Origin of the sequence: Polynucleobacter sp. AP-Reno-20A-A9 (assembly GCF_018882085.1) — a bacterium.
GTDB lineage: Bacteria > Pseudomonadota > Gammaproteobacteria > Burkholderiales > Burkholderiaceae > Polynucleobacter.
Window position 1 is genome coordinate 1 of sequence record NZ_JACVPB010000004.1, and the last position, 205,798, is coordinate 205,798.

The 205,798-nt window shown below is 45.6% G+C and carries 193 protein-coding genes, 11 tRNA genes and 1 riboswitch; of the genes, 92 read left to right on the top strand and 112 right to left on the bottom strand.

Annotation, left to right across the window (positions count from 1 at the left end):
* Positions 1-317: 317 nt before the first annotated feature.
* Both trxC and ICN39_RS04730 read right to left on the bottom strand, forming a co-directional pair.
* A complete protein-coding gene (trxC, locus tag ICN39_RS04725; RefSeq protein ID WP_255532295.1) occupies positions 318-740 on the bottom strand; it encodes a thioredoxin TrxC in 423 nt (140 codons plus the stop codon).
* 114 nt (positions 741-854) lie between these two features.
* Entirely contained in the window at positions 855-1,073 is a 219-nt protein-coding gene (locus ICN39_RS04730) for a hypothetical protein (protein WP_216232934.1), read from the bottom strand.
* A 239-nt stretch (positions 1,074-1,312) separates the two neighbouring features.
* Here ICN39_RS04730 and ICN39_RS04735 point away from each other — a divergent pair, with 239 nt between their 5' ends.
* On the top strand, positions 1,313-1,891 hold the full coding sequence (locus tag ICN39_RS04735; RefSeq protein ID WP_216232935.1) for a superoxide dismutase: 579 nt from the start codon (positions 1,313-1,315) through the stop codon (positions 1,889-1,891).
* A gap of 644 nt (positions 1,892-2,535) precedes the next feature.
* On the opposite strand, the gene ICN39_RS04740 is transcribed toward ICN39_RS04735, so the two are convergent.
* Positions 2,536-2,611: transfer RNA gene (locus ICN39_RS04740), tRNA-Asn, on the bottom strand.
* 21 nt (positions 2,612-2,632) lie between these two features.
* Here ICN39_RS04740 and thiD point away from each other — a divergent pair.
* Positions 2,633-3,517: a bifunctional hydroxymethylpyrimidine kinase/phosphomethylpyrimidine kinase gene (gene thiD, locus ICN39_RS04745; RefSeq protein ID WP_216232936.1), complete on the top strand. Its 885-nt coding sequence runs from the start codon at positions 2,633-2,635 to the stop codon at positions 3,515-3,517.
* 29 nt (positions 3,518-3,546) lie between these two features.
* Here thiD and thiE read toward each other — a convergent pair whose 3' ends face one another.
* The 6 genes from thiE to ICN39_RS04775 all read right to left on the bottom strand — a co-directional run bounded on the left by thiE (position 3,547) and on the right by ICN39_RS04775 (position 9,679).
* Positions 3,547-4,473 carry a thiamine phosphate synthase gene (gene thiE, locus ICN39_RS04750; protein WP_216232937.1) on the bottom strand — a complete coding sequence of 309 codons (927 nt, stop codon included), beginning with the start codon at positions 4,471-4,473 and terminating at the stop codon, positions 3,547-3,549.
* 13 nt (positions 4,474-4,486) lie between these two features.
* Positions 4,487-5,305 carry a thiazole synthase gene (locus ICN39_RS04755; RefSeq protein ID WP_216232938.1) on the bottom strand — a complete coding sequence of 273 codons (819 nt, stop codon included), beginning with the start codon at positions 5,303-5,305 and terminating at the stop codon, positions 4,487-4,489.
* Positions 5,306-5,326: 21 nt separating this feature from the next.
* Complete coding sequence (gene thiS, locus ICN39_RS04760) at positions 5,327-5,524, bottom strand: sulfur carrier protein ThiS (protein WP_216232939.1); 198 nt, start codon at positions 5,522-5,524, stop codon at positions 5,327-5,329.
* Complete coding sequence (locus ICN39_RS04765) at positions 5,515-6,663, bottom strand: FAD-dependent oxidoreductase (protein ID WP_216232940.1); 1,149 nt, start codon at positions 6,661-6,663, stop codon at positions 5,515-5,517. Before ICN39_RS04765 ends, thiS begins: the two co-directional genes overlap by 10 nt.
* A gap of 25 nt (positions 6,664-6,688) precedes the next feature.
* Entirely contained in the window at positions 6,689-8,629 is a 1,941-nt protein-coding gene (thiC, locus tag ICN39_RS04770; RefSeq protein ID WP_216860978.1) for a phosphomethylpyrimidine synthase ThiC, read from the bottom strand.
* Between the two features lie 37 nt (positions 8,630-8,666).
* Positions 8,667-8,771, bottom strand: a riboswitch (TPP riboswitch).
* Between the two features lie 74 nt (positions 8,772-8,845).
* Complete coding sequence (locus tag ICN39_RS04775) at positions 8,846-9,679, bottom strand: NUDIX domain-containing protein (protein ID WP_216232941.1); 834 nt, start codon at positions 9,677-9,679, stop codon at positions 8,846-8,848.
* Between the two features lie 590 nt (positions 9,680-10,269).
* Between ICN39_RS04775 and ICN39_RS04780 the strand changes: the two genes are divergently transcribed.
* Positions 10,270-10,833, top strand: a complete 564-nt coding sequence (locus ICN39_RS04780; protein WP_216232942.1) for a hypothetical protein — start codon at positions 10,270-10,272, stop codon at positions 10,831-10,833.
* A 316-nt stretch (positions 10,834-11,149) separates the two neighbouring features.
* On the opposite strand, the gene ICN39_RS04785 is transcribed toward ICN39_RS04780, so the two are convergent.
* The 3 genes from ICN39_RS04785 to ICN39_RS04795 all read right to left on the bottom strand — a co-directional run bounded on the left by ICN39_RS04785 (position 11,150) and on the right by ICN39_RS04795 (position 13,862).
* Positions 11,150-11,224 (bottom strand) — tRNA-Arg (locus tag ICN39_RS04785).
* Positions 11,225-11,403: 179 nt separating this feature from the next.
* A complete protein-coding gene (locus ICN39_RS04790) occupies positions 11,404-12,636 on the bottom strand; it encodes an MFS transporter (protein WP_216232943.1) in 1,233 nt (410 codons plus the stop codon).
* Between the two features lie 5 nt (positions 12,637-12,641).
* Positions 12,642-13,862, bottom strand: coding sequence for a CaiB/BaiF CoA-transferase family protein (locus ICN39_RS04795; RefSeq protein ID WP_216232944.1), 1,221 nt, complete (start codon positions 13,860-13,862; stop codon positions 12,642-12,644).
* Positions 13,863-13,941: 79 nt separating this feature from the next.
* Between ICN39_RS04795 and ICN39_RS04800 the strand changes: the two genes are divergently transcribed.
* Both ICN39_RS04800 and parC read left to right on the top strand, forming a co-directional pair.
* Positions 13,942-15,930 carry a DNA topoisomerase IV subunit B gene (locus tag ICN39_RS04800; protein WP_216232945.1) on the top strand — a complete coding sequence of 663 codons (1,989 nt, stop codon included), beginning with the start codon at positions 13,942-13,944 and terminating at the stop codon, positions 15,928-15,930.
* Positions 15,931-16,001: 71 nt separating this feature from the next.
* Positions 16,002-18,377 carry a DNA topoisomerase IV subunit A gene (gene parC, locus ICN39_RS04805; RefSeq protein ID WP_370623693.1) on the top strand — a complete coding sequence of 792 codons (2,376 nt, stop codon included), beginning with the start codon at positions 16,002-16,004 and terminating at the stop codon, positions 18,375-18,377.
* Between the two features lie 21 nt (positions 18,378-18,398).
* Here the strand turns inward: parC and ICN39_RS04810 are convergent, their stop codons facing one another.
* Positions 18,399-19,358 (bottom strand): XdhC family protein, encoded by a 960-nt coding sequence (locus ICN39_RS04810; RefSeq protein ID WP_216232946.1) that lies wholly within the window; start codon positions 19,356-19,358, stop codon positions 18,399-18,401.
* 53 nt (positions 19,359-19,411) lie between these two features.
* On the opposite strand from ICN39_RS04810, the gene ICN39_RS04815 reads away from it, so the two are divergent.
* Positions 19,412-20,071 (top strand): NTP transferase domain-containing protein, encoded by a 660-nt coding sequence (locus tag ICN39_RS04815; protein WP_216232947.1) that lies wholly within the window; start codon positions 19,412-19,414, stop codon positions 20,069-20,071.
* A gap of 11 nt (positions 20,072-20,082) precedes the next feature.
* Here ICN39_RS04815 and ICN39_RS04820 read toward each other — a convergent pair whose 3' ends face one another.
* From ICN39_RS04820 to ICN39_RS04830, 3 genes are read right to left on the bottom strand one after another with little or no spacing between them, the layout of a single operon-like run.
* Positions 20,083-20,541 carry a RidA family protein gene (locus ICN39_RS04820; RefSeq protein ID WP_216232948.1) on the bottom strand — a complete coding sequence of 153 codons (459 nt, stop codon included), beginning with the start codon at positions 20,539-20,541 and terminating at the stop codon, positions 20,083-20,085.
* 34 nt (positions 20,542-20,575) lie between these two features.
* Entirely contained in the window at positions 20,576-21,751 is a 1,176-nt protein-coding gene (locus tag ICN39_RS04825; protein ID WP_216232949.1) for a VWA domain-containing protein, read from the bottom strand.
* Between the two features lie 27 nt (positions 21,752-21,778).
* Positions 21,779-22,648: a MoxR family ATPase gene (locus ICN39_RS04830; protein ID WP_216232950.1), complete on the bottom strand. Its 870-nt coding sequence runs from the start codon at positions 22,646-22,648 to the stop codon at positions 21,779-21,781.
* 163 nt (positions 22,649-22,811) lie between these two features.
* Between ICN39_RS04830 and ICN39_RS04835 the strand changes: the two genes are divergently transcribed.
* Together ICN39_RS04835 and ICN39_RS04840 are read left to right on the top strand one after the other, a co-directional pair.
* Positions 22,812-23,177: a cytochrome c gene (locus tag ICN39_RS04835; RefSeq protein WP_216232951.1), complete on the top strand. Its 366-nt coding sequence runs from the start codon at positions 22,812-22,814 to the stop codon at positions 23,175-23,177.
* Positions 23,178-23,208: 31 nt separating this feature from the next.
* Positions 23,209-23,562 carry a cytochrome c gene (locus tag ICN39_RS04840; RefSeq protein WP_216232952.1) on the top strand — a complete coding sequence of 118 codons (354 nt, stop codon included), beginning with the start codon at positions 23,209-23,211 and terminating at the stop codon, positions 23,560-23,562.
* Between the two features lie 71 nt (positions 23,563-23,633).
* Here the strand turns inward: ICN39_RS04840 and ICN39_RS04845 are convergent, their stop codons facing one another.
* Positions 23,634-24,272, bottom strand: coding sequence for a GntR family transcriptional regulator (locus ICN39_RS04845; protein ID WP_216232953.1), 639 nt, complete (start codon positions 24,270-24,272; stop codon positions 23,634-23,636).
* 95 nt (positions 24,273-24,367) lie between these two features.
* Between ICN39_RS04845 and scpA the strand changes: the two genes are divergently transcribed.
* From scpA to ICN39_RS04885, 8 genes are read left to right on the top strand one after another with little or no spacing between them, the layout of a single operon-like run.
* A complete protein-coding gene (gene scpA, locus ICN39_RS04850; RefSeq protein WP_216232954.1) occupies positions 24,368-26,542 on the top strand; it encodes a methylmalonyl-CoA mutase in 2,175 nt (724 codons plus the stop codon).
* Between the two features lie 14 nt (positions 26,543-26,556).
* Positions 26,557-27,582, top strand: a complete 1,026-nt coding sequence (meaB, locus tag ICN39_RS04855; protein WP_216232955.1) for a methylmalonyl Co-A mutase-associated GTPase MeaB — start codon at positions 26,557-26,559, stop codon at positions 27,580-27,582.
* A 10-nt stretch (positions 27,583-27,592) separates the two neighbouring features.
* On the top strand, positions 27,593-29,125 hold the full coding sequence (locus ICN39_RS04860) for an acyl-CoA carboxylase subunit beta (RefSeq protein WP_216232956.1): 1,533 nt from the start codon (positions 27,593-27,595) through the stop codon (positions 29,123-29,125).
* A gap of 27 nt (positions 29,126-29,152) precedes the next feature.
* Positions 29,153-31,177: an acetyl-CoA carboxylase biotin carboxylase subunit gene (accC, locus tag ICN39_RS04865; protein WP_216232957.1), complete on the top strand. Its 2,025-nt coding sequence runs from the start codon at positions 29,153-29,155 to the stop codon at positions 31,175-31,177.
* 14 nt (positions 31,178-31,191) lie between these two features.
* A complete protein-coding gene (locus tag ICN39_RS04870) occupies positions 31,192-31,659 on the top strand; it encodes a VOC family protein (protein WP_216232958.1) in 468 nt (155 codons plus the stop codon).
* Between the two features lie 32 nt (positions 31,660-31,691).
* On the top strand, positions 31,692-32,396 hold the full coding sequence (tsaB, locus tag ICN39_RS04875; protein WP_255532300.1) for a tRNA (adenosine(37)-N6)-threonylcarbamoyltransferase complex dimerization subunit type 1 TsaB: 705 nt from the start codon (positions 31,692-31,694) through the stop codon (positions 32,394-32,396).
* Positions 32,396-32,926: a ribosomal protein S18-alanine N-acetyltransferase gene (rimI, locus tag ICN39_RS04880; protein WP_216232959.1), complete on the top strand. Its 531-nt coding sequence runs from the start codon at positions 32,396-32,398 to the stop codon at positions 32,924-32,926. The genes tsaB and rimI overlap by 1 nt, the downstream gene beginning before the upstream one ends.
* Positions 32,923-33,447 (top strand): hypothetical protein, encoded by a 525-nt coding sequence (locus ICN39_RS04885; RefSeq protein WP_216232960.1) that lies wholly within the window; start codon positions 32,923-32,925, stop codon positions 33,445-33,447. The genes rimI and ICN39_RS04885 overlap by 4 nt, the downstream gene beginning before the upstream one ends.
* A gap of 13 nt (positions 33,448-33,460) precedes the next feature.
* Here the strand turns inward: ICN39_RS04885 and lplT are convergent, their stop codons facing one another.
* Positions 33,461-34,786 carry a lysophospholipid transporter LplT gene (lplT, locus tag ICN39_RS04890; protein WP_216232961.1) on the bottom strand — a complete coding sequence of 442 codons (1,326 nt, stop codon included), beginning with the start codon at positions 34,784-34,786 and terminating at the stop codon, positions 33,461-33,463.
* Positions 34,787-34,860: 74 nt separating this feature from the next.
* Here lplT and alr point away from each other — a divergent pair, with 74 nt between their 5' ends.
* Positions 34,861-35,952, top strand: coding sequence for an alanine racemase (alr, locus tag ICN39_RS04895; RefSeq protein WP_370623694.1), 1,092 nt, complete (start codon positions 34,861-34,863; stop codon positions 35,950-35,952).
* Between the two features lie 72 nt (positions 35,953-36,024).
* On the opposite strand, the gene ICN39_RS04900 is transcribed toward alr, so the two are convergent.
* The gene (locus ICN39_RS04900; protein WP_216232963.1) at positions 36,025-36,912 is read right to left on the bottom strand and encodes an outer membrane protein assembly factor BamD; all 888 of its coding nucleotides are present in this window, start codon (positions 36,910-36,912) and stop codon (positions 36,025-36,027) included.
* A 20-nt stretch (positions 36,913-36,932) separates the two neighbouring features.
* On the opposite strand from ICN39_RS04900, the gene ICN39_RS04905 reads away from it, so the two are divergent.
* The 7 genes from ICN39_RS04905 (at position 36,933) to ICN39_RS04935 (ending at position 44,571) form a co-directional block, all read left to right on the top strand.
* The gene (locus ICN39_RS04905; protein WP_216232964.1) at positions 36,933-37,970 is read left to right on the top strand and encodes an RluA family pseudouridine synthase; all 1,038 of its coding nucleotides are present in this window, start codon (positions 36,933-36,935) and stop codon (positions 37,968-37,970) included.
* Entirely contained in the window at positions 37,970-38,731 is a 762-nt protein-coding gene (gene pgeF, locus ICN39_RS04910) for a peptidoglycan editing factor PgeF (protein ID WP_216232965.1), read from the top strand. The genes ICN39_RS04905 and pgeF overlap by 1 nt, the downstream gene beginning before the upstream one ends.
* A gap of 116 nt (positions 38,732-38,847) precedes the next feature.
* Entirely contained in the window at positions 38,848-40,482 is a 1,635-nt protein-coding gene (gene phaC / locus ICN39_RS04915) for a class I poly(R)-hydroxyalkanoic acid synthase (RefSeq protein ID WP_216232966.1), read from the top strand.
* A 32-nt stretch (positions 40,483-40,514) separates the two neighbouring features.
* Complete coding sequence (locus ICN39_RS04920) at positions 40,515-41,255, top strand: 3-ketoacyl-ACP reductase (protein ID WP_216232967.1); 741 nt, start codon at positions 40,515-40,517, stop codon at positions 41,253-41,255.
* 128 nt (positions 41,256-41,383) lie between these two features.
* Positions 41,384-41,944 carry a polyhydroxyalkanoate synthesis repressor PhaR gene (gene phaR / locus ICN39_RS04925; RefSeq protein ID WP_216232968.1) on the top strand — a complete coding sequence of 187 codons (561 nt, stop codon included), beginning with the start codon at positions 41,384-41,386 and terminating at the stop codon, positions 41,942-41,944.
* A gap of 2 nt (positions 41,945-41,946) precedes the next feature.
* Complete coding sequence (gene rimO / locus ICN39_RS04930) at positions 41,947-43,305, top strand: 30S ribosomal protein S12 methylthiotransferase RimO (RefSeq protein WP_216232969.1); 1,359 nt, start codon at positions 41,947-41,949, stop codon at positions 43,303-43,305.
* Between the two features lie 81 nt (positions 43,306-43,386).
* A complete protein-coding gene (locus tag ICN39_RS04935; protein ID WP_215361908.1) occupies positions 43,387-44,571 on the top strand; it encodes an acetyl-CoA C-acyltransferase family protein in 1,185 nt (394 codons plus the stop codon).
* A gap of 46 nt (positions 44,572-44,617) precedes the next feature.
* On the opposite strand, the gene serB is transcribed toward ICN39_RS04935, so the two are convergent.
* Both serB and mfd read right to left on the bottom strand, forming a co-directional pair.
* Complete coding sequence (serB, locus tag ICN39_RS04940) at positions 44,618-45,508, bottom strand: phosphoserine phosphatase SerB (RefSeq protein WP_216232970.1); 891 nt, start codon at positions 45,506-45,508, stop codon at positions 44,618-44,620.
* A 21-nt stretch (positions 45,509-45,529) separates the two neighbouring features.
* Entirely contained in the window at positions 45,530-49,072 is a 3,543-nt protein-coding gene (mfd, locus tag ICN39_RS04945) for a transcription-repair coupling factor (protein ID WP_216232971.1), read from the bottom strand.
* A gap of 23 nt (positions 49,073-49,095) precedes the next feature.
* On the opposite strand from mfd, the gene ispD reads away from it, so the two are divergent.
* The 9 genes from ispD to ICN39_RS04990 all read left to right on the top strand — a co-directional run bounded on the left by ispD (position 49,096) and on the right by ICN39_RS04990 (position 58,357).
* Positions 49,096-49,845 carry a 2-C-methyl-D-erythritol 4-phosphate cytidylyltransferase gene (gene ispD, locus ICN39_RS04950; protein ID WP_216232972.1) on the top strand — a complete coding sequence of 250 codons (750 nt, stop codon included), beginning with the start codon at positions 49,096-49,098 and terminating at the stop codon, positions 49,843-49,845.
* 14 nt (positions 49,846-49,859) lie between these two features.
* Positions 49,860-50,363, top strand: coding sequence for a 2-C-methyl-D-erythritol 2,4-cyclodiphosphate synthase (ispF, locus tag ICN39_RS04955; protein WP_216232973.1), 504 nt, complete (start codon positions 49,860-49,862; stop codon positions 50,361-50,363).
* Positions 50,364-50,440: 77 nt separating this feature from the next.
* A tRNA-Leu gene (locus ICN39_RS04960) sits at positions 50,441-50,527 on the top strand.
* A gap of 57 nt (positions 50,528-50,584) precedes the next feature.
* Positions 50,585-51,922: a trigger factor gene (tig, locus tag ICN39_RS04965; protein WP_216232974.1), complete on the top strand. Its 1,338-nt coding sequence runs from the start codon at positions 50,585-50,587 to the stop codon at positions 51,920-51,922.
* Positions 51,923-51,964: 42 nt separating this feature from the next.
* Entirely contained in the window at positions 51,965-52,594 is a 630-nt protein-coding gene (gene clpP, locus ICN39_RS04970; protein ID WP_216232975.1) for an ATP-dependent Clp endopeptidase proteolytic subunit ClpP, read from the top strand.
* A gap of 26 nt (positions 52,595-52,620) precedes the next feature.
* Complete coding sequence (gene clpX, locus ICN39_RS04975; RefSeq protein WP_216232976.1) at positions 52,621-53,982, top strand: ATP-dependent Clp protease ATP-binding subunit ClpX; 1,362 nt, start codon at positions 52,621-52,623, stop codon at positions 53,980-53,982.
* 189 nt (positions 53,983-54,171) lie between these two features.
* Positions 54,172-56,604, top strand: a complete 2,433-nt coding sequence (gene lon / locus ICN39_RS04980; RefSeq protein ID WP_216232977.1) for an endopeptidase La — start codon at positions 54,172-54,174, stop codon at positions 56,602-56,604.
* Positions 56,605-56,710: 106 nt separating this feature from the next.
* Positions 56,711-56,786, top strand: a tRNA-Val gene (locus ICN39_RS04985).
* Positions 56,787-56,893: 107 nt separating this feature from the next.
* Entirely contained in the window at positions 56,894-58,357 is a 1,464-nt protein-coding gene (locus tag ICN39_RS04990) for a peptidylprolyl isomerase (protein ID WP_216232978.1), read from the top strand.
* Between the two features lie 17 nt (positions 58,358-58,374).
* Here ICN39_RS04990 and ICN39_RS04995 read toward each other — a convergent pair whose 3' ends face one another.
* Positions 58,375-58,992, bottom strand: coding sequence for an arylesterase (locus tag ICN39_RS04995; RefSeq protein WP_255532301.1), 618 nt, complete (start codon positions 58,990-58,992; stop codon positions 58,375-58,377).
* Between the two features lie 56 nt (positions 58,993-59,048).
* On the opposite strand from ICN39_RS04995, the gene ICN39_RS05000 reads away from it, so the two are divergent.
* The 3 genes from ICN39_RS05000 to ICN39_RS05010 are packed head-to-tail and all read left to right on the top strand — an operon-like array spanning position 59,049 to position 64,556.
* Entirely contained in the window at positions 59,049-59,723 is a 675-nt protein-coding gene (locus ICN39_RS05000) for an ABC transporter ATP-binding protein (RefSeq protein WP_216232980.1), read from the top strand.
* A gap of 21 nt (positions 59,724-59,744) precedes the next feature.
* On the top strand, positions 59,745-63,782 hold the full coding sequence (gene purL, locus ICN39_RS05005) for a phosphoribosylformylglycinamidine synthase (RefSeq protein ID WP_216232981.1): 4,038 nt from the start codon (positions 59,745-59,747) through the stop codon (positions 63,780-63,782).
* A complete protein-coding gene (locus tag ICN39_RS05010; RefSeq protein WP_255532302.1) occupies positions 63,783-64,556 on the top strand; it encodes a spermidine synthase in 774 nt (257 codons plus the stop codon). It abuts the gene before it with no gap.
* Between the two features lie 85 nt (positions 64,557-64,641).
* On the opposite strand, the gene ICN39_RS05015 is transcribed toward ICN39_RS05010, so the two are convergent.
* Both ICN39_RS05015 and ICN39_RS05020 read right to left on the bottom strand, forming a co-directional pair.
* Positions 64,642-67,227 (bottom strand): bifunctional aconitate hydratase 2/2-methylisocitrate dehydratase, encoded by a 2,586-nt coding sequence (locus ICN39_RS05015; RefSeq protein ID WP_216232982.1) that lies wholly within the window; start codon positions 67,225-67,227, stop codon positions 64,642-64,644.
* Between the two features lie 176 nt (positions 67,228-67,403).
* Entirely contained in the window at positions 67,404-67,592 is a 189-nt protein-coding gene (locus ICN39_RS05020; RefSeq protein WP_216232983.1) for a superinfection immunity protein, read from the bottom strand.
* Positions 67,593-67,703: 111 nt separating this feature from the next.
* On the opposite strand from ICN39_RS05020, the gene ICN39_RS05025 reads away from it, so the two are divergent.
* Genes ICN39_RS05025 through ftsB form a run of 4 tightly spaced genes read left to right on the top strand, consistent with a single transcriptional unit; the run spans position 67,704 to position 71,890 of the window.
* Entirely contained in the window at positions 67,704-69,365 is a 1,662-nt protein-coding gene (locus ICN39_RS05025) for a CTP synthase (RefSeq protein ID WP_216232984.1), read from the top strand.
* Between the two features lie 9 nt (positions 69,366-69,374).
* Positions 69,375-70,235, top strand: coding sequence for a 3-deoxy-8-phosphooctulonate synthase (gene kdsA, locus ICN39_RS05030; protein WP_216232985.1), 861 nt, complete (start codon positions 69,375-69,377; stop codon positions 70,233-70,235).
* Positions 70,236-70,279: 44 nt separating this feature from the next.
* The gene (gene eno, locus ICN39_RS05035) at positions 70,280-71,566 is read left to right on the top strand and encodes a phosphopyruvate hydratase (protein WP_216232986.1); all 1,287 of its coding nucleotides are present in this window, start codon (positions 70,280-70,282) and stop codon (positions 71,564-71,566) included.
* 18 nt (positions 71,567-71,584) lie between these two features.
* A complete protein-coding gene (gene ftsB, locus ICN39_RS05040) occupies positions 71,585-71,890 on the top strand; it encodes a cell division protein FtsB (RefSeq protein WP_216232987.1) in 306 nt (101 codons plus the stop codon).
* 4 nt (positions 71,891-71,894) lie between these two features.
* On the opposite strand, the gene ICN39_RS05045 is transcribed toward ftsB, so the two are convergent.
* Positions 71,895-72,860 carry an Hsp33 family molecular chaperone HslO gene (locus tag ICN39_RS05045; RefSeq protein WP_216232988.1) on the bottom strand — a complete coding sequence of 322 codons (966 nt, stop codon included), beginning with the start codon at positions 72,858-72,860 and terminating at the stop codon, positions 71,895-71,897.
* Between the two features lie 56 nt (positions 72,861-72,916).
* On the opposite strand from ICN39_RS05045, the gene gltX reads away from it, so the two are divergent.
* The 4 genes from gltX (at position 72,917) to ICN39_RS05065 (ending at position 74,714) form a co-directional block, all read left to right on the top strand.
* Entirely contained in the window at positions 72,917-74,323 is a 1,407-nt protein-coding gene (gene gltX / locus ICN39_RS05050) for a glutamate--tRNA ligase (protein ID WP_216860980.1), read from the top strand.
* Between the two features lie 78 nt (positions 74,324-74,401).
* Positions 74,402-74,477: transfer RNA gene (locus ICN39_RS05055), tRNA-Ala, on the top strand.
* Positions 74,478-74,508: 31 nt separating this feature from the next.
* A tRNA-Glu gene (locus ICN39_RS05060) sits at positions 74,509-74,584 on the top strand.
* Positions 74,585-74,637: 53 nt separating this feature from the next.
* A tRNA-Asp gene (locus ICN39_RS05065) sits at positions 74,638-74,714 on the top strand.
* A 35-nt stretch (positions 74,715-74,749) separates the two neighbouring features.
* Here the strand turns inward: ICN39_RS05065 and ICN39_RS05070 are convergent.
* Positions 74,750-75,604, bottom strand: coding sequence for a carboxylesterase (locus tag ICN39_RS05070; RefSeq protein ID WP_216232989.1), 855 nt, complete (start codon positions 75,602-75,604; stop codon positions 74,750-74,752).
* A gap of 59 nt (positions 75,605-75,663) precedes the next feature.
* On the opposite strand from ICN39_RS05070, the gene ICN39_RS05075 reads away from it, so the two are divergent.
* Complete coding sequence (locus ICN39_RS05075; RefSeq protein WP_216232990.1) at positions 75,664-76,134, top strand: DUF4118 domain-containing protein; 471 nt, start codon at positions 75,664-75,666, stop codon at positions 76,132-76,134.
* Positions 76,135-76,198: 64 nt separating this feature from the next.
* Here the strand turns inward: ICN39_RS05075 and ICN39_RS05080 are convergent, their stop codons facing one another.
* On the bottom strand, positions 76,199-76,804 hold the full coding sequence (locus tag ICN39_RS05080; RefSeq protein ID WP_216232991.1) for a hypothetical protein: 606 nt from the start codon (positions 76,802-76,804) through the stop codon (positions 76,199-76,201).
* 162 nt (positions 76,805-76,966) lie between these two features.
* Between ICN39_RS05080 and hyi the strand changes: the two genes are divergently transcribed.
* The 5 genes from hyi (at position 76,967) to ICN39_RS05105 (ending at position 80,903) form a co-directional block, all read left to right on the top strand.
* Positions 76,967-77,746 carry a hydroxypyruvate isomerase gene (gene hyi / locus ICN39_RS05085; protein ID WP_216232992.1) on the top strand — a complete coding sequence of 260 codons (780 nt, stop codon included), beginning with the start codon at positions 76,967-76,969 and terminating at the stop codon, positions 77,744-77,746.
* Between the two features lie 15 nt (positions 77,747-77,761).
* Entirely contained in the window at positions 77,762-78,661 is a 900-nt protein-coding gene (glxR, locus tag ICN39_RS05090) for a 2-hydroxy-3-oxopropionate reductase (RefSeq protein WP_216232993.1), read from the top strand.
* A 9-nt stretch (positions 78,662-78,670) separates the two neighbouring features.
* Complete coding sequence (locus tag ICN39_RS05095; protein WP_216232994.1) at positions 78,671-79,255, top strand: YqiA/YcfP family alpha/beta fold hydrolase; 585 nt, start codon at positions 78,671-78,673, stop codon at positions 79,253-79,255.
* A gap of 83 nt (positions 79,256-79,338) precedes the next feature.
* The gene (locus tag ICN39_RS05100) at positions 79,339-79,908 is read left to right on the top strand and encodes an HNH endonuclease (RefSeq protein ID WP_216232995.1); all 570 of its coding nucleotides are present in this window, start codon (positions 79,339-79,341) and stop codon (positions 79,906-79,908) included.
* A 266-nt stretch (positions 79,909-80,174) separates the two neighbouring features.
* On the top strand, positions 80,175-80,903 hold the full coding sequence (locus tag ICN39_RS05105) for a DUF3108 domain-containing protein (RefSeq protein ID WP_255532303.1): 729 nt from the start codon (positions 80,175-80,177) through the stop codon (positions 80,901-80,903).
* Positions 80,904-80,905: 2 nt separating this feature from the next.
* Here the strand turns inward: ICN39_RS05105 and ICN39_RS05110 are convergent, their stop codons facing one another.
* The 6 genes from ICN39_RS05110 to mltG form a co-directional block, all read right to left on the bottom strand.
* Complete coding sequence (locus ICN39_RS05110; protein WP_216232996.1) at positions 80,906-81,463, bottom strand: ion channel; 558 nt, start codon at positions 81,461-81,463, stop codon at positions 80,906-80,908.
* A 70-nt stretch (positions 81,464-81,533) separates the two neighbouring features.
* Entirely contained in the window at positions 81,534-82,241 is a 708-nt protein-coding gene (locus ICN39_RS05115) for an ankyrin repeat domain-containing protein (RefSeq protein WP_216232997.1), read from the bottom strand.
* Positions 82,238-83,029 (bottom strand): TatD family hydrolase, encoded by a 792-nt coding sequence (locus ICN39_RS05120; protein WP_216232998.1) that lies wholly within the window; start codon positions 83,027-83,029, stop codon positions 82,238-82,240. The genes ICN39_RS05115 and ICN39_RS05120 overlap by 4 nt, the downstream gene beginning before the upstream one ends.
* A gap of 28 nt (positions 83,030-83,057) precedes the next feature.
* Positions 83,058-84,176, bottom strand: a complete 1,119-nt coding sequence (locus tag ICN39_RS05125) for a DNA polymerase III subunit delta' (RefSeq protein WP_216860982.1) — start codon at positions 84,174-84,176, stop codon at positions 83,058-83,060.
* A 3-nt stretch (positions 84,177-84,179) separates the two neighbouring features.
* Entirely contained in the window at positions 84,180-84,818 is a 639-nt protein-coding gene (gene tmk / locus ICN39_RS05130; RefSeq protein WP_216233000.1) for a dTMP kinase, read from the bottom strand.
* Between the two features lie 12 nt (positions 84,819-84,830).
* Positions 84,831-85,904 (bottom strand): endolytic transglycosylase MltG, encoded by a 1,074-nt coding sequence (gene mltG, locus ICN39_RS05135; protein WP_216233001.1) that lies wholly within the window; start codon positions 85,902-85,904, stop codon positions 84,831-84,833.
* A gap of 20 nt (positions 85,905-85,924) precedes the next feature.
* Between mltG and ICN39_RS05140 the strand changes: the two genes are divergently transcribed.
* Positions 85,925-86,932, top strand: coding sequence for a folate-binding protein YgfZ (locus ICN39_RS05140; RefSeq protein ID WP_216233002.1), 1,008 nt, complete (start codon positions 85,925-85,927; stop codon positions 86,930-86,932).
* Between the two features lie 8 nt (positions 86,933-86,940).
* Complete coding sequence (locus tag ICN39_RS05145; protein WP_216233003.1) at positions 86,941-87,798, top strand: NRDE family protein; 858 nt, start codon at positions 86,941-86,943, stop codon at positions 87,796-87,798.
* A gap of 2 nt (positions 87,799-87,800) precedes the next feature.
* On the opposite strand, the gene ICN39_RS05150 is transcribed toward ICN39_RS05145, so the two are convergent.
* A complete protein-coding gene (locus ICN39_RS05150) occupies positions 87,801-88,283 on the bottom strand; it encodes a PaaI family thioesterase (RefSeq protein WP_216233004.1) in 483 nt (160 codons plus the stop codon).
* A gap of 54 nt (positions 88,284-88,337) precedes the next feature.
* Here ICN39_RS05150 and ICN39_RS05155 point away from each other — a divergent pair, with 54 nt between their 5' ends.
* From ICN39_RS05155 to ICN39_RS05175, 5 genes are read left to right on the top strand one after another with little or no spacing between them, the layout of a single operon-like run.
* Positions 88,338-89,804, top strand: a complete 1,467-nt coding sequence (locus tag ICN39_RS05155) for a YdiU family protein (RefSeq protein ID WP_216233005.1) — start codon at positions 88,338-88,340, stop codon at positions 89,802-89,804.
* A gap of 29 nt (positions 89,805-89,833) precedes the next feature.
* Positions 89,834-90,244, top strand: a complete 411-nt coding sequence (gene msrB / locus ICN39_RS05160) for a peptide-methionine (R)-S-oxide reductase MsrB (protein WP_216233006.1) — start codon at positions 89,834-89,836, stop codon at positions 90,242-90,244.
* Positions 90,245-90,270: 26 nt separating this feature from the next.
* Positions 90,271-90,819: a septation protein A gene (locus ICN39_RS05165; protein ID WP_216233007.1), complete on the top strand. Its 549-nt coding sequence runs from the start codon at positions 90,271-90,273 to the stop codon at positions 90,817-90,819.
* Entirely contained in the window at positions 90,816-91,100 is a 285-nt protein-coding gene (locus ICN39_RS05170) for a BolA family protein (protein ID WP_216233008.1), read from the top strand. Before ICN39_RS05165 ends, ICN39_RS05170 begins: the two co-directional genes overlap by 4 nt.
* A gap of 47 nt (positions 91,101-91,147) precedes the next feature.
* Positions 91,148-91,942 (top strand): peptidylprolyl isomerase, encoded by a 795-nt coding sequence (locus ICN39_RS05175; protein ID WP_216233009.1) that lies wholly within the window; start codon positions 91,148-91,150, stop codon positions 91,940-91,942.
* Between the two features lie 13 nt (positions 91,943-91,955).
* Here ICN39_RS05175 and ICN39_RS05180 read toward each other — a convergent pair whose 3' ends face one another.
* The 4 genes from ICN39_RS05180 to ICN39_RS05195 all read right to left on the bottom strand — a co-directional run bounded on the left by ICN39_RS05180 (position 91,956) and on the right by ICN39_RS05195 (position 95,664).
* Positions 91,956-93,113, bottom strand: a complete 1,158-nt coding sequence (locus ICN39_RS05180) for an MFS transporter (RefSeq protein ID WP_216233010.1) — start codon at positions 93,111-93,113, stop codon at positions 91,956-91,958.
* A 12-nt stretch (positions 93,114-93,125) separates the two neighbouring features.
* Positions 93,126-94,238 (bottom strand): chorismate synthase, encoded by a 1,113-nt coding sequence (gene aroC, locus ICN39_RS05185; RefSeq protein WP_216233011.1) that lies wholly within the window; start codon positions 94,236-94,238, stop codon positions 93,126-93,128.
* 43 nt (positions 94,239-94,281) lie between these two features.
* Complete coding sequence (locus ICN39_RS05190; protein ID WP_216233012.1) at positions 94,282-94,737, bottom strand: CBS domain-containing protein; 456 nt, start codon at positions 94,735-94,737, stop codon at positions 94,282-94,284.
* A gap of 78 nt (positions 94,738-94,815) precedes the next feature.
* Entirely contained in the window at positions 94,816-95,664 is an 849-nt protein-coding gene (locus ICN39_RS05195) for a YhjD/YihY/BrkB family envelope integrity protein (protein ID WP_216233013.1), read from the bottom strand.
* Positions 95,665-95,686: 22 nt separating this feature from the next.
* On the opposite strand from ICN39_RS05195, the gene wrbA reads away from it, so the two are divergent.
* The 4 genes from wrbA (at position 95,687) to ICN39_RS05215 (ending at position 98,390) form a co-directional block, all read left to right on the top strand.
* Positions 95,687-96,295 carry an NAD(P)H:quinone oxidoreductase gene (gene wrbA / locus ICN39_RS05200; RefSeq protein ID WP_216233014.1) on the top strand — a complete coding sequence of 203 codons (609 nt, stop codon included), beginning with the start codon at positions 95,687-95,689 and terminating at the stop codon, positions 96,293-96,295.
* A 17-nt stretch (positions 96,296-96,312) separates the two neighbouring features.
* Positions 96,313-96,696, top strand: coding sequence for a DUF2069 domain-containing protein (locus ICN39_RS05205; RefSeq protein ID WP_216233015.1), 384 nt, complete (start codon positions 96,313-96,315; stop codon positions 96,694-96,696).
* Between the two features lie 2 nt (positions 96,697-96,698).
* On the top strand, positions 96,699-98,114 hold the full coding sequence (locus ICN39_RS05210) for an FAD-binding oxidoreductase (protein ID WP_216233016.1): 1,416 nt from the start codon (positions 96,699-96,701) through the stop codon (positions 98,112-98,114).
* 90 nt (positions 98,115-98,204) lie between these two features.
* Positions 98,205-98,390, top strand: coding sequence for a hypothetical protein (locus ICN39_RS05215; protein WP_087909997.1), 186 nt, complete (start codon positions 98,205-98,207; stop codon positions 98,388-98,390).
* Positions 98,391-98,457: 67 nt separating this feature from the next.
* Here ICN39_RS05215 and ICN39_RS05220 read toward each other — a convergent pair whose 3' ends face one another.
* The 8 genes from ICN39_RS05220 to ICN39_RS05255 form a co-directional block, all read right to left on the bottom strand.
* Positions 98,458-99,351, bottom strand: a complete 894-nt coding sequence (locus ICN39_RS05220; protein ID WP_216233102.1) for an alpha/beta fold hydrolase — start codon at positions 99,349-99,351, stop codon at positions 98,458-98,460.
* 50 nt (positions 99,352-99,401) lie between these two features.
* Positions 99,402-99,665: a hypothetical protein gene (locus ICN39_RS05225; RefSeq protein ID WP_255532305.1), complete on the bottom strand. Its 264-nt coding sequence runs from the start codon at positions 99,663-99,665 to the stop codon at positions 99,402-99,404.
* A 7-nt stretch (positions 99,666-99,672) separates the two neighbouring features.
* Positions 99,673-100,356 (bottom strand): DUF3313 domain-containing protein, encoded by a 684-nt coding sequence (locus tag ICN39_RS05230; RefSeq protein ID WP_216233017.1) that lies wholly within the window; start codon positions 100,354-100,356, stop codon positions 99,673-99,675.
* A gap of 71 nt (positions 100,357-100,427) precedes the next feature.
* On the bottom strand, positions 100,428-100,829 hold the full coding sequence (locus ICN39_RS05235; protein ID WP_255532306.1) for a hypothetical protein: 402 nt from the start codon (positions 100,827-100,829) through the stop codon (positions 100,428-100,430).
* Positions 100,830-101,138: 309 nt separating this feature from the next.
* Positions 101,139-101,414: a hypothetical protein gene (locus ICN39_RS05240; protein ID WP_216233018.1), complete on the bottom strand. Its 276-nt coding sequence runs from the start codon at positions 101,412-101,414 to the stop codon at positions 101,139-101,141.
* A 30-nt stretch (positions 101,415-101,444) separates the two neighbouring features.
* Positions 101,445-102,182: a hypothetical protein gene (locus tag ICN39_RS05245; RefSeq protein ID WP_216233019.1), complete on the bottom strand. Its 738-nt coding sequence runs from the start codon at positions 102,180-102,182 to the stop codon at positions 101,445-101,447.
* 323 nt (positions 102,183-102,505) lie between these two features.
* Entirely contained in the window at positions 102,506-102,850 is a 345-nt protein-coding gene (locus ICN39_RS11165) for a hypothetical protein (RefSeq protein ID WP_255532307.1), read from the bottom strand.
* Between the two features lie 55 nt (positions 102,851-102,905).
* Positions 102,906-103,346, bottom strand: a complete 441-nt coding sequence (locus ICN39_RS05255) for a DUF6641 family protein (protein ID WP_216233020.1) — start codon at positions 103,344-103,346, stop codon at positions 102,906-102,908.
* A gap of 371 nt (positions 103,347-103,717) precedes the next feature.
* Here ICN39_RS05255 and ICN39_RS11170 point away from each other — a divergent pair, with 371 nt between their 5' ends.
* Entirely contained in the window at positions 103,718-104,167 is a 450-nt protein-coding gene (locus ICN39_RS11170; RefSeq protein WP_255532308.1) for a hypothetical protein, read from the top strand.
* Positions 104,168-104,511: 344 nt separating this feature from the next.
* Positions 104,512-105,078, top strand: coding sequence for a site-specific integrase (locus tag ICN39_RS05265; RefSeq protein ID WP_216228121.1), 567 nt, complete (start codon positions 104,512-104,514; stop codon positions 105,076-105,078).
* A gap of 23 nt (positions 105,079-105,101) precedes the next feature.
* On the opposite strand, the gene ICN39_RS05270 is transcribed toward ICN39_RS05265, so the two are convergent.
* Positions 105,102-105,782, bottom strand: coding sequence for a hypothetical protein (locus ICN39_RS05270; RefSeq protein ID WP_216233021.1), 681 nt, complete (start codon positions 105,780-105,782; stop codon positions 105,102-105,104).
* Positions 105,783-106,054: 272 nt separating this feature from the next.
* On the opposite strand from ICN39_RS05270, the gene ICN39_RS05275 reads away from it, so the two are divergent.
* Both ICN39_RS05275 and ICN39_RS05280 read left to right on the top strand, forming a co-directional pair.
* Positions 106,055-106,879: a hypothetical protein gene (locus ICN39_RS05275; protein WP_216233022.1), complete on the top strand. Its 825-nt coding sequence runs from the start codon at positions 106,055-106,057 to the stop codon at positions 106,877-106,879.
* Between the two features lie 82 nt (positions 106,880-106,961).
* On the top strand, positions 106,962-107,711 hold the full coding sequence (locus tag ICN39_RS05280; protein ID WP_216228119.1) for an AAA family ATPase: 750 nt from the start codon (positions 106,962-106,964) through the stop codon (positions 107,709-107,711).
* Positions 107,712-107,740: 29 nt separating this feature from the next.
* Here the strand turns inward: ICN39_RS05280 and ICN39_RS05285 are convergent, their stop codons facing one another.
* The 3 genes from ICN39_RS05285 to ICN39_RS05295 all read right to left on the bottom strand — a co-directional run bounded on the left by ICN39_RS05285 (position 107,741) and on the right by ICN39_RS05295 (position 114,534).
* Entirely contained in the window at positions 107,741-108,961 is a 1,221-nt protein-coding gene (locus ICN39_RS05285) for a tyrosine-type recombinase/integrase (RefSeq protein WP_216233023.1), read from the bottom strand.
* Positions 108,962-109,202: 241 nt separating this feature from the next.
* Entirely contained in the window at positions 109,203-113,684 is a 4,482-nt protein-coding gene (locus tag ICN39_RS05290; RefSeq protein WP_216233024.1) for an ESPR-type extended signal peptide-containing protein, read from the bottom strand.
* A gap of 28 nt (positions 113,685-113,712) precedes the next feature.
* Complete coding sequence (locus ICN39_RS05295) at positions 113,713-114,534, bottom strand: sulfotransferase (RefSeq protein ID WP_216233025.1); 822 nt, start codon at positions 114,532-114,534, stop codon at positions 113,713-113,715.
* Between the two features lie 86 nt (positions 114,535-114,620).
* Between ICN39_RS05295 and cysC the strand changes: the two genes are divergently transcribed.
* The 4 genes from cysC to ICN39_RS05315 all read left to right on the top strand — a co-directional run bounded on the left by cysC (position 114,621) and on the right by ICN39_RS05315 (position 117,244).
* Positions 114,621-115,157 (top strand): adenylyl-sulfate kinase, encoded by a 537-nt coding sequence (gene cysC / locus ICN39_RS05300; protein WP_216233026.1) that lies wholly within the window; start codon positions 114,621-114,623, stop codon positions 115,155-115,157.
* A gap of 70 nt (positions 115,158-115,227) precedes the next feature.
* Complete coding sequence (locus ICN39_RS05305; protein WP_216233027.1) at positions 115,228-116,214, top strand: hypothetical protein; 987 nt, start codon at positions 115,228-115,230, stop codon at positions 116,212-116,214.
* A 2-nt stretch (positions 116,215-116,216) separates the two neighbouring features.
* On the top strand, positions 116,217-116,459 hold the full coding sequence (locus ICN39_RS05310) for an acyl carrier protein (protein WP_216233028.1): 243 nt from the start codon (positions 116,217-116,219) through the stop codon (positions 116,457-116,459).
* An 11-nt stretch (positions 116,460-116,470) separates the two neighbouring features.
* Entirely contained in the window at positions 116,471-117,244 is a 774-nt protein-coding gene (locus ICN39_RS05315; protein WP_216233029.1) for a hypothetical protein, read from the top strand.
* 318 nt (positions 117,245-117,562) lie between these two features.
* On the opposite strand, the gene ICN39_RS05320 is transcribed toward ICN39_RS05315, so the two are convergent.
* Positions 117,563-117,639 (bottom strand) — tRNA-Arg (locus tag ICN39_RS05320).
* Between the two features lie 36 nt (positions 117,640-117,675).
* Positions 117,676-117,752, bottom strand: a tRNA-Pro gene (locus ICN39_RS05325).
* 60 nt (positions 117,753-117,812) lie between these two features.
* Here ICN39_RS05325 and ICN39_RS05330 point away from each other — a divergent pair.
* Positions 117,813-118,181: a hypothetical protein gene (locus tag ICN39_RS05330; RefSeq protein ID WP_216233030.1), complete on the top strand. Its 369-nt coding sequence runs from the start codon at positions 117,813-117,815 to the stop codon at positions 118,179-118,181.
* A gap of 59 nt (positions 118,182-118,240) precedes the next feature.
* Positions 118,241-120,337: a TonB-dependent receptor gene (locus ICN39_RS05335; RefSeq protein WP_255532309.1), complete on the top strand. Its 2,097-nt coding sequence runs from the start codon at positions 118,241-118,243 to the stop codon at positions 120,335-120,337.
* 7 nt (positions 120,338-120,344) lie between these two features.
* On the opposite strand, the gene glmM is transcribed toward ICN39_RS05335, so the two are convergent.
* From glmM to ICN39_RS05355, 4 genes are all read right to left on the bottom strand, one after another.
* A complete protein-coding gene (gene glmM, locus ICN39_RS05340; RefSeq protein WP_216233031.1) occupies positions 120,345-121,688 on the bottom strand; it encodes a phosphoglucosamine mutase in 1,344 nt (447 codons plus the stop codon).
* A 29-nt stretch (positions 121,689-121,717) separates the two neighbouring features.
* Complete coding sequence (gene folP / locus ICN39_RS05345; RefSeq protein ID WP_370623690.1) at positions 121,718-122,584, bottom strand: dihydropteroate synthase; 867 nt, start codon at positions 122,582-122,584, stop codon at positions 121,718-121,720.
* Positions 122,585-122,605: 21 nt separating this feature from the next.
* Positions 122,606-124,483, bottom strand: a complete 1,878-nt coding sequence (gene ftsH / locus ICN39_RS05350; RefSeq protein WP_216233033.1) for an ATP-dependent zinc metalloprotease FtsH — start codon at positions 124,481-124,483, stop codon at positions 122,606-122,608.
* A gap of 147 nt (positions 124,484-124,630) precedes the next feature.
* Positions 124,631-125,305 (bottom strand): RlmE family RNA methyltransferase, encoded by a 675-nt coding sequence (locus tag ICN39_RS05355; RefSeq protein ID WP_216233034.1) that lies wholly within the window; start codon positions 125,303-125,305, stop codon positions 124,631-124,633.
* Between the two features lie 126 nt (positions 125,306-125,431).
* Between ICN39_RS05355 and ICN39_RS05360 the strand changes: the two genes are divergently transcribed.
* Positions 125,432-126,058 (top strand): YhbY family RNA-binding protein, encoded by a 627-nt coding sequence (locus ICN39_RS05360; protein ID WP_216233035.1) that lies wholly within the window; start codon positions 125,432-125,434, stop codon positions 126,056-126,058.
* A gap of 28 nt (positions 126,059-126,086) precedes the next feature.
* Here ICN39_RS05360 and ICN39_RS05365 read toward each other — a convergent pair whose 3' ends face one another.
* From ICN39_RS05365 to gloB, 7 genes are all read right to left on the bottom strand, one after another.
* Positions 126,087-126,560, bottom strand: coding sequence for a DUF4149 domain-containing protein (locus tag ICN39_RS05365; RefSeq protein WP_216233036.1), 474 nt, complete (start codon positions 126,558-126,560; stop codon positions 126,087-126,089).
* Complete coding sequence (gene greA / locus ICN39_RS05370) at positions 126,560-127,036, bottom strand: transcription elongation factor GreA (RefSeq protein ID WP_216233037.1); 477 nt, start codon at positions 127,034-127,036, stop codon at positions 126,560-126,562. Before greA ends, ICN39_RS05365 begins: the two co-directional genes overlap by 1 nt.
* Positions 127,037-127,094: 58 nt before the next feature.
* Entirely contained in the window at positions 127,095-130,358 is a 3,264-nt protein-coding gene (gene carB / locus ICN39_RS05375; RefSeq protein ID WP_216233038.1) for a carbamoyl-phosphate synthase large subunit, read from the bottom strand.
* Positions 130,358-131,542, bottom strand: a complete 1,185-nt coding sequence (carA, locus tag ICN39_RS05380) for a glutamine-hydrolyzing carbamoyl-phosphate synthase small subunit (RefSeq protein WP_216233039.1) — start codon at positions 131,540-131,542, stop codon at positions 130,358-130,360. The genes carB and carA overlap by 1 nt, the downstream gene beginning before the upstream one ends.
* Before the next feature lie 246 nt (positions 131,543-131,788).
* On the bottom strand, positions 131,789-133,672 hold the full coding sequence (locus ICN39_RS05385) for a propionate--CoA ligase (RefSeq protein WP_216233040.1): 1,884 nt from the start codon (positions 133,670-133,672) through the stop codon (positions 131,789-131,791).
* 33 nt (positions 133,673-133,705) lie between these two features.
* Positions 133,706-135,136, bottom strand: coding sequence for a transglycosylase SLT domain-containing protein (locus ICN39_RS05390; protein WP_255532310.1), 1,431 nt, complete (start codon positions 135,134-135,136; stop codon positions 133,706-133,708).
* A gap of 5 nt (positions 135,137-135,141) precedes the next feature.
* Entirely contained in the window at positions 135,142-135,951 is an 810-nt protein-coding gene (gloB, locus tag ICN39_RS05395; protein WP_216233042.1) for a hydroxyacylglutathione hydrolase, read from the bottom strand.
* A gap of 6 nt (positions 135,952-135,957) precedes the next feature.
* On the opposite strand from gloB, the gene ICN39_RS05400 reads away from it, so the two are divergent.
* The 5 genes from ICN39_RS05400 (at position 135,958) to dnaQ (ending at position 142,492) form a co-directional block, all read left to right on the top strand.
* Positions 135,958-136,776, top strand: a complete 819-nt coding sequence (locus ICN39_RS05400; RefSeq protein WP_216233043.1) for a class I SAM-dependent methyltransferase — start codon at positions 135,958-135,960, stop codon at positions 136,774-136,776.
* Between the two features lie 9 nt (positions 136,777-136,785).
* Positions 136,786-137,250: a ribonuclease HI gene (gene rnhA, locus ICN39_RS05405; protein WP_216233044.1), complete on the top strand. Its 465-nt coding sequence runs from the start codon at positions 136,786-136,788 to the stop codon at positions 137,248-137,250.
* Between the two features lie 111 nt (positions 137,251-137,361).
* On the top strand, positions 137,362-138,687 hold the full coding sequence (locus ICN39_RS05410; protein WP_216233045.1) for an efflux RND transporter periplasmic adaptor subunit: 1,326 nt from the start codon (positions 137,362-137,364) through the stop codon (positions 138,685-138,687).
* On the top strand, positions 138,684-141,782 hold the full coding sequence (locus ICN39_RS05415) for an efflux RND transporter permease subunit (RefSeq protein ID WP_216233046.1): 3,099 nt from the start codon (positions 138,684-138,686) through the stop codon (positions 141,780-141,782). Before ICN39_RS05410 ends, ICN39_RS05415 begins: the two co-directional genes overlap by 4 nt.
* Positions 141,782-142,492: a DNA polymerase III subunit epsilon gene (gene dnaQ / locus ICN39_RS05420; protein WP_216233047.1), complete on the top strand. Its 711-nt coding sequence runs from the start codon at positions 141,782-141,784 to the stop codon at positions 142,490-142,492. Before ICN39_RS05415 ends, dnaQ begins: the two co-directional genes overlap by 1 nt.
* A gap of 15 nt (positions 142,493-142,507) precedes the next feature.
* On the opposite strand, the gene ICN39_RS05425 is transcribed toward dnaQ, so the two are convergent.
* Both ICN39_RS05425 and ICN39_RS05430 read right to left on the bottom strand, forming a co-directional pair.
* On the bottom strand, positions 142,508-143,599 hold the full coding sequence (locus ICN39_RS05425) for a tartrate dehydrogenase (RefSeq protein WP_216860984.1): 1,092 nt from the start codon (positions 143,597-143,599) through the stop codon (positions 142,508-142,510).
* Positions 143,600-143,648: 49 nt separating this feature from the next.
* The gene (locus ICN39_RS05430; RefSeq protein WP_216233048.1) at positions 143,649-144,311 is read right to left on the bottom strand and encodes a SprT family zinc-dependent metalloprotease; all 663 of its coding nucleotides are present in this window, start codon (positions 144,309-144,311) and stop codon (positions 143,649-143,651) included.
* Positions 144,312-144,388: 77 nt separating this feature from the next.
* Here ICN39_RS05430 and ICN39_RS05435 point away from each other — a divergent pair, with 77 nt between their 5' ends.
* Entirely contained in the window at positions 144,389-145,699 is a 1,311-nt protein-coding gene (locus ICN39_RS05435) for an amidase (RefSeq protein WP_216233049.1), read from the top strand.
* Positions 145,700-145,707: 8 nt separating this feature from the next.
* On the opposite strand, the gene ICN39_RS05440 is transcribed toward ICN39_RS05435, so the two are convergent.
* The gene (locus ICN39_RS05440) at positions 145,708-146,682 is read right to left on the bottom strand and encodes a tripartite tricarboxylate transporter substrate binding protein (RefSeq protein ID WP_216233050.1); all 975 of its coding nucleotides are present in this window, start codon (positions 146,680-146,682) and stop codon (positions 145,708-145,710) included.
* Positions 146,683-146,707: 25 nt separating this feature from the next.
* Entirely contained in the window at positions 146,708-147,829 is a 1,122-nt protein-coding gene (locus ICN39_RS05445; RefSeq protein ID WP_216233051.1) for an NADH:flavin oxidoreductase/NADH oxidase, read from the bottom strand.
* Between the two features lie 165 nt (positions 147,830-147,994).
* Between ICN39_RS05445 and ICN39_RS05450 the strand changes: the two genes are divergently transcribed.
* Positions 147,995-149,515 carry a CoA-acylating methylmalonate-semialdehyde dehydrogenase gene (locus ICN39_RS05450; protein WP_216233052.1) on the top strand — a complete coding sequence of 507 codons (1,521 nt, stop codon included), beginning with the start codon at positions 147,995-147,997 and terminating at the stop codon, positions 149,513-149,515.
* Between the two features lie 70 nt (positions 149,516-149,585).
* On the opposite strand, the gene ICN39_RS05455 is transcribed toward ICN39_RS05450, so the two are convergent.
* From ICN39_RS05455 to rpsO, 22 genes are all read right to left on the bottom strand, one after another.
* Entirely contained in the window at positions 149,586-150,071 is a 486-nt protein-coding gene (locus ICN39_RS05455; RefSeq protein WP_216233053.1) for a DUF1178 family protein, read from the bottom strand.
* Between the two features lie 65 nt (positions 150,072-150,136).
* Positions 150,137-150,736 carry an NUDIX hydrolase gene (locus ICN39_RS05460; RefSeq protein WP_216233054.1) on the bottom strand — a complete coding sequence of 200 codons (600 nt, stop codon included), beginning with the start codon at positions 150,734-150,736 and terminating at the stop codon, positions 150,137-150,139.
* Positions 150,737-150,857: 121 nt separating this feature from the next.
* On the bottom strand, positions 150,858-152,357 hold the full coding sequence (gene nuoN, locus ICN39_RS05465; RefSeq protein WP_216233055.1) for an NADH-quinone oxidoreductase subunit NuoN: 1,500 nt from the start codon (positions 152,355-152,357) through the stop codon (positions 150,858-150,860).
* A gap of 10 nt (positions 152,358-152,367) precedes the next feature.
* Complete coding sequence (locus ICN39_RS05470; protein WP_216233056.1) at positions 152,368-153,834, bottom strand: NADH-quinone oxidoreductase subunit M; 1,467 nt, start codon at positions 153,832-153,834, stop codon at positions 152,368-152,370.
* 24 nt (positions 153,835-153,858) lie between these two features.
* Positions 153,859-155,919 carry an NADH-quinone oxidoreductase subunit L gene (gene nuoL / locus ICN39_RS05475; protein WP_216233057.1) on the bottom strand — a complete coding sequence of 687 codons (2,061 nt, stop codon included), beginning with the start codon at positions 155,917-155,919 and terminating at the stop codon, positions 153,859-153,861.
* A gap of 2 nt (positions 155,920-155,921) precedes the next feature.
* Entirely contained in the window at positions 155,922-156,230 is a 309-nt protein-coding gene (gene nuoK / locus ICN39_RS05480) for an NADH-quinone oxidoreductase subunit NuoK (RefSeq protein ID WP_072582482.1), read from the bottom strand.
* Positions 156,227-156,874, bottom strand: coding sequence for an NADH-quinone oxidoreductase subunit J (locus ICN39_RS05485; protein WP_216233058.1), 648 nt, complete (start codon positions 156,872-156,874; stop codon positions 156,227-156,229). The genes nuoK and ICN39_RS05485 overlap by 4 nt, the downstream gene beginning before the upstream one ends.
* A 20-nt stretch (positions 156,875-156,894) precedes the next feature.
* Positions 156,895-157,386 carry an NADH-quinone oxidoreductase subunit NuoI gene (nuoI, locus tag ICN39_RS05490; protein WP_215319862.1) on the bottom strand — a complete coding sequence of 164 codons (492 nt, stop codon included), beginning with the start codon at positions 157,384-157,386 and terminating at the stop codon, positions 156,895-156,897.
* Positions 157,387-157,397: 11 nt separating this feature from the next.
* On the bottom strand, positions 157,398-158,471 hold the full coding sequence (gene nuoH, locus ICN39_RS05495; protein ID WP_216233059.1) for an NADH-quinone oxidoreductase subunit NuoH: 1,074 nt from the start codon (positions 158,469-158,471) through the stop codon (positions 157,398-157,400).
* 8 nt (positions 158,472-158,479) lie between these two features.
* Positions 158,480-160,795 (bottom strand): NADH-quinone oxidoreductase subunit NuoG, encoded by a 2,316-nt coding sequence (nuoG, locus tag ICN39_RS05500; protein WP_216233108.1) that lies wholly within the window; start codon positions 160,793-160,795, stop codon positions 158,480-158,482.
* A gap of 32 nt (positions 160,796-160,827) precedes the next feature.
* Positions 160,828-162,126 (bottom strand): NADH-quinone oxidoreductase subunit NuoF, encoded by a 1,299-nt coding sequence (gene nuoF / locus ICN39_RS05505; RefSeq protein ID WP_216233060.1) that lies wholly within the window; start codon positions 162,124-162,126, stop codon positions 160,828-160,830.
* Positions 162,123-162,629: an NADH-quinone oxidoreductase subunit NuoE gene (nuoE, locus tag ICN39_RS05510; protein ID WP_216233061.1), complete on the bottom strand. Its 507-nt coding sequence runs from the start codon at positions 162,627-162,629 to the stop codon at positions 162,123-162,125. Before nuoE ends, nuoF begins: the two co-directional genes overlap by 4 nt.
* A gap of 23 nt (positions 162,630-162,652) precedes the next feature.
* Complete coding sequence (locus ICN39_RS05515; RefSeq protein WP_216233062.1) at positions 162,653-163,906, bottom strand: NADH-quinone oxidoreductase subunit D; 1,254 nt, start codon at positions 163,904-163,906, stop codon at positions 162,653-162,655.
* 3 nt (positions 163,907-163,909) lie between these two features.
* A complete protein-coding gene (locus tag ICN39_RS05520) occupies positions 163,910-164,509 on the bottom strand; it encodes an NADH-quinone oxidoreductase subunit C (protein ID WP_216233063.1) in 600 nt (199 codons plus the stop codon).
* Between the two features lie 3 nt (positions 164,510-164,512).
* Positions 164,513-164,995, bottom strand: a complete 483-nt coding sequence (locus tag ICN39_RS05525; protein ID WP_011902891.1) for an NADH-quinone oxidoreductase subunit B family protein — start codon at positions 164,993-164,995, stop codon at positions 164,513-164,515.
* Positions 164,996-165,000: 5 nt separating this feature from the next.
* Positions 165,001-165,360 carry an NADH-quinone oxidoreductase subunit A gene (locus ICN39_RS05530; protein WP_012357790.1) on the bottom strand — a complete coding sequence of 120 codons (360 nt, stop codon included), beginning with the start codon at positions 165,358-165,360 and terminating at the stop codon, positions 165,001-165,003.
* Between the two features lie 110 nt (positions 165,361-165,470).
* Positions 165,471-165,555: transfer RNA gene (locus ICN39_RS05535), tRNA-Leu, on the bottom strand.
* Positions 165,556-165,641: 86 nt separating this feature from the next.
* On the bottom strand, positions 165,642-165,986 hold the full coding sequence (secG, locus tag ICN39_RS05540) for a preprotein translocase subunit SecG (protein WP_216233064.1): 345 nt from the start codon (positions 165,984-165,986) through the stop codon (positions 165,642-165,644).
* Positions 165,987-166,008: 22 nt separating this feature from the next.
* Positions 166,009-166,767 carry a triose-phosphate isomerase gene (gene tpiA, locus ICN39_RS05545; protein WP_216233065.1) on the bottom strand — a complete coding sequence of 253 codons (759 nt, stop codon included), beginning with the start codon at positions 166,765-166,767 and terminating at the stop codon, positions 166,009-166,011.
* 17 nt (positions 166,768-166,784) lie between these two features.
* Positions 166,785-167,783, bottom strand: a complete 999-nt coding sequence (locus tag ICN39_RS05550) for an NAD(P)H-quinone oxidoreductase (protein WP_216233066.1) — start codon at positions 167,781-167,783, stop codon at positions 166,785-166,787.
* A gap of 22 nt (positions 167,784-167,805) precedes the next feature.
* Complete coding sequence (gene pnp, locus ICN39_RS05555; RefSeq protein WP_216233067.1) at positions 167,806-169,974, bottom strand: polyribonucleotide nucleotidyltransferase; 2,169 nt, start codon at positions 169,972-169,974, stop codon at positions 167,806-167,808.
* A gap of 268 nt (positions 169,975-170,242) precedes the next feature.
* Complete coding sequence (gene rpsO, locus ICN39_RS05560; protein WP_068323724.1) at positions 170,243-170,512, bottom strand: 30S ribosomal protein S15; 270 nt, start codon at positions 170,510-170,512, stop codon at positions 170,243-170,245.
* A 218-nt stretch (positions 170,513-170,730) separates the two neighbouring features.
* On the opposite strand from rpsO, the gene ICN39_RS05565 reads away from it, so the two are divergent.
* On the top strand, positions 170,731-171,327 hold the full coding sequence (locus tag ICN39_RS05565) for a YSC84-related protein (protein WP_216233068.1): 597 nt from the start codon (positions 170,731-170,733) through the stop codon (positions 171,325-171,327).
* Between the two features lie 24 nt (positions 171,328-171,351).
* Here ICN39_RS05565 and ICN39_RS05570 read toward each other — a convergent pair whose 3' ends face one another.
* The 6 genes from ICN39_RS05570 to ICN39_RS05595 all read right to left on the bottom strand — a co-directional run bounded on the left by ICN39_RS05570 (position 171,352) and on the right by ICN39_RS05595 (position 178,071).
* Positions 171,352-172,899, bottom strand: a complete 1,548-nt coding sequence (locus ICN39_RS05570) for a 2-isopropylmalate synthase (RefSeq protein WP_216233069.1) — start codon at positions 172,897-172,899, stop codon at positions 171,352-171,354.
* 231 nt (positions 172,900-173,130) lie between these two features.
* On the bottom strand, positions 173,131-173,994 hold the full coding sequence (pssA, locus tag ICN39_RS05575; RefSeq protein WP_216233070.1) for a CDP-diacylglycerol--serine O-phosphatidyltransferase: 864 nt from the start codon (positions 173,992-173,994) through the stop codon (positions 173,131-173,133).
* A 28-nt stretch (positions 173,995-174,022) separates the two neighbouring features.
* On the bottom strand, positions 174,023-174,670 hold the full coding sequence (locus tag ICN39_RS05580; protein ID WP_216233071.1) for a phosphatidylserine decarboxylase: 648 nt from the start codon (positions 174,668-174,670) through the stop codon (positions 174,023-174,025).
* 53 nt (positions 174,671-174,723) lie between these two features.
* A complete protein-coding gene (ilvC, locus tag ICN39_RS05585) occupies positions 174,724-175,740 on the bottom strand; it encodes a ketol-acid reductoisomerase (RefSeq protein ID WP_046329933.1) in 1,017 nt (338 codons plus the stop codon).
* A 52-nt stretch (positions 175,741-175,792) separates the two neighbouring features.
* Complete coding sequence (gene ilvN / locus ICN39_RS05590) at positions 175,793-176,284, bottom strand: acetolactate synthase small subunit (protein WP_011902903.1); 492 nt, start codon at positions 176,282-176,284, stop codon at positions 175,793-175,795.
* Complete coding sequence (locus ICN39_RS05595) at positions 176,284-178,071, bottom strand: acetolactate synthase 3 catalytic subunit (protein WP_216233072.1); 1,788 nt, start codon at positions 178,069-178,071, stop codon at positions 176,284-176,286. Before ICN39_RS05595 ends, ilvN begins: the two co-directional genes overlap by 1 nt.
* Positions 178,072-178,264: 193 nt before the next feature.
* Here ICN39_RS05595 and ICN39_RS05600 point away from each other — a divergent pair, with 193 nt between their 5' ends.
* Genes ICN39_RS05600 through ICN39_RS05615 form a run of 4 tightly spaced genes read left to right on the top strand, consistent with a single transcriptional unit; the run spans position 178,265 to position 180,463 of the window.
* Positions 178,265-178,834 (top strand): RNA polymerase sigma factor, encoded by a 570-nt coding sequence (locus ICN39_RS05600; RefSeq protein WP_216233073.1) that lies wholly within the window; start codon positions 178,265-178,267, stop codon positions 178,832-178,834.
* Entirely contained in the window at positions 178,831-179,289 is a 459-nt protein-coding gene (locus ICN39_RS05605) for a DUF3619 family protein (RefSeq protein WP_216233074.1), read from the top strand. The genes ICN39_RS05600 and ICN39_RS05605 overlap by 4 nt, the downstream gene beginning before the upstream one ends.
* A gap of 53 nt (positions 179,290-179,342) precedes the next feature.
* A complete protein-coding gene (locus ICN39_RS05610) occupies positions 179,343-179,918 on the top strand; it encodes a DUF3106 domain-containing protein (RefSeq protein WP_370623692.1) in 576 nt (191 codons plus the stop codon).
* Positions 179,919-179,926: 8 nt separating this feature from the next.
* Positions 179,927-180,463 carry an RDD family protein gene (locus ICN39_RS05615; protein ID WP_216233076.1) on the top strand — a complete coding sequence of 179 codons (537 nt, stop codon included), beginning with the start codon at positions 179,927-179,929 and terminating at the stop codon, positions 180,461-180,463.
* Between the two features lie 10 nt (positions 180,464-180,473).
* On the opposite strand, the gene ICN39_RS05620 is transcribed toward ICN39_RS05615, so the two are convergent.
* The 8 genes from ICN39_RS05620 to ICN39_RS05655 all read right to left on the bottom strand — a co-directional run bounded on the left by ICN39_RS05620 (position 180,474) and on the right by ICN39_RS05655 (position 188,424).
* Positions 180,474-182,960, bottom strand: a complete 2,487-nt coding sequence (locus ICN39_RS05620) for an ABC transporter permease (protein ID WP_216233077.1) — start codon at positions 182,958-182,960, stop codon at positions 180,474-180,476.
* Positions 182,957-183,742 (bottom strand): SDR family oxidoreductase, encoded by a 786-nt coding sequence (locus ICN39_RS05625; RefSeq protein WP_216233078.1) that lies wholly within the window; start codon positions 183,740-183,742, stop codon positions 182,957-182,959. Before ICN39_RS05625 ends, ICN39_RS05620 begins: the two co-directional genes overlap by 4 nt.
* Positions 183,743-183,771: 29 nt before the next feature.
* Positions 183,772-184,758 carry a tripartite tricarboxylate transporter substrate binding protein BugE gene (locus ICN39_RS05630; protein ID WP_255532313.1) on the bottom strand — a complete coding sequence of 329 codons (987 nt, stop codon included), beginning with the start codon at positions 184,756-184,758 and terminating at the stop codon, positions 183,772-183,774.
* A 4-nt stretch (positions 184,759-184,762) separates the two neighbouring features.
* Positions 184,763-185,389 carry a membrane integrity-associated transporter subunit PqiC gene (locus ICN39_RS05635; protein ID WP_216233079.1) on the bottom strand — a complete coding sequence of 209 codons (627 nt, stop codon included), beginning with the start codon at positions 185,387-185,389 and terminating at the stop codon, positions 184,763-184,765.
* Positions 185,386-186,312, bottom strand: coding sequence for an MlaD family protein (locus tag ICN39_RS05640; RefSeq protein WP_216233080.1), 927 nt, complete (start codon positions 186,310-186,312; stop codon positions 185,386-185,388). Before ICN39_RS05640 ends, ICN39_RS05635 begins: the two co-directional genes overlap by 4 nt.
* Complete coding sequence (locus tag ICN39_RS05645) at positions 186,309-187,085, bottom strand: ABC transporter ATP-binding protein (protein ID WP_216233081.1); 777 nt, start codon at positions 187,083-187,085, stop codon at positions 186,309-186,311. The genes ICN39_RS05640 and ICN39_RS05645 overlap by 4 nt, the downstream gene beginning before the upstream one ends.
* Positions 187,085-188,257: an ABC transporter permease gene (locus ICN39_RS05650; RefSeq protein WP_216233082.1), complete on the bottom strand. Its 1,173-nt coding sequence runs from the start codon at positions 188,255-188,257 to the stop codon at positions 187,085-187,087. The genes ICN39_RS05645 and ICN39_RS05650 overlap by 1 nt, the downstream gene beginning before the upstream one ends.
* 90 nt (positions 188,258-188,347) lie before the next feature.
* Positions 188,348-188,424: transfer RNA gene (locus tag ICN39_RS05655), tRNA-Arg, on the bottom strand.
* Between the two features lie 18 nt (positions 188,425-188,442).
* Between ICN39_RS05655 and greB the strand changes: the two genes are divergently transcribed.
* A complete protein-coding gene (gene greB, locus ICN39_RS05660; RefSeq protein WP_216233083.1) occupies positions 188,443-188,943 on the top strand; it encodes a transcription elongation factor GreB in 501 nt (166 codons plus the stop codon).
* A 3-nt stretch (positions 188,944-188,946) separates the two neighbouring features.
* Here the strand turns inward: greB and ICN39_RS05665 are convergent, their stop codons facing one another.
* Genes ICN39_RS05665 through ICN39_RS05680 form a run of 4 tightly spaced genes read right to left on the bottom strand, consistent with a single transcriptional unit; the run spans position 188,947 to position 193,188 of the window.
* The gene (locus ICN39_RS05665; protein ID WP_216233084.1) at positions 188,947-191,340 is read right to left on the bottom strand and encodes a RelA/SpoT family protein; all 2,394 of its coding nucleotides are present in this window, start codon (positions 191,338-191,340) and stop codon (positions 188,947-188,949) included.
* A gap of 15 nt (positions 191,341-191,355) precedes the next feature.
* Complete coding sequence (gene rpoZ, locus ICN39_RS05670; RefSeq protein WP_011902918.1) at positions 191,356-191,559, bottom strand: DNA-directed RNA polymerase subunit omega; 204 nt, start codon at positions 191,557-191,559, stop codon at positions 191,356-191,358.
* Positions 191,560-191,603: 44 nt separating this feature from the next.
* Entirely contained in the window at positions 191,604-192,242 is a 639-nt protein-coding gene (gene gmk, locus ICN39_RS05675; RefSeq protein ID WP_216233085.1) for a guanylate kinase, read from the bottom strand.
* A gap of 16 nt (positions 192,243-192,258) precedes the next feature.
* Complete coding sequence (locus ICN39_RS05680; protein ID WP_216233086.1) at positions 192,259-193,188, bottom strand: YicC/YloC family endoribonuclease; 930 nt, start codon at positions 193,186-193,188, stop codon at positions 192,259-192,261.
* A gap of 68 nt (positions 193,189-193,256) precedes the next feature.
* Between ICN39_RS05680 and rph the strand changes: the two genes are divergently transcribed.
* From rph to hemW, 3 genes are read left to right on the top strand one after another with little or no spacing between them, the layout of a single operon-like run.
* Positions 193,257-193,997: a ribonuclease PH gene (gene rph, locus ICN39_RS05685; protein WP_216233087.1), complete on the top strand. Its 741-nt coding sequence runs from the start codon at positions 193,257-193,259 to the stop codon at positions 193,995-193,997.
* Positions 193,998-194,005: 8 nt separating this feature from the next.
* Positions 194,006-194,596, top strand: a complete 591-nt coding sequence (rdgB, locus tag ICN39_RS05690; RefSeq protein ID WP_216233088.1) for an RdgB/HAM1 family non-canonical purine NTP pyrophosphatase — start codon at positions 194,006-194,008, stop codon at positions 194,594-194,596.
* Complete coding sequence (gene hemW, locus ICN39_RS05695) at positions 194,589-195,776, top strand: radical SAM family heme chaperone HemW (RefSeq protein WP_216233089.1); 1,188 nt, start codon at positions 194,589-194,591, stop codon at positions 195,774-195,776. Before rdgB ends, hemW begins: the two co-directional genes overlap by 8 nt.
* Positions 195,777-195,803: 27 nt before the next feature.
* Here hemW and ICN39_RS05700 read toward each other — a convergent pair whose 3' ends face one another.
* A complete protein-coding gene (locus tag ICN39_RS05700) occupies positions 195,804-196,601 on the bottom strand; it encodes an enoyl-CoA hydratase/isomerase family protein (RefSeq protein WP_216233090.1) in 798 nt (265 codons plus the stop codon).
* A 7-nt stretch (positions 196,602-196,608) separates the two neighbouring features.
* Entirely contained in the window at positions 196,609-197,598 is a 990-nt protein-coding gene (locus ICN39_RS05705) for a tripartite tricarboxylate transporter substrate binding protein (RefSeq protein WP_072582522.1), read from the bottom strand.
* A gap of 76 nt (positions 197,599-197,674) precedes the next feature.
* Between ICN39_RS05705 and ICN39_RS05710 the strand changes: the two genes are divergently transcribed.
* Positions 197,675-198,922, top strand: a complete 1,248-nt coding sequence (locus ICN39_RS05710) for a CaiB/BaiF CoA-transferase family protein (protein WP_216233091.1) — start codon at positions 197,675-197,677, stop codon at positions 198,920-198,922.
* Positions 198,923-199,026: 104 nt separating this feature from the next.
* Here the strand turns inward: ICN39_RS05710 and ICN39_RS05715 are convergent, their stop codons facing one another.
* Both ICN39_RS05715 and ICN39_RS05720 read right to left on the bottom strand, forming a co-directional pair.
* Positions 199,027-201,132, bottom strand: a complete 2,106-nt coding sequence (locus ICN39_RS05715) for an alkyl/aryl-sulfatase (RefSeq protein ID WP_216233092.1) — start codon at positions 201,130-201,132, stop codon at positions 199,027-199,029.
* Between the two features lie 101 nt (positions 201,133-201,233).
* A complete protein-coding gene (locus tag ICN39_RS05720; protein WP_255532318.1) occupies positions 201,234-202,730 on the bottom strand; it encodes a sensor histidine kinase in 1,497 nt (498 codons plus the stop codon).
* Between ICN39_RS05720 and ICN39_RS05725 the strand changes: the two genes are divergently transcribed.
* From ICN39_RS05725 to ICN39_RS05735, 3 genes are all read left to right on the top strand, one after another.
* The gene (locus ICN39_RS05725; RefSeq protein WP_216233093.1) at positions 202,729-203,682 is read left to right on the top strand and encodes a hypothetical protein; all 954 of its coding nucleotides are present in this window, start codon (positions 202,729-202,731) and stop codon (positions 203,680-203,682) included. The genes ICN39_RS05720 and ICN39_RS05725 overlap by 2 nt on opposite strands.
* 105 nt (positions 203,683-203,787) lie before the next feature.
* Positions 203,788-204,369 (top strand): hypothetical protein, encoded by a 582-nt coding sequence (locus ICN39_RS05730; RefSeq protein WP_216233094.1) that lies wholly within the window; start codon positions 203,788-203,790, stop codon positions 204,367-204,369.
* Positions 204,370-204,631: 262 nt separating this feature from the next.
* Complete coding sequence (locus tag ICN39_RS05735; protein ID WP_216233095.1) at positions 204,632-205,597, top strand: integrase arm-type DNA-binding domain-containing protein; 966 nt, start codon at positions 204,632-204,634, stop codon at positions 205,595-205,597.
* Between the two features lie 25 nt (positions 205,598-205,622).
* Here the strand turns inward: ICN39_RS05735 and ICN39_RS05740 are convergent.
* On the bottom strand, positions 205,623-205,798 hold a 176-nt coding region (locus ICN39_RS05740), incomplete at its 5' end, for an integrase core domain-containing protein (protein ID WP_216233111.1).

Consider the following 205,798-nt stretch of genomic DNA (forward strand, 5'->3'; position numbering starts at 1 on the left):
ATCTGCCTCTTGCAATATCCGAACAATCTGTTCGTCTGAAAACCGTGCTCTCTTCATACCTGCTCCTTAGGTTGAAGGAGTCATTATCTCTAAAAGCTTTTGGTCTGAAAATCCCAGGACAGGTCAAAGCGTCTATCTGTTGGCAACCCAATCTATTGGTTGGGAGGGCGGCATCATCTTTTTTTCCATACAAGCATTTGAGCTTACGGTAAGCGCCATACTTATGATGCTTTTAGGACTCAATGTGCTAGATGGTTTAAAGCTTACCGCTAATGCCTCAACTGCTTTCTAGGGTATTTAAAGTCTCTTTAATGGTTTTATCTAATTAATTGATCTATATATTGATTTAGCTGGGTAGCCTGAAGAGCGCCACTAACCCTTTCCACTTCTTTTCCGCCCTTAAAGAATACCAATGTTGGAATTGATCGAATATTAAATTTAGCGCCTATCCCTGGATATTGTTCGGTATCAATTTTGATGTGAATAACCCGATTAGACCTAGCAACCGCACTTGCTTGGAAGGTGGGAGAGAACATCTTGCAGGGGCCACACCACGGCGCCCAAAAATCTATGATGATTGGAAGGATGGAATCCCTAATGAGTTCGTCGAGGGCGGCCTCGTTGGGCGTAATGGGTAAGGATAATATTTCCTGTTTGCAGACGCCACAAATTGGACTGTTCGCAATCTTTTCAATAGGGATGCGATTCATTTTGTTGCAATGGGGACATGAAAGTATCATTTAATCTCTCCAGCAGGACTATATTCGAGATGGGTGAAAGTATGATCTGGATGCAAAAGACAGAGCGCTTCATTCTTTAACCTATTGTCACTCTAGTTATATATTGGTTAGGCATTAAATGGCAAGAACTATTAAAGCGCCCAGTGCAATCTTTTCCTCAAACTGTGCCAGTTTGATATAGGCCGTTTCCCCTGTTTCTTTCTGGATAGACAGTCCTTTATTGGGGTCAAAGCTAGCTAGGTAGTCGCCTGGTGAGATTGGTGAAAATCCACTATCTAAATCATCTGCAGAATGCCTGCGCCCTAAAAACCCATTATTTACGTGTATATGCATTGATATTCTCCTTGCTTTGCCGTTCTCCCTATGGAGTCTTGCTTATTAAGGGGTCGATGTATCAGTCAATCCTCAGTGTAATCATCTCTTTTGAGCGCAAGAATTTCTTGATATGTATCAAAAAACAATATGAAATTTACTGTTTTTATTGACCTGTATCAAAAAAATTATTTTCATGTGGTCTATCTTGATAAATAAGTTATTCGGTGTCATCAAAGCAATAGACTGGAACAGAGAAAATGGAACACAAGCTACCTATATTGCCTTATGACTTGGATGCATTGGAGCCATATATTTCAAAAGAAACTATGGAGTTTCACTATGGAAAGCATCACCAGGCTTACGTAAATAACTTAAACACTTTAATTAAAGGTACTTGTTTTGAAGGCTTAAGCTTAGAGGACATCATTAAAAATTCTTCTGGGCTAATTTATAACAATGCAGCACAAGTATGGAATCACACATTTTATTGGTTGGGTATGGAGCCATCTACGCCAGAAGTGCCATTTGGAAAGCTGGCTAAGGCAATTAATGCCAAGTGGGGCTCATTTGAAGCATTCGTTGAAGTTTTTTCTATATATGGCATCGAAACCTTTGGATCGGGATGGGTGTGGCTGGTAAAAAGAGCTGATGGATCTCTCGAATTGGAGTCCACTAGCAATGCGGGTAATCCTCTAACAACGGGATCTAAGCCATTGCTAACCTGTGATGTATGGGAGCACGCATACTATATTGATTATAGAAATGCTCGCCCTCATTACTTACATAGCTTTTGGAAATTGGTAAATTGGGAATTTGTTGAAAAGAATTTTGAATGAGCGCGCATTCCCGCGACGAATCTAAATATGCCGTAGATTGTATTTATGCTTTTTATCTCTTTATGTGAGCAAACGCTAGAGCTCAAAATTGCAGAAAAAATATTTGTAAAACTAACGAAAGGGTGGGGTATCAAATGGATAAAAATGTATTTAAATCAAGCGCTACAGATCCGCTTAGCCTGGCACTTGAAATTCAAAGGTCTACTTTTCATATGCACAATATTTGGTTAAACCTTTTACTCGGGTCTCCTAGCAGCTCAAACTTTATTGATGACTATAAAAGCGTGCTCAATAATTGCCAGTCAAAAGGGGTGCAAAGAAACAGAAGATCCTATGATCAACTTGATTTCGATCTTTTCAACATTGTGCCGACTTTATATCTGAATTTTTTCAATGAGATCTCAAAGATTAATGAGTCAAAAAAGTATTCTGTGAATCCCTAGGAAAAGTCCCAATGTGATGGACTCGGGTGAAAGCCCTTCGTAGTTATTATTATCGGTATAGCACTTGATAGCTTCGGGGGGATAGGTTTCCAATATTTGCCATATTGAACGAATTGTTCCCACGGGCCGCCAATTGGTTGAGGTAAGCAGCTTTTGGGGTAAAGAAAAAGCCCCTAGATTGCTCTAGGGGCTTTACTTATTTGGCTCCTCGACCTGGGCTCGAACCAGGGACCTACGGATTAACAGTCCGGCGCTCTACCAACTGAGCTATCGAGGAATAAGCCGATATTATAGCAAGATGAAATCACTTCTTCCTACTTCTGTGCAGATCCCCAAAGTACTGACCATTGCTGGGTCCGATAGTGGCGGCGGGGCGGGGCTGCAGGCCGATCTCAAGGTGATTACGGCATTAGGTGGCTACGGGATGTCTGTGATCACGGCAATAACCGCCCAAAATACCTTGGATGTCACGCGTATTCAGGACGTTGATCTTGGTGTTGTTGAAGCCCAGATTGACGCAGTTTTAATGGATATTGGTGCCGATATTGTCAAAATCGGTATGTTAGCCAGCCCAGAAATAGTTCGGACAGTTGCCAAATCTTTACGCAAACACGGCGTTAAACGGATTGTTCTGGATCCCGTTTTGCGCGCCACCTCTGGTGCAAGCTTAGGCGGTGACGATACCGCTCAAGCCATGATCGCCGACTTATTTCCGATTGCATCACTAGTTACGCCTAATCTAGATGAAGCTTCATTGCTGCTTGGTCGTGAAATAAGTGGTCCTAATGATTTCAAACTGGCTGCCGAAGAATTGCTCGAGATGGGCCCGCAAGCAGTGCTTATCAAAGGCGGGCATTTAGACAGCACGCATACCCAAATTACCGATTACTTAATGTGGCGCACGCTTGAAGACGGCCTTATAGTGGTTCAGTCAAAAGAATTCAGGCACTACCGCGTCAACACAGTAAATACCCATGGCACCGGATGTTCTTTAGCGTCTGCAATTGCTACCTACCTTGCTGATGGTCATGACCTCGACCATGCGGTTGCTAAGGCGATCGCCTATGTAGAGGCAGGATTAGAAGCAGGACGGTTCTTAAGTATTGGCGAGGGTCCAGGACCTTTGTGGCATATGCATGATTTTTTCCCTACAGCATTGCTCGATGAGAAAGAAAAGAATTGAAGCAGGCCCTAAAGAAGAAAAAACGGGCTCTAAGCCTGCATTAATTCTTGTAAGTGCTTGACTGCTGCCTTGGGGTCTTTGGCTTGGGTAATTGCTCTCACGACAGCTACTGAACCAACACCACTTTTTGCCACCGCATGAATGCTATCTTGATCAATACCGCCAATAGCTACTAGCGGGTAGTTGCTCATGAGTTGCGCGTATCGATATAGGCGGCCAAGCCCTTGCGGTGCGGTAGGCATCTTCTTTAAATTTGTCGGAAAGATGGCGCCCATTGCAATGTAACTTGGGCAAAAGCGATCTGCATAAGCCAGCTCTGCATAGCCATGAGTGCTGAGCCCCAGTCTTAAACCCGCACCCCGAATCTCTTCCAGGTTGGCATCTACCAAATCTTCTTGGCCTAAGTGGACACCATAGGCTCCGGCATCAATCGCCTCTTGCCAATAATCATTAATGAAGAGCAGGGTCTTGCTATCTTTGACCGCAGCAACGGATTCTTTAATCTGTTTTCGGATTTTGGATTTCTCATCCGACTTAAAGCGAAGTTGTACTGTAGGTAGCTCCGCTTCAACCATGCGCTTCACCCAATCAGCGTCTGGCATTACGCCATACAATCCTAAGCGTTTTGGGCACTCTTTAAAGGCATTAGGATTCATATTACGAGTCCAGGGCAATAAATCAAAATGCTCTGGCCTGCTAGGCCATTTAAAGGGATTAAAGCCGCCATCTTGCAATGTCATGCGTGACCACGCTTTACCCAAGATTCTGGCATCGGACTCAATAAATCCCATCTCAATAGCAGCTAGTGCACCCGCTAATTCGTAATGATCAACAGCAGCTTCGTTATCAATCAGCGGAGGAGGGGAGTTCAGACTAAAGCTCGGAATCGGAATACATAAATCCTCATTGCGATGTGCGGCAACGATTTGGTCTGCAAGGTCTCGAATCAGGCTCATGAGTTTAGTGTACTTAAGATTGATGCCAAAAAGGAGTGCCCACCAATGGGGTGCTTGCTTGGGCTGACTCTTGGGGCTTCATGGCGCCAGATAAATAGGCTGTACGACCTGCATCAACTGCCATAGCAAAGGCTTTGGCCATCACTACAGGATCATCCGCCAAGGCCACTGCTGTATTAAGTAGTACGCCATCAAATCCCCATTCCATGACAGTGCAGGCATGAGAAGGAAGTCCTAGGCCAGCATCAACCAAGAGTGGAACCTTTAATCGATCACGCAATAGTTTCATGGCATACGGATTTAAAGGGCCTTGACCTGTGCCAATCGGAGCAGCCCAAGGCATCACTGCTTGGCAACCGACATCAACCAATCGTTGGCACAAAATGAGATCTTCTGTGCAATACGGCAGAACCTTAAAGCCATCTTTAATGAGAGTTTCCGCTGTCTGCACTAAACGCAAGACATCAGGCTGCAAAGTGTAATCATCGCCAATCAACTCTAATTTGATCCAATCGGTTTCAAACACTTCGCGCGCCATTTGCGCAGTCGTAATCACTTCTTGTGGACTGTGGCAACCAGCAGTATTCGGTAGAACAGGAACCGCCATCTTCTTAAGTAAATCCCAAAAGCCGCTATGCGCTTCAGCCGTTGATGTTCCCTGGCGACGCAAGCTCACAGTAATCATGCCAGGATTAGATGCTTGTACTGAGTTCTCTAGCACCTGTGGAGAAGGGTAGCGTGAGGTCCCTAATAGCAAACGACTAGCAAAGCTCTCGCCATAAAGGACAAGGGTATCGGCGCTATTGAGGTTATTAGGTAAAGGGGCGTTCATATCAAAGTAGTTTGTTCTAAATCAGCCGCCAGTAACGGGGGCGATGATTTCAATTTGATCATTCTCATTTAAGACAAAATCTGCATGCTTGGTCTTGGGTACAAAATGGAGATTGACAGCAACAGCATAAGGCGGCTTCGCATTGATGAGAGTCAGAGCATCACTCACCATGCTCTTGCTGGGCAATTCATAAGCTACTTGATTAACGATTACGCGCATACCGCCTCAATCTGATTATGATCTTGAGACATGCTCAATCCCAGATCCAATGCAGTTTTGCTTGCGCCGAACTCTAAAAGTTCTAAAGCGCAATCGAGCACTGCAGGAGAAATCATAAAACCATGGCGATATAAACCATTGATTATGATCAAATCAGCAAGCCCTTTATCTTTCTGAGACCGAATTTCTGGGAGATTATTTTTTAAAGTGGGGCGACACTGCGTCGCCATCTCTAAAATACGCGCTTCGGCAAACCCGCTATGAACGGTATAGACGGCGCTAAGTAATTCCATGGCAGAACGCACGCTCATTTCTGACAGATCATCGGATTCAATCTCCGTTGCACCCACCACATAGACATCGTTTTCTTTTGGCGCTATATAAATCGGGTAGCGCGGGTGTATTAGGCGTGTAGGCCGACGCAACTTGACCTCTGGTGCGTATAGTCGAATAACCTCACCACGAACACCGCGTAAGCTATTAGGCTTATCACCAGATGACCAAGATTCTTTGGCGCCAGTGCCTCGGCAATCAAGCACTGCTTTGTAGTTTGACTGTTTGCGTAACTCTTGAGGGTCGATCTCGGTATGCCAGTGACAACTTACCTTAAGAAGATCCAATTCACTTACTAGAGCATCCAATAGCTGGCGGTTATCCAATTGCCCTTCATTGGGTAAATAGAGTCCCTGGGTAAACCGATCCGCAACTCCTGGCTCTAGTGCGCGCAAAGCTTCATTATTGAGTTTTTGCGGCGCGCTTAAACCGGCATTGGAGCGACAGTTCTTTTCTAGGTGAGCGGCAAAGCGTTCCGCATCACTAGAGTCTTGCCGATGCCACAAGATCAGGGTGCCGTCCTGCTGAAAGTAAACCGGGGTAGACAAATCGTCTATCAGTTCTTTCCAGCGGGGCAAGCTATGCAAACCCATGCGAACTACAGAGTCTTCAGTAATGGCGGATTCAGCCAATGGTGCCAACATTGCTGCAGCAATGCGCGCAGCTGCATGAGAGCCATCTGGACCGCCCTTATCAAATAGATCGACTTGAGCGCCGCCTTTAGCAAGTGCAAGAGCCAGTAGGCGACCCATGAGGCCGCCACCAACAATCGCATACTTGCTATTGGAAAAGCTTGCGCTAGTCATCGCTTATCTGTTCGCTGTGAATGACTTACTGATAAATCTCACTACCGCGCTTACGGAACTCTGCAGACATTTCATCCATGCCCTTAGAAGCATCGGTCACTTCAGTAATTGGAATGACCTTGGCTTTAGGGTTGCCATCAGCATCTAAAGTCGCAGCATATTCACGCACCTCTTGAGTGATCTTCATGGAGCAGAACTTCGGACCACACATGGAGCAAAAGTGCGCAATCTTGGCGCCTTCCGCTGGCAGTGTTGCGTCGTGATATTCACGCGCACGCTCAGGATCTAAGCCCAGATTAAATTGATCTTCCCAGCGGAACTCGAAACGCGCTTTAGAGAGTGCGTTATCGCGTACTTGCGCACCAGGTAAACCTTTAGCTAAGTCAGCACCATGGGCAGCAATCTTGTAAGTGATGATGCCTTCGCGTACATCTTCTTTATCCGGCAGACCTAAATGCTCTTTTGGTGTGACATAGCAAAGCATTGCTGTGCCGTACCAACCAATTTGAGCTGCACCAATACCGCTGGTGATGTGGTCATAGCCTGGGGCAATATCGGTAATCAATGGTCCGAGCGTGTAGAAAGGAGCTTCCAAGCAATGTTTCAGCTCTTCAGTCATGTTCTCTTCAATGCGCTGCATTGGAACGTGGCCAGGGCCTTCAATCATCACTTGTACATCATGTTTCCAGGCCTTAGCCGTCAATTCGCCGAGTGTATGGAGTTCGCCAAACTGAGCGGCATCATTGGAGTCGGCAATACAACCAGGACGTAAGCCATCACCCAAGCTAAATGACACGTCATAAGCTTTCATGATCTCGCAGATTTCATCAAACTTTGTGTAAAGGAAGTTTTCTTTGTGATGCGCTAAGCACCACTTAGCCATGATCGAGCCACCACGAGAAACGATGCCAGTAATGCGATCAGCAGTTAGCGGTACATAACGGAGCAATACACCAGCATGAATAGTGAAGTAGTCAACACCTTGTTCTGCTTGCTCAATCAAGGTATCGCGGAACATTTCCCAGGTGAGGTCTTCTGCAATGCCACCCGTTTTATCTAAAGCTTGATAGATTGGAACCGTGCCAATAGGAACTGGAGAGTTGCGAATAATCCATTCGCGTGTCTCATGAATATGTTTACCAGTGGAGAGATCCATGATGGTATCTGCACCCCAACGAATCGACCACACCATCTTTTCAACTTCTTCGTTAATGGATGAAGTAACAGCAGAGTTACCTAAGTTGCCGTTAATCTTCACGCGGAAGTTACGGCCAATAATCATTGGCTCTAATTCAGGGTGATTAATGTTGGCTGGAATAATCGCACGGCCTGCAGCAATCTCAGAGCGCACAAATTCACCAGTGACGATGTCAGGAAGATTGGCACCATAACCTTTACCGGGATGCTGCTTCAACAACTGCTTATAAGCAGGGTCTTTTCGAAGTTGCTCAAGGCCCATGGATTCACGCAGGGCGATGTATTCCATTTCAGGAGTGATGATTCCCTGGCGAGCGTAATACATCTGACTGACGTTATGACCAGACTTTGCTACGCGTGGCGCACTGATATGAGAGAAGCGTAAATTTTGGGTAGCTTCATCTTGTGAACGGGCTACACCATATTCAGAGCTAGGCCCTGCCAACTGGATGGTGTCATTACGTTCAGCAATCCAAGCATCGCGAAGTCTTGGCAAACCTTTTTCAAGATTGATCACAACATCTGGATCGCTATATGGGCCTGATGTGTCATAAACAGGTACTGGAGGATTGGCCAACATTTCTTCGCCTACGCGAGTAGGTAGCTGCTCAATCATGCGGATTGGCGCTTTGACATCGGGTCTTGACCCTTGGAGGTAAGTTTTTGTCGAGGCCGGATAGGCAAACTTTTGCCCAAAGTCGCGCTCTAAGCTTTTAAGGCTTGGAATCTCGTGTTTTGCATTTTTAGTTGAAGTCTTGCCTGTACTCATGTCCATCTCCTAGCTGTTTTAGATGGACGAAACCGGGCGTCGGTCTGATGTAACTCCCCACGCCAGCATTACCTGGATCGGGTTATAGGGTCTTTCTCAGCACCTTCTAAAACTGCTATGAAGGGCACCCCTGTTTCATCCTTAAGATGAATTTAACCACGAATTGACCGATTACTGTATGACGCCAGTCAAGCCCTGCCAAACAGCCCCAATAGGCTACTTATTGCGGCGCAATATGAAGTCTGCGGTCACAAAGGCAGCGTCAGAGGTAAATTCATCAGCAAGGATTCTGGCGGCAGCCTCTGGCAGGGAGATTTCAATAAAGCCACTGACTTCACCATCATGGTTAGTGGGGACAAAGTTGTCGGACAACTCTAAATCATAGATATACAGCTGCTCATCGTGAAAGCCTCGATCTACTGATGGGCGGCGCATATGTATACGCCCCACAGGTTCAATTTGATCAGAGATGTGTTCAGGAACGCCAGCTTCCTCCCAAAGCTCACGACGCGCACTAACCCAGGGTGTTTCATCGGCAGTAATACCACCAGCAGCCAAGTTATCTAACTTACCTGGATCGGTCGGCTTGGTCTCACTGCGCCTACCTAGCCAGATGGTATTGCCGTGGGTATAGCCATTAATATGGGTTGCCATGCTACGAAAGCCAAAGGTACGAAACGCAGCGCGTTCCATGCGAAAGTATTTGTGACCATTTAAATCAACCCACGCAAAGTCTTCGTTACGCCAGCCTGGAATAAACCCACCCAATCTCATACGATTGGCCAATTGATAAAGGCTGTTAGATAAATCTCTAGGCTTGCCCAATTGAATGGTGAGTTTGTCATGACCCATTGCAATCAGTGCAATGGATTCTTTTTGTAAAGACTCTTGCAGATAAGGAATGAACTCTGGATTGAGGTGACCAATCAGTTGCTCGCCGGTTGCGCCACGTGATAAATAAATCGGTAGGTAATCCGCGGGAGCAGAGCGTGCCGTATTTTGGAGCATTTCCTCGAGGGCCGCTAGAGTACTGGTTGAGAGACTGGTCATGGCCTAAGTGTAAGGGAACTTTCCGTTCTGCGCCCTGATTCAAAAAGTTCCCTAACACAAAATATTATAGGAACTAGCATAAATATTTATAAGAAAAGACAGAAAGTAGGGAAAGATATTCTGCACACAAATTAGGCAAGCTAGGTCTGCCTATACAAATCTGTGACTTACGAAAACTTTTGAGGATTTATCCACAAGGCCTGTGGATAAGTATGGCAAAGAAACGGTTCAATTTTGATGAAATATTGCTTTACTTGAGTCTAAACCTAAGCCCAAAGGAAATTGGGGCGTTATAAACACACAAAATCGATAGAGACAAAAATTGATCATTAGAGCTTGAGCTATCGCTCATTAATTCGGGCCAATATTAGATTTTGAGGGTGTAAAGCTATCTTTTGGGTGCTTGTTAATATGGAAAGCCAGATCTGGTTTGAGGATGAAAACAAGCGGCTTAATGTAATTAATTTTGCTGGCTAAATCAATTTGGCAAACATTATTCTACAAAGGGCCTAGTGTAAGATCTTGCCCATGCCTAGAAAATAATTCAAGTTTATTGGGCGCTTATTCTCCAGCAATGAATCGATGCAGAAATGAAAAAAATAATTATTCTTTTAGTCTCAACGTTAATGTTGGCCCCAGCATTAGTTAGCGCACAAACAACGCCATCAGTTATCGGCACCCTATCTTGGACATTGAGTCCGGGATTAACTAGCCCATCAACCACTGTATATCCGCCGACTTGGCAAGGTAAATGTGGGCCAACCCCTCCATCTGCATGCATTCAGCAGATGAATACACCGAATACTCCTTACTGCCCTCCGCCAACACCAAACCTATATCCATATTGCTCTGTAACTGCAGGCGCAAGCTTTACTGCACTGACGGCAACGGTCACAGATACAGGCAATGGTTATTACTCACTATCTGGTCAAGGAACTATTAACTTGGTGGTTACTGAGCCTTCGCATCAAACCTTTAGTACCGCTAGTGCGCTTACTGGCAGCATGTTTCTGAATGATGGTTGGTACTTGATGACCTTAATTTTTACTGCGTACCCTGTGCCTGTAGGTTGCTCCCTCAATGCCGTGACATTATCGGGGGAGTGTGTTGGTGTAACTGGATCCACCTCTCCTATCACTTTGGTTGTTAAGTGATATGTTGGGTCCTAAAAAGTTTAGTCTTATTTCATTGGTGAAAATTTCGGGAGTTCTTGCGCTTTCTGTTTTATTGCTCTCCTGCAGTGGTGGGGGCTCATTTTCCTCTGGTGGATCTACAAGCTCATCATCGCAACTTGCCACTACAGTAGCTGAATTATGTCCACGGTGTTTATCTACTCAGCCCAGTGGCGCGAGTCAATTGGAAAGTACTATTAGAAACATCAGTCCTGGCTCGATAAACAATCCAAGTTCTGGGCCTTCACAGTTGAAAGTAACACTTGAAACTATAGGCACCAGATAGTCCCATAGAGCTTGGTCCCGCCGACAGGAATCGAACCTGTATCCCACGCTTAGGAGGCATGTGCACTATCCATTGTGCTACGGCGAGATGCTAGGAAAACAAAAAAGTGTGCTAAGTCAATTCTAATGAATTACCAACCACACAGTGCCCATACTTGATTTGTCACTGCTACCATCATATCGGGTGCGAAGTACATTGAGAAAACAAACAACAAAGTGAATAAAGCAAACCCATAAAAGATGATCCTCCCAATGCCCGGTTTTTTCTTAAGCATTAGCCACTCTATGAATTGCTCGTTCCTTTACAGGAAGGTTAACTAAGAAAGCAAAGACGCCTAAGCCAATCGCGATTTCCCAAACAACTAAATAAGAGCCAGTTTGGTCAAACAGATAACCGCCTAAGAAGGCGCCACAGAAGCTACCCAATTGATGTGAGAAAAAGATGAGACCAGAAAGCATTGTCAAATACTTCACGCCAAAAATTTGCGCAACGATACCGTTGGTCAGTGGAATGGTTGAGAGCCATAAGAAACCCATAATGGCAGCAAAGATGTAAGTGCTCATCGGTGTAGGTGGCAACAATAAGAATGCCGTAATGGCAATGGAGCGCCCAATATAGATGGCAGACAGCAAATAGCGCTTAGGAAAACGCTGGCCTAGGATGCCAGAACTATAGGTACCGAAAATATTAAATAGGCCGATTAAGGCTAGCGCAGTAGTTGCCACTACTGGGGCACCAACCGCTGGATAGTTTGAGGAAAGATCTTTGAGGTAAGGCGCCAAATGCACGGCAATAAACACCACCTGAAAGCCGCAAACAAAATACCCTAGGGTTAAATAGCGAAAGCTTGAATTACCGATAGCTTCTTTAAGCGCCTGCTTAATCGTTTGATCGCCCAGCTTATGGTTGTATGTGAAATTCTTTTCACGCAACATAAATGCGGTTGGAATCATCAGGCTGGCCATTAATGCCAACATGAGCAGCGCATCTTGCGTACCAAACATACTGAGCAAACCTTGCTCGGCCGGAATCATGAGGAACTGACCAAATGAACCTGCGGCAGCAGTAATGCCCATTGCCCAAACCCGTTTTTCTGCTGATACGTTGCGACCTAAGATTCCATAGACCACGCTGTAGGTAGTTGCGGTTTGTGCCAAGCCAATGAGCAGGCCACCAGCCAACGTGAAGTTCATTACATCGGTAGAAACGGCCATACCAGCCAATCCTAAGGCATACAAAATACCACCAGCAACCATGATTTTGAATGCGCCGTAACGATCAGCCAAGGCCCCAGTGATCGGTTGAACTGCACCCCAAATGAGGTTTTGTAAAGCAATAGTCAGGGCAAAGGTTTCACGACCCCAGCCGTTGGCTGAGGTAATGGGCAAATTAAATAGTCCAAAGCCATGACGTATACCCATGGATAAGGTAACCATGAGTCCGCCATAGATGAGGACTTCCTTCATTGAAAGCCCTGGTTTGGAAGTCTGTGCTGTCATGGGTCTTAGATAACTCCCTTGGTGCGCAGCGCTTCAATCGCTTGATCATCTAACTTGAGACGTTCATGCAGGATCTCTTTCGTATGTTGACCCAGCGTAGGTGGTGCCATACGCACTTCAGTAGGAGTTTTTGATAGACGCATTGGGCTGGCCACCAGTTTCATATTGCCAACTGTAGGGTGTGGAACATCAATTTGAACGCCGCGATGGATAACTTGCTCGTTTTCAAACACTTCTTTGAAGTTATTGATAGGGCCGCAAGGAACATTCGCTTTCTCTAGTAATGTAATCCAGTCGCCTTTGGTTTTCTTGCGTGTCATTTGCTCTAAGAGTGGAATGAGTTGCTTGCGATGCTCAACACGCTGCGGGTTAGTAGCAAAGCGGGAGTCATCCGCCAGCTGGGGTTCACCACCCGCAGTCACAAAATGTCTAAATTGACCGTCATTGCCGGCACCCACAATCATCCAGCCATCAGATGTTGGGAAGGTTTGATAGGGAACGATGATCGGTGAAGCATTGCCCCAGCGTTTTGGCACTTCACCCGAGGTGAGGTAGGCACTAGATACATTCGCCATCACAGCAACCTGCGTATCTAGTAGCGACATATCAATGTATTGACCTTCGCCTGTATGGTCGCGGTGCACGATGGCGGCCAAGATGGCTGTACTTGCATACATGCCAGTAAATATATCGGCAATCGCAACGCCAGATTTTTGTGGGCTAGCGCCTTCGAAGTCATGAGCTTCACCTGTGACGCTCATGAAGCCACCCATGCCTTGAATAATGAAATCGTAGCCAGGGCGGTGGGCATATGGACCAGTTTGACCAAATCCAGTAATCGAGCAATAGATCAAATCCGCTTTAACCTTCTTGAGGCTTTCGTAGTCGAGGCCATATTTAGCCAGGTCACCCACTTTGTAGTTCTCAATGACGACATCAGACTCAGCGGCAAGTTGGCGGATTAGCTCTTGACCATCGGGCTTGGCAATATCAACCGTAATGGAGCGTTTATTGCGATTGATGCAAATAAAATAGGCGGATTCGTCAGTTTCCTTGCCATTGGCATCTTTGGCGAATGGAGGACCCCAATGACGGGTATCGTCTCCAACGCCTGGTCTTTCGACTTTTATGACATCCGCACCCAAATCAGCTAGATTTTGAGCGCACCAAGGACCCGCCAAGACACGGCTGAGGTCTAAAACGCGAATATGACTTAAGGCTCCCATCCCCCAATTTTGGCATGGATGACGGGGGAATTCCCGAAAAATTCGGTCTGGATCTCAGACATGACTACAATTTGCGCGCATGGCTACCCGTAAAACTTCCGAATACAGCGAATCGTCGATTCAGGTCCTAAAAGGACTGGAGCCAGTCCGTCAACGGCCTGGAATGTACACCCGCACCGACAATCCACTCCACATCATTCAGGAGGTGCTGGATAACGCATCTGATGAGGCCCTGGGCGGTTTTGGCAAGCAAATTATCGTCACGATGCATGCCGATGGCAGCGTAAGCGTTGAGGATGATGGGCGCGGCATTCCAGTGGGGATGCATCCTACCGAAAAATTACCGGTAGTCGAGATTGTGTTTACCCAACTTCATGCTGGCGGCAAGTTTGAAAAAGGTACTGGTGGTGCCTATGCATTCTCGGGCGGCTTACACGGCGTTGGTGTGTCGGTAACCAATGCTTTATCAAAAAGATTGGAAGTCACCGTTTGGCGTGATGGCCAAATGTCGACATTGACCTTTGCTGATGGCAAAGTGATTGAGAAGCTCAAAACGATTTCCTCTTCAAAAGAAGATAAGTCACACGGTACCCGCGTACGTGCTTGGCCAGACGGTAAGTATTTTGATAGCTCGGTTATTCCAATGCCTGAGCTCATTCGCTTACTGCGTTCCAAGGCCGTTTTATTGCCTGGCGTGAAGGTAACGCTGATTCAAGAAAAATCAGGCGATACTCAGACTTGGCAGTATGCACAAGGCTTGCGAGGCTATTTAAATGAAGCGATTGCGCAAGCTGGTCATGGTGCCGAAGTCATTCCACCATTTGAAGGCGAGCAATATGCCACCGGCACTGGAGATGAAGATTCTTTTGCTGAAGGCGAGGGCGCGGCTTGGGTAGTTTGCTGGACTGAAGATGGTGCACCAGTGCGCGAGAGTTATGTGAATTTGATTCCAACACCCGCTGGCGGTACCCACGAAAGTGGTTTGCGTGAAGGCTTATTTAATGCTGTTAAAGGCTTTATTGAGATGCATGCATTGCAACCGAAGGGTGTGAAGCTAATGCCTGAGGACGTATTTGCTCGCGCATCCTTCATTTTGTCTGCCAAAGTATTAGATCCTCAGTTCCAGGGGCAAATTAAAGAGCGCCTCAATTCTCGAGATGCCGTACGTTTAGTTTCTGGCTATGCGAAATCTGCCTTAGAGCTATGGCTTAATCAACACGTTGACTACGGTCGTAAATTGGCCGACCTAGTGATCAAGCAGGCGCAAGCGAGAACCCGTGCAGGCCAGAAGGTTGAGAAGAAAAAATCCTCTGGTGTAGCTGTTCTGCCTGGCAAGCTGACGGATTGTGAGAGCGAAGATATCGGTATGAATGAAATCTTCCTAGTAGAGGGAGATTCTGCAGGTGGTTCAGCCAAGATGGGTCGTAACAAGGAATATCAAGCCATCCTGCCATTACGTGGCAAAGTATTAAACACTTGGGAAGCGGAGCGCGACCGCTTGTTTGCCAATAATGAAGTGCATGACATCGCCGTAGCGATTGGTGTTGATCCACATGGAGCGAATGACACCCCCGATCTATCCAATCTGCGCTACGGTAAGGTATGCATTCTTTCTGATGCGGACGTTGATGGTGCGCACATTCAGGTATTGCTCTTAACCTTGTTCTACAAACATTTCCCCAAACTCATTGAGCTAGGGCACGTGCATATTTCTAGGCCGCCACTTTTTAGGGTCGATGCGCCAGCGCGTGGCAAGAAGCCTGCGCAAAAGATTTATGCTTTGGACGCTAATGAGCTTCAGGCTATTGAAGATAAATTGCGTAAAGACGGCGTCAAAGAAACTGCATGGCAGATCTCCCGCTTTAAGGGCTTGGGAGAAATGAGTGCAGAGCAACTTTGGGATACCACTTTGAATCCAGATACTCGACGTTTACTGCCGGTCACATTGGGGACATGGACTGAAGACGAAACATTTAAAACAATGGACATGTTGATGGGTAAGTCAGAGTCTGGTGCACGCCGTGATTGGTTAGAAGAGCGCGGCAATGAAGTGGAGGCGGACATCTAATGACAACTAAAAAAAATCCCGGCACAAATACTCCGGCCGATCAGGCGGATTTGTTTGCCAATCCCGTTGAAATTAATATTGTTGAGGTGGATGAGGCCCCTGCGGTAGCTGCAACTTCTGGAGGCGGATCAGACAATCATGATCCAAAAACGATCGATCTGAACGAAGATGGCAAAGATAGCTTAACGCTAGCGGTATACGCAGAGCGTGCCTATTTGGATTACGCAATTAGTGTTGTAAAAGGCCGCGCACTACCAGACGTATCCGATGGTCAAAAACCGGTACAGCGCCGTATTTTGTTCTCAATGAGCGAAATGGGTCTGCGTGCAGATGCTAAACCCGTCAAGAGTGCGCGTGTAGTTGGCGATGTATTGGGTAAGTTTCATCCGCATGGCGACCAATCTGCATACGATGCCTTGGTACGCTTGGCACAAAGCTTCTCACTGCGTTACCCATTAATCGATGGTCAAGGTAACTTTGGTTCACGCGATGGCGATGGCGCAGCAGCAATGCGTTACACCGAGGCGCGTCTTACTAAGATCGCTAGCTTGCTGTTGAGTGAAATCGATGAAGGTACGGTAGATTTTGCTCCAAACTATGATGGATCATTTCAAGAGCCGAAATTATTGCCAGCTCGCTTACCGTTTGTATTGCTCAATGGGGCATCCGGTATTGCAGTGGGTATGGCTACCGAGATCCCTTCACATAATTTGCGTGAAGTCGCTACGGCTGCTGTTGCTTTAATGAAGTCCCCTAAGATGAGTACTTCAGAGTTATTGGAAATCATGCCTGGCCCTGACTATCCAGGCGGTGGACAAATTATTTCTTCTTCTACAGAAATTGCCCAGATCTATGAAGCAGGACGCGGCAGCATCAAAGTACGTGCACGTTGGTCTGTCGAAGAATTGGCTCGTGGTCAATGGCAGATCGTTGTTAATGAACTGCCTCCAGCGACCTCTTCGCAACGGGTGCTACAAGAGATTGAAGAGATTACCAATCCGAAGGTGAAGGTCGGTAAAAAGACCTTAACGCCTGAGCAAAATAACCTTAAATCAACCATCTTGAATGTGCTTGATGGTGTGCGTGATGAATCCAGTAAGGATGCGGCAGTACGACTTGTATTTGAACCGAAGAGTAAAAATATTGACGTAAATGAGTTTGTCAATTTATTGCTTGCGCACACATCATTGGAATCCAATGCACCAATGAACTTGGTGATGATTGGTAATGATGGTCGTCCTCGTCAAAAAGGCTTAAAAGAAATTTTGTCTGAGTGGGTTGCATTTAGGGTAGCCACAGTGACTCGCAGAACGCAGCACCGCTTAGGCAAAGTCAAAGATCGTATGCATATTTTGGAAGGACGCTTAACCGTTCTTCTCAATATTGATAAGGTCATTAAGATCATTCGCAATAGCGATGAACCTAAAGCGGATCTGATTAAAGAATTCAAGCTGAGTGATCGCCAAGCAGAAGATATTCTGGACATTCGTTTGCGCCAGTTAGCTCGCTTGGAAGGCATCAAGATTGAGCAAGAGCTTAAACAGCTCAAGGCTGAACGCGATGACCTAGAGGGCTTATTGCAAAACGACACCGTCTTGCGTAAGCGCATCATTAAAGAAATCGAATCTGATATGAAAGACTTCGGTGATGATCGTCGCACCCTCATTCAAGAAGATAAGCGTGCCGTTGCTGAGACCAAAGTCATTGATGAGCCAGTCACAGTGATTGTTTCTCAAAAAGGTTGGGTACGTGTTCGCCAAGGTCATGAGCATGATGCAACTCAATTTGGCTTCAAAGCCGGCGATGCTTTATATGCGACCTTTGAAGTGAGAACCGTGGACGTGATTCAGGGCTTTGGTAGTGATGGACGGGTATATACAGTTCCCGTCAGCGAATTACCAGGTGCTCGCGGCGATGGCTCGCCATTAACTAGCTTCGTCAATTTGGCTGCTGGCTCACAAATGGTCGCCTATTACGCTGGTCAACCCGATGATTTGGTATTGCTTTCTACTAAAGCGGGTTATGGATTCTTGGCTAATGTTGCTGATATGACTACTCGCAATAAAGCGGGTAAATCATTTTTGAGCATGGATGCTAAAGTTCCAGGAGATGCACCTTTAGGCGCGGCTAAGGTGAAGGTAGGCATGAAGCAAGTCGCCTGCCTTTCGGAGACTTCTAAGCTACTAGTTTTCCCGTTAGATGAGCTCAAGCGACTTCCAACCGGCGGCAAAGGGGTAATCCTAATGGGCTTGGACGACAAAGAACACTTGGCTTCTGCTATCGCTGTTGGACCTGATGGCGCTACTTATTCAGGTGCGGGACGTGCTGGCAAGCCAACTGAACTCGGTTTGGATGCAAAAACCTTGAAGTCATTTGCTGGTAATCGTGCGCGCAAAGGTCACTTTGTTGAGCCACGCTTGAAAGACGGCAAGTTAACGGCAAACTAAGTGGCGAACTAAGTAAGACGTTTACGTTTTTTTAGGAATACTCACGCCATATTTAACGGCAATCACTTCTGCCAGAATCGATACAGCGATCTCTGGCGGAGTGAGGGCGCCAATATATAGCCCAACAGGGCCATGTAACTTTTCAACTTGTTCTTGGCTCACATCAAACTCGAGCAAGCGTTCTTTGCGCTTCTGGGTGTTCTTCCGACTACCCAGTGCGCCCACATAAAAGGATGGAGACTTGAGAGCCTCCATCAAAGCCATATCATCGAGCTTTGGATCATGCGTTAGTGCCACAACTGCTGTGTGAGAGTCAACACCAATTTCTAGAAGCACATCATCCGGCATGCCCTTCACAAAGGTAATATCGGATCGATTCAAGCCTTCGGCATACTCTTCACGTGGATCAATCACAATCACCTCAAAGTCAGAAGCCAATGCAAAGTCAGCCGTGTACAGGGAAAGTTGACCGGCACCAATAATCACCATACGCCAACGGGGACCATAAGTGGTTTGCATTTCTTGTTCGGTACAAAAAAATTCATCACTACGATCACCCAAGCCAAGAGTAGACTTGCCAGTCGCTAAATTGACAGAGCGACGGGTCACTTGATGGGAAGAAATTTTCTCCAGCAGTTTCTCTAAAATCGCTAATTCTGGTTTTGGCTCAACCAGCAGACGTAGTGTGCCTCCACAAGGCAATCCAAAACGAGCGGCCTCTTGTTGGGTTACTCCATAAACCACCATCTCCGGGGTATTGCGTGTGAGGATTTCAGTTTGAACGCGGCGTATCAGGTCATCTTCAACACAGCCGCCTGAAACAGACCCGGCAACTTGCCCGTCCGCTCTGATGGCTAGCCAAGAGCCGACTGGACGGGGTGCCGAGCCCCATGTCTGCACTACGGTCGCAATCGCAACGGATTGACCCGCTTTGAGCCATTCGACGGCAGATTTGAGTACGCTTAAATCGGTGCTATTCATGCTTTATCTTTTTTTACTAAAACTTTTATTAATAACTAATTATTATCACTCTAATGACTATTTCTAGTGAATCCTCAAAAAGTCCCAATTTGCGCCTAGCCATCCTGATATTGGCAGCAGGTGAGGGGAGTCGTTTGGGTGGATATCCTAAAGCCTTGTTAAAAAAGGGCGGGGATAGTTTGTTAAAGCACTTTGTCCAATCAATCCAAACTCTTGAACCCTTAGAGACTCTGATTGTTACCGGCTTTTACTCGGATCAAATTGAAGTAGAAATTAATTTACTCAAGCGTGAGCTTGAAAGTCCAATAAGTTGGGAGAAAAATATCCATCCGGAATTGGGTCAAGCCTCTTCTGTGCGGCTTGGTCTTGAGTCTCTCAAAAGTGACTACGATGTTTTGTTAATTGCCTTATGCGACCAGCCTGAAATAGGCCTTAAAGAAATAGAATCCTTGGTGGAACAATACAAGCACAGAAAGTTAGATCAAGAAATCGTATTGCCGATGGTAAATGGTCAAAGAGGTAACCCGGTGTTATTTTCAAAACTAGTCATTGAGAAAATCTTAGCAATACCCGGAATGGTCTGCAGACCCTTTATGGATCTGCATCCCGAGCTAGTCAAAACGTTTGTCACTGATAACCAAGCATTTGTAATGGATGTCGATACGCAGAACGATATCGAGAAACTAGGGTTGGATAGAATCCAACCCCATTAAGCCGTATTGAATTAAATCTCGGCGATTAATTCGATTTCTACACAAGCCCCAAGCGGTATTTGAGCGACACCAAAGGCGCTACGCGCATGTTTACCAGCATCGCCAAAGACTTCAAACAGTAGTTCTGAGCAGCCATTCACCACCAAATGTTGCTCCGTGTAACTGTCGGTGGAGTTCACTAATCCCATGACTTTAACGATGCGCTTTACTTTATCTAAAGAGCCTAAGTGGTTTTGCAAGGTAGAAATCAAGTCAATCGCAATAGAGCGTGCAGCTGCTTTACCGGTTTCTGTATCCAAATCTTTACCGAGCTTCCCAACCCAAGGCTTGCCATCGCGTTTGGCAATATGGCCAGAAAGAAAAACGGTATTGCCCGAAGTGGCAGCCATGACATAGGCAGCGGCAGGAGGCCCTGGTGGAGGCAAGTCAATTCCGAGGGTTTTAAGACGTTCGCTAATGGTTGTGCTCATATTGTGTTTCTGTAATTGAATTGAAAAAAGAATCTTACTTGGAAAGCTGACGCATGGCGCTTTCAAGGCCATTCAGAGTGACTGGGTACATACGATCTTTCATGAGGTTTTGCATGATGTCTATCGATTGACGGTATTGCCAAATCGATTCTGGCTCAGGATTAAGCCATGCAAAATGGGGGAAGTGATCAATGAGTCGATTGATCCAAACTGCACCCGCCTCTTTGTTGTTGTACTCAACCGAACCATTGGGACTCAAAATTTCATAAGGAGACATCGTCGCATCTCCAACAAAGATCAATTTATAGTCTGGCCCATATTTATTAATGATGTCTTGCGTTGCGGTAACTTGATCACGTCTACGGCGATTGCTTTGCCACACGTTTTCATAAACACAGTTATGGAAGTAGTAAGCTTCTAAATGCTTAAATTCAGCTTTAGCGGCAGAAAATAACTCAGCAATGCGCTGGATGTGGTCATCCATCGAACCGCCAACATCCATGAGAAGCAGAACTTTGACCTGGTTGTGTCGCTCAGGCCGCATTTGAATATCCAGCATGCCTGCATTGGCGGCTGTTGAATGAATGGTTTTGTCTAAATCCAACTCTAGCGTAGACCCTTCGCGAGCAAAGCGACGTAAGCGTCGTAAAGCAACTTTGATGTTACGTGTGCCTAAGGCTAAATCGCTGTCGTAGTCCTTAAATTCCCGGGCTTCCCAGACTTTGATGGCTGTTCTATTGCCAGCACTTTCTCCGCCAATGCGAATGCCTTCTGGGTGATAGCCGCTGTGACCAAATGGAGAGGATCCGCCGGCACCAATCCACTTATTGCCACCACCATGCCATTCTTTTTGCTCTTTTAAAAGTTCTTCAAGACGCTTCTTTAGGGCATCCGGCCCACCTAATTTCTGCAGTGCCGCTTTTTCTTCATCGGTCAGTACGCGTTGAAGTTTTTTCTCAAGCCAGTCAAGCGGAATATCCGGGGAGAGGGCGATGATTTGCTCGATCCCGTTGAAGTAGGATCCAAACACTTGATCAAAGCGATCAAAGTGTTGTTCGTCCTTAACCAAGGTTAAGCGCGAGAGCTGATAAAACTCATCAATCGATGGTTTAATAACGCCGGATTTCAAACCTTCCAAGAGTGTTAAAAACTCTCGCACTGAAACAGGCACCTTGGCCTCTTTCAGATTAAGGAAGAATTGAATCAACATAACAAAATGGCGTAATCAAGAATCAACTTAGCGATGGTTGCGATTCATCATGACCAAGCGTTCAAATAGATGAATATCTTGTTCATTTTTGAGTAAGGCGCCATGTAAAGGCGGCACAACAATCTTTTCATCACTGCTATGGAGTGCTGCAGGTGGAATGTCTTCCGCCAATAGGAGCTTTAGCCAGTCAATGAGTTCGGATGTAGAGGGTTTCTTTTTAAGGCCTGGCAATGACCGTATCTGGTAGAAGGCCTTGAGAGCCGCATCTAATAGATCCTGTTTGATATTAGGGTGGTGGACATCCACGATGCTCTGCATCGTATTGGCATCTGGGAAGGTGATGTAATGAAAGAAGCAGCGGCGCAAGAAGGCATCGGGCAATTCTTTTTCATTATTTGAAGTGATGATGACGAGCGGGCGATGTTTTGCCTTAATTAACTCGCGAGTTTCATACACATAAAACTCCATACGATCAATTTCGCGCAATAAGTCATTCGGAAACTCAATGTCTGCTTTATCGATTTCATCAATGAGCAATACGGTAGGCTCGTCTGCCTCAAAAGCCTGCCAAAGAACACCTTTCACGATGTAGTTCCGAATATCGTTTACTTTTTCATCGCCCAATTGGGAGTCGCGCAAGCGGCTTACGGCATCGTATTCATAAAGACCTTGCTGAGCCTTCGTTGTGGATTTGATATGCCATTGCAACAGCGGCATGTTTAGGGCGGCAGCCACTTCTTCGGCAAGCATCGTTTTTCCGGTGCCTGGTTCGCCCTTAATTAGTAGGGGGCGCTGTAACGCAATGGCCGCATTAACTGCTAATTTCAGATCATCAGTGGCCACATAGCTTTGGCTACCTGCAAAGCGATTTGGGGAAGGTGAGGTGAATTTGCTCATGGACATACCTAATTAAGGGCTAGATTAAGCATTCAAGTATAGGTAAATGAGGGGAATTTTTCAGTGTTTTTACTGATTTTGGCTTCTGAAATGGCGAGAAGGGCGTCTGTCCGCTATACTCTTCCCAAATTGATCTAAATCAAACTCATTAATACTGATTTCTATGAAAAAACTCTCATTTCTTCCTCATTTGGCCGTTGCTGCAGCTTTAGCTTTTGCAGGTTCTGTTGCCCAGGCTGATGAAGTTAAAGGCAATGCCGCCGCAGGTAACGCCAAGGTTTGGCTTTGTGTTGGCTGCCACTCAATCCCTGATTACCGCGCCGACTACCCATTGGTATACAAAGTACCTATGTTAGGTGGTCAAAATGGTGCTTATATTGCTACCGCTTTGTCTGAGTACAAAAAGGGTGAGCGTAAGCATCCGACTATGCGCGCTATTGCTGCCAGCTTGTCTGACCAAGATATGGCTGATATTGGCGAATACTATGCCGCGCAAACTGCCAGCTCACCTAACAACCCATTGAAGTGATTCATTGATCAAGATACATAGAGATACTTTTATGAAATTCGCACTAATTACAGCAGTTTTGCTCTCAAGCATTGGTTTGGTAAACGTGGCAAATGCTGCTAACGTGGATAAAGGTCAGGCATTGGTAGAGAAGGCGAACTGCGCTTCCTGTCATGGGGCAGGACTCAACGCCCCAATCTTGCCGGCTTACCCAAAGTTAGCTGGTCAGTATGCTGATTACTTGTATTACGCCTTGAAGGCATACAAAGTAGGCAACGGCAATGCACAGTATGGTCGTAATAACGCCATTATGGGCTCACAAGTTCAAGCCTTTAATGATGCGGATTTGCAAGATATTGCCGCTTATGTTTCAAGCTTGCCTGGTAATTTTGTTATCAAAAAGTAAACCTTGCTAGCTTAGGTTGCTTACTTAAAAGGCTTAGAATAATCTTCTAAGCCTTTATTTTTATATAGGTTTTATCTTAACGCCTCAAGCCCTCGGGCGAGATGTTTGCGCATAACAGCTTCAGCAGTTTGTTCATCGCGTTTGAGAAGTGCTTGAAGGATTTCTCGGTGCTCAACCAGTGAGTTTTGTAGTCTACCGGTGCTCGTTAAGGAGTCTCTGCGGTGGAGCTTGAGAACTTTACGCAGGTCGGCAATGACGCCATTCATCCATTTATTGCCTGCAATTTCCTGTATTAGCTCATGAAATTTGCCATTTATCTCAAAAAACTGCTCAATATCACGATCAGCAGCAGCTTTCTCTAAGCGGTGATGCAAGTGGTCCAGCATGTTTAGCTCTGCTTCAGTTGCTTTTGTCGCAGTTTCTTTGGCTGCCTGACCCTCTAAAAGGGAGAGGATGGTAAAGATCTGCTCCAAGTCCTTTCTCGTAACTTCCGTCACATACGCCCCGCGACGCATTTTGATGGTGATGAGGCCTTCAGAGGCTAGGACCTTGATTGCCTCACGCATTGGCGTGCGACTGATACCGAATTGTTCAGCAAGAGATTGCTCATCTAACCAACTTCCAGGAGCTAGTTGCTTACTAAAAATCTGCTCCCGCAGCCGATCGGCTACGTCTTCATATAGGGGTCTATTATTCAGTTTTGTATTCATAATTATGAATACATGATAGCTAGACAAATAATCAATAGTCAAGCAGAATGTAAAGATATTTCGATGCAATGCAGCAAAAATAAACGGGAGTTTTTGTGAGTTCTAAAGAAAACAATTCATGGCCATCATTTCCAGATACCAACTTAGAAGCCTGGAAAAAGTCAGCGCAAAAATCTGCACCGAATGGTGACGTTGATTCCTTGGGTTGGAAAACCCCGGATGGCATTCATTTAAAAGCCTTATACACATCATCGGATGTTGAAGGCCTTAATTACACCGATACATTGCCTGGGTTTGAGCCATTTGTTCGTGGTCCACAAGCGACGATGTACTCAGTTCGTCCTTGGACCATTCGTCAGTACGCTGGTTTTTCAACTGCTGAAGAATCCAATGCCTTCTATCGCAAAGCCTTAGATGCAGGTGGTCAAGGTGTGTCAGTTGCTTTTGACTTAGCTACTCATCGTGGATATGACTCGGATCATCCGCGTGTTACAGGCGACGTTGGTAAAGCTGGTGTTGCCATTGACTCTGTTGAAGATATGAAGATCTTGTTCGATGGCATTCCATTGGATAAGGTATCCGTCTCGATGACGATGAATGGCGCTGTATTGCCAGTATTAGCTGGTTACATTGTGGCCGGTGAAGAACAAGGCGTAAAACAGGAGCAGTTATCAGGAACGATTCAGAATGACATTCTGAAAGAGTTCATGGTTCGCAACACCTACATTTACCCACCAGAACCTTCGATTCGCATCATTGGTGACATTATTGAGTACACCGCCAAGCATATGCCGAAGTTCAACTCGATTTCTATTTCGGGTTATCACATGCAAGAGGCTGGAGCCAATCAAGTATTGGAGTTGGCATTCACCCTGGCTGATGGCAAAGAGTATGTAAAAACAGCACTTGCTAAAGGTCTTGATGTTGATGGCTTTGCTGGCCGACTCTCTTTCTTCTTTGCTATTGGCATGAATTTCTATCTTGAAGTTGCCAAGTTGCGTGCCGCACGTTTGTTGTGGTGGCGCATTATGAAATCTTTCGAACCAAAAAATCCAAAGTCATTGATGTTACGTACGCATTGCCAAACATCGGGCTGGTCTTTAACTGAGCAGGACCCCTATAACAATGTAGTGAGAACTACGGTAGAGGCCATGGCGGCAGTATTTGGCGGCACACAGTCGCTGCATACCAACTCTTTAGATGAGGCGATTGCCTTGCCTTCCGAGTTCTCCAGCCGTATTGCGCGTAACACCCAGTTGATTCTGCAAGAGGAGACACATATTCCAAGTGTGATCGATCCATGGGCGGGTTCTTACATGATGGAGAACCTCACCCAAGAGATGGCAGACAAAGCTTGGGAAATCATCCAAGAAGTAGAGGCTATGGGTGGTATGACCAAAGCCGTTGAAAGTGGATGGGCCAAACTCAAAATTGAAGCTGCTGCTGCTGAGAAGCAGGCCAAGATTGACTCTGGCTCTGATGTGATTGTTGGCGTCAATAAATACAAGCTTGGCAAAGAAGATCTCGTTGATGTACTGATGATCGATAACGACAAGGTTCGTGACGGCCAGGTTGCGCGCCTTAAGGAAATTAGGGCTAAACGCGACTCTAAAAAAGTAGATGCTGCATTAAAAGCATTAACCAAAGCTGCTGAAGATAACTCTGGAAACTTATTGGAGTTGTCGGTAAATGCAATCCGATTGCGTGCCACAGTAGGTGAGGTTTCTGATGCATTAGAAAAAGTTTACGGGCGCCACCGCGCCGATACTCAAAAGGTGACCGGTGTGTATGCAGCCGCTTATGACTCAGCAGAAGGCTGGGCAAAACTTCAAACAGAAATTGCAGACTTTGCAAAAGACTTTGGTCGTCGTCCTCGCGTGATGATTGCTAAGCTTGGGCAAGACGGCCATGACCGCGGTGCGAAAGTTGTTGCAACGGCTTACGCTGATTTAGGTTTTGACGTTGATATTGGACCCCTGTTCCAAACTCCGGAAGAATGTGCTCGTCAAGCAATTGAGAATGACGTCCATGCATTGGGCGTCTCTACCTTAGCGGCTGGCCATAAAACATTGGTGCCAGCCATCATTGCAGAGTTGAAGAAGCAGGGCTCAGACGACATCATCGTCTTCGTTGGCGGAGTGATTCCAAGGCAGGACTACGAGTTCCTCTACGAGGCAGGTGTAAAAGGTATTTACGGTCCAGGCACACCCATCCCAGCCTCGGCTAAGGATGTGCTTGAGCAAATCCGCAAATCTGTTAAACCAGCTTAATACGGATCATAGGCATGCTTGAAGCTGCTGATCAGGTTCTAGTGAATGATCTCACTGGTGCGCCATCGCTTAAACAGCGACGCGCATTGGCGAAGATCATTACGCTGCTTGAGTCAACTCGCCTAGACCATCGTCATCGCGCTGATGACGTGCTCAATTCTTTATTGCCTAAGACAGGTAAATCCTTTCGCCTAGGTATCTCTGGTGTCCCGGGTGTTGGTAAATCAACCTTAATTGAATCTTTAGGTCTTTACCTTATTGAAAAAGGACATCGAGTTGCCGTACTCGCGATCGATCCCTCGTCAAGCATCTCTGGCGGCTCCATTTTGGGCGATAAGACCCGCATGGAGCGTTTATCTGTTCTGGAGCATGCTTTTATTCGCCCAAGTCCATCGTCTTGTACGCTGGGTGGCGTTGCGGAGAAGACGCGTGAAGCCATGTTGGTTGCTGAGGCTGCAGGCTTTGATGTGATCATTGTGGAGACTGTCGGTGTAGGGCAGAGTGAGATTGCGGTTGCCGGTATGACGGATATGTTCCTCTTAATGCAACTACCAAATGCTGGCGATGATCTGCAGGCAATTAAAAAAGGCGTGATGGAAATTGCCGATCTCATTGTGATCAATAAAGTTGATATTGACCCTGATGCTGCAATGCGCGCTCAGTTATTTATTACCAGCTCCTTACGACTACTCGGCTTTCAAGGAAATCCGGATCACGCATCCCATGACAAAGAGTTTTGGCATCCGCAAGTTATGAACTTGAGTGCGCTAGAAGGCAAGGGCGTTCCGGAGCTTTGGGATAAGGTGTCTCGGTTTGAATCCCTGCAAAAAGCCAACGGGAAATTTGATTCTCGCCGCAAAGAACAATCGGGTGCATGGATGTGGGATCGCATCGATGCAGGACTAAAAAATGCATTTCGTAGCAATGTGGCAGTGCAGGAACTTCTACCAAGTTTGAGTGCGCAAGTAAACCAAGGAACCATGGCGGCATCGGTAGCCGCAAGACGACTACTCGAAGCTATGGGGCATGAATTTTTCTAAGGAGCAGGAAATGAAGGAAATCATTCAACAACTGGAAGCTAAGCGTGAGCTTGCTCGATTGGGTGGCGGGCAAAAGCGTATTCAAGCTCAGCATGCGAAGGGCAAATTAACTGCTCGTGAGCGCATTGAGCTTTTGCTTGATGCCGGCACATTCGAAGAATGGGATATGTTCGTTGAGCACCGTTGTCATGATTTTGGCATGGCTGATCAAACCGTTCCTGGCGATGGCGTTGTCACTGGCTATGGAATGATTAATGGTCGTCTTGTATTTGTGTTCTCACAGGACTTCACCGTTTTAGGTGGTTCATTATCAGAAGCCCATGCAGAAAAGATTTGTAAGATCATGGATCAAGCGCTTAAGGTTGGCGCCCCTGTAATCGGTTTGAATGACTCTGGCGGTGCGCGTATTCAAGAAGGCGTTGCCTCACTTGGCGGCTATGCAGAAATCTTCCAGCGCAATGTAACTGCATCTGGCGTGATCCCTCAAATTTCCTTGATTATGGGACCTTCAGCTGGTGGTGCAGTGTATTCACCAGCCTTGACTGACTTTATTTTTATGGTCAAAGATAGCTCTTACATGTTTGTGACAGGGCCAGAAGTAGTGAAGACTGTTACTCATGAGGATGTAACGGCCGAAGAATTGGGTGGAGCGGTAACGCATTCAACAGTATCCGGTGTTTGCGATTTGGCTTTTGATAACGATGTTGAAGCAATCATGATGCTGCGTCGTTTCTTTAACTACTTACCGCTCTCGAACCGCGAGAAACCACCTTTAATCAAGGGTGCGAACCGTACCGAAGAGCCTGATTTTTCATTAGACACATTAGTGCCATCCAATCCAAATCAACCCTACGATATGAAAGAGTTGATTGAGAAGATCGTGGACGATGGTGAATTCTTTGAGTTACAGCCTGACTACGCAAAAAATATTGTGATTGGCTTTGCTCGTATCGAAGGACGTTCTATTGGTATCGTAGCCAATCAACCACTGATTCTTGCTGGCTGCTTGGATATTAAGGCGTCAATTAAAGCTGCACGTTTCGTGCGCTTCTGCGATGCTTTTAATATTCCAGTGGTGACTTTAGTGGACGTTCCTGGCTTTATGCCTGGTACCGCTCAAGAATACGGCGGCATTATTAAGCATGGTGCGAAATTGCTCTATGCGTATGCTGATTGCACCGTGCCTAAGGTGACATTAATTACTCGCAAAGCCTACGGCGGCGCCTATGACGTGATGGCTTCTAAGCATTTACGTGGTGACGTCAATTTTGCCTGGCCTTCAGCGGAAATTGCTGTGATGGGTCCTAAAGGTGCTGTCGAAATTATTTTCCGCGAAGAGAAATCTGACCCAGAAAAAATCACTGCACGCGAAGCCGAGTACAAATCAAAGTTTGCTAACCCCTTCGTGGCAGGCCGTCGCGGCTATATCGATGACGTCATTCTCCCGCACGAAACTCGTAAACGTATTGCTCGTTCACTTGCAATGCTTAAAGACAAAGACTTGAAGAATCCTGCGCGTAAACACGGCAATATTCCTCTGTAAAGGCGCTGATAAATTATGACTACGAAAATGTTTAAGAAAATTTTGATTGCTAATCGCGGTGAGATTGCGTGCCGTGTGATGATGACTGCTAAAAAGATGGGCATCAAGACAGTAGCTGTTTACTCTGAAGCTGATAAAGAAGCGCGTCATGTTCAACTGGCCGATGAAGCTGTTTGTATTGGGCCAGCACCTTCACGCGAATCCTATTTGGTGATGGATCGCATTATTCAGGCCTGTAAAGACACAGGAGCCGAAGCGGTTCATCCTGGGTATGGCTTCTTGTCTGAGAACGAGCAGTTTGCTAAACGTTGCGAGGAAGAGGGCATTGTCTTTATTGGCCCTAAGCATCAATCCATCGCCGCCATGGGTGACAAGATAGCCTCCAAGAAGCTCGCGTTAGAGGCTAAGGTAAATACTATTCCTGGCTATAACGAGGCGATTGATACCACCGAAGAAGCGGTCAAGATAGCCCAAGGTATTGGCTACCCAGTCATGATTAAAGCCTCCGCAGGTGGTGGTGGCAAAGGTTTGCGTGTTGCATTTAATGACAAAGAGGCTGCCGAAGGCTTTGCAGCTTGCAAGACTGAAGCAATGAACAGCTTTGGTGACGACCGTATCTTTATTGAGAAGTTTGTTGAAGGCCCGCGCCATATTGAGATTCAGGTTCTAGGTGATTCATATGGCAATGTGGTTTACCTCAATGAACGTGATTGCTCCATTCAGCGTCGCCATCAAAAGGTAATTGAAGAAGCGCCATCACCATTTATCGATCCAGCAACTCGTAAAGCGATGGGCGAACAAGCGGTTGCCTTGGCTAAGGCCGTGAATTACCAATCCGCTGGCACAGTGGAGTTTGTTGTTGGCAAAGACAAATCTTTCTACTTCCTAGAAATGAATACTCGCTTGCAAGTTGAGCATCCAGTCACCGAGAGCATTACTGGTCTTGACTTGGTAGAGCAGATGATTCGGGTTGCCGCAGGTGAGAGGTTGGCATTCAAGCAAGAAGATGTGAAGCTGGATGGTTGGTCTATGGAATGCCGCATCAATGCTGATGACCCGTTCCGTAATTTTCTCCCTTCAACCGGCCGTCTTGTTAAATACCGTCCACCAGAGTCTATTAACGGAGTGCGTGTTGATACTGGCGTGTATGAGGGTGGTGAAATTCCGATGTACTACGACTCAATGATTGCTAAATTGATCGTGCACGGCAAGGATCGTACTGAAGCCATTGAAAAGATGCGTGCAGCATTGAACGATTTTGTGATTCGCGGCATTCATTCAAACATTCCATTTCAGGCGGCATTACTTCAGCATCCTCGCTTTGTAAATGGTGACTTCACAACCGGCTTTATTGCTGAAGAATACCCAGAAGGCTTCAAAAAGGATTCTGTCCAGCCTACCGATCCTAAGCGTTTAGCAGCATTAGCTGCGTTTATGCGCTATCGCTATCTTGAGCATATCAAGATGATTGATGGTCAATTGGCTGGCCATGAAATGATTATTGCGAAGAAATTTGTAGTGGTGACAGGTAAAAAAACCGGCTCCATGAATGATCCGTATGAAGTACCTATTCGCGTTGAGTTGAAAGATGGCATCTATTCTGTCTACATCGAAGAAGCCGATGGTGTAAGTCGTTATGACATTGTGAGCGATTGGCGTCCTGGACAAATTTGTCTGCACGCAACCATTAACGGAACCCATAAGATTACTGCGCAAGTCGAGCGCCGTGGCGTGAGGTACGCATTGATTCTCGATGGCGCCCATTACGAATGTATGGTTCTGAGCCCCTTAGGTGCAGAATTACAACGACGTATGCCTGTTAAGCTCCCACCAGACACCTCTAAATTAGTCATGTCTCCAATGCCGGGCCTTTTAACGAAGATCGCTGTCAAGGTTGGTGAAGCAGTTACTGCCGGTCAGAAACTGGCTTCGATTGAGGCAATGAAGATGGAAAACACGTTATCCGCTATGCAGGATGGCGTGGTTGCTGAAATCTGCGCCAAAGAAGGTGATAGCCTGGCGGTAGATCAATTAATCATTCGCTTTGAATAAGCGGGTAAATGACTATGAGCGCTAAGCCATTCAAGATTTTAGGTATTCAGCAAATCGCCATTGGCGGTGAGAGTAAAGACCGACTCAAGAAGTTGTGGGTTGATATGCTGGGGTTTGAATACAAAAGCACTTTTGTTTCTGAACGTGAAAACGTTGATGAGGATATTTGTGCGATTGGTTCTGGTCCCCATGAGATTGAAGTCGATCTCATGCAGCCATTTGATATCGAAAAAAAACCAGCCGTACATCAGACACCTTTAAACCATATTGGTTTGTGGGTGGATGACCTCCCTAAAGCGGTCGAGTGGCTCTCTGCTAATGGCCTGCGCTTTGCTCCAGGCGGCATCCGTAAGGGTGCTGCAGGCTATGACATCACCTTTGTCCACCCCAAGGGAAATGACGAGTTCCCAATTAGCGGTGAAGGGGTACTCATTGAGCTGGTTCAAGCGCCGCCTGAAGTAATTGCAGGATTGGGTTCATAATTTGGTTTTGTAATTAGTAAATAGGATTCAAATTGGCAAATATATTGGCCATCGACACCTCTTCAGCATGGTGTTCGGTGGCTTTATCTTTAGGTGATAAAGCATCAGGGTTCAGGCATGAAGCTTTATCAGCGGGTGCTAGCCAACTCCTATTGCCTTGGGTTGAGTTACTACTGGCTAATGCCAGGCTATCCTTAAAAGATCTTGATGCTATTGCAGTTGGTATTGGGCCCGGAGCATTCACAGGTGTTCGATTGGGTGTGGCGGCGGTTCAAGGCCTAGCTATTTCGAGCGATCTTCCAGTGATACCTGTATGCAGCTTAGATGCAATAGCTGCGCAATTCATAGGTACTGACATTTATAAAAAGACTCAGCCCCAGTGTTTCATGATCGCCATTGATGCGCGCATGGAGGAAGTGTATTGGGCAAATTATGAGTCTCGTGCTAATCAATTGCCAAAACGCATGAGCGATATTCACCTTACAAAGCCTGAAGATCTTAACTTTGATGGTGTGCAGCTCTTAGCTGGTAGCGCTTTAAACGCTTACAGCAGTCGTTTCCCGATATTTAACGGCCCAAAGGATGCTGAGATCTCAATCTCTGCATTGGGTGTTTTAGAGTGTGCTAAACAATCGCTCAAAGAAGGTTCGCAGGGCGATGTGCGACTGCTTGAGCCAATGTATGTTCGCAATAAAGTAGCCTTTACTACCGCAGAGCGTAAAAAGGGAATGAAGTAATGTCTGATATTTCCCCGGCAGGAGGTCTTGCAGAGCTCTCCTTTATGCCAATGCAAACTGCAGACTTAGATGCGGTTCTCAAGATTGAGTCTGTCTCGCATATACATCCTTGGACAAAAGGTAATTTCTCAGATTCTTTAGCGGCTGGACATTGGGCTTATTGCATTCGGCCTCAGGTAGATCAAATGGTAAAGGGTTCGTATTTGGATCCAGCAGTGCTTTGGGCTTACTGCATTCTATTTCCTGCGGTAGACGAGTTGCACCTACTTAACATCACGGTATCACCCCATTTGCGTAAGCTTGGTCTAGGCCAAAGAATGATGGCTGCGATTGAGGGTGTGGCAGCCCAACAAAAAATGCCCCGTATTATTTTGGAGGTAAGACCAACCAACATGGCTGCGATAACGCTCTATAAAAAATTGGGTTACGAGCAAATCGGTGTGCGTAAGAACTACTATCCAGCCAATCCAGAGACAGGATCTCGTGAGGATGCACTCGTTATGGCCAAATCGATTAAGCTAGAGCCATGACCAATACACATTCAGCCTTCTTAAAAGAGATGGGTATTGCCGAATGGACTTCTCGTGATGCCGTGCAATCAGCAGCCGAAGTATCCCAGCAAGCCAATATCCAACACTCTCCCGATGGGGCGCAGTCATCCCCAAGGGCAAGCAGTGGAATGTGGTGGTTTTTTGGAAATGAGCCACAGGGCGATGCTCAAATTTTGTTCCAAAATATGATTCGTGTTTTGGGGTTGGCTAAGAGCGAATGGGCTTGGAAAAGTCCAGGGCAGAGCCTGAGTCAATTAAGCGCCCCTGAAATGCCCGTTGTTGCTATTGCCTTTGGCGGACCTACGGCACAAAAAATTACTGGCGAAAGAGATCCATTGCCTCAGTTGCGTGAAACGGTTTTAGCTTTAAATACTGGCGGTGAAGAAGAGATTCCGGTGATTGCTTCATTTGAACTCAATCAAGTGCTTGCAAAACCTAGTGATAAAGCCTTGCTCTGGCAGGATATCTTGCTAGCGAGATCTGTACTACAAAACGGTTGATGCTACGGAGCAATTAATCTGATTGCTTGTGTTCACCGATGAGATGCATGGAGTCGTACTCTGCTTGGTTTCTGGCGTGTCGTTTAATAACTAGCCACATAATCAGACTTACCATCAAACCAAATCCGATAATCACAAATTGAACTGGTATATCCAACCAGATCAGCAGAGAGTAAATTAGCAGCATCATCAAAACAGAAATGTTCTCGTTAAAATTCTGCACGGCAATAGAATGGCCTGCAGACATCAGAACGTGACCACGATGTTGTAGTAGGGCGTTCATCGGCACCACAAAGTAACCTGCTAACCAGCCCACTAAAATCAGCAATAAGTAAGCAGGCAATAGGTTCAGAGATATTTGAAACTTGCCTACTGTAAAAATGCTTGTAATGGGAAGCAGGTCAGAGTTATAGACTGCCATAACGCAGACAACCAGACCCATAGCAATGCCATAGGGCAATACATTTAAGGATTTCCGAAGCGGAATACGCCAAGCGGCATAAACAGCGCCGCCAGCAACACCTACGGCTGAAATGGCTTGCAGAATAGCGCCTTGTGACAGATTCATATGCAAGGCCACTTGCGCCCACTTGATGACGATGAATTGCAAAGTCGCTCCAGCACCCCAAAATAAAGTTGTTACCGCTAAGGAGATTTGACCTAGGCGATCATTCCACAGCGTCTTAAAGCAAATGGCAAAGTCTTTGACCAATTCAATCGGATTGGTTTTCTGAGAAACGTATCGTGCGCCGGTATCGGGAATCTTTAAGTTAATGAGTGCGGCAACGACATAAATCATCATGATGATCAGAATTGCCGACTCAGCTGGCGTATCAATACCCGTATCAAATGTAGGCATATCCAGAGCCAGGAGACTTTGGGAAACAGTGCTGCTAATCAGTACGCCACCCAAAACGGTGCCCATAATGATTGAGCCCACCGTTAAACCTTCGATCCAACCATTGGCAGCGACTAATTTTTCAGGGGGCAGTAGTTCAGTCAGAATTCCATACTTGGCTGGTGAGTAAGCGGCGGCACCCAAACCAACGATGGCATAGGCCATTAAAGGGTGACTACCGAACAACATAGCAACGCATCCAACAAACTTGATGGTGTTCGTGATGAACATCACATTGCCTTTGGGGCGGGAGTCTGCAAAGGCTCCAACAAAGGCTGCCAGAAGAACGTAGGACAATACAAAGAACAATTTGAGCAGCGGCGTCATCCAGGCCGGAGCTTGAAGCTGGGCCAGGAGCGCAATAGCGGCAATTAGGAGAGCATTATCGGCAAGCGACGAAAAAAATTGCGCCGCCATAATGATGTAAAAGCTACGGTTCATTCGTACAATCTAGTCATTACTGCAATTAAAGCATGAAAGGAGGGGTGAAAATGGGTGATTCAGCTAAAGGCCTGATTAATAGACCAATTTTGGCATCTATTGATACTGCCGCCTTTCAGCATAATTTAAACCGAGTTCGGGAAATGGCGCCAGAATCGAAAATCTGGTCTGTCATAAAAGCCCGCGCCTATGGTCATTGTTTTGAGGCTGCATTAAAAGGACTAGCCTCCACCGATGGCTTTGCCTTGCTAGATATACAAGATGCTGCTTGGCTAAGGGAGCACGGCTGGCAAGGGCGCATCCTCCTTTTGGAGGGCCTCTTTCATGAAAATGAACTGAGCCGAGCAGAAGATTTGGCGTGCGACCTCGTGGTTCACTGTGAAGCTCAGGTGGAGTGGCTTGAGCGATTTAAAGGCAAAAACCATAAGCCCTTAAGTGTCTTTCTAAAAATGAATACCGGCATGAATCGCTTGGGATTTAAGCCTAGTGTTTATAGAACGGTTTTCCACCGCTTACATGCAGCGGGTTTTCATATGCATCACATGACCCATTTTGCCAATGCTGATCAAGTTGATCAGTTGCCATCGGTTGGGGGGCAGCAAGAACTATTTAACGACACGATTGCTGGTTTAGAGGGCGCAACATCCCTGGCAAATTCTGCAGCTATTTTGTGGCACCGCAACGCTTTGGGTGATTGGGTGCGCCCTGGCATCATGCTCTATGGGGCATCACCAACAGGTTTGCATGCTGATATTGAGCATGCCAATCTCAGAGCGGTCATGCAGTTGAATAGTGAAATTATTGACATTCAAGATCTTCAAAGGGGTGATCGCATTGGTTATGGCGGTCGTTATGAAGCGCCTGATGCCATGCGTATTGGTATCGTGGCTTGTGGCTACGCTGATGGATATCCACGCCATGCTAAGGATGGCACCCCGGTTTGGGTTGGTAATAGTGATCATGGGACCATCTGCCCTCTGGTTGGAAGAGTCTCTATGGACATGCTGGCAATTGATTTAAGTAATGCGCCAAATGCGGGGATTGGAAGCGTTGTGCAACTTTGGGGTGACAAGGTTCCAGTAGATGTGGTGGCGCAAATGAGTGGCACGATTGGCTATGAATTACTTTGTGCTGTAGCACCTAGAGTTCCTGTAGCTATTAACTAAGCCAGTCATTAGCGAATCAACAAATAAAAAATCCTCCAGAACGGAGGATTTTTTTATGAGATCTAAATAATTTTACTTATTCCAGAACTGCCACCACCTGCGTTCTTTTTGAACACGTTGGCCAGTGATCATCATTTGACTGTCTGGGAAGTTTAATTTGAAGACGCGAGCAGAATCATTGCTGAGATCAACCATGCCAAGCTTCTCATAAGACTTGGTGAGAATGTAGAGCGCTTCTTCAACGGCAGGTGCGCGATCATAATCACGAATAACTAGCTGAGCACGATTGGCTGCGGCCAGATAGGCGCCACGTTGATAGTAGAAGCGCGCAACAATAACATCCGCCTCTGCAAGTGAGTTCACGATATAGCGCATGCGATCCAATGCATCTGGAGCGTACTTACTATCTGGGAAACGTTCCACCACTACTTTGAATGACTCAAAGGCTTCTTTTGCGGCTTTAGGATCGCGCTCACTGAGATCCTGGCCAGTGAACTTGCCAAGCCATCCCAAATCATCGTTAAAAGTAATGAGACCTTTTAAGTAATAGGCGTAATCTAGGCTTTGACTACCTTGATGTAATTTAATAAAGCGATCAATCGCAACCAGTGCTTGAGTTTGTTCTTGTGCCTTCCAATAGCAATAAGCAGCATTAATTTGTGCCTGTTGTGAATAAGGCCCAAAAGGAAAGCGCGCCTCTAATTTTTCAAAGTACTTGCCGCACTTAGCAAAGTCAGCATCATTGAGCTTGTCGGTAGCTTCAGAATAGAGTTTTGCCTCTGACCAGATATCGGTGTCATCTTTACTGCCATCACTACCTGCGCATCCACCCAAAAGCATCAATACAAACACGAGGGCTAAAAGTAGGGCAAAAGGAGTGCAACTTACATGGAAGCTCTTTTTTTGTGGGGAAGAATTCCCAGCAAGCCTTAAACTGGCGTCTGATATTACGTCGGACATAACTGAAAGGCTCTCTAAGCGTGGCATTGCCGCAAACTCCTGAATCGAATCCCATTGATTATATCGATGATGAGGATTTCATCTCCCTAGACATCCCTTTAGAGATGGCTGGCGAGCGCTTGGACAAGGTGCTAGCAGGGTCTTTGCCTGATTATTCTCGCAATCGCCTTAAGGCTTGGGTTGAGGCAGGGGCTGTTATGGTCGACGGAAAGGTTACCAAAGCCCGTTATTTGCTCCATGGCGGCGAGAGTATTAAGGTCTTTCCACAAGAAATGCCCGAGCAATTTGCCTTCAGCCCTGAAAATATTCCCCTGGATGTTGTTTATGAGGATGAGGCCATCATTGTGGTCAATAAGCCGCCAGGTCTGGTGGTTCACCCGGCAGCTGGAAATTGGTCTGGAACCCTGTTGAATGGCCTTTTATTTCATTATCCTGAGCTCAAGACGCTTCCCAGAGCTGGAATTGTCCATCGCCTGGATAAAGACACTTCGGGCTTGATGGTGGTTGCCAGAACATCGCAAGCCCAAACCTCCCTGGTGCGTCAACTTCAGGAAAGAACAGTAGGGCGTCGCTATTTAGCTTGGGTGTGGGGTGATGCCCCAAGTCAAGGCAAGGTCCTAGCTTCTGTTGGGCGGGATCAGCGAGACCGCCTCAAGATGGCCGCAGGTAGTCCACAAGGAAAGCCAGCAGCTACTTTATTTCGACGCTTGGCTAAGGGTCTAGTGGGAGAGTCTGCTGTTGCACTGTTGGAGTGCCGCCTAGAAACCGGGCGCACACATCAGATTCGCGTTCATCTAGAATCGCTCGGCTTTCCTTTGGTGGGCGACCCGGTATATCGCAAAAAGGCGCCGGGTGCAGCTAAAAATCTTTCATTTAATCGTCAGGCATTGCATGCTTTTGCTTTAAGTCTTCAACATCCGGTAAGAAATGAATTAATGACTTGGTTCCGCTTACCGCCTCAAGATTTATTGGATTTGTTGCCCCAGCTTGGAATGAATGATGATGTTCTTCCTAAAGAGTCTGTTGTGTTGGCCTCTATTGAAAATGAAGCGCGCTGATGAGTTTGCTCGAGCCTCAATGGCCCGCTCCAAAGTCGGTGCGCACATTAGTAAGCACAAGGTCGGGTGGTGTAAGTCAAGCCCCATATGATTCCTTAAACCTAGGCGATCATGTCGGTGATCGCACTGGGGATGTTTTAGCTAATAGAGTTATTTTTACTAAAGAGATGCCAGGCGAGCCGCTTTGGTTAAAGCAGATTCACCGAACAACAGTGAGCACTCCGCAAACCCGGCACTTAAACCAGGGAATGCCAATTGAGGCAGATGCCTCGGTCACCAACACTCCTGAAGAAGTCTTGGTGATCATGACGGCAGATTGCCTGCCTGTTTTATTTACCAACTCCAATGGGACTGCTATTGGTGCTGCCCACGCCGGCTGGAGAGGGCTTTGCGCAGGCATTCTGGAAAATACAATTGCCGAAATGTTAAAAATTGCTGGCGACTCTACTGCTGCGGATTTGATGGCATGGCTGGGACCAGCTATAGGACCTCAATCATTTGAGGTTGGCGAGGATGTTGTGAAATCCTTTCAAGACTCCGGCTTTCCGGTTCCAACAAATGCATTTAAAGCAATACCCAATAAGAGTGGAAAGTACCTTGCAGATATTTACCTATTAGCAAGAGGGCGTTTAGAGGCTTGCGGTATGAGAATGATTTTTGGCGGCGAATACTGCACCGTTAGAGATCAACAGCATTTTTTCTCTTATCGTCGCGATGGTGAGACCGGAAGATTTGCCTCAGCTATTTGGATTGAAAAATAGGCTCTGCACAAAAGCATGCGGGTTAGTACTAGCCCGTGCACCAAGCTAGGGTTATTGCGTATAACTCTATAGCGCTTAAGGGCGGAGAATGTCCTTAATTAATTGAAGAGACCACTATGTTTGCAGGCATGAATACCGGTGCAACACCATCTTTGGCGCCGCATCATATGGCGCTAATTCCGCCAGAGCGTTTGTCTGAAATCCAGAAAGAATATTTCACGGAGTTGGCACACATTGCAACCAACCCCGAAGCTATTGAAGTCAAAGATCGTCGTTTTGCAGGGAAGGCTTGGCACTCCTCGTGGAGCAAAGTGATTGCAGCTACTTATTTACTCAATTCCAAACATCTTATGGAATTGGCAAAAGCGGTTGAGACTGACGAAAAATCAAAGCAGAAAATCCTCTTTACTACTGAGCAAATGATTGATGCGCTATCGCCATCAAACTTTATTGCCACCAATCCAGAAGTATTGGAAAGTATCATTAGTTCCCAAGGTCAATCCATTCAAAAGGGGATTGTTAATTTGTTGGGAGATATGAAAAAAGGCAAGGTCTCTCAAACCGACGAATCTGCTTTTGAAGTTGGAAAGAATATTGCCACCACAGAAGGTCATGTGGTGTTTCGTAATGAGTTATTTGAGTTAATTCAATACACGCCATTAACGGAGCATGTATTTGAGCGGCCTTATTTAATGGTGCCACCCTGTATCAACAAGTATTACATTCTCGACTTACAACCCGATAACTCTGTAGTGCGCCACATGGTGAGCCAGGGCCATACCGTGTTCTTGGTTTCCTGGAAGAACCCAGATGCATCCATGGCTCAAGTGAGCTGGGAGGATTACGTAGGCAAGGGCGTTATCAAAGCGATTGATGTGGTTAAAGAGATCGGCGACACGAAGCAAATTAATATTTTGGGATTCTGCGTTGGCGGAACCTTAACAAGCTCAGCATTAGCTGTGCTGGCTGCTCGAGACGAGCACCCAGCAGCAAGCTTGACACTCTTAACTACCTTATTGGATTTCACGGATACCGGGATTCTCGATGTCTTTATCGATGAAGGCATGGTGGAAATGCGTGAGAACTCCATTGGCGGCAAAGGTGGCAAGTACGGCATGATGTCAGGCCTTGATTTGGGTAATACCTTTTCATTCTTGCGGCCAAATGATTTGGTATGGAACTACGTAGTGGAAAACTATCTCAAAGGTAATTCACCTCCACCATTTGATTTGTTGTATTGGAATGGTGACTCCACTAATCTTCCTGGCGCAATGTATTGCTGGTACCTACGCCACACTTATTTGCAAAATGATTTAGTGAAGCCAGGTAAGGTAAAAATTTGCGGAGAGAAAGTGGATCTCGGAAAAATTCATTGCCCTGCATATTTATATGCATCGCAAGAGGACCATATTGTTCCTTGGCGGTCAGCTTACGAGTCAACCCACCTTCTTAAAGGTAAAAATCGTTTTGTATTAGGTGCATCTGGACATATAGCGGGTGTGATTAATCCTCCAGCAAAAAATAAGCGCTATTACTTTGAAAACAGCAAGATTGCAGCAACAGCACAGGAGTGGTTGGAGGGCGCAAAACAGATTCCAGGTAGTTGGTGGCCCGATTACACCAAATGGCTTGAGCAATTTGGTGGTGAAAAGAAACCCGCAAGCACTACTTTTGGAAATGCTAAGTACAAAAAAATGGAAGCGGCACCTGGTGTGTATGTAAAAGAAAAAGCAACACCAGAACTCAATTAACAATTAACGAAGGTTTTAATAAGGGGAAAGCAATGTCTCAAAAAGTCGCATATGTAACTGGTGGTATGGGTGGTATTGGTACCGCTATCTGCCAACGTTTGGCTAAAGATGGCTTCAAAGTGATCGCAGGCTGCGGCCCCAATTCCCCGCGTAAGGATCGCTGGATCGGCGAACAAAAGGCGTTGGGCTACGACTTTATCGCTTCAGAGGGTAATGTTTCTGATTGGGATAGTACAGTTGCCGCCTTTGAGAAGGTCAAGGCTGAAGTGGGTCGTGTGGATGTATTGGTGAACAACGCCGGCATTACGCGTGACAGCGTTTTCCGCAAAATGACTCCAGATGCCTGGAAAGCCGTTATTGACACCAATCTGAACTCCTTGTTTAACGTTACCAAACAAGTGATTGATGGCATGGTTGAAAATAATTGGGGCCGAATCATCAATATTTCTTCAGTAAATGGTCAAAAGGGCCAGTTTGGCCAAGCTAACTATTCAACAGCAAAAGCAGGCCTTCACGGCTTCACAATGGCTTTAGCTCAAGAGGTTGCCACTAAGGGCGTCACTGTAAATACAGTATCTCCTGGTTATATCGGCACCGACATGGTTAAGGCCATTCGGGAAGATGTTCTTGAAAAGATTGTTTCCGGGATACCAGTCAAGCGTTTGGGTACACCTGACGAGATTGCTTCTATTTGTTGCTGGATTGCATCAGAAGATGGTGGCTATGCTACTGGAGCAGACTTTTCATTAAACGGCGGCATCCACACTGGTTAATATTGCACCGCAACAATTAATTCAGTATTTGTTGTATGTGCAGTACGCAACACAACGTATTTACCTTTTGGTCAACTTAAGGCTAAACTACGTTGATGTTGCGATGCAGTAAATAGTTAGGAAAATACATGGTTACCCGCGCTAAACGAGCTGGCGAAGATCGGCTCATCAAGAAGTACCCGAATCGTCGTCTCTACGATACCCAGACAAGTACGTATGTCACGCTATCCGACATTAAAAACTTAGTCATGGCTAATGAAGTTTTTAAAGTGGTCGATGCTAAAACTGAAGAAGATTTAACCCGCAATATTTTGCTGCAAATTATTCTTGAAGAAGAAGCTGGTGGTGCTCCAGTGTTTTCTTCACAAATGCTTTCTCAAATCATTCGCTTTTACGGAAACTCCATGCAAGGTTTGATGGGGAATTATCTTGAAAAGACCATGCAATCATTTGTGGATATTCACAATAAGCTTGGCGATCAAACGAAGGGTCTTGGTGCTGGTAGCACACCAGAGGCCTGGTCACAAATGATGAATCTCCAAAATCCTCTGATGCAGGGTTTAATGGGAAACTACATGGAGCAAAGTAAAGATCTCTTTATCAAAATGCAAGAGCAGGTACAGGGTTCACAAAATATCTTTGGAAATTTCCCATTCAACCCCCAGTCCAATAAAGCTGAAAAAGAATAGTTGTGGCCGGAAAAATTGGATTTGTATCCTTAGGATGTCCTAAGGCACTTGTAGACTCTGAGCTTATCCTGACGCAGTTAAGTGCTGAAGGGTATGAGACCGCCAAGGATTATTCTGGCGCCGATCTTGTAGTTGTGAATACCTGCGGCTTTATTGACTCTGCTGTAGAAGAAAGTCTTTCTGCTATTGGCGAGGCTCTTGCTGAAAATGGCAAAGTCATTGTGACTGGCTGTCTAGGCGCGAGAAAAAATGCCGACGGCAATGATCTCATATCGAGTATTCACCCCAAAGTCCTCGCTGTTACTGGTCCCCATGCAACCGACGAGGTAATGCAAGCAATTCATTTGCATCTGCCTAAGCCGCATGATCCATTCGTAGATTTAGTTCCCCCGGCTGGCGTCAAACTCACGCCAAAGCATTACGCCTATCTCAAAATTAGTGAAGGCTGTAACCATCGCTGTACTTTCTGCATCATTCCCAATATGCGTGGCGATTTAGTTTCGCGGCCGATTGGTGAGGTGTTGCTTGAAGCTAAACGATTATTTGAGTCTGGCGTAAAAGAGCTGTTAGTTGTCTCCCAGGATACGAGTGCTTATGGTGTTGATATTCAATATCGCACCGGCTTTTGGGATGGCAAACCAGTTAAAACCAAAATGTTTGATTTGGTCAATGCATTAAACCAAATTGCTCGCGAACATCAGGCTTGGGTGAGATTGCATTATGTTTATCCATACCCACACGTGGATGATGTATTGCCTTTGATGGCTGAGTTCTCAGAGCATGGCTATGGTGTCCTTCCGTATTTAGATATTCCTCTGCAGCATTCCCACCCAGACGTCTTGAAGCGCATGAAGCGTCCAGCGAGCGGTGAGAAGAATTTGGAGCGCATCTTAGCCTGGCGTGAAGCTTGCCCAGATTTGGTTATTCGTAGCACCTTTATTGCGGGCTTTCCTGGCGAGACTGAGGAGGAGTTTGAACATCTCCTCAATTTTTTGGAAGAGGCTCAAATTGATCGTGCTGGTTGTTTTGCCTACTCGCCTGTAGATGGGGCTACAGCAAATCAATTGGATAACCCAGTTCCTTCTGCTCTAAGAGAAGAGCGTCGCGCTAGGTTTATGGCTAAAGCCGAAGATATTTCCATCAAACGGCTTGCTAAAAAAATAGGCAAACGTATCCAGGTCATCATTGATCGGGTGGATGATTCTGGCGGAATTGGCAGAACAATCGGTGATGCCCCAGAAATTGATGGTCTAGTGAGGGTTTTGCCCCCTAGCAAGCCTTCTAAGCGCTATCGCGCCGGTGAAATCATTAAGGCTAATGTTATCGGCTCCCAAGGGCATGACCTAATAGCCGAAACTTGACGAATGCAATAAAACTGAGAGCTGGTTTACCTATTTAGTACAAAGTCAGCCCAATAATTGGGCTTAGCAAAGGGGATTGATATGAGTCGTGATGTCGTTGTCTTAAGTGCAGTTCGTTCCGCAATTGGCACCTTTAATGGTTCCCTCAGTAGCTTTGAGCCTTCCGAGCTCGGCGGCATTGTGATGAAAGAAGCGGTCGCTCGCTCAGGTGTTGATCCAGCATTGATAAATTACGTGACTGTTGGCAATACTATTCCCACAGATAGTCGTTATGCCTATGTAGCGCGCGTTGCATCAATTCAGGCTGGCTTGCCAATGGAGTCCGTAGCGATGGCTTTGAATCGTTTGTGCAGCTCAGGATTGCAAGCGATTGTCACTACTGCGCAGCAAATTATGTTGGGTGATTGTGATTATGGTGTTGGTGGTGGTGTAGAAGTGATGTCGCGTGGAATGTACGGTTCACCAGCTATGCGTAGTGGTGCTCGCATGGGCGACACCAAGATGCTTGACTTGATGGTTGCGGTTTTGACAGACCCATTTGGCGTTGGTCATATGGGTGTTACGGCTGAAAACCTCGTTGAAAAATGGAAGCTGACTCGCGAAGAACAGGATGCATTGGCAGTAGAGTCACATCGCCGTGCAGCAAATGCCATTAAAGAAGGTCGCTTTAAGTCTCAGATCGTTCCAATCACTATCAAGACTCGCAAAGGCGATATCGTCTTTGATACGGATGAGCATTGCAAGCCAGATACCACCATGGAAACGCTTGGCAAGATGAAGGCGGTGTTTAAAAAAGAGGGTGGTTCCGTAACAGCTGGAAACGCTTCTGGCATCAATGACGGCGCCGCATTCTTTGTATTGGCTGACGCTGAAACTGCAAAGAAGGCGGGGCATAAACCTATCGCTCGTTTGGTTTCATATGCAGTTGCTGGTGTGCCAAACCACATCATGGGCGAAGGCCCAATTCCTGCAACTAAGATTGCTCTTGAGCGTGCTGGCCTCAAATTAGATCAAATTGATGTGATTGAATCTAATGAGGCGTTTGCGGCTCAAGCTTTGGCTGTTACTAAAGGTCTAGGATTGGATCCGGCCAAGACTAACGTCAATGGTGGCGCGATTGCTTTGGGTCACCCAATTGGATGCTCTGGTGCTGCGATTGCCACTAAGGCAATTCATGAGTTGCACCGCGTTCAAGGAAAATATGCTTTGGTAACAATGTGTATTGGCGGTGGACAAGGTATTGCAACTATTTTTGAGCGTCTTTAAGCCCTTAAATAGGAATTGAAATTACGCTGATCTCTTGGGTAAAAACTTAAGATATCAGTAGTAAAGCAGCATCTAAGCCGACTCGGTCAAAAGCCGCGTCGGCTTTTTCTTTGACGACAGGCTTTGCTTGGTAAGCAACGCTAATGCCCGAACCGTTCATCATGATTAAGTCATTAGCACCATCACCCATTGTGATGGCGTTAGCCTTGGTGCAGCCAAGACGGGCGCAGGCCGCATCTAAATGAGCTGCTTTAGCGGCACCATCAACGATGTCTCCAAGGACTTTGCCAGTTAGCTTTCCATCATTGATTTCTAGGGTATTGGCTTGCGTCTGCTTAAATCCCAATTGCTGGCGTAACTTTTCTGTAAAAAAGGTGAATCCGCCTGAGACAAGCAGGGTGTACAAGCCACGCTCATGAGCTCCAGCCAAAAGTTCTGCTGCGCCAGGGTTGGGTCGTAAGCGCTCTCTATAAACAGACTCAAGCGCATCAGCATGAACGCCTTCTAATAGAGCAACACGCCTTCTTAAGCTTTCTTTAAAGTCTTTAATTTCACCGCGCATAGTGGCTTCAGTGATTTCAGCCACAGCAGATTTCTTACCAGTAAAGTCTGCAATCTCATCGATACATTCAATATTAATCAATGTTGAATCCATATCCATCGCTAGTACACGGATGTCCTGCGGCAATAGATCTGGCTTTAGAAAGCAAAGGTCTGCATTAAAGCTGGCGGCAATCGTTCGCAGCTGCTCTCGTTGAGCGATATCCAGATGTGCCTTAGATTCAAAGCGCTCGCAGTAGTAGCTCCTATTGCTGGTTTGGCCGCCAGTTGAGTGCAGCGAAATGCCAAACCTTAAGGCTTGATCCTTTAATGAAAAGATGAGCTTCTCAGCAATGGGCTCCCTTGACAGGGTTACAAGGACTTGGTGATTAGTCATGACTTAATAATAATCGGATTGCTAGCTTGCTTTTGCAGTGCTTAATACCGCGGATTCATTAAGGCGTCGCAAGATATTGCGTATAGCATCTAGACGTTGCTCTAGCTTCTCGAATTCACGTTCTTTCTGGGGCAATACTTTTAACTTATCCTGGCCATTTAGCTGGATGTGCTTGGACGACTGAATGAGCTGAATGATCTTCATCGGATCAATCGGCGGGTTAGGTATAAATTGGATCTGAATCGAAGTAGGCGATGCATCAATCTTTTTAATGCCAAAACCGGTCATTTCAAGTCTTAGGCGGTGAGTCTCATAAAAGGATTTAGCTTGATCTGGAAGGTCGCCGAAACGATCAACCAATTCTTCGCGCAATCCCATGAGTTCAGAAAAGTCATTCGTACCGGCAAAGCGCTTATATAGGGATAGACGCTCGTGAACGTCAGGGCAGTAATCTTCAGGAAATAAGGCAGGAACACCGAGATTTACATCAGTAGTAGCTTGTAGCGGTGACAGTAAATCAGGCTCCTTCCCACTGCGTAGAGACGTAACGGCGCGATTGAGCATCTCGGTATACAGCTGGAAGCCTATTTCATGAATTTCACCGGACTGCTTATCGCCCAAGACCTCACCAGCCCCCCGAATTTCTAAATCATGCATGGCTAAGTAAAAGCCAGAGCCGAGCTCTTCCATGGCCTGAATAGCATTGAGGCGTAGCTGTGCTTGCTTGCTGAGCGCTTCAGGATCTGGCACCAGTAAATAGGCATAGGCCTGGTGATGTGAGCGACCCACGCGTCCACGTAATTGATGTAATTGAGCTAACCCAAACTTATCTGCGCGGTGCATGATGATGGTGTTGGCGGTTGGAACGTCAATACCCGTTTCAATAATCGTAGTACACAGCAAAATATTGGTACGCTGGGTAACGAACTCACGCATGACGGATTCTAGTTCTCGTTCATGCATCTGCCCGTGAGCAACACTAATACGAGCCTCTGGAATCAATTCTTGTAAGGCGTGTTTACGATTTTGAATCGTTTCGACTTCGTTATGTAAAAAATATACCTGGCCGCCGCGTTTAATTTCTCGCAGGACGGCCTCGCGAATAACGCCATCTCCTTCGCGGCGAACAAAAGTCTTAATTGCCAGACGCTTCTGAGGGGCAGTGGCAATAATAGAAAACTCTCGCAAACCCTCCATAGCCATACCCAACGTCCTTGGAATAGGTGTAGCAGTTAGCGTCAGAATATCGACTTCTGCACGGAGTGCTTTAAGTGCGTCCTTTTGACGCACCCCAAATCGATGCTCTTCATCAACAATGACTAAGCCAAGATTTGCAAATTGCGTCTCTTTGGAAAGCAACTTATGTGTGCCAATAATGATGTCTGCATCACCTTTTGCAATGGCCTCTAGAGCTGCATTAATTTCCTTGGTTGTTTTAAAGCGTGACAACTCAACAATGCGAACTGGCCAATCAGCAAAGCGATCTTTCCAGGTGGCCACATGTTGCTCAGCCAGTAGGGTAGTTGGCGCCAAAATAGCTACCTGTTTCCCCCCCATTACGGCTACAAAGCTTGCTCGGAGCGCTACTTCGGTTTTTCCAAAACCAACATCCCCGCAGACTAGTCGATCCATTGGTGTGCCGCTAGTCATATCGCCAATGACCGCTGCGATTGCATTGGCTTGGTCTGGAGTTTCTTCAAAGCCAAAGCTTTCTGCAAAAGCGGCATAGTCATGGGCTGAGAATTCGAAAGCATGGCCTTTGCGTATTGCTCTGGCTGCATACAGACCCAATAGCTCTGCAGCGGTATCTCGAATTTGTTGGGCGGCCTTGCGTTTGGCCTTATCCCATTGACCTGAGCCTAATTGATGCAGCGGTGCTGAATCGGGATCCGAGCCTGCATAACGTGTAACCATTTGTAATTGCTGAACAGGAACATACAAGGTTGCCTGACCCGAATATTGCAAATGCAAGAACTCTTCAAAAATAGGCGCTTCTTTAGGCGGAGCTAAATTGAGAAGTACTAAACCTTGATAGCGCCCAATACCATGTTCGGTGTGAACTACGGGGTCACCAATCTTCAGTTCAGACAGATCCTTAAAGAGCATGTCAGGATCGGCATTATCACTACCTTTTGCTTTACGTCTCTGTCTTGCTGTAGTGGTGAATAGCTCTGCCTCGGTAACAACTAAAAGGTTTTCAGCGGGCCATGAAAATCCATTAAAGAGTGGCGCAGTCACTAACCCAAATAATGAATCGCTCTTAATGAACTCAGCAATACTTTCAAAGCCTTCTGGCTTTAGCGGATAGAGCGGTTTGCCATCCAGGCCGGCAACTGAATTACTCTCTTCAAAGAGTTGGCGAATCGATTCTTTACGTCCGGCACTGTCACTGCAAATTAATACACGAACCTTTTCGGATGAAACTACTTTGCGCAGAAGATTGATTGGATCAGCATCGCGGCGATGGACAGCAATATCCGGTACCGCTAAAAATTGACTTTTCTCAGCGCCGTGTTTCTCGAGTGTTAGGCGTGCATACGATTTAGATGTGGTGAAAAATTCATCAATATCAAGGAATAATTCTTTTGGTGGAAGAACGGGGCGATCAAGATCGTGCTTAAGGAACTCATATCGAGAGAGGGTGTCCTTCCAGAAGCTTTTGATAGTTTCTTCAACATCGCCAATGCTTACTAGCCATACGGGATCGCCTGATCGCGGGAAGTAGTCAAAAAGATTTGATTGCTCTTCAAAGAAAAGGGGTAGGTAGGATTCAATGCCTGCACTAGGTATCCCTAGATTGGCGTCCTTATAAATAGAGCAGCGACTCGGATCACCTTCAAATACTTCTCGCCAGCGCCCCCTGAAGGCAGTGCGCGAGGCATCATCAAATGGAAATTCATGCCCAGGAAGAAGACGAACCTCCTTAACGGGGTAGAGGCTACGCTGAGTATCTGGATCGAACGCACGAATCTGTTCAATTTCATCACCAAATAGATCTAATCGGTAAGGTAGATTTGAGCCCATTGGAAATAAGTCGAATAGGCCACCACGGATGCTGTATTCGCCAGGACGCATCACTGCGCTGACAGGATCATAGCCAGCTTGTTGCAGTTGTAGCTTTAAAGCAGCTTCATTGAGTTTGTCGCCTTGCCGAAAGAAAAATGTATGGCCAGATAAAAAGTTTGGAGGCCCTAATCTTTGCAAGGCAGTTGTTATTGGAACCAAGACAATGTCGCAACTACCGTTGAGTAATTCATACAGTGTGGCGAGTCGTTCAGAAACCAAATCTTGATGCGGTGAAAAATGGTCATACGGGAGTATTTCCCAATCGGGTAAAAGTCTGGACTTTAACTGCGGTGCAAAAGCAGGAATTTCTTCAAGGAGCCTCTGCGCTTCCTGAGCTTGTGCACAGAAAATCACCATGACCGAGAAATTATTGCGAAAGCGAAGGGCGGTTTGAGCAATTAGGGCGGCATCCGCTGAGCCTACTAGCCCCGAAAAGGTAAAGCGCTGCCCAGCCCGCGGAGCGGGTATAGGGGGTACAAGATTTAATGCATCAGACATCTGTGCTCATTATAGAATCAGGTATGCACTCCGGAATTCATTCGAACAAGAAATGCCATGCGCTTTTGCCTACAGCGGGCACGGGTTCACGTCTTGGCGGTGAGTTGCCTAAGCAATTTCAGCTGTTAGCTGGCAAGCCGATGGTCTCTCATGCGCTAGAGGCCTTTAAGGCTTCCCCGCAAATCCAGTCTATTTGGATTGGCGTGAGCCCCGGCTTTATTGAGAACCCTATTTTGCAAACTATTGCTGAGACTGTGTCGGGTATTCACGTGGTGCCAACCGGCGGCCCAACTCGACAAGAAACGGTCCGAAACACTCTGGCGGCAATGCTTAAGGCTGGTATCCCCCACGATGACTGGATTCTGGTCCATGATGCAGCCAGACCAGGGATTACTCCCGCATTAATTAATAAGCTTATTAGCTCAGTACAGGCATCTAATAGCGGTGGCATCTTAGCCGTTCCATTGGCCGACACCTTAAAACAGGCCGATTTAGATTCTGTTGTTGCAGGAAATATTCCACGCTCTGAAAAAACGATTCCACGCGAGCATCTTTGGCAAGCGCAAACGCCACAGATGTTTGGTTTAAAACAGTTGCATGATGCTCTTGAGAGCGCCATTCGCCTTGAGGCCGATGTTACTGATGAAGCTAGCGCAATCGAGTTAACCGGAGCTAGGCCTTTATTAATTGAAGGTGCTGCGCGTAACTTTAAGGTGACGCACCCAGCTGATTGGGATTTAATGCAATTGCTATTAAGTTCAAGCGCTAAATAAACGAGAGATCCAATATGACTCAAAGCAATCTTCATATTCCACAATTTCGTATTGGTCAGGGTTACGATGTTCATGCATTGGTAGCGAACCGAAAGTTGATTCTGGGTGGGGTCCATGTGCCCTATGAAAGGGGTTTATTGGGCCACTCGGATGCGGATGCCTTATTGCATGCCTTGACAGACGCTTTATTGGGGGCTGCAGGCTTAAATGATATTGGGCAGTTATTTCCGGATACAGATCCTCAATTTAAGGATATGGACAGTCGAATCCTCCTCAGGGCGGCCTTGCAGAAGATCCAAGCAGCAGGATTTCAGATTGGTAACGTGGATGCCACCATTATTTGCCAAAAGCCGAAATTAGCCGATTTTTTGCCAGAAATGGTCCGCAATATTGCCGCCGATTTGGCTGTGACCCCCAGCCACGTTAATCTCAAGGCCAAGACAAATGAATCCCTGGGCCATTTAGGCAGAGGGGAGGGCATTGCCGTCCATGCCGTAGCTTTGCTCTACAAGGCCTAAAAGATCCTCTAAAACCCTAGGCATTGTAGAATTACGGTCTTTAGAGTGAAGTCTAGGCTTGGCAGTTTGCGGATATCGCGAGGATGGCGAAATTGGTAGACGCACCAGGTTTAGGTCCTGACGCCAGAAATGGTGTGGGGGTTCGAGTCCCCCTCCTCGCACCACAAGATTGCTACTTGGCTTGGACTTCACATTTCCAGATCTTCAATTAAGAGACGAGAATGGCTGTGCAGATAGAAAATTTAGGTTCACTAGACCGCAAAATGACTTTGGAATTCGCTCGTGCCGATTTGGCAAAAGCGCGCGAAGCCCGTTTGGCTAAAGTTGGTAAGACCATGAAAATGGCTGGCTTCCGCCCAGGCAAGGTACCAAAGAACCTCGTTGAAAAACAACATGGCATGCAAGTGGACTTCGAACTCCAATTTGATAAAGCTGCCGAACTCTTTTATGACCAGGCTCAAAAAGAAGGTGTTGCTTTAGCTGGTCAACCTCGCCTTGAGCCAAAGAGCGAAATCGATGCTGACAAGATTGTTTTTGATGCATTCTTTGAGGTATTGCCAGAAGTAAAGATTGGCGATTTCTCTAAGGCTGAAGTTAGCAAATACACAACCGATATTGGTGAAGCTGAAATTGACCGCGCCTTAGATGTATTGCGTAAGCAGCAAGTTCATTACCACCCACGTGGTGAAGCTGGTGCCCATGGTGATGGCGGCTCTAATGTTGCAGCACAAAACGGTGACCAAGTGGTGATCGATTTTGTTGGCAAGATTGATGGCGTTGAGTTTGCTGGCGGCAAAGCAGAAAACTTTGAATACGTATTGGGCGAAGGGCGCATGCTTCCTGAGTTTGAAGCGGCAACCCTGGGCCTCAAGGCAGACGAGAGCAAATCTTTCCCATTAAGTTTCCCAGCTGATTACCACGGTAAAGATGTAGCAGGTAAAACTGCTGAGTTCACTATCACTGTGAAATCAGTCAATTGGCCGCACCTCCCAGCCGTAGACGATGCATTTGCATTGTCTTTGGGTGTTACTGAAGGCGGCGTAGCCAAAATGCGCGCTGAAGTAAAAGAAAATTTAGATCGTGAAGTTAAGCGTCGCATCACTTCCTTGCTCAAGAATGAAGTGATGGACAAGCTCAATAGCTTATGTGAACTTGATGTTCCTAAGTCTTTGGTCGCTTCCGAGCAAGAGCGTTTAGTTGAAGGCGCTCGTCAGGATTTGATGCAGCGTGGCGTTCCGAATGCTAAAGATGCTCCCATTCCTGCTGAGATTTTTGCAGAGCAAGCTACTAAGCGTGTTCGTCTTGGCTTGATCCTGAGCGAGTTGGTTAAGAAACAGAACTTAGCCGCTACCGCTGACCAAATCAAAGCTGAAATTGATGAGCAGGCCGCTACATATGAAGATCCAAAAGAAGTAGTGCGTTGGTTTTATAGCAATCCAAGTCGCTTGAAGGATATCGAGAATCTCGTGCTTGAAGATAACGTGATTAAGTATTTCACGTCCCAAGCTAAGGTAAGCGATAAAGCTGTTACCTTCGAAGAACTCAGCAAGCTAAACTAAGTTAACTACTAAGTCATCCATTTACCCATAAGAGGTTTCGAAATGATCCACAACCATTCTCAGTCTGAAAATCTAAAACCAAAAGGCTTGGGCTTGGTTCCTATGGTGATTGAAACCTCTGGAAGAGGTGAGCGTGCATACGATATCTACTCTAGATTGTTGCGTGAACGCGTTGTCTTTTTGGTTGGCGAAGTAAACGACCAAACAGCTAACTTAGTAATCGCGCAATTGCTGTTCCTTGAGAGTGAAAATCCAGATAAAGAAATTTCTCTGTATATCAACTCTCCAGGCGGATCAGTTTCTGCAGGTTTAGCCATCTATGACACTATGCAATTCATCAAGCCTCATGTCAGCACATTATGTATGGGCATGGCTGCAAGCATGGGTGCGTTCTTATTATGTGCCGGTGAAAAAGGTAAGCGCTATGCGCTACCGAACTCACGTGTCATGATTCACCAGCCATTAGGTGGTGCACGCGGACAAGCTTCCGATATTGAAATTCAAGCACGTGAGATTTTGTATTTGCGTGAGCGCCTCAATAAAATTTTGGCTGATCGTACCGGTCAATCAATCGAAACAATTGCCAAGGATACCGATCGCGATAACTTTATGTCTGCAGAGCAAGCCCGTGATTATGGCTTGATCGACAAAGTTATCGAGAAGCGTCCTTAAACCCTCATAGATATTTAGAGCCCATTTTGAGCGATACCATCACTACGAATTCATCAGACAAAGTTCTGTATTGCTCTTTTTGCGGCAAGAGCCAGCATGAAGTAAAAAAACTCATCGCTGGCCCATCTGTTTTTATTTGTGACGAGTGCATTGATCTATGTACTGACATTATTCAAGAAGAAATTGCTAAGCTTCCTAAGGAAGAGGGCGATGATTCCTTGCCAACTCCACATCAAATTCGTGAAAACTTAGATCAATACGTTATTGGTCAAGATCATGCCAAGAAAACACTAGCGGTTGCCGTATACAACCACTACAAGCGCTTGCAGTACTTGCCTAAGCCCAAGAAAGAAAAGCTGGATAAAGATGGTAAGCCGGTAGAAGGTTCTGATAAAAAGGAATCCAAGCTCCCAGCCAAGGCAATGGTTGATGGTGTAGAGCTTGCAAAGAGCAATATTTTGTTGATTGGACCAACTGGTTCAGGCAAGACATTGCTAGCTCAGACATTGGCGCGCATGCTAGATGTACCATTTGTGATGGCCGACGCAACCACCCTAACTGAAGCTGGTTATGTTGGCGAAGACGTTGAGAACATCATTCAAAAGCTATTACAAGCTTGTGACTACAACGTAGAAAAAGCGCAGCGAGGAATTGTTTACATTGACGAGATTGATAAGATCTCACGCAAATCAGATAACCCATCCATTACTCGTGATGTATCGGGAGAGGGTGTTCAGCAGGCATTGCTAAAGCTTGTAGAAGGCACTATGGCTTCTGTACCACCACAAGGTGGGCGAAAGCATCCCAATCAAGATTTCTTGCAAGTAGATACAACGAATATTTTGTTTATTTGTGGTGGCGCATTCGACGGGCTTGAAAAAGTCATTCAGCAACGCACTGCTAAAACAGGTATCGGATTTAATGCTACTGTTCCAGGTAAAGATGATCGCGGAGTCAGCGATCTCTTAATTGAAGTCGAGCCGGAAGATCTAATTAAGTTTGGTTTGATTCCTGAATTGATCGGTCGTTTACCAGTTGTAGCTACGCTAGCCCAATTGGATGAAGAGGCCTTAATTCAGATTCTGACGGAACCTAAAAATGCCTTAGTTAAGCAATATCAGGCGCTTTTGTCTATGGAGGGCTCTGAGCTCGAAGTACGTCGCGAAGCATTGTCAGCTATTGCCAAGAAGGCAATCGCCCGAAAAACTGGTGCTCGCGGCCTGAGATCAATTCTTGAGGGTTCTTTGATGGATGTCATGTATGACCTTCCATCGCTCAAGAATGTGCAAAAGGTAGTTATTGACGAAAGCAGTATTGCTGAAGGCGGAAAACCACTTTTAGTCTATAAACAAGACGCTGATCAGGTAGATTTAAGCAAAAAAGCCTAAATTCTCAGGGTTTTCGCTATTTTCGGGGCATTTTTGCCCCTTTTTTGTCTTTTTACCCCTTGTTTTTCTCTAAAGCCTACCCATATAGGTAGTATGCTACTCATGAATAATGTCTCTATTTAGTGGTTGTTGATTCAATTGCCACTAATGAAGACTTTTGAGGTTTGATTACTTTGGAGGATTTGCCCCATGCCTGGCCACTTATTATTACCCTCTGAACCAATTCAACTACCTTTGCTCCCATTGCGGGACGTAGTTGTATTTCCTCATATGGTGATCCCGTTGTTTGTGGGTCGCCCAAAATCGATTAAAGCCCTCGAGGCTGCCATGGAAACTGGAAAAAATGTCCTATTGGTAGCCCAAAAAACGGCTGCCAAGGATGAGCCCGTCATTGAGGACCTTTATGAGGTGGGCTGTATTGCCAATATTTTGCAGATGCTCAAATTGCCTGACGGCACTGTGAAGGTGCTTGTTGAAGGTGTGCAGCGCGCAGAAGTTAGTCAAATAGAAGATAGTCTTGGTTACTTTAATTGCGAAGCGACACCGACTGCTATTAATGCGATTGATGCCCATGAAACCGAGGCCTTGCGTCGCGCAATCATGGCTCAGTTTGATCAATACGTAAAACTCAATAAAAAAGTTCCACAAGAGATTCTGGCATCTCTTGGTGGCATTGATGACCCAAGCCGTTTGGCTGACACCATCTGCGCTCATCTACCGGTGAAGCTAGAGCAGAAACAACGCCTACTTGAAATGATGGATGTTGTGCAACGTTTGGAAAGTTTGCTGGCTGATCTCGAGAGTGAGATCGACATACTGCAGGTTGAGAAGCGTATTCGTGGACGTGTAAAGCGTCAGATGGAAAAGAGTCAACGCGAGTATTACCTCAATGAACAAGTAAAAGCGATTCAGAAGGAGTTGGGCGAGGGTGAAGAGGGTGCAGATCTCGAAGAGTTAGAGAAGCGCATCAAGGCAGCACGTATGCCTAAAGAAGCTTTGAAAAAGGCGGAGTCAGAACTCAAGAAACTCAAATTGATGTCTCCTATGTCTGCAGAGGCTACGGTCATCCGTAACTTTATTGACACCTTGGTAAACCTCCCATGGAAGAAGAAAACCAAGATTAATAACGATCTCACTAATGCTGAGAAAGTATTGGACGAAGATCACTATGGCTTGGATAAAGTCAAAGAGCGTATCTTGGAGTACCTCGCAGTTCAGCAACGCGTTGATCGTGTGAAAGCTCCGATTCTCTGCTTGGTTGGTCCTCCGGGTGTCGGTAAAACTTCTTTAGGTCAATCTATTGCGCGTGCGACCAACAGGAAGTTTGTGCGCATGGCCTTGGGTGGTGTCCGGGACGAATCCGAGATTCGTGGTCATCGTCGCACCTACATTGGTTCGATGCCTGGCAAGATTCTGAGCAGCCTCACCAAGGTAGGTGTACGTAACCCTTTATTCCTTCTGGATGAAGTGGATAAGATGGGTATGGATTTCCGCGGTGATCCAGCCAGCGCCTTATTAGAGGTTTTGGACCCTGAACAAAATCACACATTTCAAGATCACTATGTAGAAGTAGATTTTGATCTATCTGATGTGATGTTTGTCGCTACCTCGAATTCTTTGAATATTCCTGGTCCATTATTAGATCGCCTTGAAATTATTCGCTTAGCTGGCTATACCGAGGATGAGAAAACCAGCATTGCTGTGAATTATTTGATTCCAAAGCAAATCAAAAATAATGGCTTAAAGAAGGATGAGCTCAAGATTGAAGATAGCGCAGTGCGTAATATGATTCGCTACTACACGCGTGAGGCTGGCGTTCGTTCTTTGGAGCGTGAAATCAGCAAGATTTGCCGCAAAGTAGTAAAGCTGTTGCTCCTGAAGAAAGAAGCTGCTCCAGTTGTTGTGAATGCGGATAACCTGGAGAAATTCTTATCAGTGCGCATGTATGACTTTGGTTTGGCTGGTAAAGAAAATCAAGTTGGTCAGGTGACTGGTTTGGCCTGGACTGAAGTGGGCGGCGATTTACTCACCATTGAGGCTGCTGTTATGCCGGGTAAAGGTGTTATCACTCGCACCGGCTCTATTGGTGACGTAATGAAAGAATCCGTTGAGGCTGCCAGAACAGTAGTTCGCTCCAGATCCAAGCGACTTGGTATTACGGATGAAGCCTTTGAGAAGAAGGATATTCATATTCACTTCCCAGATGGCGCGACACCAAAAGATGGTCCATCAGCCGGCATTGCAATTACGACAGCCTTGGTATCGGTATTTACTGGTATCCCAATTCGTTCGGATGTTGCCATGACAGGTGAAATTACGCTTCGTGGAGAAGTATTGCCTATTGGCGGATTAAAAGAGAAGCTTTTAGCGGCTCATCGCGGAGGAATTAAATTAGCCTTAATTCCCGAAGAGAACGTCAAAGATCTGATTGATATTCCGGACAATGTCAAAAATGCGATTGAGATTATTCCGGTTCGCTGGATCGATAAAGTGTTGGAGCTGGCTTTAGAGCGTATGCCTGAAGCACTGCCAGATCCTACCCCTGAAGAGCTGGCTAAAAAGGCTGCGGAAGCCAGTAAAGCAAACGAGAAGGGTGCAGCCGCAGACGTTCTTAAGCACTAAAAATAGGGTGATTTTTCGTTAGAGCTTTCTCATCTATTGAGGCCGGTTTAGCGGAAAATCCACCTAAAGTTCGTGCTTGGGTTACAATCTCACCTGTAATATTTTGGGGCGCTTAGCTCAGTTGGTAGAGCGTCTGCCTTACACGCAGAATGTCGGGAGTTCGAGCCTCTCAGCGCCCACCAAATTATTACCGTCATGTTTTCCTTTGCCTACTCAGGCATTTCAGTACCCTCCGGCCCAGCGCCTAGTACACTCCTGGTATTGATAATTTTTACTAGCGAACTTTTACATGTTTGATACCGTCCGTAAGCACCAACGAATTCTCCAATTTGTATTAATGCTTTTGATTGTTCCATCTTTTGCATTCTTTGGAATCTCTAGCTATTCCAGCTTCATGGACAAAGAGACCGACCTTGTCAAAATCAATGGCAAACCTATCACCGCTCAAGAGGTAGATTCTGCTGCGAAACGTCAGGCAGAGCGCGTAGGTGGAAATGCGCAGATTGCTCAAAGTCTCCAATTTAGACAAGCAATTTTGAATGAATTAATGCAGCAGCGTATTCTCGGATTCGCAGTAAACAATTTGCGTTTGCAAGTTGGCAAAGAGGCGTTAGTTAAAAGCCTGCAAAATATTCCACAGATTCGTGCTTTGTATAAGCAAGATGGCAGTTTCGATGATGCGCGGTTTAAACAACTCCTAGCTAGCAATGGCTTGAATGAAGAGCAGTTTTATGCAAGCCAAGCATTTGATTTAAAAATCAGTCAGCTGGTGAACTCCGTAGCCCGCACTGAAATCGGTAGTCCCAAATTATCCGATATCGTTTCAACCCTTTACGAGACTGAGCGTCAAGTTCAGGTGCTATCGTTTGATGCGAAAGATTACTTAAGCAAGGTAAATCCATCCCAAGAAGACCTACAGGCTTTCTACAATGCCAACGCTAAGTTATTCGAGAGCCCAGAGTATGTAGATGTCGAGTACATCGTTCTCAAGGCGGATCCAAAGGAAGATGCAAAAGTATTTAGCGAAAAAGCTGATCAATTTGCCAATATTACTTATGACCAGTCGGATAGCCTTAAGCCGGCTGCAGATAAATTAAAACTGAATATTCAAAGCCAGAAGGGCGTAATGCGTTCTGGAGTTGCTGGTGTTGCAAAAGATCACCCATTGGCCAACCCGAAGGTGATTCAATCTCTATTTGGCGATGAAGCAGTGAAGAACAAACGAAATATTGAAGCTGTGCAAACTGCTCCAGGCGTTTTTGTTTCAGCCCGAGTGGTGATTTTTCATCCCGCTCAAACTCTCCCGTATAAAGATGTTGCTGCTGAGGTCAAGCGTCAAGTTAGTCAACGTATGGCCGAAAAACTTGCCATAAGCGCTGCAGCTGATCGCTATGCCTCATTAGAAAAAGATCCAAAGAATAGCACCGGCTTTGCTAGCCCGATTTGGGTTTCTCGTAACAAGCCTGCAAATTTGGTGGGCGGAGCTCTGGATGAAGTGATGTCCGTCAATCCCGATAAATTCCCTGCGCTTGTATCAGTTCAAAATCCAGGTGTTGGCACCATTCTGTATCGCGTTGATCAGGTAAGACAGCCAACAGGCGTAGACGCAAAGGTCCATAAGGCACAAGCGCAACAAATTCAGGCATTGGCAGCCCAAGCTGAGTTTGCTGCCTTTATGGCTTATTGGCGTGATGTTGCCGGGGTAAAGACAATCAACCCCCTTAAGCCCCCATCAACTGGATCGGGCAGCTAAGCTTAAGCGCTAGTTACTTATTTACTCTTCAGTAGTGTTTGATATGGGGCCATAGCGCCCCATACGTTTTTCAAGAGAATAGCTTGAGCCTTCTCATTGGGATGCATGCGATCCGCCTGAAATAAATTGATATCAGAGGCAACGTTCTTTAGGAAAAATGGCAGGAGTTCAACTTGCTCCTGGCGTGCAAGTTTTGGATATAAATCCTGAAATTGCTTGGTGTACTCTTGTCCATAATTAGGTGGAATCTGCATGCCAAATAAAAGCACCTTGGCCCCAGAGTTCTTGCTGAGCTGAATCATCTTGCGTAAATTCTTTTCGGACTCCTGTATGGATAGGCCGCGTAAAGCATCGTTTGCACCGAGCTCTAAAAAGACGATTCCCGGTTTCTTTTGCTCCAATAGTTTTGACAACCTTGATAAACCTCCGGAACTTGTTTCCCCGCTAATGCTGGCGTTAAATACAGTCCAGGGGCTGGCTTCTTTATAGAGTTGATTCTCTAGGAGCTTTACCCAGCCAGAACCGCGAGTCAATCCATATTCTGCTGAAAGGCTATCTCCCATAATCAAAATAACTGGGTTACTCTGAGCCTGTGTGCCAAATGGAATAAACAGGCAAAATAGGGCGGTTGCCATTGATATGGCTCGTATTTTTCTACTCAAGAAGCTCAACCAAATATTTTGATTCATTTATGAGTATTCCAGTCAAAGTCCTTAGTGCAATTCATCTAGGCAAACAAGTTCTATCTAGCGATGGATCGCTGACCATTTTGCACGACATTAGCTTTGATGTCCTTGATGGTGAAAGTGTTGCCATTACTGGTGCATCTGGATCCGGGAAAAGTACTTTACTTGGGCTGCTAGCTGGTTTAGATACTCCGTCTAGCGGACATGTTGAGTTGGTTTCCCAAAATCTCAATCGGCTTGATGAAGATGGTCGGGCTAAATTAAGGGGGCAAAAGGTAGGGTTTGTATTTCAAGCCTTTCAATTGCTACCCCATTTGACAGCCCTTGAAAATATCATGCTTCCGGCCGAGCTGAACGGGATGGAGATGCCTAAGGAAAACGCTCTTGCCTGCCTAGAGCAGGTTGGTTTGAGCGAGCGAGCCAACCATTTTCCCAAGACTTTGTCGGGCGGAGAGCAGCAAAGGGTAGCACTGGCCAGGGCCTTCATTATGAAGCCGGCAATTTTGTTTGCCGACGAACCCACTGGTAGTCTGGATGAGGTTAGCGGGAATAGGGTTATTGAGCTGCTTTTTGAGCTAAATCAGGCCAATCATTCCACCCTTATTTTGGTCACCCATGACCAAGCCTTGGCTGATCGGTGCCAGCGTCAGTTGCACCTTCAAGGCGGGCGATTGTTGTAGGCAAAACCTTATAATCTAGGCATGTCTTGTTTCCACTTTTTACCCGGCGCTGATGCGCTGTCCCCCTTCCGCCAACAGCGTCTTTTAGCCACTTTGGCTGCTCAAGGGGTTGATCTCGAATCCATTGAGGCTCAATACCTTCATTTCATTTGGTCAGAGGCTGAACTAAACGCCAAAAACCATGATGTCATGGCTAGTTTGTTGACCTATGGCCAGCCATTTCATTCTCAAATAGATTCAGGAAAGTCTTGGTTTGGAAAGGGCAATGCCGAGAATCAAGGCGCCATTGTTATCCCTAGATTTGGAACGCTTTCTCCCTGGGCTAGTAAAGCTACTGATATTGCTCGTCAATGCGGATTGGATGTACTGCGTCTTGAGCGTGGCATACAGTTTTCATGGCAGAGTAAAAAAGCGCTGACTCCAGAGCAAAAACAATTAGTGCTCGCTGCGGTTCACGACAGAATGACCGAAGTAGTAATTGATTCAACTGATGCAGCTAATGCCTTATACCAATCGCTCGAAGATAAGCCCTTAACGCGTATACCGGTGATGACCCAAGGTAGGGCCGCCCTCGATAAAGCTAATCAAGAATTGGGCCTTGCTTTATCTGATGATGAAGTGGCTTATCTTGTTGAAAACTTTATTAAACTTGAGCGCAACCCATCTGACGTTGAGCTGATTATGTTTGCTCAAGCAAACAGTGAGCACTGTCGCCATAAGATATTTAATTCCAGCTGGACAATTGATGGTGATGATCAAGAGCGCTCTTTGTTCGCCATGATCCGCAATACCCACCAATTGCAACCAGAGGGAACGATTGTTGCGTACTCCGATAACTCTGCGGTCATGGTTGGATGTGAAGCAGAAGCCTGGGCTCCTCAAGGTAAAGATCAACACTACGAAAAAGATACGCGCTTAGTTCACACTCTCATGAAGGTGGAAACCCATAACCACCCAACTGCTATTGCTCCTTTCCCCGGGGCATCTACGGGTGCGGGTGGCGAAATTCGTGATGAGGGCGCAACGGGCATTGGTGGACGCCCTAAAGCTGGCCTTACCGGATTCTCGGTTTCCAATTTGAATATTCCAGGCACAGATCTCCCTTGGGAGAGTCTGAAATACGGTAAGCCTGAGCGCATAGCAACACCTTTACAAATCATGATTGATGGCCCGCTAGGTGGTGCCGCATTTAATAATGAATTTGGCCGTCCAATTTTGGGTGGTTACTTCAGGGTCTTTGAGCAAACATTAGATGGCACACGTCGCGGTTATCACAAGCCAATCATGATTGCTGGTGGTATTGGAAGTATTGACGCAATCCATACCAAGAAAAAAGCAATTCAAGCAGGGCACCTGTTAATTCAGCTTGGCGGTCCAGGTATGCGAATTGGCATGGGAGGTGCTACAGGTAGCTCAGTTGCAACCGGAACAAATACTGCTGATCTTGATTTTGATTCTGTACAACGTGGCAATCCAGAAATGGAGCGTCGCGCACAAGAAGTCATCAATGCCTGCTGTGCTCTTGGTGAACGCAATCCAATTGTCTCTATTCATGATGTGGGTGCAGGTGGTATATCGAATGCATTCCCCGAGCTTGCGGATGGTGCTGGATTAGGAGCTGCATTCAAACTCCGTAGCGTCCCGCTTGAGGAGAGCGGTATGAGTCCTGCAGAAATTTGGTGTAACGAATCCCAGGAGCGTTATGTTTGTGCTATCGATGCAAAAGATTTAGACCTATTTAAATCATTTTGTGAGCGTGAGCGTTGTCCTTTTGCGGTAGTTGGTGAAGCAACTGCGGAACGTCAGCTGAAATTAAGCGATTCTAAGCAGCCATCATCTGCTGATGCAGCACTTCCAATTGATATGCCGATGGAGGTTTTGCTTGGAAAGCCTCCTAAGATGCATCGTAATGTTGAGCGCATATCTCAAGAGTTCAAAGAATTAGATGTAACGGATGCTGATCTAGCGCAATCAATTGCCTGGGTACTGCAACAACCTACCGTAGCAAGTAAATCATTCTTAATTACGATTGGGGATCGAACCGTTGGCGGACTCAATGCTAGGGACCAGTTTGTTGGCCCATGGCAAGTTCCTGTGGCGGATTGTGCCGTTACTCTGATGGATTACAAGGGTTATCGTGGTGAAGCAATGGCTATGGGCGAAAGAACCCCATTGGCTGTTATAGATGCTCCAGCTGCTGCACGAATGGCGGTAGGTGAGGCGATTACCAATCTTTTGGCAGCAGATATTATCAGCCTCGAAAGCGTAAAACTTTCTGCAAACTGGATGGCTGCATGTGGAGCGCCTGGTGAAGACGCGAAACTCTATGACTCCGTTAAAGCGATTGGCATGGAGCTGTGCCCTGCGCTTGGAATATCGATTCCAGTTGGCAAGGATTCCCTATCTATGTCTACCGCATGGCAAGATGGTGATGAAGCTAAGAAAGTAGTTGCGCCAGTTTCTTTAATTATTTCTGCTTTTGCATCTGTGCTAGATGCCCGTAAAACATTGACACCACTGCTTCAATTGAAGAGCAAGGACGGATCTCCACAAGAGACTGAACTGATCTTGATCGATTTAGGGCGTGGCAAGAATCGTATGGCCGGAAGTATCTTGGCTCAAGTGCTTGATCAGTCCGGAAAATTGGCGCCTGATGTCGATCACCCAGAAGATTTGAAGTCTTTGGCTGCCGCCATTATTGAGTTGCGTAAAGAGAACAAGCTTTTGGCTTATCACGATCGCTCCGATGGTGGCTTGCTTGCCTGCGTTGCTGAAATGGCATTTGCATCGCATTGCGGCATTTCGCTTAACGTCGATATGATTGCCATGGACGCTGGGCAAGAGCCTGATTATGGTGATGCTAAGAATTGGGCTCAACAGGTTTCTGGTCGTCGCCATGAGCAAACCATGCGGGCTTTATTCAATGAAGAGTTAGGCGCAGTAATACAGGTTCGCAAAGAAGATCGTGATGGTGTATTTGCAGTGTTGAGAAAATTAGGCTTAAGCGCACATAGTCATGTGATTGGCAAGCCTAATACCAACGGTCGCATTGAAGTTTGGCGCGATGCTAAAAATATTTTTGCTGAGCCGCGCGAAGTGCTGCAAAAGATTTGGACTAACACTAGCTATCAAATTGCTCGTCTACGTGATAATCCTGCCTGTGCCGATAGTGAATTTTCGCTCTTAGACAATATTGCCGATACTGGCATGAGCCCTAAAATCACATTTGACGCCTCAGAAGATATTGCCGCTCCATTTATTGCGAAAAATGCACGTCCTAAAGTTGCCATTTTGCGTGAGCAGGGTGTGAACTCTCATGTAGAAATGGCATATTCAGTAAATTTGGCTGGATTTGATAGTTATGACGTTCACATGTCTGATTTGCTTACCGGTAAAGCAAAATTAGACGACTTTAGAGGCCTCATTGCCTGCGGCGGATTTAGTTATGGCGATGTATTAGGTGCTGGCGAGGGTTGGGCCAAAACCATTCTGTTTAACCAGCAGCTAAGAGAACAATTTTCTACGTTCTTCAACCGTCAAGACAGTTTTGCCTTAGGCGTTTGTAACGGCTGCCAAATGATGAGTAACCTCTCCGGAATTATTCCGGGTGCGGAGGCATGGCCTAAATTTACACGCAATCAATCAGAGCAATATGAAGCGCGCCTAGTGATGGCTGAAGTATTGGCTTCACCTTCGATATTTACCCAGGGCATGGAGGGTAGTCAGATACCCATTGCCATCGCTCACGGTGAAGGATTTGCTAATTTCAGTCAGCAAGGAAGCTTAGAGCAGATTCACAAGCAGAGCTTGGCCTCATTCCGCTTTGTAGATCATCAAGGTAACCCAACAGAAACCTATCCAATGAATCCAAACGGATCGCCTAATGGCTTAACTGGTGTCACTACACTTGATGGCCGCTTTATGGTCATGATGCCCCATCCAGAGCGGGTATTTAGGGCTGTACAGATGAGTTGGTGCCCGCCTGAATGGTTGGATAGCCCAGATGGTGCTAGCCCTTGGCTACGCTTATTCCGCAACGCCCGTCGTTGGGCGAATTAAATGTCATCTACGCAATTAATGGAGCCGGTCACTTTTTCAGAAAGTGGTGGGGTGCGCTACCTTCATTTTGGAACTGAATCTATTCAAGGAGCAATGCGCTTGCGTGATCCTGAAGAAATTTACCTTGAGTACAACCAGCAAATGATGGCTTGGCTACTATTTCTGGAAACAAAGCCTGGTATGCAGATTGCGCAACTTGGACTGGGAACGGGAGCATTAGCTAAGTTTCAACACCAACATTGTCCGGCCGTTAAAACTACTGTTGTGGAGTTAAATCCTGCCGTAATTGTTTCTGCGAGATCTATGTTTTTCACCCCTGATGATGATCGACGCTTAGAAACACTGCAAACTGACGCAAAGCTATTTGTGAAAAACAAAAAGTATCAACAGCAGTTTGATGCTGTTCAGGTTGATTTATATGATGCGATCTGCGATGGCCCTGCAGCAAGCTCTTTGGATTTTTATAATGGCTGCTTCGAGATTCTCAAAGGCCCCGGTGTAATGACGGTGAATTTATTTTCCAGGCACAAAAGCTTTGATCTGAATCTGAAGAATATCTGTGAAGCTTTTGACAACAGAGTGCTCTTATTTCCTGAATCTCATGATTGCAATGTTGTGGCGATAGCATTTAAAGGACCCAAGCTTGAGGCGGAGTGGAAGGATGTTTCAAAGCGGGCAAAACTGATTCTTGAAAAAACAGGTCTTCCTACAAACAAGTGGGTATCTGGTATTAGTCGTGAGAATGCCCGACAAGAAAACAAGCTCTCTATTTAAAACTTTGCAGATAAAAAAAGAAAAAGGCGATCGTGTGATCGCCTTTTTTGTTTCCAACCTATTGCTAGGATGTGGATATTACTCGTTACACGGTCACTGTATCCGCAACGTCGCTAAATGACTTCAACTTGTCAAAACTCATGTATTTATAAACATCACCTGCTTTAGCATCGAGCGCCTTCACTTGCTCTAAATACTCTGCAGGAGTAGGTAGGCGACCCAAGAGGGCGGCAACAGATGCTAATTCTGCAGAAGCTAAATACACGCGAGTATCGATACCTAGACGGTTAGGGAAGTTGCGAGTAGAGGTGGATACGGCTGTTGAACCCTTGCGGATCTGCGCTTGGTTGCCCATACAAAGCGAGCAGCCCGGACTTTCCATGCGAGCACCAGCTGCACCCAACATACCGTAGTAGCCTTCTTCCATCAAAACCATCGCATCCATCTTGGTTGGTGGCGCTACCCATAAACGGGTCGGCATATCTTTTTTGCCTTGTAACACCTGACCAGCTGCGCGGAAGTGGCCAATATTGGTCATGCATGAGCCAATAAACACTTCATCAATCTTATCGCCAGCTACTTCAGACAATACTTTCACATCATCTGGATCGTTAGGGCAGGCAAGGATAGGCTCTTTGATTTCATCGATATTGATTTCGATAATCTCTGCATAGTCAGCATCCGCATCAGCCTTGAGAAGTTGAGGGTTAGCAATCCAAGCTTCCATAGCCTTGATACGGCGACCAAGAGTGCGCTTATCTTCATAGCCGTTCGCAATCATCCATTTCATCAAGGTGATGTTTGATGTCATGTATTCAATGATCGGCTCTTTGTTCAAGTGAACTGTACAGCCGCCAGCAGAGCGTTCGGCAGAAGCATCGGATAACTCAAATGCTTGCTCAACTTTCAGATCAGGCAGTCCTTCAATTTCTAGAATGCGGCCAGAGAAAATATTCTTCTTGCCTTGTTTCTCAACAGTCAGCAAACCCTTTTTGATTGCATACAAAGGAATTGCATTCACTAGATCACGCAAAGTGATACCAGGCTGCATTTTGCCTTTAAATCGCACCAAAACGGACTCAGGCATATCTAATGGCATCACACCTGTGGCAGCCGCGAAAGCAACTAATCCTGAACCAGCAGGGAAAGAGATGCCAATTGGGAAACGAGTATGGCTATCGCCACCAGTTCCGCAGGTATCGGGAAGTAGCAAGCGATTCAACCAGCTGTGGATCACACCATCACCCGGACGTAAGGCAACACCACCGCGATTGGTCATGAATGGTGGTAACTCATGTTGAGTGCGAATATCTACTGGCTTTGGATAAGCTGAGGTATGGCAGAACGACTGCATTACGAGATCAGAAGAGAAGCCAAGGCAAGCCAAGTCTTTCAATTCATCGCGTGTCATTGGACCAGTTGTGTCTTGCGAGCCAACAGTAGTCATGTGTGGTTCGCAGTATGTACCAGGGCGAACGCCTTGGCCTTCTGGCAATCCACACGCACGACCAACCATCTTTTGCGCCAAGCTAAAGCCCTTCTTGTTGTCAACTGGATTCACTGGTAAACGGAATTCAGTGGAAGCAGGCAAGCTGAGAGCGGCGCGTGCTTTAGCAGTCAAGCCACGACCAACGATCAAAGGAATTCGTCCGCCAGCGCGTACTTCATCCAAAATCACTGGCGATTTCAATGTAAAGCTGGTGATTTCCTTACCATTTTTAAATACTTTTCCTTCATATGGGCGAAGTTCAATCTCATCACCCATATTCATTTGGGAAACATCTAATTCAATTGGCAATGCTCCTGAATCTTCCATTGTGTTGAAGAAGATTGGGGCGATATTAGTGCCCAAACATACACCACCAAAACGCTTATTTGGTACGAACGGAATATCTTGACCTGTCCACCAGAGAACAGAGTTTGTTGCGGATTTACGTGAAGAGCCTGTACCAACAACGTCTCCAACGTAAGCAATTTGATTGCCTTTTTTCTGGAGGGCGGCGATTTGCTTCATAGGACCGCGAACACCAGTCTCGTCTGGCTCAATGCCAGGACGGGGATTCTTGAGCATGATCGTTGCATGCAATGGAATATCGGGGCGGCTCCATGCGTCAGGGGCGGGCGAGAGATCATCGGTATTGGTTTCGCCGGTTACCTTAAAAACAGTAAGCTTCATGCTTTCTGGAACTGCAGGGCGGCTAGTAAACCAGTCCGCATTTGCCCAGCTTTGCATTACAGCCTTGGCATTTGCATTACCTTTTTCGGCAAGCTCTTGAACGTCATTGAAATAATCAAACATCAAGAGTGTTTTCTTAAGCGCTTCTGCAGCAGCAACACCGCACTCGGCGTCAGATAAAAGTTCTACCAATGGTTTGATGTTGTAACCACCAAGCATCGTGCCCAATAATTCAGTAGCACGTACGCGGGAAATTAATGGAGATTTTTCTGTCCCTTTGGCAACGGCATCTAAAAACTCAGCTTTTACTTTGGCTGCGTCATCCACACCAGCAGGCACACGGTTGGTAATTAATTCAACTAACTGGGCTTCTTTGCCAGCAGGTGGGTTTTTCAGCAACTTTACCAATTCGGATGTTTGATCCTTGGTTAATGGCAGGGCTGGAATACCGAGAGCTGCGCGTTCAGCGACGAGGGCGTTATAGGCTTCTAACATTATGTTTCCCATGAGGTAAAAGTGATCAATAGAAAGGCCAAAAGGGAATTCTCTCCCGTTTTGCCAAATTATAGTTGTTAAATCAAGTCTTATATAAGAGTTTAAACCCTAAAAAAGTGGCAATTTTGACAAAATTAGGGCTTTATTTGAGCTTATGGACTTGAGAAGTAGGCTTGCTAGATAACTTGCTCTTCTTTGAGAGCCCAAACCAAGGCAACAACCCAACCAATCAAGGACCATCCTAAAAACAGGTTTAAGGCAAAAATAGCCCCTGTATTTGCCCTTTTTTTGTGGAAAGCAATGGCAAAAGGGAGGAAATAAAAGAGGGAGAGAATGGAGACTAATACCGCAAATAAAAGGCGCATAGGTAATAAATGAATAGATAGAGGTAGGTGAGATCCTATATTAACGATATTGAAATTTCCCCACCCCCTATCGCTATCGTTATAATTACTTTTTCCAACAGAGCTTAAGCGATGACCAAATACGTTTTTGTCACTGGTGGTGTGGTTTCTTCTTTAGGGAAAGGAATCGCAGCTGCCTCGCTTGCCGCGATTCTTGAATCCCGCGGCTTGAAAGTCACCCTCCTAAAATTAGACCCCTATATCAACGTGGACCCGGGCACCATGAGTCCGCTCCAGCACGGAGAGGTTTTTGTAACCGAAGATGGTGCCGAGACCGACTTGGACTTGGGTCACTATGAGCGCTTCGTGTCTGCAAAGATGCGCAAAAGCAATAACTTCACCACTGGCCAGATTTATGAGTCAGTCATCAGCAAAGAGCGTCGCGGCGAATACTTGGGAAAAACAGTTCAAGTTATTCCCCACATTACAAATGAAATTCAAGCTTTTGTAGAGCGCGGCGCTAAAGCCAGCCATGATGGCAAAGCGGATGTTGCTATTTGCGAAATCGGCGGCACGGTTGGTGATATCGAATCTCTTCCGTTCTTGGAGGCCGCAAGACAGATGAGCTTGCGCCTGCCTTTGCATGATTGTGCTTTTGTTCACCTGACGCTTGTGCCCTATATCCACAGTGCCGGCGAGTTAAAAACTAAGCCAACGCAACACTCAGTCCAGAAGCTTCGTGAGATTGGTATCATGCCGACTGTGTTGCTCTGCCGCGCTGACAGACCTATTCCAGAGGATGAGCGCGCAAAGATTTCTCTCTTCTCAAACGTTCGTGAAGAAGCGGTAATTTCAGTTTGGGATGTAGATACGATTTACAAGATACCTGAGATGCTCCAAGCTCAGGGCATGGACGATTTAATTTGCCGAGAGCTAGATCTCAAAGCTAAGCCCGCAGATCTTTCCGTGTGGGCTAATCTAGTTTATGAAATGGCAAATCCACAACATGAAGTCACCATAGGAATGGTCGGCAAATATGTGGAACTCACTGAGTCATACAAATCTCTCATTGAAGCCTTGCGTCACGCTGGCATTCATACACATACTCGCGTAAATATTAATTACATCGATTCCGAAGTCATTGAAAAAGATGGCATCGATTGCTTGCACAACTTAGATGCTATTTTGGTCCCAGGGGGCTTTGGTAAGCGTGGCACAGAAGGCAAGATTGCCGCCATTCGCTATGCTCGTGAAAACAATGTTCCTTATTTAGGCATTTGTTTAGGTATGCAATTAGCCGTGATTGAATTTGCACGTCATGTGGCCAATCTCACGAAGGCGAATAGTACCGAATTCGATCCTCAGACAGAGCAGCCTGTTGTTGCTTTGATAACTGAGTGGTTGGATAGAGAAGGTAAAGTAGAAAAGCGCACTAACGATTCTGATTTAGGCGGCACCATGCGTCTTGGTTCGCAACGCTGTCCAGTCAAGGCGGGTACCTTAGCGCATCGAATTTACGGCTCCGAGGTGAATGAGCGTCATCGTCACCGTTATGAAGTAAACAACACCTACGTGCCTCAGCTTGAGCAATCTGGTTTGATTATTTCAGCAAGAACCCCTAACGAAGAGTTGCCTGAGATGATGGAATTACCTGCATCTATTCATCCGTGGTTCTTTGGAGTGCAGTTTCACCCTGAATTTACTTCAACTCCACGGGATGGTCATCCATTGTTCTCGGCATTTATTAGCGCTGCACTTGAGCATCAAAAAGCTGCTGAAAAGCAAGCTGCATAAAGGAAGAATATGAGCGCATTTAAGTTGTGTGGCTTTGACGTTGGTCTAGACCATCGCTTCTTTTTAATTGCGGGTCCATGTGTTATTGAATCAGAGCAATCTGCCATAGATATCGCGGGTCAGATGAAGGAAATTACTTCCGCTCTAAAGATTCCATTTATTTACAAGTCTTCTTTTGATAAAGCCAATCGCTCATCAGGAACCTCTTTCCGTGGTCTAGGCATGGAAAAGGGCTTAGAGATTTTGGCCAAAGTGAAAAAGCAAGTTGATGTTCCAGTGCTTACAGATGTTCATGACATCAGCGAAATCGCTCCCGTAGCTAGCGTTGTAGATGTTTTGCAGACCCCAGCATTTTTATGTAGACAAACCGACTTCATTCGCGCTTGCGCCCAAAGTGGCAAGCCAGTCAATTTTAAGAAGGGTCAATTCCTTTCGCCGCACGAGATGCTCAATGTGATTGAGAAAGCGCGAGTAGCTGCTGCTGAAAAAAATCTACCAGACCAATTTATGGTTTGTGAGCGCGGAGCCTCCTTTGGTTATAACAATCTAGTTTCAGATATGCGTAGCTTGGCAATTCTGCGCGAATCCAATGCTCCGGTAGTTTTTGATGCTACTCATTCGGTTCAATTGCCTGGTGGGCAAGGTAGCTCTAGCGGTGGCCAGCGTGAATTTGTTCCCGTTTTGGCTCGTGCTGCTGTAGCAGTTGGAATTAGCGGCTTATTTATGGAAACCCATCCTGACCCCGCAAAAGCGCTATCCGATGGTCCCAATGCCGTTCCCTTAGACCGCATGAAAGAGTTGCTTGAGTCTTTGGCAGCTATCGACAGCGTTGTTAAATCAACGGGAAGTTTTTTAGAAGACAGCTTTTAGTAAGTTATTAAAACCCATTTCATATTGTTTTAAGGAGAAGGTGCATGAGCGCCATTGTTGACATCATCGGTAGAGAAGTTCTGGATTCACGCGGCAACCCAACAGTTGAGTGCGATGTTTTGCTTGAGTCAGGTGTTATGGGTCGTGCGGCCGTTCCTTCAGGAGCCTCCACAGGGTCCCGTGAGGCAATTGAGTTGCGTGATGGAGATAAGACGCGTTACTTAGGTAAGGGCGTGCTCAAGGCAGTTCAAAACATCAATATTGAGATTGCAGAATCCATTCTTGGACTGGATGCAAGTGAACAAGCCTTTCTTGATCGCACGCTGATCGAATTAGATGGTACACACAACAAAGCACGCTTAGGCGCAAATGCAACGCTTGCCGTATCGATGGCTGTTGCTAGAGCGGCAGCTGAAGAAGCGGGCCTGCCTTTATATCGTTATTTTGGTGGCTCTGGCGGTATGCAATTGCCAGTACCGATGATGAATATTGTGAATGGTGGGGCTCACGCCAACAACAGTTTGGATATTCAGGAATTCATGGTGATGCCAGTTGGCGCAGAGAACTTCCGTGACGCACTGCGTTGTGGTGCTGAAATTTTCCATGAATTGAAAAAGATCTTAGGTGCTCAAGGTATGCCAACTACTGTTGGTGATGAAGGTGGATTTGCGCCAAACTTTAAGAGTAACCACGAGTGCTTGCAGACCATCATGAAAGCGATTGAAGGAGCAGGCTACCAGGCAGGTGAAGATGTTCTATTGGCTCTAGATTGCGCTGCTAGTGAATTCTACAAAGATGGCAAATACCATTTGTCAGGCGAAGGTCTCCAATTAAGCTCAAGTGAGTTCTCTGACTACCTTGGTAACTTGGCAGACCAATTCCCAATCGTTTCGATTGAAGATGGCATGCATGAAGGTGACTGGGATGGTTGGGCTGATATCACTAGAAAGCTTGGTAAGAAGATTCAGCTAGTAGGTGATGACTTGTTCGTTACGAACACCCGCATTCTCCAAGAAGGTATTGATAAAGGTATTGCTAATTCTATTTTAATTAAGATTAATCAAATTGGCACTCTGACAGAAACGTTTGCTGCAATCGAGATGGCTAAGCGCGCAAACTACACTGCAGTGATTTCACATCGCTCTGGCGAGACTGAAGATAGCACCATTGCAGATATTGCCGTTGGTACCAACGCGGGTCAAATTAAGACAGGCTCCCTATCTCGCTCGGATCGCATTGCTAAATACAATCAACTCTTACGCATTGAAGAGGATCTAGGCGATGTGGCAACTTATCCAGGTAAGTCAGTTTTCTACAATCTCAAGCGCTAGTTAAGTATTCAATAGCTTATGCGGATCGTCATCTACTCTATGCTGGTTTTGCTCATTGCAATCCAGTATCCGCTTTGGCTGGGTAAGGGTGGATGGCTTAAGGTTTATGAGATGGAGCGACAAGTAGAGCTTCAAGAGGCTAAAAATAGCCTCTTGGCCCTTCGTAATGCCAAGCTATCTGGCGATGTCAAAGACCTGAAGGACGGCACTCGAGCAATTGAAGAACGCGCCCGTGTCGAACATGGCCTAATTAAAGAGGGCGAATTTTTTGTGCAAATCCTACCGGTGGATAAAGCATCCAGCCCTCAAACCATAAAACAGTAGAGTTTTAATGACCACTAGATGGTGGTCTTGTAGCATCACTCAATAAATCTGTCTTGAATACCTGCAGACAATCGACTGCATCAAAGCGATAAGGCTTTGCGCAGAAATCACAAATAGTCTCTACGGCGCCTTGCTCTGCAAGTATGCTTTGAACCTCTTCCTCGCCTAACATGCGTAATATATCGGCAACTTTAGTCCGCGAGCATCGACAAGCAAAACGGATAGGTCGAGCAGGAAAGCTGCGGACACCATTCTCGGTGGACTCTTCCAAAAATAAACGTCTCATGATGGTCTCTGGTGGAAGCGTCAGTAACTCTTCATCAGTGATCGTTTCGCCAAGTGTTTGAATACGAGACCAGCCTTCAGCAGCAATCTGGGGATCTAAATGTGCATGACCGCCTGAATTTGGCAAGCGCTGTAACAATAAACCACCAACTTGCGTATCGCTTGAGGCGAGCCAAATGCGTGTATCCAATTGTTCGGAATTTTGCATATAAAGGGCTATAGCCTCTGCAGCGCTAGTTACTGGCTTAATGACAGCCCCTTGATGATCTTGAAGCGCTACGATGCCTTGGTAGGGCGCCTGTCCCGGTTCGCGGTCGGCTGGATCTAAGGTGATAACTAATCTTCCGCTTCCACTTGCATCCAGCAGATCGGCTAAGCTTGCATCGGGCCTTATTTCAGAAGGCTCGACTGAAAGCTTGACCGTGGCACGCATGGATAAATCAGACTTACATTCAACTACTAGGAGTTGTATGGGGCCTTTACTTTGCGCTTGAATAATAAGAGTCCCATCAAACTTGAGACTGGCGCTTAAAAGGGTGGCTGCGCCTACAAAGTCGCCCAGAATCCGGCGTACGGCAGGGGGGTCATTACGACGCTCTAGAACGGCCTGCCAGGCGCTCCCAATTGACACAATTTCCCCGCGAACTGGGGCGCCATCACACATAAAGACTAGTAATTCATTCATAGTTCAAAGTATCCACTTTTTTTCGCTTTTAGTCACAGCAAGCCTGACCTGAGATAATGATATTTATGCATATTCGTACACGTTTCGCCCCAAGTCCCACGGGCTTTATCCATCTGGGAAATCTTCGCAGCGCCCTGTACCCATGGGCTTTTGCGCGCCACAATAAAGGCGACTTCATTCTTCGCATTGAGGATACCGACCTTGAACGCTCATCTCAGGAAGCGGTAGATGTCATCATCGAAGGAATGGCATGGCTTGGCCTAGATTTAGATGAAGGTCCGATCTATCAGATGCAGCGTATCGATCGATATCGTGAAGTAGTAAAACAAATGCTAGATTCTGGACTGGCTTATCCGTGTTACATGAGTGAAGAAGAATTAAATACACTCCGTGACCAGCAAATGGCAAATAAAGAAAAGCCACGCTATAACGGCTTATGGAGGCCTGAGCCTGGTAAAACTTTGCCGCCGGTACCAGATGGCGTAAGCCCGGTGATTCGCTTTAAGAATCCAATTGGTGGGTCAGTGATTTGGAATGATGCTGTCAAAGGTCAAATAGAAATTAGCAATGATGAATTGGATGACCTAGTTATTGCTAGACCAGACGGAACGCCTACCTATAATTTTTGCGTAGTGATTGACGACATGGATATGAACATCACCCACGTTATTCGAGGCGATGACCATGTCAATAACACCCCTAGACAAATCAACATCATGAAAGCTCTAGGCGGGACACCGCCTGTTTACGCACATCTACCAACCGTACTCAATGACGCTGGTGAAAAAATGAGTAAGCGTAACGGTGCGATGAGTGTAAGGGACTATCAAAAGGCAGGCTATCTTCCTGAAGCGATCCTAAATTATCTTGCGAGACTCGGCTGGTCTCATGGCGATGCAGAGGTATTCACTAAAGAGCAATTTGTTGATTGGTTCGATTTGGAAAGTTTGGGTCGCTCACCAGCGCAACATAATCCAGAAAAATTACTTTGGTTAAACCATCAATACATTCAGAATTCGGATCCAGTCAATTTAGCAGTTTCGACTAAGCCATTTGCGCATGAGATGGGAATTGATACTGAGACAGGGCCAGACTTTGTTCAAGTAGTTAGTCTATTGAAAGATAGAGCCAATACTTTGATTGAAATTGCCGAGGGAGCAAAGCTGTTTTATTTGCCGGCACCTAATTTAAGCGTTGAACAAATTAAAGAAAATATTGCTGAAGCCGTTATTCCTGCGCTAAAAGATTTGGTGGAGGCCATTGCATCCTCGACTCCTACTAAAGAGGCGTACGCAGCCGTCTTTAAGCAAATATTGGCAAAGTATCAAATTAAAATGCCAGCCCTAGCAATGCCTGTTAGATACGCATTATTTGCCACCACACAGACTCCAGCCATTGATTCTGTATTGGTGGTTTTAGGCAAGGAAGAGGCTGTGAAAAGGCTCTCAAAGGTTATTCAGTAGAGAACTTGCGCACTCGAACAAAAATAGGATAAAATCTTGGATTGTTTTGAGTGTCTTGTAGTTTTATCGCGAGATTTAGGGGGTATAGCTCAGCTGGGAGAGCGCTTGCATGGCATGCAAGAGGTCAGCGGTTCGATCCCGCTTATCTCCACCAAGCATTTAAAATAGATGTATGTTGTATCCAGGTCCCCATCGTCTAGAGGCCTAGGACATCACCCTTTCACGGTGAGTACGGGGGTTCGAATCCCCCTGGGGACGCCAGATTCTTCTGGTAGTTGTAAAGATGTATGATGTTGCGTTACTCGATGTATTTTGGAGCGGTAGTTCAGTTGGTTAGAATATCGGCCTGTCACGCCGAGGGTCGCGGGTTCGAGTCCCGTCCGTTCCGCCAAGACAATTAAAAGCCCCCTTAACAGGGGGCTTTTTCTATTCGTAGCCAGCTCTTAATTTAAGAACTTTGCGGTTTTCACTGGTTGCTGGATCAATTTGATGTCGTTCAACTGCGCTGGTTTGGGCGATGAAGTTCAACACTTCATTGAGAACAATTTCACGCTCGTTATCGATTGTGACGATGTGGTAACTATTTCCTAGCCATATAACGCGACGTACCTCTGACTTACAGTGCTCAAGTATTTCTTCTGCTGACCATATTGAGCATGTGTCGTCCTCCACCGACTGAATTAAGAGCAATCTACAGGTAAGATTTTGTAGATTAATTTTGGCGCTAGCCATCAGGCCCTTAGCCTCGTGAAGATGACGCGCTGAAATAGAGGCTGCTCCCACCTCGGATACCTTAGAGGTTTTGAATTTCTCGCCAATGCGACGACGTAAATCAATATTCTTGACACCAAAAGGCTCGCGCTCTGAGTATTCCCAATTGCGCAGACCTAAAAAATAGAAGAAATCGAGGATGGGTCTATAGAACGGTACAGACCAGCCATCATATTTGAGGACGGGTGACATTAGCACTAGAGAAGATATATCCGTTCTTTGTGTAGCTACTAGAGTTGCCAATGTAGCGCCCATGCTAATTCCTGCCAAATTGACGGTAGAGTAGATTTCCTTTTGTGAGTCGATAATTCGATGCAGTTCCCGTACCCAGCTACCAAATTTGCTTGCGGGACTTCCAAACAAAAAACCTGGAATTTCTGGAATTAGGACATCATGGCCAGCCGCTTGAAGAAAGCGAGGAAGTTGTCCAAGCTCAAGTCCACTCCCATTAAGACCGGGGATCAGGATGGTGAGATCGTGTTTGGGCTGGGAAATAACTGGCTTTAACATCAAATTATGTTTCTATTCAAGGAGATGGGTTAGGATACACCGAAATAGGTAAAAAATAGATGAGACATAACTTAAACGCAAAACGTTGGTACGGCGATAAAAGCCATGGCTATGCAGTGGCTGTATTTGGGGTTTTGATGGCCTTTTCTTTACGCTACATTCTTCACCCTCTATTGGGTGGATCTTTGCCTCTATTTTTCTTCCAAATTAATACTATTGTGATTGCGTATTTTTTTGGAATTTTTCCAGCTCTGCTTACTCTGGTACTAAGCGCCCCATTGTTGATTTTTTTCTTTCTGGAGCCTTTTGGCGCGCTTTCAGTAGTTGATCAAAGAGATGTCACTACCTTATTCGTTTACCTCTCTTATACCGTTTTAACTGGTGCCCTAGTAGAGCTACTTCGTCGTGAGCAGTACAACGCAAAAATGGCGGTTTTGGTGAGTGAAACCAGATTAAAGCTAATGGTCGAAGGCGATCAAAAAATGCGCAGTGTTATGAGAAGATCTCTCATAAAGGGCTCTGACGAGTAATGGCCGCTTAATGATTGGGCAAAAAAGCCTGACCTTCGTCTATGCAAAGGTCAGGGTAATTAGATTACTTCTTAGGTGTGCTAATAGATGCAGCCATTGCGTCAAAATAAATCACTTTAACTTGCTCGCCCACGTTGATATCTGCCAATAGAGCAGGGTTCTTAACGGTTACAGTAGTGATCTTCCCACTAGGCCCTTTAACGGAAACCAGTTTTTTCTCGCGATTTACTTCCACAATATCAGCGATGATGGTTGTTTTATTGGTAATCGTCTCAGATGGCTTTTCGTCAGCTTTAGATTTGGTTACCGTGTTGGTCTCAACTTTAGAGCGAACGCCATCGCTTTTAGTCTTAATCAATTCAATAGCCACAGCGAGTTCATAATTTACGCTCACTCGATCACCCTTTTTGATCTGCGCAAAGTTGGTGATATCTGGACCGGCAACAAATTTAGATTCGCCTTCTTTGTTTTTAAATGTAATAGTGCGAGTCTTCTTGTCAATCTTGACCACTTCACCTTCATATAGCTGATAGCGGTTATCTGTTACGGCGGCATCGATCACTGTTGGCTTGGCCGTGCTTGATGCTGGCATAGATTGGGCAAGGGCCGCAGAAGATCCAACAAAAAGGGTCGCAATTAGTAAGGCAATCGGAGCATATTTAGTATTCATTATTTTCCTCGTATATAAAAGGTACTAAATTCAATATTAGCCTATTTTTAGAGCTAAATTGGGCCATAAGGTCAGATATTCAATGGCGAGGCTTTAATGGTTATCTTTTGTTAAGATCTGACATCACATTGTTTTACCTTCTTTTGTATACAAGGAATTTAAATGCCACAGTTTGCCGCCAATCTCACCATGCTATTTAATGAGGTGCCATTTATGGAGCGGTTTGAAATAGCAGCGAAGTCTGGATTTCAGGCCGTTGAATTTCTCTTTCCCTATGCTTTCTCGCCTGAAGATATTAAGCAAAAGCTTGAACAACATAATCTCAAGCTAGTTCTTCATAATTTGCCGGCTGGCGATTGGGATGCTGGAGAGCGCGGTATAGCCTGTTTGCCAGATCGCGTTGCAGAATTTCATGACGGAGTTGCGAAAGCAGTTGATTATGCAAAAGTGCTAGACGTTAAACAGTTAAATTGTTTGGCTGGAAAAATTCCTGCTGGTGCAGATGCAGAGTTGTTGAAAAAAACATTTATTTCAAACTTACGTTATGCGGCTTCTGAACTAAAAAATGCCAATATCAAGCTTCTTATAGAGCCAATTAATACTTTCGATATTCCAGGCTTTTATTTATCTAAAACACAACAGGCTTTAGATATTCTGAATGAAGTAGGTTCGGATAACCTATACATTCAATATGACATTTATCATGCTCAGCGCATGGAGGGTGAGCTCTGCCAAACTATTGAAGCCAATCTTTCTAAAATTGCCCATATTCAATTAGCGGATAACCCAGGCAGAAACGAGCCGGGCACAGGTGAGATTAATTACCCACATCTATTTCAGTTCATCGATAACATCGGGTATCAAGGCTGGATTGGCTGTGAATACAAACCAGCATCCAATACTGAAGCAGGATTGGGTTGGATGAAAAATCTAAATAAATAACGATACGGAGACAGTATGAGCAAGCAATTAAAACTAGGATTTGTTGGTTTAGGAATCATGGGTGCGCCTATGGCAGGTCATTTAATTAATGCAGGGCATGAAGTATTTATCAATACTCGTAGCAAGGTGCCAGAAAGCTTAGCCTCCACATCGGCGGTGCAATGTGCATCACCTCAAGAAGTTGCCAGCAAAGCCGACATTATTTTCACTATGGTTCCAGATACCCCTGATGTGGAGAAGGTTCTATTTGGCGAAAAGGGAATAGCTGCTGGTCTCTCCAAAGGAAAGATCGTTGTGGACATGAGCTCTATTTCCCCAATCTCCACCAAAGAGTTTGCCAAAAAAGTAAATGCGTTGGGCTGTGATTATCTTGATGCTCCTGTATCGGGCGGTGAGCTTGGTGCAAAAAATGCGACCCTCTCCATCATGGTTGGCGGAGACGAGAACGTCTTTGAAAAAGTGAAACCCATATTTGAGCTGATGGGCAAAAATATTAATCTCGTTGGTGGAAACGGAGACGGCCAAACTGCTAAGGTCGCCAATCAAATCATTGTTGCTTTGAATATTGAGGCTGTGGCAGAAGCGCTCTTATTTGCCTCTAAAGCAGGAGCTGACCCTGCAAAAGTACGTCAGGCTTTAATGGGTGGTTTTGCAAGCTCTAAGATCTTGGAGGTCCATGGCGAAAGAATGGTCAAGCGTACTTTTGATCCAGGTTTCAGAATTGAATTACATCAAAAAGATTTGAATCTTGCACTCAATAGCGCCAGAGCTCTGGGTGTTTCATTGCCCAATACAGCAACTGCACAGGAATTATTTAATTCATGTGCGGCTCATGGCGGTAAAGCTTGGGATCACTCAGCAATGGTGCGCGCACTAGAGAGGCTTGCAAACTTTGAAATTGGTCAAAAGGCATAAGCCAAGCAAATGCCTTCAACTTTAGTAGTCTATTTGCATGGTTTTCGCTCCTCCCCACGATCGAGTAAAGCGGTCTTGACGGGGGAGGCGGTAAAGGCCTTATCTACCCCGGATGATCCCATTGAGTGGTATTGCCCTCAGTTACTACCTTCACCAAAGGCCAGCATGGATATGGTGGTGAAGTGCATTGAAGCATCAACTCATGATCACCTGGTAGTCATCGGCTCTTCTTTAGGAGGCTATTACGCCAATTATTTAGCTGAGAAGTTTGCTTGCAAAGCCATAGCTCTCAATCCGGCAGTTAGAGCGCCAAAAGAGTTGGCCTCGCATGTCGGAATGCTGACCTCATACGATACCGATGAGCCTTACGATTTCCGTCCAGAATATATTGATGAGCTTAAAGCGCTGCAGGTTGAATCTATTAGCAATCCGTCGCGCTATTTTCTAATTGCAGCAAAAGGTGATGAGCTCTTAGATTGGCAAGAAATGGTTGATTTCTATCGGGGTGCCGAACAGTTGGTGCTTGAGGGTGGTGACCACGGTATTTCAGATTACCAAGACCATTTGCCCAAAGTCCTAAATTTCATCTCTTAATAACGGATTGATTGCCGCTCGCATCTTCTGTAAGATGATCTAAACGAGTGCCGCTCATTTGCGCTGTCTAGAAAGGAAAGTTTGTGCTGAGCATCTTGAAATTAGACGCAGGTGGAATTCCTCAGGGCTGGGTTAGCGCAGAAGAGGCCACGAAGCAATACGCTGATAGTAGTGTTTTGTGGACTTTAGGTGAGCCCATTTTCCAAATGCGCGGTGGCATCTCAAGAGCCACTGGCAAACTATCTGTTATTGAGCTGCACTCCATCATTGCGGTTAGGGGAAGCGCCAAGATCAACCTCTTTGAAGTAGTTCCCGTAATTACAAAACACAAACTCTTCAAGCGTGATCGCGGACTATGTGCATATTGCGGCGATGCTATTTATGAGAATCAAGCGGAAGCAGAACATATCATCCCCAATAGTCGTGGCGGTAAATACAGCTGGATGAATTTAGTCATCTCTTGTAGACCTTGCAACCAACGCAAAGGCAATCGGACGCCAGAACAAGCTGGCATGTCCCTGATGTACACGCCATATTTACCCAGCCTTTATGAAGACATGATTCTGAAAGGCCGCAATATCTTGGTAGACCAAATGGACTTCCTTGCGGCTAATCTTCCTAAAAATAGCCGTCTTCTCGAAAGTCTGCTCTGAGCCTGAGAATAGGGCGGTGTAATTTTTTCCATCCCCCCAAGTTACATTCCCTCAGAATCATTCTTGCAGCTTTGCTGCTATCAGTCGTAGGGCATCTGGTTCTATTTTTTGGGCTACCTTTTATCTCTTTTTCTGAACCAACACCAATCGCAGAAGATTTGATTATCAGGACAGAGCTAAAAGCAGACCCCCCGAAAAAAATTCAAATCACAAAAACGGCAAAAAAGATCCCAAAGAAAAGTGCTGTAACCAATGCTAATGAAGATTTGAATTCATTAAAAGTGGGTCAGCAGGACGGAGATACCAATCAATCCGGCATTGCTTTCAAGCTACCAGAGTCAGGAATCATTTATTACGACTCTTACGTGGATGGTCAAAAGTATCAAACTGGGGAGATCGATTGGATCGTTGATGGCAATAACTATCGTCTCTATATCAATATCCCGTATGCATTCGTTGGGCCATTTGTTTTTGAATCTCGTGGTTCGGTGGATTCCTATGGAATAGCCCCAATCCTATATTGGTCACAACGGGGTACAAAACCTCCACGTTATTCTCGCTTTGATCGCAATGAAAGCGGGCAAGGGCAGATGTTCTTTTCTGAGAAACCTGAGTTCACCCCTGAAATACTACCTGGAACCCAAGATCGTTTTAGCCTGATGTTCCAGCTAGCTTCATTATTAAATGGAGATAGCAAAATTGATGAGGAGGGATCTATTCGGCAAATTCCAGTGGTTGACTACAACACTTTAGAGATGTGGAGTTTTAAAAGTTATGGTGAAGCCACTTCAGAAGATATACCTAGCCTTGGTAAGTCTGTAAATCGTCATTACGCCTTAATGCAGCGTGAGAATGACCCTTACAAGCGCCAGGTAGACATCTGGCTTGCGAAAGACCTTGAGTGGCTCCCAGGACGCATTCGCTCTCAAGAGTCAAATGGCAGGGTTATAGAGCTTATTTTTAAGCAAAAGAACCCCATAGAAGTGAGGCCGTAGATCTAAAAGCCAACGCCTGACTTTGGGTTTTGATTATTTCGGCCCAATAAAGCTCCCATCATCGAGTACAAAGCCGCTCCAGACATGGAAACCGCAAAAATTCCAGAAAAAGAGATGATGATTGGCAAGATTCTCCAGTGCTCAGATAGCGTGTAATCCCCGTATCCAACTGTTGTATACATTTCACCAGCGAAATAAAAGGTTTGGGGGTTGGTTGTGAATACCTTTAGGGCCACACATATATAGGCCCAAGCAATGATTTCTATAAAGTGACTGGCAATAATCAAAAGAATGGCTATGAAATACGATAGAAAATTGGCGCCATAGATACGCTTATTTTCAAGCTTGCGATCTAGCCAATGAAATGCGCCTGCAATCATCAATACTGCTAAACCATGAAAAGTCAGCATTAGGCAGGACAAGATTAATACTATCCAGATCTGGCTATTTCCCATATCCGTGTTGATCTCGGAAAAGAGTGTGTAGAAGCTAGGGAGATCAGCATTCTGAAACAGCTCTACAACTGGGATCTTATGATCGTGAAGAAAGTTGATGGACATGGGAGTAAGGAGTAGGAATTAACAAAGATATCTTGTTTGACATAATAATGATTATACGCAAATAGGTATATTAGGATTTGGGCTGTCCAAGGGTCTTTGGTACTAAATAAGGCTGCTTATAAAGCTTCTGCCAGCGCGAACTTAGGCCTTCGGCAATCCATGGCTTCTCATAAATTAATGCAATATCAATGGCTGAGAATCCTTGCGAATTACGTACCTGGAGGTCAGCTCCTTTATCGAGCAATAGCTTGACTAATGCTTCGTTGCCAGACTGAACCGCCATCATTAATGGCGTTGTATTGCCAGGACTAAGAGCGTCAACAATGGCTCCGTTGGCGATTAAATATTGAGCAATCTCAAGACGACCTTTTGCGCATGCGTAATGCAAAGGAGTCCAGCCTATGTGATTAATTTGCGCATTTCTTTGCTGCATTAGGATCTTTACAAGGGGCAAATTGCCTTCAATGGAGGCAATCATCAGTGGTGTTTCGCCAAACTTATTGGAAATATCCACGTCGGTAGCTTTATCAGCCACCAGAAATGCAATGACATCCTCAGAGTTGTCCTTAATTGCTAGATTAAGCATTAATTCACCTTTAGCATCTAATGAATTCGGGCTAACACCTTTGGATACCAAGGTTCTCACAGTTGAGACATCGTTAAATTTAGCGGCTTTAGTGAAAGCAGTAATTTCAGCTTCTGACTGGGCCCAGGCGAAGGAGCTGAAACCCATTCCAACAGCAAAAATAAGTGTTGTTAATTTAACTTTTATTCTCATGAGTGATTCCTATCTATTTGAAAACATTCATAAAAATTATTTGAGGTTTGCTTTGCTAGATCTTCAATAGATACACCCTTAAGGTCGGCAACAAATTCACCAACTTTTGATACCCATGCTGGTTCATTTGTTTTACCGCGATATGGTATCGGCGCTAAATAAGGCGAGTCTGTTTCTATAAGCATTCGATCTAAAGGTACTTGTTTACAAGTTTCCTGGAGCTCTTTTGCACTTTTGAAGGTCACAATCCCTGAAAAAGAGATGAAAAAGCCCATTTCCATGGCCGCCTTTGCAACTTCGTAAGATTCTGTAAAACAATGCATTACTCCGCCAATTTGTTCGGCGCCCTCCTCTTTGAGGATTTTGATAGTGTCTTCAGAGGCTGATCGAGTGTGGATGATGAGTGGCTTCTTGGATGCAATCGATGCTCTGATATGCGTTCTAAAGCGCTCACGCTGCCATTCCATGGACTCATAAGTACGATCACCCATACGGTAGTAATCAAGCCCCGTTTCTCCAATGGCAATGATCTTAGAGTGCTTTAGAGCCGTTTCCACCAAAAACTCAATGGTTGGCTCAGGAGTATCTTCGTAGTCAGGGTGAACGCCGACAGAAGCATAGAGATTGGGATAGTCCTGCGCTAGTTTCAATACATTGGGAAAGTCGGGTAAATCGACGGATACGCACAAAGCGTGACTCACTTTTGCCGACTGCATATTAATCAAAACTTCAGGCAAACGGGATTGAAATTCGGGGAAATCGAGGTGGCAATGGGAGTCTATAAACATGACTTATTTTAGACTGCCCAGACTTAATTTATGAGCCAAAAATCTGTTGGTACTGGGAAAGCAATGCTTCCAACTGGATGCGGTTTGCCAGAGGGTGATTCTCATGGCGGCGAGCCTGCACCAGAGACTTCCAGAACTGGAGCATTCTTTGGACGTTCACTGCTTTTGATAGTCCCTGCAGCGTTGTTATGTGCTTCGGGTAATAACGCGGCCCACCCCCTTGGGTTACTGACTGTAGATCTGAAATCCAGCGTTGCATGCTTGCCAAAAGAAAGCCGTATTGCGCCTTGTGCGTCTTCTCAGCTGTATCAAGCCAATTAATAACCGCGCCTTGAGCCATCGATTGCAATAAATAGCGTGAAGCCTGAATAGATATCGTTAGCTCATCCTTCTCATCCTTGTTGCGTCTCGCAATCAGTGAGTTCAGTACTGAGAATGGCGCCCCGCCCTGCTCATCATAAATAGTCTCAACATCCACATCATTTACTTTTAGGTCGTCAATTTTATTCAGCTGAGTTTTTAGCCAAGCTAAGCCTTGCGCTCGATCAGGGCGTGGAGCGGCGAGAAGTCGACAGCGTGATCGAATCGTAGGCAATACACGATCTACACGATCGGCTAGTAATATAAAGATGGTATTTGCTGGAGGCTCTTCTAGGGACTTTAATAAAGTGTTGGCTGAGTCTGTGCGTAACATTTCTAATGGGTAAATTAATATCACTCGATTGCCGCCACGATGTGACCCAATAGACAGATTTTCTATAGCATGGCGAGTTTCTTCAATAGAGATATTTTTCTTCTCTTTTTTTTCGCCTGAATCACCATCATCATCGCGTGCGGCTTTACCTCTTTTTGGGGATTCATCAGCCTCATAATCAGCATGAGGCATGAGTTTTCGATGTGTTTCAGGAACCAGGGAAATGAAGTCCGGATGGTTGCCAGTATCGAACCAGTGGCAGGCCTCGCATTGATTACAAGGTTTTATTGCTGCATTTGAATTCTCACAAAGAAGCGCCTTAGCAAGCTCAACAGAAAATGCAAACTTACCGATTCCAGACTGGCCATGCAACAAAATCGCATTAGGGAAATTGGCAAAGTCCAAGCTTTCCCATAGAGGCTGAAGCCAAGGCGCCATCTGATTCTTTTGCATCACTTAAAGCGCAATCTGAATAAGTTTCAGGCCATCCCAAATAGCTTCGGGTGTTTGGGTGGCATCAACCAGATGGAAGCGGGACGAATCCTCTTTGGCTCTTCGTAAGTATTCCTGGCGAACTCTTTCGAAAAAATCTAAATCCATCTTTTCAAATTTATCTGGGGCACGAACCTTTGAGCGGCGAGCCTCTGCGATCTCGCCTGGCAAGTCAAACAGGATGGTTAAATTAGGTTGCAAAAGGGAGCCATCAGGGCGGCCTTGAACCCAACGCTCTAAGTCATTTAACTTTGCCAAACTCAAGCCACGGCCACCGCCTTGGTAGGCAAAGCTGGCATCTGTAAAGCGATCTGAAATAACAATCTTTCCGGAGGCTAGAGCTGGCTCAATGACTTGTGCCATATGCTCACGACGTGCAGCAAACATTAATAATGCTTCGGTCTCCAAATTCATGGGGGCATCTAAGAGCAGGTTACGCAATTGCTCACCCAGAGCAGTGCCACCAGGCTCGCGTGTCATGACTACTTCTTTGTTTGGGTAGCGGTCTTGCATCAGTTTGCGAAAAGCATCAACATGCGTACTCTTTCCTGCGCCGTCGATACCTTCGAAACTAATAAAATAACCGGTTTGTGCTGATGTCATAGTCAAATAAATTTAGTTAGCGCCTGTCCTAGGCGCAATTTTTCGTTGATATCGATCTACTGCTGACTCATGCTCTTTTAAGCTTTGAGAAAAGTGGCTACTGCCATCACCTTTTGCCACAAAAAATAAGGCCCCACTTTTAGCAGGATGTGCAGCCGCCAAAATAGACTCTTTGCTGGGCATCGCGATGGGGCTGGGGGGTAGACCTTTATGCATATAGGTATTGTAGGCAGTGTCTTTGCGTAAATCTGCTTTCCGCAAATTTCCATCGAATTTAGGGCCTATTCCGTAGATTACCGTGGGGTCGGTTTGAAGGGGCATTCCATTGTTGAGACGGTTTTCAAATACAGCAGAAATCATATCCCGATCGCTTATACGACCAGTTTCCTTCTCAATAATTGAAGAAAGTATTAATAGCTCATATGGTGTTTTTAGGGGTAGTCCAGATGCTTTTTGGCCCCAAGCCTGGTTGAGTTGCTTTTGCATGGCCTGCGCCGATCTACGGTAGATATTTAAATCCAGTTCATCTGGATCAAATATATATGTATCAGGAAGAAAGAGGCCTTCATCGCTAGGGTAGCTAAGATTAAGAGCCTGTAGAAGCTCTTTATTACTCATCCCCTTTGTTTGATGGATGAGGGCTGGGTGCGCATCGATAACACTCCGCAATTGCCAAATAGTCATGCCCGGAATAATTGCAATACTCTCCCTTACTCGATCACCACGAGCAATTTGCAGCAATATTTTGCCCAGACTTCCTCCAACTGGAAGCATATAGGTGCCTGGCTTTAGTTTTGATCCCACGAAAAGACTTCTAGCCCCAAGCTGTATGGTGAATTGATTAATTGATAAGCCTTGCTCACTCAACTGACCCGCAATACTAGAAAGGCTGGAATTTGGATTAATCTTCACTTTGTAAACGGGAGCGCTATCAACATTGGGAATATTGGGCACCGCTGGCAATAAGAAAATGCCGCCGTAAGTTAGTCCTAAAAATAGTGCTAAAAAGGTCAAACAATACTTTAGGCCTCGATCTTTTGAGTTTTTCTTAATAAATAGAGATCTGCTCTGAATTTTTCTGCTCATCAGGCTATGATAAAAGGGTCATGATAAATACCCCCCAAATTGAGCAAAACTGGCTAAATAACCCCACTTCCCTACCCTGCAATTTGCCGCAGTGGGGATTAATCCTGGTTGAGGGAGCAGATGCTGCTAGTTTTTTACAAAATCAATTAACAAACTCGGTTTTAGGGCTGGCTCGCATTTTGCCTGGACATATCGCTAAGGGTTCGGCGGCTACTCGTTTAATAGGTTATTGCAGCCCAAAAGGGAGGCTGCTTGCAAGCGCCTGGCTTGGATTGTTTCCATCTAGCGAGGATGCCGAAGATCGCTTTGCTTTATTTATTTCAAAAGATATTGCCGCAAGTACTGCAAAACGTTTATCCATGTTTGTTTTACGCTCCAGGGTAAAAGTAATCGATGTTTCTGCTGATTGGACTGTTTCTGGACTTTACGGCTCTGAAGAGCAGATTGTTGATTTCAAGTTTGATCCGAGCGCCATCGCTTTACGTATGCCCGATGTTTACACAAATAATCGATCGGTTGCTCGTCTTTTATTGGCCACCCCAGTTGACAAGCAATCGAGCGCGCACGATTCGAACGATAAGCTTGAAGCATGGAATGAGCTTGAGGTCTTAAGTGCTATCCCCAGAATTGTTCAAGCCACCCAAGAGCAATTTGTACCTCAAATGATTAATTTTGAATCTGTGGCTGGCGTTGATTTTAAAAAGGGATGCTATCCAGGCCAAGAAATCGTTGCGCGAAGTCAATACCGTGGCGCCATTAAACGCCGACTCCAAATCGCCCATCTACTCATCAATACTCCAAATGAAGAATTAGCCGTACCGGGCGCTGAACTTTTCCACTCTAATGATCCCTCCCAGCCTGCGGGAATGGTGGTTTTATCATCACGCACCCCAGAGAACGGAGAGCGCATAGATCTACAAATCGAATGCAAGCTAGAAGCGCTTGAAATTGGGGAAATTCATCTCGGTAGCACCGAGGGACCTGTGTTAAAAATAGATTTATTGCCCTACCCTTTGCTCGAAATTTAATACTTACTATGTGTCTCATTCTCTTTGCCTGGAATTCTCATCCAGAATATTCCCTGGTAGTGGCTGCGAATCGTGATGAGTTTTATGAGCGCAACACCGATGGTGTCTCGTGGTGGTCTGAACATCCCCATGTTTTGGCGGGTAGAGATCGGGCTGATGTATTAGGCAGTCCTGGTACATGGCTTGGATTTACAAAGACTGGAAAATTCGCAGCCTTAACAAACGTTCGGGCACCTAGCGAAAAAAATCCCGATTCCAGAACGCGTGGCGAACTATCCTTGATGTATCTCACCGGCAATGAACGCCCCTCTGAATTTATTCAAGACAATGCAAAACGCTTTCATCAATACAACGGTTTCAATCTTTTAATGGCGGATTTAAGCGACCCAGCCAGCGCAGAAATGCATTGGGTTAGCAACCGCATGATGATGGGGCAAAGCATTCGTCCGCGTAAAGTTTTTCCACGGCAAACTTTAGAGCCCGGGGTCTATGGCCTTTCTAATGCCATGTTGGATACACCGTGGCCCAAAGTAAACCATCGTGTAGCTGCGTTTGCACAGGCTTTGGCTATGGATCAAGGCCAACTCAAAAATGCGGATCCGTATTTAAAGCTATTGGCTGATACCCATCAAGCCAGTGATAACGAGCTTCCCAGCACAGGGGTTAGTCGCGAGTGGGAAAAGGCACTCTCCCCGGCATTTATTAAAACCCCCTCCTATGGAACGCGTTCAAGCACAGTTTTGAGGGTGCGGAAAGACGGTCAGTTTGAGATGGTAGAACGTCGCTTTGATGCCTCAGGAACTGTGGGTCATGACGTTGTAACAGGCGCTCTTAGCTCAGCATCGGATTCTAATTTATCCGTTTAGCATTATTCAGAGCGACCGTCATCATTCACAACCCGATCACCATCTGCATTCCGGGTTGCTAAACGCTTCAAATACTTGAAGGTGCCTGTAGACATGCAGCAAATTTCACCTTGGTCGTTATAAAGCTTGGCTTCACAAAAGGCCATGGTAGCTGTTCTGCGAACAGTATCAGCCTTCACTCTTAATACACCTGTTGCGGCTTGCATAAAATTATTCTTCATTTCAATTGTCACCACACTCCGATCACCGGGATCACCAGAGCGTGCTGCAACAGCCATTGCCACATCCATCAGCGTTAACAAAACGCCTCCATGAGCAACTTCCCAGGTGTTGTTATGCTCAGGCTTAAGGGCAAGCAAAATCTCCCCCTTACCCATTTCGGCGCTTAAACAACGAACCCCCAAAAGCTTTAAAAAGGGAACGTTCAATTCTTCCCCTAAATGAGCCAATTGGGTCTGCGGATTAATTTGGACATGTTTATTCATAATTCAATTTTAGAGGCATGTACGTGATTTAGTAAATCCACCTAGAATAGCCCTATGGCCTTTTCTTTACGCGGCGATGATGCCTGCCAAGCAACCCTCCCAACTCCTATACCCAATCCATACTGGGTTGCATTTTCACCTTCCTCGGCCAAATTGGTGGGGATTGATCTGGATGCCAATAATCTACCGGCAGACAAGACATGGCTAGAGGTATTGTCTGGAAATCAGCTCCACACAGCTTGCCATCAATTTCCAAATCCCATATCTACAGCCTATAGCGGACATCAATTTGGTGTATGGGCTGGTCAACTAGGTGACGGACGCGCAATATTGTTGGGTGATATTGCTGGGCAAGAATTACAACTCAAAGGTGCCGGTAAAACGCGATTTTCTCGCATGGGTGATGGGCGAGCTGTACTGCGATCATCTATTAGAGAATTTTTGTGTAGCGAGGCAATGCATGCACTTGGTATTCCAACTACGAGAGCGCTATCGATTGTTGGCTCGGATTTGCCCATAAGAAGAGAAACTATGGAAACTGCAGCAGTATGTGCTCGATTGGCGCCAAGTTTTATACGGGTGGGCCACTTTGAGCATTACGCCTCACTCCAAAGCCATGCAAGGCTAAAAGAGCTCGCTGATTCCCTGATGGAAATTCATTACCCAGAATCTTTACAGGCTGATGAACCCTACTTAGATCTTTTCAAAAGAATTTGCAAACGTAATGCGAAATTAGTAGCTCAATGGCAGTCTGTTGGCTTTTGTCATGGCGTTCTCAATAGCGACAATATTAGTGTACTTGGATTAACTATTGACTATGGCCCCTTTGGATTTTTAGATCAATTTCAGATTGATCATATTTGCAATCATAGCGATCAAAGCGGTCGTTATGCTTATCATCGTCAACCGCAAATTATGCATTGGAATATGGCATGTTTAGCTAGCTCGATGATTCCACTACTTGAGCTTCGTCACAGCGAAAAAGAAGCGCAAGATCTATTGCGTTTAGCTCTTGAAGAGTTCCCGATAACTTATGCACAAACATGGCAATCTTTATTTCGCAAGAAATTGGGCTTCTCAGCAGAAAAAGATGGAGATGTTGCCTTGATTGAGAGGCTGATACAGGCTATGCATGATTCAAAGGTGGACTTCACGAGCTTCTTTCGCAATCTTGGAAAGCTCAACTCAAAGCTGCCTATATCGACGTTTTCATCAAGAGATGATTTTATTGACCGTGAAGCAATTGATATCTGGCTTACTGATTATGTTGCTCGCTTGCAGAATGAATCTAGCATTGACTCGGAGCGCCAGCTAGCAATGAATCAAGCAAATCCTAAATACATACTTCGGAATCATCTCGCACAGTTTGCTATTGAACAGGCACAGAAGAAGGATTTTTCAGAAGTTTCAAAACTGCTCGAAATTTTAAGCAGGCCCTTTGATGAGCAGTCAGAATATGACGCTTATTCACTGGCACCGCCCCCCAACTTGAATGCAGTCGAAGTCAGCTGTTCATCATAAATGCAAGTAAATATATTTTCGGAGTCAACATGAAAAAAACGGATCAAGAATATAAGCAATTGTTAAGTGATATTGAATATCGAGTCACTAGAGAGTCTGCTACTGAACGCCCTTTTACTGGCAAATATTGGGATCACTGGGACAAGGGTCGCTATCAATGTGTTTGCTGTGGCACACCACTCTTTTTATCGGAGTCCAAGTTTGATGCTGGTTGCGGTTGGCCGAGCTACAACGCGCCAGAAGTTCCAAACTCAATTAAGGAAATTCGAGATACCACTCACGGCATGATTCGTACCGAAGTCCGCTGTGCAAACTGCGATGCCCATTTAGGGCATGTATTTGAAGATGGTCCAATGCCAACCGGTTTGCGGTACTGCATTAACTCCGCATCCCTGAGTTTTGAGCCAGGTATGAACGCTATACCTACAAAAACTGAGTAACCGGTAAATAGCTGGATAATCTCGTTATGAAATTTTTATTCGATCTATTCCCCATCATTCTCTTTTTTGTTGCCTTTAAGCTTGGTGACATATACACGGCGACCATCGTAGCCATGGTTGCTACTATCGGACAGATTCTTTGGGTCTATTACCGTCATCGCAAGATCGATGCTATGCAATGGGTAAGCCTGGTCATGATTGTTGTTTTTGGTAGCCTAACGATCTTCTTGCATGACAAAACATTTATTCAACTAAAGCCGACAGCTCTTTATTGGCTCTTTTCTGGAGCCCTATTCATCAGTGCTCAATTTTTTCAAAAGAATTGGATACAGGTTTTGATGGGAAAACAGGTGACGCTCAAAGCAGGATCTGCGCATTCGGTTTGGCATAGACTTAATATGGCGTGGGCTATTTTCTTCCTCATCATGGGCGCACTCAATCTTTATATTGCTTTTGAGTACTCAGAAGAAACTTGGGTTAACTTTAAATTATTCGGTAGCACTGGCCTTCTATTAGCTTTTGTCATCCTTCAAGGAGTATGGCTCTCCAAACATATGGAGCACCCCAGCGAATGAACATTAACCAACAACGCATTGCCGCTTTCGATGCAGATCTGCGCAAGGCTTTTCAGGTTCAAGTCTTAAAGATTGAAGATGAAAGTCATCTTCATGCTGGACATGCAGGCGCAGCTAGTGGCGGCGGTCATTTTCGACTGGAAATCATTGCTCCAGAGTTTCGAGGTTTGGGTCTGGTTGCCCGCCACAGGGCTATTTACGCAGCCTTGAATCGCCATATACCCAAGGAAATTCATGCTTTGACCATTACCGCTCTAGCCCCAGACGAAGTTGCCATCTAGAGCTACTTTAGAATAACTCTATCCCCTTTTATTTAATTACCAAAATCATGTTCAATAAACGTCAATTACTCTCAATCAGCCTTCTTGGCGCCGCTCTTTTTTCCGCTAATGCAATTGCACAAAATGCAGTCATTGTGAATGGCAAAGCGATTCCTAAGGCTCAATTAGATAAGCTGGTGCAACGTTCAGGTCAGCCCGACAACCCACAAGTGCGCGATCAAGCTCGTGAGATGTTAGTCACGCGTGAATTGGTTTTGCAGGAAGCGGACAAGCGTGGCGTCATTCAGAATGAAATGGTACGTGAGCAATTAGAGCAAGCGCGCATGGGAGTTTTAGTAGGCGCCGTATTCGAGGATTATGTTGAGAAGGAAGGTGTTGCTGAAGCTGATCTGAAGGCTGCTTATGAATCAGCAAAGGCGCAATACACTGGCAAGGAATATCACGTAGAACATATCTTGGTGGAAAAAGAGGCGGATGCCAAAGTAATTACTGCGCAGCTTAAGGCCGGTGCTAATTTTGAAGATATCGCCAAGGCAAAGTCACTCGATCCAGGTTCAGCTAAAAATGGTGGCGATCTTGGATGGGTCAGCGATAAAGCATTGGTACCAGAGTTTTCTAAAGCAATGGTTCAGCTCAAAAATGGCCAAATTACTGATAAGCCTGTGAAATCACAGTTTGGTTGGCACATTATCAAGGTGATCGATTCTCGTGATATTCAGGCCCCAAGCTTTGAAGAAATGAAGGCTCAATTGAAACAGATGATCATCTCTGATAAGAACTGGCAAAAAGCTAAATTCTCAGAAATGATGCAGAAACTGCGCGCTAAAGCAAAGATTCAATAAAAGTTAAATCGTTTTATCTGGCGGGGTAACGTCGTGGTCTGAGTTTTTGGATTGCCATACCCGCCAATCCGCATGCAAATGCGGACATTACGAACACATCTCTTGGTTGAGATGCCTCCCATATCCAGCCAGCACACAACCCCCCGAGAGATCCGCCTAGGCCATATGAAATGGTGGCCATCAAAGCCTGGCCTCTAGCCTGTACCGGTCCCGTGAACCAGCGTTGCAGCATTTTGTTAGCTGCGCTATGGTGCGCGGCGAAAGTGCCAGCATGCATTAATTGCGCCACAATCAAAACAGAAGTAATTGGGAGGAAGGCTATTAAGGCAAATCTGACAACGCCAATTCCAAAAGCAGCCTGCAGGATTACCTCGGCATCTAATCTGCTCAATACCTTGCTTTGAAAGTAAAAGAAAACCACTTCAGCAAAAACACCTAGAGCCCAAAAGAGACCAATTTGAAATTTATTGTAGCCAAGGTTTGAAAGGTAAAGAGAATAGAAGACATAAAGAGCCGCGTGCGCAAAGATCATAAAAAATCCCGACACCAAAAACCACCGAACGTCTGGGTTAAAGAGGACTACCAATAACTCCCCTTTTACCATTTTGCGACGATCCATTTTGGGCTCGCGCAGACAAAAAGTGATTAAGGCTAGAGCAAGCAAAACAACGGTGCCTACAATTGGATAAAGCCCAATACTCATGCGCTGAAATAGTTCACCTGCAGCAAGGACCATGGCAATAAAGCCGATAGAACCCCACAGACGCAAACGTCCATAACGTTTGTCAAAGGAATTGTCTTTGTATAGGGCATGAATAGTGGCTGACTCACCAAGTGGCATCAAGCTGCTCAAAATGGTGTGTAAAACAAACATCCAAATAAAAAACCCGATATAGCTATGCAAGAAATTGATGCATAAGAAAACAACCGCCGCAAGACATGCGCAGAATCGAATAATGCTAATGCGATTAGAAAGGTAGTCTGATAACCAACCCCAAGAAAATGGGCCAACAATGCGAGTGATCTGCAGCATAGACATCAATGCAGCAATTTCTATAACACTGAAGCCTCTCTCCAAAAAGAACAGGCTAGCGTATGGAGAGACCAATCCAACATAAGCGAAATATAAAAAGAAAAAGGACCCGAAGGCCCAGCGAAGCGAAGGTGTCATCTAGTAAGCCAATTAGTCGCGAAATGAGCCGGGTTGTGAGGCAGGAATAGATGCAACTTCTGAAACATCGGCACACTGGGCACGATGGCGAAGAGCGTGATCCATTAATACAAGCGCCAACATTGCTTCAGCAATTGGTGTTGCGCGAATGCCAACACAAGGATCATGTCTGCCCTTAGTCTGTACTGTAATCGGCTTTCCATCTAAATCAATGGACTGCTTCGGACTCATGATGCTTGAAGTTGGTTTGATTGCGATGGAAATACGCAAATCCTGGCCGCTACTGATACCGCCTAAAGTGCCGCCTGAATTATTAGTCGCAAAGCCATCAGGATGAAGTTCATCCCCATGCTCGCTACCGCGTTGAGCTACTGACTTAAAGCCAGCACCAATCTCAACACCTTTCACTGCATTGATGCCCATCATGGCGTGTGCAATATCAGCATCCAATTTATCAAACAAAGGCTCTCCCAAGCCCGCTGGAACATTGCGAGCTCGAACTTCGATACGTGCACCGCAGGAGTCCCCTGCTTTGCGCAGCTCATCCATATAGCCCTCAAGCTGAGTGATGATTTCAGAATTAGCTGCAAAAAATGGGTTCTGATCAATCTGAGTGGCATCTTTAAAAGGAATTTCAAGTTCACCCAATTGACTCATATAGCCATAGAACTCAGTGCCATATTTCTCATGCATCCATTTTTTTGCAATCGCTGCCGCTGCAACAACGGGCGCTGTTAAGCGAGCCGATGAACGACCACCACCACGTGGATCACGAATCCCATATTTATTTTGATACGCATAATCTGCATGGCCAGGCCTGAAGGTCTGCAAAATGTCGCCATAGTCTTGACTGCGTTGGTCTGTATTGCGAATCAATAGCGCAATTGGCGTACCTGTTGTCTTGCCCTCAAATACACCAGATAGGATCTCAACCTTATCTTCTTCTTTGCGCTGGGTAACGTGCCTTGACGTACCTGGCTTGCGGCGATCCAAGTCCCGCTGTATGTCCACCTCGGAAAGACTCATTCCCGGCGGGCAACCATCAACAACAGCTCCGATTGCGGGACCGTGGGATTCACCAAAAGTGGTGACAGTAAAAAGAAGACCTAAAGTATTTCCAGACATACCGTCATTATGTCATTTGTCGGAAAATGATGGTTAGAAGCGCTTAGGAAGCTGCTTTTTCAGTATCTTCCGGCCAATCACGAATATAGGCCTTGAGCATCGTATTTTCGAAGTCTTGAGCTTCCACCACTGATTTTGCTACGTCGTAGAAAGAAATAACGCCCATCAACATCTTTTGGTCGACTACAGGCAAATAGCGGGCGTGGTCCACCAACATCATGCGACGGACTTCATCAATCTCGGTTTCCATATTGCATGTCAAGGGCATTTGATTCATTACGGAACTCACTTGTAGACCTTCAAGCTTTCCGTGATGCTTAGCTAAAGCGGCAATAACTTCTCGAAAAGTCAGAATACCAACTAGCTTGTCATATTCCATTACGACTAAAGAACCAATATCGTGCTCGCTCATTACTAGCACTGCTGTTTGCAGAGCTGTATCAGGGGCAACTGTAAAAAGGGTGCTTCCCTTGACGCGTAATATGTCACGTACTTTCATTTGGTCTCCAAAAACAATGTATTTATAACCCCAATATAGACTCAAGGCCTCTTTGAATCAAGAGCCTAGGCATACCTTTTAGTAACGAATAACCCTAATGACGCCGCTTCGAATATCCGGCAAATTGGCCACCAATACCGCGCCGGTTAAGGTAATCCACCAGGTCATATAGATCCACGTTAAACCTAGAGGAAAGATCGCAAAAGCCCCATATACCGTCTTATAGAAGGCTGTATTACCCAAGAAAATGGCGAACCCAAATTTCATCAACTCAAAGGCAAGCGCTGCTACGAAAGCTCCCGCAAAGGCGTCCCGCCACAAAATCTTGGCATAGGGAAGAATTTTATAGAGCACCGTATAGACCAGAATGGCCAAAAGGATAGGGGTAATCGCAGCCACCAATTGAAAGCCAAACGATACTGCGCTGATCCACCCTTCCGAAGCGCTAAATAAAACGCCACTCAAATAAATGCCAACGCCAAGCAGTATCGGACCTAAGATAGTTGCCGCACTATAAATCACAATTTTTTTATATAAAGGACGTCTTGCAGTGACCTTGAATATTTGATTGAAGGCGCCCTCTATCACCGCCAAGGTCATGATTGTCGTAATGATCAGCCCCGCCAAGCCCACATAGGTAAGACCTTTTGCTTGGGATGAAAATTGATCTAAGTAAATAAATACCTGTTGATTAATGCCGCCCGGCATATAGGTATCCAAAAGCCAGGACCTAAAGCTATTTTTAACCTGGATAACGCTTGGGAGCTGGCCTATTAACATGGTCGCGATGGTCACCATGGGCACCATGGATAAAGTCGTTGTAAATGCTAAGCTGGCCGCAATTTGCTTCAAATTTTGACCGCGATTACGCTCCCAGATCTCTTTAGCAAGAGAGAGCCATAATTGGGGGTTACGAATAAGGCGCATCGCCGTATCATAAGAGATCAATATGAGCCAACACGATATTTTAGTTTTGTACTACTCCCGTTATGGTGCAACCAAGGATCTAGCGCGCCTGATCGCCGAGGGTATTGAAAGCGTTCCGGGGGCAAATGCCCGCTTGAGAACGGTTCCTGCCATATCTGCCGTTTGTGAGGCAACAGAGGCAGCGGTACCCCAGGATGGCGCCCCTTATGTTGAATATTCTGACCTACAGGAGTGCATTGGTCTTGCCTTGGGGTCTCCGACCCGCTTCGGCAATATGGCAGCGCCGATGAAATATTTTTGGGATGGTAGCTCTTCTGAGTGGCTGAATGGCGCCCTGATTGGCAAGCCAGCCTGCGTCTTTACAAGCACCGGTAGTATGCATGGCGGTCAAGAAAGTACCCTCTTAACAATGATGATTCCACTACTGCATCACGGCATGATGCTAATGGGCATTCCTTATAGCGAACCCGACCTCATGTCTTCAAATACAGGTGGCAGTCCTTATGGAGTTACCCATCTTGCTCACGCTGATGCACGTGCGCCTATCAGTGCTGAAGAGCAGCGCTTAGCAAAGGCGCAAGGCAAACGTCTAGCCGAGACCGCATTAATGCTTTATCAAAATAAAAGGTAATGCATTTAGCATTCATCATGATTAAAAAGATTCGCGCCAAAAACCCGTACCAATTAATAGCAGCAGCTGCTTTTATTGATTTATTTATTTTGTGTGTCTGTTGGGAGTGGTTCGCATCCCCCCTAAGGCCCGGTGGATCATGGTTAATTCTGAAGGGTATACCTTTGCTATTTGCCATTCCTGGAATTTGGAAAGGTAAGGTTTACACAATGCAGTGGGCCTCAATGCTGATATTGATTTACATAACCGAAGGTTTAGTTCGAATTCTTGAGACAGGAGCCAACTTTTGGCTTGCGCTTCTAGAAACCATTCTCTCGACTATCGGCTTTGTTTGTTTACTTATGTATCTAAAGCCCATCAAAAAAGAAGCCAAGGCTTTGAAGAAAGCTGCGGCAGAGTAAAGATGCAAAACTTTATCAATAAACTATCTACCGCACTTGAGCAAAAATATATTCTGACTCAAGATGAGGATAAAGCACCCTACTTAACAGATTGGCGTAAACGCTTTACAGGAAAAGCGCTTGCAGTTCTTTTACCTGGTAATACTGCTGATGTAGCAAATATCGTCAAGCTCTGTGCCGCAAGTCAAGTTTCTATTGTTCCCCAGGGTGGTCATACCGGCTTTTGTGGTGGTGCCACACCCGACAATAGCGGCAAACAGGTCATCCTTAATTTCAAGCGCATGAATCAAATTCGTGAAATCGATATTGCAAACCAGACAATTACTCTTGAAGCTGGATGCATCTTGCAAACCATCCAGGAAAAAGCTGCCGAACAGGGGTTTTTATTTCCGTTAAGTCTGGGGGCTGAAGGTAGCTGCATGATTGGTGGTAACTTGGCAACCAATGCTGGTGGAACCAATGTACTCCGCTACGGCAATGCGCGCGACCTTTGCCTGGGTCTCGAAGTAGTCACAGCTAAAGGTGACATTTGGAATGGCATAAAAGGATTACGAAAAGACAACACTGGTTATGATTTGCGCGATTTATTTGTCGGGTCTGAAGGCACTCTAGGCATTATTACCGCCGCAGTAATGAAGTTGTATCCGCTGCCAATTTCTCAATGGACTACCTTAGTTGCATGCGAAACCATTGCTTCTTCTATTGCACTTTTAAATCTCTTTCAAAAACGGGCAACCTCCTTGCTTACCGGATTTGAAATGATGACGCAAGAGTCCTTGGAGTTAAATGAAAAGCACTTTCCACAGATGGCAAATCCCCTGCAAGGTAAACCACCATTTACCGTGCTGATTGAATTGTCTGATCATGAGAGTGAAGATCATGTAAGGCAACTTCTAGAAACTATTTTGCAGGAGGCATTTGAATCCGAGCTCATTAGCGACGCAGTGATTGCCAGCAACTTAAGCCAAGCCAATGCGTTTTGGCATATGCGAGAACACATCACGCTCGCGCAAGCTGAGGAAGGTGCAAACCTTAAACATGACATCACCATTCCCCTATCCTCACTTGATCACTTCATTCGAGACACCGATGCTTTGATGAGGTCAAAGTTCCCCGGTATCAGAATCATCAATTTTGGCCATTTAGGCGATGGAAACCTGCACTACAACATTGCCCCGCCCCTGGATGAAGACCCTAAAGTCTTTAACGAAATCAATGAAAAGCCAATTCATGAGCTGGTATATGCCCAGGTTGAACGCTGCAATGGCTCTATTTCTGCAGAACACGGGGTTGGGCAGCTTAAATTGGATGGGTTAAGGGCTCATAAAGGAGAAGTGGCCCACGAACTCATGAAGACCCTTAAAAGAGCTTTGGATCCCCAAAACATCCTCAATCCCCATAAAGTGGTATCCATTTAAGAGATTGGGCTGCTTTTTTGATAAATATTTTGTAATTCTTGTCATCCCACCCCCTTTTCCATGCGTTGTATAGGCATGGAGGTGGCAAATATGTCAACAAGACTCAAACGTTGGGCCCGCGCAATTCAAGAGATCGATTTGTCCAAAAGGACGCCTGAGGTAGCCATCGGCTATTTGGACAGCAAATATCGTGATATTGCTTGGCGCTATATCCGTATCCTTGGCTTCGAACGAACCATCAGCTTCATGGCAAGCAATAATTTTCACCCTGAGTGATTGTTTAAAAACCCTAAATAATTGATTTATTTAGGGTTTTTGTTTTATAACGTGTTTATTTGATTGCTTAGCCAAAGAACTCTTTAGCTTCTGACAGCAATTGGTCGGGAATCTCCTCGGGGATATAGTGCCCACTGGGTACCGCCTTTCCAGAGACTTCTATAGCCACCTCTTTCCAGTCATCTATTGGCTTGAAACATTTATTTACTAAACCATGCTCTCCCCATAAGACCTTGAGCGGCATCTTCAGTTTCTTGCCTGCAGAGCGATCTTCTCGGTCATGAACAAGATCAATGGTAGCGGCGGCTCGGTAATCTTCACACATCGCATGCATACTTTCCGGATGACTGGCACCAGCCAAATATTCCGTCCATCGATCTGGGGAAAATATTCCTGTACCGGCATGACGGCCCATATGATTCTTTAACCAATACTCAGGATTGGCGCCAATCAAGGTTTCTGGAACTGGCTCTGGTTGAATCAAGAAAAACCAATGCCAATACCCTTTGGCAAATTCCATCGTAGTGTTGTCATACATAGTTAATGTTGGGGAAATATCCAACACCATTAATCGCAAGACACATTCTGGAAAGTCCATTGCCAATCGATGAGAAACCCTGCCGCCCCTATCGTGCCCAAGTAAAAAGAATTGATCGAAACCCAAACTTGCCATCAATGCATGTTGATCCGCTGCCATAGAGCGTTTTGAGTATGTGGAATGATCAGATATGCCATGAGGTTTTGATGACGCACCATACCCCCTCAAATCAGCAGCAACTACCGTAAAGTTTTTTGCTAATTCTGGCGCCACCTGACTCCAAATTGCCTTCGTTTGCGGAAAGCCATGCAGCAATAACATTGGAGGTCCGTTGCCGCCAATAAGATAAGAGATCTCAATAGGACCGTCTTTAGAGTTGGTGATAAAAGTTTTGGCTTCAAAACTAGGAAAAGATACAGACATCATTCACCCAATAGAAAAGAGCCTCGTAAGAGGCTCATGTAATTTCAACATTACCTATTAGCCATAGCCTGAATTTCAGCCACAGTGACATAGCCTTTATTCATAGAATCAATATAGCTAAAGTTGCTATAGATGCGAGGCATGCAACCATTAGCCTCTTCTCTAATTAACTTACCATCATGATTGACGTCGCATTTGGCAAAACGTTCAGCGATTTCTTTGTCACGCGAAGCATCATCAGCCATTACAACAAGCGGAACAGAGGCAAACGAGCACACAACAATCGATGCTAACAATTTAGAAAGTAATTTCATGGCTTGCTTATTGGCCAGTTGGCATAGGGTTAGCTGATGTTTCCATAGCGGTGCGAACCACTTTCTTGGCCATTGCTACAAAAGAGTCTGCTGAACCTGAGTTTGTTCTAAATGACTCGCCCTGCACAGTTATCAAGCCTTCGCCTAATAATTGCTTTGATTGGCTATCAGTAATTTTGCTCTCCACCAAAAGTGCTGGGGTTTTAGAATTCACACCACCAGCATAAGCGGCAGCATTCATAGCCAAGCCAATCGGAGTGAAATTCCATGGCTGCAAACTATCTGTAGAGCTTTCTGCACCAGTAATGCCAACTGAAATACGTGCAACCCCAGGACCGGGCTTGTTAACTATCTTGATGGTACCGCGAGCATTAACAGCCTCAACCATAGATGCTTGTAGTGCAGACTTTGCTTTATTAATTACATCAAGACTGACATCCTTAGTTGCACTTTGATTTAAATAAATCGGATCCAAAATTACCGCTGTATATGAACCAGGATTTACGCCTGAAATACGGTATCTCCAAATTCGGACATCTTTATCACCAGTTGCCATTGGGACCAAAAGATTGTAGTCAGGCAAAAAGCCTGATCTAGGCATAGATTCTGTTGCCAGTTTAGGTGCATTACTACATGCAGCCAAAGTAATTGCTGTAGCAAAAGAAACTAACAAGACATTCATTTTTTTCATTGCGATTCCAAGTGATTGGTTAAGTTGTTTGTAAGCCTGTTATTAATAAAGAACATCATACCTAGATCAATTTAGTCCGGAGCTGGGCAAGGCAATGTTCCGCCAGTCTTTTTATGAATCTGTGGTTTGCAGTCAACCTGGGAAGGGGCTGCCTGAGGTGGGCTTGCGAGTGCGGGCGTAGCAGCATTAAATGGGGCTTGAGATGAAGTCGCTGTATTTGCTGGTGCTGTAGTGGATAAGGTGGCTGGACTACTTGCAGCAGGAGCAGGCTTTGCCGGGGCTAAACCTACCTCTCTATAGAAAGCTTTATCCGAACCAGGGCAAGGCATCAAAGCACCTGTTTTGGGATTCACAACATCTTTACATTGTGGATTGGCTTCAAGACGCGCTTCTAGCTTAGCAGTGGAGCATGAGCAAAGAATTAAGGCTGAGCAAATTAAATAGGCATAAGTCTTCATTAAATGGGTATTCATCGAATCATTCTAAGACAACGCAGGCAAAAGATAACTATAAAAGGATGCGGATATGGGAGCAATTGTAGAAACGGAGAATATTTGGCCTGCCCAGCACGATTCGAACGTGCGACCTACGCCTTAGAAGCTGGAAAAATGATATAAATCAATAGCTTAGACAATGGTTTGAGCCTTACAAGATCAGGTGTTCGATACGCACCGGGATCATTGGCGTCGGGTGGAATTCTCTGGTTGGTGTCTGGCATCCACATATGTAGAGTCGGTCAAACCGACACTACAGCGTAACGGCTGCATAACAATTGAGACGATCTAAATATCGTCCTCATCAGTGATTGGAATTTTTATATTGCAGGTATGGCATTTCATATATTGCTGCTCAGATTCATCCAACCCTAGCTGATACAGCCCTTTTGATTCTTGAACATTCTTCATAAAGCACTCTGGACAAGGGATGGGGATAGCCACCAAAGAGCCTGGGTCATTACTACACTCCCACTGATCTACAAATTCAGTAACTTTCTCCAATGGAAAGCCTTTGACCTGACAGTATCGAATGAGATCATCAAGAATCGGGGGAAGCGACATTCACAAACTCCTTGGTCTAGATGTTTATTATTACGAGATGTTTGAGCTTGAATTTAGTAAATTCTTTAATAAATTTTTATTTTCAGGACTTTCGTTCTCAACAATCTTCTCAAGATTCTCTATCGCGTCCTGAGATTCTCGGCTGCTTAAAAACTCCACAAACGTTTTGTGGGTGTTTTCTGAATGCTCTAAGAAGAAACATCTGTTGCCAGAGGCAATTCTCATAGCCTCTGTCGCATCATTAATAAATTCGCCTCTACTAAGTTGATGGTAAAAAGTTGCATACGCTACAGCGGTCTCACCCCAAGTTGGCTTTTTACTACATCCAATTAGGGCAAAGTAAGGATGATCAATTGCATTCTTGTCCATTACCATTCTTATTCCTGAATAGCCTTCACAACTAGACATGCACACTATTAAGGAACCTCCGAGAGCTTGATTAATTGGCCTTAGATATTCCTTGAGCTCTACCCAAGTCATCATGTATCCATCTGATAACTGGATCCCATCACTATTTCCATGGGCACTTATATGTAACAACGGCATAAATCCAGGGAATTTTTGCATTTCCTCAGAAATGCCAACTTTAAGACAGGCATTAAATGCCTCGAGAGATATTGCGGTTTTAACCACGCAATGAATGCCATTTAGTCCTACAGCCTGACTTATTACATCCCCTTCACTTCTCCTATGATAGAGATCTGGAGCCGATGGTGACTCAATGACAAAAACAAAAAACTTTGTTCTTTGCTCAATTGGTAATGGCATAAATTTCTTTTCAGGTCGATTTAATTAAATTCTTAAAAAAAACCAATCTAGCAATTGGGGCAGATAAGAATCCTAGAAAAAATAAAAGCCAAGCGCTGACAGAAAAGCCCCTAAAAAGCTTTTAATAAGTTTATATGCCACAACGAGCATTGGCAAACCATTTTTGCTATACCTCTCATCCCCACGAGCTTTGAAATTTAATTAGCAAATAATTCATCAAAACCACCACGATTTGGCATGGTTTCTAACAAAGTATGGTCATGGGGGTGTTAGATTAAAACTGGTGGGGGTCGAGATCTCGGATGGCGTTAAAAACTGCGCAGCTATATTTTTGAGCTAGCTACTGAAATTTGCTGTTGGGCTCGTTTAATCTTTTGTCGATTACGCTCAAGCTTTAATGCTTTGCTGGCAGCGTCCTTCTGATTTTGTAAGCTAGCCACCCTAGCCTGCTCTGGAGTTTGTGGGGGCTTAGCCTTAATAGCAGAGATAACCTCATCAATCATTTGATACCCCCTGCTTTCATGGGTAACAACTGATGGGCTGCTAGCTAGGCTATCCATTCCGAATTGGTATTGCAGGATTAATCTGGCATGGATGGGGTTATCAGCAAAGACAGCAGTATTAACTAACTGACCCTTAATCCTGACATAGGCTTGATATTTGCTCATACAAGTATTTAGCTGGCTAGGGATGGTGCCGCGCTAAGCACGACATCCACCCAGCTTACTTGCGAAATCCTGCTTTTAATGAGCCACTAGCATTTTCAATCTGGGCATCTAAATCCCCTGCTTCTACAGCAATCTTCACCGTCTCTAGAGCTTTAACCAAGTCATCACCACTATCGACTTGAATACTGGGCTTGCCTTTGGCTAGCTCAATAATCCAGCTGCCATATCTAATGGAAACGCAGACTTTGCCCTCCTCTGTTTGAAACCACCACGGCTTAATACGTTTTGGAACTTCTACTTGCTTACGAACCCCCGTCTCCTTATCTTTAATACTGCGAAACTTCATTAGTACAAAAGGCGTTCCTGACATCTGCCCTTTAGCCAACTGGATCTGCTCCCATAATCGACTCGAAAGCTTGTTCCTCCGAATCACAATTGCTGGTTGATGAACCGGCTTCTTGAGAGCCACTAGTTTTAATGCGGTCAATGCGCTCATATTTCCTCCTATAAATGAAAGAGCTATTTCAATTTATTTTCGGAATAATGAATTGGACAACCTCTTTTTTATTTTGACTAATTTTGAGCCAGAAATTAATGGGTTTTCTTAACAAGAGCTAAATACTTTTGCGAGTTGCTGTGTTTCAAAGTACGGTCGCAAATGGATAAAGAAGTTACTGGTAGTGAGTTACTAGTTACTCGAGTGGCAAATGAGTAACTCTGGCTAGCAACACGACTTAGTGACTATCTCTTTGAGATCTGCAACTGAACTCAAAGCAACATCTTTTTGGATCTACTCCTCTAGCAACCAAGCTACGAAAGCAACAGCTCGCAACGAGAACTCAATCAATTTGAAAAAAGGAGAGCGATATGAGAGAAATTGCGGTTAGAGGATTTATGAATGAGAAATTTAATACCACCTTCGGTAAAGGCTTATTTAGAAGAGCGATGTTTAATGGCTCAGTAGAGCTAGGTAGCCCAAATCAAAAATACCTAGTTGATTACTTTGAATACAGTAACTGGGAAAATACTGCCAAAACAGATCAGCAGATGGCGACTGTTCGAAAACTTAGTGATGCTGGCATTGCAGGACAAGCTGGTGTTTTAATGTCTTGGATCCAACATTACGATCCACTCACTAAGACAAAGCAAGGTGTTGATGGATTTAGCATCTACTCCCCCGAAACTAGGGAGCTGCATGTAGAGATTGAGGATTTAGTAAACAACACCAAGGATTCCTGGACGCTAGATGTACATTTATGTAAAAGCACCGGCGCCAATAAGCCAGTGTTTATAGCAACCAATGTGGATTTGAACTAAATCACGCCATAAATCCATACAAGATTCACCTCAAATCAGCCCTATACGCAAAGATCTATCAGCCTCGCAATACTGAGTAGCTGGCATTACTAAAAACAGCGCATAGGGCTAATTTGAGCTACTAACAGTAATTCGTGGGATTTTCGCCACGATCACTACGCTATTTTGGATAAATACTAGTAATGAAAGGTGGTTAAGAAAATTGTACTTTTCTTAACCTGCCTTGTAAGTCATTGATTCTTGGAAGATATTTTTTGATGGCCAAATAAACAAATTTCGGTCGACCTTTTAAGACTTAGAAAACATACTAAATACAGACTTTTTATTTATCTAAGGAGAATTAAATGGCACAAGCAAAAACACTATCTCAAACAGAACTAGATCTAGTTCTTAATTACGTCAGCAGCAAAAAATATGCCTTGCGCGATAGAGCGTTAATACTTACAAGCTTTCTTGGTGGACTTCGCGTTGCCGAAATTGCCAGCTTGAAAATGGGCGATGTATTAAATCTCGATGGGACTATTAAAAATGAAATCCGCCTATCGGCATCACAAACCAAGGGTAAGCACCCTAGGACTGTATTTGTCTCACAGCGTTTACAGACTGAATTGGCCAACTACTTAACAACAAGATACATAAAAGAAGCTGACATCCCCCTCTTTCATACAGATCATCGTTTGGGATTTAGTGCTAATGGCTTATGTGTGTGGTTCTATCAGCTTTATAAGAATGTTGGCATTAGCGGTGGCAGCAGCCATTCAGGAAGAAAATTCTTTATTACTACCCTCGCTAATAAAGGGATTGGTGTTCGAATCTTAGCCAGCCTTGCAGGTCATAGATCGATTGCAGTGACTCAGAGATATATCGATGTCAATGATGAGCAAAAGAGGAATGCTGTCGAGCTAATTTAAATGGCAGTCGGGTAAAACCGACTCTAACAGGCATGCCTAGTCAATTGCAATACTCGATCTTTTGCGCAGTCAAACTCGTGATTACCTAATGAAAATAATCGGCTAGCAAAATTTTCATCTTCAAAATTAAAGCGGGTTTGAAAGCTTTTACCTAATTCTTGTTGTGGGAATATACCAAGTGCAGCCTGCTCTGAGATATTTAAAGCGCTTTCCTTGTGCCTCATGACCATTAAGGTCATATGGCGCCGCATATGATCATCCCCACTTTTGTGCCTTGCTGCCAATGGGTCTAACCTCCCGATAAAGCGATCTACTAGCATTGCCATTGCCCCAGCCCTCCAGAGCTCAGTATCGGGATTTAAAGCCATGGTGTAGATTAGGAGTAAATCTTTCCACATATTCTTTAATTTAGCGCCTTTAAGTACTTGACTATGAATTTGCTTGATTTGAGTATTTGGCCAAATTTGCGATAAAGCATTAACCAGTTGGGATATTGATGGGGGGTCTTGATCGCTACAAAGCTTTAGCAATACGTCGTCATCACAAACAAAAAACCTGTCTTTGCCTTTAATAATTTCAATTACTGGAGGAGACGAATCCATCAGCTGCTTCTTATGACCTTCAAACCAAGTCGTAAATGGACAATCTAAGACACAACCGTACTTGGAGTAACAATCTAAGATCTTACGATTATCAAGACTCATTTTCTTAGTTAATCGTTTTGGTCTCACATACTTGCTAGCGGCGGTATAGCTAGGACTTATACGTAAAAAGTTAAAGAAAAGCCTCGCCATCTCCTGATGACAGTCTTGCTGCTCCGCACAAAGTTTTCCGCCCATGCGGATATCTCCAGCCTAAATTTACCTACTTTTTTTAATTCTAAATTTTGTATGTATTCACTACAGGGATGCTGAAGTGAAATCAGATTGTGAATGGAATTCACCATCACATTTTTAACAATTTCAGGAGAAAATCCATGAGTGAAACTACTGTAGTCGAATCAGGCGTTAGCGCCCCTAACGCTGAAAAAACGAATGCCAACCCTTTTGCAGTGGGAATTGGCAATTTATTAACAGGCAGCAATCCAGAAAAAGCCATTGGCGACTCTATTGATCGCCTAGCTGAATATCGCAAAAACTGGGAAAGTAATGAGCTTTCTAGTGCAAATGATGTCTTGTATGGAATATTGCAGCATTGTTACGCCTTAAACAACACAATGCAAGGCTCAGACAGTATTGCCAAAAGCCTTAAAAAAGGTCTAGCGAACTACATCAAGACCCATGAATACAAGTTCAGCGACAGCTCGCCACTAATCACTAAGATCGTGAAATGTGTATTTGGTGTTGATCGTCGTAGGGTTAATGCCTATAGCACAGCTATGAAGGCAGCAATGGCTGAGAGAGTGAGCGTACTTGATCTACCAAAATATTTCCGTGAAAAAGGTGGCGTTGAGGAAGTTAGACGCTCTGCTAATAGCAAAGGCAAATCGATTGCTCAGAAGGTGGAATTAGGGCGTACCGTACTCGATGGCGAAATACTAGCGAAGGTACAAAGTGATTCTCTTAATGCGTCATTTTCAAATGAGCAGCTAGAGGAAGGCGTTGTATTGCTAGCAACACGAGAAGATGACGGCAGTTTTGCAATCCGCAGAGTCATCCAAAGTGGAACAGCAGTTAAATCAGCGTTAGCAGCTTGCTCCAGTGTTGGCGCTGAAAAAGAAAAAGCACAGAAACTATCTGATGAGGCTAAAGCAATTGAAGATGAGCGTTTAGCAGCCCAAGCAAAACTCAAAGCCGCTTGAACTTGTTGTTTGCTATCTGATTGCTGGTATTTACTCCCTAAGATAAATCCAGCAATCATTTCATTATTTTAAGGAGATTGCGATGCATAACCCTAGACCACCCTCTATTGTCATACAAGCACCCGGATGTTTAGATGATTTTGCTTTACAACCTAATAGTCGATTTAAGCTTGAATCCATACTTGATTTAAGTCTGCCTATTCCAGCTAACGGTATTTGTGGGATTGTTCTATATGGTTTATACGGAACTGGTAAAACTACTCTGGCCAACTTATTGCCAGGCTTAATTGAAACGGCCAAAGTCAATCCTGCTTGTGCAGCAATGAATGCTGGATCTATCGTTGATACAGAAGATCCTAATTCAGATTATTTTGCCTGCGCACAAGGTCAGAATGGCGCTCAATTAACTCAATCGATTCAAAATAGAACCACTTATATGTCATTTAATAGTAGTGGTCTGCATTACATCATCATGGATGAGGTTGATGTCTTAACCCCAGCAGCGCAAGCAGGCTTCAAATCAATCATGAATCGTAAAGACGTCATATTCATCATGACTAGCAATAACTTAGATCAAATTGATAAAGGCATTCAGAATCGATCAATTTTGATTGATATGAATGTTCCACCAATTAATGATTGGCGACCAATTTTGCGTCGTGTTTATGAAAATGCAGGTCTACTAGCACCGCCTGATGATGTATTAGATCAAGTGGTTCAGGCTGGTAGAGGATCAGCTCGAAGCATTTTTTCAGATATCGTGATGAGCGTTAACCAAGAGGTGAGAGAAAAGCATGAGACTCACTTAATTACCCTTAAAGCATGCAGTTAAGTGATATGTAGCGTCGGGTAAAACCGACACTACATGATTGCCCCTGCCAATCTTTCCGCACTCATCATTGGTGTTAATTTTGAATAATGACGTTCAATCATCCCTACGCTAGTACCCATTTGTTTTGCCAATGTGTGAATATCAATACCATCTGCCAATCTAAATGTAGCGTAGGTATGTCGCAGGCTATACAAGGTTCTATTCTTACCAGTAGCATCCTTTAATAAATTAGATTCAAGCATTAGCCGCTCAAATACACTATCTAGACTATGCGGAGCATCCCCTTCGGGAAATACAAATACTTTCTTATCCAATTTGGCCTCAATCACCGCCTCTAGGTTCTTATAAGGCAATGCCTGCCAAGCAATTAAACGCTCTAAAGCCTCGATCACAAAATGTCTTGCTATTAGGTATCTAGGGCCCGTTTTGCCTGATACCCAAATTCTTAGGTAACGCTGCTCCCCAATCCAATGCCACTGCAGGGCCTTCCAGCGAATTGGCATGCTCTCCGTTCCTTGTCTAATGCCTGTTCCTAACAAGAACTCCACATAGACCCTGCACAGCCTTCTCATGTGATTACTACGTTGATTGCGGCCAAAACGCTCCCAGTCCCGCATGTATTCCAGCAAGTAATTGATCTCTTGGTGGCTAAAGGCTGGCCTGATCTCTGCCCTATCGGCAGCAACCTCCAACAATGGAATGGTTCGATGTCGGTGAATTAATCCCTGATCCCTGGCTCGCTCTATTACACGCTTATATAGACCAGAATGGCGCCTTTGTGTGTAAGTTTTAGGATTCTTACCCATCTTGGAGATTCGCCAAGCCACATAGTCATCCACTAACTCTTGGGTAATGTCATTGATTTGGAAATTACCAAAGAATGGGATTAAGTACTTGGTATAGATATGAATGTAGTCAACATGGGTACGCTTATTGGGATTGGCTTGGACTACTCGGGCAGCCATAGCCAGCTCTTGATTGGCTAATTGACGAAAGGTCTTGGACTTAATGGCTAGATCACTGGCTAGCTTGACCTTAACGGTTTCATATATGGCAATTGCTTGGGTGGTGGCTTCAGCTACTTGATCAGATCCAGTGCTGGCCGAATGCCAAGAGCCAGTAGATAACTTAAAACGGCATTGCCATTGGTGGCTATTGTGTCTTTTATAGAGGGTGACGGCGCCATCAAGGAGTTTGATAGGCTCATCGTCAGTGATAACAGTGGAAAATAATAGCGATAAATTATTCATAACAAGTGTCTCGTTACGCGACACTTGCAAGCTTAATTTCAGATTTAGGTTTGGACGACCTGAATTATTTACTGTCGGTTAAACCGACACTACAGCATCAGGGCCGCGATGGGCTGTTGCTAATCACAAAGCAGCCATCACACTACTTATTGACGACAGGCTCAAAACGACCCACAATTGCCGTTCGGGGCAACAAAAAACCTGCCGCAGCAGGTTCTTGTTTAAGTCTAAATGAACTTCCTTATAAGCCAATCGTATAAGTCGCCATCACCGTAGTTGTCGATACTGCTTGGAATGGCTCTTGGCGATAGATGCCATTGATACCTACACGTTGGTTCTTCTCTACATCGTAATAAGCCCCAATAGTAGCGGTAGGTCTGGTTTTAACGGGATTAGCATTAAAGTTGATTGGAGTTAATCCAGTTACTCCAGTAGCAGAGTAAGTACCATTAGCAGTATTGGTATCAGTCTCGACACCAGCACTAGCGTATACCGTTGCTTTAGGAATAAAGCGGTATGAAGCACCTAGTCCTGCTAATGCGGTAGTGGCATTGGTATTGAGTGCTGAGTAAGTCAGGGGCGCGGTCACTGTTGAAGATGCACCTTCGGTGTAGCCACCCATGTTGTTTTGGGTATAACGCATGCCAACATACGGGCTAACAATTACCTCTGGCAGGACTGCAAAACCATACTTGGCTTGTATCTGAGCACCTTGGCTTATCAAATTAGACGAGCCAGTACCAGGATCTGATGTTCCAACCACAGAACGGGTCACAGTTGTATTCTTTTGCCCATAAGCAGCAGAGACCTTCACCTCTGTACCGGTACCATCCAAGCGCTCATTCCAAGCGCTAAAGAGGCCGATCAACGGGGAGTTATTCCCTAATTTGACTGTGCCACCAGGGCTATTGGTAGAAAGGTTTTGATCTGCGTACGCACCAATTCGGTAATTAGCATGGGGGCGATACGCTGCAATTAATAAGCCGCTCGTATTGTTAATTCCTTCTGATTGCACAGCGGTATTGCGTCCACCAACAGAAACGCACACATCATTAGCGCCAAAGACATTACAGTCATAAGCAAAGCTATTGGCTAATACGGAGTTTTGTAGTGTGTAGATGCCTTGCAAAACAGCAGCGGTATTGACTAAGGATTGTTGCGTATCGACTGTACCGGCACTCAAGGTGAGGTAGGCATTATTAAGGTCATATGATAGCGCTGAGTTCAAAGTGCTATAGCTGGCCAGATTGCCAGTGAGGCCAGAGAACTTGCCAGTCAATCCAGATGAAGTCAGAACCGTGTAGGTCCTCTTGGTATAAGTGCCACTAGTGGCATCAATCACAAAACCACCAGCAAGACTTGCTGTTCCTGCAACCGCTAAAACGCTATTCGCTGTTGGCGTAATAGAGGTGGATAAAGTACCACCCGCTGTTTGCACATAGTTACCAGCAACGCTCAAGGTTCCAATAGAGCCGCCAGGAGCTACTCTGCCGCTATTAGTTACGTTTCCACCAACACCGCCGTGACCAGCTAAAGTACCTGCAGCTTGCACCGTTACATCGCCCGCTAACCGTGCTGTATTGTTTGCTTCTGAAGAGCCAACACTTAAAGTGCCGCCTGCTACTGTGGTGCCACCGGTATATGTATTAACGCCATTCATATACGTAGTGCCAGTACCGTTGAAAGTCATTGCACCAGGGCCCGAGAACACACCAGATAAAGTGGCTGAGCCACCAGATGGTGAGGTAATTGTGCCGCCACTAGAATTGACTGCAAAAGCTTGGTTAGAGTTATCGCCATTGAGCAAAGTTAAAGTTCCGCCTGCAAAGACGGGATTTAATGTATTGCCTACATCGCTCAAATAATTTCCAGAATTAGTAACGATGTTACTAGAGGCAACATATGAGGGGAATAGCAAATCCCACATATTGGTAGTCCCAGCAGTTCCAGCCTCTAGCACTAAATTATAGAGATACCCGCCATAGGTCCCTGTAAAACTCGACGATGTAAGCAAGCCTGCATCCACCCCAGAAATTACATTCAAGTAGCTTGATGACTTAACCAGTCCACTATAAATTCCGAAGTTAGTTGTACCAGTACCGCCATCCCAATTAGTTACGGAGGAAGCAGCTAACTTGCCGTAAGTATTGGCGTTAGTCCCAAGAATAATGTTGTAGTTTTTAGGGAGGCTACCAGAGAAAGTGAGGTCTGACTGTGCATTTGAGAGCGTAAAGGATGTGAGTGAAGATGAATTATTAACAATATTTGCAGCTGGCCGTGCACGTGTAGAGGCGCCAGAGGAAATAATGCCTTGATTGATAATATTGATCGATCCACCTGCACCAGATCCAATATTGATTCCCGCTCCACCAGAGTAACCGGCCCCACCAGTGATGCTGCCTCTATTAGTAATGGTTGTTGTTCCATTTCCGTCTATGGCAACTCCAGCACCACTTCCGCCCTGAAAGTATGCCCCACCACCAGCGCCACCAGTAATGGAGCCTCCGCTATTGTTGTTTATGGTCGTACTTCCTGATCCTGCAACAGATACACCAGCGCCCGCAGTTCCGCCAACTCCTCCACCAGAAAATGCATTGTGTCCAGCACCACCAGCGCCGCCAGTAATTAAGCCACTATTGGCTATGGATGTGGTTCCCGATCCAGAAATACCAATACCAACACCGCCGGCTGCACCCCAGCTACGTAGATAAAGATCTTGGTATCCAGCACCACCTGCACCACCAGTAATCGAGCCAGCATTGGAGATGACTGCACCCGCTCCAGAAATAGATATGCTAGCCGCACCATAGCCAGCAGTTGTTATTTGAGAGGCAGAAGGATTTCCAGTCACATTGCTGCTACCATTGCCGCCACCCCCACCGGTGATACCCCCGGAATTTATCAACGTAAAACTACTACCACTAAGGGCTACACCGCCATTACCGCTGCCACTTCCACCCAAGGAAATGGCACCAGAGCCTCCTAAAATAGATCCGCCAGAATAATTTGTTAATGAGAAATTGGAGCCACTCAAACCAATCCCACCATTACCGCCTAGGCTGCTAAAAGATGTTCCGCCTGTACCGCCAACAATTGAGCCAGAATTGCTAATAGCTGATGCGCTGCTGCCTGAAAGAATGGATACGCCAATACCGCCTGCACCCCCCGTGCTACTTTGGTTATAACCTCCTGCACCACCATTAATGCTTCCATGATTGGAAATATTGTTTGAAGTGCCGCCAGTAACTGATAATCCAAACCCGCCGTCACCGCCGTTGTAACCACTCGCCCCAAGACCGCCTGCACCACCAGCAATGATGCCGCCTAAGTTATTGCTTACCGTAATTGTTGCCCCGCTAATGCCCGCGCCACCCTGGGAACCGCCAAAGGCTCCGCTAGACCCATCAGCACCAACGCCGCCAGCAATATCTCCGCCTAAATTATTTACCACCGTAAAGCTCGAGCCAAAAATACCAGCGCCACCGGTGGCATTATTTTGAGCAGCGCCACCGAACACGTTTCCGCTATTGGTAACTGTAAAGCTGCTTCCGTAAATACCTGCGCCAGCATGCGAGTTGGGAGCACCCCCGGTAATATTTCCACTATTGGTTAATGTAAAGTTATTTCCATTTACGCCTGCGCCCCCAAAAGTACCGTTGATATTTCCCGTTCCATAGTTTGTCAATGTGAAATTAGTGCCTGATACACCGGACCCACCAACTCCATAACCAGCACCAAGCCCACCAGTAATGCTTCCGCTATTTAATAGTGAAAAACCATTACCCCCAATTGCGTCTGCACCACGTATTGGCCCCAGCTGAGCTCCATAACTACCAGCGCCCCCGGTTATGACCCCACTCTGACTATTAATTAATGTGAAATTGCTGCCATAAACTCCGGCAGCACCAGCTACACCTGCGCCACCGGCGCCACCAGTAATGCTTCCGCTATTTGTTAGAGTAAAACCGCTCCCATCTACACCAACACCGCCGGCTCCAGAGAGTCCTAACCTTATAATCCCACCATTACCTCCCGCTCCTCCAACGATGTTGTAGGCATTGATTAAGGTTGGGGTTCCAATAATTAAGAGCCCAACGCCACCTCCACCCCCTGCTCCAACTTGAGTTGCACCAGCCGCGTCAGGTGCGGAGGCGGAACCCCCGCTACCTCCTGTAATATTTCCTGAAATAACACTTCCAACAAAACCAGCACCGCCGCCGCCTCCACCGCCTTGAGCTGACAACGAAGGTGAAAAACTGCCTATGCCACCATTGGCACCCAGACTATTTGCTCCACCAACACCCGCAGAACCACCAGCCCCTCCAGCACTATTTCCACCATTGCCGGCTCCGCCAGCACCCCCAGAGCCATTACCCAAGCTACCACCTGCACCACCGCCACCGCCAGCAAAACCGTTGAAGTATCCCGCGTTGCCACCACTACCCGCGCCCATAACCCCAGGTCCACCCACGCCTGGGTTGACACCAATTGCCGCTGTTCCATTTGCGGCCTGGGACATGACTGGAGGCGAGATAAATGCAAAACCAATTGCTAGGGCTAAGGGAATAGCCCTAATTGAGAATGGAATTGAAACTGCAACACTCTTCTTTTTGGAAGAAAATGATCTGCCAGCTGCTTTTTTACCTCTTGATCTAGCTAACTCTGAGACAACTTGCATCACTCCAAGTGATTTATTAAATATTAGGCGATACGTTTTATTCATGGGAAGCTTTTAATGTGTTGAATGCTTTTTAGGCAATAGTGATGCCACTACGGCGAACTGTCTGATTTTTCCAAAAGGCATCATTTTCAAATCGCTTAAATAAATCAGGCGGCAAAATACTAGTTCGCTCATTTTGAGCAACATTTCTTCTCACCTCATGCAATCCAGGTGTACCAGCCTTTTTATCAAACTCAGACGCATCAAATTCGACATTATTGAAGTCATGTTTATATAGTGGCTGTCCAATAAAGTCATAAACAGCAGCCAATGTTTTTTGGGGATCTTTGACCAATGATTCATACTGAACCAACATTAATCGGTTGGCTGCATAGTCTCCAAAGTAGGCCTCTTTCAGCGCGTTATACGCATAACCTACCATGCCATCTCCACCAGCGACTCCATCAGCGCGAGAGTAGACAGTGCCACCACTTAGATAATTAAAAATAGATGAAGGCTGAAATACGTTACGCTGCACTAAGCGCTCTATGCTATCAATAATCCAAGGCATATTACGGACACAAGCAATGACTTTGAATGCTGGATAAAGGGTATTGAGAAGTGGCATGCGAGCACACCAAGCGCGACTAGTATCGAAAATAACATCTGCTTTACTATCAGCGTAGTAACCCTCAATCACAGAACGGATAATTCGCTCACGCTGAACATCCTCAATAAAAACAGAGTACTCATTCTTGCCGCTCATGTTTTCTAAGAGAGCTCCAACCATGCCCGCTACCGGGCCACTCATATTGGCTTGAAACTGCGGATTTTGATTTAAAAGAGCAGCGAGCAGAGTGGAGCCGGAGCGAGGTAGCCCTGAGATAAAGTGAATTGTTTTATTGTTATGCAAAGTATGCCCAATGTCGTATAAGCTTTAAGGGTAATAATACCAATAAAAAGTACCTCAATTCTCGATTTTTAGGCGCATAAACCCACATGGCTGCAAATTTACTCAGTTCCAAGCCTACAGTCATTTGGCTGACTGGACTCTCAGGTGCCGGAAAATCCACTATTGCGAAAGGATTGGAACAAGCATTGCAATCTAAAAATATCCCAGTAAGTATTTTGGATGGCGATGTCCTTCGAGCTACTCTATGTAAAGACCTTGGCTTTAGTAAAGAAGATCGTATAGAAAACATGCGCCGTACAGCTGCGCTGGCCAAATCACTCTTAGACGAGGGAGACGTAGTGATTGTGGCATTGATTTCACCTTATGCTCAGGATCGACTAAAGGCGCGACAGCTTTTTCAGGAAAGGCAATTTTTAGAGGTTTTTATAAATACCCCTCTTGAGACTTGCATTCAAAGAGATCCTAAGGGGCTTTACGCCAAGGCGCTTAAAGGTGAGATTAAAAACTTTACAGGTATAGATGCGCCCTATGAAATACCCAGCAATCCAGAAATTGAATTATTTACAAAGAATAAGTCAGTCGAAGAATTGGTGAATGAAGTTTTAATATATAAAAGCCTTTAAATTAATACACGAATACATGTCTTACTTACTGCGACTTAGACAATTTATTAACCACCCTGAATCACTAGACATGAGTCAAGAGTGGGTAATGCTCGATAAGTCTACTCACCCTGCAATTTTGGTGTACGGCAAAGATCTATCCATTGCATTACTCAAGTCAGATAAGGTCGCCCCAACCAATTTCATCGAGTACTATAAAAAATTACTTCAACTATCCAATCAAAACCTTCCAACAATTGACGCCATCTTTATGTGCTCGCCCGTGCTTCTTCATGGGGATGAACATTCACAGTCGAGAAAGACTTTTTCCAAAAAATATAAGCTAATTGAAGAAAATTTACAAAACTGGCTCCCAAGCTTTACGTCCGAGTTTTTTTCATTAGTCCCGGGTGATGAAGAAATTAATCCAATTAAATTGGTAGCGAACTATATTGCAGGAATTTTTCGTACTATTTTAGCCACAGACTTAGGCGTTAGTGTCAGCGAGATCCCATCTTTACCGCCAAAGCTTTTCTTTTTGACTCATCCGCTAGCCAAGGTTATTGACGTTGAGGATAGATTAAGAGCGCTCAAAGAGTATCTAGAAAAAACTATGTTGCATCAAGGGAGAGATCTCTCTGAGGTTTGGATACTTTTAGCAATTATCGTTGCAGGCTTTGAAGCACTTGAAGGAACGCTGATGTATGGGCTAACGAAGGAGCCAGCATCCCGCGGAACTTGGAAACAAAAAAGTCTGCTTAGAGAAGCGGCTGCTGTAAATTTTATAGGACGAAGAGCGCTGGAGAATTTCTCAATAGGCAATCTTACGATATCAAAGAACCAGGAGATCTATGTTTGTCCAACCTTAGTACATAGATATATGGATGCAAAGAATCTAGCCAACATTAATAACTCCTTTTCTTTTGGAAAAGGCGCTCATACTTGCATTGGCCAAGTGATTTCAACAGCAGTTATCAACTCTTTTTTTGCTGAATGGTCTTTATTTGTGGAGCGTCACCCAAAAATAGCCGCAGTAAAATACACCAGAGACTTTAACTTAACATTTACCTTAAGATAAAAATGTCATTAGAAGAAAGTATTGATCAAAATTTGCTTTTAAAAATTGTGGATCAAGCCCAAGTGATCAGCATTCCAGCTTGTGGTGCGCTTATGAAATCTATCTCAGAATTAGGAATTGACTCATTGCAATTAATTAGCCTATCTGTTGCACTTGAAGATTCATGTAAGTTAACTATAGATATAGATCGCTTGACTGATAAATCCACACTAGGCGACTTACTGAATAATTTAAAACCCCTGTAATTTATCGCCCCATGGATCCTTACCAAGGCTTTTCCTCCCTTATTGCAATAATTGAGACTGCAGTAAGTAGCGCACTCTCAACTAACCCCACTCCCGCTAGAGGAGAGTTATTTTCGGCGACCTGGAAATTAGTTGGCAATAATCTAGAGGCTCACCAACTTCTACCAAATGGCAATCTTTTTTGCGATACACAGTTAACGAAAAATGAGCTATTACTACTCCTAATTATCCAAATCATTAGGCGGCAAGGTTTTGATTCATATCCAATAATTCACCTTTCCAATAAAAAAATATTTGAAGAGCTTGGTCGGCTAAATGGTTCGGCCACTATTTGCGGCGTACATACGGGCTTTGCATTTTTGCCTAGCATCATGGCTCAATTTAATCGAAAAATATCTATTATTTCTTCGGATGAATCAATCAGGGATACATTGACGCGTTCAGGCCCAAGCGGAAATATTGAGGTAATTCCGAGCGACTTATTTTCCTTTATACGCCTCAGGGATTCAATGACAAAGGGCAATTTATGCGTCTGCTCAGTTGATTACTCAGATGGAAAAAAGTTTAGGTACATAAGTCCAAGCTTATTTGAATTTTCCATTCAAAATGGGTTCTCAATTTATTTTTTTAAAAGCGAAGTAAATTCAGATGGATCAGTATCGGTAGATTTACTAAAATCTCAACATGATAAGGACCTATATAAATCTGCTGCAGAGTTCATTTATTACATCACCTTGAATCAAAATCCGAAGCGAGAGCTATCAATTAAACACATAACTGACTAACGGACTCCTAATGGCCGTTCTCTGCCACCCTATCTGCCCTATTTCGGATTTTTCAATGTCCGCATAACACCTGATAAAAGCCGCCCGACCGTCGCGATAAGTGACACTCGATAGTCGGGTCGAACCGACACTAAATCGTTAGGGTCAAAATTCCATCAAAATCACCCAGTCGCAGGGTCGCACATAGTCCTTAGGATCGCCTACGCTAGACTCAAGGCTACCCAAACGCCAGCAAAGCCCAAGGCATGACACCCCACAATCAAGCCAATAGAACAGCCTGAAACAATCCTAGAACGGCATTAAACAAGAGAAAGAGTTTGGCCTGCCCAGCACGATTCGAACGTGCGACCTACGCCTTAGAAGGGCGTTGCTCTATCCAGCTGAGCTATGGGCAGTTATATGCTGGGTATATCTAGAACAATAAGGGAAAGTGGTCGGAGTACAAGGATTCGAACCTTGGACCCCCTGCTCCCAAAGCAGGTGCGCTACCAGGCTGCGCTACACTCCGACGGAATCGATATTCTACACCGAGAGCGCCATTCAAGGCAAATCCTGTAAGATTCGTCCCATGGTTGCCTATTTTTCAAGCAAATTTAAGAAGCAGATTCATGCTGCATTTACTGCGGCAGTACTGGTATTTTGCTTGCTAGGCACCCACTGGGTAGGCCTCTCACACAGCATCTCTCACGCCGGTATCAAAAATCAAGTCGCCAAAGCCAATGCCTCCACAAATATTGAAAAGAGTTTTAATCACAGCTCTGATGTTTGTCATTTGTTTGATGCGCTTTCTCTTGCAGGATTTGTGCCCAGCAGTCACGCCAATGCCGAAGTAACTCCAGTAAGCACCCTAGATCTACAGAATTCAAACAATCCTTCGTTAAGAAGTTTTGCTGGCAACTCATACTACTCACGCGCTCCCCCAGCTTTCATCCTTTAAAACAATAGCGCTGCATTGCGCCCCCGTTTTAATCACTCACCATGTTTTGGTGAATTTGGATGAATATGATTTCCCGCTACAAACAATTTATTTACACTTCATTATTGGTGTTGGCCTATTGCTTGCCAATGCACACCGCTTTGTCTCAGAGCCAAGCGGAAACCTTGCCCCAGCTTAATGTCACTGGAGTGCGTGAAGGCGGCCAAGGATTCTTATCTCCAAATAAAGTATTGGCAGGAGATGAACTTCAAAACAAACTTTCTGGAACGCTAGGAGCGACACTTGCCAATGAGTTAGGTTTCTCTGCGACAGGTTATGGAGCGGGATCGTCAAGACCCGTTATACGTGGCTTGGATGGTGCGCGGGTACAAATCTTGCAGAATGGTTTATCGGTTGGAGATGTTTCTAGCATCTCTCCAGATCATGCGGTTGCCAGCCCAATGCAAAATACCCATCAGATTGAAATCTTGCGCGGTGCCTCTGCCCTGCTTTATGGATCCGGCTCAAGCGGTGGATTAGTAAACGTTGTGAATGACCGCATCGTTACTGCAATGCCCGACACCATTTCAGGCGCAATCAATACCAGCTATGAAACCGTGAACCAAGGTAAAACTGCCAATATTGAATTAGATGCACCTGCTGGGCCTTTAGCGCTCCATTTTGATTCAGCGATTAGTAATTCCAACAACTATCGCATTCCAGAGTTCGCAGAACAAAGTGGACCAAATGCCAATTGGTCCATTAATCCTGGTCAGCCAGTAAATACTCCTTATAGCGGCAAACTACCTTTCTCTTTCAGCAATGAAAATAGTATGGGTCTTGGTGCAAGCTATGTTCGCACAGATGGATATACAGGCATCTCTTTGGAGCGCATGAATCATAACTATGGAATTCCTACTTCAGAAGGTGGTTTTATTCAGCAGTCTCAGAATCGTTATGATTTTGCTCACCAAACCAATGATCCATTTGATGGTTTTAGTTCGGTCAAAATTAGTGCGGCCAATACCAATTATCAACATACAGAATTTACGAATAATGGAGTTGCTTCTACACAATGGAACAACACTGCTACCGAGGCAAGGCTAGAGTTGGCGCACACAGAATTACTTGGATCTAAGGGCATATTAGGTGCGCAAATTATCGGCGCAACCCTCAATGCCACTGATTTATCCACCAATAATTACGCCATTGTGCCGCAGACAAAATCAAATTCATCCGCACTCTTCCTGGTTGAAGAAGGGCGCTACGGCCCCTTAAAAACAAGTCTTGGGGCTCGTTATAGCTATGCTACTCAAAATCCGAATTCAGGGACGCAGTTCCCAAGCGCAAATAGCCAAGAATTTATTCCCACCTCTTATGCCCCCCCATCTTTGCAGAGTAGACAATTTAATTTGATGTCCTACTCAGCCGGAGGAATGTTGGATGTTGCTAGAGGATACGGCCTAGGTCTTGCTTATACAGTATCTCAAAGAGCCCCTTCTGCACAAGAGCTTTACTCTTATGGTCCGCATGATTCAACTGCAACATTCGATATCGGAAATGCAAATTTAAGCACCGAAACTTCGCATAATCTAGAGCTAAGCTTTCAGAAAAGCTTAGGGTTGATCCGAAGCAAGGCCAGCATCTATAGAAACCAGTTTAGCAACTACATTTATGGCTACTACACTGGGGCCTACAGCCAAGCTAATGAAAACTTTTCCGTGGTTCAAGCCTCTCAAGCCAATGCATCCATTCAAGGCGCGGAAGCGGAGCTTAGTTATAACTGGAATGAAACCGGCATTGGAGGTAGATTATTTGGGGATGTATCGCAAGGAACATTCACCGCAGGAGGCAATCTACCTCTGCAGCCAGCTCCTCGTTTAGGAACTGAATTAGCTTACCAACGTAACGGCTGGTTAACAAGTGCCACCTATATTTACAGCTACCAACAAAATAAATTGGCTAGCTGGGAAATTGGCCCAACCCCAAGTTACAACCTGGTGAATGCCAATCTTTCCTATACAGAGCGCATTGGAAAAGTAAATTGGACTGGCTATTTGATGTTGAAGAATCTCTTAAATGAAGAGATACGCTACGCAACTTCACCGATGGCAGTAAGGCTATATGCTCCACAACCAGGAAGAAGTTTGATGGTTGGTGTTAGGGCTGCCTTTTAAGAATACGCTAAGCAGTTGGGACTAAATCGGCAATGCTCTTGGCAGCCTTCAAAGCAACTTCACCATTCTGAGTTTCAACCATGACACGCAATAGAGGTTCAGTGCCAGAGGCACGTATCAGAACCCTACCAATATTTTGGAGTTCAATCTCAACCTTGGTAATTTGATTTTTTAGCTTCTCATCCGTCTTCCAGTCATAACCGGACTTGTATCTCACATTTAAAAGCACCTGCGGGAATACTGTGACGGCATCCAATAATTGCGCAAGACTTTTTTTGTTTTGACTCATCGCTGCCAACACTTGAAGCGCCGCAATCGTGCCATCACCTGTGGAGTGCTGGTCAAGGCAAAGCAAGTGTCCCGAACCTTCGCCACCGATAATCCACCCATTCTGTTTTAGTAGTTCCAATACATAACGATCGCCTACATTCGCGCGCTCAAAACCGATGCCCAGTTCTTTGATGGCGTTTTCAACAGCAAGATTAGTCATTAGAGTGCCCACAGCTCCACCAATCTGCTGGCCACGATCTAAACGATCTTTTGCCAATACATATAGAAGTTCATCACCATTAAATAGACGACCAGAGGCATCTACCATTTGCAAGCGATCGGCATCACCATCAAGTGCAATACCTAAATCTGCCTTTACTTCCTTAACTTTTGTAATTAAGGCGGCAGGAGCTGTCGCTCCACAACCATCATTGATATTGCGACCGTCAGGGCTAACGCCGATGGAGATCACTTCAGCACCTAACTCATGGAAAACATGGGGGGCTGTGTGATATGCAGCACCATTGGCGCAATCCACCACAAGCTTCAATCCCCTGAGATTAAGCTCGCCAGGAAATGTAGATTTACAAAACTCAATATAACGCCCTGCAGCATCATCCAAACGAAAAGCCTTGCCAAGCTCTTTTGAATTTACGCAACCCATGGGCTTTTCTAATTCAGCTTCAATAGCCAGCTCAAATTCATCAGATAACTTATCGCCTTTAGCAGAGAAGAACTTGATGCCGTTATCTTGATAGGGATTGTGAGAGGCTGAGATCACTAAGCCAGCAGACAAACGCAATGCCTTAGTGAGGTATGCAACGCCAGGGGTTGGAATAGGACCACAGAGCATGACGTCAACACCTGCGGCAGCAAAACCAGCCTCTAAGGCAGCTTCCAATAAATATCCTGATACCCGAGTGTCTTTGCCGATGAGAATTTTGCAACGTTCACCCGGCCTGGCATCACGTGTTAATACTTTGCCAGCAGCATAGCCGAGGCGAGTCATAAACTCCGGAACGATCGGGAACAGCCCCACTTCACCTCGAATACCGTCAGTGCCAAAGTATTGTTTTTTCATGTATTTAATTATAAAACTTAGATAATTAACTAAGTATTTATAGCCTCCCAAAGCTTCAGGGCATCAACAGTCTGGGCAACATCATGAACCCGGACTATTTGAGCGCCACGATCGGCGGCCATAATTGCTGCGGCAACGCTTGGGGCAACTCGATCGTTAGTGTCTTTTCCAGTAATTTTGCCGATCATCGATTTACGCGAAATCCCCGCCAAAACTGGAAAGCCTAAAGTGCTGAAGTCGTCAAAGTTTGCCAACATCTTGAGGTTATGCTCCAAACTCTTGCCAAAGCCAAAACCTGGATCAATAGCAATCCGTTCCTCGCTAATGCCTTTGGAAATGAGGAGCTCCGCCCTATTCATTAGAAATCTTTTTACCTCTGTAATGACGTCATGATATTCAGGGTTAAATTGCATTGTTAAGGGATCACGTTGCATGTGCATCAATACAATGCCGCAGTCTCGACTTTCCATCACAGCCTCTAATGCATCCGCTTGTCTTAGAGCCCAAATATCATTTACACAATCTACGCCAACATGCAATGCTTGGCGCATTGTTTCTGCTTTATAGGTATCTATCGATAAAGGTACGCCGCAATCTCTAAGCGCCTCAATTACCGGTAGAACTCTATCCAACTCTTCTTGTAACTCAACTGGCTCAGCACCTGGACGGGTTGATTCACCGCCAATGTCAATAAGATCAACTCCGTTTTGAATCATCAACCCTGCTTGTGCAATAGCATCCTTAGAGCTTCTGAATTTACCGCCATCAGAAAAGGAGTCTGGGGTTGCATTCAGAATACCCATCACTATCGGGCGCTTGCGTTTGCTGAAATCAAAAAGAAAACGCCCACAACGCCAAGTTGTGGGCATCTCATGAAGGCTTTGACAATGCATCAAAGACTGCGGCTTATAGAATAGTTAAGCAGTGGCTGGAGCGCTGCCAGTCGCAGGACCAGGGGTACCAGCAGAATTACCAAACTGAGTAGCTGGAGGCGGCTTAGGGGCCCGTGGTGGGCGACCTTCCATAATGTCATTGATCTGTTCCGCATCAATGGTTTCCCATTCAAGCAAAGCCGCAACCATTGCTTCAACCTTATCTCGGTTTTGCTCCAAGATTGATCTAGCTAAAGCATATTGACTATCAATCAAAGTACGAATTTCTGCATCTACTTTTTGTTGAGTAAGCTCAGATACTGTTTTAGTGCTGTTCCGGCCAAAAATACTTTCTGACTCAGTATCAACATAAACCATCGTGCCCAAGCTATCACTCATGCCATAACGAGTCACCATATCACGCGCCATCTTCGTAGCGCGCTCAAAGTCATTTGAGGCGCCCGTACTGGATGAATGCAGGAATACCTCTTCAGCGGCACGGCCACCAAACAAAATAGCCAACTCCTCCATCATGCGATCTTTGTATAAGTTCACACGATCAAATTCCGGCAACTGCCAAGTCACACCTAGAGCCATGCCTCGCGGCATGATGGTAACTTTATGAACGGGGTCTGCTTTAGGTAAAACCTTAGCTACAACAGCATGACCGGACTCATGATAAGCAGTATTACGACGCTCTTCTTCACGCATAACAGCCGACTTGCGCTCAGGACCCATATAGATCTTGTCTTTAGCGTCTTCAAAGTCTTTCATATCCACTGCACGCTTATTACGACGAGCCGCAAACAGCGCAGACTCATTTACCAAGTTCGCCAAATCCGCTCCTGAAAAACCGGGAGTGCCGCGAGCCAAAACAGCAGCATTAACATCGGGATCAATCGGAACTTTGCGCATATGCACTTGCAAAATTTGCTCGCGACCACGAATGTCTGGCAAACCAACGTGCACTTGACGGTCGAAGCGTCCTGGACGCAATAAAGCCTTGTCTAATACATCGGAGCGGTTGGTGGCAGCGACAACGATAACGCCACTATTACTTTCAAAACCATCCATCTCCACGAGCATTTGGTTGAGCGTTTGTTCACGTTCATCATTACCGCCACCCATGCCGGCACCGCGGTGACGACCAACAGCATCAATCTCATCAATAAAGATGATGCAAGGAGAGTTTTTCTTGGCGTTTTCGAACATGTCACGCACACGTGATGCGCCAACACCAACGAACATCTCCACAAAGTCAGAACCAGAGATCGAGAAGAAAGGAACCTTTGCTTCGCCTGCGATTGCACGGGCTAAAAGGGTCTTACCAGTACCTGGAGGCCCAACGAGCAATACACCATGCGGAATGCGACCACCAAGCTTTTGAAACTTTTGCGGATCTTTTAAGAAATCGACAATCTCAAAGACTTCTTCTTTTGCCTCATCGCAACCAGCGACATCAGCAAAGGTGACTGTGTTGCTGTTCTCGTCAATTAAACGCGCTTTAGACTTACCAAAAGAGAATGCACCACCCTTACCGCCACCTTGCATTTGACGCATCATGAAAAACCAAAAACCAATAATGAGCAAGGTGGGTCCAAGATAGTACAAAGCAGAAACCAACATGTTTGGTTCGTCATCAGCTTTACCAGTAACCTGGACACCATACTTCATGAGGTCGCCCACCATCCAGATATCACCTGGAGAGATGATGGAGTATTTATTGCCATCAGCAGGTGTTACTTGCAATGTACGACCTTGTACATCTACACGCTTTACTTTGCCGGCTTTGGCGTCATCCATGAATTGGGAATACGTCACCTGAGTTTGGTCCCTAGGCTTATCAAACTGTTTAAAAACAGTGAAAAGCACCAAGCCCACAATGAGCCACACACCGATTTTTTGGAACATATTGCTGTTCAAAATGAGTCCTTTTCTGGATTGATCCAGGAGTTAAAGCGATTTGCTTCCTAAGTATTTCATTCTACTACCACCCTTTTTCAAGGGCTAATGGCATATTTATTTAATAAACCCCCTCTAATTTGGGGGGTTATTAGGCATATTTGCTACTTACTTTGGTTGCTTTAGGTTTCTACCCAATAAGAAGATTTCTGAAGACTTAGCCCTTGATGCCTTTGGTTTGCGGGAAGCAACCGTTTTGAAGATCTTTTTAAAGGATTCCACTATTTGGCTATAGCCACTACCGTTAAAGCACTTAATCAAAAGTGCACCTTCAGGTTTTAGATGGGCGGTAGCAAAGTCTAGCGCTATCTCTGCCAAAAAAGCCATTCTGGCCGCATCAGCTACGCCTACTCCTGAAAGATTTGGCGCCATATCCGATAGAACCAAATCCACCTTGCCTCCAGCACTCTTTGGCAAGAGCGCCTCTAAAGCAGCAAGCCCCTCATCCTCCCTAAAGTCACCCTGAATAAAGCTCACATCAGCAATATCTTCCATTGGCAAAATATCAATAGCGATGATTTGACCATCAGGCTTGCCAGATTCTATTTTGGGATTACTTTTACCAAGCTCGGTGAGGCGATTGCGAACGTACTGAGACCAACTCCCAGGAGCGCTCCCTAGGTCCACAATGGCCATACCCGCTTTGATGAGGTGATCTTGCTCATCTATTTCACTGAGCTTATAAACCGCTCTAGCGCGATAACCCTCTTTCTGGGCCATCTTCACATAGGGATCAGTTAAATGATCCTGCAACCAACTTTTATTAAATTTATTCTTTGCCACAACTTACCCACTTTCGCCGTCTATTTTCCTGGTTTCTGCTCTCTAAAGCAAAAGGAATCGATCAAAATACAGGCAAATTCAAGCTAAATAGGCATTTTTGACCCTCAATGCTCTATCATAATCCCCATGACTGCACTTACCATTACCCCTGCACAACGTAAATCCCTCAAAGCTGATGCGCACGACTTAAGTCCTGTTGTCATGATTGGTGGCGACGGTTTAACACCTGCTGTAATCAAAGAAGCTAAATTAGCTATCAATCACCACGGGTTAATTAAGATCCGAGTTTTTGGTGATGAGCGTGAAGCTCGTGTTGCTATTTATGAAGAGCTCTGCGACAAACTTGGTGCCGCTCCAGTTCAGCATATTGGTAAATTGCTCGTGTTGTGGAAACCAAAAGATGTGGTGGATGAGGCATTTAGCAATCTAGGTAGATCAAGTAAGCAAACTAAAAAATCTTTGCAAGCTCCTCGTACAAAACGCCAGCCAAATCGTGCTCCAGCAAAAGCTGGTGTTCGTACAAGCACCTCTGAAAGATCTGATCGTCGCTCAGCTTCAAATGCAGCACCATTTGCAAGAGCTGCAGCAGTGAAATCGGCAACACCTAAGAAACGGGTATTGCGTTCTGAAGCAGCGGAATCCAAAATTGGTTGGTCATCTCCTGGTTACAGAAAAGCAGTTGCCGCACCGGCACCAATTAAGAAGCGTAAAGCCAGAATGAGTAGCACTAAGAAAAAATCACTTGGCTCCTAATCAAAGCAAGTGAAATAGAGAAACGCCGCTAGTCGGCGTTTTTTGTTGTCCGCCAAACTAAGGCAAGACCGAATACCGCTTGAATCATAAAGATTGTGCTGGAAACGCCATGTAGGCGTGCAAATAATGAGGCATTAGTAGACTCGCGAACTGACAGACCTGAATAGAGAGCCTGATCCCTTAGTGAGTTCATCCAAGGAATAATGATAAATGCTGCGCAAACTGCACAAGCAAGCATTCCTAGTAATATCCAGCGAGTGATGCGGAAACGGTCATTACCCTTCTTTACAAGGCGGCTTGCAATCATCATTAAGAAGGCACTGATGACAACACCAAGATACGCGGTCACTTTAAATAAACTTGCGGCAACCATACCAGCAACTTGTCTGTCGCCTAGACTTGTAAATAAAACAGGTACAACTAAAAATCCGACAGTAATAAAGCTACCCACCCAAAGTCCAGCAATAAGACTGAATAATCTTTGAGAGAGGGCTACGGGCATTAGATGTAGCGTACCGCCAAAATTTCAACTTCACGATTACCGCCCGGCGCTTGTACGGCCACCACATCGCCCTCTTCTTTGCCAATTAATGCACGAGCAATCGGCGAACTGATGGAAATTTTCTTAACGGCAATGTCAGCCTCATCATCCCCAACAATCTGATACGTGAGCTTAGTACCGTCTTCAAGGTCCTCTAAGTCAACGGTAGCACCAAATACTATGCGGCCAGCAATATCTAATGTGGCGGGGTCAATAATTTGAGCGGCTGACAGCTTGCCCTCCAACTCTTGAATGCGACCTTCAATGAAGCCCTGTTTTTCTTTAGCAGCATCGTATTCAGCATTCTCAGAAAGATCGCCTTGAGCGCGCGCTTCTGAGATGGCATTAATAACGGAAGGACGTTCTACGTGTTTAAGACGGTGCAGCTCCTCTTTGAGAAGTTCTGCACCGCGCTTGGTGATCGGAATTGTGCTCATGAAACTAACCTAACTTAAATTCTTGCGCAAAATCGCGCCAATAAAAGTTAATTTTAGATTAAATGAGCTCCCGATGTAAGCTTTGTAAGGAATAAACCTCGAGCGAATCAAGTCGACCATTTTCAGAGGCCAATAAACCATCCATTACTGCTCGTGCAGCACTAATAGTCGTGTAATACGTAACGCCATTGGCTTGAGCACTTGTGCGGATGGATCTAGAGTCAGCAATTGCAGTCCGAGTTTCATCCACAGTAGTAAATACAAGTGAAATCTCGCCATTCTTGATGAAATCCACGATATGTGGACGCCCATCCTTCACTTTATTGACCACCTTAACTGGTAAGCCCGCAGCTTCAATTGCTGCTGCAGTACCTTTGGTTGCAACCATCGGAAAGCCCAGTTGATGTAATAACTTAGCAACTTCAATCGCCTTTGGCTTGTCGCTATCTTTGACAGTCAACAGAACTGTTCCACTCTTTGGTAGCTTAATGCCAGCACCCAGTTGTGATTTAAATAAAGCCTCGCCAAAAGTCTTGCCAACACCCATTACCTCACCAGTGGAGCGCATCTCTGGCCCAAGAATTGGATCAATACCTGGGAACTTATTGAATGGGAATACAGCCTCTTTTACTGAGAAGTATGGTGGCTTCACTTCAGTCTTAATACCCTGCTGCTCTAGAGTCTGACCAACCATACAACGGGCTGCAATTTTTGCAAGTTGTAAGCCAGTAGCCTTAGATACAAAGGGCACAGTTCGAGATGCTCGGGGATTAACCTCGAGAACATAGATCACATCTTTGCCATCGACATTCTGAATTGCAAACTGGACGTTCATCAAACCAACCACATTCAAACCTTTGGCCATCGCTGCAGTTTGACGTTTAATCTCCGCAACCGTCGCATCAGATAATGAGTATGGGGGCAATGAGCAGGCTGAGTCTCCAGAGTGAACGCCGGCTTGCTCGATATGCTCCATGACGCCACCGATAAATACGTCCGTACCATCGCTGATGCAATCCACGTCACACTCGATAGCATCATTTAAGAAGCGGTCAAGCAGTACAGGAGAATCGTGGGATACCTTCACGGCTTCACGCATGTAGCGCTCAAGGTCACGACCGTCATGAACGATTTCCATTGCACGACCACCCAAGACATAGGAAGGACGAACCACCAATGGGTAACCAATTTCCTCTGCTAGCTTAAGAGCCTCTTCTTCAGTACGTGCCGTACGATTAGGCGGTTGACGTAAACCGAGATCCTGAAGCAGCTTTTGGAAGCGCTCGCGGTCTTCTGCAGCGTCAATCATGTCTGGTGAAGTGCCAATGATTGGCACGCCATTACGCTCAAGATCTAGAGCCAATTTTAAAGGTGTTTGGCCACCGTACTGAACGATAACGCCCTTTGGCTTCTCTTTAGCAACAATCTCCAATACATCTTCAAGAGTCAGCGGCTCAAAGTACAAGCGATCTGATGTGTCGTAGTCGGTAGAAACGGTTTCAGGGTTGCAGTTCACCATGATGGTTTCGTAGCCATCCTCGCGCATTGCTAAGGCAGCATGTACACAGCAATAGTCAAACTCAATACCTTGACCAATACGGTTTGGGCCACCGCCTAAGACCATAATCTTTTCTTTATTGGTCGGCTGTGATTCGCACTCACCATGCTCTGCTTCATAGGTTGAATACAGGTAAGCAGTATTGGTTGAGAATTCAGCTGCACAGGTATCAACACGCTTATAGACAGGAACTACCTTTAATCGATGGCGCGCTGCACGAACAGATGCAGCATCAACCTTTAATAGTTTCGCTAAGCGGCGATCAGAGAACCCTTTTTGCTTTATAAAGCGCAACTCTGGTGCTGTAAGACTGTCGATCTTGCGCTGCTTAAGCTCAGCTTCAATGGTGATGAGCTCTTCAATTTGCTCCAAGAACCAAGGATCAACCTTCGTTTCAGAGTAAATCTCATCAAGACCCATTCCCATGCGGAATGCGTCTGCCAAATACCAAATACGATCCGGTCCCGGCTCATTAATCTCATTGATGATGTCATCAAGATCCGTGGATATTTCATCCAAACCATCGACGCCAACCTCTAAACCGCGAAGCGCTTTCTGGAATGATTCTTGAAAAGTGCGGCCAATAGCCATCACTTCACCAACTGACTTCATCTGCGTTGTTAAGCGGGAATCAGCCTGTGGGAATTTCTCAAATGCAAAGCGTGGAATCTTGGTAACAACGTAGTCAATTGAAGGCTCAAATGATGCTGGTGTAGCGCCACCAGTAATGTCATTCTTGAGTTCATCCAAGATGTAACCAACCGCCAATTTAGCCGCAATCTTTGCAATGGGGAAACCCGTAGCCTTTGATGCCAATGCTGATGAGCGTGAAACCCTTGGATTCATTTCAATAACGATCATGCGACCATCAATTGGATTAATCGAGAACTGCACGTTAGATCCACCAGTATCAACACCAACTTCCCTCAGAACAGCAATCGATGCATTACGCATGATTTGATACTCTTTATCCGTCAAAGTTTGCGCAGGCGCTACGGTAATTGAGTCACCGGTATGAACACCCATTGGATCTAAATTTTCAATCGAGCAAACAATGATGCAGTTGTCATTGCGATCGCGTACGACTTCCATCTCAAATTCTTTCCAACCCAAGAGAGACTCTTCGATTAAGAGCTCACGCGTTGGGGATAAATCGAGACCACGTTTACAAATTTCTTCAAATTCTTCACGGTTATAAGCAATACCGCCGCCCGATCCACCCATGGTGAATGAAGGACGAATCACTACTGGGAAACCTAAGCTGCCAGTTTCCCTCTGAATTTGCTGCTGAACTTCATGCGCCTCATCCATGGAGTGCGCAATGCCAGACTTCGCAGAGCCCAGACCAATTTTGGTCATCGCCTCTTTAAATTTCTGACGATCTTCTGCCTTATCAATTGCTTCTGGTGAGGCGCCAATTAGCTCACAACCATATTTCTCTAGGACACCATGACGGTGAAGATCTAATGCACAGTTCAGTGCAGTCTGGCCACCCATGGTTGGCAAAATTGCATCTGGCTTTTCAGTGGCAATAATGCGCTCAACAACTTCCCAGGTAATCGGCTCGATATAAGTTACATCGGCCATCTCTGGGTCAGTCATGATGGTTGCAGGATTGCTGTTGACCAAAATAACCTTGTAGCCTTCGTCACGCAGTGCCTTACAGGCTTGCGCTCCAGAGTAGTCAAACTCACAGGCCTGGCCAATCACAATTGGACCAGCACCAATAATTAGGATGCTCTTAATATCGCTACGCTTAGGCATTATTTGCCCTCCTTCTTGGTAGCATTCATTAGCTCCACAAAACGATCAAATAAATAAGCAATGTCATGAGGGCCTGGTGAGGCCTCAGGATGCCCTTGGAAACAAAGTGCTGGCTTGTCATTCCATGCCAAACCCTGCAAGGATCCATCAAATAAAGACACGTGGGTTACGCGAATATTGCTTGGTAATGTATTGGCATCAACTGCAAAACCATGGTTCTGAGAGGTAATGGCAACGCGGCCTGTATCTAAATCTTTCACAGGATGATTGGCGCCATGGTGACCGAACTTCATCTTCAATGTCTTGGCACCAGCCGCAAGGCCCATGATTTGTTGGCCTAAACAGATACCAAAGGTTGGAACACCTTTTTCAATAATTTCTTTAGCGGCAGCGATAGCGTAGTCACATGGACCAGGATCGCCAGGACCATTTGAGAAGAACACGCCATCAGGGTTCATAGCCAGAACTTCTGCTGCGCTAGTTTGTGCCGGCACCACGGTTAATTGACAGCCACGCTCAGTCAGCATACGCAAAATATTGCGTTTCACACCGAGGTCATAAGCAACTACTTTTTTAACCGGCTTGCTGGTGTCTAGTGATCTGTAAGCAGGCTTACCGTTTGGTCCATGGAGATCCCACTCAGCTTCACGCCACTCATATGCTTTCTTAGTGGTAACCACCTTAGCAAGATCTAAGCCTGACATGCCAGGGAAAGCTTTAGCAAGTTCAAGCGCCTTCGTGCCTAAAGCTTCATAGCTATCGCCAACTTTGCCAGCAACAATTGCACCCGATTGGGCACCCTTGTCACGCAGAATTCTGGTGAGCTTGCGTGTATCTATACCAGCAATCCCCAAGATACCGGCTTTAGTGAGGTAGTCATCTAAAGAACCTTCTGAGCGAAAATTAGATACACGCTTTGGCAGGTCTTTGATAACCAGGCCAGCAGCATGAATTTGATCCGATTCCGCATCTTGGGCATTAACACCCACATTACCGATATGAGGATAGGTCAATGTAACAATTTGACGGGAGTAACTGGGATCAGTAATGATCTCTTGATATCCAGTTAATGCAGTATTAAATACGACTTCGCCAGTAGTTTCGCCAGGGGCGCCAATGCTAAAACCGGGAAATATTGTGCCGTCGGCTAAGGCCAACACGGCTGGGGGAAAAGAAGGAAGCAAGGGTGACAAACCATCTCCAGTCCCTGCTCCATCCGACGCTCAAAACCCCCAAAAAAGACTAGCCCGGGGATGTTTTTGCGGGTGGTGAGTGTCTTTAAGCGCTAGGGTATTTATTAAGTTTCGAACCCTGTAATCATAACATTTTTGCTCGTAAACCCTTGGATTTGCGGCCGAATAGGGGCTGGAGGGTAAAAAACTCCCCTAGCCTAATGGCTTGAGGAGCAATTTATCCAAAATTGGGAGTTTTCATGCCTTAGCACTCTGCTCAATGATGGTCTTGATTTGAGCTAAAACAGACTGGTCATCCATCGTGCTGATATCACCGGGGTCCCGACCTTCAGCAACAGCCTGGAGTGCGCGACGAACAATTTTGCCTGAACGCGTCTTCGGTAGAGCTGTAACGATATAAACACGTCCAGGGCGAGCAATAGCGCCCAGAGTTGTATCTACCGTCTTCATACACTCGGCCTCCAAAGTGACAGTATTGGAGGCATCCTTTGGAATCACAAATGCAATGGCGGCCTGACCCTTCAGTTTGTCCTCAATGCCAACCACAGCAACTTCTGAAACGTTCGGATGACTGGAAATGCTTTCTTCAATCTCACGAGTACCGAGGCGATGTCCAGCAACGTTGATTACATCATCCGTACGGCCTAAGATGAAGAAGTAACCATCTTTGTCTTTGATGCCCCAGTCAAAAGTGGAGTAAATCGTTTTACCCGGAATCGTTTCCCAGTAAGTGCTGACAAAGCGCTTGTCATCCCCCCAAATAGTTTGCATGCAACCTGGGGGCAATGGGCCTTCAATAGCAATGACACCCTTCTGATCTGGACCCAGCTCTTCAGAGGTGGCATCGTCTAGCAATTTCATGTTGTAACCAAATGAAGGCACGCCAGGGGATCCAAATTTATGCGGCATAACCTCTACGCCACGCTGAATTGCAAGCATTGGCCAACCCGTTTCCGTTTGCCAGTAGTTATCCACAATTGGCTTATTAATTGCGCCATGAATCCAACTTGCTGTTGGCTCATCCAACGGCTCACCCGCCAAAAACAAGGCGCGTAATTTTGAGAGATCATATTTCGTTAAAAATGCAGGATCTTGCTTCTTAAGAACACGAACAGCAGTTGGCGCAGAAAACATGACTGATACTTTGTACTTATCTACTAGCTCCCACCAAATGCCTGCGTCAGGACGCAAGGGAGTGCCCTCGTACATGATCGTAGCCATACCAGATAGCAATGGCGCATAAATAATGTAGCTATGTCCAACAACCCAACCAATGTCAGAGGTACAGAACATCGTTTCACCCGCATTGCCGGTAAAGATATGTTTCATAGAAGCAGCGAGGGCCACTGCGTAACCACCTGTGTCACGCTGAACACCTTTGGGCTTTCCAGTTGTGCCGGAGGTGTACAAAATATAAGAAGGATGGGTTGCATCAACCCACTCAATAGGCACAACATCTTTCAAATGTTTTTCACGTTCGCCGGCGTAATCTAAATCGCGACCAGCTACGGTGGTGAATTCAGTTAAACCACGATTCACAATTAAGACTTTTTCTGGCTTGTATTCGGCCAAAGTAATAGCTTCATCTAGCAAGGGCTTATATGGGACCGCTTTACCGCCACGAGCACCTGCTTCTGCAGTAACAATGAGTTTTGGTTTGGCATCATCAATACGAGATGCCAAGCTGTGTGATGCAAAGCCGCCAAACACTACAGAATGAATCGCACCAATCCGAGCGCAGGCAAGCATTGCGAAACAAGCTTCGGCAATCATTGGCATATAGATGAGAACGCGATCACCCTTTTTAACGCCATTTGCTTTATAAATTGCAGCTATACGATTGACTTCTTCGTAAAGCTCTTTAAATGTATACGCCTTCTCTTGATTGGTTTCCGTGGAAACAGCAACGAGGGCGATTTGATCTGGGCGATCTTTTAGATGACGATCAACAGCGTTGTAGCAAAGATTCGTTAAGCCACCCTCGAACCATTTAGCAAATGGAGGGTTGTTGTAATTCAGAACTTTGTCGAAAGGTTTTTCCCAATGAATTAGTTGCGCTTGCTCACCCCAAAATCCATCTGGGTCTTTAATTGAGCGTTCGTGATGTGCTTTGTAGGACATGGTCAACCTGATCTCTTAAAAAAGTTACTCAAATTACTGGCTTTTATTCACCCCCTTGCTAGTGTTGCTGCTGGCCAAGGTAGGCGAACTACCATTTTTCGCAGATTTTGCAAGCCCTGTCGATGCGGATTTATGCTGAGATGCAGCATTTTTTCCAGAAGAATTACCCTTAGATGTACCTTTATCCGCCGTCTTGGAATTGGTAGGCGCAACACATTTTGTTGATTTAGCGCTTTTTGCTCCCTTAGCAGGTTTGGGGCACTTAGGCGCAGGCGGAGCTGGCTTTTCTAAGCTGAGACTGGCATTTTCTGCCATGGCAGTTGAAACATCCCCTGGCCTACGACTAGTTTTGGGGATTAATACGGTTGAGCCTGCCCGGATGCGCATTCCCTTTGGTATGCCATTAACCTCGCGAAGCGTATCCACATCTACGCCTAAAGTTTTAGCTGCCTGATCAACGCTTTCTGTCTTAGACACCTGAACGGCAGTCCATGAAGAAAGGGATTTAGTGTATTGCTTCAGGTTATCCTGAAAGATCTCCGCATGCGCAAATGGCAGCAGAATTTGTTGGTTAGCATTACTCAAAATAACCGGCTTATTAAAAGATGGATTCAAACTATGAAATTCATCTGTTGGTATTTCAGCCAACTTAATGACGAGAGCAACGTCAATATCACTACCCACCTCAACCGCAACAAAGTATGGGTGATTTTCTAACTCGGGTAGAACAATTCCATATGCCTGTGGATCCAACACAATTTGTCGATATGCCATCAACTTGGGGACGTAATTGCGTGTTTCACGCGGCAGAGTCAAACTTTCGTAATCCGTTGGCAATCCAGCGGCTGCATTGCGTTTCTGTGCCTTAGAAATATTACCCGCACCCCAGTTATAGGCTGCCAGCGCTAATTCCCAACTACCAAATTGATTATTTAAACGTTGCAAGTAATCTAAAGCTGCGTCAGTAGACTGGACAACATCTCGTCGCTCATCTCTAAATACGTTTTGCGTAAGCCGAAAGTCTTTGCCTGTGGCGGGCATAAATTGCCATAAACCTACCGCCTTTGCGCTCGACTTTGCATTGGTTACAAAAGCACTCTCAACAAATGGCAGCAGTGCAATTTCGGTAGGCATATTACGCGCATTCACTTCCTGCACGATATAAAACAAATAGCGTGAAGAACGCGTCATTGAGCGATTCACGTAGTCCGGTCTTGCAGCCAACCAACGAACCTGCTCAATCTCCAGAGGAGTATTCATAGGCTCCATCTGATAGCCATCACGAATACGTAGCCATAAATTGTCAGAAGGTGCATAAACCTTGCTAACGGATTGATTTTTGAGGTTTACTCGAGCAGCTTTAGATGCTTTTGAGTTCGCTTTGGTTGGCGTGTCGGAAGACCAATCGCCCGTGCTAGCGCAACCACTCAACAAAGCAGTAATCACTACTACTGCGTACATCATCCGCATTAAAAGTGATCTTTCCAGCCGCGAATGACTGCCAAGACATGCGCAGATGTTGGCAGTGATGTCTGCCCTGATACCTCTTTGGCCATCGCAATTACTTCCGCTTGATCACAGCGCATGAATGGATTCACTTGTAGCTCTTGTCCAATAGTCGTTGGAAGAGTTGGCAAACCCTGCTCTCGAAGAGATTTAGCCTGCTCTGCCCATGAGAGCAGATTGAGATTGTTGGGCTCTACGGCTAAAGCAAAGCGAATATTCGATAAGGTGTACTCATGAGTGCAATACACCAAAGTATTTTTTGGCAATGAAGCGAACTTACCAAGCGACTCAGTCATTTGAGTTGGCGTACCTTCGAACAATCTTCCGCAGCCAGAGGCAAATAAAGTATCCCCACAGAACAGCATTGGCTCAACAACGTTTGCTTGCATGTTTGCAAAATAGGCAATGTGACTTAATGTGTGACCGGGCACCTCTAGCACTTTAAGGCTAATGCGGGGAGCGGCAATTTCAAACTTATCATCCTGCATGACGACATTAGTACGACCTGGGATGTTATCCCCTACAGGGCCATAAACAGGCAAATCTGCACCTAAGCTTTGCAATAAGTTCAGAATGCCGCCTGTGTGGTCTGCATGGTGGTGGGTAATGAGAATGCCTTTGAGGGTCAAATGATTTAACCTCAGATACTCCAAAACTGGCGCTGAGTCACCTGGATCCACCACTAAAGCAGAGCTGCCATTGTGGATGCACCAGATATAGTTATCATCAAAAGCCGGAATGGGCCAAACCTGCAATAAAGTATTCTTATCCATAGACCGATGATACCAACCCCACCCATCCCCTCTCAGACACTTGCACCTCCCTGGAGCTCATGGGAAAAATGGCTCCAATCCCCACCTGGACGTTACGTACTAGCATGGGAGCAGAGGTGTTTTGACCAAATTGTTGCTGATGTCTTTGGCTTTCATGCGGTGCAAATAGGCCTACCTCAAATAAACACGCTAAGTGAGAATCGGATGCCTTTACATGCCATCCTGATTCACTCTAACGATAGTCGCATTCATGCTGCAAATTTCAACTGGCATTTAATTGAAGGTGACTCGACAGAACTCCCTTTTGCCAGCGAAAGTCTAGATCTCATAGTTCTGCCGCATGTTTTGGAGTTTGCTACAGACCCCCATCAAATATTGCGAGAAGTCGATCGAGTACTTAGGCCCGAAGGTCGTTTAATTATTTCCGGCTTTAACCCTGCAAGCCTGTGGGGAGCTAGACAATATCTAAGCAGACTGATTGGAACCCCCTACCTACCTAGAGACGGTCAATTTATTAGCCTCATCCGCATAAAAGATTGGTTGGAGTTGCTTAACTTTTCTTTAGATCGCGGTCACTTTGGTTGCTATAAATTCCCTTTGCAAGGCGAATCCGTGATGGGCAAGATGAATTTTCTGGAGAAAATGGGGAACCGTTGGTGGCCAATATTTGGGGCAGTATTTTTAGTTTCCGCTATTAAACGCCAGCAAGGAGTGCGACTCATTGGCCCGGCATCACTTGTCCGCATACCCGCCATAAAGCAGTTGAGTCCTGCCGCCGAGAGAAGCAATATTCAAAAAAACCTCAAATGCGGCAATAACAAGTAAATTATTGCCATGCCGCATTCCAAACCCCATCCCCACCACCCTCATATCGTGATCTACACCGATGGCGCTTGCAAAGGCAATCCTGGACCCGGGGGTTGGGGGGCTGTTTTGCGGTCTGGAGGCCACGAAAAGCATATTCATGGGGGCGAAAAGCTCACAACCAACAACCGCATGGAAATTTGTGCGGTTATTTTTGCCTTAAAAGCCCTCAAACAACGCAGTACTGTTGAGTTATGGACAGATTCCCAATATGTCCAAAAGGGGGTTACCGAATGGCTTGAAGGCTGGAAAAAACGCGGCTGGAAGACGGCTAGCAAGGATCCGGTGAAAAATGCGGATCTCTGGCAGGAGCTCGATACCCTACTCCCTGGCCATGAGATCTCCTGGCACTGGGTTAGAGGACATAATGGACACCCCGGAAATGAGCTAGCAGATCAGCTCGCCAATAAGGGTGTTGAGGACTTTTTGCCATAGGGCAAATACATCTCAACAGCCTCCTTTTCAACCATCTTATGAGAGAATGATCCTGCTCTAGATAGCTTAGAAACAGCATAAAACCCACATAAAACCTAGAAAAACGAGACTGTGTCAAAAATAGAATCTTCACTCGACAAGGCTGTTGCCAAACTCGTGCAATATAAGAACAGTGGCAAAGCCCGCTTATGCGCACTTTGGCAACAACACTCCCCCCGATTAAATCAGCTTAAGCAGCTGGACTTCGCAACAGTTAAATCATTTGTAGTGAAATTTAAGTGGCGCATTTTATTGGCGCTGATTATTCTTTATGCGGGATCTAAGGCTTACGATTATTTCTTCCCTGCTTCCGAAAAATCGGGTGGTCCAGTAACGATTACCTCAGTTGTAGTTGAGAAGAAAGATGTACCACTCATTATTGAGGCTACCGGCACAATAGTTTCCAGCAGCATTGTTGATATTCGTCCAATGGTTACCAATACTGTTGCTAAGATCGAAGTTAAAGACGGGCAAGAGGTCAAAGCCGGTGATTTACTCTTTACTTTAGACGACCGCAACGACAAGGCGAACTACGAAAAACTCAAAGCCCTTGCCGATGATGCGCAAAAGCAATACCTCAGAGCAAAAGAGCTTGTTGCTAAGAACTTTATTTCTAAAGCCGCTTTAGAAACAACTTTAGCCAATGCCAAGTCCGCCCAAGCTGCAGCGCGTTCCGCTGAAGTGCAATTGTCCTTTGATTACATTAAGTCTCCGATTGATGGTCGCGCAGGAATCGTGAACGTGTTTCCGGGATCGCTTGTTCAGGCCAGCAACATCGTTTCAACTGCGACCAGTTCTACTGCCACTTCAAGCGTAGGTTCTATGGTCACTATTACGCAATTGAATCCAATCAATGTGCAATTTGTTATTCCCGAAAAAGATATTCCAATCATGCTAGAGAATCAGCTTGATGGAGAAGCCATGACTGTCAAAGTAGCTGTTGGTGATAGCGGCAAAAAGACATATGAAGGAAAAGTCTTGGTGATTGATAACCAAGTGGATCCATCGATCGCGGCAGTCCGTGTCAAAGCACAGATTCCCAATGACGACAAAACCTTGTTGCCCGGCCAGTTTGCCCGCGTATCTTTGGTAGCGAATACCCTGAAGGATGCTTTGGCGATTCCTTCGCAAGCAGTAGTTATTAACGCCCGCGGGAAAATGGTTTATGTCGTTGATAAGGATGGCAAGGCTTCATCTAAACCGATTAAAGTGGTTTACGAGTACTTAGGCTCAACAGTAGTAACCGGCATTGAGTCTGGCGATAGAGTGGTGGTTGAAGGCAAGCAAAACCTACGCCCTGGCAGCAAAGTGCGTGAAGCCAAGAATTTAACGCCTGCAGCTCCAGCAAACGCCAGTGCAGCTGCCCCTGCAACTCCTTCGGCCCCAGATAAGAAATGACACTTTCCGAATTATGTATTCGGCGTCCGGTAATGACGGTATTGCTCTCTGTAGCCACCGTCATAGCTGGTGCAGTTGCTTACGTCAAAATTCCCGTAGCCGCACTTCCAAGCTTCAACACTCCGGTTATCTCTGTAAGCGCTTCCCTGCCAGGCGCTTCTCCGGAAAACATGGCATCCGCAGTTGCGCTACCCCTCGAAAAAGAGTTCTCGACGATTGATGGCATTAATGTCATCAGCTCTACAAACTCATTAGGCAGCACCAGTATTACCCTTGAATTTAATAACGACAGAGATATTGATAAGGCAGCCGTCGATGTACAAGCCGCATTACTGCGAGCCCAAAAGCGTCTTCCGATAGAGATGACGGTGCCCCCTTCTTATCGCAAGATTAATCCGGCAGATACACCGGTACTGGTTGTGCGTATGAGCTCACCCTCAATCAGCCTTTCAGATATCAATCAGTACGCAGAAAATCTTGTTTCACCAAATCTATCCACAATTAGTGGCGTTGCCCAGGTATTGGTATACGGCGCTAAACGCTACGCCGTTCGAATCCGCGTTCATCCAGATGCGCTTGCCAATCGAAACCTGACTGTAGATGACATTGCCCTGGCGGTGAATAAAGCAAACTCTAATAGCCCAGTTGGAGTATTGGATGGACCACGTCAAGCAATCACCATCTATGCCAATCCTCAGCTAGTCAGACCGGAAGAATTTGCCAACTTGATTGTGAGTCAAAAAAATGGCTTACCAATCTACCTAAAAGATGTAGCAGATGTAATTGAAAGCTATGAGGACGTCAAAACACTTGCTAGCTCTAATGGCGAACGCTCTATTGCAGTTGCAGTTCTAAGGCAGCCAAGCGCTAATACGGTTGAAGTAGTGAAGTCGGTTAAAGATTTATTGCCTCAATTGCAAAAGCAAATGCCTGAGTCAATCAAACTGCAACTTTTGAATGATCGCTCCCTTTCGATCATTGAAGCAATTCATGATGTTAATTTCACACTGGCATTAACAGTCTTGCTGGTGATCCTAGTGATCTTCCTTTTCTTAAAACATATATCCGCAACTGTAATCCCATCTATCAGTCTTCCAATCTCACTCATTGGTGCATTTTTTCTGCTGTATTTTATGGGTTACAGCCTGGACAACATTTCTCTTTTAGGTATTACATTGGCGGTGGGACTGGTTGTGGACGACGCCATCGTTGTGCTTGAAAATATCATGCGCTATGTCGAGCAAGGCATGGATCCGCTCAAGGCCTCACTCAAGGGAAGTAAGGAGGTTGGTTTCACCATCATCTCCATCTCCATCTCCTTGGTAGCAGTATTTATTCCTCTCTTCTTTATGGCAGGTCCGATCGGACTTCTCTTCAGAGAATTTGCCGTAGTGGTCTCTTTGTCTATTTTGGTATCTGCCGTTGTATCGCTCACTGTGGTGCCAATGCTCTGTAGTCGATTCTTACCAAAACCAGGGCAGCATGCCAAAGAGTATGCGATCAATAAAAAATTCGATCGCCTCTTTGATTGGATGCTTAGGACTTATATTCACTACCTAGATCTAGCCCTGAAGAACCGTAAAGTGATTTTGTGGGGCGCCCTTTCTACCTTTGTCATTACGGTGGCTCTCTTCATCAGCAGCCCTAAAGGTTTTTTTCCAGAAGAAGATATTGGTCAAATTTTGGCTACTACAGAAGCTTCTGAAGATATCTCTTTTAGAGCCATGCTTGCTTTGCAGGATCAAGCTGCTGAGCTCGTTAACACCGACCCCAATGTGGCCAGTTCTATTTCTGTGATCGGCGGCGGCGCAAGCTCCGGTTATAACACTGGCAGGATTTTTATTATTCTCAAACCCAAAAGTGATCGCGCCAAAATGGCGAAGATTATGGAGGGCTTGCGAACTAAGTTCAAAGAAATTCCAGGCCTTCAAGTCTATATGCGCCCAGTACAGAACTTACAGCTTGGCGGCAAGAGTAGTAAAAGTCGTTATCAATTTACCTTGCAAAGCGTTGGCTTTGAAGGTGTAAATGAGTGGGCCGATAAGCTTATGCAGAAAATGCGTGCCGATCCGATGTTCAGGGACGTAACAAGCGACTCTCAAATGAAGGGTCTGAACGTTAAAATTAATATTGATAGAGAAAAGGCCGCAAGTGCTGGCGTCAGCGTTGCGGATATCCGTTCAGCACTTTACTCTACGTATGGAGAAAAGCAGGTCTCAACCATTTATACCCCGGTAAATACTTATTACGTCATTCTTGAAGGCGCCGTTGAAGATCGTCAATATGAGTCTGATTTGAATAAAATCTTTGTACGCGGTCGTGCAACTGACAAACTAATTCCGCTATCAAGCCTTGCGAGTTATACGCGCACGGTTGGCCCAACAGCAGTCAACCATCAAGGTCAAATTCCGGCAGTAACACTTTCGTTTAACTTGGCTCCAGATGTTTTCTTGGGTGATGCAACTAAACAAATTGAATCCTTTACCAAAGCCATAGATTTGCCATCTTCGATCATTACCAGCTACGGCGGTGATGCTGCGGTATTTAAAAGTAATCAATCTGGACAGCTGATCTTGATTCTATCGGCGCTAGGAGTTATTTACATTCTTCTTGGAGTTCTTTATGAGAGCTACATCCATCCACTCACCATTTTGGCGGGCTTACCTTCTGCTGCGATTGGTGCGATTTTAGCCTTGCGTATTTTTGGTTTTGAACTGACTATTGTTGCTTCCATTGGTATTTTGCTATTGATTGGTATTGTCAAGAAGAATGCGATTCTAATGATCGACTTTGCCTTGGATGCGCAACGCAATCAAGGCATGAGTCCAGAAAAGGCTATTCGTGAAGCCTGCATCTTGCGTTTCCGTCCCATCATGATGACTACCTTTGCAGCGCTCATGGGCGCCCTACCCATTGCTTTCGGTTTAGGCGCCGGAGCAGAACTCCGGCAACCTTTAGGCATCAGCGTTGCTGGTGGTCTCATTTTTTCTCAGTTTGTAACGCTGATCATTACGCCTGTGATTTATCTCTATCTTGATAAGTACGCAGGCACTGGTCCTATGGATATTCCACCCGCCGTCCTAGAAGGTACCTAATGCGTAAAGTTATTCTCGATACTGAAACGACAGGCTTAAATCCAGCAACTGGCGATCGCATTATAGAAATTGGCTGTGTTGAGATGGTTGGTCGTCGCCTAACCGATAGAACATTCCACTACTACATTAATCCTGAACGTGATATTGATGCAGGGGCATTTGCAGTCCATGGACTTTCTAGAGAGTTTTTATCGGATAAGCCGATCTTTGCAAATATTGTTGAACAGTTAATTGAGTTTGTCGATGGTGCTGAAATTGTGATTCACAACGCAGCCTTTGACTTAGGATTTTTAGATAATGAGTTTGCTCTACTAAAGCGCCCGCCCTTCCGAAATCTGGCATCCAAGGTTACCGATACTCTGCTCGACGCACGCCAGATGTTTCCAGGAAAGCGCAACTCCTTAGATGCGCTATGTGAGCGTTTTTCAATCAGCAACAAACATCGTACTTTGCACGGCGCGTTATTAGATGCCCAGTTGCTTGCTGAAGTCTACGTAGCGATGACCAGGGGTCAAGAAGACCTCTCGATTGATTTGATTGATTACACGGTCGACTCAGACTCTACTGGTCATACCAAAGCTTTACCAACTAATCTCATGGTGCTCTCGGCATCAAACGATGACCTCGAATGCCATGAAAAAATCTTGGCTGAAATTGCAAAGGCAAGTAAAAAGGACCCCGTCTGGAGCCCTTTAAACGCTACTAGTTAATTGCTGGATTAGTAATTAGATTGCTGCAGCAATCGCCTTGCCTAAATCATCCGTCTTCGCAGTGCCACCAAGATCAGGTGTAAGCGGTGCATTTCCTGGGCCAGATGCCAATACTTTTTCAATAGCAGTGAATATCGCTTTGCCAGCTTCAGGGTAGCCAAGGTGATCTAACATCATTGCCCCACTCCAAATCTGACCAATAGGATTGGCGATCATTTTTCCAAAGATATCCGGGGCTGATCCGTGCACAGGCTCAAACAAGGACGGGAATTTACCTTCAGGATTGATGCTGCCAGATGGCGCTACAGCAATGGTGCCGGTGCACGCAGGACCCAAGTCAGAGAGAATATCTCCAAATAAATTGCTCGCCACCACAACGTCAAAGCGATCTGGATTCATAACAAAGTGAGCCGCCAAAATATCGATATGGTATTTATCAGCCCTTACATCGGCAAATTTTTTGGACATCGCTTCAACACGCTCATCCCAATAAGGCATGGTGATGGCAATACCATTTGATTTGGTTGCTGAGGTTAAATGCTTCTTAGGGCGGCTTTGCGCCAAGTCAAATGCATATTGCAAAATTCTATCAACGCCCTGTCTTGTGAAAACAGATTCTTGAATTACGATCTCACGATCCGTATCAGGGAACATCTTCCCACCAACGCTAGAGTACTCTCCCTCGGTGTTTTCACGCACTACAAAGAAATCAATGTCACCCGGCTTGCGATTAGCCAGTGGGCAAGGCACGCCTGGTAATAAACGTACTGGACGTAAATTGACGTACTGATCAAAGCCGCGGCGGAATTGAATTAAGCTTCCCCACAGTGAAACGTGATCGGGCAGAATGTCGGGCATACCGACTGCACCAAAGAAGATCGCGTCGTATTTCATGAGAATATCGAACCAATCATCCGGCATCATCTTGCCATGCTTGAGGTAGTAATCACAGCTTGCAAAATCAAAATGATCGAATTGCATACCGAGATTAAACTTGCGATTGGCTGCTTCTAGCGCGCGTACGCCTTCTGGCATGACTTCTTTGCCAATGCCATCTCCAGGAATAACAGCAATCTTAGGGTTCTTAAATATTTTCTTAGCGTTCATAAATAATGTGTCTCGTTTTATTTTTGGTGAAGATTGATTTTACAAATAACTAGCTTATAGCGCGACGGATTTCATCTGGCGCCTTCTTACTACCTTTTTCAACTGATTCGCTATCGTAATCAGTAGTATTTTCGATTGTCTCTGGCTCGGCCTCTAACATCCGAATATTGTCCTTGGGGCAAATTGGAGCTCCATAACTGGCCCATTTCTTGAGCAGAGTCACCTCATAGCCACATTGACCGCATTTAGCCTTGCTTCGACTGGCATTACTAGGTCTTGGGGGCGGGAAAACAATCGCTTGGTGTGGATATGGACCTAGCTCCTGGCTGATCATCATTAGCTTTACAGTGAGCTCTTCAGTGGCATGCGCCATTCTGGCCGGACCTTCAAGCCCCACAGTTTGAGCAATGCCCTTGAAGTCTTCGCCATGGCCGCTAAAACAATCATCCACCGCATGGCAGAGTTCATGAACCAGGGTATCTAAGAGTTGGACGGGCTCATCCAATTTGGGAGATATGAATATCTCATTCACACCGCCACCCGAGCGCTCACGCGGCCAGCATTGACCTAGAGTGGTTCTTGGGCTGCTGGAGGCTGGGAATCCGCATGAAACCCTCACAGGAGGGATGGCATAACCTGCTTTTGAAAAGACCGGCTCAAGATGCCTTACAGCATCCTCTAACCAGGCCTCACGGACTGTATGTTGCTTCATTTAACTTGTCTTCTATTGAAATTCTGGAACAAAAATCATCAATTGCGATCATACGCCACCGTAAGTAGAATGGGGCTATGAAAGATCTAGAAAGCCTTAGCGCTACCCAAGCCATCAAAGCCCTCTCCAGGAGAGAAATTAAAGCAACTGATTTACTCCTTTCCTGCCTAGACCGCATAGGGCAAAAAGAGAGCATTGTTAAGGCCTGGGCAAGTCTCGGCAAGGAAGATGCCTTATCCCGGGCCAAACAGCTTGATAAGGGTGCCTTTCAGGGATTATTGCATGGCCTTCCAGTCGGGGTTAAGGATCTATTTGATACTTACGACCTCCCGACATCCTATGGCTCACCTATTTACGCCAATCACTATCCAGCTGCCGATGCTGTGGCGGTCGCCCTCATGCGTCAATCAGGTGCCATTATTTTAGGCAAAACCGTCACAACAGAATTTGCAACATTTAAGAGCGGATTAACGACGAATCCTCATAACCCAAAGCACACCCCGGGCGGCTCTTCCAGTGGTTCCGCTGCAGCAGTTGCAGATTTTATGGTTCCACTGGCAACTGGCAGCCAAACCGCTGGCTCAATCATTCGCCCCGCCTCTTTTTGTGGTCTTGTTGGCTTTAAACCAAGCCATGGCAAAGTGAGCATCGCGGGGATTAAAAGTCTTTCCATCACTCTCGACACCATGGGTTGTTTTGGTAGAACAGTAGAAGATGTGGGGCTTGGTGTTGCAGCCATGAGCGGTGATCATCGCCTTGCAAAGATAGAAGCTTTGCAAAACAAACCCCGCATTGCCATTTGCAAGACATCAAGCTGGCCTTTTGCTCAAAAGGAAACTGCTACAGCTCTTGCAACCGCACGGCATGCTGCTGAGGCAATTTCTAAGGGTGCGGTCAGCGATCAAAAGCTACCCAAGGCATGCGATGGCCTCACCCAAGCTCAGACTCGCATCATGATTTCTGAAATGTCACGCAGCTTTACTTTTGAACGAGTGCATTATGCAAAAAAACTTAGCCCACAACTTTTGAAGCAACTTAGTGAAGGAGCTGAAATTAGCTATGAGCAATATGCAAGAGATTTAATGCTTGCCGATAAATCAAGAGCGGCTATTGAAGACTTATTCAATAATGAGATTGACATCATGATTGCTCCAAGCGCAAATGGCGAGGCTCCCAACATTAAAGATGGCACAGGAGACCCTGTTTTTTCTAGGGCCTGGACCCTTCTGGGCTTGCCCTGCATCAACATCAATGTAGGCACTGGCCCCAATGGCTTGCCAGTAGGAGTACAGCTCATTGCAGGCCCAGGTAAAGATCATTTCTTATTGAGCGCTGCCAGAGCATTTACATTGGCGTTGCCTGATCCCACCTTACGAGACCAGGCATAACCAAACTCTTAATCCAGAGTAATGTTTGACGCTTTAATTGCCTTGGCCCAGAAAGGAAGTTCTTTCTTAACTAGTGCATCAGTTTGGTTTGGCCCCAAGTAACGAAGCTCAACGCCGGCTGCATCTGCACGCTCTTTAATTTCAGGCAAAGCCAAACCCTGCTTTACAGAATTGGTGAGCTTTGTAACCACTGGCGCAGGTGTTCCAGCTGGCGCATAGAGAGCCACCCATGATTCCAATTGAAACGACGGTAAACCAGCCTCGGCGGTAGTTGGTACGTTTGGCATACCAGGGTGGCGATTTTTACCGGTGACAGCAAGCCCCTTGAGTTTTCCACTCTGAACGTGCTGCATGACTGAAGGCGGTGTGCTAATAAATACCTGCACCTGCCCCGCCAAGACATCCTGAATCGCTGGGCCAGATCCTTTGTATGGAACATGCACCATATCTACACCCGTAGTTTGCTTAAAGATCTCCGTACCAATATGTGACACGGAGCCATTGCCTTGTGAGGCGTAATTTAATTTACCTGGATTCGCCTTTGCGTACGCAATGAATTCTTTCAAATTATTTACTGGCACTGATGGATGTACTGCAATGACATTGGTAGACACAGTAAGCAAGGCTATTGGAGAGAAATCTTTAATTGGATCCCAGGGAAGCTTATCGAATAAGGCAGGGTTACCAACGTGGTATCCGGAATAGGAAATCAATAATGTATAGCCATCTGGTTTGGCTTTAGCAACATATTGATAGGCTGTATTACCGCTTGCTCCTGGCTTGTTATCAACAATCACTGGTTGGCCAATCACGCGCGTCAATGGTTCGCTCAATAGACGTGCTGAGGTATCAACCAGTCCACCAGGAGGATTGGGTACAACTAATGTAATTGGGCGATCTGGAAAGGATTGAGCCAGAGCTAAACATGAAATCCCAAAACCTAAAATGACAAACGTACTACGAATCACTGAATATTTTTTCATTAATTTCTCCAACTAATTTGAATGGTTATCGCTGCCCTACTTTGACATCGCCAAAGACAGCTTGTGCTTCACGAGGCAAACAACGCCAATAGCGCTCATTTGCTGTAACAGTGCCACCCAAAGCAGCAGCGGCTTCCCATCCCCAGCGAGGCTTATATAAAAAAGCTCTTGCTAGAGCTATCAGATCTGCATCACCCGCCTGCAAAATATCTTCAGCTTGCTGGGGTTCCGTGATCAAGCCCACCGTCATGGTTGGCAAACCAGATTGCTCTTTAACGATTTTGGCAAATGACACCTGATAATTTGGACCAATCGCAATCTTTTGTTTTGGAGAAATGCCACCAGAAGAAATATGAACAAAATCACAGCCCATGGGTTTTAGCTGTTTAGCAAAGTTCGCAGTCTCTTCCGGGGTCCAGCCACCCTCTATCCAGTCACAAGCTGAAATACGGATGCCGAGTACACCTTGGTATGCCGCTCTAACAGCTGCGAATAGCTCCAATGGAAAACGTATGCGGTTTTCAAATGAGCCACCGTATTCATCAGTGCGTTGATTGGCGATAGGAGATAAAAATTGGTGCAACAAGTAGCCGTGAGCTCCATGTAACTCGATACCATCAATTCCACTGCGCGCAGCACGCTTTGCTGATGACACAAAATCATCGATCAGTTTTTTTAATTCAGTTTTACTTAACTCATGAGGTAAACGCTCTCCATCTAACTGAGGGATCGCTGAAGGCGCTAGAGTTTCCCATCCACCTTGATCAATTGATAGAAGCTGCCCACCATCCCAGGGGGTTGCGCTAGAAGCTTTGCGCCCTGCATGGGCTAGCTGAATAAAAACAGGTACCGCTGGAGCCAGTTCACGCGCACGGCCCAATTTGTCCTTCAAGGCTGATTCAGTACGATCATCCCAAAGCCCTAGACAAGCAGGCGTAATGCGGGCCTCTGGGCTCACCCCGGTGGCCTCAATAATGAAAAGTGCTGCTCCGCTATTGAGTAAATTTCCCCAGTGCATGAGGTGCCAGTCAGTTGCCTCGCCGTTATTGGCCGAATACTGACACATAGGGGCAACCACAATGCGGTTTGCCAGCTCTAGAGGCCCCTTTGGGGAATTGAGGGTGTAGCTTGAAAATAAAAGACTCATAAAATGCCTTGAAAAGCCCAAAAATAGGTCAAAAAAATACGAAAATTGCCGTAAAGCGATAGAATACTTAAAAAGCAGAATAAACGAGACAGAGAAGTCGTGCAGGCTAATTAGCCAAGCGGCCTTTTTTACCAAAAACCTTAAGAATACTCACTACAAGAGATTATGAACGCACCTCAAGCCTTTGAATCAAAAGAAGATATTGGCCACTTTGTTGGCGGCAATGTAATTAACCCTAAAGACGGTCGCTTTGCCGATGTTTACAACCCAACCAAAGGGATCGTAGCTCGTCGCGTTGCACTTGCTAGCCGCAAAGAGGTTGATGAAGTTGTAGCTAATGCCCAGGCTGCCTTTGTGTCATGGAGTCAAACCTCCCCACTGCGCCGTGCACGCATCATGTTCAAATATCTTGAATTGTTAAACGCTCATCGCGATGAGTTAGCTGCCATTATTACAGCTGAACACGGCAAGGTATTTACCGATGCTCAAGGCGAAGTGACACGCGGGATTGAGATTGTGGAATTTGCTACCGGCATTCCTGAGCTGCTCAAGGGTGACTATACAGAGCAAGTATCGACTGGCATTGATAACTGGGTTATGCGTCAGCCTTTGGGCGTAGTCGCCGGTATTACGCCATTTAACTTCCCAGTCATGGTGCCAATGTGGATGTTCCCCGTTGCAATTGCTTGCGGCAATACGTTCATCCTCAAACCTAGCCCTACAGACCCTTCTGCTTCATTGTTTATGGCTAAACTCCTCAAGGAAGCTGGCCTGCCTGACGGTGTATTCAACGTTGTTCAAGGCGACAAAGAAGCGGTTGATGCCTTAATTGAAAATCCAGATGTCAAAGCTGTGAGTTTTGTAGGCTCCACTCCAATCGCTAATTACATCTATGAGCGTTGCTCTCACTTTGGTAAGCGCTCCCAAGCTTTAGGCGGGGCCAAGAACCACATGGTGATCATGCCTGATGCCGATATTGACAAAGCAATTGATGCTCTGGTTGGCGCCGCGTACGGCTCTGCTGGCGAACGCTGTATGGCGATTTCAGTAGCGGTATTGGTTGGTGATGTGGCTGAGAAGATCATGCCAAAGCTGATCGAGCGCACCAAGACGCTAAAAGTTAAAAACGGCATGGAGCTCGATGCTGAGATGGGTCCTATTGTTACTAAAGCTGCCTTAGAGCGCATCACCGGCTATATTGAGGCTGGCGTAGCTTCTGGCGCAAAACTTCTTGTTGATGGCCGCGGACTCAAAGTTCCCGGCAACGAGAATGGATTCTTTATCGGCGGCACATTGTTTGACAATGTCACTCCAGATATGAAGATTTACCTAGAAGAAATCTTTGGACCAGTTCTATCCTGCTTGCGTGTTGCTAACTTTACAGATGCCCTGAACTTAGTGAACTCTTGCGAATTTGGTAATGGTGTAGCCTGCTTCACAAGCGATGGCAATATTGCACGTGAGTTTGCCCGTCGCGTACAAGTAGGCATGGTCGGTATTAACGTACCTATTCCAGTTCCGATGGCATGGCACGGCTTCGGTGGTTGGAAAAAATCCATCTTTGGCGATATGCATGCGTACGGCAAAGAAGGTGTGCGTTTCTATACTAAGCAAAAGAGCGTAATGCAGCGCTGGCCTGAGAGTATTGCTAAAGGGGCAGAGTTTGTAATGCCTACCTCTAAGTGATATTGGGCAGTCATTAGCGAAAAAGCGATCTTCGGATCGCTTTTTTATTTACCAGGTTTACATTGAAAATTTACTGGAGTGTGTTTTTAAGAGCGGGAATCATTGGCATCGAGAGTACATCAATGCCCTCCTCTCTTAAGGCTTCAGCCTCATCGAAAGTAGTTTGTCCACGAATACTTCTCTCAGGAGATTCTTTGTAGTGAATTTTTCTGGCCTCATCAGCAAAAGAATTACCAACATCCTCTGAGCGACCCATTAACTCTCTCATGCCCTTCAAAAAGGCGGCTTGTACTTGAGCTTCAAGGTGAGAATGATCGCTACCGGTTAAGGCAACAACACCACCACTCAAACTTTCAGATTCTGTCTTGGGGATAGCTAGCTCAGTAGAGGATGATTTACCAATATGTGGGGCTGAGGGCATGCGAGTAATTTCAGTACTGTCGCATACGGGACACGCAAGCATCCCATTGTCTTGCTGAGCAAGACAATCTTCTTCTGAGGTAAACCACCCTTCAAAACGATGTTCAAGGGGGCAGGCTAAGTTATAGACTTTCATAAAACGTATATAAGGGCAAAAACGATAAATTCAATACCCCTATTTTAATCGGGTTTGAATATCCCCTATTCGATTGGATGCGGGTTTACTAAACCGCTACGATAACGATCTAACCAGTAGGTAGCTATCGTGGTTTTGACGTCCGTAATCTCGCCATCCTCAACCCAGCCTATTAATTGCTCCAATGGGGCGGCAAAGACATCCAAAAACTCTTCATCATCAAGATGGCTTTTACCTGGGATTAGACCTTCAGCCAGATAGATATCGATGAACTCTGTTGAATACGAAATCACTGGATGAATGCGGCGAATGAAGCTCCATTTTTTTGCCGTATAGCCAGTCTCTTCCTCGAGCTCTCGCCGCGCACAAACCAAGCGGTCTTCATTAGGGTCTAATTTACCCGCAGGAATTTCTATACACGTTTTAGCAATGGGGTAACGATATTGGCGCTCCAGAAGAACTCTGCCATCATCCAATATTGCAACAATGGCTACCGCACCCGGATGCGTTAAATATTCTCGTATTGCCTCTTCTCCGTCAGGCAATGAGACCTTATCACGCTTCATCTTTAAGAAGATTCCACCATAAACATCTTCACCTGAAAGACGCTCCTCACGTAAATGTTTATCGCCAGTAGGTAGATCTTCGAATGATTTTTCAGTCATGGGTTTTGGTAAGTTTCCGTCTATAGATAATTAAATCAGCTTAATTAAATTGAATGTCATTTTGATGGCAACTAAAACAATAAAGGCCCCTTACGGAGCCTTTTGTAGAGTATTGATCGTATTAGGAACCCAGCAAGGTACGGCGCATTGCATCCAAGCAAAGACTCATTAGGCCTGCAGGAACAATACCAATAACCAGAACCAAAATGCTATTAAGACTCAAGAGCCCTTTGGCAAAGCCAGAACCAGAAACTGTAATCTCATGCTCCGGCTCATCAAAGTACATTACCTTAACAACCCTGAGGTAGTAGAACGCGCCGATCAAAGAAGCGATCACCGCAATTACAGCCAAGAAAGTATGCTGCGCATCCACCAACGCTTCCAAAACACCTAACTTAGCAGCAAAACCAACGGTTGGTGGAATGCCGGCCAAGGAGAACATCATGACAAGGCCAATAAAAGCGAACCATGGATGTTTCTTATTAAGACCCTTTAACCCATCTAAAGTTTCGCAGTCATAACCCTTGCGCGACAATGCCATCAATAGACCAAAGGTGCCTAGTGTGGTCAAAACATAAGTAATGGCGTAGAACATCGCTGCACTAAATGCATGATCATCAAAAACAGACAGCATGCCCAAGAGTACAAAGCCCATTTGAGCAATTGCAGAATAAGCCAACATGCGTTTGATATTGGTCTGGGCAATCGCAGTCACGTTACCAACAACCAATGATAGAACTGCGAGCAAGACGAGCATCGGTTGCCAGTCGCCTAGCAAAGGCAATAATGTGTTTACCAATAAGCGGAATAACAATGCAAATGCAGCCAACTTTGGAGCCGCAGCAATCATCAAAGTCACCGCAGTTGGTGCGCCTTGATAAACATCAGGTACCCACATGTGAAACGGCACTACACCTAACTTAAAGGCCAAACCAGCAACAATAAACACCAAACCAAAAGCCATCACCAAATGATTTAGACGTGGGTCCGCAACCGTTTTGAAGATCTCGATGAGGTCGAGTGATCCGGTGACGCCGTAAAGCATCGACATACCGTAGAGCAAAAAACCTGATGCTAATGCACCCAAGATAAAGTACTTAATACCAGCTTCAACACTCTTCTCGCTGCTATGGCGCATAGCAACCAAAGCATAAGTAGGCAAAGCCATTAGCTCCAAACCTAGATATAGAGTCAGTAGATTTGCGCCAGAGATCAATACGAATTGGCCGAGCAAGGCAAGCAAAGCTAATACGATGAAATCAGGGCGAAATAAAGCGCGATCCATCAAATATTGCTTGGAATAAATCAAACTCACCAAAACGGCAATACATGAACATGCCTTGAGCAAGTTTGATAATGGGTCAGACTGAAATAATCCATTCATTGCAACTAGTGCTGGATCGCCCATGCGTCCAATAAATGCAAAAATAAGATAGGCCAATAGGATGAGTGAGAAAAAGTACACAAAGCCAACTCCGCGCGGAGTGTGGAAGATGTCTTGCTCAACACCAGGTGTTGATGTCACTCTTTCGGGAACAAAAACGCTAGCAACCAACAACAAGCAGGTTGCTACGAGTAAAACAAGTTCCGGCAGGATAGCGTATAGGTCGAATGCTTGCATTTGTACTTACTCAGAGTTTGCTGACAGCGACATGCTGCAACAGATTAATTACAGCAGGATGAATGATGTCGGTAAATGGCTTTGGATAGACACCCATACCAATTACACAGATAGATAAAACTGCCATCAAGAAATATTCTCGGCAATTCAAATCCTTCAACTCTTCAACGTGAGCATTGTTAACGGTGCCGAAAAATACGCGCTTCACCATCCATAAGGAATAAGCGGCACCCAAGATCAATGCTGTAGCAGCCAGGATGCCAATGACAAAGTCATAATCAACGGCCGCCAAAATCACCATGAATTCACCAACAAAGCCTGAGGTAGCTGGTAAACCGCAGTTAGCCATCGCCATTAATACGGCAAATGCAGTAAATGCAGGCATGCGATGAACTACGCCACCGTAATCAGCTATCTGACGTGTATGCATGCGGTCGTATAGAACGCCAATGGACAAGAACATAGCGCCGGCTACAAAACCGTGTGAAATCATCTGCACAATTCCGCCCTCAATACCCAGTGGGCTAAAGAGGAAGAAGCCTAAGGTAACAAATCCCATGTGAGCCACAGAAGAATAGGCAACCAACTTTTTCATGTCCTTTTGGACAAGCGCAACTGCACCTACATAAATTACTGCTACCAAAGACAAGAAGATGACGAATGGACCTAAATATTGGCTTGCATCTGGCGCGATTGGTAAAGAGAAGCGAAGGAATCCGTAGGCACCCAATTTCAACATAATGGCAGCCAAGACTACTGAGCCACCCGTTGGCGCCTCAACGTGTACATCTGGCAACCAAGTGTGCAATGGCCACATCGGAACCTTTACAGCAAATGCCATAAAGAATGCCGCAAACAATAGGATCTGCTCAACAATATCTAAGCGAGCATTTTGCCAAGCCAAGATATCAAAAGTATTGGTCACGTTGTACAAGTACAGCATGGCAATCAATGTAAGTAAGGAGCCAAGCAAGGTATACAAGAAGAATTTGAATGCCGCATAAATACGGTTATGGCCGCCCCATACGCCAATGATGATGTACATCGGTATTAACGTCGCCTCAAAGAAGACGTAGAACAGCAATGCATCAAGAGCACAAAATACGCCGATCATCAATCCAGAAAGGATCATGAATGAGGCCATATATTGCGATACCTTAGTTTGAATCACCTCCCAAGCTGCAATCACCACAATGATGTTGATGAACGCTGTTAGAACAATGAACCAAACGGAAATGCCGTCAATACCCAGGTGGTAGTTAATGTCGTAACGTGGAATCCAGCTGATCTTTTCGACAAACTGCATTCCAGAGTTAGCGATATCAAAGTTAACTAACAATGGAAGAGTTGCTATAAAGCTGAGAACAGCTCCAATTAGAGTCAACCAGCGTACGCCAGCAGTTGATCTTTCAGACCCATAAAACAAAATAATGAGTCCAAAGACAATCGGGGTCCAAATGGCGTAAGAAAGAATCATAGTGGCTACTTAAGTAACAAAGGCCTAGCGAACAAAAGGCAGGTAAGCATATAAAACCCAAGCTAACAATACCGCCAAGCCCGCAATCATTGCGAAGGCATAGTGGTATAGATAACCGGATTGCAAATGACGAATTACTCCGGCAAAGCGCCCAACTGCATGCGCACTGCCATTAACGAAGAAACCATCGATAATCTTTTGATCACCGCGATGCCATAAGAATCTGCCAATCCAAATAAGACCTTTAGCAAACACTGCTTGGTTAATTTCATCGAGGTAATACTTGTTATCAAATAATTTCTTGATTGGCGCAAATGTTTGAGCAACTTTTGCCGGCAATTTAGGTGCCCAGAGGTAACCAATCGCAGCAGTTAACACACCAAGAACTACCAGCAATAGTACTGGCGATGTGAATGCATGAATGGCCATCGCAACTGGACCATGGAACTCATCTTCCAACTCTTTCATTACCGGATGGCGGGCTAAGTCAATAAAGATGGAATCGCCAAAGTAAGTTCCGAATAACAAGGGTGAGATTGTGTAGAAACCAATGATGACAGAAGGGATCGCCAAAAGAATCAATGGCAATGTCACTACGAATGGTGATTCATGAGGCTTTTGACCTGGAGCTAAACCATGGCGTGCGTGATCATCGCCCTGCTCCGCATGATCATGATGATGATCGTGGGTATGTGAATCCCCGTGACCCCAGCGTGCTTTACCGTGGAATACGTAGAAATACAAGCGGAATGAATACAGAGCCGTGACGAATACACTAGCCATGACTGCAAAGTAGGCAAAGCCTGAACCAGGGATATGACTCGCGGCCACCGCTTCAATAATGGAGTCTTTTGAGTAAAAGCCCGAAAAGAATGGGGTTCCAACCAGAGCCAGATTACCCAACAACATCATCAAGCAAGTAATTGGCATGTATTTCCACAGGCCACCCATCTTGCGCATATCTTGTTCGTGATGCATGCCAAGAATCACGCTACCTGCAGCAAGGAATAGCAACGCCTTAAAGAAGGCGTGAGTCATCAAATGGAAGATGGCTACTGGATAAGCTGAAACACCTAATGCAACAGTCATATAACCCAACTGAGATAGGGTTGAATAAGCCACCACACGCTTGATATCGTTTTGCACGATGCCAAGGAAGCCCATAAAGAGCGCTGTGATTGAGCCAATCACCAAGATAAAGCTCAAAGCTACATCTGAAAGCTCAAACAGCGGTGACATACGAGACACCATGAAAATACCAGCAGTAACCATGGTTGCAGCATGAATCAATGCAGAGATTGGTGTTGGGCCTTCCATTGAGTCTGGCAACCAGACATGCAATGGGAATTGAGCAGACTTACCCATTGCACCGATGAATAAACAGATGCAAGCAACTGTCATCAAATTCCAGCTTGTCCCAGGCAATGTCTGGGCTGCTAAAGCAGAATTTTGAGAAAAGATCACGTCATATTGCATCGAGCCAGTACTAGCCAACAGAATACCGATGCCCAAGATGAAGCCAAAGTCACCGACGCGGTTAACTAAGAAAGCCTTCATGTTGGCAAACACTGCAGACTGGCGCTCAAAATAAAAGCCAATCAATAAATAAGAAACCACACCCACTGCTTCCCAGCCAAAGAAAAGTTGCAATAGGTTATTACTCATCACCAACATCAACATAGCGAAGGTGAATAAAGAAATATAGGAGAAGAAGCGGTTATAGCCCTCCTCGCCATGCATGTAGCCGATGGTGTAGATATGAACCATCAATGACACAAATGTCACCACACACATCATCGTTGCCGTTAAGGGGTCGATTAAGAAGCCGATATCTAAATTGAGTTCGCCTAATTGCATCCAATGGTAAACGGTACCATTGAAATAAAAGCCATCCATCACCTGAACTAGTACATTGCAAGAAAGCACGAAAGCAATGGTTACACCCAAAATAGTCACAAACTGACTGGCACCATGGCCAATTCGGTTGCCGCCTAATTTGGTACCAAAGAAACCGGCAATGATGGAGCCGACTAGTGGCGCCAAAGGAATAGCGCAGAGTACAGGAATGTTTAAGGTCAATTGCATGACTAGCCTTTTAGGTGGTCAAGATCATCGGCGTTAATGGTGTCTACCTTACGGAAGAGCACAACTAAAATTGCCAAGCCGATAGCCGCTTCAGCAGCTGCCACAGTCAAAATAAAGAATACGAATACTTGACCAGCCATATCACCCAAATAATGGGAGAAAGCCACAAAGTTCATGTTCACCGAGAGAAGCATCAATTCGATTGCCATCAGCAACACGATGACATTCTTTCGATTTAGGAAAATCCCAATGACACTGGTTGCGAATAAGATTGCACCCAGCACCAAATAATGAGCGAGAGTGATATTCATTTCTTCTCCCCTCTTACGTCTTGCTTTGCAGCCATATCTGAATCCATTTTCACGATGCGCATGCGATCTGCAGCAACCACATTCACTTGCTCGTGAATATTTTGTGTTTTAGAGTCTTTGCGATTACGCAATGTCAACGCTACAGCGGCAATAATCGCTACTAATAAGATCACACCAGCCACTTCAAAGGCGTAAACATAATCCACAAAGATCAACATCCCCAAAGCTTGGGTATTGTTTGCCATCATCTCTTCTGGCATGGGTTGCACCGGCGCATTAGTTCCAATAAAGCTACGAATGATCACAATCGATAACTCAAGAACAATGACGGCACCCATCAAGAAGGCAACAGGTAGAAACTTTTTGAAATCGCGACGTAAATGTTCAATATCTAAATCCAACATCATCACCACGAAGAGGAACAAGACCATTACTGCGCCAACATAGACCAAAATCAGGGCCAAGCTCAAAAATTCGGCCTTGAGCAACATCCAAAGACCAGATGCACAAAAGAATGCCAGCACCAAGAATAGTGCTGCATGAACTGGATTGCGGGCGGTAATTACACGCAGTGCAGAAATTACCAATAAGCCTGCAAAGCCATAAAAAAACATGGCAAATAAAGTAGATGGATCGAATGTCATATTAGTTAAGCTCGATTCGATTAACGGTAAGGTGCATCAGCTGCACGGTTAGCGGCGATATCTTTTTCATATTTATCACCAACAGCTAAAAGCATGTCTTTAGTGAAATACAAATCGCCGCGCTTATCGCCGAAATATTCAAAAATATTTGTTTCAACAATAGCGTCGACTGGACAGGCCTCTTCACAGAAGCCGCAGAAAATACATTTTGTAAGGTCAATATCATAACGACTAGTGCGACGAGTACCATCATCACGCTCAGCAGTTTCAATGGTGATCGCATAAGCTGGGCATACTGCCTCACATAACTTGCAACCGATACAACGCTCTTCACCATTTTCATAGCGACGAAGTGCATGCAATCCGCGAAAGCGACTAGATAACGGTGTCTTTTCTTCTGGATATTGAACAGTAATTTTTGGCTTGAAGAGGTAGCGTCCAGTAATGGACATGCCGACCAAGATGTCTCTCAGCATCAAGCTATCGAGGAATTGGGAAATTTTCTTAAACATGATTTATCAACTTATTTCCAAATATTCCATGGGGAGACAACCCACGCGCCGATAACAACCACCCAGAATACGGAGATGGGAATAAAGATTTTCCAGCCTAAGCGCATGATTTGGTCATAGCGATAGCGCGGTAATGTTGCACGCAACCAAATAACGCAGGACAAGAGGAAGAATGTTTTGCCAAACAACCAGAAGAACCCTGGAATATCGCGCAAGATTGGCAAATCAACGATAGGCAACCAGCCACCCAAGAACATAATTGATGCAACAGCTGCAATCAAAATCATGTTGGCATACTCAGCCAAGAAGAACATAGCAAAAGACATGCCTGAATACTCAACCATGTGGCCAGCAACAATCTCAGATTCGCCCTCAACTACGTCAAATGGATGGCGATTTGTTTCAGCAACACCAGAGATAAAGTAAATCAAGAACATGGGCAATAAAGGCAACCAATTCCACGAAAGGAAATTGAGGCCCATATTGGCGAAGTAACCCTGCTCTTGTGAGGTAACGATGGCACTTAAGTTTAATGAACCAGAAGTAAGCAAGACCGTTACCAATGCAAAGCCCATTGCTATCTCATAAGAGATCATTTGCGCAGATGCGCGCATTGCGCCAAGGAATGGGTATTTAGAGTTAGAAGACCAACCGGCCAAGATAACGCCATAAACACCAATAGAGGAAATAGCCATGATGTATAACAAGCCTGCGTTTACATCAGCCAGAATCATCTTAGCCTGAAATGGAATAACAGCCCAAGCAGCAAAAGCGGGCATGATCACCATGATTGGTGCTATGAAGTACAAAACTTTACTTGCTTGAGCAGGAGCAATAATCTCCTTCATCAGGAGCTTTAAAGCATCAGCAATTGGCTGCAATAAACCTAAGGGGCCAACACGATTTGGGCCAAGTCGAATATGCATCCAGCCAATGAGCTTTCTTTCCCAGAGAGTTAGGTAAGCCACACAACCAAACATTGGTAATACGATGATCACGATGCGCACTAATGCCCAAACTAAGGGCCACAGTGAGCCAAAAATAGCCTCACCCTGAGTGGTAATGAGGTTCAAGAAATTATCCATCTCGTCCCTTATGCCTTACTAATAGTTACTGGACCAAACATCGATCCCAATTTTGCGCTAGCCATGGTACCCGCAGAAATTCGAACGGCACCCAGTGCTAAATTTGCTTCTAATATTGCTGGCATATCAACTGATTGGTTTCCCTGAGTAACGCGCACTGCATCACCTTCTTTTAGACCTAATTCAGCGAAAGTATTTTTATTTAATCCAACCTGATTGCCGCGCTTAGCATCACGCGTTAATTGCAAAGCTGAAGAACGACGTACGATTTGGTCGCCAGCATAAATATTGACATCAGCCAAACGCTCAAGACCATTAAATGGCGCTAAATTTCCATTGGCAACAGAAGAGCTTAAAGCTTTGTTATTTAGGCGATTGCAATATCCATCATCCAACGCCTCTCCCAGCACTTCCTCGGGAGCATTAAACAAGAAACCATCCAAACCTAAGAGCCCACCTAGTACGCGCAATACTCTCCAGGCCGGACGTGAATCACCTAAAGGCTTCACTGAAGGCTGAACTGTTTGAACCCTTCCTTCTAAATTCACAAAGCTTGAAACAGTTTCTGAGAACGCAGAGATAGGCAGAATGACATCGGCCACTTCTAACAAGTCTGAGCTCTTATATGCACTTAATGCGATAACGGTGTTTGCTTTAGCCAATGCAGCACGAGCTGTCGTTGGATTAGGTAGATCAGAGTCAGGCTCGATATTCATCAAAATGACAGCACGACGTTCGCCAGATAATACTGACTCAACACCAACGCCGTTTGCATTCACTAAAGATGCCCCTACTGCATTGCCACCAAGAGGCAAGAAGCCTAAAGTAGCACCAGTCTGCTCGGCGATAAATTGCGAAATGACGTGTAAGTCAGAAGCATGGTGATGGGCAATAGCAGCAGAGCCAAGCAATACAGCGGTCGACTCACCAGAGAGCAAGCTATCGGCAATTTTCTGCGCCGCAGGGGAAACTGCTAAGTTGGCGGTGCCTGCTGGCGCGCTTACTGATTTTGCTTTTGCAACAGCAAGTGCAACTTCACTCAATGCATTCAACCATGCGCTTGGAGCCGCAGAAATACCGCTGCTTGGTATCAACCAGTCATCGCCGCCTGCATCAATACGTAATACTTGCAAGGCACGCTTGCTGGCAGTACGAATACGAGCAGCCAATATAGGTTGGTCTTTGCGCAAGAAGCTACCTACAACCAATACACGATCTAATTCATTGATCTTCGTAATTGGCATACCCAACCATGGAGCAGCTGCAGCCGCTTTCACATCAGTTTGGCGCAAACGAGTTTCAACTTGCTTGGAACCTAAGCCTCGAACCATCTTTTGCAAGAGGTGCAATTCCTCAGTACTGGATATTGGATGAGCTAAAGCGCCAATGGACTCAGGACCACTTTCTGCTGAAATTGTTTTCAGAGAGTGAGTCACGTAGTCCAAGGCTGACTGCCAATCTGTTTCTAACCACTGGCCGCCCTGCTTCACCATTGGCGTAGTGACACGATCAGAGCTATTTAAACCTTCATAAGAGAAGCGATCACGATCGCTAATCCAGCATTCATTAATCGCCTCATTTTCCAAGGCAACTACACGCATGACTTTGTTGGCTTTAGTCTGGACAGTAGTATTCGCACCCAAGCTATCGTGAGGGCTAACTGAACGCTTGCGACCTAATTCCCAAGTACGCGCCGCATAACGGAATGGCTTGCTTGTTAAAGCGCCTACTGGACACAAATCAATCATGTTTCCAGACAACTCTGAATCAACAGTCTGACCAACAAAGGTGGTGATCTCTGAATGCTCGCCCCGGTTAACCATACCCAATTCCATCACGCCGGCAACTTCTTGCCCAAAACGTACGCAACGAGTGCAGTGTATGCAACGAGTCATCTCTTGCATAGAGATCAATGGACCAACATTCTTGTGGAAAACAACACGCTTCTCTTCGTCATAGCGTGAATTGGATTTTCCATAGCCTACCGCCAAGTCTTGTAACTGGCACTCGCCACCTTGGTCACAAATTGGACAATCCAATGGGTGGTTAATTAGGAGGAACTCCATCACAGAACGTTGAGCTTCTACAGCTTTAGCAGAATGCGTAAACACCTTCATACCTTGAGTCACTGGAGTCGCACACGCAGGCAATGGCTTAGGAGCCTTCTCCACCTCAACTAAACACATACGGCAGTTAGCCGCAATCGATAACTTCTTGTGATAGCAGAAGTGAGGAACGTAGGTGCCGAGCTTGTTCGCGGCGTGCATCACCATCGAACCTTGCGGAACTTCTACAGCCTTACCATCTAATTCGATTTCTACCATGCTCACTTTTAGATATCCCGTGCTCTAAATCTTTATAAAGGTTTTGCAGAATCTAAGCAGCGCTTATGTTCTACGTGATACGCAAATTCATCCATGTAATGTTTCAACATGCCACGTACCGGCATTGCTGCTGCATCACCTAAAGCGCAAATCGTACGACCTTGAATATTGGCAGCTACGTCATTCAGCAAATCCAAATCCTCTGGACGCCCTTCACCATGTTCAATGCGATGAACAATGCGCCATAACCAACCAGTACCTTCACGACATGGTGTGCACTGACCACATGATTCTTCGTGGTAGAAGTAAGACAAACGTTCCAAGGCGCGAACCATACAACGTGTTTCATTCATCACAATCACAGCACCAGAACCCAGCATGGATCCTGCTTTTGCAATGCTGTCGTAATCCATGGTTAGATCCATCATCTGAGCACCAGGAATTACTGGTGCAGAAGACCCGCCAGGAATCACGGCCTTCAAAGCCTTGCCATCACGCATACCACCAGCAAGCTTCAGAAGCTCTGCAAATGGAGTACCCAATGGAATTTCATAATTACCTGGATGTACAACATCACCAGAGACAGAGTAAATCTTCGTTCCACCGTTATTAGGTTTGCCAAGCTCTAAATACGCCTGACCACCAATTGCCAAAATAAAAGGCACGGCGGCAAATGTTTCGGTGTTGTTAATCGTAGTTGGTTTGCCATACAAACCAAAACTTGCAGGGAATGGCGGCTTAAAGCGTGGCTGACCTTTTTTGCCTTCTAAAGATTCGAGCAAAGCTGTTTCTTCACCGCAAATGTAAGCACCCCAACCTGGGGATGCATGCAATTGAAAGGAGAAGTCGCTTCCTAAAATTTTGTCACCCAGATATCCAGCAGCGCGAGCCTCTTCAAGCGCTTCTTCAAACCGTGAATACACTTCCCAGATTTCACCATGAATGTAGTTGTAACCAACTGTAATACCCATGGTGTAAGCGCCAATGATCATGCCTTCGATCAAAGCGTGTGGGTTATAGCGCATGATGTCACGGTCTTTAAAAGTACCCGGTTCACCCTCGTCACTATTACAAACTAAATATTTTTGCCCCGGGAATTGACGTGGCATGAAGCTCCACTTCAAACCTGTTGGGAAGCCTGCGCCTCCGCGACCACGCAACGAAGATGCTTTTAATTCAGCAATGATGGCATCAGGAGAAACTTTGTCATTAATTAATCGACGTAATTGTTGATAGCCACCACGACTTTCGTAATCCTTTAAACGCCAGTTATCCCCATTTAACCCAGCGAGGATTAAAGGCTTGATATGGCGATCGTGCAAGCTGGTCATGCTGCTTTCCCTTCTGCACGTAATTCATTTAGCAAAGCATCAATCTTCTCTTTGCTCATAAAGCTGCACATACGCTTGTCATTCACCAACATCACCGGTGAATCACCACAAGCACCCATGCACTCACCTTCTTTCAAGGTGAAGGTTCCACAAGACGTAGTTTCGTTGTAGCTAATACCTAGAGTTTCTTTTAGGTACGAAGCAGCTGTTTCACCATGGGTTAATTGACAAGGCAAGTTAGTACAGATCACTAATTTGTATTTACCAATCTTCTTGGTGTTGTACATATTGTAAAAAGTAGCCACTTCATCAACAGCGATGCTTGGCATTTCTAAAATCTGGGCAACCGTTTCAATTACTTCAGGGGAAACCCAACCCACCTCAGTTTGGGCAGCAATTAAACAGGCCATCACGGCAGACTGCTTGTGCTCAGCGGGATACTTAGCGATATTGCGATGAATATCGGCTAGTGTTTTATCAGAAAGTTGAAGAGTGGTAGTCATTAAATATTCCATGGCACGCCTAATTAGCGGTCAATCTCCCCGAACACAATATCTTGGGTACCAATAATGGTTACTGCATCGGCCAACATGTGACCGCGTGACATTTCATCCATTGCAGATAAATGCACAAAGCCTGGCGCACGAATCTTCAAGCGATATGGCTTGTTGGCGCCATCAGAAATCAAGTAAATACCAAATTCGCCCTTAGGGTGCTCAACAGCGGAGTAAGCCTCACCATCAGGAACGTGAATTCCTTCGGTGAATAGTTTGAAATGGTGAATCAACTCTTCCATATTGGTTTTCATATCCACACGCTTTGGAGGAGAAACCTTGTGGTTATCGCTCATCACAGGACCTGGATTTGCTTTTAACCAAGCTACGCACTGCTTGATAATGCGATTAGATTGACGCATCTCTTCCATGCGCACCAAATAACGATCATATGAATCGCCATTGACGCCTACTGGAATATCAAAATCTAAGCGATCATAGACTTCATACGGCTGCTTCTTTCGCAAATCCCACTCAATTCCAGAGCCACGCAACATTGGGCCAGTGAAGCCAAGCTGCAATGCACGCTCTGGAGTCACGATACCGATATTGACTAAACGCTGCTTCCAAATACGGTTATCAGTTAAGAGATTGCAATACTCGTCAACATTGGCATCAAAGCCATTGGTAAATTGCTCGATGAAGTCCAGTAATGTACCGCTACGGTTTTCATTCAAACGCTTGATAGCAGATGTACTGCGAATCTTGTTCTTGGTGTACTGAGCCATCTGATCAGGCAAATCGCGATAAACGCCACCTGGACGATAGTAAGCAGCGTGCATACGCGCACCAGATACCGCCTCGTACATATCAAATATATCTTCGCGATCACGGAATGCGTACAAGAAGACTGCCATCGCACCAACGTCTAAGCCATGGCAACCAATCCAAAGCAAGTGATTTAGCAGTCGAGTCAGTTCGTCGTAAATCACCCGAATGTATTGAGCGCGCAATGGAACATCGACTTGCAGCAATTTTTCAATGGCCATGACATAAGCATGCTCATTGGACATCATAGAAACGTAATCTAAACGATCCATATATGGAACGTTTTGAATCCAAGTACGTGTTTCAGCCAATTTCTCAGTAGCGCGATGCAATAAACCGATATGCGGATCGGCACGCTGAATTACCTCGCCATCGAGCTCAAGTACTAAGCGTAATACGCCGTGAGCCGCAGGATGCTGGGGGCCAAAATTGAGGGTGTAGTTCTTAATTTGTGCCATGACTTAAACCGGACCTCCATACTGCTCTTCACGAACAATACGTGGAGTAATTTCGCGAGCCTCAATCGTAACCGGCTGATAGACAACGCGCTTTAACTCTGGGTCGTAACGCATTTCCACATTGCCGCTGATTGGGAAATCTTTTCTAAAAGGATGGCCAATAAAGCCATAGTCAGTAAGAATGCGACGCAAGTCATCATGACCGTCAAACAGAATGCCGTAAAGATCGAAAGCTTCACGCTCAAACCAATTGGCAGCAGCCCAAACTGGCGTTAGTGAAGCAACAACTGGGTAGGAATCGTCTGGAGCAAATACTCGAACACGTAAACGCCAGTTATGTTGTAAAGACAATAGATGACTTACAACGCCAAAGCGCAGACCGCTCCATGCTCCATCACGAAAATCTTGGTAATCGACACCGCATAAATCAATCAATTGCTCAAAAGCAAGCGAAGGATCATCACGTAACAACATTGCAGATTCAAAATAAGTATTCGCATTAACAACAACGGTGACTTCGCCCAATGCAACCTGAATGGATTTAGCGCGCTTACCTAAAACTTTTTCTAAGTTAGCTGCTAACTGAATTAAACGATCTGACATAACTTAAGCCTTCCTCGCAATCGTGCTCGTGCGAGCAATCTTAGATTGCAGCTGAATAATTCCGTAGATCAGCGCCTCTGCAGTTGGAGGGCAGCCAGGAACATAAATGTCCACTGGAACAATGCGGTCACAACCGCGAACCACTGAATATGAATTATGGTAATAGCCGCCACCATTGGCACAAGAACCCATGGAAATTACCCAGCGTGGTTCTGGCATTTGGTCGTAAACCTTGCGCAATGCAGGAGCCATCTTGTTGCATAGCGTGCCTGCAACAATCATCAAATCGGATTGACGTGGAGAAGGACGAAATACGACGCCAAATCGATCCAAGTCATAACGGGAGGCGCCTGCATGCATCATCTCAACAGCACAACAAGCCAGACCAAAGGTCATGGGCCATAAGGAGCCATTACGTGTCCAGTTAATTAGCTGATCAGCAGTGGTGGTTACAAAACCTTCTTTAAGTACGCCTTCTAATGCCATATCTATCACTCCCAGTCGAGAGCGCCCTTTTTCCAGATATATACAAATCCCACAATGAATTCCAAAAGGAAGATCACCATAGAGGCGTAGCCAAGCCATCCAATGTCGCGTAGTGCTACACCCCATGGAAATAGGAATGCAGTTTCTAAGTCAAACAAGATGAAGAGAATGGCGATTAAGTAGTAACGCACGTCAAACTTCATACGCGCATCTTCGAACGCTTCAAAACCACACTCATATGGAGAGAGTTTTTCAGCGTCAGGCTTTGAGGGAGCCAATATTTTTCCGAGGAACATGGGGACTAATCCCACCCCAATACCTACGAGGATAAAAAGCAGAACAGGAAAGTAATTAGCGAGATTCAAAATAGCCCTGATTCGTTTGTCTGGTAAATCCTAAAAACAACAAATTATTACTTATTCCACTACATAGGACATTGATTTAGAGCAAAAAAATGCATATCAATACCCATTATTGGTGCCGACGGCGAGACTCGAACTCGCACAGCCTAAGCCACTACCCCCTCAAGATAGCGTGTCTACCAATTTCACCACGTCGGCATCTTGCAAAACCCGTCAATTCTACTGCATTGCACAAGTGCACTACCCCAAAATCTGGACTAGAAAATCTGTAAAGCCCTACTTTTTTACTTAGGAACTGCTGGTTTGCTTGGGTCCTGTGCTGGGGCTACTGGAGCAGCTGACGTTGCTGCCGGCGCTACAGTTCCCGAGAGAACTCCAGGACTCACTTCCTTTTTGTTGCCAATCCAAGTAATACCTAATGTACAAATAAAGAAAACAGCTGCAAAAATGGCGGTTGCGTGAGACAGGAAATTAGCGGAACCGCTAGCGCCAAAGAGGCTGCCAGAAGAGCCGGAGCCAAAGGCTGCGCCCATATCAGCGCCTTTACCTTGCTGCAATAGCACCAATAGAATGACAGCCAAAGCTGAAATTACCTGCAATACGATCAATAAAGTCTTAAAAAATTCCACAACTTATCTCCAAATAAAAAATCTATGCCTGACAAATGGCTAAAAAGTCACGGGGATTCAACGATGCTCCCCCAACCAACCCACCATCAATATCTGGCATGGCAAACAATTCAACAGCATTGTCAGGCTTGACACTGCCGCCGTACAAAATTCCAACATGAGATGCAACATCTTCATTAAATTCCGCCAATTGCAAGCGAATAGCGTGATGCATATCTTGTGCAACCTGGGCGCTAGCAACTTTGCCTGTGCCGATTGCCCATACTGGCTCATAAGCAATTAAGCAGTCAGCGAGACGATCTTGCAAAACACCTACTTGCTTGGCAACCTGAGCACAAACAATCTCTTCAGCCCTACCTGAATTTCTTTCATCAGCAGTCTCACCCACACAAATTACCGGAGTCATGCCATTGTCTAATACCTCAAGGGCTTTAGCGGCTACAGACTCATCTACCTCTTGATGCATTTGACGACGCTCAGAGTGCCCAACAATGACATAAGTGCAGCCAAGCTCTTTGAGCATGGATGCTGCAACTTCACCGGTATAAGCGCCTGAACTATGGGCTGATGCATCTTGTGCACCCAGATTCAAAAAAGCTAATGAATGCTCTTTAATTAACTGTGCACATTGGGATAAATACGGAAATGGCGGACAGACCGCGAATTTACGTCCTGATGGCATACCACTCTCCATGCCACGAGCAACGGTCATGATCCAGTCTTGATTACTTGCAAGACTGCCATTCATTTTCCAGTTGCCGATAACGATGAGTGGTCGCATAGGGGTAATGAATATTTCTAAACAGTTAAAACAATTTTGCCAACGTGCTCAGATGACTCCATCAATGCATGAGCATCTGCTGCCTGATCTAGCGAAAACGTTTTATAGATGACTGGCTTTAGTTTGCCAGCGTTGAGCAAAGGCCAAACATTATCAAAAAGCTGTTTGGTAATTTGCTTCTTAAAAGAAACTGGGCGTGGACGTAGTGTTGAACCTGTAATCGTTAAGCGACGGCGCAGAATCTGATTGGTACTCACCTCTGCCTTTGATCCACCTTGGATTGCAATAATTACAATGCGACCATCATCGGCGAGACAGTCAATTTCTTTTTGCACGTAAGCACCAGTAACCATATCGAGAATGACATTGACGCCTTTGCCATCAGTGGCCTTCTTCACTTCCTCTACAAAGTCTTGCGTCTTGTAATTGATAGCGAGATCAGCACCCAGTGCTACACATGCAGCACATTTCTCATCCGTACCAGCAGTTACAAATACTTTATGACCTAAGGCTTTAGCGATCAGAATTGCAGTCACGCCGATGCCACTGGAGCCACCTTGAACTAATAATGTTTCGCCTTCGGCCAATTGACCGCGCATGAACACATTGCTCCATACGGTATAAAACGTTTCAGGCAAGGCTGCTGCTTCTTGATCAGTAAACCCCTTGGGGTAAGGCAAGCACTGCGCTACAGGCGCAGTACATAAGTCAGCGTAACCGCCACCTTGAACGAGTGCACAGACCTTATCGCCCACCTTTAAGCCAAACACGTTATCAGCATGAGCCAAATCACCGCCAACGATTTCACCGGCAACTTCAAGACCAGGAATATCAGATGCGCCAGCTGGAACTGGGTAATGCCCCTTGCGCTGCAAAACGTCAGGTCGATTAATTCCAGCTGCCAGAACTTTGATCAAAATTTCGCCAGTCCCAGCGGCGGGAGCCGCTGGATCAGGACGAGTAGTTGGCACCAGCATTTCTGGGGCACCAAATTCCTTAATTTCAATAACGCGCATAAATACTCCTGCCGATAATTGCTTAAGCTGTTTCGCCAGATGCGGGAGTTGCCTCAACAGCAACTTCAGCAGCGCCAGCTAAAGGGGCAATCGTGCCACCTTCATCAGCCATTGCAGCCTTCAATGACAAACGTAAACGACCACGCTCGTCAGCAGCCAACAATTTCACGCGAACCACTTGGCCTTCTGCCAAATAATCTTTTACCTCTTTTACACGCTCATTAGAAATCTCAGAGATGTGCAAGAGACCATCTTTACCAGGAAGAATATTGACCAAAGCGCCAAACTCGAGCAACTTCACAACTGGGCCTTCGTAGATCTTGCCTACTTCAGCTTCAGCAGTGATGCCTTCGATACGTGCTTTTGCTTCAGCCATACCTTCAGCAGAAGTAGAAGCAATCGTTACGGTACCGTCATCCTTAATGTCGATGCTGCAACCAGTTTCTTTGGTCAAGGCCTGGATAGTTGCACCACCCTTGCCAATAACTTCACGAATCTTGTCTGGATGAATCTTGAAAGAAACCATACGTGGAGCATGAGCTGACAATTCTGTACGAACTGAACCCATTGCTTCTTGCATTTTGCTCAAGATATGCAAACGACCTTCTTTAGCTTGCGCTAAAGCAACTTGCATAATTTCTTTAGTAATACCTTGAACTTTAATATCCATCTGGAGCGCAGTAATACCGTTAGCTGTACCTGCTACCTTGAAGTCCATATCGCCCAGGTGATCTTCGTCACCCAAGATGTCAGTCAAGACAGCAAAACGATTACCGTCGAGGATCAAGCCCATTGCAACACCAGCAACGTGTGCCTTAACTGGAACACCAGCGTCCATCATTGCCAAACAGCCACCGCAAACAGAAGCCATTGAAGATGAGCCGTTGGACTCAGTAATTTCTGAAACCACACGGATGCTGTATGCAAAATCTTCTGCACTTGGCAATACTGGAATCAACGCGCGCTTGGCCAAACGACCATGACCGATTTCACGACGCTTTGGGCTACCTACACGACCTGTTTCGCCAGTAGCGAAAGGAGGCATGTTGTAGTGGAACATAAAACGATCGCGGTATTCACCTTCAAGCGCATCAATAATTTGCTCATCACGTGCAGTACCTAAAGTAGCAACAACAAGAGCCTGCGTCTCACCACGGGTAAACAATGCTGAACCGTGTGTACGTGGCAATACGCCATTACGAATCTCGATTGGGCGAACAGTGCGTGTATCACGACCATCAATACGTGGCTCGCCATTCAAAATCTGACTACGAACAATCTTCGCTTCGATTTCAAACAAGATGTCGTTAACAGCAACCGCATCAACATCACCCTCTTCTTGCAACTTAGCAACTACTGTTTTTGTAATCTCTTTCAGCTTGTCTGAACGAGCGCCTTTTTGACGAATCTGATAAGCCTCACGCAATGGCGCTTCAGCCAAAGCAGTAACCTTAGCAATAAATGGCTCATCTTTAGGAGCAGCAGTCCAATCCCACTCTGGCTTGCCAGCCTCAGAAACCAATTCATTAATTGCATTGATTGCTGTTTGCATTTGGTCATGACCGTATACAACTGCTCCCAACATGATTTCTTCAGAAAGTTGATTCGCTTCAGACTCAACCATCAATACAGCAGCTTGCGTACCGGCAACAATCAAATCCATTTCGCTAGTAGCTTGCTCCGTACGAGTTGGGTTTAATAAATATTGACCATTAGCGTAACCAACACGTGCTGCGCCAACTGGACCAGCAAATGGGATGCCTGAAATAGCCAATGCTGCAGATGCAGCGATCAAAGCAGGAATATCAGAAGGAACATCAGGGTTGATGGACAACACATGTACCACTACTTGAACTTCGTTCAAGAAGCCTTCTGGGAACAGTGGGCGTAATGGGCGATCGATCAAACGGGAGATCAATGTCTCGCCTTCTGATGGACGGCCTTCACGACGGAAGAAACCACCAGGAATCTTACCTGCGGCGTATGTTTTTTCTAGGTAATCAACAGTCAGCGGGAAAAAAGACTGACCTGGCTTTGCAGACTTAGACGCAACCACTGTACCCATGACCACTGTGTCATCTACGTTAATAATAACGGCACCACCTGATTGACGAGCGATCTCGCCTGTTTCCATTGTTACCTGATGATTGCCCCATTGAAAACTTTTTACTGCTTTTTTAAACATTGTCATTCTGATCTTCTCCAAATTGTTCACGTAAGGCTCACATGAGCATTACGCTTGTCGTGGGATAAAGCAGTGTCACGACAACACTGGAGCGATTTAAGATCACAAGGGATGCCATTCCAGGGAGACTCTGAATCAACTTTCAGAAGCTCATTGGAATGACACAATCCCCTACACAAATAATCTTGAAGCGCCCAAAAAACATGCCATCTGCTTAAGACTGATTCCGCGAAGAAACAGCCCTAAGAAAGATGGCATTGCATACCAATAAGAATTACTTACGGAGACCTAATTTCTCAATCAATGCGCGATAGCGATCCAAATCTTTGCCTTTGAGGTAATCCAAGAGGCGACGGCGACGTGAAACCATCTTCAACAAACCACGACGGCTGTGATGATCTTTAGCGTTAGCCTTGAAATGGGGGGTTAATTCATTGATGCGGGCTGTGAGCAATGAAACTTGAACTTCAGGGCTACCCGTATCGTTTGCGCTGCGCGCGTTTTCTTTGACGATTTCCGCCGTTTTAATATCAGCAACTGCCATTTTTAATACTCCTTACTTGCGAACACTTGAGCTTTCACCCAATCCGTGTCGTGCATGTTTAACAAAATAAAACCAAAAAAGCTTTACAAATCAAAGCCCTCGAATTGTATCAGAGCCGGCTGCTATTTACCGGATCACCCCATAGATGTTGTTATGCTGTAGGATAATATTTAGCTAAATAAATACTTTTCCCAATATAAATCAATAACTTACAGAATATGTCCTCACTATATCGCCCACTGATTACTTTTCTCTGCCTCGGATTTGGACTTTTCCAACCGGCCTATGCCCAATTTGGATCCTTTTTTGGGCAAGATAAAACGATTGCTGAGCAACGCCAAGACGTTTTGATTAAAAGCCAGGCAATTCTGAAACAACTTTATGAGGCGCAGCCAAAAGCGAAGGAGCTCATTGAAAAGTCAGTTGGCTATGCGACCTTCAGCAACTTCGGCATGAAAATTCTGATTGCAGGAGGTGGTAGTGGTAGTGGCGTTGTGATCAATAAAGCAAACAAAAAACCCATCTACATGAATATGGCTGAGGTTCAGGCTGGCCTGGGTCTTGGAATTAAGTCATTTCAGAACATTTTTGTCTTTGAAACTGAAGCAGCCATGAATGACTTTATTAATTCAGGCTGGACTTTTGGCGGCCAAGTCACTGCCGCTGCAAAATATGAAAAAGATGGCGGCGCGTACCAAGATGCAACCGTGGTTGCTCCTGGAGTTTTAATGTATCAACTGACAGACTCCGGCCTAGCCGCTGAAATCACCGGCAAAGGCACCAAGTACTATAAAAATACTGACTTGAATAAGTAAATCTCTTTGCAGATGACCCAATAATTAAGGAGTCATCTGTGCATTGAGCTTAGCCTGGCTCGGATCATGCAACTTATTTAAAGCAGATAAATAAGCTTTTGCTGAAGCGGCAATGATGTCTGGGTCAGTACCCACGCCATTCACAATACGACCGCCTTTTGCCAAGCGTACAGTAACCTCACCTTGAGATTGCGTTCCCGAGGTAATGGCATTGACTGAGTAGAGCAACTGCTCCGCCCCACTCTTGGCAATTTCTTCAATCGCATTCAAGCTCGCATCTACCGGGCCATTACCCTCCGCCTCTGAACTCATCTCCTTATCGCCCATGCGGAATGTCACGCGAGATTTGGGACGCTCACCAGTTTCAGAATGCTGACTTAAAGAAATAAATTTATAGTGCTCACCCTCTTCTGCTGCAGCAGAATCAGACATGATGGCAATAATATCTTCATCAAAAATCTCAGACTTTTGGTCAGCTAACGCTTTAAATCTAGTGAAGGCTTCGTTTAAATCAGCCTCAGCTTCAACAGTGATGCCTAATTCTTGCAAGCGCTGTTTAAAGGCATTGCGGCCAGATAATTTACCCAAAACAATCTTATTGGCAGACCAGCCCACATCTTCAGCCCGCATGATTTCATAGGTGTCGCGGTTCTTCAAAATACCATCTTGATGAATGCCTGAGGTATGTGCAAAGGCATTAGCGCCAACAACCGCTTTGTTAGGCTGAACTACAAAGCCTGTGATCTGAGAGACTAATTTGGAAGCGGGAACAATTTGCGTTGCATCAATGCCGCACACCAAATCGAAATAGTCTTTGCGAGTGCGCAAAGCCATCACAATCTCTTCCAAAGCGGTATTGCCTGCACGCTCGCCTAAGCCATTAATGGTGCATTCAATTTGACGTGCTCCACCAATCTTCACACCTGCCAAGGAATTGGCAACAGCCATACCTAAGTCGTTATGACAATGCACTGACCATACCGCTTTATCAGAGTTGGGAACACGAGTTCGCAAGGTTTTAATGAACTCGCCATACAACTCAGGGGTTGCATAACCAACGGTATCGGGGATATTAATAGTAGAGGCACCTTCATTAATAACCGCCTCAACTACTCTGCATAAGAAATCCATTTCTGAGCGATAACCATCTTCAGCGGAAAACTCAATATCTTCAGCTAAGTTACGCGCAAAACGGATGGAGCGTTTAGCCTGCTCCAAAACTTCTTCTGGAGACATGCGTAATTTCACGGCCATATGCAATGGACTTGTCGCCAAGAATGCATGAATACGTTTGGCGTTTGCCGCTTGTAAAGCATCGGCCGCTCGCGTGATGTCTTTGTCATTCGCCCTGGCTAATGAGCAAATAATAGAATCCTTAACGGCAGCAGCAACTGCAGATATTGCTTGGAAGTCGCCTTCAGAGCTGGCGGCAAAACCCGCCTCGATAACATCCACCTTAAGACGCTCTAACTGACGCGCAATGCGTACTTTTTCGTCTTTAGTCATGGATGCACCAGGCGATTGTTCGCCATCACGCAAGGTGGTGTCAAAAATGATTACTTTGTCGCTCATCACTACTCTCCGGTTTTAAATACTTCTGAACTGCTTCAGACAACTCAATCTTATATAAACAAAAACCCCAGCAATTAGCTGGGGCTGGTATGTGGTGGCTAATGAATCTTCTTTATCTCATTAACTCAGGCCTTACCCGCCCCAAGCTTTAGGCTTAGTGCTAGCAGAAGGAGGCCAGTTAAAGGTGAGAAATTCATCAACATAGAATTAATATACTCCAAAAATGGCAGATTAGCTAAAACGCTTGCCGCTCAGTCTTTCCCAAGCCCAGATTACATAGCCAGAGATGGAGTACACCACGAATAAACCAAATAGGGTTAAGGGCGGGTTAGAGGAGATTAAGACAAAGGTCAAGATCATTAAAACCATCACGCCAAACGGCACTCGATAACGGACATCCAAAGCCTTCCCACTGTAAAAGCGGGCATTTGAGACCATGGTGAGTCCAGCATAGACGGCAATAAAGAAGGTGACCCAAGGGATAGCTGTATCGCGAACCGGAATCTTATTGTCATCTGCCAACCAAATAAAGCCAGCCATTAAAGCACCTGCAGCAGGACTCGGAAGGCCTTGAAAAAACTTCTTGTCTACTATCCCAGTATTTACGTTAAAGCGGGCCAAACGCAAGGCAGCACCAGCACAATAAGTAAAGGCTGCTAGCCAGCCCCACTTACCCAAATCTTTTAAAGCCCACTCATAAGCTACCAATGCAGGCGCAACCCCAAATGAGACCATATCAGCAAGAGAATCGTATTGCTCGCCAAACGCGCTCTGAGTATTGGTCATACGCGCCACACGGCCGTCCATACCGTCAAGAACCATTGAGGCAAAAATCGCAATTGCTGCAATCTCGAACTGATGGTTCATTGCGTTAACAATGGCATAGAAGCCGCAAAATAAAGCGGCTGTTGTAAAAGCGTTTGGAAGAAGGTAAATACCCTTGCTACGCAAGCGGGGCTTTTCTGGATGCAGCTCTTCTACTTCGTAATCAATACCATCACCCAAGTCTTCAGCCCACTGATTTTCTGAAGAGATTGTCCGTCTGCTCGAGAGACGGCTTCGGTCGATACGACCGCGACGGCGAAATGTAGTCAAAAAATATCCTAGTGAATAAAATTTCGAATCAATCCAAACCAGGCAAACGCGCCAAGGCTGTATTTGTTGCAAATACTTTATCGCCAACGCTCACCAGAGGTTCTGCGGTCAATGGTAAATAGACATCCACCCTCGAACCAAAACGAATAAATCCATAGCGCTCTCCCGCTTTAAGGCGATCACCAACATGGATGTAGCAAAGAATACGGCGGGCAATTAAACCGGCGACCTGCACCAAAGTAACCACCTGACCATTCGCATCAATTACAACGGCATTACGCTCGTTCTCGGTAGATGCCTTATCTAAATCTGCATTCACAAACTTACCAGGGAAGTATTGAATCTCCTTCACCAAGCCATTTACAGCACTACGGTTAGAGTGCACATTAAATACATTCATGAATACGCTGATTTTGAGTGCTTCACGACCAGCATACGGATCATTAGCTTTTTCTACAACAACGATGCGACCATCTGCCGGGGATAAAACCAAATCGCGCCCCATAGCAGGAATGCGCTGTGGGTCACGAAAGAACTGCAGAACAAAGAAAAAAATGATCCAAAGAGGCCATGACCAGGCTATGCCGCCTAGATAGTGAACCAGCAAAGTCACCGCCCCCACTAACGCTAAATACGGCCAACCTTCTTTCGCAATAATGGGGTGTGGATACATCATCTTTGTTCTGAGCCTTTTAATGAACTGCTATTGGTAAATGCTTAGCTTTTAGCTTAGTTCTTAGTCTGGTCAACTAACTTGTTCTTAGCAATCCAAGGCATCATGGCGCGTAATTTAGCACCAACTACTTCGATGTCATGTTCTGCGTTCAAACGACGACGTGAAATCAAAGTAGGCGCGCCTGCTTTGTTTTCCAAGATAAAGCTCTTTGCATATTCACCAGTCTGAATATCTTTCAAGCACTGACGCATTGCGTTCTTAGTATCTTCAGTAACGACGCGTGGACCAGTGACATACTCACCGTATTCAGCATTGTTAGAGATAGAGTAGTTCATGTTGGCAATACCACCTTCGTAGATCAAGTCAACGATCAACTTGAGCTCATGCAAGCACTCGAAGTAAGCCATTTCAGGAGCATATCCAGCTTCAACTAAAGTTTCAAAGCCAGCTTTGATCAACTCAACTGCGCCGCCACAAAGAACAGCCTGCTCACCGAACAAGTCAGTTTCAGTTTCTTCGCGGAAGTTAGTCTCAATGATGCCAGCACGACCGCCGCCGTTCGCAGTTGCGTATGACAAAGCAACATCACGAGCAGAGCCAGACTTATCTTGATAAACAGCGATCAAATGAGGAACACCGCCACCTTGAGCGTATGTGCCGCGAACTGTATGACCAGGAGCTTTAGGGGCAATCATGATCACATCTAAGTCAGCACGTGGCTGCACTTGACCGTAGTGAACGTTAAATCCATGAGCAAACGCCAAAGCAGCGCCTTGTTTGATATTGCCATGAACTTCTTTGCTGTAAACATCAGCAATTTGCTCATCGGGCAAGAGCATCATTACCACGTCTGCGTCTTTAACTGCTTCACCAACTTCTTTTACTGTCAAGCCAGCATTCGCAGCCTTGCTCCAGGAAGCGCCATCTTTACGCAAACCAACAGTAACGTTACAGCCTGAATCCTTTAGATTCAATGCGTGTGCGTGACCTTGTGAACCATAACCAATGATGGTGACTTTCTTGCCCTTGATGAGGGACAAATCAGCGTCTTTATCGTAAAAAACTTTCATGCTCTTTCCTTGTATTGAAAATGTAATTAATGCAGTAATCAGTTAAAAAAAATTAAACCTTGAGGATGCGTTCACCGCGACCAATTCCAGAGCCACCCGAACGGACGGTTTCCAAAATCGATGCACGATCGATCGAATCAATAAAGGCATCCAACTTGGCACCATCGCCTGTTAACTCGATGGTGTAACTCTTGTCAGTCACATCAATAATGCGACCACGGAAGATATCGGTAGTACGTTTGAGTTCTTCACGTTCTTTGCCTACCGCACGCACCTTAATCATCATGAGCTCGCGCTCAATATGCGGACCTTCACTTAAATCAAATACCTTAACCACCTCAACCAAACGGTTTAAGTGCTTGGTAATTTGCTCAATGACATCATCAGAACCAAAAGTGACGATCGTCATGCGAGATAAAGAGGGGTCTTCAGTAGGCGCAACACTCAAAGTATCAATGTTGTAACCACGCGCAGAAAATAAACCCACTACACGCGATAAGGCGCCCGGCTCGTTCTCAATAAGTACAGAAATAATGTGTCGCATTAGAGATCCTCGCTACCCAAAAGCATTTCAGTAATACCCTTGCCTGCTTGGACCATAGGCCAAACGTTTTCCTCTGGGTCAGTCTGGAAATCCATAAACACCGTACGATCTTTTAAGCGAATTGCTTCTTTTAGCGCGCCCTCAACATCGGATTTTTTCTCAATACGCATACCAACGTGACCGTATGCCTCTGCTAACTTCACAAAGTCAGGCAAAGAATCCATGTATGAGCTGGAATAACGTTTGTTATAGGTAAGCTCTTGCCACTGGCGAACCATACCTAGATAACGGTTATTCAAAGACACAATCTTCACAGGAGTGTTGTATTGCTTACAGGTAGAAAGCTCCTGAATACACATCTGAATTGAGCCTTCGCCAGTAATAGCAAATACATCCTTCTCAGGAAACGCTTTCTTGATACCCATGGCATAAGGTAAACCTACGCCCATAGTACCCAGGCCACCTGAGTTAATCCAACGACGTGGCTGATCAAACTTGTAGAACTGAGCAGCCCACATTTGATGCTGACCAACGTCAGATGTGATGAATGCATCACCACCAGTGAGCTCCCACAACTTTTGAACCACGTACTGTGGCTTCACAATTTGAGAGGCTTCGTCGTATTTCAAGCAATCTTTTTTGCGCCACTCATTAATCTGATCCCACCAAGCAGCAACTTTGTCGCCATTCTTACGTGGACCAGCGGCTTTCAATTGCGCAGTCATCTCTACCAATACTTCTTTGAGATTGCCAACAATCGGAACATCCACCTTCACACGCTTAGAGATAACTGAAGGATCGATATCAATATGGATGATCTTGCGTGGGTGACTTGCAAAGTGTTGCGTGTTGCCAATGACGCGGTCATCAAAACGCGCACCAATAGCAATCAACACGTCACTGTGCTGCATTGCCATATTGGCTTCGTAGGTTCCGTGCATACCAAGCATGCCCAAGAACTGAGGACTTGTTCCGGGGAAACCGCCCAAGCCCATCAAGGTATTGGTAACGGGATAGCCCAGTAGGTCAGCAAACTCCTTAAGCTCAGGAGCGGCATCCGACAGAATCACGCCACCACCGGTATAGATGTATGGACGCTCTGCCTCTTGCAATAACGCTACAGCTTTACGAATCTGACCGCTATGCCCCTTTACAACAGGGTTGTAAGAGCGCATTTCCAAAGTCTCTGGATAAACAAATGGCCCTTTAGCAGCAGATACGTCTTTAGGAATATCAATCAACACAGGACCAGGACGTCCTGTCTGCGCAATATGGAAAGCCTTCTTCAATACCAACGGAAGATCTTTCACATCTTTTACTAAGAAGTTGTGCTTCACCACCGGACGCGTGATGCCAACGGTATCTGCCTCCTGGAAAGCATCTTCACCAATCGCGTAAGTTGGAACATTACCGCTGATGATCACCAACGGGATGGAGTCGGTATAAGCAGTTGCGATACCGGTCACCGCATTGGTAACGCCAGGACCAGAGGTAACTAACGCAACACCAACCTTACCGGTTGCGCGCGCGTAACCATCAGCAGCATGAACTGCTGCTTGCTCATGGCGAACCAGAATATGTTCAAACTTATCTTGTTTAAAAATTTCATCGTAGATAAAGAGCACGGATCCGCCTGGGTAACCCCAGACAAATTCAACGCCCTCTTTGTGCAGTGCATGCACGAGCATTTCAGCACCAATCATTTCTGGAGGGGCTTCTACGAGATTTGTATTTGTTGAGTCTTTGTTAGCTTTAGTAGCTAAAAATTCGGCGCTGCTTGTATTCATTTTCTTTCGTCCTTTGCAATTTTCGGCAAAAAATTGTTTGGTCTGTTCTATCCCTTGCTTTTGGCCTGAGTTCGAACGGCGCTGCTACCGGAAAAAACCACTTCTTGAATGAGATTCTAGGTAGTAAGCCCTACATTCTATAACAATCCCCTAAAATGGCTGAATTCTTACAGATTCAGGTCTAATCCATTGCATGGCATCAGCCCAAGAACTATCTGACTTTCTGAGTAGCGTCGAGCAGCGTGCTTTCAAGCAAGCGGTTTATGCCGTGCGTGATGACGATGCTGCGATGGATATTGTGCAAGATGCCATGATTAAATTAGCCGAAAAATATGGTGATAGGCCTGCCGGTGAACTACCCCTGGTATTCACCAGAATTCTGCAAAACCGCATTCATGATTGGTTTAGACGCCAAAAGGTCAGAAATACCTGGGTCACCCTGTTTTCCAATATGGGCAAAAAGACCGATGAAGGCGATGATTTTGACCCTTTGGAGTCACTTTCAGCCCCCGATGACAGTGAAATTCACCAGGATGGGGCTCAGAAGCTAGAAAAAAGTCAGCTTTTACAGGCTTTGGAGTCAGAAATATCTAAATTACCTGTACGTCAACGAGAAGCCTTCCTGATGCGTTATTGGGATGAGCTAAGCATTACCGAGACGGCCAAGGCTATGAGTTGTAGTGAAGGTAGCGTCAAAACCCACTGCTCTAGAGCCACCCAATCTTTAGCTAAAGCATTGAAATTAAAAGGAATTACGCTGTGAAACACTTTGATGACCAATTTACCCAGTCTCAAGTCGACCAATTTGGCCAGGCTAGCGCTGCCCTGCTCCGTCAAAGCACTCAAACCATTCCTCAAAATATTAAGGATCGGCTTTATGCAGCTCGTATGAAAGCCCTTTCTGTCAGAAAACCTGAAAAAGTACGTCTTCAGAAACATGTTTTGGCTGGCCCATCACGTAATTGGACCTCTGGATCCAATGGTCTCTGGGATACCATTGGTTGGATTGCACCCTTAGTGGTTCTCGTTTTTGGTCTCATAGGTATTGCTCAGTGGCAAGATGACTCTCGGATCAATGACATCGCCGAAGTGGATGCCGCCCTCTTGTCCGATGATGTACCTCCTGATGCATATGCAGATAGCGGATTCATGGCCTTCCTTAAAAATGGCCCTCTCTCCGAATCTGATAGCGCATCTGATTCTGTTCAAAGTAAATAATCTCGACCCACTTGATGTCACTAACAACTAGATCGCAAAAAACTTGCAGCCTAGTGCTCGTGGCATTTTTCTGTGCGACTCAAGCCGGTACATCACTAGCGCAAGGTACGCCCAGCGCCCCCCATGGAAAAGCCGCTGCCATTCCTGAAAAAAAACCAGACGGCACTTGGGAAGGCTTAAAGCCAACACAACAAAAGATTCTCGCGCCGCTAGAAAGCGACTGGGATTACATGCTGCCTGATAGTCGCAAAAAATGGATTCAGGTTGCCAACATCTACCCCAAGATGAGCGCACAAGATCAAGAGCGCCTTCAGTCTCGCATGACAAGCTGGTCCAATCTTTCGCAAAAGGATCGTCGCATTGCTAGAGAAAATTACCTCACCAGCCTGAAATTCCCTGCTGAGAAAAAGGCAGAGGCATGGTATGCCTACCAAAAGCTGAGCGATGATCAAAAGAAGAAACTAGCTGAATCAGAGGCGAAGAAAAAACCTACTGCCGCTAATGCCCCAACACTTCAGCAGCACCCTATTTCACCTAAAGCCGCTCTCCCCGCCGCCATCATCGCTCCGAGCGCTCCTGCGCCAGCAGAGGGCGCTGGATCCAATGCGGAAGCAAGCTCCCCTTATTAAGCGGTCTCATGACACCTGCTGAATTAAACGCATTACCATCACCCCAATTTTGGCGCCGCGTCTCTTGCTGCCTCTATGAGCAACTCGTATTACTTGGTGTCACCGCATTTACTTTTTTAGTTCCCAATCTTGGATTGGGAATACTATTTGGCATCTCATTACCTAGCTGGCTAACATTTTTATATCTCTACGCTGTGCTGGGGATTTATTTTGTTTGGTACTGGACAAAAGCTGGTCAAACACTGGCTATGCAAACCTGGCGCGTCCGCATTATTGGAGGCGGCGGTTTCAATCTCACTAAACAACAGGCTTTTTGGCGCTATGTCTACGGCTCCCTCTGGCTGATTCCTTGCGTTATATTGCAGTGGGCTTTTCATTTGGAGAAATGGCAAATCATTGAAATGCTATTTACCGTAGCACTGCTCATTTGGCCACTGAGCATTTACGTTGATCGTAGAAATTTACACTATCGACAAAGTCTTCCAGACCGATTGGCTGGTACACGGTTGGTTGAGTTACCCAAAAACCTCATTACACTAACTTAAGAACTGCGTCTTAAGCCTCTCGCAGGCATTCCACTGCAGTAGCCTTCTGAATTCTCCTCTGGAAGCGATATCCAGACGCAAGGCAAGCACTGACCCCAAATGCAATACCCATTAATAAGGCCTCTCCAAAGGCGTTAAATGGAATTTCCATCACGAAATAGCCCAAAGCCCAAGCTGCGGCACCAGAGGCTAGCCCCGCTAACAGCCCAGCCAACATGCCAACCATCACTAATTCAATATTTGCAATATTGGCCAGGGTAGCTCGAGAGGCACCTAAGGCTTTTAATAAAGCTGCATTTTTATAGCGCTCATCTTGAGTAGCCGCTATTGCTGACATTAAAACCAAGAACGCTGCAGCAATCGTAAATGCTAAGAGCAATCCCAATACGGAGGAAAGCTTATTCAATACCTCCTGAATTTGTTGCAGCGATGCTGAAACATCCACAATAGTTAAATTCGGATAGGCTTGGCTCAACTCAAAATCCAAGGATTCTTGTTTGGGTGATTGGTAATAAGAAGTAATCCAGGATTGCGGTAATGATTGCAACTGCGCAGGCGGCATGATGACAAAAAAGTTCACGCGCATCGAACCCCAGTCAAGCTTTCGCATGGAGGTAATTGGGGCAACAACTTTTTCTCCGGCAACTTCAAAGACTAACTGATCGCCCAATTTCAGCTTCAAGGTTTTAGCGATGCCAGTTTCCATGGAGATCTGGGGTGTATCGCCTTCAATCCATTTGCCCGCAAGGATTTGATTGCCTGGTGGCAATTGATTGGCATAAGATAAATTGAACTCTCGATCAATTAAACGCTTAGCATTTTCTTCTGAGTAATCATTGGGCGTAATGTCTCTGCCATTAATTTCAATCAAGCGACCACGCACCATTGGATAAAACTGCGGAGCTGAAACACCTGCATTTTCCAGTGACTGCGTAAGCCCCTGCTTTTGATCGGCTTGAACATTAATCATGAAGCGATTAGGTGCATCACTGGGTATATTGCCTTGCCAGGCGCTTAAAAAATCCGCCCGTAAGAGCAAAACCAATAACAGCGCCATCAAAGCAATACCTAGCGCTGTAATTTGCACCACCGCAAGACCAGTCCTCCGCCCCTGGGCAAGAATGACAAAGCCCAGTGCAAAGCGTTGAGTGCGCACCCTGGAAAGCAGTCGCAAAATACCCCAAGATACGGAGGCAAAAAGGAGGATGGCAACCCCGAAACTAAGGCTAGTCCATAAGGCTAGTTTCCAATCGCGTGCCGCAAGCATGATCAATATCACTGCTGCAGCTAATCCACATACGGCAGTCCAAATAGTCGAAATGCCAATACCTTCAAATTCTTTTCTGATCAATCGAATAGGGGCAACCTTTACTAAGCTGAAGATTGCCGGACCTGCAAAACCAAACAACAAGAACCAAGCCACCAATACACTCCAGAGCACGGGCCAAAAAGAGACGGCTGGTAATTCAGTTAACACCAAATTTCCCAAGAGAACAGTTAATACATACTGTCCAAGGTATCCCAAAATGGAGCCCATCAATGCAGCAATGAGTCCAAGCCCTAAAAGAGTCTGCCCTTGTCGCCTGAGAATCATGCTCGAACTCGCCCCAAGACACTTCAGGACGGCGCAGGCATCTGCCTGTTTGCGGGTATAGCGATGAGCTGATAAAGCAATAGCAACCGCAGCGACCATCGCTGTTAATAAAGCAATCAAGGAGAGAAAGCGATCTGCACGCTCCAGCGTTTTACGCATCAGAGGTTGGGCATTTTCGAGGGTTTCAATCCGAACGCCCTTGATACCTTCGGATTCAATATATCGACTTGCCCACTCCCCATACGAATGGATTTGCTCATCAGAGCCCGCCAATAACAATCGATAAGTTACCCTGCTGCCAAGTCCGATGAGTCCAGTGTCACTGAGATCAGACATGGGCATCATCACCCGGGGTGCAAAGTTCATGAACCCTGCGCCACGATCTAATTCTCGCTCCAGAACTCCCCCAATCACAAAGGCTTTTTGACCAAGCTGAATTGAATCGCCTTCTTTCGCATGCAAACTCGCCAACATCGCAGGATCAACCCAAACAGATCCCTGGACAGGTCCAGCACTGAATGTCTTGTCTTGGGCAGTCGATTGAACACGCAAAGCACCCCGCAATGGATATTGAGGGCTTACAGCCTTAAGCGAGGCAAGCTTGCTGTGCGAACCCACGGTTGCCATGCTCGGAAATACAATTGTCTGAGCTAGCTGTAGCCTCCTACTCTTTGCCTCATCTAAAAATAGATTGGACAAAGGCTGGTCGGAGACGATCAGCAAGTCCGAGGCCAGAAGTTGGCGAGCATCGAATGCAAACGCTCTTTGCATTCGATCTGCCAAAAAACTAACGCTAGAGAGCGCTGTTACCGAAAGTGTTAACGCAACAAACAGCCAAGCTAATTCAGTTGAGCGTAGATCGCGTCTCAAACCACCCAAGAAGTGAAAAAATGATTTAATCAAATTGCCTGAATTTGTCCACCATCAATACGCATGACGGTTCCAGTAATGAACGAGGCGTTTTGGCTAGCCAAAAATGCCGCTGCATCACCATACTCCTTAGGATCACCATATCTACCCATCGGAATCTGTCTTAGGCTAGCCTTTACTACATCCTCATAGCTGGCGCCCTCTCGCTTTGCGCGCGCTTCATCTAACTGACGCAGACGATCGGTTGCAATCCTTCCAGGCATGATGATGTTGACTGTAATACCTTCTGCAGCAACTTCTGCCGCCAATGTTTTAGACCACCCAAGTAGTGCGGCACGCAAGGTATTGGAAATAGCTAAATTTTTGATAGGGGCAATGGCGCCTGAAGTGGTGCTGGTAATAATGCGGCCCCACTGACGCTGGCGCATTCCAGGCAATACGCGATCGGTAATTGCAATGAGCGATAGCACCATATCATTAAAGCTCTTTTGCCAGAGCGCTGGGTCTTGTCCAGCGGCCGGGGTTGGAGGTGGCCCACCCGTGTTGTTAATCAGAATATCAATCGGACCAAGCTCTTTCTCAATTCTAGAGACCAAGCCGTCAATCACGGAAGAATCCGATAGATCCCAATTGAGCGCCAATGCCTGTCCACCTGCAGCCTCTATCAATCTTACGGACTCACTCAAGCCTTCCGCATTTCTACCGGTAACAGCGACCTTTACACCCTCTTTAGCCAATGACACCGCCATTGCCTGCCCCAAGCCACGACTCGAAGCCATGACCAATGCAACCTTACCTTTTAATCCTAAGTCCATCTCATCTCCAAAAACTGAATTTTATATATTTAATCTAACTGTAATTTCTGCTTCGCAACAACCTCTTTGTAGACGGCGTATTCGGCTTTAATTTCTTTTGTAAACGCTTCAGAACCATTGACATTGATGATAGAGCCCGTATCTTCAATACGCTTCTTCACCGCAGGATCGGTCACCACCTTTTGTAGTGCAGCCGTATATTTATCAACGATATCTTTTGGCATTCCTGCAGGACCCAAAAGACCGTAATAAGCCATCCGATTAACTGGCGCTAAACCCACTTCAGCAAAAGTAGGCACATTTGGCAATTGAGCCAAGCGTTTAGGTGCAGCGATAACAATCGGCACAAGCTTGCCGTCTTTAATAAAAGGAAAGGACGATGGCAAGTTATCAAAGATCATAGAGACTTGACCACCCACAGTATCAGCCAAGGCGGGGCCAGCTCCACGATAAGGAATGTGCACAATAAATACCCCAGTCAAACTTTTAAAGAGTTCGGTTTGCAGATGACCAATACCACCAGTACCCGAGCTCGAATAAGAATACTTACCGGGATTCGCTTTCAAAACCTGCATAAAAGTTTTGAAATCCTTAGCGGGAAATGATGGATTTACTGCAATGATGTTCGGTGTCGCAGCAATATTGCTGATTGCCGTGAAATCAGTCACAGGGTCGTAGCCAATCTTTGGGTTAATCGCAGGATTGGCTGCAGTAGTAGAAACGGTAGCCATACCAATGGTGTAGCCATCCTTCGGTGATCGCATGACTTCCAATGCGCCTATGGATCCGCCTCCACCCGCTTTATTCTCAACAATCACCGGTTGCCCCAACTGACGTCCCAAGGCATCACCAACGGCACGCGCAATGATGTCTGTGCTTCCGCCAGGTGCAAATGGAACAATTAGGCGAATGGGTTTGTTGGGGAAAGTATCTGCGTGCAGCGGGGCAAGAGAGCTTGCGGCAATCAGTAATGTTGCGCCAACGATTTTGATCATGCTTACTGGAGTGGATTTCATAAAATTACTGCCCTAAAGGTTTTGGTAAATTGCCTGCATATTTATAGAGTTGGCTCTCGTATTCACTCAAGATCTGAGCGAGTGCTTCTTGGAGACCCAAGACTAGAGCCTCAGGAGTATTGTCTTTGAGGGCAACGCGCTTGGTGTAGCGATTTGCACCAATCAAGGGATTCGCCTTGCCGGCATTGGTGGCACTCAAGAAAAACTCTACACTCACTACCGCCTCAGGTTGCTTGCGGTAATCGCCATAAAACTCTTCTACTGTTGCCTGCAAATAATAGTAAGGAAAGAGGCTATTACTTTGACCGACTGTTGAGGAAAATATATTCGCCTTATTCATCCATTGGCGTTCAGCATTGCCAATCATTTCGGCGGGAATAGTCGCGTAGACGTTATAAAAGTCCTTTTCATAGCGTTGATCGCCTGTGCGATAGACCAAAGATCTTCCATCAAAAGGCGGGGTAACCGATACAGAACCCATCTTTAACCAAATATCTGTGCGCGCTTGACGCGGAGCAGCGGTTCTATCTGGGGATACCATCCAGGTAGTTGGCCCTACGGGTGGTCTAGTAGGCAAGGTGCAAGAGACCAATCCCATAATGGCAAAGCTTAATAAAATTCGCCTCATCATTTCTGGGCTCCAGACTGACCGGCACTGCTATTGGGTGTAATTTTCTTTGGTGGGTCACTCCAAATCAAGCTTGATGGGGATTGGCTTGCGATACGGCTAAATTCATTTAAATTCTCGCTTGCCTGCTTAATATTTTCCATAGTCAATACGGTGTCTCCTTGCACACTCGTAATAGTCTGACGCAAAGAAGTCGTTGCCGCCGCCAATTCACGCATCAAAACGCCAAGCTCCTCTTTGTCAGTTGCCTTAGCAATACGAGCCATGATGACGTTTAGCTGCTTAACAGATTCGATAACGCCTTCATTGCCTTTGCCATCACCCGCCATCAGCACATTTAAATTGCCCAGCAAGGCATCCAATTTTTTCTGTGTGCCATCAAGATTCATATTGTTTAAGGCGCCAATTAAGTTCTGAATGCCAGAAATAATTTCATCGGCCTGATTTGGTAGGGATGGGATTACCGGATACTCGGGCTTCCAAGAAAAAGGAAGTGGCGGAGTGGATGATGCATTAGCAACAAAATCAAATTCAACATAGTTCACCCCGGTAATGCCCATCGACTTTATGCGAGCGCGTAAATTGTTTTTTACAAACTCGCCGATTTGATCTGGATTCACCTTGTCACCAAAAATTTGCATTCTGACGACCACATACTGGCGACGATCATGAAAAGGTAAATCCCTTTCGTAGATATCGCCGGATAAGCCAATCGAGGTTACTTGACCAATCTTAACTCCGCGGAACCGTACAGCCGCTCCTGCATCTAAGCCTGTTACAGACTGCTTGATATAAGTCTCAACCATAAATGATTTTTGGAAGAATTTGCCTCCACCAAAAATGAGAATCACAGTAATCAGTACGCCAATTGCAGCAAGCACAAAAGCGCCTAAGCGAAAATAATTGGGGTTTGAATTATTACTCATGCTGCGTCCTTGCTCATAATACGATTGAAGAATTGATGCACTCGTGGATCTTTGCTTGTATCACGCAATACTTTGGGATCGCCCTCTGCGATGATTCCTTTGGCGCCTTTGTCTAACATGATCACCTTGTCAGCAATCGCATAGATGCTGGCAAGTTCATGGGATACGATGACAAAGGTGATTCCTAAGTTTTTTGATAGATCCTGAATCGTGCTATCCAGATCAGCGGAAGTAATGGGATCCAAGCCAGCCGATGGTTCATCTAGGAATAATATTTTGGGGTCAAGTGCCATGGCACGAGCAATCGCCGCCCTCTTTTGCATGCCGCCACTAATTTCACTGGGCATATAGGATTCATACGGCAATAGACCGACTAGATCGAGCTTGCAGCGCGCTAATAAGTCCATTTGTGTTTGTGTTAGCTGGGTATATTCCTGCATAAACAAAGTCACGTTATCAAGTAAGTTCATCGAACCAAATAAGGCGCCTTGTTGATACATCACGCCAAAACTTGTCATGATCTTCTGGCGCTCTGCTCCAACTGCGGTGGTGATATTTTGCCCTTCAATCAGAACATCGCCAGACAGGGGCTGATAAAGACCGAATAGGTTTTTTAACAAACTGGATTTGCCGCAACCTGAACCACCTAGAATGACAAAAATTTCACCGTAATTCACTGTGAAATTCAGATTCTGCATCAGGACATTAGTGCCATAACCCACAGTGAGGTTTTGAACATCAATTGCGCATTGAGATTTGTTTGGCGTATCCATCAGAAACCGGTCTTATAGGAAATGAAGGCAAAAATACCATCGACCAACACAATCAAAACAATGCTACTGACTACTGCGCGTGTTGCTGAAATACCAACTGCAGCCGCACCATTTCCGGTTTGCATACCGCGTAGACAACCTACTGCTGAAACAACAACACCAAAAAGTGTCGCCTTAATTAAACCTGATCCAATATCTTCGACATCCACAGCAGAAAGCATGCCGTTATAGAAGTTCACAAAAGGAATGCCGTAGATCAACATCGTCAACATTGAGGAAAAAATGCTGACAATATCAGCAAACAAAGTCAAAATCGGCGCAACTAAAATACCCGCTAGGACGCGTGGTACGACTAAAAAACGAATGGGGCTTAGACCACCAGAAACAAGTGCATCTACCTCGCTATTCACGGTCATCGTGCCAATCTCGGCGGCAAAAGCAGCTGAGGAACGTCCCGCTAACAAAATAGCGGTAATCAGTGGGCCCATTTCTCGTACAATGCCCAATGCCGCCAATGGGCCTACAAAAGATACTGCGCCAAACTGCTGCATGCCGATAGCTGCTTGGAATGAGAGAATGACGCCAATTAAAAAAGCGACTAATCCAACGATAGGCAATGCCGCTATACCCGCCTGCACTGCAGCGTTAACAAAATCACCCCAGCGGACTTGATTGGGGTAACGAATAGACCAAGCTAAATCAGCTGCAAGATGGCCAGTAAATGAAATTAATCCAGCAGCATCATCAATTAAATTTTGCGTTGCCATTCCAGTACTGACCACAAAACTTCTTTTGGGTTTTACAGCGGAAACAGGAAATAAATTACTGATCGGATTGAATTCGCCTAATAACGGCTCATAGCGAGGATCTAAGCCAACGACATCGAACTTTGCACCCGCTGTTGTTTGCGCTTCTTCAACCCCAATCAGAAATGCAATACCAGCACCATCTAAGAAAGTAACTTTGGATGCATCAAATGCCAGAGACTTGCTTTTGCTATCGCCCTGTTTCAACCAGGCATCTTGAGCATTGCGGATTTGAGTCCAAACACCACCCAAGGAATAGACATTGATATTGCCACTCAGAAGTACCTTAGCGTTATTGGCATCTATCTGCGACCAAACTGCCACTGGGGTGTCAGAAACGGCATAAATGGTGTCAGAAGTGCTCATATGCAGACTATAAGGTATCTCTGTGAATGCACTGAGAAAAGCCTAAAAAGAGAAAAGGGCCCAGTTCTTCAACTAGGCCCTTATGTAGGTTGGTGCGGCTGGCAGGAATTGAACCCACGACCCCTTGGTTCGTAGCCAAGTACTCTATCCAGCTGAGCTACAGCCGCAACAGCCATAATTATGCCATGGAAGAGAAAAACTACATCACCCCCGCTGGTCACGAACGTATCAAGACCGAGCTCCTTCAGCTCTTAAACCTTGATAGGCCGGAGGTTGTCAAGGTTGTTCACTGGGCTGCGAGCAATGGTGATCGGTCGGAAAATGGGGACTATATCTACGGGAAAAAGCGTTTAAGAGAGATTGATAGGCGGATCCGCTTCCTAAATAAACGCCTAGAATTTGCCGTGGTTGTCGATAATTCTGCTCGTAAATCGGGTGAAAATGACGCTGAACAGGTGTTCTTTGGTGCAACCGTGACCTACGCAACATTAGAGGGTCCTGAAGCAAACAAGGAGACTGTAATCACAATAGTGGGAGTAGATGAGGTTGACCTGGATAAAGGGCATGTCAGCTGGGTTTCACCAATAGCCAAGGCCTTAATTAAGTCTCGGATCGGGGACTGTGTTTTTATCCAAACACCCACCGGCCCCGCTGAAATTGAAATCTTAGAAGTTCAATACCTATAAAACTTAAACGGCGCGGGTACGTGTCACACGCATGACATCAGGATTAGCCCGCAAGCTGCGCATCACCTTTGAAAGATGCAAGCGGTCATAAACCTGGATCGTAAAGCGAATTGTTACTGAATCTTCTTTAAATCGATCTTCCATGGATACATTCATGATGTTGGAGTCAGCAGATGTAACGCTGCTCGCCACCCTAGCCAAAACACCCTTACCCTGGCGTGTGTCGATCGCTAGATCCAATTCAAACTCACGATTCAGCTCTTTACCCCACTCAACCTCGACCCATTTATCACTGTCCTTGGAGAGCATGCGCAATGCCACAGGACAATCGTTGGTGTGCACTTGTAATCCCTCGCCCTTTCCAAGATAACCAATGATGTTGTCACCTGGAATAGGATGGCAGCAAGTTTGGAAATGAATCGAATTACCCTCACGTCCATCAACCAAGATGGCTTGACGTTGATGCTGATGAGACAACTCTTGGTTTGGTGAGACCCAATCAGCAACACCCAAGCGCATTTGCTCCGCTCCACCCTCATCATCAATCAAAATCTTGAGACGAATTGCAAGCTCCTGTGGAGAGCGTCTACCCAGGGCAATATTGACACAAGCCTCTTCGCGGGTTTTGTCGCCAGTCCAATGTGTTAGCTTTTCCCAAATCTCTGGGCTTAACAAAGCTGCATCAACAGCCTGCTGGCGTAATGCATTTGCTAAAAGACGTTCGCCCAACTGCAGAGATTCAGAGTAATGCTTGGTTTTAAGCGAATGTCGTATTGAAGCGCGAGCTTTACCAGTCCGTACAAATGCAAGCCAACCTGGATTGGGTTGTGAGCTTGCTGACGTAATGACCTCGACAATGTCACTATTCTTCAGCTCGCTGCGCAAAGGCAATTGCAAACCGTTGATTTTGACGGCTACGCAGGTATTGCCCAGATCACTATGTATTGAGTAAGCAAAATCTAAAGCGGTTGCGCCTCGTGGTAAAGCCCTAATCTGTCCAGTCGGGGTAAACACATAAACAGCGTCCGGGAACAAATCAATTTTGACGTGCTCTAAGAATTCTTGAGAGTCACCGCTACTATCCTGAATATCAATTAAGGACTGTAGCCACTGGTGAGCCCGGTTTTGTACGTCACTCATATCAGGGGAGCCGTCTTTATAAGCCCAGTGCGCTGCTACACCGGCTTCAGCAACCGCGTGCATTTCCGTTGTACGAATTTGAAACTCTACCGGCACGCCCGAAGGGCCCAATAAAGTGGTGTGCAAGGACTGATAGCCATTTAATTTAGGAATCGCAATGTAATCCTTAAATTTCCCCGGCATGGGCTTGTATAAAGAATGCAAAATACCGAGTGCGCGATAGCATTCATCAATTGAATGTACGGTAACGCGAAAAGCATAAACATCTAACACCTGAGAAAAGCTTAAATGCTTGGAACGCATCTTGGTATAGATGCTAAAGAGCGTCTTTTCTCGACCACGCAGATCAACCTCTAAATTCGCTTTAGCAAAGGCCATACGAGAAGCTTGCAAAATCTTCTCAACCATTTCCTTACGATTGCCGCGCGCCCGCTTTACAGCGCCCTCAATGACCCGAAAACGCATTGGCATGGAGTAACGGAAACTAAGATCTTGTAAATCACGGTAAATCACATTCAAGCCAAGACGGTGAGCGATTGGTGCGTAGATTTCAATGGTTTCAGTGGCTACTCGACGACGCTTCTCCATAGGTACGGCATCTAGGGTGCGCATATTGTGGGTGCGGTCAGCCAGCTTAACCAAGATAACGCGTACATCTCGCGCCATTGCCATGAACATTTTGCGGAAGCTCTCTGCTTGCGCCTCTGCATGACTCTGAAATTCTAATTTATCGAGTTTGGTTAAGCCCTCAACCAACTCCGCCACCTTATTGCCGAACTTTTCAACCAAATCCGCCTTAGTGCAACCGGTATCTTCAATTACATCATGCATCAATGCGGCCATGATGGATGGCGCATCTAAGCGCCATGTTGCGCACAACTCAGCCACTGCAACTGGATGGGTAATGTATGGTTCGCCGCTATGACGGTATTGACCCAAATGAGCGGCATCAGAAAACTGAAATGCCTTTTTGACTTGTGCAATCTCTTCAGGCTTCAGATAGGAAAGCTTTGACAGCAATCCCTCAATAGAAACTACTTGATGCTTAAGAGGAAGAATGGGTGCCGATGTCGGGCCGAACAAATGGCGACTTGATTGCGCCAACAAACTCGCAATAATAGATTTTTTACCGCTTTGAACTGGGATGTCGGAAATCGCGTCTAACAACTGTGCTTGAGCAGGATCAAGCGAAGCATCCCTAGACGAGATGCTCCCTACTTTTTCCGATGTTTTAACTAGTCCTAAAGGGAGCTCCACACCGGAACTCCTTAATTACAGTGGTACTTTGGTCAACATGTCACGGTCAGTCACACCAGCAGCTACTTCACGCAATGCAACTACGGTAGCTTTATCTCTGGACTCAACACGTGGGGAGTGACCTTGTACTAATTGGCGAGCACGATATGTCGCAGCCAAAACCAATTCGAAACGGTTTGGAATAGTTTTAAGGCAATCTTCTACAGTAATACGGGCCATGCTGGACTCACTTAATTTAGCTTCAATACCTATAGGATAACTGATTAGACCCCGAGACGCTTCAAAAGTGCTGGATTTCTAGCCATACTGGGGCCAGAGCGAAGACGGCTGGAGGCCAAGATATGCTTTAAATCTACCAGGGCCTGCTCAAATGAATCATTCACGACGATGTAATCCGCCTCATGGGCATGCAGAAGCTCTACATGAGCAGCCGCCAAGCGACGTTGAATCGTTGCTTCATCATCCTGGCCGCGCTTACGCAGACGCTCTTCTAAGGCCTCTATCGATGGCGGGAAGATGAAGATCCATTGCACAGAGGGAACTAACTTTCGAATTTGTTGAGCACCCTGCCAATCAATCTCCAACATGACGTCACTGCCCGCTTGCATTTGAGATTCAATCCAAAGCTTTGAAGTGCCATAAAAATGGCCATGAACTTCGGCCCATTCTAGAAAATGACCCTTATCACGCTCCTGCAGAAAATCTTCTTTTGCCAGAAAGCGGTAATCCTTGCCATCCACTTCGCCAGGTCGTGGTGCACGCGTAGTGGTTGATAAAGATAACTTCAGTCCAGATTCATCCTTCAGCAATGCATTTACCAAAGAGGATTTTCCTGCGCCCGAGGGCGCAACAATCATCAACATGCTGCCTTGATAGGATGGTGTCGTATTAGCGTTAGTCATAAATCGTTAATAAGGATTACTCGAGGTTTTGAACTTGCTCACGCATTTGCTCAATGAACAACTTGAGCTCAAGAGCTGCTTGAGTGCACTCTTCTGATACGGACTTAGAACTTAAGGTATTGGCTTCGCGATTGAGTTCTTGCATCAAAAAATCTAAACGTTTACCAACAGGTCCTTTGCCTGCAAGCGCAGTATCTACCGCCTGAAGATGAGTTTTTAGGCGCGCGAACTCTTCAGCGACGTCAATGCGCACTGCATACAGCACCACCTCTTGACGAATACGCTCCATCAGTTCGGCACCTGCCTTGGCTTGTTCTTGTGCAGCAAGCGCTTCAGCAAGGCGCTCTGTAAGCTTCTCTTGATACTGAGCTACATACTCAGGCACCTTAGGCTCAATCACTTTAACGATGTCACGCATCTTGCCGGTAATACTGGTGAGAACGCTAACCAAGGCCTTGCCTTCTGCATGACGACTCTCCATGAGAGCTGCTAGAGCTGCGCGCCCAGCCTCGATCGTGGCAGTGATCCAGCTATCTTCTTCGCCACGAGGCTCAGAAACAATGCCAGGCCAACGCAATACTTCGGCAATACTCAATTCTTGGGCTTTTGGGAAAGCTTCTTGGGCTTTTTCTTGAAGGGTATACAAGGCATCAAGACGATCCCGACTAATGGCACCCAGGGCATGAGGATTGCTTTTAGCGGCACCTGCTGCTGCGCTATTGACCCGCCATGCCGCTCTAAACTCGACTTTTCCACGGGATAGGCTTTGAGTAGCCATTTCTCGTAAGGCAGGCTCAGCCCCGCGACATTCGTCCGGAAGACGAAATCCAAGATCCAGAAAGCGGCTGTTGACAGCCCGACATTCCACCTGCAGATCTGCAACTACACCAGCCCCTAGGGAGACTTGGCGAGAAGCGCTGCCATAACCAGTCATGCTCGATATCATATGGACATTGTAGATTCATTATTGAACTAGACCCGATCCAGACCCCAACCCCACAGGACCCCCTTCCCATGAGTACAGCAAACCCAGCCAATATTGCCCGCCCTAGCGGCCGTAAGCCAACCGATTTGCGTCCGGTAACCATCTCTAGAGCTTTTACCAAGCATGCAGAAGGCTCGGTATTGATCGCTTTTGGGGATACCAAGGTTCTGTGTACTGCCAGCATCCTCGAAAAAGTACCTCCTCACAAAAAGGGTTCTGGCGAAGGCTGGGTTACTGCTGAATACGGCATGCTGCCCCGCTCTACCCATACTCGCAGCGATCGGGAAGCTGCTCGAGGCAAGCAATCTGGTCGCACCCAAGAAATTCAGCGCCTCATTGGTCGCGCTATGCGCAGCGTCTTTGATTTAAAAGTTTTAGGTGAAAGAACAATTCATCTTGATTGCGATGTGCTGCAAGCGGATGGCGGCACACGTACGGCTTCAATTACTGGTGCTTATGTTGCTGCTCGTGATGCGGTCAATCAACTTCTCAAAAGTGGCGCCCTGAGTAATGATCCAATCATCGATAGCGTAGCTGCGATTTCTGTGGGCATCTACCAAGGCGTTCCAGTGCTAGATTTAGATTATCCGGAAGACTCTTCTTGCGATACCGATATGAATGTTGTTATGACCGGTAAAGGCGGAATGATTGAAGTTCAAGGTACCGCTGAAGGCGCAGCCTTTTCTAGAGCAGAACTGAATGCACTTCTGGACTTGGCTGAGCAAGGTATTCAAGAGCTCACTCAAATGCAAAATGATGCATTGAAGTAAAGATCGACATGCAAAAGCTCGTTCTCGCGTCTAACAATGCCGGCAAGGTAAAAGAGTTTCAGGCGCTTTTAGCGCCACTGAACTTTCAAGTAATTCCTCAAGGTGAATTAGGCATTCCTTCAGCAGAAGAACCACACTTCACTTTTGTGGAGAACGCTCTTGCTAAAGCAAGACACGCAAGCGCCGCATCAGGCCTACCTGCCTTAGCCGATGACTCCGGAATTTGTGCCCATGCTTTAAATGGCCAGCCAGGCGTTTTGTCGGCTCGCTTTGCTGGTGAGCAAGGTGATGATGCTGCGAACAATCGAAAACTCATTCAAGATTTAAAAGATCAGGTAGATCGAGGTGCCCATTATGTGTGCGCATTGGTTTTCGTGAATAGCGCAAATGATCCTGAACCCATTATTGTGCAAACACGTTGGTATGGGCAGATTGTTGATGAAGCTGCTGGAGGCAATGGTTTTGGGTATGACCCCTATTTCTTTTTGCCGGATCAAAAATGCACCGCTGCTGAGCTAGAGCCAGAAAAAAAGAATTCAATCAGTCACCGGGGTCAAGCGCTACGTGAATTGATTGCACAACTCAAAAGCCGTGCTTAATTCCAGCACCAACAAAGTAACGCTGACTGCATTGCCTCCATTGGCTTTGTATATTCATTTTCCTTGGTGTGAAAAGAAATGCCCCTATTGCGATTTCAATTCACATCAAATTAAAGAAGGTATTACTAAGGCGGGCTTTGAGGAGCAGCGCTATATCAATGCACTGATTGCTGACCTAGAAACTGAATTACCTAATATTTGGGGGCGTCAGGTCCATAGCATCTTTATTGGTGGGGGAACGCCAAGCCTGCTATCAGCCGAAGGCATGGATCAATTACTTTGCGCTATCCGCGCTCGAGTAAATCTTGAGCCCGATGCTGAAATTACGATGGAAGCAAACCCAGGATCAATCGAAGCCGATAAATTTGCAGGATTTGCAAAGGCAGGGATTAATCGTGTGTCGATCGGAGTTCAGAGCTTTCAGGATGAACAGCTCAAAGCCTTGGGACGTATACACAATGGCGAGGAAGCCAAGCGCGCAATAGCAATTGCCCTGAAACACTTCAAATCGGTGAATCTGGATTTGATGTACGGGCTCCCAAAGCAGACATTAGATTTAGCCAAGGCAGATATTGAGACGGCCCTTTCTTTTAAAACGCCCCATCTGTCTTTCTACAATCTCACGTTGGAACCGAATACCTACTTTGCAAACTTTCCTCCGCAATTACCTAGCGATGATGAAGTGGATGCCATCTTTGAGCAGAATTTAGATTTACTCACCAAGGCAGGCTACAAACGTTATGAAGTCTCTGCCTACGCGCAGAAAAACCAAGAGTGCAAACACAATCTGAACTACTGGCGCTTTGGTGATTACATGGGCATTGGTGCAGGCGCTCATGGAAAGATTTCTTTTCCAGACAAAATTACTCGCCAAGTAAGGGAACGCCATCCAGAAAGTTATATGCAAGCAATGGAGTCCAAGGGAAATGCGTTAATTGAATCTCGGGTTCTTGAAGCTAAGGATCTGCCTTTCGAATTCATGCTCAATACCCTAAGACTGACAGATGGCGTTGCTACCAATACTTTCAGCGAGAGAACTGGTCTGCCTTTAAACGTGATTAGTAAAGGCTTAGCTGAAGCTAGTAATAAGCAATTGCTGGATGAGAATCCTAGTCAGCTAAAAGCCACTCCATTAGGTATGCGCTACCTGAATAATCTGCAAGAAATGTTTTTGGATTAAACCGTTTTAGCCGCTATGCGTTGAGCGCTAGCTACCCGTCCAAATAGGTGGCTCACCCTTTAAGAATGAAGCAACTCCGCTTTGGAAATCATTGCTGCCATAGGTTTCACTGATGAGGTCACTACAGTCGGGCAGATTGTTTTTAATTAATCTCGCCAATACCAGCTTGCTAGATTTTTGTGTAATGGGAGCTAACTGACTCAGTCGCTCTGCGAGATTGACAGCCTCTTGACCTAGCTGCTCTTGCTCGTATGTTGCTAAAAGATATCCTTGTTGGAGTAACTCCTTTGCAGGAATCATCTCCGCAAGAAGCAGCATCCGCTTAACAATGTTGATTCCTAGATGAGCAACTAGCCATGTAACATTTGCAGCAGATAAACAGTTGCCAAGTGTTTTGGCTATAGGTACGCCAAACTTTGCATCTGGAGTTGAGATTCGGAAATCACAGCAACTGGCTATTGCTAATCCGCCCCCAACAGCCATAGCATCGATAACGGCAATTGTTGGGATGGGCAAGGTGGCAAGCGGACCTAGGTAATCATCAATACCCTCTTCATAGCGAATGCCATCGTGACCATGTTTAAAGCTAGCAAATTGCGCTATATCGCTACCAGATATAAAAGACTTGCCGCCAGCGCCGCGCAAGATAGCTACACGTATCTTTGGATTCTTGGCAATATCTTCACAGATCGACTTCAGACTTTGATACATCCCTACTGTCATTGCGTTGCGAGCTGCAACATGATCAAAAGTAATGTAGGCAATGTTACCCTGCGTCTCTAAAACGACTTGAGCAACATTGCCCCCTTTTTCGGAATCACTCATAGAGAGTTTATTCAGCCTTAATATTCAGACTCTTTACTAAACGCTGGTATTTAGCCAGTTCGCCAGCCAAGAACAAACTAAATGCAGCCGGTGTTGCCGGCCCCTCAGGCTGTAAGCCCTGAGAATCAAGTGTCTTTTTAATTTGTGGATCAGCCATGGCGGCTTTAACAGCTTGGTCAATCTTGTTCACTACTGCTGGATCCATACCCTTTGGACCCATGATGGAGTACCAGTTAGTGACGTCAAATCCTGTAATACCCACTTCGTTAAACGTAGGTACGTTTGGAAGAATAGATAATCGTTTTGGGGTGGAGATTGCCAAAGCCTTCAAGCTGCCGTCTTTAATTTGCTGCAAGTTCGGCGGCAAGGTATCAAAGTTCATCGTAATTTGACCACCTAGCAAATCAATGATGGCCTGACCGCTACCTTTATAGGGCACATGGTTTAACTGAATGCCAGCAATCTTGGCAAACAAAGCACCTGCTAAGTGTTGAGTACTGCCAATACCAGACGAACCATAAGTCATCTGACCTGGATTTGCTTTAGCAAGGGAGATTAATTGTGATACCGAGTTCACAGGCAATGAAGCCTTCACTACTAAAACGTTCGGCACATATCCCAAATAAGTAATAGGTGTGAAATCCGTTGCAGGATTGTATTGAACGTTAGTCAGCACAAATGGCGCAATCGCATTGGAGTTAGAGTGGCCTACCAGCAAAGTGTAGCCATCCGGATTCGCCTTGGAAACCTGATCGGCTGCAATCGTGCCCGCTGCACCAGATTTATTTTCCACAATCACACTTTGACCCAGAATCTCACCCATTTTTGGAGCAAGGGCTCGAGCAACAATGTCGGTACCGCCACCAGGCGCAAAACCCACGATGAGTCGAATTGGTTTAGTTGGGTAAGACTGTTGTCCTAAAGCAAAGAAAGAACTCGTGGCTAGCGTGATTGCGAGCAAACTACGAACAGCCCACTGAGGCGATTTAAGCAACATAAAGTCTCCAAAATTGTTTTTATTGTGTTTGATACTATTAGAGGCTAATTCTAAACATATAAGAACAAACGAGACAATGACGAAAACACCTATAAATGACGCTTTAAATGGTGCGGATGATGGATCAAGACCATTACCCCTCTCAGGAGTACGCGTGCTTGACGTCAGCCAGGTCATGGCCGGCCCTTACTGCTGCATGCTGTTGGCGGACTTAGGTGCGGATGTTATCAAAATCGAGCCTCCGGGCACAGGCGATCAGACTCGTGGCGCAATGGGTTTCAAGATGAAGGGTTCAGACAGTATGGGCTTTCTGAACATGAACCGCAATAAACGTAGTCTCACCTTGAATCTCAAAACCGAGGCCGGTAAGAAAGTATTCTTTGAGTTGGTCAAAACCGCTGATATTTTGGTAGAGAACTATCGCCCTGGGGTGATGAAAAAACTAGGAATCGATTACGCCTCTTTAAAAGATATCAATCCTGGTTTGGTCTATGCCAGCATTTCTGGGTTTGGCCAAACTGGTCCATGGGCAGATCGCCCTGGTTTTGATCTCATGGCTCAAGCGATGTCTGGTGTCATGAGCGTCACAGGCTATCCAGATGGCCCTCCCGTTAAAGCTGGCGTTCCGGTAGCTGATATTGGCTGCGCACTTTTTGCTGTATATGGAATATTGTCGGCATATATTGGCAAAACCAAAACGGGTGAAGGTCAGTTTATTGATGCCTCACTCTTTGATTCCGCTTTGGCATTCTCCATTTGGGATACCGCTCAATACTGGGGTACTGGAGTTGAGCCCTACAAGCTTGGCACAGCCAATCATATGAGCGCCCCCTACCAAGCCATGAAAGCTGCTGATGGTTACTTTGTCATGGGTGCTACAAATCAAAAACTGTGGAAGTTGCTGTGCGACAAGATTGAGCGTCCTGAATTATTTGAAGATGCCCGCTTCAAAACAAATCCACTGCGCTTAGGCAATCGCTTAGAGCTAGCTTCTGAGCTTGAGAAAACGTTTGTCTCCAAAACTGCGGATGAATGGGTAGACACCTTATTGACCGCAGGCATCCCTGCAGGCCCCATCAACACCTATCCAGAGGCATTCGATAGCGAGCATGGCCGTCATCGTAAGATGCGGATGGAGATTGATCATCCCATTGAAGGCAAGGTGCCTAATATTGGTTTTGCCGTCAAAATGAATGGCACGCCACAACAGGTGTATCGCCACCCTCCTTTGTTGGGTGAACATACCAGCGAGCTTTTAGCTGAGCTTGGCATTGCTGGTGATGAACTGAAGTCTCTTGAAGCGGGTGGTGCCTTTGCACCTTAGTTTGCAGCTTAATAAACATAATGATTAAGTAAAAAGATAATTAACAAGGACTCCGCAGAGTCCTTGTTAGTTTTAGATGAGCCTAATTACCTTAGTTGCCCTGGTTACTCGCCAGCAGTAATAGCCATCTCTTGCGCCGAGAATGGATCTTTGGCTGGAGCGGCTGTCTTAGGGGTTGCCTTACCTTTAGTGCCTGGCATGAGTTCAAAATCAGGCACAAAGACCGTCAAGGTGCTTTTGAGTTGATCGAATGATTTGCGATCACCATCGAACTTCACCTTACCTTCAGCTAGCAACTTTTCAAACGTCGTCTGTCCACCCATCACCTGCTCAAGATCACTGCGATTTAATGTGATGGTCAGATTTGGATTCTTGGCCTGCTGACCTTTAATGTTGGTCAAAGCAGAATTACTCATCTCAATCACAAATTTTTCACCATTGTCAGGTGTAGAGAGATTGATTACAAAGTTCATGTCCGCCGCTTTCTTACTGTCCATGCTGATAGCCAAAGCATTGAGCCAGAGTTCGGTTGTCATGCCTTTAATCATGTCTGGACCATTGGATTTCGGTGATGCCCCTGAAGGCATGCCATGGCGTAGTTCATAAGCGGCCCCCAAGAAGCTATTGCGCATACTTGGACTTTCTTTTTGGTAGCCAATCTGCTCAAAAATATCTGCCAGCAAGTCTTTGGCGGCCGTATTGTTCGGTTGCGCATAAACCAACTTGTTAACAATTTCCATAGCTTCACGGTATTTGCCCTGCTTATAGAGCTCTTTGCCCTTAGCCATGATCTTGGCCGAGCCACCCATCATCTCCACATACAGTGGTGCCGAATCTTTTGGGGATAGTGGCGCTAGTGTTGCTGGGTTAACGTCCCAATAACCCAGATAACGATTTATCACGGCACGACTATTGTGCTCTTCGGAACCATGATAGCTATGAGCTGCCCATTGCCTCTTCAGACTCTCAGGCTGTTTATATACATTCTGGATTTCATTAATAGTGACGCCATTGTTTGCTAAATGGAGCACTTCGTTATGAAGATGGGCATAACTATCTCGTTGAGTACGCATCACCTCTTGTATGCGCTCATTACTCCAGCGTGGCCAGGTATGTGACGCAAACATCACCTCACTCTCATTGCCATATCGATATAAAGCGTTATTAATATTTTTAGACCATGCCAGTGAGTCGCGAACTAAGGCGCCACGTAAGGTGTAGATATTATGTATGGTGCCAGTGATATTTTCTGCTGCCCAGAATGCTTTGAATTGTGGGAAATAAGTATTCATCTCCGCAGGAGCTTCAGTGCCCGGAGTGTTTTGGAATTCCATTTCAACGCCATCAACCGTCATTTTTTCATAAGGTTGGTTGATATAGACATTAGGCTCGATCAGACCTAAATTACCAGCAGCGGTATTTTTACCAATGGATTGATCCACGTGACCAAATGGGCTACGGGGCAATAACACGCCGTACTGGAAGTACATTCTACGAGTCATGGCATTACCTGCATAGACGTTTTCCGCAATCGCATGATCCATAAAACCTGCTGGCGCAATGATCTTGACTTTGCCGCTCTTCACATCTTCCTCATCGACTACACCACGCACACCACCAAAGTGATCGCCATGCGAATGCGAATACACGACAGCTACAACTGGGCGTTTACCAAGCTTATCATTAACAAGCTCTAGTGCAGCACGAGCTGTTTCTTTGGCAGTTAATGGATCGAAAACAATCCAACCAGTATTCGTCTTGATAAAGCTAATGTTGGCTAAGTCAAAGCCGCGTACTTGATAAATTTTTCCAGGCACAACTTCATATAAACCATAGCCCATATTGAGGATAGCTTGACGTTGCAATGAAGGATGCACGCTATCAAAGTCTTTGCCCTGCAGGAGAAATTCATAGCTACCCATATCCCAGGCAACGTTGCCGGCATCTGCCATGATTGTTTTATAAGGCGGGGCCGCTATGAAGCCCTTTTTAGATTCCTCAAAATCACGCTTATCTTCGAAAGGCAGCGTCTTCCGCAATCCATTTTGCAGCTCAACCGTATAGCTTGATGGCGCCTTACCCTTTGGATCGAAATGCTTCCCCTGCATAGCGCCAGGATCCGCCACCACACCACCACCTCCTGCCGCAATCGCCAACCCAGCGGTCATTAATGTGGCCGCTACCGAAAACTGTGTGAGTTTGATTTTCATAAAAGCCCAAAGTAAAAAAGTATTTTGATTACTTCAATGATAAGTTTGAGCTAGTCAATGGCAATTAGCCCTATAGCTAATATATTAGGCTATTCAGGAAATTAGATTGCATAGAATGCAATAACCGGTAAGCCAACAAAAAAAGTGGTTCCTTTGCCAGGAAATGACTCAAACCAGATAGATCCACCGTGCCTCATCACAATATGCTTACATAACCAAAGACCAATTCCCATACCGGAACCCTTGGTAGTTGAAAGTAGCTCAAACATGTGTCCCTGCACATCTTCATCAATTCCTGAGCCTGTGTCTGCGATCGATATTTGAACGCCAGCACTACTATGCCGGCCTCGAATCGTGATTAATTTATTTAAATTTTCAATCGACTTCAATGCATCAATTGCGTTGTTCACTAAATTCAATAGGACTTGTTGAAGCTCTCCCTTATTAGCAGTGATAAATAAGTTTTCCTCTAACTTGAGAACCATCCGAATATTCTGCTTAACAATTTCTGGGCGAGCAATGGTAAGTACTAAATTAATTAATTCAGCAAGGTCAACCTTAGTAGATACCATCTTTTCATCAGCGAATACCGCTCTAAGGGAGCGGATAATACTTGCTGCACGCTGATTGTCTGCCAACAAAGAATCCAAAACTTCTCTCTGTAAGCTAGGATTTAGTTCTCCCTCTATTAGTTTCTTTTGCAAAAATTGAATATTTAAACTAGAAGCACCCAAGGGCTGATTAAGCTCATGTGCAATAGAGGCCGACAAAGCACCAGTACTAGCGGTCTTATTGGCCTTTAGCAGTGAAGCAATTAAGATTTCTCGCTCCTGTAATAGCGCTTTAGTAGATTGACTTTCATTGGTTGCATTGATGTTGGCAATGGTGATTTGTTCAGCCCAATAACCCCCAATTGCAATGTAGGATAGGGTATTCATCACAAGTTGGGAAATGGTAAACAGGATCAGCAGTTGCGGAATCTGATCAACTTGGCGAATGGTAAATGCCGAGGCAACCATGATGACGAATCGCCCTAAAGCAAAAAACATTTCAGCAAAATTGGCATATTGCATATAAACCAATTGCTTAGATGGGGAAGATTTTCTCTTCTTGCCTAGCTCATATATTTGCCAGCAATAAAAAATACTAGCAAGCCCTGCCATTACCGCAGTACGACTTTCAAAAGATCCATATAGACGCATGGAATCAAATACGGCAATAAAAATGAGGACTGAAACTGAGGAAACTATCTTTACTCGTTTAGAAACTTCATGATTGAGTGACTGACAAAATAATGCTTGCAGCATCGTTGCTACAAAAAAGAAGGTATTGGCAACGGTGAAATTAAATTCTGGGTTTGCAATATTTTGAAGGGTAATGATCCCTGCCCCGAAAATAAATAACCCCACCACATTCACTAGCAGGGATGACATCCAATACAAACTGGGTCTCAGGAGGTTCTGAGAGCGGTAATAGTGATAGATTCCAAAAAATAGGCCCATCTGAATGACGGCCAGAATAAAGAAGTAGATAGAAATGAGCAGCTTCATATTTGCTATGGTACATCCGCCGTATTGATTCGCTAAAATGCGTGTCATGCGGCTTTTTAGTAGATCCCAGCTCCTTTTCTTTGCCACCCTATTAGTCGCTGGGATTAGCTTTGCTCATGCCCAATCGGCTTTTTATAACGCTGCTAACAACTACCTCAAAAAGCGCGCTGATGCTTTTATGACGATTACGGGTTATTCACTCACACCGGATGTGACAACAGGATCGTTGTCGATCCGCAACAATGGTGGCGATAACTCCGACTTGCAAATGATTTCTCTAGGAGGCGGTGATCGAATTAGCGCAAACTTTCCTCTTTATTTAGAGGGGACCTTAGCGGTTAATCGTTACAACCCAACGTTTAGTGATGGAATCGCCAATACATCCGTTACAGTACCGGTTCATTGGAACAGCATCACAGGCACCGGCGGTATTGGTTGGGATTTTCCAATTACCAATGAATTGCGTTTCCGCCCTATTGCCAATGTCATGCTGGGGCATTTAGAGAGCGATCTTTCGATTGCTTCTAGGGTTCTTCAGAATCAAAAAGGTATTGACCTACAATTCCTCAATGGCGGCCGTATGAATTCCTATGGTTTGGGTGGCTCGGTCATGCTGGACTATGAGAACTACCAACCCGATCAAGAGATTGACGTGGAGTTACGCTATACCAATATTCCAGTACAAACATTTGATACCTCCACTGCAGTGCAAGGTTCAGCTGATTCGCAAAGTCTGGCACTTTGGGCTAGAAGTCGCATTCCGACGCCGATCACACTGCTAGATAGACCTTTAAGAGCTGTGTTTGAAGTGGCACATACCGAATTCCTGGGCGACTTACGAGGAGCCTTGGGGTTTAACTCCCTCTCCTCCGTAGGTACTGGTATTGAATTGGATCGCAGCGCATCTGATCCTGTCTTTACTCGCATCAGAGTGGTGTTTCGCTACCAATTTGGTCAAAATGTGCACGGAACCTCTATTGGCTTAGCTGCCAGCTTCTAATATGGGCAATACAATAGCTACAAATACTGAATTGCTAGTATTTACTTGTTTCCGCGTCACCACTCAGCGGTGACGCACTTTTAACACCTTAAGGATCCAACCATTATGAAAAAAATTATCATTGCTGTTGTCATTGCTGCAATCGCAGTTGGCGGCTACTTATTCCTCACCAAACCAAAAGCGCCTATTGCTGGTGTGGCCGCTCAAGAATCCGCACTTATCTATGATGGTGAAGTAACTAAAATTGATGCAGCGACTCGCACAGTTACCCTCAAGAACAAAGATGGCGAAACCTCCATTGTTGCTGGTCCTGAAGTAAAGAACTTTGCAGAAATTAAAGTGGGTGATCATGTTGACGTTGTCTATGAACTTGCGGTAGCTATTGAGTTGGTTAAGGTAAAAAATCCAGGCACAACTAGCGAACAAGTTAGCACTAGTACTACAACTGCCCCACAAGGTGACAAGCCAGGGATGATCACGACCAATACCGTTACTGCAACCGCCAATGTTGAAGCGATTGATGCAGCTAAAAATATCGTTTCTTTGAAGGGTCCACAAGGAAACATCATCAAGGTTAAGGTTCAGAATCCTGACTTAATGAAAGATATCGCTGTAAACGATCAAGTAAAAGTGGTTTACACAGAAGCAATTGCTGCAGTGGTAACTGCACCAGCAGCTAAGAAGTAATCAAAAAATGAAGTAATTCTTTTCCAGTAGCTGAAAAGACAAAAAGCCCAGCAAGTAGTTGCTGGGCTTTTTCACATGTAACTTGGCGGAAGAGGTGACCGCCATAATAGAATCTTACACAATATCAAATAGTCTCAGAAAGCCATTTATTACTTGGTCTTAAAGCCTATATTAGCATCAGGCAGTCTTATTCCGTATAATCAAATATCATACTTTTAGGTATGTAGGTTGGTATACACCCTGACCATATAGGAACTTAGCAATGCCAAAGATCGTAATGCCCATGTCTGCCCTTGCCGTTAATAAGCTTAAAGCTGTTGGCTGGCATGCTGTTGGGGGAGTAAGCGGTTTGAACCTCCAAATTAGAGAGCCTCAGAATAAGGACTCAGATAGTCCTATGCCTAAATCTTGGGTACTAAGAACACACATAGGGTCAAAGAGAGTTCCTCTTGGACTTGGCTCATATCCACAGGTTTCACTTGCAGAAGCTAGGGAAGCAGCTAAGAGGATGTTAGATGCAATACGTCAAGGTATTGACCCCAGAGTCCAACGTAAGGAGATTAAAAGCTCCCTGATGGCAAGTCTGGCAAAGAATAAAACGTTCAAAGAATGTGCAGAAGCATATATGGATGCACATTCAGCGGTCTATACAAGCGATAAACACCGTAAGCAATGGTCATCGACTCTCCAGACTTATGCATACCCAATTATTGGCAATATGCTGGTTGAAGATATATCAATGAGAAATATATTGGATGTCCTAACTCAGGATGTAAAAAGTGAGGCTGGAGAAAAGCTAGGCGATCTTTGGAGAGTGAAAACTCCTACGGCACAAAGACTGCAGGGTAGATTAAAAACGGTCTTCGACTACTGCATCGTCAATGAGTATAGAAAAGGGATGAACCCAGCAAGCTGGGATGGATTTCTTGATACACAGCTACCATCGCCATCGAAGATACAAACTAAGAATCACCACCCTGCTGTTCCATACGTAAATGTAGGTGAGTTTATGATCCACCTTCGCAAGAATAAAAGCATAAGTGCTAAGGCTCTTGAGTTTTTGATTCATACTGCAGTCCGTTCTGGTTCAGTCAGGGAGGCTGAATGGTCTGAAATAGACTTTGAATCTAAAGTATGGAATATTCCAGCAACTCATACAAAAACCAAAAAAGAGCATCGTGTTCCACTATCAAACCAATCCATCAAGTTACTCAAGTCAATAACCTGACCTGTCTGGTTTTATCGGACCAATTTCATCTAGAAACTCTGGCTCCCGTTATTAATTCCTTTTGCCATCCAGCGACAAACTCTGTTGGGGTTTGATAATCCAAACTTGAGTGTGGCCTGATTAAATTGTAGTGCCTACGCCATTGCTCAATAATTACCTTGGCATGCACTCTACTATGAAACCAGTTCATGGCTAAGCACT

Bases quoted from the DNA above. Each gene is read 5' to 3' on its own strand.
- trxC (WP_255532295.1), bottom strand. From the start codon at position 740: ATGATACTTTCATGTCCCCATTGCAACAAAATGAATCGCATCCCTATT.
- ICN39_RS04730 (WP_216232934.1), bottom strand. From the start codon at position 1,073: ATGCATATACACGTAAATAATGGGTTTTTAGGGCGCAGGCATTCTGCA.
- ICN39_RS04735 (WP_216232935.1), top strand. From the start codon at position 1,313: ATGGAACACAAGCTACCTATATTGCCTTATGACTTGGATGCATTGGAG.
- thiD (WP_216232936.1), top strand. From the start codon at position 2,633: ATGAAATCACTTCTTCCTACTTCTGTGCAGATCCCCAAAGTACTGACC.
- thiE (WP_216232937.1), bottom strand. From the start codon at position 4,473: ATGAGCCTGATTCGAGACCTTGCAGACCAAATCGTTGCCGCACATCGC.
- ICN39_RS04755 (WP_216232938.1), bottom strand. From the start codon at position 5,305: ATGAACGCCCCTTTACCTAATAACCTCAATAGCGCCGATACCCTTGTC.
- thiS (WP_216232939.1), bottom strand. From the start codon at position 5,524: ATGCGCGTAATCGTTAATCAAGTAGCTTATGAATTGCCCAGCAAGAGC.
- ICN39_RS04765 (WP_216232940.1), bottom strand. From the start codon at position 6,663: ATGACTAGCGCAAGCTTTTCCAATAGCAAGTATGCGATTGTTGGTGGC.
- thiC (WP_216860978.1), bottom strand. From the start codon at position 8,629: ATGAGTACAGGCAAGACTTCAACTAAAAATGCAAAACACGAGATTCCA.
- ICN39_RS04775 (WP_216232941.1), bottom strand. From the start codon at position 9,679: ATGACCAGTCTCTCAACCAGTACTCTAGCGGCCCTCGAGGAAATGCTC.
- ICN39_RS04780 (WP_216232942.1), top strand. From the start codon at position 10,270: ATGAAAAAAATAATTATTCTTTTAGTCTCAACGTTAATGTTGGCCCCA.
- ICN39_RS04790 (WP_216232943.1), bottom strand. From the start codon at position 12,636: ATGACAGCACAGACTTCCAAACCAGGGCTTTCAATGAAGGAAGTCCTC.
- ICN39_RS04795 (WP_216232944.1), bottom strand. From the start codon at position 13,862: ATGGGAGCCTTAAGTCATATTCGCGTTTTAGACCTCAGCCGTGTCTTG.
- ICN39_RS04800 (WP_216232945.1), top strand. From the start codon at position 13,942: ATGGCTACCCGTAAAACTTCCGAATACAGCGAATCGTCGATTCAGGTC.
- ICN39_RS04810 (WP_216232946.1), bottom strand. From the start codon at position 19,358: ATGAATAGCACCGATTTAAGCGTACTCAAATCTGCCGTCGAATGGCTC.
- ICN39_RS04815 (WP_216232947.1), top strand. From the start codon at position 19,412: ATGACTATTTCTAGTGAATCCTCAAAAAGTCCCAATTTGCGCCTAGCC.
- ICN39_RS04820 (WP_216232948.1), bottom strand. From the start codon at position 20,541: ATGAGCACAACCATTAGCGAACGTCTTAAAACCCTCGGAATTGACTTG.
- ICN39_RS04825 (WP_216232949.1), bottom strand. From the start codon at position 21,751: ATGTTGATTCAATTCTTCCTTAATCTGAAAGAGGCCAAGGTGCCTGTT.
- ICN39_RS04830 (WP_216232950.1), bottom strand. From the start codon at position 22,648: ATGAGCAAATTCACCTCACCTTCCCCAAATCGCTTTGCAGGTAGCCAA.
- ICN39_RS04835 (WP_216232951.1), top strand. From the start codon at position 22,812: ATGAAAAAACTCTCATTTCTTCCTCATTTGGCCGTTGCTGCAGCTTTA.
- ICN39_RS04840 (WP_216232952.1), top strand. From the start codon at position 23,209: ATGAAATTCGCACTAATTACAGCAGTTTTGCTCTCAAGCATTGGTTTG.
- ICN39_RS04845 (WP_216232953.1), bottom strand. From the start codon at position 24,272: ATGAATACAAAACTGAATAATAGACCCCTATATGAAGACGTAGCCGAT.
- meaB (WP_216232955.1), top strand. From the start codon at position 26,557: ATGCTTGAAGCTGCTGATCAGGTTCTAGTGAATGATCTCACTGGTGCG.
- ICN39_RS04860 (WP_216232956.1), top strand. From the start codon at position 27,593: ATGAAGGAAATCATTCAACAACTGGAAGCTAAGCGTGAGCTTGCTCGA.
- accC (WP_216232957.1), top strand. From the start codon at position 29,153: ATGTTTAAGAAAATTTTGATTGCTAATCGCGGTGAGATTGCGTGCCGT.
- ICN39_RS04870 (WP_216232958.1), top strand. From the start codon at position 31,192: ATGAGCGCTAAGCCATTCAAGATTTTAGGTATTCAGCAAATCGCCATT.
- rimI (WP_216232959.1), top strand. From the start codon at position 32,396: ATGTCTGATATTTCCCCGGCAGGAGGTCTTGCAGAGCTCTCCTTTATG.
- ICN39_RS04885 (WP_216232960.1), top strand. From the start codon at position 32,923: ATGACCAATACACATTCAGCCTTCTTAAAAGAGATGGGTATTGCCGAA.
- lplT (WP_216232961.1), bottom strand. From the start codon at position 34,786: ATGAACCGTAGCTTTTACATCATTATGGCGGCGCAATTTTTTTCGTCG.
- ICN39_RS04900 (WP_216232963.1), bottom strand. From the start codon at position 36,912: ATGTCCGACGTAATATCAGACGCCAGTTTAAGGCTTGCTGGGAATTCT.
- pgeF (WP_216232965.1), top strand. From the start codon at position 37,970: ATGAGTTTGCTCGAGCCTCAATGGCCCGCTCCAAAGTCGGTGCGCACA.
- phaC (WP_216232966.1), top strand. From the start codon at position 38,848: ATGTTTGCAGGCATGAATACCGGTGCAACACCATCTTTGGCGCCGCAT.
- ICN39_RS04920 (WP_216232967.1), top strand. From the start codon at position 40,515: ATGTCTCAAAAAGTCGCATATGTAACTGGTGGTATGGGTGGTATTGGT.
- phaR (WP_216232968.1), top strand. From the start codon at position 41,384: ATGGTTACCCGCGCTAAACGAGCTGGCGAAGATCGGCTCATCAAGAAG.
- ICN39_RS04935 (WP_215361908.1), top strand. From the start codon at position 43,387: ATGAGTCGTGATGTCGTTGTCTTAAGTGCAGTTCGTTCCGCAATTGGC.
- serB (WP_216232970.1), bottom strand. From the start codon at position 45,508: ATGACTAATCACCAAGTCCTTGTAACCCTGTCAAGGGAGCCCATTGCT.
- mfd (WP_216232971.1), bottom strand. From the start codon at position 49,072: ATGTCTGATGCATTAAATCTTGTACCCCCTATACCCGCTCCGCGGGCT.
- ispD (WP_216232972.1), top strand. From the start codon at position 49,096: ATGCACTCCGGAATTCATTCGAACAAGAAATGCCATGCGCTTTTGCCT.
- ispF (WP_216232973.1), top strand. From the start codon at position 49,860: ATGACTCAAAGCAATCTTCATATTCCACAATTTCGTATTGGTCAGGGT.
- tig (WP_216232974.1), top strand. From the start codon at position 50,585: ATGGCTGTGCAGATAGAAAATTTAGGTTCACTAGACCGCAAAATGACT.
- clpP (WP_216232975.1), top strand. From the start codon at position 51,965: ATGATCCACAACCATTCTCAGTCTGAAAATCTAAAACCAAAAGGCTTG.
- lon (WP_216232977.1), top strand. From the start codon at position 54,172: ATGCCTGGCCACTTATTATTACCCTCTGAACCAATTCAACTACCTTTG.
- ICN39_RS04990 (WP_216232978.1), top strand. From the start codon at position 56,894: ATGTTTGATACCGTCCGTAAGCACCAACGAATTCTCCAATTTGTATTA.
- ICN39_RS04995 (WP_255532301.1), bottom strand. From the start codon at position 58,992: ATGGCAACCGCCCTATTTTGCCTGTTTATTCCATTTGGCACACAGGCT.
- ICN39_RS05000 (WP_216232980.1), top strand. From the start codon at position 59,049: ATGAGTATTCCAGTCAAAGTCCTTAGTGCAATTCATCTAGGCAAACAA.
- purL (WP_216232981.1), top strand. From the start codon at position 59,745: ATGTCTTGTTTCCACTTTTTACCCGGCGCTGATGCGCTGTCCCCCTTC.
- ICN39_RS05010 (WP_255532302.1), top strand. From the start codon at position 63,783: ATGTCATCTACGCAATTAATGGAGCCGGTCACTTTTTCAGAAAGTGGT.
- ICN39_RS05015 (WP_216232982.1), bottom strand. From the start codon at position 67,227: ATGTTAGAAGCCTATAACGCCCTCGTCGCTGAACGCGCAGCTCTCGGT.
- ICN39_RS05020 (WP_216232983.1), bottom strand. From the start codon at position 67,592: ATGCGCCTTTTATTTGCGGTATTAGTCTCCATTCTCTCCCTCTTTTAT.
- ICN39_RS05025 (WP_216232984.1), top strand. From the start codon at position 67,704: ATGACCAAATACGTTTTTGTCACTGGTGGTGTGGTTTCTTCTTTAGGG.
- kdsA (WP_216232985.1), top strand. From the start codon at position 69,375: ATGAGCGCATTTAAGTTGTGTGGCTTTGACGTTGGTCTAGACCATCGC.
- eno (WP_216232986.1), top strand. From the start codon at position 70,280: ATGAGCGCCATTGTTGACATCATCGGTAGAGAAGTTCTGGATTCACGC.
- ftsB (WP_216232987.1), top strand. From the start codon at position 71,585: ATGCGGATCGTCATCTACTCTATGCTGGTTTTGCTCATTGCAATCCAG.
- ICN39_RS05045 (WP_216232988.1), bottom strand. From the start codon at position 72,860: ATGAATGAATTACTAGTCTTTATGTGTGATGGCGCCCCAGTTCGCGGG.
- gltX (WP_216860980.1), top strand. From the start codon at position 72,917: ATGATATTTATGCATATTCGTACACGTTTCGCCCCAAGTCCCACGGGC.
- ICN39_RS05070 (WP_216232989.1), bottom strand. From the start codon at position 75,604: ATGTTAAAGCCAGTTATTTCCCAGCCCAAACACGATCTCACCATCCTG.
- ICN39_RS05075 (WP_216232990.1), top strand. From the start codon at position 75,664: ATGAGACATAACTTAAACGCAAAACGTTGGTACGGCGATAAAAGCCAT.
- ICN39_RS05080 (WP_216232991.1), bottom strand. From the start codon at position 76,804: ATGAATACTAAATATGCTCCGATTGCCTTACTAATTGCGACCCTTTTT.
- hyi (WP_216232992.1), top strand. From the start codon at position 76,967: ATGCCACAGTTTGCCGCCAATCTCACCATGCTATTTAATGAGGTGCCA.
- glxR (WP_216232993.1), top strand. From the start codon at position 77,762: ATGAGCAAGCAATTAAAACTAGGATTTGTTGGTTTAGGAATCATGGGT.
- ICN39_RS05095 (WP_216232994.1), top strand. From the start codon at position 78,671: ATGCCTTCAACTTTAGTAGTCTATTTGCATGGTTTTCGCTCCTCCCCA.
- ICN39_RS05110 (WP_216232996.1), bottom strand. From the start codon at position 81,463: ATGTCCATCAACTTTCTTCACGATCATAAGATCCCAGTTGTAGAGCTG.
- ICN39_RS05115 (WP_216232997.1), bottom strand. From the start codon at position 82,241: ATGAGAATAAAAGTTAAATTAACAACACTTATTTTTGCTGTTGGAATG.
- ICN39_RS05120 (WP_216232998.1), bottom strand. From the start codon at position 83,029: ATGTTTATAGACTCCCATTGCCACCTCGATTTCCCCGAATTTCAATCC.
- ICN39_RS05125 (WP_216860982.1), bottom strand. From the start codon at position 84,176: ATGCAAAAGAATCAGATGGCGCCTTGGCTTCAGCCTCTATGGGAAAGC.
- tmk (WP_216233000.1), bottom strand. From the start codon at position 84,818: ATGACATCAGCACAAACCGGTTATTTTATTAGTTTCGAAGGTATCGAC.
- mltG (WP_216233001.1), bottom strand. From the start codon at position 85,904: ATGAGCAGAAAAATTCAGAGCAGATCTCTATTTATTAAGAAAAACTCA.
- ICN39_RS05140 (WP_216233002.1), top strand. From the start codon at position 85,925: ATGATAAATACCCCCCAAATTGAGCAAAACTGGCTAAATAACCCCACT.
- ICN39_RS05145 (WP_216233003.1), top strand. From the start codon at position 86,941: ATGTGTCTCATTCTCTTTGCCTGGAATTCTCATCCAGAATATTCCCTG.
- ICN39_RS05150 (WP_216233004.1), bottom strand. From the start codon at position 88,283: ATGAATAAACATGTCCAAATTAATCCGCAGACCCAATTGGCTCATTTA.
- ICN39_RS05155 (WP_216233005.1), top strand. From the start codon at position 88,338: ATGGCCTTTTCTTTACGCGGCGATGATGCCTGCCAAGCAACCCTCCCA.
- msrB (WP_216233006.1), top strand. From the start codon at position 89,834: ATGAAAAAAACGGATCAAGAATATAAGCAATTGTTAAGTGATATTGAA.
- ICN39_RS05165 (WP_216233007.1), top strand. From the start codon at position 90,271: ATGAAATTTTTATTCGATCTATTCCCCATCATTCTCTTTTTTGTTGCC.
- ICN39_RS05170 (WP_216233008.1), top strand. From the start codon at position 90,816: ATGAACATTAACCAACAACGCATTGCCGCTTTCGATGCAGATCTGCGC.
- ICN39_RS05175 (WP_216233009.1), top strand. From the start codon at position 91,148: ATGTTCAATAAACGTCAATTACTCTCAATCAGCCTTCTTGGCGCCGCT.
- ICN39_RS05180 (WP_216233010.1), bottom strand. From the start codon at position 93,113: ATGACACCTTCGCTTCGCTGGGCCTTCGGGTCCTTTTTCTTTTTATAT.
- aroC (WP_216233011.1), bottom strand. From the start codon at position 94,238: ATGTCTGGAAATACTTTAGGTCTTCTTTTTACTGTCACCACTTTTGGT.
- ICN39_RS05190 (WP_216233012.1), bottom strand. From the start codon at position 94,737: ATGAAAGTACGTGACATATTACGCGTCAAGGGAAGCACCCTTTTTACA.
- ICN39_RS05195 (WP_216233013.1), bottom strand. From the start codon at position 95,664: ATGCGCCTTATTCGTAACCCCCAATTATGGCTCTCTCTTGCTAAAGAG.
- wrbA (WP_216233014.1), top strand. From the start codon at position 95,687: ATGAGCCAACACGATATTTTAGTTTTGTACTACTCCCGTTATGGTGCA.
- ICN39_RS05205 (WP_216233015.1), top strand. From the start codon at position 96,313: ATGATTAAAAAGATTCGCGCCAAAAACCCGTACCAATTAATAGCAGCA.
- ICN39_RS05210 (WP_216233016.1), top strand. From the start codon at position 96,699: ATGCAAAACTTTATCAATAAACTATCTACCGCACTTGAGCAAAAATAT.
- ICN39_RS05215 (WP_087909997.1), top strand. From the start codon at position 98,205: ATGTCAACAAGACTCAAACGTTGGGCCCGCGCAATTCAAGAGATCGAT.
- ICN39_RS05220 (WP_216233102.1), bottom strand. From the start codon at position 99,351: ATGTCTGTATCTTTTCCTAGTTTTGAAGCCAAAACTTTTATCACCAAC.
- ICN39_RS05225 (WP_255532305.1), bottom strand. From the start codon at position 99,665: ATGAAATTACTTTCTAAATTGTTAGCATCGATTGTTGTGTGCTCGTTT.
- ICN39_RS05230 (WP_216233017.1), bottom strand. From the start codon at position 100,356: ATGAAAAAAATGAATGTCTTGTTAGTTTCTTTTGCTACAGCAATTACT.
- ICN39_RS05235 (WP_255532306.1), bottom strand. From the start codon at position 100,829: ATGAATACCCATTTAATGAAGACTTATGCCTATTTAATTTGCTCAGCC.
- ICN39_RS05240 (WP_216233018.1), bottom strand. From the start codon at position 101,414: ATGTCGCTTCCCCCGATTCTTGATGATCTCATTCGATACTGTCAGGTC.
- ICN39_RS05245 (WP_216233019.1), bottom strand. From the start codon at position 102,182: ATGCCATTACCAATTGAGCAAAGAACAAAGTTTTTTGTTTTTGTCATT.
- ICN39_RS11165 (WP_255532307.1), bottom strand. From the start codon at position 102,850: ATGAGCAAATATCAAGCCTATGTCAGGATTAAGGGTCAGTTAGTTAAT.
- ICN39_RS05255 (WP_216233020.1), bottom strand. From the start codon at position 103,346: ATGAGCGCATTGACCGCATTAAAACTAGTGGCTCTCAAGAAGCCGGTT.
- ICN39_RS11170 (WP_255532308.1), top strand. From the start codon at position 103,718: ATGAGAGAAATTGCGGTTAGAGGATTTATGAATGAGAAATTTAATACC.
- ICN39_RS05265 (WP_216228121.1), top strand. From the start codon at position 104,512: ATGGCACAAGCAAAAACACTATCTCAAACAGAACTAGATCTAGTTCTT.
- ICN39_RS05270 (WP_216233021.1), bottom strand. From the start codon at position 105,782: ATGAGTCTTGATAATCGTAAGATCTTAGATTGTTACTCCAAGTACGGT.
- ICN39_RS05275 (WP_216233022.1), top strand. From the start codon at position 106,055: ATGAGTGAAACTACTGTAGTCGAATCAGGCGTTAGCGCCCCTAACGCT.
- ICN39_RS05280 (WP_216228119.1), top strand. From the start codon at position 106,962: ATGCATAACCCTAGACCACCCTCTATTGTCATACAAGCACCCGGATGT.
- ICN39_RS05285 (WP_216233023.1), bottom strand. From the start codon at position 108,961: ATGAATAATTTATCGCTATTATTTTCCACTGTTATCACTGACGATGAG.
- ICN39_RS05290 (WP_216233024.1), bottom strand. From the start codon at position 113,684: ATGAATAAAACGTATCGCCTAATATTTAATAAATCACTTGGAGTGATG.
- cysC (WP_216233026.1), top strand. From the start codon at position 114,621: ATGGCTGCAAATTTACTCAGTTCCAAGCCTACAGTCATTTGGCTGACT.
- ICN39_RS05305 (WP_216233027.1), top strand. From the start codon at position 115,228: ATGAGTCAAGAGTGGGTAATGCTCGATAAGTCTACTCACCCTGCAATT.
- ICN39_RS05310 (WP_216233028.1), top strand. From the start codon at position 116,217: ATGTCATTAGAAGAAAGTATTGATCAAAATTTGCTTTTAAAAATTGTG.
- ICN39_RS05315 (WP_216233029.1), top strand. From the start codon at position 116,471: ATGGATCCTTACCAAGGCTTTTCCTCCCTTATTGCAATAATTGAGACT.
- ICN39_RS05330 (WP_216233030.1), top strand. From the start codon at position 117,813: ATGGTTGCCTATTTTTCAAGCAAATTTAAGAAGCAGATTCATGCTGCA.
- ICN39_RS05335 (WP_255532309.1), top strand. From the start codon at position 118,241: ATGAATATGATTTCCCGCTACAAACAATTTATTTACACTTCATTATTG.
- glmM (WP_216233031.1), bottom strand. From the start codon at position 121,688: ATGAAAAAACAATACTTTGGCACTGACGGTATTCGAGGTGAAGTGGGG.
- ICN39_RS05360 (WP_216233035.1), top strand. From the start codon at position 125,432: ATGACTGCACTTACCATTACCCCTGCACAACGTAAATCCCTCAAAGCT.
- ICN39_RS05365 (WP_216233036.1), bottom strand. From the start codon at position 126,560: ATGCCCGTAGCCCTCTCTCAAAGATTATTCAGTCTTATTGCTGGACTT.
- greA (WP_216233037.1), bottom strand. From the start codon at position 127,036: ATGAGCACAATTCCGATCACCAAGCGCGGTGCAGAACTTCTCAAAGAG.
- carB (WP_216233038.1), bottom strand. From the start codon at position 130,358: ATGCCTAAGCGTAGCGATATTAAGAGCATCCTAATTATTGGTGCTGGT.
- ICN39_RS05385 (WP_216233040.1), bottom strand. From the start codon at position 133,672: ATGTCCTACAAAGCACATCACGAACGCTCAATTAAAGACCCAGATGGA.
- ICN39_RS05390 (WP_255532310.1), bottom strand. From the start codon at position 135,136: ATGATGTACGCAGTAGTAGTGATTACTGCTTTGTTGAGTGGTTGCGCT.
- gloB (WP_216233042.1), bottom strand. From the start codon at position 135,951: ATGGATAAGAATACTTTATTGCAGGTTTGGCCCATTCCGGCTTTTGAT.
- ICN39_RS05400 (WP_216233043.1), top strand. From the start codon at position 135,958: ATGATACCAACCCCACCCATCCCCTCTCAGACACTTGCACCTCCCTGG.
- rnhA (WP_216233044.1), top strand. From the start codon at position 136,786: ATGCCGCATTCCAAACCCCATCCCCACCACCCTCATATCGTGATCTAC.
- ICN39_RS05415 (WP_216233046.1), top strand. From the start codon at position 138,684: ATGACACTTTCCGAATTATGTATTCGGCGTCCGGTAATGACGGTATTG.
- dnaQ (WP_216233047.1), top strand. From the start codon at position 141,782: ATGCGTAAAGTTATTCTCGATACTGAAACGACAGGCTTAAATCCAGCA.
- ICN39_RS05425 (WP_216860984.1), bottom strand. From the start codon at position 143,599: ATGAACGCTAAGAAAATATTTAAGAACCCTAAGATTGCTGTTATTCCT.
- ICN39_RS05430 (WP_216233048.1), bottom strand. From the start codon at position 144,311: ATGAAGCAACATACAGTCCGTGAGGCCTGGTTAGAGGATGCTGTAAGG.
- ICN39_RS05435 (WP_216233049.1), top strand. From the start codon at position 144,389: ATGAAAGATCTAGAAAGCCTTAGCGCTACCCAAGCCATCAAAGCCCTC.
- ICN39_RS05440 (WP_216233050.1), bottom strand. From the start codon at position 146,682: ATGAAAAAATATTCAGTGATTCGTAGTACGTTTGTCATTTTAGGTTTT.
- ICN39_RS05445 (WP_216233051.1), bottom strand. From the start codon at position 147,829: ATGAGTCTTTTATTTTCAAGCTACACCCTCAATTCCCCAAAGGGGCCT.
- ICN39_RS05450 (WP_216233052.1), top strand. From the start codon at position 147,995: ATGAACGCACCTCAAGCCTTTGAATCAAAAGAAGATATTGGCCACTTT.
- ICN39_RS05455 (WP_216233053.1), bottom strand. From the start codon at position 150,071: ATGAAAGTCTATAACTTAGCCTGCCCCCTTGAACATCGTTTTGAAGGG.
- ICN39_RS05460 (WP_216233054.1), bottom strand. From the start codon at position 150,736: ATGACTGAAAAATCATTCGAAGATCTACCTACTGGCGATAAACATTTA.
- nuoN (WP_216233055.1), bottom strand. From the start codon at position 152,357: ATGCAAGCATTCGACCTATACGCTATCCTGCCGGAACTTGTTTTACTC.
- ICN39_RS05470 (WP_216233056.1), bottom strand. From the start codon at position 153,834: ATGATTCTTTCTTACGCCATTTGGACCCCGATTGTCTTTGGACTCATT.
- nuoL (WP_216233057.1), bottom strand. From the start codon at position 155,919: ATGCAATTGACCTTAAACATTCCTGTACTCTGCGCTATTCCTTTGGCG.
- nuoK (WP_072582482.1), bottom strand. From the start codon at position 156,230: ATGAATATCACTCTCGCTCATTATTTGGTGCTGGGTGCAATCTTATTC.
- ICN39_RS05485 (WP_216233058.1), bottom strand. From the start codon at position 156,874: ATGACATTCGATCCATCTACTTTATTTGCCATGTTTTTTTATGGCTTT.
- nuoI (WP_215319862.1), bottom strand. From the start codon at position 157,386: ATGTTTAAGAAAATTTCCCAATTCCTCGATAGCTTGATGCTGAGAGAC.
- nuoH (WP_216233059.1), bottom strand. From the start codon at position 158,471: ATGGATAATTTCTTGAACCTCATTACCACTCAGGGTGAGGCTATTTTT.
- nuoG (WP_216233108.1), bottom strand. From the start codon at position 160,795: ATGGTAGAAATCGAATTAGATGGTAAGGCTGTAGAAGTTCCGCAAGGT.
- nuoF (WP_216233060.1), bottom strand. From the start codon at position 162,126: ATGACCAGCTTGCACGATCGCCATATCAAGCCTTTAATCCTCGCTGGG.
- nuoE (WP_216233061.1), bottom strand. From the start codon at position 162,629: ATGACTACCACTCTTCAACTTTCTGATAAAACACTAGCCGATATTCAT.
- ICN39_RS05515 (WP_216233062.1), bottom strand. From the start codon at position 163,906: ATGGCACAAATTAAGAACTACACCCTCAATTTTGGCCCCCAGCATCCT.
- ICN39_RS05520 (WP_216233063.1), bottom strand. From the start codon at position 164,509: ATGTCAGATCGTTTAATTCAGTTAGCAGCTAACTTAGAAAAAGTTTTA.
- ICN39_RS05525 (WP_011902891.1), bottom strand. From the start codon at position 164,995: ATGGCATTAGAAGGCGTACTTAAAGAAGGTTTTGTAACCACCACTGCT.
- tpiA (WP_216233065.1), bottom strand. From the start codon at position 166,767: ATGCGACCACTCATCGTTATCGGCAACTGGAAAATGAATGGCAGTCTT.
- ICN39_RS05550 (WP_216233066.1), bottom strand. From the start codon at position 167,783: ATGCGCGTTATTGAAATTAAGGAATTTGGTGCCCCAGAAATGCTGGTG.
- pnp (WP_216233067.1), bottom strand. From the start codon at position 169,974: ATGACAATGTTTAAAAAAGCAGTAAAAAGTTTTCAATGGGGCAATCAT.
- rpsO (WP_068323724.1), bottom strand. From the start codon at position 170,512: ATGGCAGTTGCTGATATTAAAACGGCGGAAATCGTCAAAGAAAACGCG.
- ICN39_RS05565 (WP_216233068.1), top strand. From the start codon at position 170,731: ATGTCCTCACTATATCGCCCACTGATTACTTTTCTCTGCCTCGGATTT.
- ICN39_RS05570 (WP_216233069.1), bottom strand. From the start codon at position 172,899: ATGAGCGACAAAGTAATCATTTTTGACACCACCTTGCGTGATGGCGAA.
- ICN39_RS05580 (WP_216233071.1), bottom strand. From the start codon at position 174,670: ATGATGTATCCACACCCCATTATTGCGAAAGAAGGTTGGCCGTATTTA.
- ilvC (WP_046329933.1), bottom strand. From the start codon at position 175,740: ATGAAAGTTTTTTACGATAAAGACGCTGATTTGTCCCTCATCAAGGGC.
- ilvN (WP_011902903.1), bottom strand. From the start codon at position 176,284: ATGCGACACATTATTTCTGTACTTATTGAGAACGAGCCGGGCGCCTTA.
- ICN39_RS05595 (WP_216233072.1), bottom strand. From the start codon at position 178,071: ATGAATACAAGCAGCGCCGAATTTTTAGCTACTAAAGCTAACAAAGAC.
- ICN39_RS05600 (WP_216233073.1), top strand. From the start codon at position 178,265: ATGGCATCAGCCCAAGAACTATCTGACTTTCTGAGTAGCGTCGAGCAG.
- ICN39_RS05615 (WP_216233076.1), top strand. From the start codon at position 179,927: ATGACACCTGCTGAATTAAACGCATTACCATCACCCCAATTTTGGCGC.
- ICN39_RS05625 (WP_216233078.1), bottom strand. From the start codon at position 183,742: ATGGACTTAGGATTAAAAGGTAAGGTTGCATTGGTCATGGCTTCGAGT.
- ICN39_RS05630 (WP_255532313.1), bottom strand. From the start codon at position 184,758: ATGAAATCCACTCCAGTAAGCATGATCAAAATCGTTGGCGCAACATTA.
- ICN39_RS05635 (WP_216233079.1), bottom strand. From the start codon at position 185,389: ATGATGAGGCGAATTTTATTAAGCTTTGCCATTATGGGATTGGTCTCT.
- ICN39_RS05640 (WP_216233080.1), bottom strand. From the start codon at position 186,312: ATGAGTAATAATTCAAACCCCAATTATTTTCGCTTAGGCGCTTTTGTG.
- ICN39_RS05645 (WP_216233081.1), bottom strand. From the start codon at position 187,085: ATGGATACGCCAAACAAATCTCAATGCGCAATTGATGTTCAAAACCTC.
- ICN39_RS05650 (WP_216233082.1), bottom strand. From the start codon at position 188,257: ATGAGCACTTCTGACACCATTTATGCCGTTTCTGACACCCCAGTGGCA.
- greB (WP_216233083.1), top strand. From the start codon at position 188,443: ATGGAAGAGAAAAACTACATCACCCCCGCTGGTCACGAACGTATCAAG.
- rpoZ (WP_011902918.1), bottom strand. From the start codon at position 191,559: ATGGCCCGTATTACTGTAGAAGATTGCCTTAAAACTATTCCAAACCGT.
- gmk (WP_216233085.1), bottom strand. From the start codon at position 192,242: ATGACTAACGCTAATACGACACCATCCTATCAAGGCAGCATGTTGATG.
- ICN39_RS05680 (WP_216233086.1), bottom strand. From the start codon at position 193,188: ATGATATCGAGCATGACTGGTTATGGCAGCGCTTCTCGCCAAGTCTCC.
- rph (WP_216233087.1), top strand. From the start codon at position 193,257: ATGAGTACAGCAAACCCAGCCAATATTGCCCGCCCTAGCGGCCGTAAG.
- rdgB (WP_216233088.1), top strand. From the start codon at position 194,006: ATGCAAAAGCTCGTTCTCGCGTCTAACAATGCCGGCAAGGTAAAAGAG.
- ICN39_RS05700 (WP_216233090.1), bottom strand. From the start codon at position 196,601: ATGAGTGATTCCGAAAAAGGGGGCAATGTTGCTCAAGTCGTTTTAGAG.
- ICN39_RS05705 (WP_072582522.1), bottom strand. From the start codon at position 197,598: ATGTTGCTTAAATCGCCTCAGTGGGCTGTTCGTAGTTTGCTCGCAATC.
- ICN39_RS05710 (WP_216233091.1), top strand. From the start codon at position 197,675: ATGACGAAAACACCTATAAATGACGCTTTAAATGGTGCGGATGATGGA.
- ICN39_RS05715 (WP_216233092.1), bottom strand. From the start codon at position 201,132: ATGAAAATCAAACTCACACAGTTTTCGGTAGCGGCCACATTAATGACC.
- ICN39_RS05725 (WP_216233093.1), top strand. From the start codon at position 202,729: ATGCGGCTTTTTAGTAGATCCCAGCTCCTTTTCTTTGCCACCCTATTA.
- ICN39_RS05720 (WP_255532318.1), bottom strand. From the start codon at position 202,730: ATGACACGCATTTTAGCGAATCAATACGGCGGATGTACCATAGCAAAT.
- ICN39_RS05730 (WP_216233094.1), top strand. From the start codon at position 203,788: ATGAAAAAAATTATCATTGCTGTTGTCATTGCTGCAATCGCAGTTGGC.
- ICN39_RS05735 (WP_216233095.1), top strand. From the start codon at position 204,632: ATGCCAAAGATCGTAATGCCCATGTCTGCCCTTGCCGTTAATAAGCTT.